The organism is Kitasatospora sp. NPDC032121, assembly GCF_055580145.1.
Genome location: NZ_JBVILX010000004.1, coordinates 126,742 through 354,704, shown reverse-complemented (window position 1 = coordinate 354,704; position 227,963 = coordinate 126,742). Strand labels below are relative to the sequence as shown.

Below are 227,963 nucleotides of genomic sequence, written 5' to 3'. Positions count from 1 at the left end.
CCGGGGCCTGCGTCGCGGCCGCGGCACCGGCCGGCACGGCGGCCGAGGCGGGCTCCGCGACCGGGGCCTTCTTCTGCCGCGGCCGGAACCAGGCACCGGTGGACTCCGACTCGGAGGTGGCCGGCGGGATCGGCGGGATCTGCCACTCCGGCGGCAGGTTCGGCGGGGAGGCCTGGCGGCCGCCGTCCTCCATCACGCCGAGCACGGGCGAGGCCGGCGCGGAGCGGTGCCGCGGGGCGTCCGGGGCGGCGGCCGGGGCGTCATCGCCCGGGCCATCCTCGTTCTTGACGGTGCTGCGGACGACGACCGGCGGGATCGGGCGCGAGCCGGGGATGTTGATCCGGACCCGGGTGGTCAGGGTGGTCTCGGTCTTCGGACCGTCGTCCTCGCCGCCCGACGCGGCGCCCGGTCCCGCGTCGGCCCGGTCGCCGCCGGGGAGCCCCGCCGGTGTGCCGTAGGGCGGCGTGCCCGACGGGTAGGCGTCCGGACCCGTGCGCCGGGGCGTCGGGTGGGCGTTGTCAGATTCGCGGCTGCTCAATGCTGCTCTGCTCCGGGTTCGCGGGCGGGCCGTGCGGCGCGACCGCGGTCGTGGTCGCCGGGCCTTGACTGGGGCGGGCGGCGGTCGGGTACGGCGTTCTGCGGGACCACCATACTGGGAAGAACAGAGCGGCGAACGGCTTCGGACAGATCCTGATACGTCCGGTTCCTCCGGTATGAGAGTAAGGCCGTTCGCTCCTGACTGCGCGTCGTACGCGGTACGGTACGCCGTGCACGACCGGCGTCAGCGCGGGGGTCCGGGCACTCCGGGGAACCAGCTGGTGCGGGTGGGCAGGGTGGCGCAGATCACGCCCAGCACCGAGCCGGCGAACAGCCAGGCCAGCGAGGTGGCGTTGGACCACAGCACGTTGTCGCCCTCGGGCCGGGGCACGATCAGCAGCAGCATCGCCAGGAACCAGCCGGCCGCGGGCGCGCCCGCGCCGAGCCGGGTGCCGGTGACCCGCAGGCCGGCGTAGAAGGTCGCGGCGGTCGCGGCGAGCGCCAGCAGGACCCCCACCGGCGGCCACAGGGCCTGCACAAAGGATCCGCAGACCGACACCGCGATGCCCAGCAGGAAGAACAGGACATAAGCCGCGATCCGGGCGATGCGCGGGGGCTGGGGCTCGGCCAGCCGCTCCTCGCGGGTGCCGAGGAGGACGGCGGCGAGCGGGCGCCGGGCCGGCCCGGCGGCGGGCTTGTTCATCGGGTGCCCTCCTCGGCGTGCGCGGCGTCCGGCCCGAGGCCGGCGAACAGGTCGTCCTCCGGCTCGCCCGGCCCGGCCTGGCCGTGCACCAACTGGTAGTACTCGGTGGCGAACAGCGGCTGGGCGAGGTCGTTGGAGAGCGCGAAGAACGCGCCGTCCACGGTGATCTGGGTGGCGTGGGCGGCCATCGCGGCGGCCTTGCGCCCCGCGTACGCGGAACCGTCCAGCACGGTGGTGACCAGCTCGTCGTCGACCACGCCGGGGATGTCGGCGGGCTGCGCGACGCCCGGGAAGGACGCCTTGGCGGCGGCCTCGGCGAGCCCGGCCTCGATCACCGAGCGGGGCATCCGGTTCCAGTACACCTTGGCGATCCGCCAGGCCGGGCCGAGCTCCGGCCGGTGCGCCGGGTCGGCGGCCAGCTCGTACGCGCGCGTCGCGACCCGGTGCGCCTGGATGTGGTCCGGGTGCCCGTAGCCGCCGTCCGGGTCGTACGTGACCAGCACCTGCGGGCGCTCCTCGCGGATCACCGCGACCAGGTGGTCGGCCGCCTCCTCGACGTCCGCCCGCCAGAAGCAGCCGGGCGCGTCGTTCTCGGGCACGCCCATCATCCCGGAGTCGCGGTAGCGCCCCGGGCCGCCGAGGAAGCGGAAGTCGGTCACGCCGAGGGCGCGCATCGCCTCGGTCAGCTCGCCGATCCGGTACGCGCCGAGGGTGTCCTCCCGATCGGCCGTCAGGTGGGCCAGCTCCGGGGGGATCACCTCGCCGCCCTCGCCGAGGGTGCAGGTCACCAGCGTGACCCGGGCGCCCTCGGCGGCGTACCGGGCCATGGTGGCGCCGTTGCCGATCGACTCGTCGTCGGGGTGCGCGTGCACCAGGAGGAGGCGGCGGCCGGTAGTCGCGGTCATGGGAGGAAGCCTACGACCGCCGCGACGGGGTCAGAGCTTCAGGCCGTTGATCATCCCGGCGAGGTTGCTGGTGACCTGGCTGATCGACGGGGCGATCGAGCTGGAGGCCAGGTAGAAGCCGAGCAGCGCGCAGACGATCGCGTGCGCCAGCTTCAGGCCGGACCGGCGGATCAGGATCACCACGATGACCAGCATCAGCACGGCGGCGGAGATGTTCATGGCCATGTCGGCTCACACCCCTTCTCGGGCACGCCGCCCCCGGGGAGGGCGGCGAGGGACGGTGCGGGACTGGGGGCTGCGGGCGACCGCGGGCCGGGACGGGCCCGACGATCACTCGCCGGACAAGTCATACCCGATGAGTGAGGGGGACATTACCCTCGGTGAGTCCACGCGCGCCGGGGCATCGTGGCATCCGAGGGGCGCATAGGCCGGTCGGAGGCGGTTTGGACCCCTTTGGGGTGTACTTGGTGACGATGCTCCGAACGAGTGATCAGCACACGTCCGGCCGCGGTGGCTCGGCGTCATAAGGTCTGGTGCCATGACCTCCCACACCTCTGCCGACACCTTCCCCCGGCAGTACGCGCGGACCCTGCGCTACACCGTCGGCGCGCCCCGCTCCTTCTCCGTCGCGCCGGACGGCTCGCGGGTCGTCTTCCTCCGTTCGCCCTCCGGCCGCGACCGGGCCAACCTGCTCTGGACCCTCGACACCGCCACCGGCGAGGAGCGGATCGCCGCCGACCCGGCCGCGCTGCTCGGCGGCGGCGAGGAGGACCTCTCGCCGGCCGAGAAGGCCCGCCGCGAGCGCAGCCGCGAGGGCTCGGCCGGCATCGTCGGCTACGCCCTGGACGCGGCCGGCACCCTGGCCGCCTTCGCCCTCTCCGGCCGCCTGTTCACCGCCGACCTGGCCACCGGCGCCACCACCGAACTGCCCGCGGAGGGGCCGCTGTTGGACCCGCGGCCGTCCCCGGACGGCACCCACGTCGCGTACGCCAACACCGCCGGCGAGCTGCGGCTGACCCGCGCCGACGGCAGCGGCGACCGGGTGCTCGCCGAACCGGACGGCCCGAACGTCACCTGGGGCCAGGCCGAGTTCATCGCGCAGGAGGAGATGGACCGCAACCGCGGCTTCTGGTGGTCCCCGGAGAGCGACCGGCTGCTGGTCGAGCGCGCCGACGACAGCCCGGTGCGCCGCTGGTGGATCGCCGACCCGGCGAACCCGGACCGCGAGCCCGCCGAGGTCGCCTACCCGGCGGCCGGCAGCGCCAACGCCGAGGTCGGACTCTGGCTGCTCGACCTGCACGGCGGGCGCACCGAGGTGGTCTGGGACCGCGCCGCGTTCCCCTACCTGGGCCGGGTGCACTGGTCGAAGGGCGGCGTCCCGCTGCTCCAAGTCCAGTCCCGCGACCAGCGCCACCAGCGGATCCTCGGCCTGGACGTCGCCACCGGCACCACCGAGGTGCTGCACGAGGAGAAGGACGGCGCCTGGCTGGAGCTGTTCGCGGGCGCGCCGGCCTGGACCCCGGACGGCAAGCTGGTCCGGATCTCCGACGAGGGAGGAGTGCGGGCGCTGGTGATCGGCGACCGCACCGTGACCGGCGCCGACCTGCACGTCCGCTCGGTCGTCGCGGTCACCGAGGAGGAGGTGTTCTTCAGCGCCTCCGGCGGCGTCGGCGAGACCGACCCCGAGCCGGGCTGGATCGCCGTCGGCCGGATCAGCCACGACGGCAAGCGGCTGGGCTGGGAGTCCGCCAACGGGCGGCCGTTCACCTCCGTCACCAGCGCGGTGCACGGCGGCGGCATCACCGTCCGGGCCACCGCCGAGCCCGACCTGCCCGGCACGCTCGTCAAGGTCGCCCGGGACCTGCCCGAGGGCGTGGCGGTCGACGACGTCGCCACCATCGCCTCCCACGCCGAGACCCCGGTCATCACCGCCCGTCCGGTCTTCCGCTTCGCCGGCGAGCGCCGCATCCCCGCCGCGGTCTTCCTGCCCACCGGCTACGACCGCGAGCGGGACGGCCTGCTGCCCGTCCTGATGGACCCGTACGGCGGCCCCGGCGGCCAGCGCGTCTACCAGGCGCACAACCCGCACCTCCAGTCGCAGTGGTTCGCCGACCAGGGGTTCGCGGTGGTCGTCGCCGACGGCCGCGGCACCCCCGGGCGCGGGCCGGCCTGGGAGAAGTCGATCGCCTTCGACTTCGCCGGGGCCACCCTGGACGACCAGGCGGACGCGCTGCGGGCGCTCGCCGGGGAGTTCCCGCTGGACCTCGACCGGGTCGCCATCCGCGGCTGGTCGTACGGCGGCTACCTCGCCGCGCTCGCCGTGCTGCGCCGCCCGGACGTCTTCCACGCGGCGGTGGCCGGGGCGCCGGTGACCGACTGGGAGCTGTACGACACCCACTACACCGAGCGCTACCTGGGCGACCCGGCCGAGCGGCCCGAGGTGTACGCCGCCAACTCGCTGAGCGGGTACGCGGCCGGCCTGGAGCGCCCGCTGATGATCATCCACGGGCTGGCCGACGACAACGTGGTGGCCGCGCACACCCTGCGGCTGTCCTCGGCGCTGCTCGCCGCCGGGCGCCCGCACACCGTGCTGCCGCTGTCCGGCGTCACCCACATGACCCCGCAGGAGGAGGTCGCGGAGAACCTGCTGCTGCTCCAGGTCGACTTCGTGAAGCGCTCGCTGGGCCTGTGACACCCCGCTGACCAGCGCCTTCCGCGGCCGGTGCCCCTGACGGGGGTACCGGCCGCCGCCATGACATCCGTCATGCCGAAGGCACGACGGCGGACACTGCCGCCGCCACCCGCCCGCGCGGGACTCTGAGGTGGTGCGAACAGCATCGGACGCGAAAACCACCAGGGGAGAGGAGCGGGGCGATGGGTACCGAGGTGGCCGCCTTCCGCGGCGTCGGCAAGAGCTACGGGCGGGTGCGCGCCGTGGACGGACTGGACCTCGTGCTGAGGCCGGGCGAGACCGTCGCCCTGCTCGGGCCGAACGGCGCAGGGAAGTCCACCAGTCTGGACCTGCTGCTCGGCCTGCGCGAGCCCGACCGGGGCAGCGTGACCCTGTTCGGCGGCACCCCGAGAGCGGCGATCGAGGCCGGCCGGGTCGGCGCGATGCTGCAGAGCGGTGGGCTGATGTCCGACGTCAAGGTGCGTGAGCTGGTCCGGCTCGCCTGCGACGTGCACCCGCGCGGTCGGTCGGTCACGGGGGTGCTGACCGACGCCGGGATCACGGAGCTGGCGGAACGGCGGGTCGACAAGCTGTCCGGCGGCCAGGAGCAGCGGGTCCGCTTCGCCCTGGCCATCGCCGGCGACAGCGACCTGATCGTGCTGGACGAGCCCACCACCGGCATGGACGTCAGCGTGCGGCAGTCGTTCTGGGCGAGCATGCGCACCCAGGCCGACGCCGGGCGCACGGTGCTGTTCGCCACCCACTACCTGGAGGAGGCCGACTCGATCGCCGACCGCGTCCTGGTGCTCCACCGGGGCCGGCTGATCGCCGACGGCAGCTCGGCGGAGATCAAGGCCAGGGCCGGAGCCCGCCGGATCGCCTTCGAACTCCACGACACGGACGGCGGGTTCGAGGAGTCCGTGCTGCGCACCCTGCCGGGCGTGCAGTCGCTGGACGTCACCGCGAGGGTCCCCGGGGTGCGGACGGTGCGGATCCGCACCGCGGACGCCGACGCCACCGTGGCCGGGGCCTACCGGGCGGGCCTGTACCCGCGCGGGCTGGAGGTCACCGGCGTGGGCCTGGAACAGGCCTTCCTGACCATCACCGGGGAACTGGACCGCGAGGACGGCGCCCGGGGCGCCGACACCGGGAGCACCGAGAAGGAGAGCGTGCGATGACCACCCTGATCAGGCTGGAGATCCTGCGGACCCTCCGCAACCGGCGCTACCTGCTCTTCACCATCGCCTACCCGGCGCTGATGTACTTCTTCTTCATCAACGCCTACGGCTCCACCCGGCTGGCCGGCGGCCTGCCGGTGAAGACGTACTTCATGGTCTCGATGGCCACCTTCGGCGCGGTCGGCGCGGTGCTGAGCGGCAACGCGCAGCGGATCTCGCTGGAGCGCAAGAGCGGCTGGGTGCGCCAGCTGCGGCTGACCGCGCTGCCCGGCCGGGCGTACACCGTCGGCAAGATCGCGGCGACCGCGGTCACCACGCTGCCGGCGATCCTGGTGGTCTTCGCGGTCGGCGCGAGCCAGGGCGTCTCGCTTGGCGCGGCGCAGTGGATCGCGCTGGCGGCCGCGCTCTGGCTGGGCAGCTTCGTCTTCGCCGCGCTCGGGGTGGCACTCGGGTACGCGGCGGCGCCGGACGCGGTGCAGCCGATCGTGATGATCACCTACATGGCGATGGCGCTGCTCGGCGGCACCTGGTTCCCGGTGAGCGGCTCGCTGGAGAAGTTCGCCCGGTTCAACCCGGTGTTCCTGTACAACAAGCTGGCCGCCTTCATCCAGCCCGGGCACTCCCTGGACACCGTCGCCGTCGCGGGGCTGGCCGGCTTCCTCGTGGTGTTCACGGCCGCCGCCGCAGCGCTGTACCGCCGCGACACCCGCCAGGCATGATGATCGACATGAGTGACGCGCGCCAGGCCCACCGCCCCGACGAACCGCCGGAGGTGGGCGTGGCGCGCGCGTCCTTCATGAACGTCCCCGGCTCCCCGGTGGAGACCAGGAGGCAGCTGCTGGTCAAGGTCGCCTGGATGATGCTGTGGATGCTCTACCTGGCCTACCCGGCCGGGGACCTGCTGAGCGGCGGCCACAGCACGATCGGGACGGTGCTCGGCTGGTGCTGCCTGGCCGTGTTCATGGTCGCGTACGTGCTGCTGGTGGTCTTCCGCTCGCAGGCCGGGATGCGGCCGCGGGCCTGCCTGGCGATCGTCACGACGATGGTCGGGCTCGCGGTCGCCGCCTCCGTCGTGCTCGGCGACGCGTTCCTGACGCTGTTCATCTACGCCTCGGTGTGCGTCGCGATCATCACCCCGGCCCGCTACGGGCTGCGCGCGCTGGTCGCCATGGCCGCGCTCACCGCCGTCGTCGGCGTGGGCATCGGCGCCGATGTCGACAACGTCTCCACCTTCGCGCTCAGCGCCTTCCTCTCCGGCGTCGCGATGACCGGCCTGCAGCGGCTGGTCGCCACCATGAAGGAGCTGCGCGAGGCCCGGGCCGCGGTCGCGCACCTGGCCGCCTCCGAGGAGCGGCTGCGGCTGGCCCGCGACCTGCACGACCTGCTCGGGCACTCGCTGTCGCTGATCACGCTGAAGAGCGAGCTGGCCGGACGGTTCATGGACGCCGGCAAGGACGAGGCCGCCCGGGCGCAGGTCGCCGACATCGAACAGGTCGCCCGGCAGTCGCTGATCGACGTCCGGGAGGCGGTCACCGGCTTCCGCCGCCCGACCCTGCCGGTCGAACTGGCCGCCGCCCGGACCGCGCTGGCCGCCGCCCAGGTCCGGCTGGAGGCCGCGCCGGAGCTGGTGGACGCCTGGCCGGCGCTGCCCGACGAGGAGCGGGGCGCGCTGGCCTGGGCGCTGCGCGAGGCCGTGACCAACGTCGTCCGGCACGGCGAGGACGCCACCGTCTGCACGGTCGCGGCGGACGAGAGCTGGGAGGCGGGCGGCGAGCACTACGCCGTCCTGGAGGTCACCGACAACGGGCGCGGGCCGGGCAAGTCCCAGCCGGGCAACGGCCTGTCCGGTCTGGAGGAGCGGCTGGCGCTGGTCGGCGGGCGGCTGGAGACCGGGCCGGGGGAGCGCGGGCGGGGCTTCCGGCTGCGCGCCTCGGTGCCGCTGCGCACGGTGTCGGCCCCGGCCTCCGGACCCTCGCCCGCGACGAAGCCGCGCTAGCGCGCCGCGCGGGCCCGCGCGGGGAACCCGGACGGCCGGTACGGACGTCGTACCGGACATGCCCACCGTTCTCATCATCGGCTTCGACCCGCACGCCGTCCCCGGTATGGACGGCGACGCCGTGCAGGCCGTCCTCGACGCCGAACTCCTCCGCTTCGCCGAGCACGGCATCGACGCCGCGACCGCGCTGGTCGCCCCCGACGACACCGCCGAGCCCGCCGTCGTGGCGGCCCTGGCCGCCCGGGCCTGGGACGTCGTCGTCATCGGCGGTGGCATCCGCAAGCCCGAGGCCGCGCTCCTGTTCTTCGAACTCGTCGTCAATCTGGTGCGTCGTCACGCTCCCGGGGCCGCCCTCGCCTTCAACACCGGCATCGCCGACAGCCTCGAATCCTCCCGCCGCTGGCTTCCGGAGTAGGCCGTCGGCCCGGCCGGCCTCAGCCGAGGTCGGCGAGGGAGCGGTGGTGGGCGAGGGCGGGGCGGCCGTCGAGGAGGAACTCGTACCGGGGCTTGAAGCCGTTGTGGGCGAGGACGGCCTGCGAGGCGAGGTTGTCGAGGGTGGTGACGGCGGTGAGGGAGCGCAGGCCGTAGGCGGTGGCGGCGAGGCGGCAGGCCTCGGCCACGGCGGCGGTGGCGATGCCTCGGCCGGCGGCGGATTCGGCGGCGCGGTAGCCGAGTTCGGCGCTGCCGTCGACGAGGTCGAGGAGGTTGACGCGGCCGACCAGGTCGCCGGCCGCGTCGCGGACGACGTGGAACCTGCAGACGCCCTCGGCCTGTTCGGCGAGGAGGGCGGCGTGGCGGTCCGCGAACCGGGCGAAGTACGCGTCGCCGCGGTCCGGGACGGTGCGGGCGAAGTACGCGCGGTTGGCGCGCTCGAAGGCCAGTACGGCGTCGGCGTGGTCGGGGCGCAGGAGTTCCAGGGTCAGCACCGGGACAGTCTCGTCCGCGGGGCCCCGGTGAACCACTGGAATACGTCGGCCGGGTCCTCGGAGGCAGGCCCTAAGGTCGTGGCCATGAACGACACTGACAACGGGGCCTCGATCCGCGTGCTGCTCGCCGAGGATCAGGGGATGGTCCGGGAGGCGCTGGCCGCGCTGCTCGGGCTGGAGGGGGACATCGACGTCGTCGCGCAGGTCGGCCGCGGGGACGAGGTGGTGGCGGCGGTGCTCGCGAACGACGTGCAGGTCGCGGTGCTGGACATCGAGATGCCGGGGATGACGGGCATCGAGGCGGCCGCCGAGCTGCACCGCCGGGCACCGCGGACGAAGGTGGTCATCGCGACGACCTTCGGCCGGCCCGGCTACCTGCGCCGGGCGATGGAGTCGGGTGCGGACGCCTTCCTGGTGAAGGACGCGCCGGCCGCCGAGCTGGCGGAGGCGATCCGCCGGGTGCTGCGCGGCGAGCGGGTGATCGACCCGACGCTGGCCGCCGCCGCGCTGGCCGAGGGCGCCAACCCGTTGACCGCGCGCGAGCGGGACGTGCTGGACGCGGCGGCCGACGGCGCGGTGAACGCGGACATCGCCAGGCGGCTGCACCTGTCCGAGGGGACGGTGCGCAACTACCTGTCGATGGCGATCCAGAAGACCGAGTCCCGCAACCGCACCGAGGCGGTCCGGATCGCCCGTGAGAAGGGCTGGCTCTGACGGAGGTCAGTTGAGCCGGTGCCGGGCCGCCCTGGCCTCCTGCCGGACCTTGGCGGCGGTGTCCGGGTCGAAGGCGTCCAGGATCTGCGCGTAGGCGTCCATCTCCGCCGAGCCGCCGAGGAAGTCCCCGGTGCGGACGAGGAGTTCGGCCCGTTCCAGGCGCAGCTGGGCCGGGTGCCGGGGCAGCAGCAGGGCGAGTTCGGTGGCCCAGAGCTGGGTGCGGGCGTGCTCGGGGCGGTCGGCGGCCCAGAGCCGGATGTTGCCGAGCACCCGCAGCACGATCTCCAGCGGCTGGGCCGGGGTGAGCAGGGCGGGGGTGAACTCCTGCCCGGCGGCGGCGACCAGCTGCTCGACGTCCTCCGGGTCGAGCAGCCGCCCGCCGTGGAACGGGTCGGCCAGGACGTAGTCCTCGCCGCCCGCCGGGCCGCCGACCGCGACGATGAAGTGGCCGGGCAGCGCGATGCCGTGGACGGTCAGCCCGGCCCGCCGTCCGACCGCCATCCACACCAGGGAGAGCATGATCGGCAGCCCGCGCCGCCGCCGCAGCACCTCGGGCAGCAGCGAGGACTCCAGCCGCCGGTAGTCCGACTGCCGCCCGTGGAAGCGCTCCCGCCCGCCGAGCACCGCGGCGAGCAGGGCGGCGGTCTCCTCCGGTCCGGTGGGCGCCCGCTCGGCGACCGCCGTCCGGACCTCCGCCGCGTGCCGCTCCAGCGCGGCCTCGCAGGCGGCGAGCAGCGCGTCCACGCCGGGCGGCTCGCCGGGGTCGCCGGGGTCGGGCACCATGCCGTGCTCGGCGGCGGCGAGCACGCACAGCAGCACCGGGTCGGGCTGCTCGGCGCGGGCGGCGGTCCGGAAGCGGTCTCTGCTCTGCTCGGTCACGGTGACGGCGACGGCTTTCGTACGGCGGACGGACAAGGCGGCGGTCGGACAAGCGGGTGATCGGACGGACGGTACGGCCTGGCGGCTACCCCTGGGGGAGGAGCGCGTAGTGGTAAGTGTGACTGGTCGTGAAGCCGAGTCCGTCATAGAGCGCGATCGCCCCCGCGTTCTCCGCCTCGACCTGGAGGTAGGCGCCGCTCGCCCCCTCCTCGGCCGCGCGCGAGGCGAGCACCGCCATGACCGCCGTCGCCAGCCCGGCCCGCCGGGCGTACGGCTGGACCTCGATCGCGCCGAAGCAGGCCCAGGCCCCGTCGATGACGCAGCGCCCGATCGCCAGCGGCGGCTGCCCGGGGGCGCCCGGCACGGTCGCGAACCAGACCGACGGCCCACCGTTCAGCACCTGTCGGGCCGCCTCCTCCACCGCCGGGTCGTCGCCGACCCGCCGGTACACCGACAGCCACCCGTCGTCCGCCGTGCGCGCCAGCCGCACCCTCTCGTGCCCGGCGCCGCCCCGGGCCAGCCCGGCCAGCGGCGCGGTGCGGACCAGGGTGGGCGCGTACCCGGCCCCGAGCCGGTCGAGCTCGGCGACCAGCGTCGGAGGCGAGCCGGGGGAGAGCACCTCGACGTACGGTGGCAGCCCGCGCGCCGCGTACCAGTCGCGGACGGCCGCCAGCGCCTGAGGCAGCGGCAGACCCGGCTCCCCGAGGGCCTGGACGGAGTTGGCCCGCCGGGTGAACCCGGCCGAGGCGCGCAGCGTCCACTCGCCGAGCGACTCCTGTTCGACGGCCGGCCAGCCGCGCCCCGCGATCCGCTGCAGTTCGACCGGCCCGGTGACCGGCAAGGGGGCGCGCCGGGCCGGAAACGGCGGCACGACCTTGCCTGCGACCAGCAGCTTCTCCGGCAAGAACACCGGATCGCCGGTGCGCGGGACGACCGTCAGCCCATGATCGTCCCACGATGTGAGCACGCCGATCGAATCCCGAAACACCGGACGGTCGTCCACGAACTCCGCAAGCCGGCGGACGGACACGCGTCGTCCCACGTCAGAGCGGTCTATCCGGACCTCCGGACGGTCGCCGACCGGGTTGACCGTCGCCATCTGGCCACCTCCTGTGCATTTGCGGTCTCCGACCCGCGATACTAGGGGCGGGCATCGACGACGCCGCGCTCACCGCGCACGGCAGCAGAACAGAACGGGCCACCAGGCCCTTCCGAGGAGGAACGACAGCGTGACCTACGTCATCGCGCAGCCTTGTGTCGACGTGAAGGACAAGGCGTGCATCGAAGAATGCCCGGTTGACTGCATCTACGAGGGCGAGCGATCGCTCTACATCCACCCGGATGAGTGTGTCGACTGTGGCGCTTGCGAGCCGGTCTGCCCGGTCGAGGCGATCTTCTACGAGGACGACACCCCGGAGGAGTGGAAGGACTACTACAAGGCGAACGTCGAGTTCTTCGACGACCTGGGCTCGCCCGGCGGCGCCTCCAAGCTCGGCCTGATCGAGCGTGACCACCCGTTCATCGCCGCTCTGCCGCCGCAGAACGCCGACCACTGACGATCGGTGGCACAACAGCTGTGAGCACCAACAGCACGCACGCGCCGTTCCCGGGCCACCCGGGGGCGGCGCGCCGCGTTTCGGACAAGCTGCCGGTCTTCCCCTGGGACAAGCTGGAGCCGTACAAGGCGACCGCGCTGGCCCACCCCGGCGGCCTCTGCGACTTCTCCGTCGGCACCCCGGTGGACCCGGTCCCCGAGGTGATCCAGAAGGCGCTGGCCGCGCACACCGACACCCCCGGCTACCCGACCGTCTGGGGCCCGCTGGAGCTGCGCGAGGCGATCGCCGGCTGGCTGCATCGCCGCGTGGGCGCGCGGATCGGCCCGCAGGCCGTGCTGCCGACCGTCGGCTCCAAGGAGCTGGTGGCCTGGCTGCCGACCCAGCTCGGCCTCGGCCCCGGCGACCAGGTCGCCTACCCGCGCCTGGCCTACCCGACCTACGAGGTGGGCGCCCGGCTGTGCGGCGCCGAGCCGGTCGAGTACGACTCGGTGGACGAGCTGGACGGTTCCCGGGTGCGCCTGCTCTGGGTGAACTCGCCGTCCAACCCGACCGGCCGGGTGCTGGGCGCGGACGAGCTGCGCCGCGCCGTCGAGTGGGCCCGGGAGCACCGGGCGCTGCTGGTCAGCGACGAGTGCTACCTGGAGCTGGGCTGGGAGGCCGACCCGGTGTCGGTCCTGCACCCGGACGTCTGCGGCGACGACCACGAGGGCCTGCTGGCCGTCCACTCGCTCTCCAAGCGCTCCAACCTGGCCGGCTACCGCGCCTCCTTCGTGGCGGGTGACCCGGTGGTGGTCAGGGAGCTGCTGGAGGTGCGCAAGCACGGCGGCATGATCGTGCCGGCGCCCGTCCAGGCGGCGACCGTCGCCGCGCTCGCGGACGACGCGCACGTGGCCGAGCAGCGCGAGCGGTACGCGGCCCGGCGCTCGGCGCTGCGGGCTGCGCTGGAGGCGTACGGCTTCCGGATCGAGCACTCCGAGGCCAGCCTCTACCTGTGGGCGACCCAGGACCGCCCGTGCTGGGAGACGGTGGCCGAACTGGCCGGGCTGGGCATCCTGGTGGCGCCCGGCGACTTCTACGGGCCGGCCGGCGACCGCTTCGTGCGGGTCGCGTTCACGGCGACCGACGAGCGGGTCGCGGCGGCCGTGGAGCGGCTGGGCGCGGCGCGCTGACCGCACCCGGGGAGCGCACCCCGGGACCGTACGGCGAAGGGGGCCGGTGTCACGGACACCGGCCCCCTTCGGGGTCCTCCCCGGAGGAACGGGGTGCGGACCGACTACAGCGGCAGGCCGCCGAGGCCGCCGCCGTTGAGGCTGTTCAGCAGGCCGCCGAGCGGGCCGAGCGCGCCGGTCAGGCCGGACAGCGGGCTGTTCTTGCCGAGGTCGGCACCGCCGAGGCGGTTGGCCGAGCCGTGCTCGGCCAGGCCCAGCACGTCGGTGGCGGGCAGCTCGGCCGGCAGGGCCCGCTCGACCGAACCGAGCGGCAGCGCGCGCTGCACCGCGCCCACCGGCAGCGCGTCGGCGACGGCGGTGCCGCCGGGGACGGCGCCGGTGAGCGTCTCGGCGCCGGGCACGGCCTGGGTGACCGAGCCGGCCTGGGTCAGGCCGCCGAGCGGGCCGGTGCCGGCGGTGGCGCCGCGGGTCTCCGCGCTCTTGCCGGTGACGGCCTCGCCGAGCTTGCCGGCCAGGGCCGAGGCGACCTTCGGGGTGACGGTGGAGAGCTGGCCGGCGGTCGCGGCGGTCTGGTCGACCGGCGCGGTCAGCGAGCCGGCCTTCTCGTTGGCCTCGGGAAGCTGCTGGGCCACGATGTTGCCGGCAGCGTCGGCGGAGGCCGGTACGCCCGCGGCGACGGTGGCCGCCCCGGTGGTGCCGGCGGCCTGGCCGAGCTGGTGGGTGGTGTGCTGGAGCGTCGAGCCGGCGTCGGAATTGGTCAGCTGGCCCAGCGGTGCCGCGAGGTCGCTCTTGGGCAGCAGGGCGTCCCCGCCCAGAGCGGACGCGGAGCCGGCCGCGAGCAGCGGGGTCGCTCCGGCGGCCACGACGAGCGCGGCCTGGGCGATCCGGCGCGTGAGGGGGTGAGACATGGGGCTCCTCGAAGGGGTCTGGGTCCGTCCCGTCCGCCCTGGGAGCCGGGCGTTGCCGACCGGGCGGACGACGTTGTTACCGCTTGAGAAGCCAGAAGGTTTCGGCCGGTGCAAGGAAGGACCCTGGCCGACCATCGGATCGTACGACTGAAGCAGGGCCGCTTGCCGGGCCGGTCGGACGCCGCCGAACCGGTCCTGGACAAGGGGAGTGACGGTTCTTCACCCCGGTTCGCCGGAACGGGCGGTCTGTCCACCGGGGTTGACCGGAATCACTCGTCCGGCGGCAACCCGAACACCAGTGCGTCAGCTCTTCGTGGGCGGGGCCAGGGTGACCTGGACGAGCTTGGTCGAGGTGCCCGAGGTCTGGGTCTGCCAGCCGTCCTCGGACTTGGACTTGCGCCAGATCTTCCCGTCGTAGGCGACCGTCGCGATGCCCAGCTGCTGGGCCTGGGCGACCGCCCAGTGGGCGACCTCCCAGCCGCTCGCCCGCTCGGCGCTCACCCCGCCGTCCGCCCCCGCGTCCGGTCCCGAGGTCAGCGCGGTGGTGGCCGGGTCCGGGGTCAGCGCGAGGGCGTTCTCGGCGCCCTTGATGGTCGAGGTGTAGCCGGTCGCCGGGGTCACCGTGCGGCCGAACTCCCGGCGCACCCGGTCGGACAGCACCTGGGCCCGGTCCGGCGCCGCGGCCGGGGTCGCGGTGGCGCCCGGGGTGGTCCCCGCGGTGGGGGAGTCGGAGTCCGCCGGATCCGGCTTGGCGTAGTCGTGCACCACGCAGGAGAACGAGGCGGGCTCGCGGCCGGCCAGCGCCGAGGTGAGCAGGGTCGCCTTCGTCTCGTGCTTGGCGTAGGCCTGCGGGTAGCCGCTCTTCTGCACCGTCTGGGCGGCGTCGGTCAGCGGCATCCGGGTGTAGCCGGGGACCTTGACCAGGCCGTCCAGGAACTTGTTGGTCGCGTACACCGGGTCGCCGATCTGCGCCGGGGTGCCCCAGCCCATCGACGGCCGCTGCTGGAAGAGGCCGATCGAGTCCCGGTCGCCGCCCGCGAGGTTGCGCAGCTTGGACTCCTGCATCGCCGTCGCCAGCGAGATCGTGGTGGCCCGGTCCGGCAGCCCGCGCGAGCGCGCCACCGCGGCGATCGTCGCGGCGTTGGCGGCCTGCGGCAGCTCCAGCGTGCCGTTGCCGGCCGCGGTCTTCACCGTGCACTCCTCCGACACACCCGGCTTGAAGCCGAACCACCAGATCCCGACCACGGCCAGTCCGGCGACCAGGGCCAGGCCGAGCAGCCCGACGATCACCATCAGCAGGGCGCGCAGCGGCCCGCGGCGGCGAGTGGGCTCCTCTTCGTCGCCCAGCTGCTCGCTGCTCCTTCTCCTGGCCACCGTCGCCCCTCTCGCGCCTGCTCCTTGATCCGACACCGTACCCACTCGGACGGATGTACGGCGCCCCCCGGTTGCCGTCACCCGCCCACTCGCCACCGAGTCCGAACCGCGTCACGCGGCGGCCGCGCCGGGCGGACCGGGCCGGGCGAACCGGGCCGCGGACTAGGCTGACGCCCATGAGCAGCCCGAATCCGACGCCCCTGGACCTCACTCTCGACGGCGGGACGCTGACCGCCCGGCTCGTCGACTTCCCCTCGGTGAGCGGCGACGAGCAGGCGCTCGCCGACGCCGTGGAGGCCGCGCTGCGCGGCTACCCGCACCTCACCGTGGACCGCCACGGCAACAACGTGGTCGCCCGCACCGACCTGGGCCGCGCCGAGCGCGTCGTCCTGGCCGGCCACCTGGACACCGTGCCGATCGCCGACAACCTCCCCTCGTACGTCGAGGGCGACCTGCTCTACGGCTGCGGCACCTCGGACATGAAGTCCGGCGTGGCCGTCCAGCTGCGCCTCGCCGCCACGCTGCCCGAGCCCAACCGGGACCTCACCTTCGTCTTCTACGACTGCGAGGAGGTGGAGGCCCACCGCAACGGCCTGGGCCACCTCGCCAAGGACCACCCGGAGTGGCTGGCGGGCGACTTCGCGGTGCTGATGGAGCCCAGCGGCGCCATGGTCGAGGGCGGCTGCCAGGGCACCCTGCGGGCGCAGGTGCGGCTCACCGGCGTGCGCGCCCACGCGGCCCGCAGCTGGCTCGGCGACAACGCCGTCCACCACGCCGCCGAGGTGCTCACCCGGCTCGAGCGGTACCAGCCGCGCCGGGTGGAGATCGACGGCCTGGAGTACCGCGAGGGCCTGAACGCGGTCCGGATCGACGGCGGCGTGGCCGGCAACGTGATCCCGGACGAGTGCGTCGTGACCGTCAACTTCCGCTACGCGCCGGACCGCAGCGAGGCCGACGCGGAGAAGCACGTGCGCGAGGTCTTCGACGGCTTCGAGCTGACCGTCACCGACTTCGCCCCGGGTGCCCTGCCGGGACTCTCCCAGCCGGCCGCCCAGGCCTTCCTGGCGGCCACCGGCGGCCAGGCCCGGGCCAAGTTCGGCTGGACCGACGTCGCCCGGTTCAGCGCGCTCGGCGTCCCCGCGGTCAACTACGGCCCCGGCGACCCGAACCTGGCGCACAAGCGCGAGGAGCACTGCTCGCTGAGCGCCATCGCCGAGGTCGAGGAGCGGCTGCGCGCCTGGCTGACCAGCTGAGCCGCGCACCGCGCCGACCGTCGGGACGGCGGCCGAACGCCACCTTCCGGATGCTCAACCGACCTTCCCCCGTTGCCTGAAAACGGGGGAAGGCGGGCGTAGGGTTCCGTCATGACAGGCACAGGAGACGAGAAGCACTACGGTCACGGCCCCGAGCAGGTCGGGGTGCCGCGGAAGAAGAAGGCCTGGCCCGAGAAGCAGAAGGGCCCGGTGCTGGTGCGCCGGGACCAGGTCGGAACGAGCACCACGGACCAGCGCCTGCTGGACACCACCGGTCCCACCGACTGGCTGCACACCGACCCGTGGCGGGTGCTGCGGATCACCTCCGAGTTCGTCGAGGGCTTCGGCGCCCTCGCCGAACTCCCGCCCGCGATCAGCGTCTTCGGCTCCGCCCGGACCCAGGCCGACTCGCCCGAGTACCAGGCGGGCGTGGCCATCGGCCGGGCCCTCGCCGAGGCCGGCTACGCGGTGATCACCGGCGGCGGCCCGGGCGCGATGGAGGCCGCCAACCGCGGCGCCTCCGAGGCCGGCGGCCTCAGCGTCGGGCTCGGCATCGAGCTGCCCTTCGAGCAGGGCCTCAACGAGTTCGTCGACCTCGGACTGAACTTCCGCTACTTCTTCGTCCGCAAGACGATGTTCGTGAAGTACGCCCAGGGGTTCGTGGTCCTGCCCGGCGGCCTCGGCACGCTGGACGAGCTGTTCGAGGCGCTCACCCTGGTGCAGACGAAGAAGGTCACCCGCTTCCCGGTGATCCTCTACGGCAGCGCCTACTGGGGCGGCCTCTACGAGTGGCTGAAGAACACCCTGGTCGAGCAGGGCAAGGCGGCCCCGCACGACCTGGAGCTGTTCCACATCACCGACGAGATCGACGAGGTCATGAAGATCCTCGCCGACGCCCGCCGGCCCGCCGGCGAGATCTAGGAGCCCCGGACGGGTCCTCGGCGGGCCCGGCCCGAGGCGCTCACGCCAGCCCCCGGCGGGCGACCGCCGGGGGGCGGGTGCCCCGGATCGAGGCGACCATGTCCAGCACCTGGCGGGTCTCCGCGACCTGGTGCGCCCGGTAGACCCGCGCGCCCAGCCAGGCCGAGACCGCGGTGGTGGCCAGGGTGCCGAGCAGCCGCTCGTTCACCGGCCGGTCCAGGGTCTCGCCGACGAAGTCCTTGTTGGAGAGCGAGACCAGCACCGGGAAGCCGGTCGCGGTCATCTCCGGCAGCCGCCGGGTGGCCTCCAGCGAGTGCCGGGTGTTCTTGCCGAAGTCGTGCCCCGGGTCGATGATCAGCGCGTCCCGCCGCACGCCCAGTTCCACCGCGCGTTCGGCCAGTCCCACCGTCACCCGCAGGATGTCCGCCATCACGTCCTCGTACCCGATCCGGTGCGGACGGGTGCGGGGCTCGGCGCCGCCCGCGTGGGTGCAGACCAGCCCGACGTCGTACCGGGCGGCCACCTCGGCGAGCTCCGGGTCCACCCCGCCCCAGGCGTCGTTCAGCAGGTCCGCGCCCACCTCGCAGACCGCCTCGCCGACCTCGTGCCGCCAGGTGTCCACGCTGATCACCGCCTCGGGGTGGCGCTTGCGCAGCTCGGCCACGAAGGGCACGGTGCGCCGCAGCTCCTCCTCGACCGTGACCTCGTCGCCCGGCCCGGCCTTCACCCCGCCGATGTCCAGGATCGCCGCGCCCTCGGCCATCGCCCGGTCCGCGGCGGCGAAGGCGGCCTCGTCGGCGAAGGTCGCACCCTTGTCGAAGAACGAGTCCGGCGTCCGGTTGACGATCGCCATGATCACCAGCTCGTCGTCACCGAATTCCCGCGGTCCCAGGCGCAGTGCCACCGATGTCTCCTCCACAGCTCCTGCGGGTGCGATGATGGCCCCCGGCCTCACTAAGGGACCATGCTGTCATGATCAGTGTGGTTACCTGCGCCACATAGCGGACCGGCCGGGAGTTCGGGAGGACAGCTCGTGTTCTGGGTGATCGTGGTCGCCATGGCCGTGGTGGTCGGCGGTGCCGCCCTGGTGGCGCTCGGCGGGGGAGGCTCGATGCCGGAGGCGGCACCGGACCGCATCTCCGCGCGGCTGCCGCAGGACCGCCCGCTGGGCAAGGCGGACGTGGACGAGCTGCGCCTGCCGATGGCCCTGCGCGGCTACCGGATGGACGAGGTGGACGACGTCCTGGACCGCCTCGGCGCCGAACTCGCCTACCGCGACGCGCGGATCGCCGAGCTGGAGGCCGCCGCCCACCTGCGCGGCGCGGTCGAGGCGGGCGGCGCCCCCGACCCGGCGGCCGAACCGCTGCCCGGCCTGGAGGAGTTCGCCAAGGTGGTCGAGCCGGTCGTGGCGCTCGCCAAGCGGCCGGCCGGGGAGCGGACCCCCGAGGACGCCGAGCCCGGGGCGGACAAGTGACGGCCGACGGAGCGGTGCTCGGCGCGGACGGCCTGCGCCGCTGCGGCTGGGGCGACTCCACCGACGACTACCGGGTCTACCACGACACCGAGTGGGGCCGGCCGGTGCGCGGCGACGACGCGCTGTTCGAGCGGGTCTGCCTGGAGGCCTTCCAGTCCGGGCTGTCCTGGCTGACCATCCTGCGCCGCCGCGAGGGCTTCCGGGCCGCGTTCGCGGGTTTCGAGATCGCCAAGGTCGCCGAGTTCGGCGAGGAGGACAAGGAGCGCCTGCTCGCCGACACCGGCATCATCCGCAACCGGGCCAAGATCGAGGCGGCGGTCGCCAACGCGCGGGTCGCCCGTGACCTGGAGGACGGACTGGACGCGCTGATCTGGCAGTTCGCCGGGGACCCGGACCGGCCGGCCCCCCGCACGATGGGCGAGGTGCCGGCCGTCACGCCGGAGTCGACGGCGCTGGCGAAGGCGCTGAAGAAGGCGGGCTTCCGCTTCGTCGGCCCGACCACCGCCTACGCCCTGATGCAGGCCTGCGGCCTGGTCGACGACCACCTGGCGGACTGCCACGTCCGCACCGCCGCCGTCCGCTGACGGGCCCGAGGGCCGGCCCCTCCGATCGGACGGCCGGCCCGTAGTGGCCGATGTCCCTAGCGGCCCAGGTACTTCGGCTTCTCCTTGGCGATGAAGGCGCGCACCGCGATCCGGTGGTCCTCGCTCTCGCCCGCCATCGTCTGCAACTCGTCCTCCTTGTCGAGGAGTTCGTCCAGCGAGTGGGAGGCGCCGTACGCCAGCGACTCCTTGATGGCGCCGTAGGCGACGGTCGGCCCCTCGGCCAGCTCGTGGGCGAAGGCCCGTGCGGTGGCGGCGAGTTCGTCGGCCGGCACCACCCTGGTGGCCAGGCCCAGCTCCATCGCCTCGGCGGCCTTGACCGTCCGGGGGAGCATCAGCAGCTCGGTGGCCTTGGCGTGCCCGACCAGTCGCGGCAGCGTCCAGGAAGCGCCCGAGTCGGCGGTCAGCGCGATCCCGGCGAAGGCGGTGTTGAAGCCGGCCCGGTCGGACAGGACGCGGAAGTCGCAGGCGAAGGCGAGCGAGGCGCCGGCCCCCGCCGCCACCCCGCCGACCGCGGCGACGGTCGGCTTGCGCATCCCGGCCAGCGCCCGCACCAGCGGGTTGTAGTGCTCGGCGACGGTCCGCAGCGCGCCCTCGCCGGTCTCCTCGGCCCGCTTCAGCAGCGTCAGGTGCTCGTTGAGGTCCTGCCCGACGCAGAACGCCCGCTCGCCCGCCCCGGTCAGCAGCACGGCCCGCACCGCCGGGTCGGCGGCCGCGGCGGCCACGGCGTCGCGCAGCGCGATCTTGGTGGCGACGTCGAGCGCGTTCATCGCCTCCGGGCGGTTGATGGTGATGACGGCCAGGCCGCCGTCCAGCTCGTACAGCACGGAATCGGACATGGGTGAGGGCTCCCGGGGTCGTGGCGGTGTCAGTCGTGTGTGTCAGGATGCCGGAGCACGCGGGGGGCTGGGGAGTGTGAGGTATCGCACCTTCCCGCGGTGTCCGCACCGCCGCCACGCCGGGGCTTATGACGTGAATTGCGGTGGTTGGGGGCGGTCCGGCCGTGGTTGCACCGAGAGTGATGTTGGTCATCAGCCCGTGGCATGCGGGATAATGGCTTCCGATCAATGCGTTCGATACCGGCGGTGGACGGACTGCCGGTGCGTAGCTGAGCGGTTGCAGGAAGGGGAACGAGCATGGCGGCCATGAAGCCGCGGACGGGTGACGGCCCGCTCGAAGTCACCAAAGAGGGGCGGGGCATCATCATGCGCGTTCCGCTCGAAGGCGGCGGACGCCTTGTGGTGGAGCTCACGCCTGACGAGGCCGAGGCCCTCGGCGAGGCCCTGAAGAAGGCCTGCGGCTGACCGCAGCAGGTGCTCGCCATCTCCTGGAGATGTGCTGCCGGGCCCGGGTACGACGTCATGTCGGCCCGGGTCCGCGCGTTTTCCGGGCCCGGGCCGCGAGGCCTGCGGGCCCGCGGCGCCCCGAGGGGCGCCGGGCTCAGCGCTTGATCGCGCAGAGCAGCCCGTCCGACACCGGCAGCAGCGCCGGAAGCAGGTCCTCGCTCTCCCGCACGTCCCGGACCAGGTCCCGGACGGCGCCGGTCTGCGGGTCCTGGAGCTCCGGCTCGGCCAGCCGGCCCTCCTGGAAGACCCCCTCGAAGCAGACCATCCCGCCCGGCCGCAGCAGCCGCAGCGCCTCGCGCAGGTACTCGCAGGACTCCGCCGGGTCGCCGTCGCAGAACACCAGGTCGTACTGCCCGTCGGCGAGCCGGGGCAGCACCTCCAGCGCCCGGCCCGGTATGAACCGGGAGCGGTTGGCCGCGAACCCGGCCGCCTGGTACGCCTCACGGGCCAGCTGCTGGCGCACCGGCTCCGAGTCGACCGTGGTGAGCACGCCGTCCGGCCGCATCCCGCGCAGCAGGTAGACCCCGGACACCCCGGTGCCGGTGCCGATCTCGGCCACCGCCTTGGCGTCCAGCGCGGCCGCCAGCAGCCGCAGGCAGGCCCCGCCGCTCGGTCCGATCGCCCGTATCCCGGTCCGCGCGGACTGCGCCCGGGCGTAGGTCAGCACGGCGTCCTCGCCCACGTAGGTGTCGGCGAGGGCCGCGCGCGCGGGCCCGAACTCGCTGATGGCTGCCTCTTTCGGAGCCCCGGGCGGCGGCCCGGTGCCGAGGGATGTCGATATTTCCTGGCACAGATTACTGGCCGACCGGGAACCGCGTACGGCGGCGGGCCGTTGTCATGTCGGACCGGGTGCGCAAGACCTCCCGGGCACTTTTATCCGGGCTTGACGGGTGAGGTGGATATGGTGGTGGCCCTGCTGGGCAGAAGAGCCGACCGAGGAGGTGTGGCCGAGGGCGACGTCCCTGTGCGGCGGCACTTCCGCGGCACCGCGTCGGCCCGTACGCCGAAGCCCGTGATGAACCAGCCTGCGCACTCCGACCTGGACCAGCCCGTGGCCGCGACGCCGGCCGCCGGTGCCACCGAGGCCCCCGCTCTCGCGACCTTCTCCGAGGGTCCCGACGCGCAGACCTGGACTCCGCCCACGTGGGAGGAGATCGTCGAGGCGCACAGCGCCCGGGTCTACCGGCTGGCCTACCGTCTGACGGGCAACCAGCACGACGCCGAGGACCTCACCCAGGAGGTCTTCGTCCGGGTGTTCCGTTCGCTGTCCACCTACACCCCCGGCACGTTCGAGGGCTGGCTGCACCGGATCACCACCAACCTCTTCCTGGACATGGTCCGCCGCCGCCAGCGCATCCGCTTCGACGCGCTCGGCGAGGACGCGGCCGAGCGGCTCGCCTCCCGCGAGCCCAGCCCGGCCCAGCACTTCAGCGACACCCACTTCGACGCCGACGTGCAGCACGCCCTGGACACCCTCGCGCCGGAGTTCCGCGCCGCCGTGGTGCTCTGCGACATCGAGGGCCTGTCCTACGAGGAGATCGCCGCCACGCTGGGCGTCAAGCTCGGCACCGTCCGCAGCCGCATCCACCGCGGCCGCTCGCACCTGCGCGCCGCGCTCAAGCACCGCGCCCCCGGCTCGGCCCCCGGCCGTGAGCGCCGCGGCGGCTCGGAGGAGCCGGTGCCGGTGGCCGTCGGCGTGGGGGCGGTCGAGGCCGCGGTCGCGCCCGGTGGGCGCGGACGGAGGCGATCGTGAGCGGAACCAGCCGGTCCGGTTCGGACCGGTCGGACGCATCCGACCGGCCTCCGAGCCGACGGGGCTGGGCGCTGCCGGGCCGTCGCGGAGGCGACGAACCCGGTGAGCCCGTGCTGCCCGGGGTGGCACTGCCCGCGGACACGGCGCTGCACGCGCTCCCCGTCCGTCCCGCCGCACCCGCCGCCGAGGAGCACCACCTCGGCGAGCGCCTCTCCGCCTTCCTGGACGGCGAACTCGGCCACGACTCGCGCGACCGCGTCCAGGCCCACCTGGCGACCTGCCCCCAGTGCCTCGCGGAGGCCGACGAGGGCCGCGCCGTCAAGCACATGCTGGCCCGCTCCGGCCCGCCCGGCCCGTCCTCCGCGCTGATGGCCCGCCTGATGGCCGTCGGCAACCTCCCCGAGGACGCCCCGGCGGACGGCGACTGGCGCTCCGGCCGGCGCGGGCGCCGCGAGGACGACGACGACCTGCCCGGTGGCGGGGTCGCGGCCACCGGCACGCTCGGCGGCAGCCGGCTCGACGGCGGCTCCTTCGGCCGCGGCGCCGGGGCCTCCTTCGGCGCGGGCGCGCTCGGCGCCGACTCCCCGCTGCCCGGGGTCGACCCGCGGGCCTTCGGCCGCGGCACGGTGCTGCGGCCGCTGATGGGCCGGCGCTCCGCCCGCCCCGAGACCGCCGCCGCCCCGGCCCGTCCGCAGCCCGCCGCGCCCGCCGCCGTCCGGTCCCCCGCGCGGGGCCGACGGCTGGTGTTCGCCGCCGCGGGAGCCTTCTCCGTCGCCGCGGTGACGCTCGGCGGCGTCGGAGGGCTCAGCACGCAGGGCGAGGAGCGCCACGGAACCACCGTCAGCCCGCCCGGCAGCGGCCGCGGCGGCCTCGTCCCGACGACCGCGCAGGTCCCGGTGGACTTCGCCGGCCGCCCGGTCGCCGCGACCCGCGACGCGACCCCGCCGGGCTCCCCGGAGCGCTACCCCGGGGGCTTCGCCGCACTGCGCCAGCAGATCCGCTAGAACGGCCCCCGAAGGACACCGGCGCTCCGGCCCGGACGCCTCGGCCACCGGCAGGTCTTTACCACGGCTTCATCACAGCGTGGGCCAAGGACCCGCCGGTGGCCATTACCCTGTAGGAACCGTCGTCCGACGAGTTAGGGAGCAAAGGTGTTCAGCGACGTCAGTGGGCTGGAGGTCCTGACCCTGGTCGTGATGGCGATCATCATCTTCGGCCCGGACAAGCTCCCCAAGCTGATCCAGGACACCATGGGCTTCATCCGGAAGATCCGATCCTTCGCCGACAACGCGAAGGAGGACATCCGCAGCGAGCTTGGCCCCGAGTTCAAGGACTTCGAGTTCGAGGACCTGAACCCCAAGACCTTCGTGCGCAAGCAGCTCATGGGCGACCAGGACGATCCGCTGGGCCTGAAGGACATGAAGGACACCCTGGACATCCGGTCCGTCCTGGACGACAAGCCCGCGGCGCCGGTCAACGGCCGCAGCGGCAGCGTCAGCTTCGAGAAGTCCGCCCCGGCGCCCGCCTCCACCGGAGCCCCGCTGGCGCCCGGCGAGCGGCCCCCGTTCGACCCCGACGCCACCTGACCGGTACGCGTCCGGCGCCCCGGCGCCGCGCCACCGCCCCGCCCGGCCACCCGGCTGAGCGGGGCGGTGGCGTGTGCGCCGCTATTGTGCTGATTGTTCCGCTGAGCCGTCCGTCACACCGCGCCCCGTCGCGGTCCGGGAACGGCCCCGCGGAACGCCGCGGTACGCCACCATGGGAGCGCGCCACGGCAGGCAAACGTGTGTTTGAGGAGGCCCGGGGATGGACGCGACGAGTCAGGCGGGAGGGGCGACGGCCACGGCCGGCGGCCCGGTGGTCGGCGGACAGGCCGGCCCGGCGGACCCGCTGGTGCCCTACCTGTCCGCCGACTTCCCCTGGTACGGGCTGGACGAGGGCTGGACCGGCCGCCGTTTCCTGGTGCAGGCCGGCGCCGGCCCCCGCGCCGCGGGCAGCGTCGACTACGGCTCGCTCGGCCACGGCGAGGAGCCGGCCAGGCAGTACGAGCCGCGCGACGTACGGAAGTTCGCCGTCGTGGTCACGGTGGCCCGCCGGGACAGCCGCCGCAGCGCCGACAACACGGGCACCCTGGAGGCGACCTCCGCCGCCTCCGCCGCCTGGCTGGCCGGCTCCGGCCTGCTCGCCGCGACCTGGCCAGGGCAGCTGGACCGGGCGCTGCGCCAGGACTGGCTGGACCAGCAGAGCAGCCTCGCCTGGGACCTCGCCGACGACCTGGCCGGCCCCGGCTGGTCCACCCTCAGCCTGCCGGTCAACGGCCTGCCGCAGCCCTTCCGCTACCGCGAGTCCGAGTACGGCTGGGTGCTGGCCGGCGAGGCGCCCGGCGTCATGCTGGGCGCCTACGGCCGGGGCGTCAGCGCCTACGGCATCGGCTTCTCCACCGTCCCGGACCTGACGGCCTACACCCGCCCGTAGGGCCCTCGGCAGTACAACGGCCGTACGACGGAGGGCCGGGTGGTGCGCCCACCCGGCCCTCCGTCAGTCACGGCCTCAGAACTTGTTCTTGGGCGTCAGGCCCAGCGACATCCCGGACAGCCCGCGCTGGCGGCCGCCGAGCTTGCCGGCCACCGCGCGCAGGGCGGCGCCGGCCGGGGAGTCGGGCGCGGCGAGCACGACCGGGCGGCCGTCGTCGCCGCCCTCGCGCAGCCGCACGTCGATCGGGATCGAGCCGAGCACCGGGACGGTCGCGCCGACGGTGCGGGTGAGCGCGTCCGCGACGGTCTGGCCGCCGCCGGTGCCGAAGACGTCGATCATCTCGTCGCAGTGCGGGCACGGCATGCCGGACATGTTCTCGATCACGCCGACGATCTTCTGGTGGGTCTGCACCGCGATGGTGCCGGCCCGCTCGGCCACCTCGGCGGCGGCCATCTGCGGGGTGGTGACGATCAGGATCTCCGCGTTGGGGACCAGCTGGGCCACCGAGATCGCGATGTCGCCGGTGCCGGGCGGCAGGTCCAGCAGCAGCACGTCCAGGTCGCCCCAGTACACGTCGGCGAGGAACTGCTGGAGCGCGCGGTGCAGCATCGGGCCGCGCCAGACCACCGGGGCGTTGCCCGGGGTGAACATGCCGATCGAGATGACCTTCACGCCGTTCGCCTGCGGCGGCATGATCATGTCCTGGACCTGGGTCGGCCGGCCGTCGACGCCCAGCATGCGCGGCACGCTGTGGCCGTAGATGTCGGCGTCCACCACGGCGACCTTCAGGCCGTCGGCGGCCATCGCGGCCGCCAGGTTGACGGTCACCGAGGACTTGCCGACGCCGCCCTTGCCGGAGGCGACGGCGTAGACCCGGGTCAGGGTGCCCGGCTTGGCGAACGGGATCTCCCGCTCGGGGGCGCCGCCGCGCAGCAGCTGGGACAGCTCCTTGCGCTGCTCGTCGCTCATCACGTCGAGCTCGACCTCGACGCCGGTCACGCCGGGGACCTTCCCGACCGCCTCGCGCACCCGGGTGACGATGGTGTCGCGCATCGGGCAGCCGGAGACCGTCAGGTAGACCGCGACGCGCACCGCGCCGTCCTCGGCGATCCCGACCGATTTCACCATGCCGATCTCGGTGATCGGGCGGTTGATCTCCGGGTCGTTGACGGTCGCCAGCGCCTGGCGTACGGACTCCTCCGTGACGCCGGCCGCGACCTCTGTCTCGTTGGCCATGCCTTGATGGTACGGCGCCCGGCGAAGTCGTTGACCCGTCGGTAGCGTGCCGAGGGTCACAGCGGTTCGGGGGCCTCCCGGCGCTCGTCGATCTCCTTGAGCAGGGACTGGAGTTCGGACCGGATGAAGTCCCGGGTGGCGACCTCGCCGAGCCCGTGCCGCAGGGCCGCGACCTCGCGGGTCAGGTACTCGGTGTCGGCGATGTTGCGGTCGCTGCGGGCCCGGTCCTGCTCCATGTTGACCCGGTCCCGGTTGTCCTGGCGGTTCTGCGCCAGCAGGATCAGCGGGGCCGCGTACGAGGCCTGCAGGGACAGCGCCAGGGTCAGGAAGATGAACGGGTACTCGTCGAAGCGCACGCTCGTCGGCAGGAGGGTGTTCCACGCTATCCAGACGACGACCACCACCGTCATCCAGACGATGAACCGCCCGGTGCCGAGGAAGCGGGCGATCCGCTCGGACAGGACGCCGAACGCCTCCGGATCGTAGGAGGGCAGCGTGATCAGGCCGGGGCGCGCGGTGCGCGGCTGGTCGAGCCGGGCGCGGCCGGTGCCGGTGATCGGCGCGGTGTCGGCGCGCCGGTCCCGGCCGCCCTCGCGGGTGCGCAGCTCGCGCAGCTGCCGCAGCCGGCGCAGTTCGCCCTGGAGGCGCCGGCGCGCGGAGTCGTCCGTCCGGCCGTTGCGGTCACCGTCCACCGGTCACCCCTTCCCTGTCGTCCTGGTGGGTGTCGTCGCCGGGGTGCGTCGCGGCGTCGCGCCAGTCCTCCGGCAGCAGGTGGTCGAGCACGTCGTCGACGGTCACCGCCCCGAGCAGGTGGTCGGCCTCGTCCACGACCGGCGCGGCGACCAGGTTGTAGGTCGCCAGGTAGCTGGTGATCAGCGACAGCGGGGTGTCCGGCGGCAGCGGGTCCAGGTCGTCGTCCAGCAGCGAGCCGACCAGGACGTACGGGGGCTCGCGCAGCAGCCGCTGGAAGTGCACGGTGCCCAGGTAGCGGCCGGTCGGGGTCTCGTTCGGCGGACGGCAGACGAAGACCTGCGCGGCCAGGGCGGGCTTGTGGTCGCTGACCCGGACCCTCGCCAGCGCCTCGGCGACCGTGTCGTCCGGCTCCAGCACGATCGGCTCGGTGGTCATCAGACCACCGGCGGTGTCCTCCTCGTACGTCAGCAGGCGGCGCACCGGCGCGGCCTCGTCCGGCTCCATCAGCTGGAGCAGCCGCTCGGCCTCCTCACCGGGCAGCTCGGAGAGCAGGTCGGCGGCGTCGTCCGGGTCCATCGCCTCCAGGACGTCGGCGGCGCGCTCCTCCTGGAGCTTGCCGATGATCTCGACCTGGTCGTCCTCGGGCAGCTCCTCAAGGACGTCGGCCAGCCGCTCGTCGTCGAGGGCGGCGGCCACCTCGGCGCGGCGCTTGGCGGACAGGTGGTGCAGCACGCTGGCGAGGTCGGCGGGGCGCAGCTGCTCGAAGGTGGCGAGCAGGTTGGCCGCGCCCTGGTCCTGCTCGGGCAGCGAGAAGCCGGTGACGTCCTGCCAGTCCAGGGTGAGCCGCTCGCCCTTGCCCTTGCGCAGCCGGCCGGCCCGGCCGACCTGCACGAAGACCTTGCTGATCTCCCACTCGCGCAGCCGGGTCTGCACCATGCCGACGTCCAGCACGGTGACGTCCTCGCCGGTCTTGGACCAGGTGACGGTGCGGTCCAGCAGCTCGGCGAGCACCAGGGTCTCGGACGGGCGCTGCTCGAAGCGGCGCAGGTTGATCACGCCGGTGGTGAGCACCTGGCCGGACTCCAGGCTGGTCACCCGGGTCATCGGCAGGAAGATCCGGCGCCGGCCGACCACCTCGACCACCAGGCCGAGCACGCGCGGCGGGCGGCCGCCGAGCCGCAGCGACACGACCACGTCCCGGACCCGGCCGACCTGGTCGCCGTTCGGGTCGAAGACCGCGATGGCGGACAGATGGGAGATGAAGACCCGGGTGCCTGGCCCTGCCATGGACTCCCTCGACTCGCTCGACGCCGTACCGGGGGCGCCGGGGGCGCACCCGCGGCCAAGGCTACCCGCGTGTTCCGGGCCCGGCCGGGAGGCACGGTAGCCGTCGGACGAGTCCTGGGCGTGAAGCTTTAACGGCGCTTGAACAGCAGTTTGGGCAGGCCGGCCGGGATCGGGCGGCGGGTGGTGGCCGGGGTGGGCAGCGGCTGCGCGACGTGCGAGCCGTCCGGCATCGCCCCGGGGCGCTCGGTGAGCGGGCCGACCGGCTCCAGCCGCAGCACCCGGCACTCGCGGGCCCAGCGGGCGGCGATGGCGTCGGTGTCGGGCGCGTTCAGCCGCTTGCCCTTGAGCTCCTCGACGGCGCCCAGCCAGGCCTCGCTGTCCGGGGCCGGCTCGACGACCCGGGCGCTCCAGCCGGTCAGCCGGCCGCCCTTGTCCTTGCTGCGGACGGTCACCACGGCACCGGCGCCGGGCTCCAGGCCGTGCAGCGGCTGCTCGCCGCCCCCGCCGACCACGACGACCGCGCCGTCGTGCCAGGCGTGCCACAGCGGCCGGGCGTGCTCCTGCCCCTCCGCGCGCACCCAGAGCAGGCCCGACTTCTTCGCGGCCTCCTCCAGCAGGGCCTGGTCGAGGAAGTCGTCGGCGGTCGCGGCGGCGGGCGTACGGTCCATGGCGGACAGCGTACGGCCAGTGGGCCCGTCCCGTGGCGCGGCCGGGAGGCCCCGGACGTCTCAGCCCCCGGGCGACAGTTCCATTGCGCCGCCACGGGCCTTACCGTATGACGGCCCCACCCCCGCGACCAGCAAGGAGCGCCGTGCCCGCCGCCCGGCCCGCGACCGCCGCCGCCACCACCCCGACCGCCGCCCCCGCGACCGCCGACCCGGGCCCGGCACACCCGCTCCCCACCCTCGACCTGCTGCTGCTCGCCGTCTCGATCGGCGGCATCTCGCTGTCCGGCCCGCTGATCAGCGCCACCGCCGCGCCCGCGCTGGCGATCGCCCTGTGGCGCAACGTCATGTCGGTCGGCGTCCTCGGCCCGTACGCGCTGCTGCGCCACCGCGCCGAGCTGCGCGGGATCGGCCGGCGGGCGCTGCTGCTCGCGGTGGCCGCCGGGGCGCTGCTCGCCGTGCACTTCGCGCTCTGGATGCCCAGCCTGCGGATGACCTCGGTGGCCTCGGCCACCGCCCTGGTCACCACCACCCCGCTGTGGACCATCCTGCTGATGCGGCTGATGGGCGTCCGGGCGCCGCGGCTGGTCTGGCTCGGCACCGTCGTCGCCTTCGCCGGGGTGCTGGTGCTGACCGGCGTGGACCTCTCGCTCTCCCCGCGCGCGCTGCTCGGCGACGCGCTCGCGCTCGCCGCCGGCCTGGCCTCGGCCGGGTACATGCTGCTGGGCGCCGAGGTCCGCAGGACCGTCAGCACCACCGCGTACACCCTGGTCTGCTACGCCACCACGGCGGCGGTGCTGCTGGGGATCTGCCTGGTCGCCGGGACGCCGCTGGCCGGGTGGCCGGCCGGGGCCTGGTGGCAGATCGTGCTGCTGATGGTCACCGCCCAGCTGCTCGGCCACTCGCTGAGCAACCGCGTGGTGCGCAACCTCGGGCCGTCGATCACCTCCACCGCGATCCTGCTGGAGACCCCGGGCGCGGCGCTGATCGCCGCCCTCTGGCTGGGCCAGTGGCCCCCGGCGGCCGCCTACCCGGCGGTGGTGCTGATCCTGCTCGGCCTCGTCCTGGTCGCCCGCGGCGGGCGCAGGTAGCCGTCAGAGCCAGCCGTTGCGGCGGAAGCCCCGGTACATCCCGAAGCAGATCAGCACGATCGCGCCGAGCACCGTCGGATAGCCGTACTTGTGGTGCAGCTCGGGCATGTACTCGAAGTTCATGCCGTAGACGCCGGTGATCATGGTGGGCACCGCGAAGATCGCCGCCCAGGCGGTGATCTTGCGCATGTCCTCGTTCTGCGCCACCGAGACCTGCGCCAGGTTCGCCTGCAGCAGCGAGTTCAGCAGCTCGTCGAAGCCGTGCACCTGCTCGGCGACCCGCGCCAGGTGGTCGGCGACGTCCCGGAAGTACTTCTGGATGTCCGGGTCCACCAGCCGCTGGAGCGGCTCCGACAACTGCTGCATCGGGCGCAGCAGCGGCACCACCGCACGCTTGAACTCCAGTACCTCGCGCTTGAGTTGGTAGACCCGGCCGACGTCGGCGCTGCGCCCGCCCTTGGCCGAGAAGACGCCGTACTCGATCTCGTCCACGTCGTTCTGGAGCCGCTCGGCGACCAGCAGGTAGTTGTCCACGACGTGGTCGGCGATCGCGTGCAGCACCGCCGACGGGCCCTTGGCGAGCAGCCCCGCCTCGTCCGCGTCCGCCTCCAGCCGGTGGCGCAGCTCCTGCAGCGAGCCGTGGCCGCCGTGCCGGACGGTGATCACGAAGTCCCGGCCGGCGAAGACCATCAGCTCGCCCGTCTCCACCACCTCGCTGGTGGGCGTGAGCTGGTCGTGCTCCACGTAGCGGATGGTCTTGAAGACGGCGAACAACACGTCGTCGTAGCGCTCGACCTTCGGCCGCTGGTGCGCGTGCACCGCGTCCTCGACCGCGAGCGGGTGCAGGCCGAAGCGCTGGGCGATCCCCGCGAACTCGGCCTCGGTCGGCTCGTGCAGGCCGATCCAGCTGAACGAGCCCTCGCCCTCGGGGAGCAGGTGGGCGGCCCTGACCCGGTGGGCGGCCTCGCGCGGGCTGCACGTCTCGCCCCTGCGCTTGCCGTGCTGGTAGACCGCGCAGTCCACGACCGCCGAGGCGGCGTCCTCGGGCAGGACGCCGTAGACGCCGGCCGCGCCGCGGCGGCGGTTGGTGCGGACGGCGGCGCGCAGGCTGTTGATCATCGACATGACAGGCTCCCAGAGGCAGGAACCGTCGCGCGGCGGCACGGAAGGAGAAACGTTCGGCCGCGGTACGACGGCGGAGAACACCGGTGAAACGGGGGATGAGAGTGCTCTCCCGGCCGGTCCGTCCGTCGTGGGGCCCGCGCCCGGGGCTACCGCGGCTGATTCAGCCGGTTGGGCCTGCGGGGCGAGGGGTACGGGGAAGTCGGGGCCGGGCAGAGCTGCCGGTACTGCATGGTCGGCCGGTATCCACCGCAACCACCTCCTTCGCGCCGCCGCCCCGGGACGAAACGATCCCGGTGGCCAGTCGCTCACCCTAACATCTGACCGGGCGTCGCAGCCGAGGGGTTCCCGGAGGTTTCCCAAGGCTTTACGGGACCCTGGCGCGGCCCCGACCGGGCGGGCCTCCATGCCGCCCACGGGCCCCTGCGGCCCGCCCCCGCGCGACCCGTGAACCCCCGGGGGTTACGCTCACCGGCATGGCGCACGACTTCCCGCTCTTCGGCGACCCCCACGGCGGCAACTCCCCGGAGCTCTCCCGGGAGGCGGTGCTGGCCGCCGTCGAGGCCCGGCTGATCTCCACCTTCGGCGAGCCGGGCGGCCGCGCCGCCGTCACCTTCCTCGGCGCCGACCGGATCGAGGTGCTGCGCTTCGGGCCGGACGCCGCGGGCCTGGTGCGGTACGCGACGCTCGGCATGTCCGCCGCGCCGATGGCCGACCCGACCGCGCCGGTCGCCGACCAACTGCGCGGCCCGCGCGCCGAACTGGTGCTGACCGTCCGCGGCGGGCAGGACAGCGTGCTGCGCACCCTGGCCACCTTCGCCGCCACCCCGCAGGTCGAGGGCCTGGTGGTGGCCCCGGGCGGCTCGCTGGACCTCGGCTCCCCGCTCTGGGACGGCGCGCCCTTCACCTCGGTGCTCGCGGCCGAACCGGGCGGCCTGGTCGAGGACCTGGAACTGGCCGACCCGGCCGACCCGGTGCGCTTCCTGCCGCTGCTGCCGATGACGCCCAACGAGGCGGGCTGGAAGCGGGTGCACGGCGCGGCCGCGCTCCAGGAGCGCTGGCTCGACCAGGGCACCGACCTGCGCGACCCGCAGCGGCGCGGCGTCCGGCTGGACTGACCGGCCGGCTGACGCCCGGTCAGGCGGGGCGTGCGGGCCGGTCCGTGCGCCCGCTACGCGCTTCGAAACGCCGGAACGCGGGACCAGGGGACTCATGGTCCCCTGGTCCCGCGCTCGTCGCGCGAGGCCCGCGTCGGCTCAGCGCCCGATCGGCTTCGCGCCGGTGGCCTGCGCCAGCAGCGCCTCGTACACCTGCGGGTCGGTGGTGTGCTCGCCGAGCCGGACGGTCTTGCGGGAGCCGTGGTAGTCGCTGGAGCCGGTGACCAGCAGGCCCAGCTCGCCGGCCAGGCCGCGCAGCCGCACCCTGGTCTCCTCGTCGTGGTCGGTGTGGTCGACCTCCAGCCCGGCCAGCCCGGCCGCCGCGAGGTCGGCGATCACCTGGTCGGAGACCGTCCGGCCGCGCTTGACCGCGCCCGGGTGGGCGAACACCGGCACCCCGCCGGCGCCCCGGACCAGCCGGACCGCCGCGACCGGGTCGGTCTCGTGCTTGCGGACGTCCGCCCGCCCGCCGTTGGCCAGCCAGTCGGCGGTGAAGGCGTCCGAGACGGTTGCCACCACGCCCGCCTCGACCAGCGCGCTGGCGATGTGCGGCCGTCCGACCGAGCCGGACCCGGCGATCCGCTCCACCTGCTCCCAGCTGATGTCCGCGCCGAGTTCCCGGCAGCGCTCCACGATCGCCCGCCCGCGCCGGAACCGGTCGGTGCGCACCAGGTCCCGCTCGCGCGCGAACTCCGGCTCCGCGGGGTCGAACAGGTACGCCAGCAGGTGCATGCTGATGCCGTCCACGACGCAGGACAGCTCGGCGCCCGGGACGACGGTCAGCCGGGTGCCCTCGGGCAGCGCGCGCACCGCCCCGGCGGCCTCGGCGTGGCCGGCCACGGTGTCGTGGTCGGTCAGCGCCACCACGTCGAGGTCCGCGGCGACGGCCGCCGCGACCAGCTCGGCCGGGCTGTCGGTGCCGTCGGAGGCGTTGCTGTGGGCGTGCAGGTCGATGCGCACGGATCGGACTCCCGGGGGCTCGTGGGTGCCGCCCAGGATAGGCCAGCGGACGGCGCCGTCCCACGGGTCCGGACGGACCCGGCCCGCGGGACGGCCGTCAGCCGAGCAGCCGGGGCGTGAGCGCCCCGCAGGGCAGCAGGTCCAGTTCGGCGCCGGCATCGCGCAGGTCGGTGAGCACCAGTTCGTCGTACATGACCAGCGCGGACTGCTCGGGCCAGGCGACCGCCCACAGCCAGAGCCCGCGGGCCTCGCCGACGAACACCGCGCGGTCGGCCGGGGCGTCCGGGACGTGGAACATCGGGGTGGGCCGCCCGGCGGCCATCAGCTTGGCGTCGGCGGGCTTGTAGAGGCCGACGGAGTCGCCCGGGTCAGGCCCCGGCAGGCCCGCGTAGCGGGCGCCGAGGCCGACCCCCAACTCCTCGGCGACCAGCACCAGCTCGCCGAAGCCGCCGAGCGGGGCCGGCCCGGAGCAGGCGACGGCGGTGGCCCGGGCGCCCGAGACGTCGTCGCCGACGTGGGCGATGCCGGTGTAGAGCCAGCCGACCGGGAGCGGCCAGGGCAGCCAGACCGGGACCTGGGAGCGGGCGACGGCGACGCCGAGGGCCTCCACACTCGGGGGCAGCACCGGCTGCATCGGGTGCACCGCTCCGTGCCGGTCGCACTGCCAGGTGTCTGAGAACAGACCGGGGGCGCGGACCCGACCGGCGCACCTCGGGCAGCTTGGCTCGCCCCTCATAGCCGTCAACGCTCCTCCCTCCGGACCGCCGCGTCAAGGACGATCACCCGTACGGAGGGCTCGGCGGCACCTGTCGGTGGCGGACGCCCGGACCGGCACCGGGTGGGCGGTCGCGGGCGGTTCCCGTTGGGGGATGTCCCGTACCGGGCGGCGGCAAACGTCCGGGGTTCCGGCCCCGGACACACTGACGCCCCGTCATCGGCCAATGCGGTGACGGGGCGTCAGTCGGGTATCGGGACGTCCGGATCGGACGCTCCCGGCTCGTCGGCGGCGGCTGGGGGCTCCGCGGAGCGGGCGCCGCGCTCGGTCAGACGGTCGGGCACGGGCGGATGAGCAGGCGCTCGCCGGTGCGGGCGGCGGCGTCGACGACCTCGCGCACGGTGGCGGCGTCGGCGATCAGGCGGTCGGCGGCGGAACCGTTGACGTCGTCGAGTCGGACGATCTCGAAGCGCATGGTCTTCGTCATGGGCGTCTCCATTCCTGGCCCCGCGGGGCGGGGCGGTCGCGGCTGAGTGGGTATCAGCTCTTTCGGGGTCGTTCGGGTCCGGCGGTGCGGCCGGACCGGGCGGTTCGTCGTCGCGCGTGCGGCGGTCTGCTGCGGCAAGGGCCCCCCTTGCTTGCCTGGTGCGTCCAGTGCCTCGTGAACCACGGTGAGGTGGCGGTGCTACCGGGGCGTTGCCCGCCCGTGAAGTCCGGGTTTCGGGTGCTCCGCGCCGAAGTGGAGGCCGGCGATGATTCCCGGACAGAATCAAAGATTACCGTAACTAACGAATTTTGTCCTCCGTTGAAGCCGATCGAAGTTGCGGAAGTGGTACAGACCACTATTGGCGGGGCGGCGGAACCGGCCCCGGCCGGCACGCGTCCGCGCGGGCGGCGTCGGGCCCGGAAACGTCAGGTCCGGAACCGTCAGGCCCAGAACGCGGCCAGCGCCTCGGCCGTGGCGGCCGGCTGCTCGGCGTTGGGGGAGTGGCCGGCGTCCGCGACCACCACCCGGCGGGCGCCCAGGCGCTCGGCCATCGCGGTCTGCTCCGGCACCGGCCAGGCGTAGTCCCGCACCCCGGACAGCACCAGCACCGGCAGCCCGGCGGTGGCGGCGGCCAGCTCCGCCACCCGGTCCGGCGCGGACACCAGGTGGCCGCCGGTGACGGACAGCGCCCGCGGCACGTTGGCCAGCCAACGCCGGTGCAGGAACTCCGCGACGGCCGGCTCCAGGCTCGGCCGCGGCTGCCCGCTCTCCGCCTCCAGCTGCCGCATCACCTGCCAGATCTGCTCCAGGTCCATCACCCGCAGGGCGTCCAGCAGCAGCTCGGTGCGGGCCGCCTCGGCCGGGTCGATCGCGCCCGGGCCGGTGGACACCAGCGTCAGCGACCGCCAGGGCAGCGGGCCCTCGGCCGCCGCGGCGAGCACCGCCTCGCGCACCACCTGGCCGCCGAAGGAGTGCCCCAGCAGGTGCGGCGGGGTGCCGTCGGCCGCCAGCGCCTCGGTGAGCGCCCGCACGTCCGCCCCGAGCGCCCCGACACCGTACGCCGCCGGGTCGTCCGGGCCGCCGGTCTGGTACTGCCCGCGCTGGTCCACGGCCGTCACCCGGTACCCGGCGGCCGCCAGCGGCTCCAGCAGCGCGATGAAGTCCTCCTTGCTGCCGGTGAACCCCGGCACCAGCAGCGCCGAGCCGCGCACCGGCCCGGCCGGCTCCGCCCGCAGCGCCGCGAACTCCCCGCGCCCGGTCGCCACCCGCTCGGCCCGCGCGCAGCCGGGCAGCGTCAGAAACGGCGGCGTGCTCATGGGCTGTACTCCCTGCTGTCCTGCCGGTGACCTGCGGTCCTTCGGGCGACTCCCCGACGCCCCGAGCTTAGGGCGTGGAACGCCCGAGGGGGCGCGCCGGCCGGGTGGCCTGGCGCGCCCCCTCGGGGGAGGCGCGGAGGTGTCAGCTCTCCGGGGTGGCCTCCACGGGCGCGGCGGCCTTGCGGGTCCGGGTGCGCTTGCGCGGGGCCGGGGCCTCGGCGGCGGCCTCGGCGGCCGGGGCCTCCGGGGCGGTCTCGGCGACGGCCTTCGGCTTGCGGGCCCGGGTGGCCTTCTTCGCCGGGGCCGGAGCCTCGGCGGCCGGAGCCGCCTCGACGGCCTCCGCCGCGGCCTCGGCCTTCGGCTTGCGGGTGCGGGTGGCCTTCTTCACCGGGGCCGGAGCCTCGGCGGCGGCCTCGACGACCGCCTCGGCCTCGGCCGCGACGGCCTCCGCCTTCGGCTTGCGGGTCCGGGTGCGGGTCGCCTTCTTGGCGGGGGCCGGAGCCTCGGTGGCCTCGGCGGTGGCCTCGGTGGCCTCGGTGGCCTCGGTGGCCTCGACGACCGCGACGGCCTCGACGACCGCCTCGGCCTCGGCCACGACGGCCTCCGCCTTCGGCTTGCGGGTCCGGGTGCGGGTCGCCTTCTTCGCCGGGGCCGGAGCCTCGGCGACCGCCTCGGCGGCGGCCTCGACGACCGCCACGGCCTCGGCCACGACGGCCTCGGCGACCGGAGTCGCCTCGACCGCCACCGCGGCCTCGACCACGGCCGAGGAGGCACCACCGCGCGAGCGGCGGCGACGACGACGCGGCGCGGCCTCGCCCTCGGCGCCCTCGACGGCCGGAGCCGCCCCGGGGGCCTCGGTCACGGCGGCAGCGGCCTCGCCCTCGGCGCCGACCACCGAGCCGCGACGGGTGCGACGGCGCTCACGGGTGCGGCGCGGCTTCTGCTCCTCGGCCTCGGCCGGAGCGGCACCGGCGCCCGGACGGCCGGAGCCGCCCTGGCCGCCGCGCCCACCGCGACCGTTGCCGCGGCCCGAGCGGCCGCCGCGTCCACCGGTCTCGCCGAGGTCCTCGACCTCCTCCGCGCCCAGTCCGGCGCGGGTCCGCTCCGAGCGCGGCAGGATGCCCTTGGTGCCCGGCGCGATCTTCAGCAGCTCGTACAGGTGCGGCGAGGTGGAGTAGGTCTCCTCCGGGTCGTTGAACGACAGGTCCAGCGCCTTGTTGATCAGCTGCCAGCGCGGGATGTCGTCCCAGTCGACCAGGGTGACGGCGGTGCCGGAGGCGCCGGCCCGGCCGGTGCGGCCGATCCGGTGCAGGTAGGTCTTCTCGTCCTCGGGGCACTGGTAGTTGATGACGTGCGTGACGCCCTCGACGTCGATGCCGCGGGCCGCGACGTCGGTGCAGACCAGCACGTCGACCTTGCCGTTGCGGAAGGCCCGCAGGGCCTGCTCGCGGGCGCCCTGGCCGAGGTCGCCGTGGACCGCGCCGGCCGCGAAACCGCGCTGGGTCAGCTGGTCGGAGACGTCGGCGGCGGTGCGCTTGGTGCGGCAGAAGATCATCGCCAGCCCGCGGCCCTCGGCCTGCAGGATGCGCGAGACCATCTCGACCTTGTCGAGCGAGTGCGCGCGGAAGATGTGCTGCTCGATGTTGGCGACGGTGGTGCCGGTGTCGTCCGGGGCGGTGGCCCGGATGTGGGTCGGCTGGCTCATGTACCGGCGGGCGAGGCTGATGACCTGGCCCGGCATGGTGGCCGAGAACAGCAGGGTCTGCCGCTTGGCCGGCAGCATGGTGATGATCTTCTCGACGTCGGGCAGGAAGCCCAGGTCGAGCATCTCGTCGGCCTCGTCCAGGACCAGCGCGCGGACCTTGGACAGGTTCAGCTTCTTCTGCCCGGCGAGGTCCAGCAGCCGGCCCGGGGTGCCGACCACGATGTCGACGCCCTTGGTGAGCGCCTCGACCTGCGGCTCGTACGCCCGGCCGCCGTAGACGGCCAGGACCCGCACGTTGCGGACCTTGCCGGCGGTCTGCAGGTCGTTGGTGACCTGGGTGCACAGCTCGCGGGTCGGGACGACGATCAGCGCCTGCGGGAAGTCGGTGAGCTGCTCCTCGGCGGCCCGGCCGGCGTCCACGTCGGCGCGCACGACGACCCGCTCGATCAGCGGGAGGCCGAAGCCGAGGGTCTTGCCGGTGCCGGTCTTGGCCTGGCCGATGACGTCGTGGCCGGTCAGCGCGACCGGGAGGGTCATCTCCTGGATGGGGAAGGGGTGGACGATGCCGACGGCCTCCAGGGCCTCGGCGGTCTCCGGGAGGATCCCCAGTTCCCGGAAGGTCGTCTTGATGGGTTCAGCGGTGGTGGACAGGGTGCTGCCTCTTCCGTGTGGAGGGGCCGAGAGCGAGCGGCGGGCGGGCAGCCGCGCGGCTGCCTACGGGCCTGGGCGGCCCTGGTACAGCTGCGCGGACGCACAACCGCGCCGGTCCCTGCGGCCGGCCGGTGCGCGCTGCCCTGGTGCGGGGCGCGTCGCCGGCGGCGTCGGGGAGGATTCCCGTGAGGGACCTGCGCGGGACCTCCGCCTCGGGGCGTGGTCTCGGCGGCCCTCGCTCGGCCACTGATGCGGTGCCAAGGCTTGAAGTCCAAGCCATGGTCGGAGCCGATCGGCTCTCCGACCGGGCATCCGCGTACGTGAGTACCCGTGCCACCGGTGCGGACACGTCCGGCTGGACGGTGCCGCTACGGAGGGTTCGCGCGGGGTACCGAGACGGCGGTGACACCATGCGAACACGACGGGCTCCGTACCACCATACAGTCAGGCGACGAGTCGAACACGTGACGCGTCTGACATTGCCCCCGGCAACTGCCACCGGAGCGGCCGGTACGACCGGTCACCAGGCGTGCCCGGGCACGGGGCGGCGGGGCGGGACTAAAGTTGCGGGTCATGGACACCAGTGGTGAGACGCAGGACGCGGCGGCCGGCTCGATCGGGGACTGGGCCGCGTGCTCGGCCGACCCCGGCTACCGGGCGGCCGTACTGGACCTGCTCGGCGCGCTCGCGTACGGCGAGCTGAGCGCCTTCGAGCGGCTCGCCGAGGACGCCAAGCTGGCGCCCGACCTCGCCGACAAGGCGGCGCTGGCCAGGATGGCCTCCGCCGAGTTCCAGCACTACCAGCGGCTGCACGACCGGCTCGCCGAGATCGGCGCCGACCCGCAGGAGGCGATGCGGCCCTTCGTCGAGCCGCTGGAGCTGTTCCACCGGATGACGGCGCCCTCGGACTGGCTGGAGGGCCTGGTCAAGGCCTACGTCGGTGACGCCATCGCGACCGACTTCTACCGCGAGGTGGCCGTCCGGCTGGACGACGACACCCGCGACCTGGTGCTGAGCGTCATGTCCGACACCGGCCACGCGCAGTTCGCGGTCGACAAGGTCCGCCAGGCGATCGAGGCCGACCCGCGGTCCGGCGGCCGGCTCGCCCTGTGGGGCCGGCGGCTGATGGGCGAGGCGCTCAGCCAGGCCCAGCGGGTGGTCGCCGAGCGCGACGCGCTGTCCAACCTGCTGGTCGGCGGTGTCCAGGTGCAGGGCTTCGACCTGGTCGAGGTCGGCAAGATGTTCAACCGGATCACCGAGGCGCACACCCGGCGGATGGCCGCCCTCGGCCTGGCGTCCTAGCCGCTCCGGGCCCGCCCGCCCGCTCAGGCCGCCCGGTGCCGCCGCGACGTGCGGTGGGCGCCGGAGTGGTGCGGGTGGTGCCGGTGCGCCGGGGCGCGCCCGGCGGCGAGGTCCGGCCGGGCCAGCAGCGAGGTGAGCACGACCGCGGCCACCGCCGCGGCCACGACGGACACCGCGGGCTGGCGCCCGTCCACGCCGAAGTGCGCGACGACCCCGCCGACCAGCGCCGCCGCCAGCGCGGTGCCCAGCGTCAGGGCGCGGGAGGCCCGGAAGTACGCCGGCAGGGCCAGCAGGGCGGCGCCGCCCGTGACCAGGCCGACGAGGGCGAAGGCGATCGACTCGACCAGCAAGGCTGCCTCCCGGGGGGAACGGGCGCGGTACGGCGAGGGTGCCGCTCCCTCCGCCGTACCCCGCCCGACCTGCCCGTACACGCGATGGTGCCCCGCTCCCTGGTGGGAACGGGGCACCGGACGATCCTGTGCGGCGGCGTCTCAGACGGTGCCGAAGCCGACCTTGCGGGCGGCCTGCTCGCCGATCTCCACGTACGCCAGGCGCTCGGCCGGAACGATGATGCGACGGCCGTGCTCGTCGGACAGCGCGAAGATCTTCTCCGAGCCCTCCAGCGCCTTCGCGACCGCGCTCTGGACCTCATCGGCAGTCTGCGAGCTCTCGATCACGATCTCGCGCGGCGCGTTCTGCACGCCGATCTTGACCTCCACGGCTTCCGTCCCTCCGGGGTTGCAGCCTCCACGCACGGGCACCGGACCGCCTGGGACAAGCGTTCGCGGCGACCGTGCCGTACGGCTTCACCATAGAGCACCGGATCCCCGGCCCGACGAAGGTCGGCGGATCAGCCCTGGTGGGCGGTGCCCTCGCCGGGCTGCTCGCCCGCGTGCATCGGGAAGCCCTTCAGGCCGCGCCAGGACAGGCTGGCGACCAGCCGGACCGCCTCGTCGCGCGGGATCTCCAGGCCCTGCGAGAGCCAGTACCGGGCGGTGATCTGGGCCAGGCCGCAGACGCCGGCGGCGAGCAGCTTGGACTCCGCCTCGGGCAGGTCGGTGTCCTCCTGGATCACCTTGCTGACCAGCGTCGCGCTCGCCTCGGAGGCCCTCTCGACCCGCTCGCGCACGGCCGGCTCGTTGGTCAGGTCCGACTCGAAGACCAGCCGGAAGGCACCGGACTCGCTGGAGACGTAGTTGAAGTACGCCTCCATGGTGTTGGCCACCCGCTGCTTGTTGTCGTTGGTCGTCGACAGCGCCTCGCGGGTCGACTCGACCAGGGCGTCGCAGTGCTTGTCCAGCAGCGCCAGGTACAGCTCCAGCTTCCCGGGGAAGTGCTGGTAGAGCACCGGCTTGCTCACCCCGGCGCGGTCGGCGATGTCGTCCATGGCGGCCGCGTGGTAGCCCTGCGCGACGAACACCTCCTGGGCGGCACCGAGCAGTTGTTCACGGCGGGCGCTTCGCGGCAGGCGGGCACCGCGCGGGCGCTCCTGCGCCTCCTGGATGGCCGTCACGGCGCTCCTCACTTCGGGGTCTGTTCGCGGCTGGCAAGATGGCCGATTCTACTTTTCGGTAACCGCGCCGGCGTTCGGCGAGGGCGTGAAAAGACGGTCGGCCTTGTTGTCAGGAGCCCACAATACGGCGCTGACCTCGGCCTCGGCAGTGGTGGGACGCGGGCGTCCGGCGGCCGGACCGCCCCGGTGCCTGCGGGGCGAGGCTCACTACCATCGTCCACCATGAGCAGCGCTGAGCAGCAGGTACGTACGGTCGAGGTCCCCGGCGCGGTGCTCGCGGTGCACCGCCCCGCCGCCGACGGCGCCGCCGACGGCCGCGAGCCCGGGCTCTTCGTGCACGGCCTCGGCGGCTCCGCCGCCAACTGGGGGGCCCTGATGGACCGGCTCTCCGGGCACGTCGACGGCGAGGCCGTGGACCTGCCCGGCTTCGGCCGCTCCCACCCGCCCACCGACGGCAACCTCACCGTCTCCGGCCACGTCCGCGCGGTGATCGGCTACCTGGAGGCCTCCGGCCGCGGCCCGGTCCACCTGTTCGGCAACTCGCTGGGCGGGGCGGTCGCCGTCCGGCTCGCGGCCCTGCGACCGGACCTGGTGCGCAGGCTCACCCTGGTCTCCCCGGCGCTGCCCGAGCTGCCCCCGCAGCGCTCCGCCTGGCCGACCGGCCTGCTCGCGGTGCCCGGGGTGCCGGCTCTGCTGCGCCGGCTGTCCGCGGGCGGGCGCGACGCCGAGGCCGCCACCGAGGACCTGCTGCGGCTGGTCTACGGCGACCCGGACGGTCTGAGCCCGGCGACCCGCGCCGAGGCGGTGGCCGAGTACCGGCGCCGGCTGGAGGTGCCGCACGCGATGCAGGCGCTCGTCGGCTCGGCCCGCGGCATCGTCTCGGCGTACACCGAGCGCGGCGACCAGGCGCTGTGGCGGCAGGCCGAGCAGGTCGCGGCGCCGGTGCTGCTGGTGTACGGGCTGCGCGACAAGCTGGTCTCCTACCGCTCGGCCCGCCGCGCCTGCGCGGCGTTCGCGGACGCCCGGCTGCTGGTGCTGCCCGAGTCCGGGCACGTGGCGATGATGGAGCACCCCGAGGAGGTCGCCCGGGCCGTGCGGGAGCTGATCGCCCACGCCGAGGGCTGAGCCCGGGGCCCGCCCGCGGGGCCGGGCACCCGCCCGGGGTCGGGCGCGCGCCGCGGCGGTCCGACCGCGCGCCCGGGCGGGCGCCACGCGGGCGGCCGCGCATACCGCCCGGTAACGCCCCGGCTCCGGTCGAGGTCACGTCAGTTCACTCGATCAGGTGGCAGGCAGGCAGGTGACCGATGGATCGGCCTGGGCCGGTCCTACCTTTCTGCTGTCGGACCGAACAGGTGTGGGGGCCCGCGGCCGCCGGAGGAACCGGAGGGCGGCCGCGGCCGAGGGGTCCCGGCGGGTCGGGCCCGACCCGCCGGAGCGAGCGGGCACCCGGGGGAACGGAACGCGGCGCGTCCGCGACCGGACCGCCGGCGGGCCGCACGGAGGCACCGCGGCGCCGGCCGGGGCCGACCGGACTCCCCGGCCCGACCCGTCCCCGCCACCCTGCGGGGGCCCCGGGCCCACTGCCCGGGCCACCCGGAAATCCGTCGATCCGTCCGTGATCCCGCCCAGCGAATCCGCTCTGCCCCGGAGGTCTCCCGTGCGCGTTGCCCTGCTCACCGAGGGTGCCCGTCCGCATTCCCGGCGTGGTACCGGGGACTGGTGCGACCGGCTCGCCGAGGGCCTGCCGGAGCACGGGTTCGAGCGCTACCTGCTCGCCGGTCCGCAGGCCCAGGACGCCGCTGAGCGGCCGTCGCCCGTGTGGCGCGGCACGTACGAGCTGTCGCCGTGGGGGAGCCGGCCGGGCGGACGGGCGGCGGGGCGCCCGCGCCGCCCGTCCGCGCCGCGCAGACGCCGGTACGCCGGGGCGTACGAACAACTGGTGCGGGCCCTGGTGCTGCCCGCCGAGCGGGCCGGCTTCGGGCCCGGGCTGTACCGGCTGGCGGCGCTCGCCCGGGAGGACGGCGCGCTGCCCGCCTTCCTGGCCTCCGCGCACGCCCGCCGGCTGCTGGAACGGACCTGGCGGCTGCCCGGCGCGGACACCTCGGCCGGGCGGCCGCCGGTGTGCGACGTGCTGGTCGCCGCGGACCTGCTGGAGCAGTGCCTGCGCCCGCTGTCCGCGCCCTGGTACGGCACCGGCCCCGGCGGCCTCGGCGCGGCCGACCTGTGCCACGTGGTCGGCGGCGGTCCGGCCGCGCTGCCCGCCCTGGTGGCCCGGCACCTGCACGGGGTGCCGTTCGTGCTCACCGAGCACGGCTCGCACCTGCGCGAGCAGTACCTCCGCCACCGCGAGGCGCCGTACCGGTGGCCGGTGCGCGCGCTGCTGCTGTCCTTCTTCCGGGCGCTCACCGAGGAGACGTACCGGCAGGCCGCGATACTCACCCCCGGCAGTGCCCACGACCAGCAGTGGCAGCGCCGCTGCGGCGCCGACCCGGCCCGTACCCGGGTGGTGTACGAGGGCACGCCGGCGGTGGACCGCCCGGCCGCCGGGCCCGAGCCCGCGGCGCCGACCCTGGTGTGGGCCGGCGCGCTGGAGCCGGGCCGGGACCCGGAGCTCGCGCTGCACGCCTTCGCCCGGGTCCGCGCCGAGCTGCCCGGCGCCCGGCTGGTGGTGTACGGCGAGGAGACGGCGCCCGGCCGCCGGGCGCACTGCGCGACGCTGGCCGAGCGGCTGGGGGCGGCCCCGGCGGTGGACTTCGCCGGCCGGCCCGGCTCGCTCGCCGAGGCCTGGGAGTCGGGCACGGTGGCGGTCTTCTCGGGACGGTCCCAGCGCAGCCCCCGGCTGCTGGCGGACGCGATGCTCAGCGGCCGGGCGGTGGTCTCCACGGACGTCGGGGTGGCCCGTGAGGTGGTCGGGCCGACCGGGCTGCTGGTGCCCGCCCGCGATCCGCGCGCCCTGGCCGGTGCCTGTCTGGCGCTGCTGCGCGACGAGGAGCGGCGCGGCCGGCTCGGGCTGGCCGGGCGGCTGCGGGCGCAGGAACGCTTCGCCGTGGAGCCGGTGATCGGCGCCTTCCGGGAGATCTACCTGGAGCTGGTCTCGCAGTACCCGGCCTTCCCCGACGGCGGGGGCGGCGGCGAGGACGGGCCGGTGCCGCGCCCCTTCGCCCGCCCCGCCGAGTACTGGCTGGCCGACGGCCCGCGCGGCGCCGGGCGGGCCCCCGCGCCGGGCGGGAGCGCGGACCCCGGCGGCCCGGGGGAGCCGGCCGGGCGGCGGTCGGCCGAACTCGCCGAGGCCGTCTGATGTCCGGCGCCACCCTGCTCGGCGGCAGCGCGGACCCGGTGCGCGAGGTGATGGCGGAGCACCGCGAGCTGTGCGAGCGCGCCGTCGACCCGCTGGAGATCGCCGCCGGGCTGGAGGAGGCCGGGCTCGGCCGGGACGCCGCCGCCCGCTGCCGGCACGCCGACCTGTTCTCGCTGGCCGAGGAGCTGTACGCCCGGGTGCCCCGCCGCCCGCCGGTGCCCGGGCCGGTGGAGCCGCCGCGGACGGGCGGGGCCGCCGCCAGGGCCGCGCTGACCGCGGCCGCGCTGGCCGCGCCGTCCTGCGCGGGGGCGGCCGCGCTCGGCCCGCGCTGGCCGGTGCTGCTGTGCGCCGCCGTCCCGCTGGTGCTGCTGCCCGCGCTGACCGCGCCGCCCCCGGCCGAGCCGGCCCCGCCGGGCGCCGGGCCCGGTCGCCCCGGAGCCCGGCTCCGTCCGGCGGCGCTGGGCCACGGGCTGGGCCTGGCCGCGCTGCTGCTGCTGCTCCCGCCGGCCGCGCCGGGCGGGGACCGCCCGTCGGCCGTCGCGCTGGCGGTGGCGGCGGCGGTGTCGGTGGGGGCGGCCGAGCGGACGGCCCGCTGGTACCGGCAGGTCGGCCGCGGCCACCTGGGCGCGGCGGGCACCCTGGCCGGGTTCCGGGCCCGGATGCGGCCGGTGCTCCCGGTCGCGCTGGCCCTGCACCTGGCGGTGCTCGGGCTGCTGAGCTTCGCCGCGCTGGCCGTGCTGGCCGTCGTCGCGCCGCGCCCCGGACCGGGCCACGGCGGCGGGCTGCTGCACCTGGCGGTCGAGCGGGCCGGCTCCGCCCAGTGGGCGGCGCAGGGCGTGCTGGGCCTGCTGCTGGTGCTGCCGGTGCTGCTGGCGCGGTGCGGCCGGGCGACGGCCGCCGCGGCGGGGGCGTCGGCCGGGGCCGCCGCGGTGCTCGGGCCGCTCGCCCTGGGGCGCTCGGCCCCGGAGGCGTGGCTGCTCGGCGGCGGCACCGTCGCGGTGGCGCTGCTGGCGTACGCCGGGGCGGTGCTCGGCCGGGCCGGCTCGCACCGCTGAGCGCCGTCCGCTGAGCGCCGTCCGCGAGCGTCTCCGCCGGGCACGGCCGCCGAGGGCCGTCCGCCCGTTCCTTCGATCCACTCCGGGATCCACCGCGTGATCCCCGGTTTCGTCCCGTTCGTTGAACTCAGTCCGCCAGGTCGTCCCGAGCTGGCTTCGTGGAAGGACACCCCCGATGAGGGTGCTGCTGCTGGGCGCCGACGGCTTCATCGGCCGCCGGGTCACCGATCGTCTGCTGATGGACCAGGAGTTGCAGGTGACGGTGCTCGGCCGGCGCGACTCGGCCGACATCCGCTTCGACCTGACCACCGGGAGCCCGGGCGCGCTGGCCCGGTTCCTGGACGCGGTCGCGCCGCAGGTGGTGATCAACTGCGCGGGCGCCACCTACGGCAGCTCGCGCACCCTGATCCGGTCGAACACGCTGGCCGTCGCGACCGTCTGCGAGGCCATCCGGCGCAGCCGGGAGCCGGCCCGGCTGGTGCACGTCGGCTCGGCCGCCGAGTACGGGCCGGTGCCCGGCGGGGTGCCGGTGTCCGAGCAGGCCGAGCCGCGGCCGGTCGGCCCGTACGGGGTGTCCAAGCTGGCCGGGACGGAGCTGGTGCTGGCGTCCGGGCTGGACGCGGCGGTGCTGCGGGTGTTCGACGTGGTGGGCCCGGGGGCGCCGACCGCCTCGCTGTTCGGGCGGCTGGCCGAGGGCCTGCGGCGGGCGCTGGAGCGGGACGAGCACCAGGTGCGGATGCCGGACCTGTCCGGATACCGGGATTTCGTGGACGTGCGGGACGTCGCGCGGGCCATCCAGGCGGCCGCGGTGTCGGCCGCCACGGGGGTGGTCAACATCGGCAGCGGGCACGCCGTCCGGGCCAGGGACGCGGCCCAGCTGCTGGTGCGGGCCTCGGGCTTCGAGGGGCAGATCGTCGAGGAGAACCGGCAGGTCCTGCTGCCGGCGCAGGCCGTCGGGGCGGGCGGCGACCACCTGCCGGGCCACCACCTGCCCGGGCACCGGCCGGAGGGGCACCGGCCGGAGGGGCGGCCGGTGCCGGGCGAGCCGGTGCCGTGGCGGCAGGCGGACGTGCGCACCGCCAGGGACCGTCTCGGATGGCGGACGCAGGTGCCGCTGGAGGAGTCGCTGGGCGACGTCTGGCTGGAGACGGCCTGTCGGGTGTGAGCGCGCCGGGCAGTGCTCCGAGCCCGTCAACCACGGGCTCGGGGCGCCTTCCGGGGCCCCGCCGCGGGTTCCACGATCCGACGTGGCCCGTCTCGCCCATCGGACGGGCTGTCTCGGAATAGTGTCGGGGCGTGACACTGTTGGCCTAGACAGCCACCCGCGTGGCGGAGCGACAACCCCGCACCGAGGTTGGCCCTGGCCACCCGAACACGACCCATCGGAGTCCCCGTGTCGTTGCCACCCCTGGTCGAGCCGGCCGACGAGCTCACCGTCGACGAGGTCCGCCGGTACTCCCGCCACCTGATCATCCCGGACGTGGGCATGGCGGGGCAGAAGCGGCTGAAGAACGCCAAGGTGCTGTGCGTCGGCGCCGGCGGTCTCGGCTCGCCGGCCCTGCTGTACCTGGCCGCCGCCGGTGTCGGCACGCTGGGCATCGTCGAGTTCGACGTGGTCGACGAGTCGAACCTGCAGCGCCAGGTGATCCACGGCCAGTCGGACGTCGGCCGTTCCAAGGCGGAGTCGGCCCGCGACTCGGTCAAGGAGATCAACCCGTACGTGAACGTGGTGCTCCACGAGGAGCGCCTCGACAACTCCAACGTCATGGAGATCTTCTCCGGCTACGACCTGATCGTGGACGGCACCGACAACTTCGCCACCCGCTACCTGGTGAACGACGCCGCGGTGCTGCTCGGCAAGCCGTACGTGTGGGGTTCGATCTACCGCTTCGACGGCCAGGCCAGCGTGTTCTGGGCCGAGCACGGCCCGTGCTACCGCTGCCTCTACCCGGAGGCCCCGCCGCCGGGCATGGTCCCCTCCTGCGCCGAGGGCGGCGTGCTGGGCGTGCTGTGCGCGTCCATCGGCTCGATCCAGGTCAACGAGGCGATCAAGCTGTTGGCCGGCATCGGTGAGCCGCTGGTCGGCCGGCTGATGATCTACGACGCCCTGGAGATGAACTACCGCCAGGTGAAGGTCCGCAAGGACCCGAACTGCGCCGTCTGCGGTGAGAACCCGACGGTCACCGAGCTGATCGACTACGAGGCCTTCTGCGGCGTCGTGTCGGAGGAGGCGCAGGCCGCCGCCGCCGGTTCGACCATCACCTCGCAGCAGCTCAAGCAGTGGCAGGACGACAAGGAGGACATCTTCCTCATCGACGTCCGCGAGCCCGGCGAGTACGAGATCGTCAACATCCCCGGCGCGGTGCTGATCCCGAAGAACGAGTTCCTGATGGGCGACGCGCTGGAGAAGCTGCCGCAGGACAGGAAGATCGTGCTGCACTGCAAGTCGGGCGTGCGCTCGGCCGAGGTGCTGGCCGTGGTGAAGGCCGCCGGCTTCGGCAACGCCGTGCACCTGGGCGGCGGCGTGCTCGGCTGGGTGAACCAGATCGAGCCGCACAAGCCGGTCTACTAGGAGCGGAACGGAGAAGGGCCCGCCGGACGGCGGGCCCTTTCCCGTGTTCCGGGGCGGCTCAGAGCGCGTTCTTGCGCTGGAGCACGTTGTAGGCGATCCAGCCGGGGATCACCGGCAGCCAGAAGGTGAGCGCCCGGTAGAGGAAGACCGCCGGGGTGGCGACCGCGGGGGAGACGTCGGCGACGGTCAGGGCGCCGATCAGGGCGACCTCGACCGGGCCGATGCCGCCGGGGGTGGGGATCGCCGAGCCGGCCGCGTTGGCGGTCAGGAAGACCACCGCGACGGCCGAGAAGCTGACGTCCCCGCCGAAGGCCTGCACCGAGAAGTCCAGGCAGGCGGTGAAGGAGAGGGTCAGCAGCAGGATGCCGCCGAAGCCGGTGACCAGCTTGCTGGGCGTCTGCATCAGGTCGAGCATCCGCGGCACCACGCCGAAGAACAGCGAGCGCAGCCGGCCCAGCACGAACCGGCGCAGCGGCGCGACGGCGGCCACCACCAGGGCGAGCACGGCGGCGGACAACACGCCGATGATCACCGCGCGGGAGGCGGAGAGGTCCCCGTTGGTCTGGCTGCCGGTGATCAGGCCGAAGCTGAACAGCAGCAGCAGGTGCCCGGCCAGACCCGCCAGCTGGGAGGCGCCGACCGAGGCGACCGCCTGGCCGGAGCGGATGCCGGCCTTCTGCAGGTAGCGGGTGTTGAGCGCGATGCCGCCGATCGCGGCGGGGGCGACCAGCTTGACGAAGGAGCCGGCCAGCTGGGCGGCGACGGTGCGCCGGAACGGCAGCCGCTCGGGGACGAAGCCGGTCAGGCTCATCGAGGCGGCCACGTAGCTGAAGGCGGCGGCGAGCAGCGCGGCCGCGGCCCAGGCCCAGTTCATCTGGGAGAGCTTCAGCTGGGCCGGCTTGATGGTGGTCAGCGCCAGGTAGGCGGCGAAGGTGAGCGCGATGACCATGATCAGGGTCTTCGGCTTCAGCCGTTCCAGCTTGGCCGGGGCCATCGGGGCCTCGGGGGCGATCTGGAGGATCTGGCCGCGGATGCGGCTCAGCAGGTCCTCGCCAGCCGCCGCGATGTCCTCCTCCGCCTGCTGCTGGGTGCGCTCGCCGGCCGCGACCTGCTCCAGCGCCCTGGCCCGGGCGGCGGTCTTGCGCTCCTTGGTGAGCTTGGCGAGGTCGACCCGGGTGGAGCGGCTCATCCCGACCGGCTGGAGCAGCGGCAGCGCCTGCGCCACCCGGTCGGCGCCGAGCACCGCGTTGGCGGTGGCGACGGCCCGCTCCGGGCCGATCCGCAGCGCGAAGGTGGTGAGCAGCTGGGCGACGTCGATCCGCAGCGTCAGGTCGGTGGCGGCGATGTCGCCGCCGGAGAGGTTGACCAGGCAGCCGGACCGCTCGTCCACCACCAGCAGCGACTCGCCGGTGAGCCGGCGGTGGGCGATCCGGCGCTCGTGCAGGGCGGCCACCGACTGCCAGATCGAGGCCATCACCCGGTCGGTGACCTCCTCGTCGGCCAGCTCGTCCAGGGTGCGGCCCTCGACGTTCTCGTACACCAGGATCGCGGCGTCCGGGCCGAGCTCGGAGGTGGCGACCAGCTGCGGCGCGCGGGCGCCCGAGGCGGCCGCCGCGTACGCGATCAGGGCCTCCTGCTCCAGCGCCTGGCGCAGCGACTGGGGGCTGCGGCGCACCGCGACCGAGCGCAGCCGCAGCCGCCGCCAGGCCCGGTAGAAGAAGCCGGAGGCCTGCTGCTCGCGGTCGATGATGTGGACGTCCAGCTGGGGCCCGGCCTGCTGGGTGACGTGGTAGCGGCGGGTGCCGCCGGGGGCGTCGGGGGCGCGCACGGCGCCGGCCGGGGTGAAGCCGACCTTGCGCAGGCCGATCATCAGGTGCTGGCCGGTGGGCCGGATGTTGGGGGAGCCGATCGCGTACAGCGTGCCGTAGGCGACGGACCAGCCGATCAGCACGGTGAGCAGCAGCGACATCGGGGTGGTGTAGCCGCCGAGCAGCTCGGTGACGCCGCTGAAGACGACCACCACCCACAGGGCGACCCGCCAGCGCGGTCTGCTCGACATGCCGACGGCGGTCATGTAGGCGATCACCGGGGCGAGGTAGCCGTGCACCGGGTCGGTGAGGGTGCCGTTGCTGTCCATCGGCAGCCGGGTCAGCGCGTCCCTGATGTGCTCGGAGGCGCCCTCGGCCACCCACCAGTCGATGCCGAGCGAGACGCCGTACGCCAGCACCGAGGCGAGCACGCCGTCGGCGACCCGCAGGCCGTCGCGTTTGATCAGCCGCTCGACGGCGAAGGCCAGTGGCACGGCGAGCACCGCGACGCTGGAGAGCAGGCCGGTGATGGTGGAGAACACCGCGGAGAAGTGCGGCGCGTTGGAGGCGATGTCCTGCTCGATGCCGGTGGTGGTCGAGGTGGCGATGCCGGCCAGCACGAAGACGGCGACGATCCCGAGGACGCCGGCCAGGAAGCGGATCAGGTCGGACGGGCGGTGCGCGCGGGCGGCGAGCAGCGGCTCGTCGACGTCCAGGTGCGGGGCGTCGTCCAGGGCCTCGTGGTCCTCGGGCGGGGCGGCGGGGGCCTGCGGGCCCCGCGCGGCCGCCGGCTCCGGGGCCGCGGTGGTCTCGACCGGGGGCGGGCCGGGCTGTTCGGGGGCCTTCGCTGGTGCGGGGGTCTTGATCGTCCGGTCCTTGATCAGGGAGACTTCCGGCGTCGGCCCCGGTTCGGGCCGGCCCTCGTCCCCGCTCCCGGGCGGCGACGGCACGGCGGCGGTGGACTCGTCGGAGTCCTTGTCCACGCCCACGTCAGCCGTCCCGGTCATCTGGTCTTGTCCTCGTATCACCACTCACCGCCCCGGAAGATGGTGGCATGCCCCGGCGTCCCGTGCGGGACAGGGGGCGGATCGGGCGCGGCGCATGTTTCCTTGCGGGGCCGCGGGTGCGCCCCCGTAAGGAAGGATGCCGCAGGTGACGGACGCAACACACGAAGGCCTTCCGGATGCCCTGCCGCCCTTCGTCGAACTGGTGCTCGATCTGACCGAGCGGATTCCACCCGGCAGGGTGATGACCTACGGCGACGTCGCCGAATACCTCGGCCAGGGCGGCCCCCGACAGGTCGGCCGGGTGATGGCCCTGTACGGCGGCTCGGTGCCCTGGTGGCGGGTCATCCGCGCGGACGGCCGCCTGCTGCCCGGCCACGAGCAACGCGCCCTCGCCCACTACGGCGACGAGGGCACCCCACTGCGCGAACTCGCCGACCCGCCCCGGGTCGACCTCGCACGGGCCCGCTGGGACGGCCGGGAAAGTCGCTGAAACCGCCGCACGGATCGGATTGACGGGGCAGGATCGTAGGCTCGATGCGGGCGGACCCACCGCGGGCCCGCCCCCGCCGTGCCCCACCGCCCGACCCCAGGACCAAGTACGTGAGCTCCCCCTACCGGCTCGTGCGCAGCCCCCTCGTCCAGCCCGACCCACCCGTGCTGGACGCCTACCAGCGCGCCGTGGTCGAGCACGCCGGCGGGCCGCTGCTCGTCCTGGCCGGGCCGGGCACCGGCAAGACCACCACACTCGTCGAAGCCGTCGCCCGGCGGATCGAGAACGGCACCGACCCCGAGCGGATCCTCGTCCTCACCTTCAGCCGCAAGGCCGCCACGGAACTGCGCGACCGGATGACCGGCCGCCTCGGCGGCTCGGCCGCCGCCCCGCAGGCCACCACCTTCCACTCCTTCTGCTACGCCCTGCTGCGCGCCCACCAGGACCCGCAGGACTACGCCGAGCCGCTGCGGCTGCTCTCCGGCCCCGAGCAGGACGTCATGGTCCGCGAACTGCTGGCCGGCGGCGCCGAGGACGCCAGGCTCGGCAACTCCCGCATCCGGTGGCCGCTGGACCTGCGGGCCTGCCTCACCACCCGCGGCTTCGCCGACGAGGTCCGCGCCGTCCTCGCCCGCAGCCGCGAACTCGGCCTCGGCGAAGCCGAACTGGAACGCTTCGCCCAGGGCGTCCAGCGCCCCGACTGGGCCGCCGCCGCGCACTTCCTGGCCGACTACCTCGACGTCCTCGACCTGCGCGGCGTCCTCGACTACGCCGAACTCGTCCACCGCGCCGTCCTCCTCGCCGAACGCCCCGACGTCGGCGAGGAACTGCGGCGGCGCTACGACGTCGTCTTCGTCGACGAGTACCAGGACACCGACCCCTCCCAGGTCCGGCTGCTGCGCCGGCTGGCCGGCGGCGGACGCGACCTCGTCGCCGTCGGCGACCCGGACCAGTCGATCTACGCCTTCCGCGGCGCCGACATCAACGGCATCCTCGACTTCCCGCAGACCTTCCGGCAGGCCGACGGCAGCCCCGCCGAGGTCAAGGTGCTCAGGGTCTCCCGCCGCTCCGGCGCCGTCCTGCTCGCCGCCTCCCGGGAAGTCGCCCGCCGGATGCCGATGGGCCGGCTGCCCGCCGACAAACTCGCCCAGCACCGCGCCCTGCTGCCCTCCCGCGAGGGCGGCCGGGTCGAGGTCTACACCTACCCGACCCCCGGCGCCGAACTCGACTCGATCGCCGACCTGCTGCGCCGCGCCCACCTGGAGGACGGCGTCCCCTGGGGCGAGATGGCCGTGCTCGTCCGGGCCGGCGCCCGCTCCATCCCCGGCGTACGGCGGGCACTCGGCGCGGCCGGCGTCCCGCTGGAGATCGACGGCGACGACCTGCCGCTGCGCGAGGAACCCGCCGTCGCCCAGCTGCTGCTCGCCCTGCGGGTCTGCGCCGAGCAGGCCGCCCGGGACAAGCAGGGCGACCCCGACGCCCCCGACCCGCTCACCACCGAACTGGCACACGCCCTGCTCACCGGCCCGCTCGGCGGCCTCGACGGCTCCGACCTGCGCCGCCTCGGCCGCGCCCTGCGCGAGGAGGAACGCGCCGCGCTGCGCGCCGACGCCAAGGCCCGCCCCGGCCCCGCCGCCGCCCCGCGCCCGGCCGCCGAGCTGATCCGCGAGGCCCTCGCCGAACCCGAGCGCCTCGTCGCCCTCGACCCCGCGCACGCCCGCCGCGCCCGCGACCTCGGCACCCTGCTGCGCAAGGTCCGCGAACAGCTGGCCGGCGGCTGCACCGCCGAGGAGGCCCTGTGGGAACTGTGGGACGGCAGCCGCCGCTGGCGCGAGCGCCTGGAACGCGCCGCCCTGCGCGGCGGCGCGGCCGGCCGCAACGCCGACCGCGACCTGGACGCGCTGTGCGCCCTGTTCGAGACCGCCGCCCGCGCCGAGGAACAGGTCACCGGCCACCGCAGCGCCCTGGACCTGCTCGCCGAACTCGAAGCCCAGGACATCGCCGCCGACACCCTCACCGTCCGGGCCGTGCGCCCCGAGGCCGTACGGCTGATGACCGCCCACCGCTCCAAGGGCCTGGAGTGGCGCCTGGTCGTCGTCGCCGGCGTCCAGGACGGCCTCTGGCCCGACCTGCGCCGCCGCGGCTCCCTGCTGGAGGCCGACCGGATCGGCCGCGACGGCCTCGCCGAACCGCTCTCCCCGGGCGCCCTGCTCGGCGAGGAGCGCCGCCTCTTCTACGTCGCCGCGACCCGCGCCAGGGAACGGCTGATCGTCACCGCTGTCAAGGCCCCCGCCGACGACGGCGACGAGCCCTCCCGCTTCCTGCGCGAGCTCTACCGCGAGGACATCGACCCCAGGACCGGCAGGGTGGTGCGCCGCACCCCGCCGGTCACCGTCGAGGACGTCACCCACCGCCCCCGCCGCCCGCTGTCCGTCGCCGCCCTCGTCGCCGAACTGCGCGCCGTCACCGTCGACCCCGCCCGCTCGCCCGAACTGCGCCGCGCCGCCGCCGAACGGCTCGCCACCCTCGCCGCCGCCACCGACGAGGAAGGGCTGCCGCTGGTGCCCGCCGCCCACCCCGAACGCTGGTGGGGCCTGGACGACCCGACCTCCGCGCCCGAACCGCTGCGCAGCGCCGACGCGCCCGTCCGGCTGTCCGGCAGCGGACTGGAACAGCTGGAGAGCTGCTCCCTGCAGTGGTTCCTGGACAAGGAGGTCAAGGCACGCGGCGCGGGCTCGGCCGCCCAGGGCTTCGGCAACGTGGTGCACGCCCTCGCCGACGAGGTCGGCTCCGGCCGCACCCCCGCCGACCTCGCCGTGCTCATGGAACGGCTGGACACCGTCTGGGACGCCCTGGCCTTCGACGCGCCCTGGAAGTCCCAGCAGGAGAAGACCGAGGCCCGCGCCGCCCTGGAGCGCTTCCTCAACTGGCACGTCCTGGAACGCGGCCGCGACCTCGTCGCCACCGAGCACGGCTTCGACGTCACCCTCGACGTCGGCGGCGTCGCGGTGCGCATCCGCGGCTCGATGGACCGGGTCGAGAAGGACGCGGCCGGACGCGCCTACGTCGTCGACTTCAAGACCGGCAAGCAGATACCCACCGACAAGTCGCTGCCCGAGCACAAGCAGCTCGCCGTCTACCAGCTCGCCGTCCGGGCCGGCGCCCTGAACGAGCTGCCCGGCTTCACCGCGCACCCGCCCGACACCGGCGGCGCCGAACTCGTCCACCTGCGCGAGCCCGCCGCCAAGGCCGCCCGGGACACCCCCAAGGTGCAGCGCCAGGAGCCGCCCCAGGGCGAGCCCTGGATCGAGAACCTGCTTGCCGAGGCCGCCGGGAAGGTCCTCGCCGAGCGCTTCGTCCCGCAGACCGGCGGCGGCTGCGACCGCTGCGCCTTCCGCCGCAGCTGCTCCGCCCAGCGCGACGGCACCCAGCTGGTCGAGTAGCCGGTCGGGGACCGTCGACACCGCCGGTCGGGCAGCGGCGACACCGCCGGTCGGACAGCGCACCCGGGCACCGGCGAGGCGAAGCTTGTCCGTCGCTCCGGTTACGGTTGCGGGGTGACCGCCGTGCTCAGCCATCCCGACCAGCTCAAGGAGCTGCTGGGGATCCCGTTCAACCGGGAGCAGATGGCGGCCATCGCGGCCCCCCTCGAACCGGCCGTGATCGTGGCCGGCGCCGGCTCCGGCAAGACCACGGTGATGGCCGCCCGGGTGGTCTGGCTGGTCGGCTCCGGCGCCGTACGGCCCGAGGAGGTGCTCGGCCTCACCTTCACCAACAAGGCCGCCGCCGAACTCTCCGAACGGGTCCGCGCCTCGCTGCTGCGCGCAGGCGTCGCCGACCGGGACGCCGCCGAGCCGCTCGGGGACCCGGAGATCTCCACCTACCACGCCTTCGCCGGCCGCCTGCTCAAGGAGCACGGCCTGCGGATCGGCGTCGAACCGGACGTCCGGCTGCTCGCCGACGCCACCCGCTTCCAGCTCGCCGCCAAGGTGCTGCGCACCGCCCGCGGCCCCTTCCCCGCGCTCACCGGCACCTTCGCCAACCTGGTCGCCGACCTCACCGCACTGGACGGCGAACTCGCCGAGCACCTGGTCGAACCGCAGACCCTGCGCGAGTACGACGAGGGTCTGCTGGACACCCTCGCCACCGTCAAACTGACCAACGACGACCTGCGGGCCGTCCCGGCCACCGCCCGGGCCCGGCTGGAGCTGCTGCGCCTGGTCGAGGACTACCGGCGCCGCAAGCGCTCCGCCGGGCTGATGGACTTCGGCGACCAGATCGCCGCCGCCGCCCGCCTCGCCCAGCAGCGCCCCGAGGTCGGCGAGCTGCTGCGCGGCCAGTTCAAGGTGGTGCTGCTGGACGAGTACCAGGACACCTCCGTCGCCCAGCGGCTGATGCTCGCCGGCCTGTTCGGCGCCGGCCCCGCCACCTCCCCCACGGGCGGCGGCAGCGGCCACCCGGTGACCGCCGTCGGCGACCCCTGCCAGGCGATCTACGGCTGGCGCGGCGCCTCGGTGGCCAACCTCGACGAGTTCCCCCGGCACTTCCCGAAGGCCGACGGCCGCCCCGCCGACCGCTACGCGCTCAGCGAGAACCGCCGCAGCGGCGGCCGGCTGCTCGCCTTCGCCAACGAACTCGCCGCCCCGCTGCGGGAGATGCACGAGGGCGTCGAGGCGCTGCGCCCCGCCCCCGGCGCCGAGCAGGACGGCTTCGTGCGCGCGGCGCTGCTGCCCACCCACGCCGAGGAGATCGACTGGCTGGCCGACTCGGTCGCCCACCTGGTGCGCACCGGCACCGCGCCCGGCCGGATCGCCGTGCTGTGCCGCGGCGGCGCGGCCTTCCCGGACATCCACGCCGCGCTGGTCGCCCGGGAGGTGCCGGTCGAGGTGGTCGGCCTCGGCGGGCTGCTGCAGCTGCCCGAGGTGGCCGACCTGGTCGCGGTCTGCGAGGTGCTGCAGGACCCGACCGCCAACGCCGCGCTGGTGCGCCTGCTGATCGGCCCGCGCTGGCGGATCGGCCCGCGCGACCTCGCGCTGCTCGGCCGCCGGGCCGCCGACCTGGTGCGCACCGACCGGCCCGAGGGCGTCGAGGCGCTGGCCGCCGCCGTCGCCGAGGCCGACCCGACCGAGGTGGTCTCGCTGGCCGACGCGGTGGAGACCTTCCTCGAAGCCCCGTCCGGTGAGCAGGGGAAGACCGACGAGCTGCCGTTCTCCGCCGAGGCACGGGTGCGCTTCGCCCGGCTCGCCGCCGAGCTGCGCGACCTGCGCCGCTCGCTCGCCGACCCGCTGATGGACGTGCTGCACCGGGTGCTGTCCGTCACCGGACTGGAGGTCGAACTCGCCGCCTCCCCGCAGGCCCTGGCCGCCCGGCGGCGGGAGACCCTGCACGCCTTCCTGGACGTCGCCGCCTCCTTCGCCGACCTCGACGGCGACCCGGGCCTCGCCGCCTTCCTCGGTTTCCTGCGCGCCGCCCAGGAGTACGAGCGCGGCCTGGACAGCAGCCTGCCCGGCGGCGAGGACACCGTGAAGGTGCTCACCGCCCACAAGTCCAAGGGCCTGGAGTGGGACGTGGTCGCCGTCCCCGGCCTGGTACGGGGCGCATTCCCGTCATCGAGCCCGCGCGAACGCTGGACGAGCACCAAGCGGGTGCTCCCGCACGCCCTGCGCGGCGACGCCGAAACCCTGCCCGACGTGCGCGGCGGCTGGAACGGGAAGTCGATGACGGCGTTCCGCAAGGAGCTCGCCGAGCACTCCGCCGTCGAGGAACTGCGCCTGGGCTACGTGGCGTTCACCCGGCCCAGGTCGCTGCTGCTGGCCTCCGGGCACTGGTGGGGGCCGAGCCAGAAGACCGTCCGCGGCCCGTCCGCCTTCCTGGAGCAGCTGCGCGAGCACTGCGAGCGGCCCGGCGCCGGCGAGGTCGAGCACTGGGCCGAGCAGCCGGAGAAGGGCGCCGAGAACCCGGCACTCGCCGCCCCCGTCGAACACCCCTGGCCGCTGCCGCTGGACCCGGCCGCCCAGCACGCCCGCCGCCGCGTCGCCGAGGTGGTGCGCTCGCGCGTGGCCGGGGCGGTGACTCGCCCGTCCGCCTCCGGGCCCTCGGGCCGGGCGCAGGGCGGGCCGGAGGAGATGGCCCCCGAGGACCAGCGCCAGGTCGCCTCCTGGGACCGCGATCTGACCGCGCTGCTGGGCGAGTTGGAGCGCTCCCGGCGCACCGCCCGGGACGTGCCGCTGCCCGCCGCGCTGTCCGCCACCCAGCTGCTGCGCCTGGCCGCCGACCCGGACGGTTTCGCCCGCGAGCTGGCCCGCCCGATGCCGCGCCCGCCGCAGCCGGCGGCCCGGCGCGGCACCCGCTTCCACGCCTGGGTGCAGTCCCGGATCGAGCCGCTGCTGCTGGTCGAGCCAGGCGCGCTGCCCGGAGCCGACGACGACGGCATCGAGGACGAGCAGGACCTGGAGCGGCTCAAGGAGGCGTTCCTGCGCACCCCGTACGCGCAGCGCAAGCCCCACCGGGTGGAGGCGCCGTTCCAGCTGGTGCTGGCGGGCCGGGTGGTGCGGGGCCGGATCGACGCTGTCTACCGGGAAGATGACGGGTTGTCGGAATCCGGTGGTGCGTCACGCTACGAAGTGGTGGACTGGAAGACCCACCGGGAGGAGACCGCCGACCCGTTGCAGCTCGCGGTCTACCGGCTGGCCTGGGCCGAGCACGCGGGCGTCGATCCCGAGCAGGTCACGGCTTCGTTCCTGTACGTCCGCAGCGGCCGGATCGTCCGTCCGACAGGACTTCCCGGCCGAAAAGAGTTGGAACGGCTCCTGATCGGGAACAGTGACTATTGAGTCACGCAGAGCATCCAAGTCATCACGCCAGTGCCCGAAACCTGTGCGTCGTGCACGTTTCGCGCCTATTGTGGGGTCGGTAACCGGTCAACCCCCGTGCTCCGGCCGCCAGCGAGGCCCGCATTCCCTGACCCTCAGTCATCACCGCAGGTGCCCCCGGGCATCGGCGTCTTCTGCTGGAGAGACCGAAGTTGAGCGCGACCGGATGGATCAGAGAGCGGTTCACCGGGCCGACACCGGGGCCCGCTCCGGGCGCGACCGGCACCTGGCCGAGGACGGCGCTGTCGCTGCCGTTCATCGGCATGGTGCTGATCGTCGCCCTCGACTACCTCAGCGGCACCGAGGTGACGGTCGAACCGGCCCTCACCGCCGTGCCCGCGCTGGCCGCCGTGGTCAGCCGCCGAACCTGGTACCCGCTCGCCATCGGTCTGGGCACCGAGGCGGCGGCCTTCCTGATGGCCTTCCGCAGCGACACGCTCGGCGAGTCCGTGCACGCCGCCAGCGTCTTCGCGATCCTGCTCGTCGCCGCGATCGGCTGGGTCAGCGCCACCCTGAGGCTGCGCCAGGAGCAGGCGCTCGCCGACGCCCAGCTGGTCGCCTCGATCGCCCGCCGGGTGCTGCTGCGGCCCGTCCCCGAGCGGGTCGGCACCGTCCGGGCCGCCGTCCACTACGAGGCCGCCGCCGCGCACGCCCGGATCGGCGGCGACCTCTATGAGGTGGTCAACACCCGGCACGGGGTGCGAGCCGTGGTCGGTGACGTCCGCGGCAAGGGCCTCGGCGCGGTGGAGACGGCCGCCGCCGTGCTCGGCGCCTTCCGCGAGGCCGCCCACCAGGAGGCCGCCCTGGACCGGGTGGCCGGCTGGCTGGCCGTCAGCCTCGACCGCGCCCTGCACGAGAACGACCACCCGGGCGTGGAGGAGGAGTTCGTCACCCTGGTGCTGATCGGCGTCGGGCCCGACGGCGCCGCGGAGATCGTCAACTGCGGCCACCCCGCCCCGCTGCTGCTGCGCGGCGGCGAGGTCAGCGCGCTCGAACTCGCCGAGACCGTACCGCCCCTGGGCGTCCTCGACCCGGCCGACGTCCGCCCACCGGTGCACCGGCTGCCGCTCCAGGGCGACGACCGGGTGCTGCTGTTCACCGACGGGGTGATCGAGGCCCGCGACCGCGCGGGCGTCTTCTACCCGCTCGCCGAACGCTTCCCGCGCTGCGCCGACGGCCGCCCGGCCGACGTCCTGCGGCGCCTGCACGAGGACGTGGTGCGCCACGTCGGGCGCCAGCTCGGCGACGACGCGGCCATGCTGCTGCTCCAGTTCGACCCCCCGCCCGCGCTCGGGCCGGCGGTGCCCAGGGCCGCCGCCACCGCCGTCCAACTCCCCCAGCAGAGCGGAATCCTGACGCCCCAGTAGGGCGCCGGCCCCGTCCTACAGCGACACCTCGACCAGCAGCGGGCGGTGGTCCGACACCGCCGCCCGCGGCGCCGCCACCGGGCCGACCGCCGCGCGCGGCACCCCGATCGCCAGCACGTGGTCGAACTGCACCGCCGGCCGGTGCGAGGGGTAGGTCGGCGTACGCGCCAGGTCGTACCAGCCCTGCAGGCGCGGCCGCGGCTCACGCACCCGGCGCCGGCGCGGCTCGGCCAGCGAGGGCCGGGCCCGCCGGGCCGCCCGCAGCTCCCGCACCCGGGCCCGCGGCGCGGTGCGCTCCAGCGCCGTCGCCCCGCCGAGCACCGTGCGCGGCACCGCGCCGACCAGGTTGAAGTCGCCCAGCACCAGGTACGGCCGGGGCAGGTCGGCGATCCAGCGCCGGATGCCGGCCAGTTGTGCCATGTTCCAGCCGGGGACGAACGACAGGTGCGCCGCCACCACGGTGAACGGCCCGCGCTCGCCCTCCAGGACGGCCGCCAGCGCCGCCCGGGGCTCGTCCGGCACCGGGGTCAGGCCGCGCCGCCCGGCCACCCGCAGCGGCAGCCCGAACGGCGCCGGGGCGAACCGCCGGGCCCGCCAGTGCCGCACCGGAAGCCTCGTCAGCAGCGCCGTCCCGTAGGAGGGCGGGGCGCCGTCGCCCGTCTCGTCCGGCCCGTACACCCGCAGGGCGCCCGGCTCGGACGGCTCCCTGACCCAGCCCGCCACCGGCGCCGGGCGGCCGTGCAGCGCGGCGGCGAAGCGCCAGTCCTTGGCGCCCATCGCCGCGGCCGCCACCGCCGCCTGGTCGGTGCCGCCGGAGCGCGCCTGGTGCCGGTCCACCTCCTGGAGGGCCAGCACGTCGGCGTCCAGCGCGGCCACCGCCTCGGCCAACGGCCCGCCGGCGTCGGACGGGTAGGGCCGCGGGCCGCCGTCCGGGGCGAGCGGCTGGCCGTGCAGGAGATTGAAGGTGGCGATGCGCAACTGGCTCACACCGCACGACGGTACCCGCTCCCCGGGGCGGTCGGGCCCGGCTTGAGGCGTCGGGGCATACCGGGTATACATACTCGGTATGTCCATTCGTCACGGTCTGCTCGCCCTGCTCGACCAGGGCCCGCGCTACGGCTACCAGCTGCGCACCGAGTTCGAGGCGCGCACCGGCGCCACCTGGCCGCTCAACGTCGGACAGGTCTACACCACGCTGTCGCGGCTGGAACGCGACGGACTGGTCGAGCCCGCGGGGGAGGACGACGAGGGCCACCAGTTCTACGCCGCCACCGACGCCGGCCGGGAGGAACTGCGCACCTGGTTCGACACCCCGGTGCCCAGGACCAACCCGCCGCGCGACGAACTGGCGATCAAGCTCGCCATGGCGGTGACCGTCCCCGGGGTGGACGTCTCCGCCGTCGTCCAGGGCCAGCGCCGACACAGCATCAAGGCGCTCCAGGACTACACCCGGCTCAAGGGCCGCGCCCTCGCGGGCGAGACGCGCCCCGGCGCGGTGCCCTCCGCCAGCAACGACCTGGCCTGGCTGCTCGTCCTCGACCAGCTCATCTTCCAGACCGAAGCGGAGATCCGCTGGCTCGACCACTGCGAGACCCGGCTCGCCCAGCAGGCCGAACTCCTGCAGACCCGCACCGCCGAGGCGGCCGCCGACGGTGCCGCGCCCGCCAGGCGCGGCCGCCGCCTGCGCACCTGATCCCCGCGGTACCCGAACCACCAGGCTCGGACCCGACTCCGAGCGCACACCCAGCACAAGGGGGGAATTCATGTCCCACACCGAAGAGGCCCGGCAGACGCCGGTGCTCCACCTGGAGAACGTCACCCGCGTCCACGGCCAGGGCGCCGCCGAGGTCCAGGCCCTGCGCGGCGTCGACCTCAAGGTCCACCCCGGCGAGTTCGTCGCCGTCATGGGCCCCTCCGGCTCCGGCAAGTCGACCCTGCTCACCCTGGCCGGCGGCCTGGACACCCCCAGCAACGGCCGGGTCCTCGTCGAGGGCGTCGTTCTGGGCGAACTCAACCGCAAGAAGCTCGCCCAGGTCCGCCGCCGCTCCGTCGGCTACGTCTTCCAGGACTACAACCTGATCCCGGCGCTCACCGCCGCCGAGAACATCTCGCTGCCGCGCGAACTCGACGGGCTGTCCGCCCGCGCCGCCCGCCGCGAGGCCATCGCCGCCCTGGAGGAACTCGGCATCCCCGAACTCGCCGACCGCTTCCCCGACGACATGTCCGGCGGCCAGCAGCAGCGCGTCGCCATCGCCCGCGCCCTGATCGGCGACCGCCGCCTCGTCCTCGCCGACGAACCCACCGGCGCCCTCGACTCCACCACCGGCGAAGCCGTCCTCGCCGTCCTGCGCGCCCGCTGCGACGCCGGCGCCGCCGCGATGATGGTCACCCACGAGGCCCGGCACGCCGCCTGGGCCGACCGCGTCGTCTTCCTGCGCGACGGCCGGATGGTCGACGAGTCCACCAGCCAGGACGCCGCCAGCCTGCTCGTCAGCGCCGCCGGCAACAGCCTGAAGGTGGACGAGTGAAGCTCAGCGCCTGGCGGGTGGCCCTGCGCATAGCCCGCCGCGACGCCCTGCGCGCCAAGGGCCGCAGCGCCCTCGTCATCGCCATGGTCGCCCTGCCCGTCCTCGGCGTCACCGGCGCCGACGTGGTCTTCCGCAGCGCCGAACCCACACCCGTCGAACACGCCGTGCGGGTCATGGGCCAGGCTGCCGCCGAAGTGCACATGGTCGAACGAGGCTCCTCCATCCAGCAGGCCCCCGACCCCGAGCAGGGCTTCACGATCAAGGACCCCAAGGACGACGCCAAGGGCGGCGCGGCCCCCACGTACACCCCCGCGCAGCGGCGCGCCCTCGACACCGCTCCCGCCGAACTGGCCCGCCAGTTGATCCCGGGCGCCACCCTGGTGCCCGAGCTCAGCGGCCCGTACACCGCGGCGAGCAGCCGCGAGGGCCTGCTCAGCACCCGGGTCAGCGAGGCCGACCTCGCCGACCCGGTCTGGCGGGGCCGGATCGACCTGCTCGACGGCCGCGCCCCCACCGCCGACACCGAGGTCGCCGTCACCCAGGACTTCCTCAAGCGCTCCGGACTCAAGATCGGGGACAGGACCGCCGTCCGCGGCCTGGAGTCCAGCCCCTTCACCATCACCGGCGTCTACGAGTACCCCGGCGAACTGCGGGCCACCGAAGTCACCGCCCGCCCCGGCACCGTGCTCCACAAGCTCCCCGAGGACCCCGACGACCCCGGCAAGGGAGACCCCACCCGCTGGCTGGTCAAACTCCCGGCCGGCGCCACCGTCGACTGGCAGAAGGTCAAGGAGCTCAACGAGTACGGCTTCCAGGTCACCTCGCGCGCCGTCCTGATCGACCCGCCGGCCCGCGGCGACGTCCCGTACTTCGTCCAGCAGAAGCAGTACGGCGGCGGCACCAGCTACTTCAACCGGACCGACGTCGTCATCCTCGCCACCGTCGCCGGCATGGCCCTGCTGGAGATCGTCCTCCTCGCGGGCCCCGCCTTCGCCGTCGGCGCCCGGCGCTCCCGGCGCCAGCTCGGACTGCTCGCCGCCGCCGGCGGTGAACGCGCCAACGTCCGCGCGGTCGTGCTCGGCGGCGGCATCGTCCTCGGCATCACCGGCGCCGTGATCGGCCTCGGCCTCGGCATCGGCCTGGTCGCCCTGCTGCAGACCACCGCCGAGGAGCGCTCCGGCCGGCGCTTCGCCCACTTCGCCCTGCCGCCGCTCGACCTGCTCGGCATCCTCCTCGTCGGACTCGTCACCGGCCTGCTGGCCGCCGTCGTGCCCGCCGTCCAGGCCTCCCGGCAGGACGTCGTCGCCGCGCTCACCGGCCGCGACACCCTCAAGCCGCCGAGCCCCAAGCTCGCCGTCTTCGGCCTGCTGATGCTCGCCGGCGGCTCGGCCCTCGCCCTGTTCGGCGCCACCGGCGGCATCGGCAACCGCAGCTTCGCCGTCCTCGGCGGCTCGGCCATCGCCGAACTCGGCATGGTCGCCCTCGTGCCCTACCTCGTCGGCCTGTTCGGCCGGCTCGGCCGCTGGCTCACGCTCGGCCCCCGGCTCGCCCTGCGCGACTCCGTGCGCCACCGCGGCCGCACCGCGCCCGCCGTCGCCGCCGTGATGGCCGCCGTCGCCGGCTCCGTCGCCGTCAGCGTCTACATGGCCAGCTTCGAGGAGCAGTACCGGCGCGAGTACGTCGCCTCCGGCCCGTCCGGAGCGGTCATCCTCGGCAGCGGCTGGCTGTCCGACGAAAAGCTGCTGCCGCAGATGCGCGAGGCCGTCGAACGCAGCATCCCCGACCTCGGCCCGCGCGCCGACGTCCAGCGCGTCGAAGCCAAGGCCGACTGCGGCTCCGGCAGCTACTGCGGCTACGTCAGCGTCGAGCTGCCCAAGGAGGACCGCTGCCCGCTCATGGACTCGGAGGAGACCCTCGCCGACGCCGAGCGCGAGCGGATCCTCCGCGACGACAAGCGCTGCCGGTCCGACCAGCACGGGAGCACCCCGTACGGCCCGGTCACGGTCGGTGACGCCACCCTGCTGCGCAACCTCTACGGGATCACCGACCCGGCCGCCGGCAAGGCCCTCGCGGGCGGCAAGGCCGTCGTCTTCGACGCCCGCTTCGTCAAGGACGGCAAGACGATCGTCCGGATCACCGGTCCGAACCCCACCACGAACGACGGGAGCCGCGCGAGCAGGCCCACCCACACCGAGGTCGCCCTGGACGCCGTCCTCGCCCCCTCCTCGCCGGCCGCCCCGGCCCAGGTCGTGGTCGGTCAGGACGTCGTCACCCGACTCGGCCTCAGCACCCGACCGGGCGGCTCGGTCTGGCTGCCCGCCGCCATGCCCACGGACGGCGCCCAGCAGAAGGCCGAAGGCGCGCTGGCCAAGTTCAACGACCACAACGTGCTCAAGATCGAACGCGGCTACGAGTCCCCGGCCGGACTGATCCAGTTCGGGCTGAACATCTTCGCGGCCGTCGTCGCCCTCGGCGCGGCCGGCATCGCCACCGGACTGGCCGCCGCCGACTCCCAGCGCGACCTGACCACCCTCGCCGCCGTCGGCGCCGAGCCCCGCATCCGGCGCTCGCTCTCCGGCTTCCAGTGCGGGGTGATCGCCGCCATGGGCACCCTGCTCGGCGTGGTCTGCGGCGTGGTGCCCGGCGTGGCGCTGCGCAAGGTCGAGGCCGCGGCGAGCAACTACCCGGGGATGAGCCCCGAGGAGCTCGCCAACAAGGCGGCCCTGGTCTTCCCGTGGCCCACCATCGCCGCCACCGTGCTGCTGCTGCCGGTGATCGCCGCCGCGCTCGCGGCCCTGATGACCCGCTCGCGGATCACCCTGCTGCGCCGCTCCGGCTGAGCCCCCGGGGCGCGAGCCCGCGCCCGCTCCCTTCACCCCCGTCCACGGCACCGCCGCGGCGGGGGTGACGGCGGTTCGGGGGTGGCGGAGGTTCGAGGGCGACGGTCGGGGGTGACGGAGGACGGAGGCGACGGAGGTCGGGGGTGACGGAGGTTACAGCCCCGACGGCGCCCGGCAGCCGGACGGCCGGGGCGGGCACCCGCACGGGCGAACTACAGTCGTCGGTATGACGAGAACCCCGGACAGCGTCGTCCGCTCCTACATCGATCAGCACCAGGCCGCCTTCCTCGCCGACCTCGCCGAGTGGCTGGCCATCCCCTCGGTCTCCGCCGACCCGGGGCGGGCCGGCGACGTGCGGCGCTCGGCCGAGTGGCTGGCCGCCAAGCTGGGCGAGACCGGCTTCCCGGTGACCGAGGTGTGGGAGACCGACGGACTGCCGGCGGTGTTCGCCGAGTGGCCCTCCGGGGACCCGTCCGCGCCGACCGTTCTGGTCTACGGGCACCACGACGTCCAGCCCGCGGCCAAGGAGGACGGCTGGGAGACCGAGCCGTTCACCCCGACCGTGGTCGACGGCCGGCTGTACGCGCGCGGCGCCGCCGACGACAAGGGCCAGGTGTTCTTCCACACCCTGGGTGTGCGCGCCCACCTTGCCGCCACCGGCCGCACCGCGCCGGCCGTCAACCTCAAGCTGCTGATCGAGGGCGAGGAGGAGTCCGGCTCGCCGAACTTCGCCGACCTGGTCCGGCGCGAGGCCGCGCGGCTGGCCGCCGACGTGGTCGTCATCTCGGACACCGGCATGTGGTCCGCGACCACGCCGACCGTCTGCACCGGCATGCGCGGCCTGGCCGACGCCCAGATCGACCTGTACGGGCCGGACACCGACATCCACTCCGGCTCCTTCGGCGGCGCCGTCCCCAACCCGGCCCAGGTCGCCGCGGAGCTGGCCGCCGCCCTGCACGACACCGACCGCAAGGTCGCGATCCCGGGCTTCTACGACGGCGTCGTCGAGCTGACCGAGACCGAGCGCGAGCTGTTCGCCGAGCTGCCCTTCGACGAGGAGCAGTGGCTGAAGGTCGCCAAGTCGTACGGCACCCGCGGCGAGGCCGGCTACTCCACCCTGGAGCGGATCTGGGCCCGCCCGACCGCCGAGGTCAACGGCATCTGGGGCGGCTACACCGGCCCCGGTGGCAAGACCATCGTCCCCGCCTCGGCGCACCTCAAGCTGTCCTTCCGGCTGGTCGCCGGACAGGAGGTGGAGAAGGTCCGCGAGGCGGTGCGGGCCTGGGTGGCAGGGCAGGTGCCCGAGGGCATCCGCCACGAGCTGGTCTTCCCCGGCGCGACCCGGCCCTGCCTGACCCCGCTGGACCACCCGGCGCTGCAGTCCACCGTCCGCGCGATGGGACGGGCCTTCGGGCAGAAGATCCTCTTCACCCGCGAGGGCGGCTCCGGCCCCGCCGCCGACCTCCAGGACGTGCTGGGCGCGCCGGTGCTGTTCCTCGGCATCTCGGTGCCCTCGGACGGCTGGCACTCGGTCAACGAGAAGGTCGAGCTGGACCTGCTGGCCAAGGGCGTGGAGACCGCCGCGTACCTCTGGGGCGACCTGGCCGAGAACTTCCGGCCGGGGGCGTGACCCCCGCAGCGCGCACCGGGGGCGTGCCCCCCGCAGCGCGCGCCGAGGGCGTGAGCACCACCGCGCGCACCGGGGGGACGGCCCCTGGTGCGCGCACCGAGGCAGCCAGATCACTCATCCGGATGATTCACCACGTGGGGATGGAACAGACGTGAGCACCGTGCCTGAGACCGAGCGCCCGCTGTACCTGGCACTGGCCCGGTCCGGGGTGGACCGGGCGGCCGAGCACCGTTTCGACGAGCCCTGGCTGGCGGCCGCCTGGAGCCACCCGAGCACCCGCGTCCTGCCGATCGCCGGCGGCGAGGCGTTCGTGGTCGACACCGCGCAGGGCACCGAACTCGTGCTGATGCCCTCCTTCGAGGCGCCGCAGACCGGCGACCGGTACTTCCTCGGCACCGACGAGGACGGCGTCTCGTACTTCGCGCTGGCCGGCGAGAGCCTGCCCGGGCGCCTGGACGGCGACGCCCGCCCGGCCGGGCTGCGCGAGGTCGGCGGGCTGCTGTCCGACCGGGACGCCGGGCTGCTGGTGCACGCCGTGGCGCTGGAGCACTGGCACCGGTTGCACAGCTTCTGCTCGCGCTGCGGGCACCCGACCGAGAAGGCCGGCGCCGGGCACGTGCGGCGCTGCACCTCCTGCGCGGCCGAGCACTACCCGCGCACCGACCCGGCGGTGATCATGGTGATCACCGACGAGCAGGACCGCTGCCTGCTCGGCCGCCAGGCGCTGTGGCCGGAGGGCCGCTGGTCGACGCTGGCCGGCTTCGTCGAGCCGGGGGAGTCGATCGAGCAGGCGGTGGCCCGCGAGGTGCGCGAGGAGGCGGGCGTACGGGTCGGCGAGGTGCGCTACGTCGCCAGCCAGCCCTGGCCGTTCCCGTCCAGCCTGATGCTCGGCTTCCAGGGCAAGGCGCTGCCCGGCGGCACCGAGATCACCGTGGACGGCGAGGAACTGGCCGAGGCGCGCTGGTTCTCCCGCGAGGAGCTGCGGGCCGGGATGGAGGCGGGGGAGATCCTGCCGCCGTCGGGCATCTCGATCGCCCGGCACCTGGTCGAGCTCTGGTACGGGGAGCCGCTGCCGTCGGCGGCGCGCTGGTAGCCCCGTGGGGTCCGTAGGACGCGTCGGCGGTCCCGCCGGTTCCACGGAAAGGGCGCCGGCGCGAAAGGGCCGCACGAAAGGGGGGCGCGTGGGCAATTCCATGCGCCCCCGTTTTTCTCTCCAATCCCGCCCCGCATTCACCACGACCAGCTGTTCGTGTTCGGACGGGCCAGTTCTGCTACCGGGAGGGGGTGGCGCGGTCCCGTTGTCAACCCGCTCGGACGATATTGCCGGAAACCGCTGAAACCGGCTCGCCCCGCTCGCTACATTCACGAGGGTGACAATCCCCCGGGGCACCGCCCAATCCCCCAAATACCAGCGCCTCGCCGCCGACCTGCGCCGCCGGATCGCCGAAGGCGAGTTCACCGCTGACGCCGCCCTGCCGGTCGAGAGCGAACTGGAGCGCCAGTACGGCGTCGCCCGCAACACCGTCCGGCTCGCCGTCGACGTCCTGGTCAACGAGGGCCGCCTGGTCCGCCTCCAGGGCAAGGGCACCTACCTGCGCGAACACCCCGTCCTGGACCACCGCGCCTACGGGCCCAGCCCGACCCCCGCACCGCGCGACTGCCTCGCCGCGCCCTCCGCCGTCTACCTCGGCGAAGCCGCCGAAGCCGGACGGGAACTCGGCACCGACTTCGAGATGATGATCGTCCGGGCCCGGGTGGACATCGCCGAACGCCTCGGACTGCGCCCCGGCGAGGCCATCGTGGTCCGCCGCCAGCTGCGGCTGCTCGACCGCGAGCCGTACTCCATCGAGGAGAGCCACTACCGGGCCGGCCTCGCCGCCGGCACCCCGCTGATGGAACCCGACCCCGTCGAGGGCGGCGACGAAGCGGTGCTCGCCGTCCTCGGGCGCACCGAGATCGGCGCCGTGGACCACCTGGTCGCGCGGATGCCGGGCCCCGAGGAGGCCCAGTGGTTCCAGGGCGGCCCCGGCGTGCCGCTGCTGGTGCAGACCCGCGTCACCTACGACCGGCGCGGGCCCGTACGAGTCATCGAGACCCGCTACTCGGCCGACCGCAGCCGGCTCGTCTACGGCGTCGGCGACCTCGGCGCCCGCACCACCCTGCCCGCCCCCGCCACGCCCGTCGACCCGGCCAGGGCCGACGCGCAGTGACGCGCGCCGACCCCGCCGACCCGCCGGTGCCGTCGACCCCGCCGGCCCCGGCGGTCCCGTCCCCGGCACGGCGGGGTCGGGGGCCGGGGACGGCCGGGCCGACCGGTCCGGGGCCGCGGGGCTCAGGCCGCCAGGGCCTTCTTGACCTGCAGCAGGCTCGGGTTCGTCATCACGACCCGCTCGCCGCCGCCGGCCGGCGTCACCAGCACCGTCGGAACGGTCTGGTTGCCGTTGTTCACCGACTCGACGAAGGACGCCGACGCCGGGTCCTCCTCGATGTTGATCTCGGTGTAGCCGATGCCTTCACGGTCCAGCTGGCTCTTGAGTCGGTTGCAGTACCCACACCAGGTCGTGCTGTACATCGTCACGGTGCCGGACATCGAGGGGGCTCCTTCGAAAGAGAGGTGCGAACGGTCTCCGGAGAAAACGTCCACCGGACGGCGGGCATTCCGGCACGCCGTCGACCGCCGCGCGGAGCGATCATCCTGCGATCACACCGGCCCTGTGGACAACTCCGTCCGCAATGTCCCCCCGGGCTGAGAGGATGGAACGCATGCAGGAAGACCTCTTGAGCGGCAGCCCCTACGACGGCCCCCACGGCTCCCCCTGGGCCGACCCCGGCGCCGCCACGGGCCCGGACGCCGTGCTCGCCGGGCTCGACCCCGAGCAGCGCGCCGTCGCCACCGCCCTGCACGGCCCCGTCTGCGTCCTGGCCGGCGCCGGCACCGGCAAGACCCGCGCCATCACCCACCGGATCGCCTACGGCGTGCGCAGCGGCGTCTACCACCCCCAGCAGGTCCTCGCCGTCACCTTCACCGCCCGCGCCGCCGGCGAGATGCGCGGCCGCCTGCGCCAGCTCGGCGCCGACGGCGTCCAGGCCCGCACCTTCCACGCCGCCGCCCTGCGCCAGCTCCAGTACTTCTGGCCGCGCGCCGTCGGCGGCCCCGTCCCCCAACTCCTGGAACGCAAGGTCCAACTCGTCGCCGAAGCCGCCGGCCGCTGCGGCCTGCGCGTCCAGCGCACCGAACTGCGCGACCTCACCGCCGAGATCGAATGGGCCAAGGTCACCCAGATCGCCCCCGAGGACTACCCCTCCGCCGTCGCCAAGTCCGGCCGCGACGCCCCCCGCGACCCGGCCGAGACCGCCCAGGTCTACCGCGTCTACGAGGAGACCAAGAGCCGCCGCGGCAACATCGACTTCGAGGACGTCCTGCTGCTCACCGCCGCCATCCTGGAGGACCGCCCGGACATCGCCGACCAGGTCCGCTCCCAGTACCGGCACTTCACCGTCGACGAGTACCAGGACGTCTCCCCGCTCCAGCAGCGCCTGCTCGACCAGTGGACCGGCCCCGACGGCGGCGCCAGCCTCTGCGTCGTCGGCGACGCCAGCCAGACCATCTACTCCTTCACCGGCGCCACCCCCGACTACCTCCTCAACTTCCGCAGCCGCCACCCCGGGGCGACGGTGGTCAAGCTCGTCCGCGACTACCGCTCCACCCCCCAGGTCGTCCACCTCGCCAACGGACTGCTCGCCCAGGCCCGCGGCGAGGCCGCCCGGCACCGCCTGGAACTCGTCTCCCAGCGCGAGGCCGGCCCCGACCCCGTCTACACCGAGTACGAGGACGAACCCACCGAGGCCGAGACCACCGCCCGCCGGATCAAGGACCTGCTCGCCACCGGGGTGCGCGCCAGCGAGATCGCCGTGCTGTTCCGCACCAACGGCCAGTCCGAGGTCTACGAACAGGCCCTCGCCGACCTCGGCGTCCCCTACCAGCTCAAGGGCGCGGAACGCTTCTTCGAACGCCCCGAGGTCCGGGACGCCGGCGTCCTGCTGCGCGGCGCCGCCCGCGCCGCCTCCGACCCGCTCACCGACGGCGCCCCCGACCTGGCCGGCCAGGTCCGCGCGGTCCTCGCCACCCGGGGCTTCACCGCCGAGCCGCCGGCCGGCTCCGGCGCCGTCCGGGACCGCTGGGAGTCGCTGGCCGCCCTCGTCCGACTGGCCGAGGAGTTCGAACGCACCCGCACCGCGGCCGGCCAGGACACCGACCTCGCCGCCTACGTCGCCGAACTGGACGCCCGCGCTGCCGCCCAGCACGCTCCCGCCGTCGAGGGCGTCACGCTCGCCTCGCTGCACGCCGCCAAGGGCCTCGAATGGGACGCCGTCTTCCTGGTCGGCCTCACCGAGGGCACCCTGCCGATCATCTACGCCAAGACCGACGAACAGGTCGAGGAGGAACGCCGCCTCCTCTACGTCGGCGTCACCCGCGCCCGCAAGCACCTCACCCTCTCCTGGGCGCTCTCGCGCTCCCCGGGCGGGCGGGCCGGCCGCAAGCCCAGCCGCTTCCTGGACGGGCTGCGCCCCGGCTCCGCCGCCCCCGGCGCGCGCACCGGCGCACGCGGCGGGCGAGGGGGCGTCGAGCCCGGCGAGCGCTCCGCCGCTCGGCGGGTCCGCGGACCGGTCAAGTGCCGGGTCTGCGACAAGGTGCTCACCGACGCCGTCGAGCGCAAGCTGCGCCGCTGCGAGAGCTGCCCGTCCACGATGGACGAGGGGCTCTACGAACGGCTGCGCGAGTGGCGGGCCCGGCAGGCGAAGAAGCAGGGCGCGCCGGCCTACGTGGTGTTCACCGACGCCACGCTGATGGCGATCGCCGAGGACGTGCCCGCCGGCCGCGGGGAACTGGCCGCCATCTCCGGGGTCGGCGCCATGAAGCTGGACAAGTACGGGGCGGCCGTGCTCTCGTTGTGTGCGGGGGAGGAGCCCGAGGAGGATCCGGACGACGTCGAGGACGGCGGTCCGGCCGATCCGGCCTGAGCCGGTGCGGGCGCGGTCCACGGGGCCGCTTCGAGGGCTTCGCAACCCGTCGTGTGTCGTGCCGAAGAACTCGCGTGAAAAATAGTTTGCGCCGCGTACCGGGAGCGCAATAGCCTGCCGGAGCGGTCAAGGGGACGCGGTCGCACGGGGTGAAACCTGTGCCGGTGCCCCTCGCCCGAGAGCTTCACAACGCTTTACCGAGCTTCACCGAGACAGACATCCGAACATTCGGAGCCAGGGAGACCAGGCTCCGCGAGACGCCGAGAGGAGGCGAAGACAGTGGGAAACATCATGATCACCAAAATGACTGGCCAGACCGTTGTCGCTGCCTCCCTGCGTGCCGCCCGCCTGCGGGCGTTCGCCGAGCTCGGTGGAACCGGTCTGGGTCTCGACACCACCGGTGTCATCGCCGTCTCCGCTGTCAGTGGTCCCGGACACACTGATCTGTGCCTCACGGGCAGCAGGAGCGTCGACGGGACCTTTGTCGAGACCGGTCTGTCCCGTGACTGGGCGTCGTTCGGCACGTCGTGCTCCCTGCGCGACGAGCGACCGACCCAGGCACCGAAGGCGGCAGTAGCCGCCGCCATGCATGGCGGCTATGCGCAGGTCATCGGTGCCGGAAACACCCAGAAGCAGAACGAGCAGCAGATTAACCAGGCCACGGTCGCCCCCATGGGCGCCAAGGCCGTCCGGATGTGGGCCTTCCGCGGCCCTGAACCCTGGAGAGAACGAACCTGAGCCAGCCTCAGGTCGGCACCTCCAGGGCCGCGGAACCCGTCACCACCGGGATCCGCGGCCCTTCTGTTTTGTCCGGTACGCAAGACCACCCAGGCCCTCCGGGGCCTCCGGCCCAGCACCACCAGTCCCCTGGGTCGGAACCACTGAGAAAAGACGAGGAAGACGCCAACAGTGTCCACGGTCATCACGCCGCCCACCCCGTCCGTACCGCAGACAAGCCAGATCACCAAGGCCGACCAGGCCGACCCCCCGGAGGTTCCTTCCATGCAGCTCAGCTCGATCGAGCAGGCCGAGTCCCTCGGTCTCCCCATCCCCTGCCGCGCCTTCGACCCCGAGGTCTTCTTCGCCGAGACGCCGGCCGACGTCGAGTACGCGAAGTCCCTCTGCGGCACCTGCCCGGTGAAGGACGCCTGCCTGGCCGGCGCCCTGGAGCGGCGTGAGCCGTGGGGCGTCTGGGGTGGCGAGCTGTTCGTCCAGGGCGTCGTGGTGGCGCGCAAGCGTCCCCGTGGCCGTCCGCGCAAGACCGAGGTCATGGCGTGAACCCCGCCCACGAGGCCAGGGTCGTCCGCCGGGGAGAGCAGCCCCTGCTGGACAGCGCCCTCCGCCGATCCGTGCGGATCGCCGCCGCCAAGGCCGACGCCGCAGCCCGCATCCCGTTCCCGAGCAAGCACCACGAGCAGGACCACGACATGAACCCCGCCGCCGTCGATCCCACCGCCCGCGCCGAGCAGGCCACCGAACGTCAGACCCAGAACAGGATCCTCGAGATGCAACTCCTCCACGAATCCCTGGCCCGTGCCCATATGCAAGACAGGCGGCACGAGGCCGAGAACCAACGGCTCGTCAGCCGGGTCGTCCGGGCCCACAGGCTCAAGCAGCGGGCCGAGCGCGCTTCGATGCGCGCCCGCAAGGCGCTCGCCGTCGCGCTGATGTAGGGCCCCGGTCCGAGGGCCCGTCCGCCGCAGGCCCTCCCGGACTCCGGTCCACCCCCGTCGTGCCGCAGGCCGCTCCCCGTCGTAGGGGAGCGGCCTGCGGCCGTTGTCGCGGTGCCGGGTCAGTCCTTGCGGACCCGGGCCCGCTCGGCGTCCTCGCGGGCCGGACGGGCCTGCCGCGCGGGGCCGGTGAGCTTGCCGGGCTTGGCGTGGCTCCCGGGTTTGGCGTAGCCCTCGGGCTTTTCGTGGCTCCCGGGCGTCGCGGAGTTCCCGGCCCCCGCGGGGCCCGCCGACCGCTGGTGGGCGAACTCGGGCAGCCACTCCAGCATCTCCGCGCGGAACGGAGCCTTGGCGCCCAGCTGGCAGAGCACCCCGATGGTGCTCAGCGTCACCCGGTGGATCAGCAGGTACGCCGGGGGCAGGTTCAGCTGCTTGCCCAGGTTGTAGGCGGGCGAGCGCGGGTCGGCGATCCGGGCCGCCTGGGCGCGCATCCAGGTCCGGGTGAAGTGGAAGTTCTCCACCGCGGCCGGCTCGATGATCGGCAGCAGGTAGTCGAGCACCGCGTCCGGGTCCAGCCGGATCGAGGGCTTCACGAAGCCCTCCTCGCGCAGCATCCGGAGCACGCCCGCCGCGTCCCCGGCCAGCGCCATCCGCAGCGAGGCCCCGATCGGCGCGGGCAGCCCGCCGGGCAGCCGGTCCACGGTGCCGAAGTCCAGCACGCCCAGCCGCCAGCCCGACACCGGGCCGTCGTCCTTCAGCAGCCGGAAGTTGCCCGGGTGCGGGTCCGCGTGCAGCAGCCCGGTCCGGGACGGGCCCGCGAACAGGAACCGCGCCAGTAGCTGCCCGGCGCGGTCGCGCTCCTCCTGGGTGCCGCCTGCGATCACCTCGGCCAGCGGGGTGCCGCCCATCCACTCGGTGACCAGCACCTGGTCGGCCTGGGCCACCACGCCCGGCACCACGATGTCCGGGTCGTCCGCGAACTCCTCGGCGTGCCGGTGCTGGGCCTGCGCCTCCAGCTCGTAGTCGAGCTCCTCCGAGACGCGCTCGCGCAGCTCGGTGATCAGCGGCTTGACGTCCAGCCCGGGGATCAGCGGGCCCAGCAGCCAGGCCACCCGGCTCAGCTGCGAGAGGTCCGCGAGCAGCGCGTCGCCCGCGCCCGGGTACTGCACCTTGACGGCGACCGTACGGCCGTCGTGCCAGACCGCCTTGTGCACCTGGCCGATAGAGGCGGCTGCCGCGGGGCGGTCGTCGAACTCCCGGAACAGCTCGCGCCAGTCCTCGCCGAGCCGCTGGGCGAGCGCGGTGTGCACCTTGGCGGCGGGCATCGGGGGAGCGGCGTCCTGGAGCTTGGTGAGCGCCGCCCGGTACGGCCCGGCGACCTCCTCGGGCAGCGCGGCCTCGAAGACGGACAGCACCTGCCCGAACTTCATCGCCCCGCCCTTGAGTTCGCCGAGGACCTTGAACAGCTGGTCGGCGGTGGCCTGTTGGAGCTCGGCGGTGACCACCTCGGCGGAGCGGCCGCCGATCCGCTTGCCCAGGCCGAGCGTGGCGCGACCGGCTATCCCCAGCGGCAGGGCGGCGAGCCGTGCCGTGCGGGTCACTGCCTTGCGCGGAAGATCGCTCACCCCGGGCCTCCAATCCCTGGCCGCCCGGTTCCGGGCGGCCGACCATCTCTACGCCATTGTGCCCGCTCCCTGTCGCCCGCCCCGCGGAATTCCGCGGGGCGGGCGGGGAGTGGCTTCCCTTTGTGGGGAGTTGGACGGCTTGGGGTGGTGGGGTGGGGGAGAGGGTGGTGGTTCTGCGCAGGAAGTCGGCTCGGCCGACTTCCTGCGCAGGGGTGTGATGTCGCCTTTCCCCGGGGCCCCCTCCCCCCTCCCCCCTCCCCCCACCCCACCCACCCTCGCCACCCACCCACCACCCACTGCCCTGCGCCCACCACCCGCCCGCCTTGTGCCCCGTGCGGTGGCTCCCCGCCCGCTGCCTGCCCGCGCCCTGCCCCGGGCAGGGCGCGGGCCATGGGAGGCCTCGTGCCCGCCCCTGGGGGCGTCGACCCCGGCGAGGGGGTTCGTCGGTACCGCGGGCTCACCTGGCCGTCGGCTCGTACGGCGGGTGGGTGCCCGTGGTGCCGTGGGGAGGCCAGGGGCTGCCGAGCCGTGCAGCCGCCGGGCCTGCTCCCGTCAGACTCGACTTCCTTCTTCTTCTCCTCCGTTCCTCACCCCGGCGGCAGCGGCTGCCACAGGCAACCGCAGTCCGGGTGCCCGCGCAGCCGCAGGCGCCGTGGCATGCCGTCCCGGGCCGACACCTCGCACCAGCCGTCCACGCTCGGCGGTCGGCCGCCGTCCAGGAACACCTGGATGTGCAGTGCCGCCAGTCCGGCGACCGCCGTCGCCAGTGCCGTGTCGCAGGCCGGTGTCCGGGCCCGGCCGGGGCCTTCGTCGGCCAGCTGGGCCAGCACCCGCGGCCAGGCCGCGTCCTCGTCCTCCCGCCGCAGCACCAGGCAGTGCCCGCAGGCCGACATCCCGGGGATCACCAGCGGCCCGATGACGCCGAACTCCTCGACCACGCCCACGTAGAGGTGCGGCACCCCGGCCCGCAGCAGCAGCCGGGCCTCGTACGTCCCGCCCGCGAAGGCGGCGCTGCCGTCCCGGGGCGCGAGGACCACGAAGTCCGGTGGCGGGTCCCCGGGCCGCCGCCGGGGCACCGGCACCGGGGCCCGGCCCGCGGCGCGCTGCACCGCCTCCCGGGCCGCCGTCGTGCGCAGCCGTCCGACGTCCCCGGGCGGCAGCCCGGCGGGGGAGCAGTCGCCGGGCTTGACCCGGCCGCCGTCCGCGACGGTGACCGTGCCGGTGCCGCCCGCGGCGAGCACCGCCGCCACAGCGGCGCCGACCCGGCCCGCGCCGCGCACCTCGATCCGTGCGTCGGCCCGGCGGCCCAGGACCGCCGGTGCGGCGCCCGGGCCGGAGTGGACCAGGGAGAGCGAGGCGAGGTCAGGCCCGAGCAGGTCCCGTTGCTGCTGGGGGAAACGGGCCAGTGCGCGGTCGCCCGCCTCCGCGTCGTCGAGCAGGCCGGTCTCCTCCAGGTCGGCGAGCAGGGCGTCGGCCGGTTCGCGGCCGAGCCCGATGCGTTCGCCCTCGTTCAGGAGCTCCGGTCGGTCGCGCGTCCCGTCGAGCAGCGCGAGGAAGTCGCAGAGGGTCTTGTCGGCGTTGCCGAGCACCCCGGCGAACCGGGTGACGGTGCCGAACTGCAGGGTCTCCGAGTCCCGCCAGCTGCGGGACAGCGCGGGTTTGAGGGCGAGGCGCACGACGGTCTCCCTTTCGATCGTTTCCGGACGGCTGACCGCAGCTTGCCCCATCGCGTGGATGTCGTGCGGAAGGTTATCCACAGGTCCGCGCGTATGATCGGGCCATCCGTTCGCACGCCCTGTGGATAACGTGGCATCCGCCCCGGCGTCGGTTTCCGGACACCCGCCGTCGACTTTTCGTTCGCGATCGCTCCATGAAAGATTCCGGCCAGGGCAGCGGACTTCTGTCAGGGGTACCGGGTAACGTCGTGTGCCATGGCAGCCGAGCGGGACTCCCATCCACCGGCGTCGCGTCGGCGTGCCCGTGCAGCGTCCGGGTCGCAGGTCGCGGGGCCGAACACGCGTGGACGCCCGGACCAGCGGCAGCAGCCGAGGCCGGGCCCGTCGCAGCCGCCGCCCGCCGGCGCCGCGGCCCCCGAGGCGCAGGACCGGAGCCGGGTCGAGGTGCGCCGCAGCGCCCGCCGCAGCCGTACCGTCTCCGCCTACCGCGAGGGCGACCGCACCGTCGTGCTGATCCCGGCCCGGATGTCGCACGCCGAGGAGCAGCGCTGGGTCGCGCAGATGCTGGAGAAGCTCGCCGCCCAGGAGTCCCGGCGGATTCCCGGGGACGAGGGCCTGATGGCCAGGGCCCGCGAGCTGTCGGCCTCCTACCTGGGCGATCGGGCCCGGCCCAGCCAGGTCCGCTGGGTCACCAACCAGAATTCCCGCTGGGGTTCCTGCACCCCGAGTGAGGGGACGATCCGCCTCTCGCACCGTCTCCAGGGCATGCCGGAGTACGTGCTGGACTACGTGCTGCTGCACGAGCTGGCGCACTTGCTGGTGCCGGACCACGGTCCGGCGTTCTGGGCCCTGTTGGAGTCCTATCCGCGGACCGAGCGGGCCCGCGGCTATCTGGAGGGTGTGGTCTCCGCCGCCCGGCTGCCGCACATCCCGGGTGCTCGGCACGCGGCCCCGAACCCGACCGGGCCGGATCCGGCGGCGTCCTCCTGCGGCTGAGGGCGAGCGGGGGCGGCGCGGGCCAGACCGGGGCGAGCCAGGCGCGGGCCAGGCCAGACCAGCGCGGGCCAGGCCGGGGCGGCGCGGGCCAGGCGGGGGCGGCGCGGGCCAGGCCGGGACGGGGTGGGGCGGCAGGAGCCGTGAGCCCGGTCGGGTCCGACCGGAGGAGCGACGGAAGGGGGCGCGGGCCAATAGGCTCCGCGCCCCCTTCGGGTGTCACGCCTCAGCCGGTCAGCTGGCGCGCCCGGGCGACCAGGTCGCGCACCGAGTGGTCGGTGAGCTCCGGCAGCCGGTCGTAGTCGAACCAGCGCAGGTCCAGCGATTCCTCGCTGATCAGCGCCTGAGCGCCGGCCGGGGCCAGCGCGATGTACTGGACGTCCAGGTGGGTGTTCTCCGGCCGGTCCTTGCCGGTGCAGCGCACCAGGTGCCGGTCCAGCTTCGCCGGTACCGGGGCGCCGTCGCTCTCCAGCAGCACCAGGTCGGGGATGCCGGACTCCTCGACGGCCTCGCGCAGCGCGGCCGAGGCGAGGTCGCGGTCGCCGGGCTCGCAGTGCCCGCCCATCTGGAGCCACATGCCCACCTTGGGGTGCAGCGTGAGCAGCACCCGCCCGGCGGCCGGGTCGACGACGGCCGCGCTCGCGGTGATGTGCGCGGGCAGGCAGGAGCGGTACAGGCCGTCGGGCCGCGCCGCGAGGTGCTCCAGGTAGTCGAGCCGCAGCCGCTCCTGGTCCTGGTCGGCGGGCCGCCACCCGGTCAGCGTGCGGACGGCGTCCGCGTGCAGGGTGGCGGCGGGCGTCTCGGTGTCCGTCATGCGGTGGGCTCGCCCTTTCCGTCGGTGCCGTCCTCGTCGGTCTTCGGCTGCTCGTCCTTCTTGGTGAGGTCGGGCTTGCCGGCCGCGGCCTCGCCGAGCAGCCTGTGGAGCGCGTCGAAGTCGATGCCGCCCTCCAGGTCGTCGGCGGAGTCCCGGTGCACGAAGGCGTCCGGGTCGTCCAGGTCGGCGGCGGTGGGCAGCATGTCCGGGTGCTCCCAGAGCGCGTCGCGGCCCTCGACGCCGCGGGCGTCGGCGAGCAGCGCCCAGAGCCGGGAGGCGTCGCGCAGCCGACGCGGGCGCAGCTCCAGGCCGACCAGGGTGGCGAAGGTCTGCTCGGCGGGCCCGCCGGCGGCGCGGCGGCGGCGGACGGTCTCGCGCAGCGCGCCGGACTGCGGCAGGTGCGGTTCGGCGGCGGCGTGCACGACGGCGTCGACCCAGCCCTCGACGAGCGCGAGCGCGGTCTCCAGGCGGGCGAGCGCGGCCTTCTGCTCGGGGGTGTCCTCGGGCTGGAGCAGGCCGCCGGCCAGGGCCTCCTGGAGCGCTTCCGGGTTGCTCGGGTCGAGCTGGCCGACCAGTTCCTCCATCCGGGAGGTGTCCACCTTGATGCCGCGGGCGTAGGCCTCGACGGCGCCCAGCAGGTGGGCGCGCAGCCACGGCACGTGGGCGAAGAGCCGCTGGTGGGCGGCCTCGCGCAGGGCGAGGTAGAGCCGGACCTCGTCGGCGGGCACGTTCAGGCCCTCGCCGAACTCGGCGACGTTCTGGGGCAGCAGCGCGGCCTTGCCGGCCGGGGCGAGCGGCAGGCCGACGTCGGCGGAGCCGACCACCTCGCCGGCGAGCGCGCCGAGCGCCTGGCCGATCTGGGTGCCGAACATGGCGCCGCCCATCGAGCGCATCACGCCCATCAAGGGGCCGGCCATGGCCTGCATCTCCTCGGGCAGGACGCCGCCCATGGCGTTGCCGACGCGCTCGGCGACCGGGTCCACCAGGTCCTTCCAGACCGGGAGGGTGGCCTCGATCCACTCGGCGCGGCTCCAGGCGACGGCGGTGCCGGCGCCGGAGGGGAACTCGGTGGAGCCGTCGAGCCACAGGTCGGCCAGGCGGATGGCCTCGGCGACGGCGGAGCGTTCGGCGTCGCTGACCGAGCGGTCCTTGCTCTTGCCCTCGGCGGGCTCGGCGACCACGGTCTGGCGGGCGATGTTCTTGGCGAGGTCCCAGTTCACCGGGCCGCCCTCGAACGAGAGCATCTGGCCGAGCTGCTGGAAGGCGGCGCCGAGGTCGCCCGGGTTCATGCCGCCGAACATCGCGGCGAAGGGGTTGTCGGCTCCGGCGCCGCCGGGGCCGCCCGGGGTGCCGGGCAGGCCGAACATCGCGCCGAAGGGGTTGCCGCCACCGAAGCCGAACGGCTGCGGGCCGCTGCCGGACTGCTCCTGGTCCTTCTTCTTCTGCGCGTCGTCGGGCTTGGCCTTGCCGTCCTCGGGCTCCTCGGGCGGAACGCCGAATCCGAAGGGAAGGTCGCTCACGGGGTCCTCGATCCGGTCGGCCGTCATGCGGGTGTGGCGGAAAAGTCTGCGCCCGGGGCGGCGGCGGAGTGGGGGACTCGGGGGCGGCTCCCGCGCGGCAGGCCCGCGCCGGGTGCACCGCCGGGCCTTCGCCTCGGGCAGGATGGACGTACGTGACACACGTCCGTACGCACATAAAGCTAACCGTGGAGGATGGCCGGTGAGTTCCCCGCCCTCGGACGTTCGCTCTGGGCTGACCGGAGGAGAGGACGTGTCGGACACCACGGCGTCGCCGCCTCCAGCCTACGGCGGTCGGCTGTTGACCGTGGCGGTCACGGGTGCCGCGGGGGTGCTGGGCGAGCGGGTCGCCGCCCGGCTGGTGGCCTCTCCGCACGTGCGGAAGGTCCTCGCGGTGGACGACCGGCGGGGCGACGTGCCGGGCGTGCAGTGGCGGGTGCTCGACGTGCGGGACCCGGCGGTGGCCGAGCGGCTGGCCGGGGTCGACGTGGTGGTGCACCTGGCGATGGACTTCGGCATGGAGTCCGACGCCCGGGCCCGCAGCGCCTACAACGTGCGCGGCGCGCAGACGGTGCTGACCGCGGCCGCGGCCGCCGGCGTGCACCGGGTGGTGCTGTGCACCTCGGCGATGGTCTACGGTGCGCTGGCCGACAACGAGGTGCCGCTGGCGGAGGATTCCGAGCTGCGGGCGACCGAGGAGGCCTCGCTGGTCGGGGACCTGCTGGAGATCGAGCGGCTGGCCCGCCGGGCGCCGCGCGCCCACCCGGGCCTCCAGGTGACGGTGCTGCGCCCGGCCGTGGTGGTGGGCCCCGGCGTGGACACCGTGCTGACCCGGCACTTCGAGGCGCCCCGGCTGCTGGTGGTGGCCGGGTCCCGGCCGTGCTGGCAGTTCTGCCACGTGGACGACCTGGCGGCGGCGCTGGAGTACGCGGTGCTGGGCCTGGTCGAGGGCGAGGTGACGGTCGGCTGTGACGGCTGGCTGGAGCAGGAGGACGTGGAGCGGCTGTCCGGGATCCGGCGGATGGAGCTGCCGGCCTCGCTGGCGCTCGGTACGGCGGCGCGGCTGCACCGGCTGGGCCTGACCCCGGCCCCGGCCGGGGACCTGGCGTACACGATGTACCCGTGGGTGGTGTCCGGCAGTCGGCTGCACGAGGCGGGCTGGCGCCCGGCGCACACCAACGAGCAGGTGCTGGCCGAACTGCTGGAGCAGGTGTCCGGCAAGCACGCGGTGGCGGGGCGCCGACTGGGCGGCAAGGAGGCGGCGACCAGCCTGGGGGCGGCCGGGGCGACGGTGGCGCTGGTCGGTACGGCGGCGCTGGTGCGCCGGGCCCGCAGGCGGCGGCGGTTCTGACCGGCCGGTGACGGGTCCGCGGGCGGCGGTTCCGACCGGTCGGCGCCGACGGGGCGGGTCGGGTCGGGTCGGCCGGGCGGTGCCCGACGGGGCGGGTCGGGTCTGCGGGCGGCGCCCGGCGGGGGCTTCTCGCGATGCGAAATCCCCGCCTCGTGATGCGGAAGGGTGGCTTGCCCCGTGCCGTGCCGGATGGGGAATCATGGGGCCATGTCCGAGAACCACGACCCCATCCGCCTGCTCGCCATCCGCGACACCCCGCTCTCGCTGGACGAGGTGTACGAGGCGGTCGGTGACGACGCGGCGGGCGGCACCACCGTCTTCGTCGGGACGGTCCGGGACCACGACGGCGGCAAGTCGGTCTCCGCACTGGAGTACAGCTGCCACCCCACCGCCGAGCGGGAGATGCGCCGGATCGCCGAGAAGGTGGCCGCGGACTTCCCGGTCCGGGCGCTCGCCGCGGTCCACCGGGTGGGCCGGCTGGAGATCACCGACAAGGCCGTGATCGTCGCCGTCTCCTGCGCCCACCGCGGCGAGGCCTTCGCCGCAGCCCGCCGACTGATCGACGACCTCAAGCACGAGGTGCCGATCTGGAAGCACCAGGTCTTCTCCGACGGCGAGGAGGAGTGGGTCGGCGCGGGCGGCTGCTGAGGACCGCTCCCGGGCCGACGGAACCGACCGGCATACCTCGCGGAACCGGCCTGCGCACCCCGCGGAACCGGCCTGCACACCTCGCGGAACCGACCGGCACACCTCGCGCGTCCGACGGGTGAGGCGCGCCGGGATGTCACTCCAACGGGCTCGTGACGGCGCTCCGAATACTCCCCGGAAGTGAGCCGATCGGCCGTCCCGTAACCCGGACGGCGCCGGCCGCGTTGTCCGCCGGAGTGGTTAATCTGCTCATAGACACGACGAGCTGGGAGTACTGGTATGGGTGCGCTCGCCTGGCTGATCATTCCGGGTGTCGCCGGCGTCGCCGCCGGCCTCTGGGCACTGTGGGCCCAGCGGGAACCGCGGGCCGCCGGGGACCCGGCCTCACTCGCCGAACACCAGCGCTTCATGGCCGCCATGGAGCGCACCACCGCGGGCACCGCGGCCCCGCGGGAGGGCTCCGGCAGGTAGCCCGGCGGGCGCCTGTTCACGCCCGTCCCGTACTGTCGAGGCATGCCACGCCGCTCCGCGACGATGCTCGCTGCCACCCTGCTGCTCATAGCGCTGCTCTGCGTCTCGGTGCTGATGAAGGTTCCGTACACGGAGATGAGCCCGGGGCCGACGTACAACACGCTCGGCAACCAGGGCGGCAAGCCGGTGATCAGCATCAGCGGGCACGACTCGTACCCGGCGACGGGCAACCTCAACATGACCACGGTGCAGGTCACCGGGGCCAAGTACGAGCCCAGCCTGGTCAACGCGGTGGTCGGCTGGCTGCGGGACGACGTGCTGGTGGTGCCGCACGACAACGTCTACCCCAAGGGGCAGTCGGACGCGGAGGCCAAGAAGCAGAACGCCGAGGAGTTCGCCTCCTCCGAGGACAGCGCCCGGACCGCGGCGCTCAAGCAGCTGGGCATCCCGGTCGGCAGCGAGCTGATCGTGAAGTCGGTCACCGCGGGCGCCCCGGCCGAGGGGCGGCTGCACGCGGGCGACCAGATCGTGGCCGTGGACGGCACCCCGGTCGGCTCGGTCGAGCAGGTGGTCGCGGCCGTCACCAAGCACAAGCCGGGCGAGTCGGCGGTCTTCACCGTCGTGCCGCGGGTCAAGGACGGCAACGGCGCCGCCGCCGCGGGCGGGAAGACCGACGTCACGGTGCCGACCGCACGGGCCAAGGACCTCGACCCGCAGGCCCCGGCCGAGCGGGCGGAGCTCGCGGTGGTGGGTATCGGCACCGGGATCCGGCACACCTACCCGTTCCAGATCGACATCGGCCTGCAGGACGTCGGCGGCCCGAGCGCGGGCCTGATGTTCTCGCTCGGCATCATCGACAAGCTCACCCCGGGCGGCGACCTCACCGGCGGCAAGTTCGTGGCCGGCACCGGCACCATCGACGACGACGGCAAGGTCGGCCCGATCGGCGGCATCTCGATGAAGTTGATCGCCGCCCGGGACGCCGGGGCCCAGTACTTCTTCACCCCGTCCTCGAACTGCGCCGAGGCGAGCAAGAACGTCCCGTCCGGGCTGACCCTGATCAAGGCGGACACGCTGGACGGCGCGCTGAAGTCGCTGGAGCAGGTCCGCTCCGGACAGACCTCCGCGCTGCCGTCCTGCACCGCCAAGTAGCCCCCGCCGGGCGAAGTAGCCGCCGGCGGCCCCGGGAGGCCGCCGCCGGGAAGGCGTCAGGCGAAGGTCGCCAGCAGCGCGTCGGTCAGGCCGGGCACCAGGTCGGGGCCGGTCAGCACCTCGCGGGCGACGTCCTTGGAGCGCAGCCGCAGGGCGATCTCCTTCTTGCCGTCGCGGAGCACCGCGGCGGTGATCCGCACCTCCTCGCGGTTGGGGTGGTTGGCCACCCACTCGGCGAGCTGGGCGTCGCTGGCGCCCCGCGGGCGGGACTGCTCGGCGCCCGGGGGCAGCATCAGGCGCTCGACGACCAGGGCGCAGCCGGCCACGGAGTCGGGCCAGGCGATGGTGCCGAGGAACTTGTCGAGTTCCATGCCGGCGGGCAGCTCGTCCTGCTCGATGGGGGTGAGGCCGGCCTCGTCGCCCTCGGCGAGGCCGAGCTGCTTGGCGATCTTCGGGTTGGCCTTGCGCAGGGCGGCGCTGTCCACCAGGGCGAAGAGTCGGGCCGGGAGGTCCCAGCCGAGGGTGGCGGCGTACTCGTCGATCTCCAGCGCGGCCCGGGTCAGCGGGGTGGCGGCCGGGAGCTTGGAGACGTCGTCGGGGGAGTTGTTCAGATCAGACGCGTCGGACATGCCTCAATCCTCACACGCCGGGCGGGGCGCGCCCGCCGGGCGGGTGGCTGTCGTAACCGTCTGCTAACGGTGGGAACTCGGCCAAAGCCTGGTTAAGTTTCTCTGACGACCGACCCCATTCAGACGACACAGCCGAGGTGCCACCGTGGTCTTCCAGATGCCCGAACGCTCAGGGCCGGGTTTCCGGCGAAGGGTAGGCCCGCCCTCCCGGCGGGCGCGGGTGGCCCTGCTGACCCTGGGCGTGCTCGCGGTGCTCTTCCTGTTGTTCGTCATGTTCGCGGGCTTCTGGACGGACTGGCTGTGGTTCAGGTCGGTCCGCTTCTCCTCGGTGTTCACCACCCAGCTGTGGACGAAGGTCGGGCTGTTCGGGGTCTTCGGCCTGTTGATGGCGGTGATCGTCGGCTTCAACATCTGGCTGGCGCACCGGTTGCGGCCGCCGCTGTCGGCGATGTCGGTGGAGCAGCAGAGCCTGGACCGCTACCGGTCCGGCCTGGCGCCGTTCAAGCGCTGGGCGCTGATCGGCGTCTCGCTGGTGATCGGCCTGGTGGCCGGTGCCGCGGCCTCCGGGCAGTGGCGGACCTGGCTGATGTGGACGAACGCGACCTCCTTCGGTGAGAAGGACGCCCAGTTCGGCATGGACGTCTCGTTCTACGCGTTCGACCTGCCGTTCTACGAGTTCGTGCTGGGCTTCGCGTTCAGTGCGGTGATCGTCTCGCTGCTGACGTCGGCGATGGTGCACTACCTGTACGGCGGGCTGCGGCTGCAGGGTCCGGGCCGCCGGGCGAGTGTGGGGGCGCAGGGGCACCTGGCGGTGCTGCTGGGCGTGTTCGTGCTGCTGAAGGCGGTCGCGTACTGGCTGGACCGGTACGCGCTGGCGGTGAAGACCGGCTCGTACAAGGGCGTCTCGGGGTGGACCGGCCTGCGGTACGTCGACGCCAACGCGTTCCTGCCGGCCAAGACCATCCTGTTCTTCGTCGCGATCATCTGCGCGGTGCTGTTCTTCCTGACGCCGATCCGCCGCACCTGGGCCCCGGCCCTGATCGGCCTGGGGCTGATGGTGCTGTCGGCGGTGCTGATCGGCGGGCTGTACCCGGCGATCGTGCAGCAGTTCCAGGTCAAGCCGAACGAGCAGGCCAAGGAGACGCCGTACATCCAGAAGAACATCGACGCGACGCGTCAGGCGTACGGGATCGCGGACGCGCAGACCATTCCGTACTCGCCGCAGGGCACGACCACCGCGGACGCGCTCAAGCCGGACGCCCGGACCATCTCGGACATCCGGCTGCTGGACCCGAACGTCGTCTCGCCGGCGTTCCAGTCGCTGGAGCAGCAGCGCAACTACTACGCCTTCCCGAACACGCTGGACGTGGACCGGTACGGCAGCGGGCAGGACAAGCAGGACAGTGTGATCGGCCTGCGTGAGCTGGACCTCAACGGCGTGCAGCGCAACTGGATCAACGACCACTTCAAGTACACCCACGGCTACGGTGCGGTGGTGGCCAAGGGCAACCAGGTCGACGACAAGGGCCAGCCGGTGTTCACCGAGTCGGGTCTGCCGGCCACCGGCACGCTGGGCGACTACCAGCAGCGGATCTACTACGGCGAGAAGACCACCACGTACTCGATCGTCGGCGGCTCCAACAAGGAGATCGACTACACCGACACCAAGACGGGCCAGAACGCGGAGACCACGTACCAGGGCGACAGCGGGGTCTCGCTGGACAACCCGCTGACCCGTGCCGCCTACGCGGTGCGCTTCGCGGAGCCGCAGATCCTCTACGCGGGGGCGATCACCGACGGCGCCAAGGTGATCTACAACCGGACGCCGAAGGAGCGGGTGGAGAAGGTCGCGCCGTGGCTGTCGATCGACGCCGACCCGTACCCGGTGGTGCAGGACGGCCGGATCCTGTGGGTGCTGGACGGCTACACCACCTCGGACGGCTTCCCGTTCTCCTCGAAGACGACGCTGGGCACCGCCACCAAGGACTCGCTGACCAACCAGCGCGGTGAGCTGCTGACCGCCGCCAACCAGGTCAACTACATCCGCAACTCGGTCAAGGCCACGGTGGACGCCTACACCGGCGAGGTGAAGCTCTACCAGTGGGACGACAAGGACCCGGTGCTGAAGACCTGGATGAAGGCCTTCCCCGGCACCGTCGAGCCGAAGGCGGACATCCCGCAGACGCTGGTGCCGCACCTGCGCTACCCGCAGGACATGTTCAAGGTGCAGCGCGACCTGCTCGGCCAGTACCACGTCACCGACGCCAACTCGTTCTTCAACGGCAGTGACATCTGGCAGACCCCGGTGGACCCGACCAGCGACACCAAGCAGGTCCAGCCGCCGTACTACGTGACGGTGCGGATGCCGGACACCAACACCGCGAGCTTCTCGCTGACCAGTACCTTCGTGCCCAACCAGCGGCCCAACCTGGCGGCGTTCATGGCCGTCAACGCGGACCCGGGGGACGACTACGGGAAGATCCGCATCCTGAAGATGACGGGCGAGAGCGGCGCCCCCGGTCCCGGCCTGGTGCAGTCGAAGTTCAACTCCCGCCAGGAGGTGGCCTCGCAGATCACGCTGCTGAAGAGCGGCGGTGACTCCGAGCTGGAGTACGGCAACCTGCTGACCCTGCCGGTCGGCGGCGGGCTGCTCAACATCGAGCCGGTGTACGTGCGCGGACGCGGTGCCAAGTACCCGACGATGCAGAAGGTCCTGGCGGTGTACGGGGACGACAACGTGGCGTTCGAGGACACCCTGGAGGCCGCGCTGAAGAAGGTGTTCGGCGGGGCGCCCCCGGCGACCACCCCGCCCGTGCCGTCCACGCCCGGTACCGGGACCACGCCGACCCCGCCGACCACGCCGGCGCCGGGTGGCGCTCCCACCCCCGGTGCCACCGGCGTCGGATCGCCCGCTCCGCAGCCGTAGGCCGCTGAGCTGCGGCAACCGTTTTCCGTTCCACCCCGCGTCCGTGCTAGAGTTCAATCACCGACGCGGGGTGGAGCAGCTCGGTAGCTCGCTGGGCTCATAACCCAGAGGTCGCAGGTTCAAATCCTGTCCCCGCTACAAAGGCCAGAGGCCCGGAGGATCCTTCCTCCGGGCCTCTGGTGTTTTCCGTGCCGTTCTCGCCCCGGAAGCGGCAGGAACCGCTCCGGTACTATCGACCGTCGCCAAGGACGACGGCAGCGGGGTTTGTGGGGTTGAAGTGTCGGGAAATCGACAAAGCGCCGAAGCAATTCCGTCGGCTTCGGGTCGGCCCCGCCGGAATTCGGCCGGGGCAGGTGTACGCGGGTACTGGGTGATGCGACGATGGGACACATGGGGGACGGTGCACGGCCGCTGACCGGCCGTCGGGTCCGGCGCCTCTCCTGGGAGTCCCCCCGGCCGCGCGCCGGGGCACGATGCCGCGACACTCTGGGGGAGCGGGAGTCGGCATGAGGCTGATCGGCAAGTCAGGCGCCAGGTCCTCGGCGGCCGCCGAGGCGGACACCGACGCCTGGGCGGAGAGCGCCGAGGCCACCGCCAACCACCCCGGAGCCCTGCCCGCCCAGCGCACCAGCGGACTGTCCGAACGCCCCCCGGCCCCGGGCTACGGGCCGGACAGCCTGGTCCACGTGTCGACCCGTCAGTTCGCCGCCGCCGTCGGCGCGTACGGGGAGGACTCCGGCGGGGAGTCGGCCACCGGCGCCGCGCTCGACCCGGCGGGCCTCGACTCGACCAGCTTCGAGACCGCCCTGGCCGCCCGCGAGTCCGCCGCCCTGGAGGCCCGCCACCGGCAGGCCGCCGACAGCGGCGACCCGGACGCCGCCTGCCGGCTCGGCACCCTGCTGCTGCGCCGCGGGGAGCTGGAGGACGCCGAGCCGTACCTGCGCGCCGCCGCGGCCGCCGGGGTGCGCGCCGCCGCCAACAACCTCGGCGTGCTGCTGCACCAGCAGGGCCACCGGGCCGAGGCCGGCCAGTGGTGGCGCCACGCCGCCGTGGCCGGCAGCGCGCCGGCCGCGCACGCGCTCGGGCTGCAACTGCGCGACCAGGGCGAGGAGGAGGCCGCCGAGTACTGGCTGCACTTCGCCGCCGACCACGGCCACCCGCTGGGCGCGTACGCGCTGGGCGACCTGATGGAGCACCGGCGGGACGTGCGCGCCGAGCGCTGGTTCAAGGTCTCCGCCGACGCCGGGCACCGGGAGGCCTCCTACCGGCTGGCCCGGATGCGCGAGGCCGCCGGGGACAAGGAGACCGCCGAGACCTGGTACCGCACCGCCGCCGCCCGCAGCCACGCCCGCGCCGCGCTGCGCCTGGGCGTGCTGCTGGAGGAACGCGCCCGCACCGACCGGTCGCTGCTGGACGAGGCGGCCCGCTGGTACCGGCAGGCCGCGCAGAACGGGGAGTCGCGCGCGGCGTGCGCGCTGGGCTTCCTGCTGCGCGACTCCGGGGACCTGGCGGCCGCCGCCGAGTGGTGGCAGGAGGCCGCCGAGGCCGGGGACGGCAACGCCGCCAACGCGCTGGGCGCGCTGCACGCGAGCCGCGGCGAGGCCGCTGAGGCCGAGCGCTGGTACCGCGTCGCGCTGGACGCCGGCGACCAGAACGGCGCCTTCAACCTCGGCCTGCTCTGCGCCGGCACCGGCCGCGAGCAGCAGGCCGAGCAGTGGTACCGCCGGGCCGCGTACGCCGGGCACCGGGAGGCCTGCAACGCGCTGGCCGTGGTGCTGCTGCAGCGCGGCGACGAGTCCGGCGCCCAGCCCTGGTTCTCCAAGGCGGCTGAGGCCGGCAGCGTGGACGGCGCGTTCAACCTCGGGGTGCTGCACGCCGGGCGCGGCGAGCAGCAGCAGGCCCACGAGTGGTACGCGCGGGCCGCGGCCGAGGGGCACGGCGAGGCGGCGTTGCAGCTCGCGGTCGTCCAGGAGCAGCGCGGCAACCTGGCCGGGGCGCTGGAGCGCTACCGGCAGGCGGCGGCGGGCGGTTCGGCCGAGGGCGCGTTCCGGCTGGCCTCGCTGCTGGACCGGCGCGGGGACGCGGACGCCGAGGCCGAGCACTGGTACGCGCTGGCGGCCGACGCCGGGCACCGCCGGTCGCAGGTGCGGATGGGCGTGCGGGCGGCGGAGCGCGGGGCGCTGGAGATCGCCGAGAGCTGGTACCGGCGGGCCGCCGAGGCGGGCAGCCGCAGTGCCGCGTTCAACCTGGGGCTGCTGCTGGCCCGGCAGGACAGCGAGGCCGAGGCGATGCTCTGGTACACCCGGGCCGCGGACGCCGGGCACGGTCGGGCGGCGCTGCGTCTGGCGCTGCTGGCGCTGCGGCGCGGGGAGCCGGTGCAGGCGGAGAACTGGTGCCGGCGGGCGATCGACTCCGGGCCGGCCGAGGTGGCCGAGCGGGCCGGGCGGCTGCTGGGCGCGCTCGACGCGGAGTTGAGCGCGTAGCGGCCGGCCCTGCCAAGTCCCGGTCCGGTGGCGGGAGTTCGGCCGGAACCGGCGGTTCGCTCAGGGTCGGGAGTCCGGTCAGGGCCGCCGGCAGTTCGCTCAGGGGTGGGAGTCCGGTCAGGGCCGGCAGTCGGGGCACAGGCCGCGGTAGGTGACCTCGGCGGCGGTGACGGCGAAGCCGAAGCGCTCGGTGGTGGGGAGGGCGGCGAGCGGGTCGCCCTGGGGGTGGACGTCGCGGATCGCGCCGCAGCCCGAGCAGACCAGGTGCTGGTGGGCGCGGTGCGCGTTGGGGTCGTAGCGCTTGGCGCGGCCGTCGGTGGCGACCTCCATGACCTCGCCGAGGGCGACGAGTTCGCCGAGCGTGTTGTAGACGGTGGCGCGGCTGATCTCCGGCAGCCGGGCCGTCGCGCGGGCGTGTACCTCGTCCGCGGTGAGGTGGACGTGCTCGCCGTCCAGGACCTCGGCCACGACCCGGCGTTGCGAGGTCAGTCGCCAGCCTCTTCCGCGCAGTCTCTCCAGCAGGTCGTTCATGTCATCCAGAGTAGGTCAAGCTCTGAGATTGGTTCCAGTGTTGACTTGGACAAAGTCCAAGTTAGGATCGTGTCATCACGACCGGACATTGCGGAGGCACACCCATGACGACCCAGGACGAGCTGCGCCCGACCCTGACCACGGAGGCGGGTGCCCCCGTCGCCGACAACCAGAACACCGAGACGGCCGGCGTCGGCGGCCCGGCGCTCATCCAGGACCAGCAGCTGTTCGAGAAGCTCGCGCACTTCAACCGCGAGCGGATCCCGGAGCGCGTCGTGCACGCCCGCGGCGCCGGCGCGTACGGCACCTTCACCGTGACCGCCGACGTGACGCCCTGGACCCGGGCGGCCTTCCTGTCCGAGGTCGGCAAGCAGACCGAGGTCTTCCTGCGCTTCTCCACCGTGGCCGGCAACCTCGGCGCGGCCGACGCGGTGCGCGACCCGCGCGGCTTCGCGGTGAAGTTCTACACCGAGGACGGCAACTACGACCTCGTCGGCAACAACACCCCGGTCTTCTTCATCAAGGACGCCCTGAAGTTCCCCGACTTCATCCACACACAGAAGCGGGACCCGTACACCGGCTCCCAGGAGGCGGACAACGTCTGGGACTTCTGGGGCCTGTCGCCCGAGGCCACCCACCAGGTGACCTGGCTCTTCGGTGACCGCGGCATCCCCGCCTCGTACCGGCACATGAACGGCTACGGCTCGCACACCTACCAGTGGCAGAACGAGGCCGGCGAGCACTTCTGGGTCAAGTACCACTTCAAGACCGACCAGGGCATCCGCAGCCTCACCCAGGACGAGGCCAACACCCTCGCCGGCCAGGACCCGGACAGCCACCAGCGCGACCTGCGCGAGTCGATCGAGCGCGGCGAGTTCCCCAGCTGGACGGTGCAGGTCCAGATCATGCCGGCGGCCGACGCGGCGACCTACCGCTTCAACCCCTTCGACCTCACCAAGGTCTGGCCGCACGCCGACTACCCGCCGATCGAGATCGGCAAGCTGGAGCTCAACCGCAACCCCGACAACATCTTCGCCGAGGTCGAGCAGTCGATCTTCTCCCCGGCGCACTTCGTGCCCGGCATCGGCCCGTCCCCGGACAAGATGCTCCAGGGCCGCCTGTTCGCGTACGCCGACGCCCACCGCTACCGGGTCGGCATCAACGCCGACCACCTGCCGGTGAACCGCCCGCACGCCACCGAGGCCCGCACCAACAGCCGGGACGGCTACCTGTACGACGGCCGCCACGGCCGGCAGAAGAACTACGAGCCGAACAGCTTCGGCGGCCCGGTGGAGACCGGCCGCCCGCTGTGGGCCGCGACCGCCGTCGACGGCTCCACCGGCACCCACGCCGCGCCCTCGCACGCCGAGGACAACGACTTCGTGCAGGCCGGCGACCTGTACCGGCTGCTCTCCGAGGAGGAGAAGCAGCGCCTGATCGGCAACCTGTCGGGCTTCATCGCCAAGGTCTCCGCCGACCGCGAGGACATCGTGGAGCGCGCGGTCGACAACTTCCGCAAGGCCGACGCCGACTTCGGGCAGCGGCTGGACGCGGCGGTCCGGGAGCTGCGCAAGCAGTAGGCGCCGGGCCTGGCACGACGGCGGCCCCCTGACCGGCTCCCACCGGTCAGGGGGCCGCGACCGTCCCTCGGACGCTCGGGCGCTCGGGCACTCGGACGCCCGGGCCTCCGAAGCCCCGGCCGCTCAGACGCTCAGCCGGCGCAGGGCCTCCTCGTGCAGCAGCCCGTTGGAGGCGACGGCGTCGGCGCCGCCGGGGCCGGGGACGCCGTCCAGGCCGGTGAAACGGCCGCCGGCCTCCTCGACGATGATGCAGTTGGCCGCCATGTCCCACAGCGACAGCTCGGGCTCGGCGGCGATGTCCACGGCGCCCTCGGCGACCATCATGTACGACCAGAAGTCGCCGTACGCGCGGGTGCGCCAGCAGGCACGGGTGAGGTCCAGGAACGGGTCCAGGCGGCCGCGCTCCTCCCAGCCGGTGAGCGAGGAGTACGAGAAGGACGCGTCCTCGATCCGGGAGACGCCGGAGACGTGCAGCCGGGAGGCCTTGGCCAGGCCACGGCCGCCGAACGCGCCCAGGCCCTTGGCCGCCCACCAGCGGCGCTGCAGCGCCGGGGCCGAGACGATGCCGACCACCGGGCGCTCGACGCCGTCCGGGCCGTCCTCCAGCAGGGCGATCAGGGTCGCCCAGACCGGGACGCCGCGGATGTAGTTCTTGGTGCCGTCGATCGGGTCGATCACCCAGCGGCGCGGGCCCGAGCCCTGCAGGCCGAACTCCTCGCCGAGGACGGCGTCGCGCGGCCGGGCGCGCTGGAGCACGCTGCGCACCAGCTCCTCGGCGGCCTTGTCGGCGTCGCTCACCGGGGTGAGGTCGGGCTTGGTCTCGATCTTCAGATCGAGGGCGCGGAAGCGCTCCAGGGTGACCGAGTCGGCCGAGTCGGCGAGGACATGGGCGAGTCGGAGATCGTCGTGGTAGTCGGCCATGCCGGAAACCCTAGCCGGTCGGTGCGCCGCGGTGCCCGTGCCCGGTCTCAGTGTGCCGTGCCGCTGAGCTGGAGGCCGATGACGCCGGCGATCACCAGCGAGATCGAGACCAGCTTGAGCACCGAGCTGCTCTCGCCGAGGAAGAGCATGCCGTAGATCGCGGTGCCGGCCGCGCCGATGCCCGTCCACACCGCGTAGGCGGGGCCCACCGGCAGGGTCTTCAGCGAGAGGGTGAGCAGACCGAAGCTGCCGAGGGCGAACACGCAGAAGCTGATGGTGGGCCAGAGCTTGGTGAAACCCTCGCTGAGCTTGAGGTTGACCGCGAAGCCGGTCTCCAGCAGGCCGGCCAGGACCACCAGGGCCCATGCCATCGGGTGCCCTCCCTGTCGATCGACGGTCGGACCGCGGATGGCCCGACTTTCCTATGATCGCCAGGAGGGGCCGCTCCGACACCTCGAACGGGCCACCAACCCCGGGGAAGAGCGGAGCAGGGCCCGACTCAGTCGGCCTCGCCCTCCTTGCTGGCCAGCAGCCGGCGCAGCGAGTAGAGCCGGGCGGCCTCCGCGTGGCCGTCCGCGACCCAGGCGTCCAGCGCGCAGTCCGGCTCGTCGTGGCTGCACGCGCGCGGGCAGTCGACGGTGCCGGGCTCCAGGTCGGGGAAGGCGTGGATGACCCGGGACGGGTCGATGTGCGAGAGGCCGAAGGAGCGGAAGCCGGGGGTGTCGATCACCCAGCCGGGGTTCAGGGCCTTCTTCGAACCCGGCTTGGCGCCGGCCGGCGGGGGCAGCCGCAGCGCCAGGGCGGAGACGGTGGTGTGCCGGCCGCGGCCGGTGACCGCGTTGACGTGCCCGGTCTGCCGCTGGCGGTCCGGGACGAGCGCGTTGACCAGGGTGGTCTTGCCGACGCCGGAGTGGCCGATGAACACCGTGGACAGCCCGCGCAGGTGCTCGCGGACGGCCTCGGCGCCGGTGGTCTCCAGCTCGTCGCGGCGGGTGACCACGTACTTGATGCCGAGCGGGGCGTAGGAGTCCAACAGCGTCGCGGCCGGGGCGAGGTCGGACTTGGTGAGCACCAGCAGCGGCTCCATGCCCGCGTCGTAGGCCGCCACCAGGCAGCGGTCGATCAGTCGCGGGCGCGGCTCCGGGTCGGCCAGCGCGGTGACGATGGCCAGCTGCTCGGCGTTGGCGACCACGATCCGCTCGTACGGGTCGTCATCGTCCGCGGTGCGGCGCAGCACCGAGCTGCGCTCCTCGACCCGGACGATCCGGGCGAGGGTGTCGGCGTCCCCGGAGAGGTCGCCGACCAGGTTGACCACGTCGCCGACGACGACGCCCTTGCGGCCCAGCTCGCGGGCCTTCATGGCGACGACCTGGCGCTCCTGCTTCGTGCCCGGGTCGACCAGGCAGGTGATCCGACCGCGGTCGACGGTCAGCACCATCGCCCCGGCGGCGTCCTCGTGTTTGGGCCGGATCCTGGTCCGCGGCCGGGATCCCCGGCGGGCGGGGCGGTTGCGGATGTCGTCCTCGTCGGCGTCCTTGCCGTAGCGGCGCATGTGCTCAGTCTCCGCTCAGGCGCCCGCCGCCGCTTCGCCGAGCAGCTCGGCCCACATCGCCGGGAAGTCGGGGAGGGTCTTGGCGGTGGTGGCGACGTTCTCGACCTCCACGCCGGGCACGGCGAGGCCGAGCACGGCGGCGGCGGTGGCGAGGCGGTGGTCCTCGTAGGTGTGGAAGATGCCGCCCCGCAGCGGGCGGGGGCGGATCCGCAGGCCGTCCTCGGTCTCGGTGACGTCGCCGCCCAGGTCGTTGATCTCCTTGGCGAGCGCGGCGAGCCGGTCGGTCTCGTGCAGGCGCAGGTGGGCGATGCCGTACAGGTGCGACTCGGAGTCGGCGAGCGCGGCGACGGCGGCGATCACCGGGGTGAGTTCGCCGACGTCGTGCAGGTCGGCCTCGATGCCGTGGATCCGGCCGGTGCCGGTGAACTGGAGGCCCTCGTCGGTGAACTCGCAGGCGCCGCCCATCCGGGTGTAGATCTCGCGCAGCTGGTCGCCGGGCTGGGTGGTGTGCCCGGGCCAGTCCCGCACGGTGACCCGGCCGCCGGTGACCAGGGCGGCGGCGAAGAACGGCGCGGCGTTGGAGAGGTCCGGCTCGACCACCAGGTCGCGGCCGATCAGGGCGCCGGGGGTGACCCGCCAGACGTCCTTCTCGCCGCCGTCCTCGGGGGCGTCGACCTGGGCGCCGGCCAGCCGCAGCATCTCCACGGTCATCCGGATGTGCGGCAGCGACGGGACCGGGCCGCCGACGTGGCGGACCTCGATGCCGTGGTTGTAGCGGGCGCCGGAGAGCAGCAGGGCGGAGACGAACTGGGACGAGGAGGAGGCGTCCAGTTCGACCGGGCCGCCGTCCAGCGAGCCGGTGCCGTGCACGGTGAGCGGGAAGGCGCCGCGGCCGCCGTCGTCGATCCGGGCGCCGAGCGCGCGCAGGGCGTCGATCACGCCGTGCTGGGGGCGCTCGTAGCAGCGCGGGTCGCCGTCGAAGTGCACCGGGCCGTCGGCGAGGACGGCGAGCGGGGGCAGGAAGCGCATGACGGTGCCGGCGTTGCCGACGTCGACCGAGGCGGGGCCGAGCAGGGCGGGGGCGGGGATGACCCGCCAGGCCTCGCCGCCGCCGGTGCCGCCGGAGTCGTTGTTGACCTTCTCCTCGATGGTGACCCCGAGGGCGCGCAGGCCGTCGGCCATCAGCTGGGAGTCGCGGCTGCGCAGCGGGCGGCGCACCCAGCCCGGTCCGTCGGCGAGTGCCGCCAGCACCAGGGCCCGGTTGGTGACCGACTTGGAGCCGGGGATGGTGACGGTGGCGTCGACGGGGCTGGTCGCGACGGGGGCGGGCCACAGGGTCTCGGTCATGGGGCAAGTCTAGGGCTCGTCTTGTGGACCCTTGCCGGAACAGTCCTGGCGGCGGTCGGACGGCGGGGCGCCTGCCGGAGACGGCGGGGCGCCTGCCGGAGACGGCGGGGCGCCTACTGGAGGGGCTGGAGCAGCCAGGCGGTGCCGAGGGCGAGGCAGGCGAGGGCGACGAGCAGGAAGACGGTGACCCAGGCGAGGGCGGGGACGTGGGTGAGCCGGGCGAGCTGGTCGGCGTCGGAGTCGCGGGCCCAGCCGATCCGGCGCTGGTGCTGGAGTTCCAGCACGGGGCGGACGGCGCCGAACAGCAGGAACCAGCAGCCGAGGTAGGCGAAGCCGGCCTGGACCTCGGCGCTGCCGAACCAGGAGACCAGGAAGAAGGCGCCGCCGGCGACGAGCACGCTGAGGAAGCCGAAGGCGTTGCGGATGCGCAGGAGCAGGGCGAGCAGCAGCAGGATCGCCAGCCAGAGCAGCAGGGTGATCCGGTCGGCGGCGAGCAGGGCGGCGCAGCCGAGGCCGAGCAGGGCGGGGGCGGTGTAGCCGGCGGCGGCGGTGAGGACCATGCCGGGGCCGGTGGGGCGGCCGTAGGAGAGGGTGAGTCCGGAGGTGTCCGAGTGCAGTCGGATGCCGGCCAGTTTGCGGCGGGTGGCGACGGCGGCCAGGCCGTGGCCGCCCTCGTGGGCGATGGTCACGGCGTTGCGGGCGACGTGCCACAGCGGGCGGGCCAGGACGGTGAGCAGGGCGGCCGCGCCGGTGGCCAGGACGAGCCAGCCGGGCGGGGCGGTCTGGGTGCCGGTCACCTGGGTCCACAGGTCGCCGAGGGTCCGGTCGTTCGCGTTCATCGGTGTCTCTCCGCCTCCGTCCGCCGCACTGGGCCTTCGCGTTGGGCCGTTCGGGGCAGCCTCCCATGCGGGGACGGTTGGGAGGGAGCGGGTGGTTCTGGCCGGGGGATGAGGAAGTCCTGAGGACGGGCGGCATGGCAAGCTGGCCCGCATGTGCGGTCGGTTCGCAGCGAGCGGCAAGCCCGAGGACATCGTCGAGCTGTTCGGCGTCGAGCAGTGGGACCCCGAGGAGACCCTGGACCCGAACTGGAACGTCGCGCCGACGAACAGCGCCTTCGTGGTGTTGGAGCGGCTGGGCCGGGAGCAGCCGCGGCCGGTGCGGCAGTTGCGGGTGCTGCGTTGGGGGCTGGTGCCGCAGTGGTCGAACTCCGCCGAGACGGCGGTGAAGATGATCAACGCGCGGTCGGACACGGTGCACGAGAAGCCCTCGTACCGGCAGGCCTTCGCCGCGCGCCGGTGCGTCCTGCCGGTGGACGGCTACTACGAGTGGCAGACGGTGCCGGGGGAGCGGGGGAAGGCCCGCAAGAAGCCGTACTTCGTCTCCCGCGTGGACGGGAGCCCGCTGGCGCTGGCCGGGCTGTACGAGTTCTGGCGCAACCGGGCGGTGCCGCCGGGGCATCCGGAGGCGTGGCTGGTGACGTTCACGATCGTCACCACGGACGCCGAGGAGGCGCTGGCGCCGATCCACGAGCGGATGCCGCTGTTCCTGGACCGGGCGGACTGGGACGAGTGGCTGGACCCGCGGCTGACGGACCCGGACGGGGTGCGCCGGCTGCTGACGCCCCCGCCGCCGGGGGCGCTGCTGGCCACCCCGGTGTCGCCGGCGGTCGGCAGCATCCGCAACAACGGTCCCGGGCTCAAGGAGCCGTGGGCCGAGGCCGAGTACGAGACCACGTTGTTCTGACCACTTCTGGAGTCGCCGAGATGAGCACCACCGAACCGGTCCCCACCGACGCCGGGGAGGCCCGGATCACCTGGCACCGGGCCGCGGAGCCCGTGGCGGTGCTGGCGCTCGGCCACGGCGCGGGCGGCGGGATCGAGGCCGGGGACCTGGTGGCGCTGGCCGGGGCGCTGCCGGCCCGGGGGGTCACCGTGGCGCTGGTCGAGCAGCCCTGGCGGGTGGCGGGCAAGCGGCTCGCCCCGGCGCCGAGGACGCTGGACCTGGGCTGGCGGCCGGTGGCCGAGCGGCTGGCGGGGGCGGGGCTGCCGCTGGTGGTGGGCGGGCGCAGCGCCGGGGCGAGGGTGGCCTGCCGGACGGGGGCGGCGAGCGGGGCGGTGGGGGTGGTGGCGCTGGCGTTCCCGCTGCACCCGCCGGGCAGGCCGGAGAGGAGCCGGGCCGAGGAGTTGCTGGGGTCCGGGCTGCCGACGCTGGTGGTGCAGGGTGAGGCGGATCCGTTCGGCGGGCCGGGGGAGTTCCCGGAGCTGCCGGCGGGGCACGAGCTGGTGGCGGTGCCGTACGGCAGCCACGGGTTCGAGGTGCCCAAGCGGGCGCCGGTGGGGCGGGACGAGGTGCTGGACCTGATCTGCTCGTCGGTGGGGGACTGGGTGCTGCGGCTGGTGTGAGGCGGGGCGGTGGCGAGGCCGCGGGCCGTGCGCGGACCGGTTCCGTTCGATCACTCGTGCGAGTGAATGGTGCCGGGGGGCGGGAATGCGGGCGGGGCCGGGGTGGTTGTCGTGTCCGTCAGCATGAGTCACCGGTGAGAGAGGCAGGGCAGATGGGTTCGATCGCGTGCCCGGAACGGCCTGAGGAGCGCGAGGCCACCGCGGCGTTCGCCCCCTCCTGGTCGGAGTGGCTCGACGCGGGCGAGAAGCCCGTCAGCCCTATATCCTCCATTTCTGGGCGGCCCGCCGTGGGCCGTTCCCGTCATGCCGAGGAGGTGGGTCCGGTCGTCGGGACCGAGCACGAGGCCGATCCGGGCCGTGGCCCGGGCGACGCCATGCCCGCGGGCGAGGCGCTCACCGGTGAGGAGCTGGCCGAGGCGATCGGTGAGGACACCTACCGGGTGTCGGCGCAGGAGAGCGAGGAGGCCCGGCGGGGGCGCTTCGAGCGCGACGCCCTGGGCTACCTGGACCCGATGTACTCGGCGGCGCTGCGCATGACGCGCAACCCGGCCGACGCGGAGGACCTGCTCCAGGAGGCGTTCGCCAAGGCGTACGCGTCGTTCCACCAGTTCCGTGAGGGCACGAACCTCAAGGCCTGGCTGTACCGCATCCTCACCAACACGTTCATCAACTCGTACCGCAAGAAGCAGCGGGAGCCCCAGCGCACCGCGGCGGAGGAGATCGAGGACTGGCAGCTGGCCCGGGCCGAGTCGCACATGTCGACCGGTCTGCGTTCGGCCGAGACCCAGGCGCTCGACCACCTCCCCGACAGCGATGTGAAGGACGCGCTCCAGGCCATCCCGGAGGAATTCCGGATCGCCGTCTATCTCGCGGACGTAGAAGGCTTTGCGTACAAGGAGATCGCCGACATCATGGGTACTCCCATCGGTACGGTGATGTCCCGGCTGCACCGCGGCCGTCGTCAGCTGCGCGGCATGCTGGAGGATTACGCCCGTGAGCGCGGGCTCGTCCCGGCCGGCAGCGGGGCAGGGCAGGAAGCGAAGGGCTCGGGCTCATGAGCTGCGGCGATCCGCACGAAACCGAGTGTGGCGAGGTCCTCGACCACCTCTATGAATTCCTCGACAACGAGATGCCCGAGGGCGACTGCGTAAAGTTGCGGGTGCACTTCGAGGAGTGCTCACCCTGCTTGAAGCAGTACGGGCTGGAGCAGGCGATCAAGGCGCTGATCAAGCGTTCCTGCGGGTGCGACGACACGCCGACGGACCTGCGCAGCAAGGTGCTGGCCAGGATCGACTCGATCCGGGCCGGGCAGCGCTCGGGTGAGCAGGTGGTCGCGGTGGAGACCCCCGTCGAGGTGCACGCCGAGTCGGCGCGGCCGGCGCCCAGGCCGGGCGGAGCGGCCGGACAGGAGCCGGCGCACCCCGGTGCGCCGGTCGAGGCCGGCGCCCAGGCGGAGTGACGGCCCGTCGGCCGAACGTCCGTGCGGTGGTCGACCGGTCGGTCGACGACCGGGTGCGGTAGTCACCGGCCCGCCGCCGAGGGCGGGGGTCGGTGGTTCGGGCAAGGAGTACAGCGGCCCCGGGAGCGTGAGCTCCCGGGCCGCTTCCGTTTCCGCCCGCGAGCCGCCCTCACTCGTTCGGGTGAGTCGGCGGTGCGCCGCCTGTGCCGTTGCGGCATCATGCGTCCCCATGCCCGGGTGGCCGCCTATTCTCCTGACGGTCACTCACCGTCGGTCCGTCCGGCGGGTCGAGGCAGCACGGGGTCCGTACGGCGGGGAGGTCGAGATCGCTACCGACTGTGGAGGATCGGCCCTGCCGCGGGGGGCGGCGCGCTACCTGGCGGCCGTCCCGGCGGCGGCGCTGTGCTGCCTGGTGCCGCTGCTGCCCGCCGCGGCCGCCCCCGGGGTGCCGCACTGGCTCGGCGCGCCGGTGGACTGGCCCAAGGTCGCGCTGCTGGCCTTCCTGCACGGCTGCTGGGAGTCCCTGGCCCAGGGCCTGCCCACGCCCTGCCTGGTGCTGGTGCGCCGGCTGCTGCGCCGGCCGGCGCTGCCCGAGCGGGTGCCCGCCCGGCCCGGGGTGAACGCCTTCTTCCCGGTGCTGTTCGCCGGGGTGCTGATGCTCCCGCCGGCCGCCGCCGCCCTGGTCGCCGCCCCGGCCGCGGTGCTCGGCGGGCCGAACGGGCGCGGCTGCCGCCCGCGCCAGCTGTTCAATGGCTCCCAGCTCGCGCTGTGCGCCTTCGCCTCCTCGGCCGCCTTCCACCTGCTGCGCGGCCCGCAGCTGCTGCTCGGCTCCCGCTTCCCGGCCGCGCTGCTGCCCGGATTCGCCGCCGTCGCGGTGTTCTGCCTGGTCAACGGGGTGGTGGTGGGTGTCATGCTGATGCTCAGCGAGGGCCGCGGGCCGTGGGTGCTGCTGCGCGGGGCGCACTCGGTGTGCGGGCTGCCGGTGCTGGTGCACGCGGCCGGGGGGCTGATGGTCGCGGTGCTCTGGCAGGGCCCGTACGGCGCGTTCGCGGCGCTGCTCGCCCTGCTGCCGCTGTCCATCTCGGCCTGGGTGTTCGCCCAGGGGCAGCGCGAGCGCGACGCCCACCAGGCGACCGTGCAGTCGCTGGTGCAGGCCGTGGAGATCAAGGACTCCTACACCCGCGGCCACAGCGAACGGGTCGGCCTGGCCTCGGTGCTGATCGCCACTCAGCTCGGCATGGAGGCCGAGCGGCTGCGCACCCTGCGCTTCGCTGGCATCCTGCACGACGTCGGCAAGCTCGGGGTGGCCACCGAGCTGCTGCGCAGAAACGGTCCCCTCACCGAGGCGGAGCGCCGGGCGGTGGAGATCCACCCGGTGTACGGGTACGAGCTGGTGCGCGGGATCGACTTCCTCGGCGAGGCGCACGCCGGGATCCTGCACCACCACGAGCGGATGGACGGCCGGGGCTACCCGAGCGGGCTGGCCGGCGACCAGATCCCCGAGTTCGCCCGGATCATCTCCGTCGCCGACGCCTTCGACTCGATGACCTCCACCCGCTCTTACCGGCGCGGACGCCCGGTCCGCGAGGCGGTCGCGGAGCTGGAGCGCTGCTCGGGCAGCCAGTTCGACCCGGTGATGGTGCGGGCGCTGATCGACGCGCTGGCCGGCCACGACTGGCAGCCGGTGGTGCACTCCGAGGACTCCATCCAGGCGGTGCCGGACATCCCGCTCGGGGTGCCCGAGCCGGTCCGGGCGGCGCCGGGCCGGGTACCGCCGGGCCGGGTACCGCCCCAGGGCGGGAGCTTCCCCCCGGTGGGGCAGCCGTGAGGGCCGCCGGGCGCGGCGACGTGGGCCGTACCGCGGCCGGGCGGACGGCCGCCGTCCGGGCGGCGCCGGGGGCCGGGGCGTTCGGGCTCCGGAGGCTGGGGCGCGTGCTCCTGGGGTGCACGCCCCGAGGGCGCACCACGCGCGGGGTGCATGCCGCGGCCGCCGCGCTGCTGACGCTCGCGCTGGGCGCGGTCGCGGTGCGCGGGGTCGCCGAGCCGGGGGTCGCGCTGGCGTTCACCGCGCTGATCACGCTCGGCGAGTGCGTCCGCATCACCCTTCCGGGCGATCGGGAGCAGGCGCCGATCGGCGCGGCCGCCGCGCTGGCGTACGCCGTGCTCGGGCCGCTGCGCGGAGTGCCGACCGCGCCCGGGACGCTCCAGGTGGTCGCGGTGACCGGGGCCGGCCTGCTGCTGGGCTGGCTGGTCGGCGGCGCCGGTCACCCGCACCGCCGCCCGCCCTGGGCCGACCCGGCCCGCCGCGACGGCGCCGCCCGCAGGCTGCTCGCCGTCGGCTTCGCGGCCGCCCTCTTCCAGCCGCTCTACAACAGCGGCATGGTCGACCGCTTCTCGCCCGAGGGCCCGGCGTACGGGGTGTTCCTGACCGCCGTGGCCGGGCTGGCCGCGCTCTGCGACGCCACCCTGGCGGCGCTGCTGCGCCGCTCCGGCGGCGGACCGCGGTTCCCGGCCGCGCTGGAGGACGAGCTGCGCTCGCTCTTCGGCATCGGCTCGGCGATCGTCGCGACCGGGATGCTGGTCAGCCTGGCGGCCGGTGAGGTCGGGCTGTGGGCGCTGCCGCTGTTCTGCACCCCGCTGCTGCTCGCCCAGGTGTCCTTCCGGCGCGCCGCCGCCGTACGGGCCACCACCGGGCAGACCATCGCCAGCCTCGCCCGGGCCACCGAAGTGGCCGGCTACACCCCGCACGGGCACGCGCGCAGGGTCGCGGACACGGCGTGCGCGCTCGGCCGCGAGCTGGGCATGAGCACCCACGAGCTCGCTCTACTGGAGTACGCCGCGCTGATGCACGACGTCGGCCAGCTGTCCCTGGTCGAGCCGGTGCCGGACGGCGCCACTGCGCTGCTGCCCGGCGCCGAGCAGCAGCGGATCGCGCGCCTCGGCAGCGAGGTGATCAGCCGCACCAGGGTGCCCCGGCAGGTCGCCGAGCAGGTCGCCCGGCTGGCCGACCCCTGGACCGGACCCGCCTCCGGCGAGGGCCAGGTGCCGCTCGCATCCCGGATCATCCGGGTCGCCAACGCCTACGACGACCTGCTCACGGCGGCCCGCGGCCGGGGCATCGGCGAGGCGGTCGGGCGGCTGGAGGTGCTGGAGGTGCTGCGACTGGGCCGCGGCCGGGTCTACGACGCCCGCGTGGTGGACGCCCTGGCCAGGCTGAACGGCCGGGGCCGCCGCTGAACGACCGGGGGCCGGCCGGGCCCGCCCGGCCGAGGCGTCCAGGGGGCGTCGGGGGCTGCCGAGGGGCGCGCCGGGCCCGTGCCGCGCGGGCCCGGCCACCGCCGTCGCGGCCCCCGGGACCCGGGCCGCGGCCGTCAGGGGTTGAGCGGTCGGGATCGGACAGGCAGGCTGGGGAGGGGCGGGCCCCAACCTCGGCGGTGGGGAGCGCGGGCGGGGGCGGGCGTGGTTGGATGCGGTCGTAGCGTGGAACACCGACCCGGGGCACCGGGCCCCGCACACGTCGGAGGCGGTACGGGCACGGTGGCACGGGACTTGAGCGGACGACGACGGCAGGGACGAACGTGAGGATCTTCCACCGGGCACGGCACCGGCCGTCCGCCACCTGGCGGCAGACGACCGACCGGGCCTTCACGCTGATCGGCGACGGCCGCTACGAGGACGCCGGCGCGCTGCTGGTGATGGCCGCCGACCTGGAGCCGTGGCTCTCCGACTCCTGGTTCAACCTCGCCCTGCTGCACAAGTTCCGCCGGGACTGGGAACAGGCCCGCTCGGCCGGCCTGCGCGCCGTCGCCCTGCTGGACCGCGAACACGGCGCCCCGGACTGGTGGAACCTCGGCATCACCGCCACCGCCCTCCAGGACTGGCCGCTGGCCCGCCGCGCCTGGCAGGCGTACGGCCTGAAGCTGCCCGGAGGCCCCGGCGCCCAGCAGGACGGCCCGGTCAGTCTGGACCTCGGCACCACCCCGGTGCGGCTCTCCCCGGACGGCGAGTCCGAGGTGGTCTGGGGCCGCCGACTGGACCCGGCCCGGATCGAGGTGCTGTCCATCCCGCTGCCCTCCTCCGGCCGCCGCTGGGGCGAGGTGGTGCTGCACGACGGCGCCCCGCACGGCGAGCGGGTCACCGACGGCGTCGCCTACCCGGTGTTCGACGAGATCGAGCTGTGGGCGCCCTCCCCGGTGCCGACGTACGTGGTGCTGCTCCAGGCCGCCACCGCCGGTGACCGGGACGCGCTGGAGCGGCTGGTCGCCGACGCCGGCTACGCGGCCGAGGACTGGACGTCCTCGGTGCGGCTGCTGTGCCGGGCCTGCTCGGAGAGCCGGATGGCCTCCGACGACGGCGTCGCCGCCCACCACGACCCCCACGACGACGGCGACGCCGCCCACCCCGGCCACCTCAGCCACCTCAGCCAGGGCGGCGCGGCCGGGATGTCCTGGCTGGTCGAGCGCGAGTGCGGGATCGCCGCCCCGGCGCACCTGGTGCGCACCCTGCTGGACCGCTGGGTCGCGGCGGCCCCGGGAAGCCGGGCTTACCGGGACCTCGAAGAGGTGTGCTGAGTACCCTGGTGAGGTAACGCGTACACCTACGGAAGACGGAAGACATGGCGGAGCAGGCCGAGCAGCACGAGCACGAGCACGACGTGGAGGGGACGGCGCCCGAGACGCCCGTGAAGGTGATCGGTGAGGAGCCCGACCTCAGCAAGGGCACCGCGCGTCCGATCACCGTCGTCGGCAACCCGGTCCTGCACCGCGAGGTCAAGGACGTCACCGTCTTCGACGGCGAACTGTCCGCGCTGATCGACGACATGTTCCAGTCGATGTACGCCGCCGAGGGCGTCGGCCTCGCCGCCAACCAGATCGGCGTCGACCTCAAGGTCTTCGTCTACGACTGCCCGGACGACGACGGCGTGCGCCACATCGGCCACGTGATCAACCCGGTGCTGGAGGAGTACCCGGCCGACCGCCGCCGCGTCCTGGACGACGGCAACGAGGGCTGCCTCTCCGTCCCCACCGCCTACGCCGAGCTGGCCCGCCCGGACTACGCCGCCGTCACCGGCGTCGACAAGAACGGCAAGGAGATCCGCGTCGAGGGCACCGGCTTCTTCTCCCGCTGCCTGCAGCACGAGACCGACCACCTCTACGGCACCCTCTACATCGACAAGCTGTCGAAGCGGGACCGCAAGGACGCCCTGCGGCAGATGGCCGAGGGCACCCCGAAGTACGCGACGGTGCCGAACGCGTAACGCCCGGAGGCGAGTCGGGGGCCGGCACGGGGGAATCCCGGGCCGGCCCCCGCGTTTCGTATCGGCCGGGTGTCAGGGGGCGCTCGGCCCGTGCAGCGGACCGTTCCGCCCCCCGTGAACGGGAGCCCTCCGCCCGTGTCCCGGTCAGCCGGTGACGAAGAGCCACTCCGGGCCGTAGGTGAAACGGGGGTCCGCGGGGAGCTTGATGGCGTTGATCCGCTGGGCGGTGTCGGCCAGGTCGCTCATGTTCCCGATCGCGGTGAAGAGCTCGTTCGGGGTGCCGCCCCAGGCGTGTTCGAGGGAGGTCAGCATGGCGCTGTACGTCGAGTTGAAGTCGTGCAGCAGGGCGGCGGTGGACTGGTCGGGCGCGTTGCCGGGGTCGTCGGCCCAGCCGCCGGCGGGGACCCGGGCGACCGGCGAGGTGTCCGGGAGCGGCACGTCGGGGCCGGTGAACTCGAACTTCCCCGTCGCCGGGTTCTGCACGAGCTTCTTGCCGACGGCGATCTCCTTGAACGCGTAGTAGTGGGCGAGTTCGCCCGGGGCGCCGGGGAAGGGGTTGTCCGGGGAGGCCGTGGTGCCCTCGCCCTGGGTCTGGATGATGTCGATCGCCTTCAGGACGTCGTCGATGGTGTTCATCGCGACGATGTCGTTGCCGGCGCCGTGGCCCGACCCGAGCGGGAAGGTCACCTGGTTCCGCCCGGTCAGCAGGTGGGCGAAGTTCGGGAAGACATTGGCGATCCGCTGGTAGAACGCGCCGATCGTGTTCCCGTCGGCGGCGAAGGCGAGCGGGTTCTCGGGCTTCTCGATGTCGGAGAAGAGGCCCGCCGACTCCCGGGTCAGCCCGCCGAGGGAGACGATCAGCCCCGGGTTGACCCCGCCGGGCAGCTCGCCCGGGTACTTGGGGACGGTGGCCGGGTCGGTGAGGACGACGGTGCCGCCGATGCTGGTGAGCATGTTGCAGACCAGGCCGAAGTGCGACATCTCGTCGAAGACGATCTCGCGGATCGTGTGGCGGACGGGCTGGGAGTCGTCCTGGCTGGTGATCGACCAGAGCGCGGTGGCGTAGGGCGGGATGGTGGAGAGCTCCAGCATGATCGCCCGCTGCAGCGCGTCCTTGAGCTCCTGCTCGCTCCAGTCCTCCTCGGCCATGCTCATGAGCTGGACGATCGCGTCGCTCTCGTAGTCCAGGATTCCGGTCGTCGCCATGGTGTTCCCCTTTCGCTCGACTGTGCGCCGGACCGTAGCCGGAGGCGGGCCGTGCCCGGACGCATGCCGCCGGTGCGGCCGAGGAGTTCATCCGGATGATGGCGCGCGGTGCCGTGCCGGGCGGCACCGTCTCACCCGGGGTGGCCCCTGCCACTTGTAATGACGATCAGAAGAGTTGTGAGCGCGTGACTGTGCCGGACAGTGCCACTCAGGGGTGGCGCAAGAGCAGCTATAGCGCCCAGGCGAACGAGTGCGTGGAGATCCGGCCGTTGAGGGTGGGCGGGATGGCTGTCCGGGACTCGAAGGACTCGAGTGGGCCAGCTCTGGCGTTCGCTGCCGATGCCTGGTCGTCCTTCCTCGCCGGGGTCAAGTCCGGGGAGTTTTCGACCGACTGATGTCACAGGGGTGCCCCGCACGGGCTGTGGCCGTGCGGGGCACCCCTGTCGTGTTGTGCGCTTCTTAGAAGTCGTCGTCGAAGGACACCGAGCCCTCGACGGCCACCTGGTACGCCGAGACCCGGCGCTCGAAGAAGTTGGTCAGCTCCTGGACGTTCTGGAGTTCCATGAAGCCGAACGGGTTCGTCGAGCCGTAGCGGATCGGCAGGCCCAGACGGGCCAGGCGCTGGTCGGCGACGGCCTCCAGGTACTGGCGCATCGAGGCGGTGTTCATGCCGGGCAGGCCGTCACCGCACAGGTCCTGGGCGAACTGGAGCTCGGCCTCGACGGCCTCCTCCAGCATCTCCGTGACCTGCTTGGCCATCTCGTCGTCGAAGAGGTCGGGCTCCTCCTCGCGGACGGTGTCGACCACGGAGAACGCGAAGTCCATGTGCATGGACTCGTCGCGGAACACCCAGTTGGTGCCGGTGGCCAGGCCGTGCAGCAGGCCGCGGCTGCGGAACCAGTACACGTAGGCGAACGCGCCGTAGAAGAACAGGCCCTCGACGCACGCCGCGAAGCAGATCAGGTTCAGGAGGAACGCGCGGCGGTCCTCCTTGGTCTGCAGCGAGTCGATGTGGTCGACCGCGTTCATGTACTTGAAGCAGAACTTGGCCTTCTGCGCGATGGAGGGGATGTTCTCCACGGCGGCGAACGCGGCCGCGCGGTCCTCCGGGTCGGGCAGGTAGGTGTCCAGCAGCGTCAGGTAGAACTGCACATGGACGGCCTCTTCGAACAGCTGCCGCGAGAGGTACAGCCGCGCCTCGGGCGAGTTGATGTGCTTGTAGAGGCTCAGCACCACGTTGTTCGCGACGATCGAGTCACCGGTCGCGAAGAAGGCGACCAGGCGGCCGATCATGTGCCGCTCGCCCTCGCTGAGCTTGGCGAGGTCGGCGACGTCGGAGTGCAGGTCCACCTCCTCCACCGTCCAGGTGTTCTTGATGGCGTCCCGGTACCGGTCGTAGAACGACGGGTAGCGCATCGGGCGCAGGGTCAGCTCGAAGCCGGGGTCGAGCAGCATCTTGCGGTCTTCGGGGGTGCTCACTGGCAGGCCTCGCAGGACTCGGGGTTCTCCAGGGAGCAGGCGATGGCGGCTTCCTGCTCCGGGGTGAGGGAGGGGGTGTTCACGGGCACCGGCGCGGCGGCCCGGGCGGTGCCGGACGCGGCCTGGGCGATACGGGTGGCCGGGCGCGAACGCAGGTAGTAGGTGGTCTTCAGACCGACCTTCCACGCGTAGGCGTACATCGAGCTGAGCTTGCCGATGGTCGGCGCCGCCATGAACAGGTTCAGGGACTGGCTCTGGTCCAGGTACGGCATGCGGGCCGCGGCCAGGTCGATCAGGGCGCGCTGCGGCAGCTCCCAGGCCGTGCGGTACAGCGACCGCACCTCGGCCGGCAGCCAGTTCAGCTCCTGGACGGACCCGTTGGCGTCGCGCAGGGCGTCGCGGGTCTGCTGGTCCCAGACACCGAGCTCCTTGAGCTCGCGCACCAGGTACGGGTTGACCTGGAGGAACTCGCCGGACAGCGTCTCGCGCTTGAACAGGTTGGACACCTGCGGCTCGATGCACTCGTACACGCCGGCGATGGAGGCGATGGTCGCGGTCGGCGCGATGGCCAGCAGCAGCGAGTTGCGCAGGCCGGTCTCGGCGATCCGGGCGCGCAGCGCCGTCCAGCGGTCGGCCCACTGCGGGGCGGCCGTCGGGAAGTGGTCGATGTGCAGCTCGCCGCGGGCGGCGCGGGTCTCGCCGTACGCCTCGTGGCGGCCGAGCTGCTCGGCCAGGTCGGCGGAGCGCTCGTAGGCGGTGAGCATGATGCGCTCGGCGATGAGGGTGGAGAGGGCCTTGGCCTCGGCCGAGTCGAAGTCGATCCGCAGCTTGAAGAAGACGTCCTGGAGGCCCATCACGCCGAGGCCGACCGGGCGCCAGCGGGAGTTGGACGTCCCGGCCTCGGTGGTCGGGTAGAAGTTGATGTCCACCACGCGGTCGAGGAAGGTGACGGCGGTGCGCACGGTGGCGTCCAGCCGCTCCCAGTCCATCGCGCCGATCAGGTCGTCGGCCGAGGCGCCGGCGGCGACGTGGGCGCCCAGGTTGACCGAGCCCAGGTTGCAGACGGCGGTCTCGGAGTCGTCCGTGACCTCCAGGATCTCGGTGCACAGGTTGGAGGAGTGCACCGTGCGGCCCGGCAGGGCGGTCTGGTTGGCGGCGCGGTTGGAGGCGTCCTTGAAGGTCATCCAGCCGTTGCCGGTCTGCGCCAGGGTGCGCATCATGCGGGCGTACAGGGTCTGCGCCGGGATGGTGCGGACGGCCTTGCCGGCCTGCTCGGCCTTGCGGTAGGCCTCGTCGAAGTCGGCGCCCCACAGGTCGACCAGCTCCGGCACGTCGGCCGGGGAGAACAGCGACCAGTCCTCGTTGGCGTTGACCCGGCGCATGAACTCGTCCGGGATCCAGTGCGCCAGGTTGAGGTTGTGGGTGCGGCGGGCCTCTTCGCCGGTGTTGTCGCGGAGCTCCAGGAACTCCTCGATGTCGGCGTGCCAGGTCTCCAGGTAGACGCAGGCCGCGCCCTTGCGGCGGCCGCCCTGGTTGACGGCGGCGACGGAGGAGTCGAGGGTGCGCAGGAACGGCACGATGCCGTTGGACTTGCCGTTGGTGCCGCGGATCAGGCTGCCGCGCGAGCGGATGCGCGAGTAGGACAGGCCGATGCCGCCGGCGTGCTTGGAGAGGCGGGCGATCTGCGCGTAGCGGTTGTAGATCGAGTCCAGGTTGTCCAGCGGCGAGTCGAGCAGGTAGCAGCTCGACATCTGCGGGTGCCGGGTGCCGGAGTTGAAGAGCGTCGGCGAGGAGGTCAGGTACTCCAGGCGGCTCATCAGGCCGTACAGCTCGGCCACCTCGCGGACCGACTGCTCGCTGTCGCCGACCGCCAGGCCACAGGCGACGCGGAGCAGGAAGTGCTGCGGGGTCTCGATCACCTTGCGGGTGATCGGGTGGCGCAGCAGGTAGCGGGACTGCACGGTGCGCAGGCCGAAGTACTCGAAGCGGTCGTCGCCGGTGGTGTCGATCAGCGCGTCCAGGGCGGCGGCGTGCTTGGCGACGAAGTCCGCGGTGGTGTCGCCGATCAGGCCCTCGGTGTGGCCGACGGCGATCGAGGCGGAGAAGGACACCGAGCCCTGGCTATTCGCCTCGTCGACGATCTCCAGGGCGAGCAGGCGGGCGGCCAGCTTCGAGTACTGGGGGTCCTCGGCGATCATCGATGCGGCGGCGTCCACGGCCAGCCCGCGCAGCTCGGCGAAGTCCGAGCCGGCGTGGCGGCCGCGCAGCGCGGCGGCGGCGACGTGGCCGGGGTCGACCTCGGTGAGGTCGGTGCTGCGGTCGGTGAGCAGCCGCAGCAGGGCGCCGCCGGGGTCGGAGACCGTCGGGTCGGTGAAGGCGGTACCGGTGCCCTGGGCGGGCAGGGTGGCTGAGGCGGCGGTGGTCAAGGCGCTCTCTCCTGGCGGCGATCGGCGGCGGTGATCGGGGGCCACCGGGCCGATCGGGGCAGGGGAGCACGGCACGAACGCAGACGGCGTCGCGCGACGGTGACTCCCCGGCCCGCCCGCGAGGCCCGGAGGGGTACTGCTCGTGTCGGCGCGGCCTCTGCGGGAGGGCCGTGGCGCACGCTGTCGGCAGGTCATCGGACTCGCGGGTACGGCTGCTGGAGCCGCCCGCACACCGCTGCGGGGCAGTCCCGGATTCGCACCGGGTTCCCCTGCATCGACAGCAGAAGCGAGCATACATGTAGTGGTGTCTCCCTGAAGCGACCCCAGATGTAGTGCGGCGCCGCGTGTCGGGGCGATGACCGGTGGTACCGGAAACGTGGCCCAGGATGGCCCTGCGAGGCCCCGGAACCGGGCCGGGGGCGTCCTGGTTTCGATACGGAATGGTCACCGGGAGGATCGGCCGACACGAGGATGCCCTACGATCTGGGCGCATGAGCGACGGAACTGGCGTACCTGGGCAGGGGCCGCAGGGAACGCCTCCCGCCGGGCCGGGGGGCGCACAGAGTCAGCAGCCGGTGGTACCTGGTCCGGTACCGCCGCCGAGCGGGGGTTTCGGGCCGCCGCCGGCCTCGTACGGGCCGGTCGTGCCGGCGGCGCAGCCGGTCGCGCAGCCCATCCCGCCGGTGCCGCAGCCGGTCGCGCCCGCGCCGCAGCCGGCTCCGCCGGTCGGGCAGCCGCCGCACGCCCAGCCGCAGCCCGTCGCGCCGCCGCCCTTCGCGCAGCAGCAGCCGCAGCCCCAGCCCCAGCCGGCCCCCCAGCCGCAGCCCCAGTGGCACCTCCAGCAGCAGCCCCAGCAGCCGGTCCCGCCGCAGCGGGCCGAGCCGGACTGGGACGCGCTGGCGGACCGCAACGAGGCCGAGGGCAAGCGCCGTCGCCGGATGAGGGTCATCGGCGTGGTGGCCGCGGTCGCCGTGGTGGGCGGCCTGGTCGCCGGCGGTGTGGTGCTGTTCAAGGGCAAGAAGGACGACGGCTCCCCGACGGCCGTCAAGAGCACCCAGCCGGTCGCGCCTCCGAGTACGTCCGGCACGCCGGGCGGCCAGCCGGACGACCCGTCCAAGCCGATCTGGGAGGCCGCCACCGACCCGGCGCCGCAGGACGCGGGAGCGCTGTTCTCCGCGCTCCAGGTGACGATCAACGGCGCCACCTGGAACCGGACCGTCGTGGCGCTGGACTCGCCCTGCTGGGACGGGAACTCCACGACCGGCGGGCTGGGCAAGGTGCTCGGCGACCAGGGGTGCCAGCAGGTGCTCCGGGCGACGTACGTCTCCGGTGAGAGCGCGGTCACCGTCGGGGTGGCGGTCTTCGACCACAAGCTCCAGGCCGAGACCGCGCTGAAGAACTTCACCGGGCAGCTCAAGGGCGCGCCGGCGGCCGGGGCGCCGGCCTTCTGCGCCGGCGCCGGCTGCACCGGCACCCACAACAGCCTGGGCCGGTACGGCTACTTCACGGTCGAGGGCTCGGCGAAGGGCGGCAACGCCCCGGACGCCACGGCGACCGCGGCGGCCTCCGGGTTCGCGGAGCACGTGAAGGGGCAGTTGCTCAAGCGCGCCAAGGCCGCGTCCTCGGCCGCGCCCGGAGTCCAGGGCACCGCTCCGGCCTCGGCGGGCTGATCCGCCGGGGCGTCCCGCGGGCGGGCACGGCGGGCTGATCCGCCGTGACACCCCGGCCCCCGGCCGACCGTTCGCGCAGGCCGGGGGAGTGTGGCAGGCTCTCGGGACAGTCATGTCGTACGCGTTTCCGGTTGCGTCCGTGGGGGGCGGCGCCGGCGAGCAACCGGAGGAGCGGTCAGTGGCCCTGCCCAGAGCCCTGCGCGGCAAGCCCGCCGTCCTGGCCGCGGCCGGGATCGTCGCCGCCGCGGGAGCGGTCTTCCTGCTGGACCACGACGGCCGGGCCGACGGCGAACAGCTCCCGCGCGTCCCGGTGTCGGTCGGCCTGCCCGGGCGCACCCTGCCGCCGGAGGTGGGCCGGGACCTGCTCGCCCGGGACCCGCAGGCCTCGCCGAACGCCCGCGCCGTCCAGCAGTTCCTCGCCGACCTGGAGTCCCAGGCCCGCACCGGGCAGAGCGGCGGCACGGTGATCGGCCAGCACGTCGAGGCGCACAACGAGCGCAACAACCCCGAGTACGGGGACTACCGGGGCACCAAGCAGGTCGGCTACTACTACAAGAAGGCCGCCGACATCACCGGCAAGCTGCCCGGTTTCGTGGAGACCGACCTCGGCCCGGGCTACGGCCAGAACGGCTGGGGCGTCGGCAATCCCCGGTCCTACTCGGCCGGCCGCTGGCCCACCTGCCGGGCCGGCTGGCAGTACACCGATGACGCCGTCGACCTGCTCTCCGCCGTGTGGAGCGGCCACCCGCGCGCCGAGGACGGCGGCTACGGCGCGGCGGGCGTGCAGCAGAACTGCGACGGCAGCAGCACCGAACTGCCCGACAACGGCGGCGGCCCGGCCGGGATCGTCGGCATGTCCTTCCACCAGCCCTACCCCGGTTCGGACGTCAAGTCCTTCGACCGGGTGCTCTGTTCGAACTCGCCGGTGGCGAAGGACCCCGACTGGTTCGGCCGGGTCGTGGACGGTGCCCACGACACCCCCGAGTACCGGGCACTGATCACCGACCTGTCCTACCTGGCCGACCACCTGGAGTACCTGGCCGCCCACGACGTGCCGGTGCTGCTGCGCCCGTACCACGAGATGAACGTGCTGGACTGCTCCCGCCGGTTCTGGTGGGCGGGCCAGAAGCCGGCCGACTACCAGGCGCTGTGGAAGATCACCTACCGGTACCTGGTGGAGACCCGGGGGCTGCACAACCTGCTGTTCGTCTGGACGCCGGTGTCCTGGGACGGTGCCCCGGGCGTGGACCCCTGGGACTACTACCCGGGGGCCCAGTACGTCGACGTGGTCGGCGTGGACGACTACAGCGGCAGCCCGGCGCACCCGATCGGCACCGGTGAGGTGTGGACCAAGCGGTACTACGACGGGCTGTCCGCCTACGGCAAGCCGCGGATGCTGGCCGAGTCCTTCGCCGTCCCGGTCAACTCCCGCCAGCCGGAGACCCTGCGGCGCACGCCCTGGACGATCTGGACGGTCTGGGGGCAGTCCCTCACCGCGAACAACCTGACCCCGGACCAGCCGCGCAACTCGGTCGCGGACGTCACCGCCACGTACCGCAGCCCGCTGGCGCTCACCGGCGGCTCCGGTCCGTTCGGGGCGAACGTCGACTGGGGCGGCCTGCACGTGCGCTGAGTCGGCGCCACCTCCGGTGTGGCCGCCGGCGCTGTGCGGCGGATGGTGCCGCGGGGCTCGGCCGTACGGGTGGAATTCCGGCGCGGTTGTGCCGTGTGGCATCCTGTGGCGGCGAAGCCGAGGGTGGGCCGACGGCCGGGACGGGTCCGGAGGGGGCGGGGGATACGGGATGACACGGACGGGTCCGATGCGCGCGGCCGGCGGCGTGGCCGTCAGCTGGGGCGTGCTGCTGCTCTGCTGGGCCGGGTACAACTGCTTCGGCCAGGTCGGCGTCGCCACCTACCTCAAGGGCATCTTCTACTACGGCGGCTCCTCGGTGTTCGCCGAGACCGGAAGCCTCAACTACGGCCTGCTGTACCTGGTTTCGGGCATCCTCCTGCTGCGCGGGCGCAACTGGGCGCTCGGCGTGGCGGCCGGTGTCGCGCTGGTCGAGGGGTACAACCGGGTGCGCAGCCTGGTGGGCGCGCTGCTGGACAAGCCGCAGCGGGAGTGGTTCACGGGCACCACCGAGGGCTGGCTCAAGCTCGCGACCTTCGGGCTCGGGGTGGCCGTCACCGCGGCGCTGATCGTGCTGCTGGCCCGGTCGGTCTGGCGGGAGCAGCCGGCGCCGGCGCCGCTGCCGGCCGCGCAGCCGCAGCCCGCGTGGTCCCAGCCCGCCGCCTGGCCGCAGCCCCAGCCGCAGCCCCAGCTCCAGCCGCAGCCGCTGTCCCAGCCCCAGCCCGCGTGGCCCCAGCCACTGCCCGGACAGCCCCAGCACCAGCTCCAGCCCGGACAGCCCCAGCCCCAGCCCGGTTGGGGGCAGCCCGTGCCCGGCCGGCCGGCGCCGTACCCGCCGCAGCAGCCCGCCCAGCCGGGCGCGTACCCGCCGGCCGTCGCCCAGCCGTGGCCCGCCGCCCCGCCGCAGCCCGGCGCGCCGGCCCCCGGCCCGGTCGCTCCCGGCCCGGTGCCGCCCGGCCCGGTGCCGCCCGGCCCGGCCGTGCCGCCGCCGGCGGACCGGCCACCCCAGGGCTGACCGCCTGGGGTCGACCGCCGCGGGGCCGACCGCCCCGCGGCCGAACGCTCACGAACGACCCGCGCCCCGCCCGGGGCCGGGACGACACCAGACGAGGAAGCGCTACCGCCATGTCATCGACCACCGCCGAGCGGACGGTGCTGACCACGTCCCGCGAGGCCGCCCGGCTCGCCGAGCGACAGATGTCGTGGAAGCCCCGGGTGACGCCGTTCTACGTCTCCTTCGCGATCATCTTCACGTTCTCGCTGTGGGCGTACGTGCCCAACCCCACCGCGCTGGGCTGGGCGATCACCATCCTGTGGGGCATGCCGGTCTTCGGTGTGCTGATCGGCTTCCAGGGCGTGCTGATGGTCCGCCGCCGGCTGCGCCAGGTCAGTCGGATGACCCCGGCCGCGCCCGTCGAGGACGACTTCCTGATCGTGCTGGTGCCGACCATCGGCCGCCACGACACCTACCCCGCGCTGGAGCGCTCGGTGCTCTCGTACGTGGAGCACCTGCCGCCGTACTTCCCGTGGATGCGGGTGGACATCCTCACCGAGGAGGGCTGCGCCGCCGCGGAGAAGATCGACGAGCTGGCCGAGCGCCACCCGCTGATCCGCGTGGTGACCGTGCCGAAGGCGTACGAGACGCCCAACGGCACCAAGTTCAAGGCCCGCGCCAACCACTACTCGCACGAGCTGCGGATCGAGGAGGGCGAGGCCGAGGACGACGTCTGGGTGCTGCACATGGACGACGACACCGGCGTCGGCCCGGACACCGCCGCCGCCGTCGCGCAGTTCGTCAACCGGCAGCGCAGGGCCGGGGACGACGCCAAGCACATGGCGCAGGGCATCCTGACGTACCCGCGCGAGAACGCCGTCTCCACCTTCACCTGGCTCGCCGACGCGATCCGCCCCGCCGACGACATCGCCCGCTTCCGCGCGATGACCGGCACCGGCACCCCGATCGCGGGCGTGCACGGCGAACTGCTGATCGTGCGCTCCTCGGTGGAGGCCACCATCGGCTGGGACTTCGGCCCGAAGACCATCGTCGAGGACGCCCAGATGGCGCTCAACTTCTGCCAGCGCTACCCCGGCCGCAGTGACTGGTTCAACGGCCGCTGCTACGGCGCCTCGCCGGCCGGCGTCAAGGACTTCCTCAAGCAGCGCGAGCGCTGGGCCTGGGGCCTGGTCGCGCTCTGCTTCAACAAGACCATCCCGCTGCGGTACCGGCTGTTCATCGGGATGGGCATGGTCAGCTGGGTGCTCGGCCCGCTGCAGCACGTCGGCCTGGTGCTGCTGGTGGCGTGGTTCACCGGCACCTGGAACACCTCGCCGGTCACCCAGTCCGTGGTGCTGGTCTGGTCGATCAACTTCGCGTACGTCATCTGGACGTACTGGGAGGGCCTGCGGCTCAACGTGGTGGCCTCGGCCAACCACCGGCGCAAGTGGTGGGAGCCGATCGTGGTGGTGGCGGCCATTCCGCTGTTCTCCTTCCTGGAGGGCTGGGGCGGGCTGCGGGGACTGATCAAGTTCCTGAAGCGCGAGGAGAACAAGTTCGTCGTCATCGCCAAGCCGGCCTGATCGGAGAGCACGACCGTGAAGCGCCCCGTCATCTTCATCCTCCCGACCGTGGTGGTCGCCCTCACCGTGGGCATCCCGGTGGTCTGGGGGGACCATCCGATCAAGTTCGACCACCGCCGCCCCACCACGGTGCACTGGGCCGGCGCCCCGACCGAGCAGGGCCGGGTCTGGGGCTTCGGCAAGGACACGCCGCAGGTGGAGGACGACGGCCCCAAGGTGGCCCGTCCGTGGACCAAGGGCAGCCCCGAGTGGGGCGTGCAGGTGTACTGGCTGGACGACCCGGCGGACCCGGAGAGCTTCGTCCAGGGCAAGGTCGACCGCATCGTCAAGTACGTGGTCGGGCTGAACGCCAACTCCCTGTCGGTGACCTTCCCGTACTACACGACGGGCCCCAAGTCGAACGCCGTCGCCGCCCGGGCGACCACCCCGAGCCCGGAGCGACTGGCCCTGCTGCTGGACTCCGCCCACCGGGCCGGCCTGCGCACCACGGTGCGGCCGATCATGGACGAGGAGGTGTTCGACTACTCCGCCACCGGCGTGTGGCGCGGCAACATCGCGCCCGCCGACAAGGACGCCTGGTTCGCCAGCTACGCCGCCTTCCTGACGCCGTACCTGAAGACCGCCCAGGAGCACTCCGCGACCGAGTTCACCGTCGGCACCGAGTTCAACTCGCTGGAGAACGACCCGCACTGGGCCGGCCTGATCGAGCAGGCCAGGAAGACCTTCCGCGGCCAGATCGTCTACGACGCCAACTGGGACAACTGGTCCAAGGGGCCGCTCACGCTGCCGGCCGACGGGACCGGCGTGGACGCCTACTTCCCCGCCAAGTCGGCGGGCGACGACGCCCCGGTGGCCGACCTGGTGGCCAGCTGGAACGGCTGGCTCGACAAGCGGGGCGCGGGGCCGCAGCCCGCCACCAAGCTCACCGAGGTGGGCATCCCGGCGCAGAAGGGCGCCTACAAGACGCCCGGGGACTTCTACACCAAGCGGGAGCTGAACGAGCCCGTCCAGGCCGCCTGGTTCACCGCGGTCTGCCAGGTGGCGCAGGAGCGCAAGCTGGGCGGGGTGTACTTCTGGTCGCTCTACTTCGGCATCGACCCGACCCTGCCGACCAACCAGGACACCCCGCGGATGGACTTCGCCGGGCGCCCCGCGTCCGAGCAGGCGATCCGCACCTGCTTCGCGCAGACCTACGAACTGCCGCCCTCCTGAGGCGCGTTGCCCGCCGGGGCCCCGGCGGGCAACGCCCTAGCCCTGGGGCGCGGTCGTCTTGGTGCTCGGGGCCCGGGTGGGCTTCGCCGAGGTGTGGCCGGCCGTCGGCTTGGTGGACGAGGTCGGGGTCGGGGTGGGGGTTGGGGTGGTCGAGGCCGTCGGCGTCGGGGTGGGGGTCGGGGTCGGGGTCGGCGCCGCGGCGGGCTGACCCGGTGCCGCGCCGGCCAGCGCGCCCGCGATCTCCTTCTCCAGCCACGGGGTGACGAACCGCATGCCGGCCCGGGTGAGGTGCACCCCGTCGTTGGCCGGGGAGACCAGGTGGCCCTCCTTGTCCTTCCAGGCGCAGGTCTCGTACGGGCAGTAGAAGGCGTTGAGGTCGAGCAGCCGGACGGCGCCGCCGGAGGCCTTCACGAAGTCGCCGACCTGCTGGTTGTAGCAGGTGCCCCAGGTCTTGTTGATGGCGCCGTTCTCGACCCGCTCGTTCATCAGCAGCACCTGGGCGCCCTGGGCGCGGCGGCGGATCTGGTCCACGGCCTGGGAGAGCCGGACGCCGTAGCGGGTCCGGTAGTCCTCGTCGCACGGGTTGAGCCAGCTGCCGTCGAGGTACTGCTCGGCGGCGTCCCAGCCGAGGTGGACCACCACGGCCTGCGGCCCGGTGCCGAGCTGCCGGTCCCAGGCGGCGTTCCGGTCGCGGCACTCCTGGCTGGTCTCGAACTCCTCCCGGGAGGTGGTGCGCACCTTCTCCGGGCCGAACACCCCGCACCCGCTGATCCCGCCGTCGACGACGCGGTAGCGGTCCCCCTGCCGGTACAGGCCGGTGGAGAGGTCCTGGGAGAAGGAGTCGCCGAGCAGCAGGACCATCGGCTTGCCGTCCGGCCCGGACTTCATGTCGTGCGTGACCCAGGCGGGCAGGTACCAGGCGCCGGTGGTGGCCACCGCGGCGGTGACGGCCACCAGCGGGACGGCCGGGAAGGCCCGCCAGCGCAGCACCCGCAGCTTCTCGGTGCCGGTGTGCAGCAGCCAGGCCAGGACCCAGGAGACGGGTGCGCCGATGGCCAGCAGCTTCTTCGGCGAGATGTCGTCGACGTAGTGCTGGAGCAGCCAGTACACCGGCAGGTGGAGCAGGTAGAGGCTGTAGGAGATGGTGCCGGTGAGCCGCAGCGGGGGCAGCGACATCAGCCACACCAGCGGTCCCCGCTCCTGGCACAGCGAGACGGTGAGGACGGCGGCGAGGGCCGCGACCACGGCCAGCCCGCCCTGGTAGAGCCACGGTTCGTGGTAGGTGCCGACGGCGAGGCTGGCCCACACCAGGCCGCCGAGCGCCGCGGTGCCGACCAGGGTGGGCAGCACGGGGCCGGCCGGCAGGCGCAGGCGGGGGCGCGGCCCGCCGGTGCCGCCGGGGGCCCCGGCGCGCACCTTGCGGCGCAGCCACAGGTAGACCCCGAAGGCGGCGGTGGCGCCGGCCGCGAAGCCGACCGCGCGGGTCTCGGTGCCGAGGTAGAGGCGGTCGCTGTTGTGGCCGTTCCACAGCAGCGGGGCGACCAGCGCGGCGGCGACGAACAGTCCGGCGGTGGCGAAGCCGGCCGCGCGCACGGAGCGGCGGCAGATCCCGTAGACGGCGAGCAGCAGCAGCGGCCAGAGGGCGTAGAACTGCTCGGTGATGCTGAGCGACCACATGGCCGCGAGCGGGTCGATCGACTCGAAGTGCTGCCAGTAGGCGTCACCGCGCGACAGCTGGGCCCAGTTGGCGATCTGGGCGAGCGCGGCCAGGGCCTGCGGGCGGAGGTCCCTGACGTCCCGTAGCGGACTGACCAGGGCGGACAGCCCCACCACCAGGATGATGGTGGCGAACAGGCCGGGCAGCAGCCGCTTGGCCCGGCGGCGGTAGAAGACGCCGAGCCGGATGCCGTCGGTGCGGTCCAGCTCGCGGACCAGCACCAGGGTGACCAGGAAGCCGGAGAGGACGAAGAAGACGTCCACGCCGAACAGGCCGTTCTGGAACCAGTTGGTGTGGTACAGCAGCACCGAGGCGATGGCCAGGCCGCGCAGGCCGTCCACCGCCTTGAAGCGGACGGACGGCGGCAGCGGTCCGCGGGGCTCCGGGACCGGTGCGGGGATCGCGTAGCGGCTGGTGGCGGGGGCTTCGACGCCCCTGCTCCTGCGCATGTCCTGGAGCGTGGGCCCGCTCGCGGGCGCGCCGATGCCGGGCCCGTCGTCCATGTGGTCTGTTCCCCCGGGGTCGATCGACTGTCGCGACGTGTCCATGGGCACGTCTTGATCTGTGGTTTATATCAAAAGACGTCTGCTGATCGTCCGTCGGTCACCGGCCGGGAACACGGCCGGTGATCCCGGAGGGCGCCCCGGGGCCGGGTCAGAACGCCATGGTGTAGACCATCAGGTCCATTCCCGGGTACGGGGCCCAGTCCCGCTCGGGCGTGCGGCGGAAGCCCGTTCGCTCGTAGACGCGGTGGGCGGTGGTCATCTCCGGGCGGGTGGAGAAGGCCATGCCGGCCAGGCCGAGTTCGTGGCTGCGGGCGACGGCGGCGCGGACCAGGGCCTCGCCGACGCCGCGGCCGCGGGCGGCGGGGGCGGTGGCGAGCATCCGGATCTCGCCCTCCCGCGGGGTGGCGATGTCCGCCCACTCGGTGCCGCCGACGGCGAAGGTCACGCAGCCGAGGACCCCGGCTCCCGCCGCGTCGACGGCGACCAGCAGCTCGGCCTCCCGGGCCCGGCGCTCCGAGTCGCGCAGCAGCTCGACGTAGCTGCCCGTGGGGTTGGTGAAACCGTCGCCGACGAAGGCCTCGACGGTGATCCGGCCGGCGTCGGCGAGGTCCTCGGGGAGGGCCTGGCGGATGAGGAAGTCCATCGGGCCAGTGTGCCGGAGCCCGGTGCGGGGCGGTTCTGCGGGGTCGAACGGGCCCGGCGGGCGGCAGGGCGGCAGGGCGGACGGGCCGACGGCCCGCTGGACGGCCGGCCGGGAGGCCCGCCGGGGAGGCGGCCGGGGAGGGCGGCCGTCAGTCCTCCCCGAACGCCAGGTGCCCGACCCCGTTCCAGCCGTCCGGCCGCAGCCGCCCGTCCTGGGCCCGCCAGAGGCTGGTGGAGCAGTTGTGCACCGGCCCGAGCGCGGTGAGCTGGTCCTCGGTGAGCCGGTCCAGCGCGTAGCGGAGCATCAGCACCGTGCAGTCGTGGGCGACCAGCAGGACGGGCCGTCCGGCCTCCTCCTCGCAGAGGTCCCGCAGCAGGCTGCGCACCCGCAGCGCGACGTCGGCCCAGGACTCGCCGCCCGGCGGGCGGTAGTACAGCTCGCCCATCTTGCGCCGCCGGGCCGCCTCCTCCGGGTGCTTGGCCTCGATCGCGGCCTTGGGCAGCATCTCCAGGACGCCGAGTTCGCGGTCGCGCAGCCGCTCGTCGTAGCGGACGGCCAGGGTGACCGGGACGGCGCCGAGCCCGGCGGCCTGGGCGAGCGCGATCCGGGCGGTCTCGGCGGTGCGCACGTACGGCGAGCACCAGACGCTGCGCGGGCGGTCGGCGCTGGGCAGAGCGGCCCACCAGTGGCCGAGCGCCTGGGCCTGCCGCCGGCCGTTCAGCGACAGCGGGATGTCGGCGTCGCGGCAGCTGATCGGGACGCTGAGGGCGCCGACGGCCTCGGCGAGCTGGAACTCGACGTTGGCGGTGGACTCCCCGTGCCGGGTGGCGATCAGCACGGACGGCAGCCGGCCGGCCGTCGGCGGGCGGTGGGCGGCGGCGTGCTGCCCGTGACCGCCGGTGTGCTGACCGTGGCCGGTGCCGTGCTGGCCCGGGGCGGTGCCGTGCTGGCCCTGCGTGGTGGCGTGGTGGTGCTGGCTCTGGGCGGACTGGTGCTGGCCGTTGAGGGTGGTGCCGAGTTCTGCCATGGCCGCGAGCTCCCCGTGGTCGATCAGGTCCCGGCCGGATGCCGGTCCGGTCTGGTGGTGCCCGGCGTGCACGCCTGTTCATACATATGATCGCGCCGCCTTCTCCAGTGTTCACGGAGAAGGCGGCGCGATCACAGGGCGCGTACCGCGCGAATCAGTGCGCCGCTACGGGCTCCGGCGCGTTCTTCAGCTCGTCGTCGCCGGCTTCGGCGCTGTAGTCGGACGGCTTGGTCTCGTCCGGGAGCTCCGGCGCCTTGGCCGCCCGCAGCACCAGGGTGAGCACCACCGAGACGATCAGGTTGAGCGCGAAGGCGGTCAGGCCGATGTAGCCGATCTCGCCGATGCCGGGGATCTCGGCCGAGTTGCCGCCGAAGTGCTTGGTGGCGGGGCTGGCGATCCCGTACGCCTTCCAGGTGCCGTACACCATGCCGGCCGCCCAGCCGGCGAACAGCGCCCAGTGGTGGAACCAGCGGGTGAACAGGCCGCCGACGATCGACACGAAGGTCTGCAGGATCCACAGGCCGCCCAGCAGCTGGAGGTTGATCGCGGCCTGCTTGTCCATGCCGAGCACGAAGACCAGCGCGCCGACCTTCACCAGCAGCGAGACCAGCTTGGCGACCCGGGTCTCGTCGGCGGGGGTGGCGGCGGGCTTGAGCCACTCCTTGTAGACGTTGCGGGTGAACAGGTTGGCCGCCGCGATGGACATGATGGCGGCCGGCACCAGCGCGCCGATGCCGATCGCGGCGAAGGCCACGCCGGTGAACCAGTCCGGGAACATGTTCGCGAACAGCTGGGGCACCGACAGCTGGGAGTTGTAGCCCTTGACGCCCTTGCCGACGCCCGCCGCGACCGCCATGAAGCCGAGCAGCGCCAGCAGGCCCAGCATCAGCGAGTAGGCGGGCATGATCGCCATGTTGCGGCGCACGGTGTTGCGGGACTTGGAGGCCAGCACGCCGGTCACCGAGTGCGGGTACATGAACAGCGCCATCGCCGAGCCGAGGGCGAGCGTGGCGTACGTCCACTGCTTGTTCTCGGGGATGGTCAGCGAGCCGGCCTTGGCCTCCTTGAAGTGCTGGGCGGTGGCTTCGAAGATGTGCCCGTAGCCGCCGAGCCTGATCGGGATGTAGATCACCGCGACGATGATCACGATGTAGACCAGGGCGTCCTTGACGAAGGCGATCAGCGCCGGGGCGCGCAGCCCGGAGGAGTAGGTGTAGGCGGCCAGCACGCCGAAGGCGATGAACAGCGGCAGGTCCTTGACGAACCAGTTGGCGTTCTCCCCGCCGCCGACCCCCAGCACGTCCAACACGGCCTGGATGCCCACGAGTTGCAGGGCGATGTACGGCATGGTGGCCAAGATGCCGGTGAGCGCGACCACCAGCGACAGCGGCCGCGAGCCGTACCGGCCGCGCACGAAGTCGGCCGGGGTCACGTAGCCGTGCACCCGGGAGACCGACCAGAGCCGGGGCAGGAAGAGGAAGACCAGCGGGTAGGCGATGATCGTGTACGGCACCGCGAAGAAGCCGGCCGCGCCGGTCGCGTACACCGCCGCCGGGACGGCGACGAAGGTGTACGCGGTGTAGAGGTCGCCGCCGAGCAGGAACCAGGTCACCCAGGTGCCGAAGCTGCGCCCGCCCAGGCCCCACTCGTCCAGGTGCGCCGCGTTGTCCGCGCGGCGCCAGCGCGAGGCGAGGAAGCCCATCACCGTGACCAGGGCGAAGAACAGCACGAAGACCACGAGGGCCGGCACGTTGACGTCCTTCATCGCGCACCGCCCTTCCGGGCCGCCTTGCGGGCCTTCTCGTCCCGGTTGATCAGCAGGTAGGCGGCCACGGTGAACACGGCCGACACCGGCACCCAGAGCAGCTGGTACCAGTAGAAGAACGGCATGCCGGCCGCCGCCGGGTCGCTCTTGTCGTACGAGGACACCCAGAGCATCGCGACGATCGGCACGAGCAGGGCCAGGCCGGCCAGCACCCGTTCGGGCGTCACCGCCGGGACGGGCCTCCCGGCTGGCTCGGGCATGACATCTTCGACGGTGGGGGGATCAGACGGCATCTTCGGCTCCGCTCCGGAGGGTTCCCCGTCGGCGCCGCAGCCCGGTCGGCGCCGAGCGCCGTACGGGCCCGCCGAGCAGCACCATCGGTGATCGGCAGTCAGGTCTGTACGGCTGCGCAATCTAGAGCATGGGGTGATCCATGTCACCGGAATTGACGCAACTTCCCACCAGTCGGACGCGAGCGGCCGATGTCCGCCGTCGGGGCGGCGGAAATGCGGCGGAGGCGCGGCGGGAGCGCGGCGGAGGTACGGCGGAGAGGCGCAGCCGGCGCGGGACCCCGAGAGGCCGTCACGGAACGCAAAGGGCACCGGCGCGCGGGTCGCGCGCGCCGGTGCCCGAAGTGCGGTGGGGGAGTGCGGCTACTCCGGACGCTTCAGCCGGGTGATGAACTTGTAGCGGTCGCCGCGGTAGATCGAGCGGACCCACTCGACCGGCTCGCCCCCGGCGTCGAAGGAGTGCCGGGAGAGCTGGAGCATCGGCAGGCCGAGGTCGGAGCCGAGCAGGCCGGCCTCGCGCGGGTTGGCCAGGGTGGTCTCGATGGTCTCCTCGGCCTCGGCCACGGTGACCCCGTACACCTCGCGCAGCGCCGCGTAGAGCGAGTTGTGCTTGGCCAGGTTGCGGCGCAGGGCCGGGAAGCGCTTGGCGGACAGGTGGGCGACCTCGATGGCCATCGGGTCGCCGTTGGCCAGCCGCAGGCGCTCGATCCGCAGCACCCGGCCGCCCGGCTTGATGTCGAGCAGCGGGGCGAGCCGGTCGTCGGCGGTGATGTAGCCGATCTCGATCAGCCGGGAGGCGGGCTCCAGGCCCTGGGCGCGCATGTCCTCGGTGTAGGAGGTCAGCTGGAGGGCCTGGGCGACCTTGGGCTTGGCGACGAAGGTGCCCTTGCCCTGGATGCGCTCCAGGCGGCCCTCGACGACCAGCTCCTGGAGGGCCTGGCGCACGGTGGTGCGCGAGGTGTCGAACTGGGCGGCCAGCGCCCGCTCGGGCGGCACCGGGGTGCCGGCGGGCTGGGTCTCGGTGAGCTGCAGCAGGTGCCGCTTCAGCCCGTAGTACTTGGGGACGCGCGCGGTCGGATCGGTTCCGGCCTGCGTCGGGAGGTTGTTCACCTCGGGGTCGTTGACCTGGGCGGTGGATCCCCCGTCGCTGCTCATCGGACCTGTTCTCCCGCTTCTCGCGAGGTCCTCGCTGACCCCGCCTCATCGTTAACGGCTCACATCGTTGCATGTATGGCTACGGAACGAATACCTCATCACGCGATGAACGATGTGCGGTGTCGGCTTGATAACGGGTGGTCGAGAACGGTCGAACAGCCGTTGACAGGCCCATTGGTCTAGGCCAAGCTCCAGGCAGCTGGTCTACACCACTAGGCCGGTAACTATGAATCCCCCCACCCGTTCGAAGGGGTCCGCGGCACCATTCCCCCCGCTTTGTGTGGGTCTGCCGCTGCCGCCCGACGGGGCAACCCAGGCATCCCTCAGGAGGATGGCGTGAAGCGTCAGCTCATCGCGGCGGTCGGCGTCGCAGCAATGGTCGTCGGTGTGGCGGCTTGCGGCTCGGACGACAAGAAGGAGGGCGGTTCCTCCTCGGCGGCCAAGAACTACGACGGCAAGACCCTCACCGTGTGGCTGATGGACGGCTCGGCCCCCAAGGGCTGGGAGGACAGCGTCAAGGCGGACTTCGCCGCCGCCTACCCGGGTGCCAAGCTGGAGATCCAGACCCAGAAGTGGAACGGCATCGGCCAGAAGGTCACCGCCGCCCTCTCCGAGGGTTCGGTGGACGTCCTGGAGATCGGCAACACCCAGACCGCGGGTTACGCGGCCACCGGTGGTCTGCTCGACATCACCAAGGACAAGGCCGACCTGGGCGGCGCCGACTGGGCCGCCAACCTGAGCGAGTCCTCGATCATCGAGGGCAAGCAGTACGCCGCCCCGTGGTACTTCACCAACCGCGTGGTGACCTACAACAAGGACATCTGGACCAAGGCCGGCATCGCCGCCCCGCCGAAGACCCTGGACGAGCTGTACCAGGACCTGGACAAGGTCAAGGCCGTCCCCGGCGTCAACGACGCCCTCTACATGCCGGGCCAGGAGTGGTACGTCTACTTCGGCCTGCTGCAGAGCGAGGGCGGCAAGCTCGCCAAGAAGGACGGCGACAAGTGGGTCGGCGGCCTGTCGAGCCCCGAGGGCCAGAAGGCGTTCGAGACCTACAAGAAGCTGCAGAGCTACTCGGCCACCGCCCCGAAGGACAAGGACGAGGCCACCCCGCAGCAGAAGGACGTCTTCGCCAAGGGTGACATCGGCACCATCATCGGCCTCGGCTGGGAGGTCCCGAAGCCCGAGGAGCTGGCGGCCGACAAGATCGGTTACTTCGCCCTCCCCGGCAAGACCGCGGACAAGCCGTCCAGCGTCTTCCTCGGCGGCTCGAACCTGGCGATCGCTCAGCAGAGCAAGAACCCCGAGCTCGCCAAGGGCTTCCTGAAGATCGCCATGAGCGACAAGAACGAGGGCATGATCGCCTCGTCCGGCCTCATCCCGAACAAGGTCGCGCTCAACGACAAGGTCACCGGCGACTTCGCCAAGGCCGCCCTGCCGGCGTCCGCCAACGGTGCGACCACCCCGAACGTCCCGACCTGGACCAACGTCGAGAACGAGCCGAACCCGATCAAGGACTTCCTGACCTCGGCGCTGACCGGCGACTACGCCGCCGCGGCCAAGAAGGCCGACGACGAGATCGCGAAGCGTCTCAACCAGAAGCAGTAAGGCAGTCGAGCGGCGTCGCTCACCGGCTCCCGGCGGGGGGCCGGTGGGCGGCGCCTTCCGTCGTGGTCGGGTTTGCAAGGAAGAGAGAGCGATGGCTGCGCAGTCGGAACGGGTGCAGACACAGTCCCCGGAGCCAACGAAGTCCGTGGTGGCGTCCACGCCCACCACCCCCGGTGCCGAGCGCACCCCGAGCAGGGGCGGCAGACCGTCGGACGGGCCCGGCGTGGCGTCCAGGTTCGCCCCGTACCTGCTGCTGCTGCCGGCCATCGCGGTGACCCTCGTCCTGCTGCTCTGGCCGTTGGTCGAGACGGCCGTGGTGTCGTTCCAGAACCTCAACAAGCGGCAGTTCATCCAGCACCTGACCGAGTGGAACGGCTTCGGCAACTACACGGACCAGCTCTCCGGCTCGGAGTTCTGGACGATCACCCTGCGCACGGTGGTCTTCACGGCGGTCAACGTCGTGCTGATCATGGTGTTCGGCACGCTGATCGGCCTGCTGCTCAACACCCTCGGCAAGTGGATGCGGCTGGCGCTCTCGGTCGCCCTGCTGCTGGCCTGGGCGATGCCGGTGGTCGCCGCGACCACCGTCTACACCTGGCTCTTCGACCAGAACTTCGGCGTCGTCAACTGGTTCCTGGACAAGCTGGGCTGGCACTCCATGGCCCACTTCAACTGGACCGGCGGCCAGTACTCCACCTTCTTCGTGATCATCCTGCTGATCGTGTGGCAGTCGGTCCCGTTCGTGGCGTTCAACATGTACGCGGGCCTGACCACGATCCCCAAGGAGCTCTACGAGGCCGCCCGGATGGACGGCGCCGGCTCGGGCAAGATCTGGAGCGCGGTGATCTTCCCGATCATGAAGCCCTTCCTCCTGGCCACGACCTTCCTGGAGGTCATCTGGGTGTTCAAGGCCTTCACCCAGGTCTACCTGATCAACAAGGGCGGACCGGACGGCCTGACCCGCACCCTGCCGGTGCACGCCTTCCTCGAGGGCATCGGCTCCCAGCGCTTCGGCGTCGGCTCCGCGATCGCGGTGCTCACCATCCTGATGCTGGCCGCGCTGATGGCCTACTACTTCCGCATCATTCTCAAGCAGGAGGACGAGCTGTGAGGCGCTCGCTCATCGGACGCACCTGGCCGAACCTGATCGCGGTCGTCCTCTTCGTCTTCTTCCTGTTCCCCGTCTACTGGATGTTCACGACGGCGTTCAAGCAGAACAAGGACATCGTCAGCCGGGACCCCGTCTTCCTGCCGCTGAACGGCACGTTCGAGCACTTCGACCGCGCCGTGCACGTCCCGCACTTCTGGACGTACGTCACCAACAGCCTGATCGTCACCGTCGGCGCGGTGCTCGGCTCGCTGGTGATCGCCACCCTGGCCGCCTTCGCGATCGCCCGGATGCGCTTCCGCGGCCGCAAGGGCTTCGTCCTGGTCGTGATGGCCGCCCAGATGGCGCCCTGGGAGGTCATGGTCATCGCGGCGTACCTGATCGTCCGCGACAACGACATGCTCAACAGCCTGGTGCCGCTGACCGCCTTCTACCTGATGATGGTGCTGCCCTTCACGATCTGGACGCTGCGCGGCTTCATCGCCGCCGTGCCGAAGGAGCTGGAGGAGTCGGCCATGGTGGACGGCTGCACCCGCACCCAGGCCTTCGTGAAGGTGATCTTCCCGCTGCTCGCCCCCGGCCTGATGTCGACCTCGTTGTTCGGCTTCATCACCGCGTGGAACGAGTTCCCGCTGGTCAACATGCTGAACAAGAAGGAGGCGGCGCAGACCCTCCCGCTCTGGCTGTCCTCGTTCCAGACCGCGTTCGGCACCGACTGGGGCGCGACCATGGCCGCGTCGACCCTGTTCGCCGTACCGATCCTGATCCTGTTCATCTTCCTGCAGCGCAAGGCGGTCAACGGACTGACCGACGGCGCCGTGAAGGGCTGAGTCCACGTGAGCATCCTCGTTCCCACCGTGCCGGACAGCGACCAGCTGCACCGCGACGCCCTGACCGTCCTCCAGCCCGGCTTCGTCGGCACCGAGCCGCCGGAGTGGCTGCGCCGCCACCTCGCCGCGGGCCTCGGCTCGGTCGCGCTGTTCGACCGCAACGTGGTCGACCTCGGCCAGCTGTCCGCGCTCACCGGGGCGCTGCGGGCCGAGAACCCCGACCTGCTGATCGCCATCGACGAGGAGAGCGGTGACGTCACCCGGCTGGAGGCGGGCTCCGGCTCGTCCTGGCCCGGCAACCTCGCGCTCGGCGCGATCGACGACCCGGTGCTGACCCGGGACGTCGCCCGCGAGCTGGGCCGGGCGCTGGCCGCGGCCGGCGTCAACTACAACTGGGCGCCCACCGCGGACGTCAACTCCAACCCGCGCAACCCGGTCATCGGGGTCCGCTCCTTCGGCGCCGACCCCGAGCTGTGCGCCCGGCACACCGCCGCCTGGGTCGAGGGCCTGCAGTCGGCCGGCGTGGCCGCCTGCTCCAAGCACTTCCCGGGCCACGGCGACACCGCGGTGGACTCGCACCACGGCCTGCCGGTCATCGACGTCGACCTGGACGTGCTGCGGGCCCGCGACCTGATCCCCTTCCAGGCGGCGATCGCGGCCGGCACCAAGGCCGTGATGACCGCCCACATCATGATCCCGGCGCTGGACCCGAAGCTGCCCGCCACCCTGAGCCCGGCCGTGCTGCGCGACCTGCTGCGCGCGGCCCCGGCCGACGGCGGCCTGGGCTACCAGGGCCTGATCGTCAGTGACGCCATCGAGATGGGCGCCATCGCCGACACCTTCGGGATGGGCGAGGGCACCGTGCTGGCCCTGGCGGCCGGCGCGGACGCGATCTGCGTCGGCGGCGGGCTCGCCGACGAGGAGACCGTGCTGATGCTGCGCGACGCCATCGTGGCGGGCGTGCGCTCCGGCCGGCTGGCCGAGGAGCGACTGGCGGACGCCGCCGAGCGGGTCCGGGCGCTGGGCAGCTGGGGCCGGATCGCGGCCCAGGGCGAGCGGATCGAGCCGGACCTGGCGGTCGGCCTGCGGGCCGCGCGCCGGGCGCTCCGGGTGGTCCGGGCGCCGGGCCTGGCGGTGCCCCCGGTGAGCGAGCGCCCGTACGTGGCCTCGTTCTCGGACGAGCCGAACATCGCGGTCGGCGACGTCACCCCGTGGGGCGTGGCCGGCATGCTGGCCGACCGCTTCCCCGGCACCCGCACCCGCGAGGTGTCAGCGGCGGAGGCCGCGCCGGAGCTGCTGGACGCCCTGGTCGGCGAGCTGGTGGCCGGCGCCGAGGGCCGCCGCCTGGTGCTGGTGGTCCGGGACGCGCACCGGCACGCGTGGATGTCCGCCGCGCTGGGCCGCCTGGTGGCGGCCAGGCCGGACGCCGCCGTGGTCGAGATGGGCCTGCCCCAGTCCGAGCCGGTCGGCGCCCTCCACATCGCCACCCACGGCGCCGCCCGGGTCTGCGGACTGGCGGCCGTGGAGGTCCTCACCGGACAGCCGGGAGCGGTCGGCTGAACCGACCGACGAGGCGTCACCGGCCGTGTCCGGTGGGCGTCGGCCCACGGGCCCGTCATGCGCATGTCGCATGGCGGGCCCCTTCCGTTTCCCCGGCGTCGACCTGCGGATCCTCCGGGTGACCGTGTTCCCTCAAGCAGGCCTTAAATCCACCTTAAGTTTCACTTGGGGTGACGGAACGGCAACTGGCCGCCACGCGGTACAACAGCTCTGCAACGGCCGCCCCGAGTAGGGCTTTTGGTCGTTGACACCACCTATGGTCTAGGCCAGAGTCCAGTCATCCGGTTCGAGATTCAACCTCGCCGGACGTGGTATCGGCCCTCCCCGAAGCTCTTCGCCGCCCTCTGTCCGGACCCTCCGCCACGGGCGACGCCAATCACGCTGCCGGCGGGCAACACGGCTCTACAACCCTCGGAGGATGGCGTGAAGAAGCGTCAGCTCATCTCGACGCTCGGGACCATGGCACTGGCGGTCGGTCTGACGGCCTGTTCCTCGACCGCGAAGCCCGCGGGCGGCGGCGCTCCCGCCGGCTCCGCGGACGCGAAGGGCGCCGCCGGCACCGTCACCGTCTGGCTGATGGACGACGCCCAGAAGAACTGGCCGGACCTGGTCCAGCGGGTCAACGACGAGTTCGCCGCGAAGTACCCGAACATCAGCCTCAAGCTCGTCTACCAGGGTTGGGCCGACAAGGTCGGCAAGCTCGACAAGGCCATCGCCGACGGCAGCGCCCCCGACGTGGTCGAGCTGGGCAACACCGAGACCATGAAGTACGTGCTCTCCGGAGCGCTGGCCCCGGTGGACCGCGGCACCTTCGACAACTCCGACAGCTGGATCAAGGCGCTCGCCAACACCTGCACGTACCAGGACAAGCTCTGGTGCGTGCCCTACTACGCCGGCTCCCGGGTCGCCATCTACAACTCCACCGCCTTCCAGCAGGCCACCGGCAGCGCCGACTTCCCGAAGACGGAGACGGAGCTGCTGACCGCGCTGGACAAGATCGCGGACCGGAACAAGGCCGACAAGACCTTCTCCCCGCTGTACCTGCCCGGCCCGTACTGGTACGCCGCGATGAGCTACGTGGCCGCGTACGGCGGCGCCATCGCCAAGTTCGACGGCTCCGGCAACTGGCACGGCACCCTGCACGACCCCAAGTCCCAGCAGGGCATAACCCACTTCGTCGACCTGGTGCGCAAGTACAACAAGGGCGACCTGACGGTCAACGAGCAGAACCAGTTCGAGTCGATGGCCCGCGGGCACGCCGCGTCCTTCTACGGCAACGGCTACGAGGCGGCCAGCGTCACCGCGCCGGTCACCGGCGACCCGAGCCTCAAGGACGCCGTCAAGGTGGCCACCATGCCCGGCCCGGACGGCAAGCCGCTGCCGACCTTCATCGGCGGCTCCGACCTCGCCCTCACCGCCAAGTCCCAGCAGGCGGCGGCGGCCACCGATTGGATCCGGATGTTCACCGGCACCAAGTCCCAGCAGGCGCTGGCCGACAAGGACATCCTGCCGAACAACCTGACCCAGCTGAACCCGCTGAAGAACAAGCCGACCACCGCCGCCGCGGCCAACGCCGTCCCGGACGCCTGGTTCACCCCGCTGGCACCCGGCTGGGGCGCGATCGAGAAGCAGAAGATCATCCCGGACATGCTGGCCTCGATCCTCAAGGGCAAGTCGGTGGACCAGGCCACCAAGGAGGCCGACGCCGCGATCGACCAGCTGATCAACAAGGCGTCCTGACCTTCCGTCGCGGCCCGTCGCGGTGCGTCCCTCCGGCCTCCGGAGGGGCGCGTCCGTCCGGCCTCCGGAGGGGCGCGTCCGTCCGCGCGGGGTGTGCGGACGCAGTGCCCGGCGGCAGGTGCGACCGTAGGATTGCCGCACGAAGTACCGCAGCGAGTGTGCGGACTCGCCGCCGTGGAGGTCCCCGCCGGGCAGCCGCCCGGGCGGGGTCGAACCGTCTCATCGGAGGCAGACCCAGATGTCCGACCCGCAGACTGTTCCCGTCCCCGGCCGGATCATGGCGGCGGAGATGGCCGAGCAGCCGGCCGTCCTCCAGCGCATCCTCGACGAGGGTGCCCCGAAGATCCGCGAGGTCGCCGCGCAGATCGCCGCCCGCAAGCCGCGGTTCGTCCTGCTCACCGCGCGCGGCACGTCCGACAACGCCGCGCTGTACGCCAAGTACCTGATCGAGATCCTGCTGGGCAAGCCGGCCGGACTGACCTCGATGTCCACCACCACCGCGTACGGGGCCAAGCCTGACCTCACCGACGTCCTGGTCGTCACCGTCAGCCAGTCCGGCGGATCGCCCGACCTGGTGGCCTCCGCCAAGGCCGCCCGCGAGGCCGGCGCCATCACCCTCGCGGTGACCAACAACGCCGCCTCGCCGCTGGCCGAGGTCTCCGAGTTCCACATCGACGTGCTGGCCGGCCCGGAGAAGGCGCTGCCGGCCACCAAGACCTACACCGCCGAGCTGCTGGCGCTCTACCTGCTGGTCGAGGGACTGCGTGGCGGTGACGGCTCGGCCGCAGAGGGGCTGCCGGGGCTGGCCGCCGGGGTGCTGGCGCGCGGGGCCGAGGTGAAGGCACTGGCGGAGCGCTACCGCTTCGCCCAGCGCCTGGTGATCACCTCGCGCGGCTACGGCTACCCGACCGCCCGCGAGGCGGCGCTCAAGCTGATGGAGACCACCTACATCCCGGCCACCCCGTTCTCCGGCGCGGACCTGCTGCACGGTCCGCTGGCCATGGTGGACAACGTCTCGCCGGTCATCGCGATCGTCCCGGACGGCAAGGGCGGCGAGGCCCTCCAGCCGGTGCTGGACCGCCTGCGCGGGCGCGGCGCGGACCTGGTGGTGGTCGGCCGGCAGGCGCAGGTGGACGCGGCCTCGGCGGGCTTCGCGCTGCCGGCCGGCGTGCCGGAGGAGGTGCAGCCGATCCTGGAGATCCTGCCGCTGCAGCTGCTGGCCTACGAGGTCACCATCGCCCGCGGCCAGGACCCGGACGCCCCGCGCGCCCTGGCCAAGGTCACCGAGACGCGGTAGGGCCCGTCTCTCGGATTGCGTCGGACCCGGCAAGGACCCGGGAGACGGGCCCTGACCCACCCCGGGCGAGGAGTCGGCCCCCGGTCCACAGGCCTGTGGACCGGGGGCCGACTTCCTGAGCGGCGGACAGGCGGTTCCGGGGGTGGAAAGCACTACGGGCCACGGCGCCGACACGGGACCCTCAACCCGTGCGGCACCGCAGCCCGGAGCTGTCGTCGGGCGCCGGAGTCGATCGAGAACTGTGCGGGGTCCTCGATCTGCGGCGTCCGACCGAGGAGGGGTCGCGCGCGGTCAGGGCAGTTGCGCGGGGGCCTCTCCTTGGTGCTCTTTCATTGTGGACTAGACCAATCTCGATTGTCCAGGCCTCTCGGAAAATTGGTCTAAACAACTCCGGGGTGGCAGGACCCGGCGCCGGGCCTGCCGCCGGACCCGCCCTGGCCCTTCCGCAGGCGTGCCCGCAGGCCCGCTCACAGGTCCGCCGCGCCCCGCCGGGACCGGCGGCGATACGCTCGCCATGTGCCCTCGCTGAACGAACTCGTCCGCCGCCACACCACCCTCACCGGGGCCGACGTGGAATGGCTCCACCACCTGGTCTCGGAGTGGCAGCTGCTCTCCGACCTCTCCTTCGCCGACCTGGTGCTGTGGATCCCCACCTGGGACGGCATCCGCTACGTCTCGGTGGCGCAGATGCGGCCCAACACCGGGCCCACCTCCTACCAGGACGACATGGTCGGCCACCTCGTCCCGCGCGGCCGCCGCCCGCTGCTGGACGCCGCGTTCGACGAGGGCCGGATCGTGCGCGAGGGCGACCCCGAGTGGCGCGAGGAGGTCCCGGTCCGGGTCGAGTCGATCCCGGTCCGGCGCGAGGGCAAGGTGCTGGGCGTGATCGCCCGCAACACCAACCTGCTGACCGTCCGCACCCCGAGCCGGCTGGAGCTCACCTACCTCCAGAGCGCCTCCGACCTGGCCCAGATGATCGCGGCCGGCTCCTTCCCGTTCCCCGACGTCGAGCAGGCCGACATGGACGCCGCGCCCCGGGTCGGCGACGGCCTGATCCGGCTGGACGCGGACGGCATCGTCACCTACGCCAGCCCCAACGCCCTCTCCGCCTACCACCGGCTCGGCCTCACCACCGACCTGGTCGGCAGCCACCTCGGCCGGGCCACCGCCGACCTCGCTCCGCCGTCCCGCTCGGCCGTCCACGAGGCGCTGGTGAAGCTGGCGAGCGGCTGGGCGCCCCGGCAGACCGAGGTCGAGGCGCAGGGGGGAGTGGTGACCCTGCGGGCGATCCCGCTCAAGCCCAAGGGCACCCTGACGGGTTCGCTGGTGCTGTGCCGGGACGTCACCGAGCTGCGCCGCCGGGACCGCGAGCTGATGACCAAGGACGCCACCATCCGGGAGATCCACCACCGGGTGAAGAACAACCTCCAGACCGTCGCGGCCCTGCTGCGGCTGCAGTCCCGCCGGATGGACTCGGAGTCCGGCCGGGCCGCGCTGGACGAGGCGGTGCGCCGGGTCGGCTCGATCGCGATCGTGCACGAGACGCTCTCCCAGGCGCTGGACGAGCAGGTGGCCTTCGACGAGATCGCCGACCGGGTGCTGGCGATGGTGATGGAGCTGTCCCAGGACGGCCGGGTGGCGACCCGCCGCACCGGCAGCTTCGGCATCCTGTCCGCCGAGGTGGCGACTCCGCTGTCGATGGTGCTGACCGAACTGCTCCAGAACGCCCTGGAGCACGCGTTCGGCCCGACCGCCTCCGGGAACCTGGAGGTCAGCGCGCTGCGCGGCCGGGCCCCGGCGACCGGGAAGGGCTGGTCGGACAGCTGGAACGGCGGCGCCCGGCCGGAGGAGTACCTGCTAATCACGGTGCAGGACGACGGCCGCGGCATGCCGGAGGGGTTCGACCCGAAGACGGCGGGCAACCTCGGGCTGCAGATCGTCCGGACGCTGGCCACCGGTGAGCTCGGCGGCACCTTCGACATGGTGGCCGGCCCGAACGGCGGGACCAAGGTGGTCCTGGAGATCCCGGTCCGCTGAGGCCGCGCGAAGGTGCGCGAAGGTGTGCGACTTGCACGAAAGTGTGCGACGTGCGTGAAGGTGTGCGACGTGCGCGAAGGTGCGTGGCGGGGGCGTATACGTGGCGGAAGCGCCGGGTGCACGCTCCACGCACCGGCGTGCGGAGCGCGGGGCCGGAGCACGGGACCGGAGTGCGGAACCAGGCGCGCAACCGGGTGTGCAACCGGGGGCGGAAACAGAAACGAGGCCCTGTCGACCGGGGGGGGTGGGTCGACAGGGCCTCTCAACCCGTTCCGGCCGTCGGGGGGAGTCGGCCGGAGCGGGGGCTCTGGGTGGTGCGACACCTCGCCGGTGCGTTGCACACGGTGAGCGCCACGGCTCCACAATATTGCTCTAAGTGAACAGTATCAAGTGCCTGGGCGGGTCCGGTGTCGCGGGACCTGGCTGGGCAAGGTCCTTTGTGCGGAAGGCTTCACCAGGAGGTGCAGGGAAGCCTTTGATCATGTGTCGATCGGTACTGCGATGCTGCTGGTGCTACGGCGTGTGATCGCGGGCGATCAGGCGGTGCGGGCGCGGTTGCGGGCGGCGCGGCGCTTCATCGCGCGACGCTCGTCCTCGCTCATGCCGCCCCAGACGCCGGCGTCCTGGCCGGTCTCGAGCGCCCACTGGAGGCACTGCTCCATCACCGGACAGCGGCGGCACACGGCCTTGGCTTCCTCGATCTGCAGCAGAGCAGGACCGGTGTTCCCGATCGGGAAGAACAGCTCCGGGTCCTCTTCGCGGCAGACAGCGCGGTGGCGCCAGTCCATGGTCGTCCAACTCCTCCTGCCGCGGGGGGTGGCCCGATCGGCATAATCGAATGGCTTGTGAATGTGAACGCTTTCACGAATCCCGCAACAGCAAAAGAGACCAAAGGCCCGCCGGGCCCGGGTGGTCTGTGCTGAGGGGATTCGGCGATTCGAGGGACGAACCGCGGTCGGCGCTCCTGTGGTTCCGGAGTTGCCGTCGCTGCGATGTGTCCCGATCGCCATGTAGAGGTTCGCAAACCTCGGGCTCGGATACAACCCCCTTCGGGGAGGAATTTTGGATTCTTCGGTGTCGCCTAGCTCACAGCCAGTACTTCTATGGAGTGAAGGGGACTTGTGCGTTCGAGAAGAAGGAGGAATCCCCCTTCCAGTCACACAATCACACGCAGTGCCCGCCGTACGCCTGTGAAACTGACGCGACTCCTGTCTCCAAGATGGTCCCCGTCGACCTGGAACGGGGCCGCTTCCTCCGAAACCAAGGTGAAGTGTCTGACGTCGTGATAGGAGACGACGTGCTTCCCGGAGGGGCCGGCCGGAGGGGCGCCGTCGCTCGAAGGCGCGTACGACCGCAGGATCTGACGGACCGTTCGAGCCGTGCCGAACGCCGTCATCCGGGTGATGCCGAAGACGTCCAGATCCGTGTCGAAGGAGGCGAGTGGTGAGGGGTAGACCGGACGGTTGCCGAGGAAGGTCCACGGCGAGGTGTTGCTGACTATCGACAGGACCAGGCCCGAAACCCGCTCGCGGCCAGGCAGCTCAAGGGAGACCGGGCCGGAACGGCGCTGCTCACGCTGGGTGAAGTAGTGCCGCAGGGCCTGGCCGACGTAGAGGGCGTGGGTGGACTTGCGCCCGGCCCGTCGCTGCGCCTCGACCCGGCCGACCACCCCGGCGTCGAAGCCGAGGCCGGCGGTGAACGTGAACCAGCGGTCCGGCAGCCCCTCCGTCATCGCCTTGCCCAGCCCGATCGGCCGCTCCCGGCCGTGCTCCAGCGCGTCGAGCAGGACACCGGTGGCCTCCACCGGGTCGTTGGGCAGGCCCAGCGCGCGGGCGAACACATTGGTCGAACCGCCCGGCACCACGGCCAGTCGCGGGACCTTCTCGCCCGGGCCGTGCGCCAGCAGCCCGTTCACCACCTCGTTGACGGTGCCGTCCCCGCCCAGCGCCACCACCAGGTCGACCGTGCCGTCCTCCGCCGCCTCGCGGGCCAGGTCGCGCGCGTGGCCCCGGTACTGGGTCTCGGCGACCTCCAGCTTGAGATCGCTGCGCAGGGCGTGGATCAGGACGTCCCTGGTCCGGCCACTGGTGGTGGTGGCCTTGTGGTTCACGACCAGGAGAGCGCGCATGGGGAAAGCCTACGGGTCGGTACGGACCAACCGGCGGCTACCCTGCTGGAGTGACCGCAGAAACCTCCGCCCCCGCACCCTCGGCCGGCTCCGGGCGCCCGGCCTCCCTGACGCTGGGCGCCGCCATCACCGCCCTGGAGGGCGTCGCGCTGGCCCTCGTCGGCGTCTCGGACATGGTGTCCGCGCTGTCCGGCCAGGCCAAGCAGCTCGCCCTGAACGAGTTCGGCGGAGCGGTCATCGTGCTGCTCGGCGTGCTGCCGGTGCTGGCCGCCCGCGCGCTGCTCAGGGAGCGCCGCTGGGGCCGCAGCCCGGCCGTGCTGACCAACTCGATCTGCCTGCCGGTCGCCTACTACATGTTCGAGAGCGGCGGCGCGATGATCGCGGTCGGCGCGCTGGTCGGCGTGCTCGGCCTGGTGGGCATCGGCTGCCTGCTGAACCCGAAGTCGACGGCGGCCCTGTACGCCCCGTCCGAGGACTAGGGCGCACAGGGCCGGGGGCACGCGGGGCCGGGAGTCGTACGCGCGGCCGCCCGAGCTGAGCGGCCGTCAGTCCTACTCCTCCACCAGGAGCTTCTCCCGCAGCTGTGCCAAGGTCCGGGCGAGCAGCCGGGACACGTGCATCTGGGAGATCCCCACCTCGGCGGCGATCTGCGACTGGGTCATGTTCCGGAAGAACCGCAGTACCAGGATCTTCTGTTCCCGGGGCGGCAGTTGGGCCAGCAGCGGCTTGAGTGACTCGCGGTACTCGACGCCCTCCAGCGCCTCGTCGGTGGCGCCCAGGGTGTCCGCGACGGCCGGCGACTCGTCGTCGCTGTCCGGCACGTCCAGGGACAGCGTGGAGTACGCGTTGGCGGACTCCAGGCCCTCCAGGACGTCCTCCTCGGAGATCCCCAGGTGCTCGGCCAGCTCGTGCACCGTGGGGGAGCGGCCGTGCCGCTGGGAGAGCTCGCTGGTCGCCGTGGTGAGCGACAGCCGCAGCTCCTGGAGCCTGCGCGGGACGCGCACCGCCCAGCCCTTGTCGCGGAAGTGCCGCTTGATCTCCCCGACGATGGTCGGCGTCGCGTAGGTGGAGAACTCGACCCCGCGCTCGTGGTCGAAGCGGTCCACCGACTTGATCAGGCCGATGGTGGCGACCTGGGTCAGGTCGTCCAGCGGCTCGCCCCGGTTGCGGAAGCGCCGGGCCAGGTGCTCGACCAGCGGGATGTGCATCCGCACCAGCTGGTTGCGCAGCTCGACCCGCTCCGGGGAGCCCTCGGGCAGCGCGGACAGCCGGACGAACAGCGCGCGGGCGGCCTCCCGGTCCGGGGCGCCGGTGCGGTGCGAGCCCTGGGTGGGGACGGTGCCGTGCAGCTCGGCCTCGTCAGCCGGGTCCGTCCCGTCCACCGGGTCCGGCGGGGGCACGGCGGCAGGCGTCGGCTCGGACGTCGGCTCGGTGGGGTGGCTCATCCGCTGGGCGTCCTTCGGGTGCGCTTCGTCGTTGGCGGCGAGGCCGGGAACGCTCGCCTGGGTCGGTACGGCAGGTCCCGCCGTCGCGAGGCCGGTACGGTCCAGATCACTCACGGCCATTCCCCCGTTCCGTTCCGGGAGCACCGGGGCCGGCGGCCCCGGAATCGTCTCGTTGGTCGTACCGCGTGGGCGGCGGTACCGGGAGCCGTCCGTCGGGCCCCGGGGCGGGGATCGGCGGACGGCCCTTGCGCGGGTGCTGCTCGGTGCTGCTCGGTCGTGCGGTTCGGCGCCCGGCTAGTGGGCGGCGGAGCCGCCGCGCTTCTTGTGCAGGCTGATCGACACGGTGTTGTCCTCGCCGACCGAGGAGTCGACCTCGCCGGCCAGGGCGGAGAGCACCGTCCAGGCGAAGGTGTCCCGCTCGGGGGCCTTGCCGTCGGTGGTCGGGGCGGAGACGGTGACCTTCAGCGAGTCGCCGACCAGCCGGAACTCGCAGGACAGGACGGAGCCGGGCACCGCCTGCTGGAGCAGGATGGCGCAGGCCTCGTCGACCGCGATCCGCAGGTCCTCGATCTCGTCGAGCGTGAAGTCCAGCCGGGCCGCCAACCCGGCCGTCGCTGTTCGCAGGACGGAGAGGTAGGCCCCCGCTGCGGGCAGCCGGACCTCCACGAAGTCCTGAACACCGAGATCGCCGTCGATCTGGGACACCCTTGCCTCCTGGGCGACGCGCCGTGCCTTCTTTGGTACCCCGCTTGTTACCGCTTGCTACCCCCGAAGGGGGGCCGGCGCGGCGGATCCGCCATCGCTCTGCCTTCCGCAACCCCGGTTCGGGAGTTACTCATGGTAAGGCATTGCGACGCAGGGTGGCAGACCCTTTCCCCGGACTCCGGAGGGCCGTTCAGCGCCGTCCGGCGTCGGCCAGCGCCTCGTCGGTGAGCCGGTACACCGTCCACTCGTCCATCGGCACCGCGCCGATGGACTTGTAGAAGTCGATCGAGGGCTGGTTCCAGTCCAGGACCGACCACTCGACCCGGGAGTAGCCGCGCTCGACGGCGATCCGGGCCAGTTCCAGCAGCAGCGCCTTGCCGTGGCCGCCGCCGCGGGACTGCGGGCGGACGTACAGGTCCTCCAGGTAGATCCCGTGGGTGCCGCGCCAGGTCGAGAAGTTGCGGAACCAGACCGCGAAGCCGACCGGCTCGCCGGTGGTGTCGTCCTCGGCGATCAGCCCGAACAGGGCCGGGTTCTCGCCGAACAGGGCCTGGTGCAGCTGCTCCTCGGTGGCCTTCGCCTCGTGCAGTGCCTGCTCGTAGTCCGCGAGTTCGCGGATCATGGCGTGGATGACGGGGACGTCGGTGGCGACGGCGGTGCGGATCATGCCAGTGAGCCTACTGCTCGGGACCGGTCTCGTCCCAGGCCTGGACGGAGGTCTGGTCGACGATCCGCCCGTCCCGCAGCCCGGCCATCGAGGACATCAGCACTCGGACGCCGTCCGGGTACCGGCAGGACTCCAGGAAGGCGACGTGGTCGCCCTGGACCACCACCTGTTCCAGCTTGTGGGTCATCTCGCGGCTGTAGATGTCGTCCAGCATGGCGCCGATCTCCTCCCGCCCGTGCATCACCAGGGGGTGGCTGGGCTGGGTCTTGCGATCGACCATGCGCAGTTCGGCGTCCTCCGCGTAGAGCGCGAGGAGGGTCTCGGCGTCGCGGCGCTCGATGCCCTGGCGCAGTGCGCGGGTGTCGAAGGCGGCGGGGGTCGCCGTGGTGGTCATGATCTCGCTCCTCCGGTCGGGTTCCGTCGGCTCGTACCTTGAGCGTACGCCCGGCCGCCCGGGGCCGGAGGAGCGGGACCGGGACCGGTCAGCGGGCCGGCACGGTGCGCAGGTACCCGGCCAGCGCGCCGATCGCCGCCGGGTTGCGCGGGCTCTCCACCAGGTCGACGTAGTCCATGACGAAGATCCGGTCGTTGCGGATCGCGGCGACGTCGGCCAGCGGCGGGAAGGACTTGAGGAACTGCCGCTTCTCCTCGGCCCCGGGCGTCGCGTAGTCGTTGATCACGATCACTTCGGGGTCGCGCTCCACCACGCTCTCCCAGCCGGCCGTGACCCAGGTGTCGGCGAGGTCGCCCATGATGTTGGTCCCGCCGGCCTTGGCGATGATCTCGTTGGCGGCGGCGAACTTCCCGGCGGTGTACGGCTTGTCCTGCCCGCTGTCGTACAGGAAGACGGACGGGTGGCGCTCGGGCTGCGGGACGGCGGCGATCTGCGCCTTGAAGTCGGCGATCAGCTTGTCGGAGCGGTCCTTGACGTCGAAGATCTCGCCGAGGTTGGCCAGGTCGGTGTAGAGCGCCTCCAGCGGGTCCATCACGCCGCGCACGGTGCCCCTGCCGGTGCGGCAGGACTCGCTGAGCACGTACGAGTCGACGCCGAGCGCCTTGAAGGCCTGCGGGGTGACGCCGCCGCCCTCGTCGAAGCCGTAGTGCCAGCCGGCGAAGACCAGGTCGGCCTTGGCGTCCAGGGCGATCTCCTTGGTGAGCACCTTCTTGGAGAGCCAGGTGGTCTGCTGGTAGCCGTCCTTCCAGGCGACCTTGTCGATCTGCCCCTTGTCGTCGGGCATCACGTAGCCGGCCATCCGGTCGGCGAGGCCCAGGGAGAGCATCAGCTCGGTGATGTTGACGTCGTTGGTCACCACCCGGGCGGGCTTCCGGTCGAAGGTGAGCTTCTCGCCGCAGTTGTCCACCGTCACCGGGTAGTGGGCGGAGGCGGTGGCGGTCTCCTTGGGGGCGATCTCGGCGCCGCAGGCGGTGAGTCCGAGGGTGAGCAGGGCGGTGGCGGCAACGGCCTTGGTGCGCACGGTGGTTCCTCTGGGCAGGGGGGGCGGATCAGGCGGGGTGGTCGAGACGGTCGAACAGCAGCTGGAGGGCACCGCTCTCCGGGTGCCGCACCGGGGTGGCCCGGACGCCGAACACCTCGGCCAGCAGGGCGGGTCGGAGCACCTCCTCGGGCGTGCCGGAGGCGACGATCCGGCCGGCCCGCAGCACGTACAGCAGGTCGCAGTGACCCGCCGCCAGGTTGAGGTCGTGCAGCGCGGTGAGCACCGTCGGGCCGGCCTCGCGGGCGAGCGCCAGCACCTCCAACTGGTGGGCGATGTCGAGGTGGTTGGTGGGTTCGTCCAGCACCAGCAGGCGCGGCTCCTGGACCAGGGCGCGGGCGAACAGCACCCGCTGCTTCTCGCCCCCGGACAGGCTCAGGAAGCCGCGCTCGGCCAGGTGCCCGGCCCGGACCTTGCGCAGCGCCTCGGCGCAGCGCTCCGCGTCCCCGTCGGTGGGGGCGCCGAAGCCGCGGCGGTGCGGCAGCCGGCCCATCGCGACCACCTCGGCGACGGTGAAGTCGAACTCGGCGGAGTGCTCCTGGGTCAGCGCGGCCACCCGGCGGGCCGTCTCGCGGGCGGTGAGGGCGTGCAGGTCGTCGCCGGCCAGCCGGACCGCGCCGCCGGCCGGCCTCAGCACCCGGTAGACGCAGCGCAGCAGCGTCGACTTGCCGCTGCCGTTCGGGCCGATGAGCCCGACCACCTGTCCGGCAGTGGCCGCCAGGCTCACCTCGTGGACCAGCCGGGTGCCGGCCAGCTCCACCGAGACGGCGTCGACGGCGAGGTCCTGGGCGTGCGCGGCCACGGCGGCCGCCTCGGTCACGTCGGTCACCGGGTGCCTCCGAAGGACTGGCCGCGGCGGCGCATCATCAGCAGGAAGGCGGGCACGCCGAGCACCGCGGTGAACACCCCGACGGGCAGTTCGGCGGGCGCCAGCAGGGTGCGCGAGGCGATGTCCACCCAGACCAGCAGCAGGGCCCCGGCGAGCGGGGCGATCACCAGCACCCGGCGGTGTCCGGCGCCGACCAGCATCCGGGCCAGGTGCGGCATCAGCAGCCCGACGAAGCCGATCGCCCCGCTGACCGCGACCACGGTGCCGGTGACGGCGGCGGTCACCACGAACAGCTCGCGGCGCAGCCGGTCCGGGTCCACGCCGAGCGAGGCGGAGGTCTCGTCGCCCATCGCGAGCGCGTCCAGCCGTCCGGCGGCGCAGGCCAGGTAGGCGAGGCCGGCCAGGACGGTGACGGCGGCGATCGGCACCGAGCCCCAGGTGGCACCGCCGAGGCTGCCGAGCAGCCACATCATGGCGTCCCGGGCGGCCTCGCCGCGGTCGGCGGCGAAGACCATCAGGGTGGTGGCGGCGGAGAATCCGTAGGACAGGGCGGTGCCGGTGAGCACCAGGCGCAGCGGGGTGAGCCCGAACGCGGTGCGGGCGGCGAGGTAGACCAGCGTCATGGCGGCCAGGGCGGAGCCGAAGGCGGAGGCGGAGATCGCCCACACGCCGAGCGAGGCGAAGGCGCCGAACAGCAGGACGGCGTTGGCGCCGACCGCCGCGCCGGAGGAGATGCCGAGGACGAAGGGGTCGGCCAGCGCGTTGCGCACCAGGGCCTGGACGGCGACGCCGCAGGCGGCCAGTCCGGCGCCGACCACGGCGGCCAGTACGGTGCGCGGCAGCCGGATCTCCCAGACGATCGCGTACGCCGCCGCCTCGTCCGCCTCCAGTCGACCGCCCGTCAGCCCGGCGCCCAGCAGCCGCAGCACCCGGGGCAGGCCGAGCCCGGAGGAGCCGAGGGCGACCCCGCAGACCAGCGAGAGCAGGAGGGCGGCGCCGAGGCCGGCGGCGAGCGGGACGACGGGTGTGCGACGAGTGGGCGGGCCGACTGCACGGTCTGCGGGTGCGCGGTTCACGGGTGCGCCTTGCCTCGGGCCGGGGGTGCGCCGGGGCGGGCGCGGGCCGGGGCGTGCCGGGGCGCCGTTCCCCTCGCAGTCCACGGCGAGTTGTCGGGAGTTCGGCGGCCGAGGGTGATCGGGCTGGCGCGGCCGTACGGGCTGGTACGGGCCGTGCTCACCGTTGCGGGTCAGCGCCGGATTCACACCGGACTTCCCCTCGGACGCCCTGGCAGCATAACAGCCACTCAGGGCAGGCAACCCTTACCGTTCGAGGATCGGGCGTGAACGCACGACCGCCCCCGTCCGGTGGTCCGGACGGGGGCGGTCGGGTGGCGACGCGTCAGGCTCAGGCCTGCTTGGTCTCCCAGAAGATCTTGTCGACCTCGGCGATCAGGTCCAGCAGGGCCTGGCCGGTGGCCGGGTCGGTGGACGCCTTGGCGGCCGAGGCGGCCTTCAGGGTGTCGTTGATCAGCTGGTGCAGCTGCGGGTACTTCTCGAAGTGCGGGGCCTTGAAGTAGTCGCTCCACAGCACCGAGATGTGGTGCTTGACGGCCTCGGCGCGCTGCTCCTTGATGATGATGGCGCGGGCGCGGAAGTGCGGGTCCTCGTTGGCCTGGTACTTCTCCTGGGTGGCCTTGACGGACTCGGCCTCGAGCTTGGCCTGCGCGGGGTCGTACACGCCGCAGGGCAGGTCGCAGTGGGCGTGGGCGGTGGCGCGCGGTGCAAACAGACGAGAGAACATGGGAGTCCTTCCTTAGATCGTCTTCCCGCGCCCGAGATTACCCTTCCGCCCGCCCGGTTTCGCGATCGGGCGGCGGGCCTAGGGCGAAAGACGGACCCGCAACCGGGGTATTCCGGACATCGGGGCGCTGACGGCCCGTACGGCAGACTGGGGGACGGGCGGAGCGGGAGGAGGAGTCGTGGCGCGGAGCACGCGACCGGAGGACGTCGGAGCCGGGGACCGGGGCGGTGTGCTGCCGTTCGGGCTGGTCGACGTGGCGGGGCCGTCGATGGTCCCGACCCTGCGCGAGGGCGACCGGCTGCTGGTCCGGTACGGCGCGCCGATCCGGCCGGGCGCGGTGGTGGTCTTCCGGCACCCGTTCCAGCAGGACCTGCTGGTGGTGAAGCGGGCCGTCGAGCGCCGGCCCAAGGGCTGGTGGCTGCTGTCGGACAACCGCCCGGTGGACAGCGACAGCCGCAGTTACGGCGCCGTCCCGGACGAGCTGGTGCTCGGCCGGGCGCTGCTGCGGCTGAACCCGAGCCCGGCCTGGCTGGCGCCGGGGCGCCGGCTGGAGCGGCTGCTGCTCACCCCGCGGCTGGCCCGGGTGCCGGGCCTGGCCCGCCGGCTCGGCGCCTGGGTGGAGGAGGTCTGAGGCCCTGGGGCCCGGACTCCCGGGGCTCCGAGCTCCCGGGGGCCTGGGTTCGCGAGGGCCTAGGCCCGGGCCGCGGCCTCCGCCTCCTGGCGCTTGCGGGCCCGGTAGGCGGCCACGTTGGCGCGGGTCGCGCAGCGGTCCGAGCAGTAGCGGCGGGAGCGGTTGGTCGAGGTGTCCAGGTAGGCGTTGCGGCAGGGCACGGCCTGGCAGATGCCGAGCCGGTCGGCGCCCAGCTCGGTCAGGTGGACGGCCAGGCCCATGCAGGCGACCGCGGTGTAGTGCGCGGTGGCGGTGGGGGAGTTGTCGGCCAGGTGCAGGTGCCAGCGCGGCCGCCCGGCGTCGTCCAGGTAGTCGTGTCCGGAGACCAGCGGGCTGACGGGGTACTCCATCAGCAGGCTGTTCAGCAGGTCGACGCCGCGGACCTCGTCGCCCTCGGCGGCGGCCTCGAAGACGCCGCGCAGCCTGGTCCGCACCGCCCGCAGCCGGGGCAGGTCGGACTCGTCGGCGAGGGCGGCGGCCCGCGAGGAGTCGGAGAACAGGCCGCGCACCGCCTCCACGGAGGTCAGCGCGTCGGTGCCGCGCTCGGGCTCCTCGGTGTTCACCAGCCGAACGGCGAGATCGGCGTAGGCGGCGAGCTCCACAGGGGTCCTTCCAGATTCGGTAACGGGCTGACTGCTTCCAGCCTATTACTCGTACGGCGTTCCGGCCTCCTCTCCCCGGCGGGAAAGGGGGCGGCGCCCGGCAGGACGGGTCTGCCGGGCGCCGACGGTACCGCCTAGAGCACCTTGGACAGGAAGGCCCTGGTGCGCTCGTGCTGCGGGTTGGTGAGCACCTCGCGGGGGTTGCCGGACTCGACCACCACGCCGCCGTCCATGAACACCAGGGCGTCGCCGACCTCGCGGGCGAAGCCCATCTCGTGGGTGACGACCACCATGGTCATGCCCTCCTCGGCGAGGCCGCGCATGACGTCGAGGACGTCGCCGACCAGCTCCGGGTCGAGTGCGGAGGTGGGCTCGTCGAAGAGCATCAGCTTGGGCTTCATGGCCAGCGCGCGGGCGATCGCCACGCGCTGCTGCTGGCCGCCGGAGAGCTGCGAGGGGTAGTTCCCGGCCTTGTCGGCCAGGCCGACCCGCTCCAGCAGGGCCATGCCGCGCTCGCGGGCGTCGGCCCTGCTCTCGCCCTTGACCTGGACCGGCGCCTCCATGACGTTCTCGACGGCGGTCATGTGCGGGAACAGGTTGAAGCGCTGGAAGACCATGCCGATGTCGCGCCGCTTGAGGGCGACCTCGCGGTCCTTGAGCTCGTGCAGCCGGTCGCCCTTCTGCCGGTAGCCGACCAGCTCGCCGTCCACCCAGAGGCGGCCGCCGTTGATCTTCTCCAGGTGGTTGATGCACCGCAGGAAGGTCGACTTGCCGGAACCGGAGGGGCCGATCAGGCAGAACACCTCGCCCTGCTTGACCTCCAGGTCGATGCCCTTGAGCACCTCGACCGGGCCGTAGGACTTGTGCACGTTCTCGGCGCGGACCATGGGCTCGGTGGACGCCGCGGCGTCGGCGGGGGTCTTGCTCAGGTCGGTCATACGTGACCACCTCCCTCGAGCCCCGGGACGACGTCGGTGGTCGTCCTGGGGGCGGGCTTCCCGGCGAACAGGCCCCGCAGCCGCTGCAGCGGGGTGGGCGGCAGGGTGCGGTTGGAGCCCCGGGCGTAGTGGCGCTCGATGTAGTACTGGCCGATGGTCAGCACCGAGGTGAAGAACAGGTACCAGAGGCTGACCACGATCAGCAGCGGGATGTTCTGGTAGTTGCGGGAGTAGATGACCTGGCCGGCCCGGAAGATCTCCTCGAGGGAGATCACGGAGACCAGCGAGGTGGTCTTGAGCATCGAGATGGTCTCGTTGCCGGTCGGCGGGATGATCACCCGCATGGCCTGCGGCAGGACGATCCGGCGCATGGTCTGGAACCGGCTCATGCCGAGCGCGTGCGCGGCCTCGGTCTGGCCCTCGTCGACCGACTGGATGCCGCCGCGGACGATCTCCGCCATGTAGGCGGCCTCGTTGAGGCCGAGGCCCAGCAGGGCGGCGACGAAGGTCGGGATCAGCACGTTGGTCTGCTCGGACCAGAACTCCGGCCCCCACGGCACGCCGATCGACAGCTTGGCCCAGATCAGGCCGAGGAAGTTCCAGAACACCAGCTGCACCAGGACCGGGGTGCCGCGGAAGATCCAGATGTAGACCCAGGCGACGCCGGCCAGCAGCGGGTTCGGGGAAAGGCGCATCACCGCGAGGACGATGCCGCCGACCACGCCCATGAGCATGGCGAGAACGGTCAGTTCCAGCGTCACCAGCAGGCCGTGCATGATGCTGTCGTGGAACAGGTACTGACCGACGATGTCCCACTTGAAAGCGGGGTTGGTGAAGAGGGCGCTCACGAGCATCGCCGCGAGTACGGCGATGACGACGGCGCCGGCCCAGCGTCCGGGGTGACGGACGGGGACGGCCCTGATGGTCTCGGGCCGCCCCTTCTCCGCCGTCCCCTTGTCCAAAGAGTTCACGGTGTGGCCTCGGGGGAGAAGTGAAGCGTACGAGGGTCAGGAGGCGCTGTTGACGACCGACTTTTCGATGGCGCCGGCCTCGACACCCCACTTGCTGAGGATCTGCTTGTAGGTGCCGTCGTCGATCAGCGACTGGACGGCGCCCTGGATGGCCGGGGTGAGCTTGGAGCCCTTGGCCAGGGCCACGCCGTAGGGGGCCACGCCGTAGGTCTCGCCGACCTTCTCCAGCTGGCCGCCGGACTGCTTGACCGCGTAGTCGACGACCTGGGAGTCGGCCATCAGCGCCTGGTCGCGGCCGGAGACCACGGCGTTGGTGACGTCCGTCTGGAGGTCGAACTTGTCGCCCCCGTTCTGGATGCCCGGCTTGCCGGCCTTGGCGCAGTCGGGGTCGCGGGTGTCCTTGATCTCGTCGGCCTGGGTGGTGCCGGTCTGGACGGCGACCTTCTTGCCGCAGAGGTCCTTCGGGTCGATCTTCTCCGGGTTGCCCTTCTTCACCGCGACGGCGCTGCCGGAGTTGAAGTAGGTGACCATGTCGACGATCTGCTCGCGCTCCTTGTTGTCCGTGAAGGACGACATGCCGAGCTGGAACTTGTTCGACTGGATGCCGGGGATGATCGCGGTGAAGCCGGAGTCCTGGACCTCGGCCTTCAGGCCGAGCTTGGCGGCGATGGCGTTGGCCAGGTCGACGTCCATGCCGATGACCTTGCCGCTGTCGTCCTTGAACTCGTCCGGCGCGTAGGAGGCGTCCGCGCCCACCACGAGCTTGCCGGCCGCCTTGACGTCATCCGGGACGAGCGAGGCCAGCTTGGGATCGGCCTTGACCTCGTTGACGGTCGCGGAGGCGTTGGGGGCGCCGCTGCCGTCGCTCTTGCTGCTGCTGCAGCCGGTCAGCACGAGGGAGACCGACGCGGCGACCACACCGGCTGCGAGGAGCCGGCTGCGCTGGGTACGGGTGGTCATGAGGGGGATCTCCATCCTGGGGGAGAGAGGTCGGGCGGAGCGCGCCGCGGGAGCGGCGCACCGGAACGGCGAGCCGCGCGGCTCGGTACGGGTGCGTGTCGCCGTACGTCGTCGTACGTGCAGGCCGGGTCGTGCAGTTGCCCGGGCGCGGGGGTGCCGCCCGGGGGTGTACGAGGTACTGCTTCCGCCACCCTCCGCCGAGGTGGACGTTGACCGGTCGGCCTCGACCAGTGGCCGGCTCGATCCGAGATGGGGGGAATCCTGCCATCTGATGACAGTCAGGTGGCCCTCATCCAGATCAAAATCGGATAACGAGGGGTCGCACTGTCCGCTATTCGGACTTATCCCGTGCCCCTGTCACTCTGCGCATAAGTATGCAGACCCGTCCGTGCCGTACCCGGGGGCCCGCCGCCCGCCGGTCAGATGCCCCCGTTGACCACCGCGTTCTGCGCCGCGCCGGCGCTCACGTTCCACTTGGCCAGGATCTTGTCGTACTCACCGCTGCGGATCAGCTGGTCGATCGCCTTGGCCAGCACGTCGCGCAACTGCCCGTCGTCCTTGCGCAGCGCGATCCCGTACGGGTTGGAGGTGGACTGCCCGCCGGTCAGCTCGAAGCGGGCGCCGCCGTCGGTGGTCTTCGCCGCGTAGGCGGCCACCGGGAAGTCGTTCACGCCCGCCGCGGCCGCGCCGGAGGCGACCTCGGCCAGCGCCTTGGTGTCGGTGTCCAGCTTGTGGGGGACCAGCGCGGGACGGCCGGCCCGGGCGCAGACGGACACCTGGCGGGTGACGATCTCGTCCTGGGTGGTGCCCTGCTGGAACGCCACGGCCTTGCCGCACAGGTCGTCCAGGCTCTTGACCGCCTTGGGGTTGCCCTTCGGGACGACGATCGAGCTGCCGGCGATGAAGTAGTCCACGAAGTCCACGCCGGGGCCGGCCTGCTTGCCGTTCTCGTCCAGGGCGTCACGGCGCTTGCGGGTGTCGCTGAGCGCCGACATCACCACGTCGTACTGCTTGGCCTGGAGGTTCGGCACCAGCTTGTCGAAGGGGGTGTCGACGAACTCGACCCGCACGTCGAGGATCCGGCCCAGGGCGGCGGCGAGCTCCGGGTCGAGGCCGGTCGGGGTGCCGTCCGGGCCGCGGAACTCCACCGGGGGGTAGTTGACGTCCATTCCGACCCGCAGCACCCCGGCCGACTGCAGGGCCTTCGGCAGCTTGCCGCGCAGGTCCTTGACCGGATCCTTCGCGGCGGCCTGCCCGCCGCCGCCGCAGCCGGTCAGCAGCAGGGCTCCGGCGGTCGCCAGGGCGGTGGCGGCCGGGATCGGACGGCGGGCGAGGCGGGCGTGACGCATGAGGGCGGCTCCTGTGGGAGGGACGGGCGCCGCCACGGTGTCGCGCGGGTGTACGCGAAATGGCGGACAAGCGATCCTGCCATCCCGGCCTGCCGGGCCCGGCAGCGGGTGTGTCAGAATTCGGTACCGGGTGACCCCCGAACGCTCGAACCAGACCGACGAGCCCCGACAGGCTCGCGGTGCTCGGGAACGGAAGTCCTCACGTGGCTCCGTATCCGGGGCGCCGACTCCCTTCGGACCTGCGTTCACTCCTGCGGGTGCGCGTGCGCTCATGCCGCTGCCGCCGTCGGTGCCTGCGCTGAGACGCCGGGCTCCCGTGACGACAGCTCGGCGATGAACCGTACGTGACGAGGACGAAAAGGCATAGGTGCGATGCCGTCGTCCGACCTACGCTCGGCCCGTAAGCACAACGCGGACAACAGAAGACCCAACAAAACCCTCATCCGAGGGCGCCGCCCGACGGCAGCGCCCCGACCCTGACCCCGGGTCCGCTTCGGCGTACCCGGTTTCCGGTTTCCGGCCGGGTCGTCCTCCCGTCGGCCGCGTCCTCGCCAGATCAATGACGAAGAGGTCATCGTGGCAGCGGAGATCATCAGCAGCACCCAGGACACCGACGATCCGGTCGACGCGGTTTTCGCGCTCCACCGCGGCGGCAAGATGGAGATCCGGGCGACCGTCCCGGTGCGCGACGCGGACGACCTGTCCCTCGCCTACACCCCCGGTGTCGCCCGGGTCTGCACGGCCATCGCCGAGCAGCCGGAACTGGTCAACGACTACACCTGGAAGTCCAACACCGTCGCGGTGGTCACCGACGGCACCGCGGTGCTGGGCCTCGGCGACATCGGCCCGCAGGCCTCGCTGCCCGTGATGGAGGGCAAGGCCATCCTGTTCAAGCAGTTCGGCGGCGTGGACGCGGTGCCGATCGCGCTCGCCTGCACCGCGGTCGACGAGATCGTCGAGACCGTGGTCCGGCTGGCGCCCTCCTTCGGCGGCGTCAACCTGGAGGACATCTCCGCGCCCCGCTGCTTCGAGATCGAGCGCCGGCTCCAGGAGGCCCTGGACATCCCGGTCTTCCACGACGACCAGCACGGCACCGCGATCGTCACCACCGCCGCCCTGTGGAACGCCGCCAAGGTGACCGGCCGTGAGATCGGCTCGCTGCGGGCCGTCATCTCCGGCGCCGGCGCGGCCGGCATCGCCATCGCCAAGATGCTGGTCGCGGCCGGCATCGGCGACGTGGCCGTCTGCGACCGCAAGGGCGTGGTGTACGAGGGCCGCGGCGACCTCACCGACGTCAAGGCCGAGATCGCCGCGCAGACCAACCGCACCGGCCTCAAGGGCTCGCTGGCCGACGCGATGGCCGGCGCCGACGTGTTCATCGGCGTCTCCGGCGGCACCGTGCCGGAGGAGGTCGTCGCGACCATGGCCGAGGGCGCGTTCGTCTTCGCGATGGCCAACCCCACTCCGGAGATCCACCCCGAGGTCGCGCACAAGTACGCCGCGGTGGTCGCCACCGGCCGCAGCGACTTCCCGAACCAGATCAACAACGTGCTGGCCTTCCCTGGCATCTTCGCGGGCGCCCTGCAGGTCCGCGCCTCCCGGATCACCGAGGGCATGAAGCTGGCCGCCGCCAAGGCGCTGGCCGGCGTCGTGGCCGACGAGCTGACGCCGCAGAAGGTCATCCCCTCCCCGTTCGACGAGCGGGTCGCGCCGGCGGTCACCAAGGCCGTCGCCGAGGCCGCCCGGGCGGAGGGCGTGGCGCGGATCTGACGACGCGCCGGGGGAGCGCGCCGACCGCGGCGGCCGCTCCCCCGCACCCCCGCCGAGCCGAAGGGCGCGCCGCTGCCGGAAGCGAGCGGCGACAGGCGGGGTACGAGCGCCGGAGCGCCGGGCGCCGGCAGTGGGTCAGAGCGCCCGGAGGCGAGCGGGGGAGTCGGAGCCGGGACAGCCGGGACACGCGTCACACGTTCGCGTGGTTCCCGGCCCCGGCCGTCGGGGCTATCGTCCGGGGCATGTTCGCTGCCTACGCCGCACGTATCGACGCCGCCGACCCGCTGAGCGGGCTGGAGCTGGGTGACCTCCCCGAGCCGCAGGCCCGTCCCGGGTGGAGCGTGGTCACGGTCCGGGCCGCCAGCCTCAACCACCACGACCTCTGGTCGCTGCGCGGGGTCGGCCTGCCCGCCGAGAAGCTGCCGATGATCCTCGGCTGCGACGCCGCCGGCGTCGACGAGCACGGCAACGAGGTGGTCGTGCACTCGGTGATCGGCCAGAGCGGCCACGGGGTCGGCCCGGACGAGCCGCGGTCCATCCTGACGGAGCGCTACCAGGGCACCTTCGCCCAGCGGGTGGCCGTCCCCACCTGGAACCTGCTGCCTAAGCCCGCCGAGCTGAGCTTCGAGCAGGCCGCCTGCCTGCCCACCGCCTGGCTGACGGCGTACCGGATGCTGTTCACCAACGCCGGGGTCAAGCCCGGGGACACCGTCCTGGTGCAGGGCGCGGGCGGCGGTGTGGCGACCGCGCTGGTCGTCCTCGGCAAGGCGGCCGGCCTGCGGGTCTGGGTCACCGGACGGGACGAGGCCAAGCGCGCCCGGGCGGTGGAGCTCGGCGCCGACGCGGCCTTCGAGAGCGGCGCCCGGCTGCCCGAGCGGGTGGACGCGGTCATGGAGACGGTCGGCGCCGCGACCTGGTCGCACTCGGTGAAGTCGCTGCGCCCGGGCGGCACCATCGTCATCTCCGGGGCCACCTCCGGCCCCAGCCCGAGCTCCGCCGAGCTGAACCGGATCTTCTTCCTGGAGCTCAAGGTGGTCGGCTCGACCATGGGCACCAAGGAGGAGCTGGCCGGGCTGCTCTCCTTCTGCGCCAACACCGGCGTCCGGCCGGTGATCGACTCGGTGCTGCCGCTGACCGAGGCCAGGGACGGCTTCGCCCGGCTCGCCAAGGGCGACGTCTTCGGGAAGGTCGTCCTCAACCCCTGACCCGGGGCCGTCCGGGGCTCCGCACATGTGGCGGCCCGGCGCCTCCCGAAGGGGGCACCGGGCCGCCGTTCCGGACCGTCGGCGTCAGCCGAGCAGTCGCTTCAGCCGCTCGCCCGCGGTGCCCAGCACCGTACGGGCCTCGGCAAGCTCGTCCGCGCCCACCCCGCCGTCCCTGGCCGCGTCCCGCACCTGGTCGCGGAAGCGGTCGAGCAGCCGCTCCAGCTCACGGGCCGGATCCCCGGCCGGGTCGGTGCGGGCCCACGACGGCAGGTCGGCCGGGGTTCCGGGCTCGTTCCCGTCCTTGTCCAGGTCGATCCTGGTCACGGTGACCTTCTCGGTGGGCTCCGCGGCCGGCTCCTCCGGGCCGTGGCCCCAGCGGGCCGCGTCGGCCAGCCCGGCCAGGCCCTTGGTCAGCTCGGACAGGCCCTCGGCCAACCCGGTCGGCCAGTCGCCCTTCGCGGCGTGCTCGCGCACCTGCTGCTCGACCCGGCGCTTGATCCGCAGCGCCTCCTGCTGCGCGGCGGTGCGCGAGGCCTTGGCCTGCTCGCGCAGCCGGCGGGCCTCCGCCTCGGCGGCCTTCGCCTTGGCCTTGGCGGCCTGCTCCTGCTCCCGGGCGCGCTTGGCCTGCTCCTTCGCCTGCTGCTTGAACTGGGCGAACTCCTCCTTGGCGCGCTGCCAGGACTCGTTGTCGCCCCAGGGCCCGGCCCACGGGTCGCCGCTCTCGGCGCGCTCCGGCCGGGGCGCCTGCTTGGCGGCGTTCCACAGCTCCTCGCGCAGGTCCTTGGCGCTGTCCCGGACGTCCTCGCGGATCGCCCCGGCGAGCTGCGCCACGGAGTCGTGGATCTCTAGCTCCAGCTCGTCCAACTCGCCCTGCCGGGCTTCGAGTTCGACGCGTCCGGCGTCGGTCAGCCGGTACACCTTGCGGCCGCCCTCGGTGCTGTGGGTGACCAGGCCCTCCTGCTCCAGCTTGGCCAGCCGCGGGTAGACCGTCCCGGCCGAGGGGGCGTACAGGCCCTGGAAGCGCTCCCCCAGCAGCCGGATCACCTCGTAGCCGTGCCGCGGGGCCTCGTCCAGCAGCTTCAGCAGGTACAGGCGGAGCCGACCGTGGCCGAACACAGGGGTCATCTCAGGCCTCCTTGGTGAGGTTCGGCGTACCGGGGCCGGCCGGGAGTTCCTTGACGACCACCGGGCCCTCCTCCTCCGAGTCGGGGCGGCGCAGCACGGTGACCGCGCCGGAGACGGTGGTGACGTGGAGGTTGCCGCGGCCCTCGCCGAGTCGGCCGGAGATCTTCTTGGCGCCCCAGGTGCTGCTCATCTGGAGCTCCTCGAAGGTGCTGGAGACGTCGCCGCTGGTGGAGCCGGCCTCGACGGTGGCGTCGGCCGCGGAGGGGATCCTGACCACGACCGCGCCGCTGACGGTGTTGACCTTGACGTCGGTCTCGCCGGCCACGTCGAGGTCCAGGGTGACGGCGCCGGTGACGGTGTTGGCCTGGATCCGGTCGGCGGTGCCGGCGATCACGGTGAGCTGCCCGGAGACGGTGTTGACCTTGAGCCGGCCGCCGACCGCCTGGGCGTCGACGTCGCCGGTGACGGTGCTCGCGTCGATCCGGCCGGTCACCCCGGCGAGGGTGGTGTCGCCGTTGGCGCTCTGCACCGAGACGCGCCCGTCGATGCCGCTGACGGTGGCGTGGGCGGACACGGTGCCGACCTTGACCTCGACGTCGGCGGGGACGGTCACGGTGACGCCCGCGATCCGCTTGCGCTTGAAGGAGCCGAAGAAGTTCCGCACCGAACCGACGGACTTGACCCAGTCGCCGAACTCGCCCCAGCTGTTGATGTCCTTGTAGGTCACGGTCAGGACGCCGTCCACCAGGGTCACGTGCAGCGGGTCGCCGACCAGCTCGGTGACCTCAAGACGGGCCGGGCCGTCGGCCGCCACCACGTTCACCGTGCCCTCGATGGTCCGCACGTGCAGCGCGCGCACCGACTCGTCGAAGGTGATCCTCTCGGTGCCCTCGACCGTCCACTGGCTCATCTCTGCCGCCTCCCGTTGGCGATCGCGATGTATCGCGTTCTCTTCTAAAGACGATATATCGCGTGCTGGCAGAGTCAAGCGCTCCGGCCCCCGTCCCGACCCCGATCCGTCCCCGACTCGTCCCCGAGGCCTCCCCTACGGGGCCGGCGGAGCTCCGTGCCCGAACACGCGTGAGGCCCGGGAGGCGGTTGCCTCCCGGGCCTCACGACGGCCGTCACCGGGTCACTCGTCGTCCTCGTCGTCGAGCCGCGCCAGCCAGGTGGCCAGCCGCTCGACCGGGACCTCGAAGTCCGGGTTGAGGTCGACGAACGTGCGCAGCTGCTCGGCCAGCCACCCGAGGGTGACCTCCTCCTCGCCGCGCCGGTTCTCCAGCTCCTCGATGCCTCGGTCGGTGAAGTACACGGTTCGCTCCGGTCCGGTGGGGATTGACCTGGTCAGGATAGTGCTCAGCCGGCGCGCCAGGTGCTGACGGTGACCTTGGCGGCCCCGGAGGTCGGGTCGGCCTGCTCGATCGCCACGATGGCGATGTTGCGGGTGACCCGGTCCCGGACGCAGAGCAGCCGGCCGGGCGCGACCCGGTTGTACGAGAGGTCGGTGTCCGGCCGGGAGTCGATCGCGGCGGCGCACTGCTCGGCGGTGACGGACGGCTCGGTGATCACCGCGAAGTCCGACTTGTTGTCGCCGTAGCTGGCGAAGGCGTTGGCCTTGCTGCCACTGCTGTTGTTGGTGACCCCGAAGCCCCACTTGAGGTCGGTGGAGCGGGGCACCACGGTGCCCGAGTCCAGGTCGATCCGGTAGGCGTCGGAGGAGTAGTCGGCGCTGGGGATCGCCAGCGACTTCTTGTCCAGCATCGGGGAGTAGCCGGTGGGCCGGGCCGGGGCCGAGACGGTGCTCTGGCCGGGCTTGGGGGAAGAGGCCGTCACCGGGTCGGTGGAGGCGGAGGCGCTGGGGGAGGAGGCCGGCTTGGTCGGATCAGGGCCCTGGGTGACGGTGACCGCCGGGGCCGGCTTGGCGTCCGACGCCTTGCCGTCGTCCAGCTTCTTCATCAGCACCACGCCGCCCGCGGTGCCGCCGACCGCCATCACCAGGGCGACGGTGAGCAGCACCTTCCAGGACACCCCGCCCTTGCGCCCCGGCCCGGGCTCCGGGGCCGCGGCGGGCGCCGGGTCGGCGGTCAGTGCCGGGCCGGGCGGCGGGGTGTCGTAGGACGGCGGCTCCGGCTGGAGCCGGACGGTCGGCGGGGTGGACAGCACCGGCGCGGTCGGCGACTCGGTGGGCGGCTGCGGGGCGCCGTACGAGCCGACCGGCGGCGGCGTGAAGCCGTGCGGGGGCGTCGGCGGCTGCTGCGGCGGGTGCACCGCGGTGGCCGGGTGGGTCGGCGCGCCGGGCGGCGGGGGAGTGGCCGGCATCGCGGGCGGCGGGGTCGGCGGGGTGGCGGGCGCGGCCGGCAGCGGGGTGGGCGGAGTCTTGGGCAGGTCCGAGCGGCGGGTGATCTCGGTGTTGACCTCGCGCGGCAGCCAGTCGTCGCCGAACCGCAGCTGGCCGCCGACCTCCGGGTGGTTGCGGGCGACCCGGATGATCTCGGCGGGCGTGGGGCGGTCCTCCGGGGACTTCGCCAGGCAGCGCTGGATCAGCTCGCGCAGGTCCGCCGGGACGGCGGTGAGGTCCGCGTCCTCGTGCACCACCCGGTAGAGCACCGCGGTGTCCGGGCCGTCGCCGAACGGCGCGGTGCCGCCGGCCACGTACGCGGCCAGGGCGCCGAGCGCGAAGACGTCGGTGGCCGGAGTGACCGGGCGGCCCTGGGCCTGCTCGGGGGACATGAAGGCGGGGGAGCCGATCCGGTAGCCGGTGCCGGTCAGCGCGGTGGCGTCGGCGGCGCGGGCGATGCCGAAGTCGATCACCCGCGGGCCGTCCCCGGCGACCAGCACGTTGGCGGGCTTGAGGTCGCGGTGGACCACCTCGACGCTGTGGATCGCCTGGAGGGCCTCGGCGATGCCGCCCATCAGCAGCAGCACGGTGCGCACCGGGAGCGCGCCGTTCTCGCGCACCACCTGCTGGAGGGACGGGCCGGGGACGTACGCGGTGACCAGCCAGGGGGCGTCGCCGTCCAGGCCGCCGGAGTCGATCACCTGCGCGGTGTAGAGCCCGTGGATGCGCTGGGCGTTGCTGACCTCCTGGGCGAAGCGGCGGCGGAACTCGCCGTCCTCGGCGAACTCCGGGCGCACCACCTTGAGCGCGACCGGGCGCCCGCCCGGGGTGTACGACAGGTAGACCCGGCCCATGCCGCCGGCGCCCAGCCGGGCGAACAGCCGGTAGCCGCCGACCTCCCGCGGGTCGTCCGGGAGGAGCGGCTGGAAGACCGGTGGGAGCTTTCCGGCGTCCCGAGGCGTGTCGGCGGTCATGTGGTGGTCCCCCTGGGAGAGCGGTGAGGCGGTACGGCCGTGGCGGTCGGGCGCGCGGACGGGCACCGGGGCCGCCGGACGGCGAGGCATAACCTACCGACCCGTCAGGAGCTCGCGCACCGCGGTTCCGCTTTGGTTGCAGAGCTGGGACCAAAAGGTCAGCGCGCAAGGACTCCTGACGGGCGGGCGGGAACGCCCGGCCGGCGCGCGGGAACGCCCGCGGCCCCGCCCTCCGGTGGGAGGACGGGGCCGCGGGCGTGGAGAGTGCGGGCTTCAGCGCGTCAGAGCGCGAAGACCTCCTCGACCAGGGCCTGCTGCTCGGCGGCGTGCCGCTTGGCCGAGCCGACCGCCGGGGACGAGGCCGCGGTGCGGGCGACGCGGCGCAGACGGGCGTCGCCGCCGCTGCGGCCGATGACGACCTGCAGGTGGTCGACCAGGTTCATCGCGATGAACGGCCAGGCACCCTGGTTGGCCGGCTCCTCCTGCGCCCAGACGAACTGGACGTCGTCGCCGTAGCGGGCCAGCTCCTCCTGGAGCTCGGCCACCGGCAGCGGGTAGAGCCGCTCGACCCGGACGATCGCGGTGTCGGTGACGCCGCGCTCGGTGCGGGCCGCCTCCAGGTCGTAGTAGAACTTGCCGGCGGTGATGACCACCTTGCGGACCTGCGCCGGGTCGACGGTGTTGTCGCCGATGACCGGGCGGAACGAGCCGGACAGGAACTCCTCGGTCGCACTCGCCGCGGCCTTCAGACGCAGCATCGACTTCGGGGTGAAGACGACCAGCGGCTTGTGGTGCGGGTTGTGCGCCTGCCAGCGCAGCAGGTGGAAGTAGTTCGACGGCAGGGTCGGCATGGCGACCGTCATGTTGTTCTGCGCGCACAGCTGGAGGAAGCGCTCCGGGCGGGCGGACGAGTGGTCCGGGCCCTGGCCCTCGTAGCCGTGCGGCAGCAGCAGGGTGACGCCGGAGTGCTGGCCCCACTTCTGCTCGGCGGAGGCGATGTACTCGTCCACCACGGTCTGCGCGCCGTTGACGAAGTCGCCGAACTGCGCCTCCCACATGACCAGCGCGTTCGGGCGGGTCAGCGAGTAGCCGTACTCGAAGCCCATGGCCGCGTACTCCGACAGCAGGCTGTCGTAGACGGTGTAGCGGGCCTGGTCCTCGGTGAGGTACTGCAGCGGGGTGTAGTCCTCGCCGGTCTTGCGGTCGATCAGGACGGCGTGCCGCTGGCCGAAGGTGCCGCGGCGGCTGTCCTGGCCGGCCAGGCGGACCGGGTGGCCCTCCATCAGCAGCGAGCCGATGGCGAGGGTCTCGCCCATCGCCCAGTCGATGGTGTTGTCCTCGACCGAGGCGGCGCGGCGCTGCAGCTGCGGCATCAGGCGCGGGTGGACGGTCAGCCAGTCCGGCAGGTTGACCTGCGAGGCGGCGATCCGCTTGACCATCTCCTGGGAGATGCCGGTCTGGATGGAGACCGGGAAGTCGGCGACCGGCTTGCCGGCGGTGGCGGCGGCCGGTGCCTGGGCCGCGTCGCGGACCTCGGCGAAGACCTTCTCCAGCTGGCCCTGGAAGTCCTGGAGCGCCTGCTCCGCCTCTTCCATGGTGATGTCGCCGCGACCGATCAGGCCCTCGGTGTACAGCTTGCGCACCGAGCGCTTCTTGTCGATCAGGTCGTACATCAGCGGCTGGGTGAACGACGGGTTGTCGGCCTCGTTGTGACCGCGGCGGCGGTAGCAGATGAGGTCGATCACGACGTCCTTGTGGAACGCCTGGCGGAACTCGAAGGCGAGCCGCGCGACGCGGACCACGGCCTCCGGGTCGTCGCCGTTCACGTGGAAGATCGGGGCCTCGATCATGCGCGCCACGTCGGTGGAGTACATCGAGGAGCGGCTGCTGGCCGGGGCGGCGGTGAAGCCGACCTGGTTGTTGACCACCATGTGCACGGTGCCGCCGGTGCGGTAGCCGCGCAGCTGCGACATGTTCAGGGTCTCCGCGACGACGCCCTGGCCGGCGAAGGCCGCGTCACCGTGGATCTGGATCGGCAGCACCGGGAAGGTGGTGCCGCCCTGGTCCAGGATGTCCTGCTTGGCGCGGGCGATGCCCTCGAGGACCGGGTCCACGGCCTCCAGGTGGGAGGGGTTCGCGGCGAGCGAGACCTTGATGGTCTCGCCGTCCAGGCCGGTGAAGGTGCCCTCGGAGCCGAGGTGGTACTTGACGTCGCCGGAGCCGTGCATCGACTTCGGGTCGAGGTTGCCCTCGAACTCGCCGAAGATCTTGCCGTACGGCTTGCCGACGATGTTGGCCAGCACGTTCAGGCGGCCGCGGTGGGCCATGCCGATGACGACCTCGTCGAGGCGGTGCTCGGCGGCGGCGTCGATCGTGGCGTCCAGCAGCGGGATGAGCGACTCGCCGCCCTCCAGCGAGAAGCGCTTCTGCCCGACGTACTTGGTCTGCAGGAAGGTCTCGAAGGCCTCGGCCGAGTTCAGGCGGCGGAGGATCCGCAGCTGCTCCTCGCGCTCCGGCTTGGTGTACGGCTTCTCCAGGCGCTCCTGCAGCCACTGGCGCTGCTTCGGGTCCTGGATGTGCATGTACTCGACGCCGACGGTGCGGCAGTACGTGTTGCGCAGCAGGCCGAGGATGTCGCGGAGCTTCATCATCTTCTGGCCGCCGAAGCCGCCGACCGCGAACTCGCGCTCCAGGTCCCACAGGGTGAGGCCGTGGGTGGTGACGTCCAGGTCGGGGTGCTTGCGCTGCTTGTACTCCAGCGGGTCGGTGTCGGCCATCAGGTGGCCGCGGACCCGGTAGGAGTGGATCAGCTCCATGACGCGGGCGGTCTTGTTGACCTCGTCGTCGTGGGTGGTGGCGACGTCGGTGGCCCAGCGGACCGGCTCGTACGGGATCCGCAGCGACTCGAAGATCTCGTCGTAGAAGCCGTTCTCGCCGAGCAGCAGGCGGTGGATCTCGCGCAGGAACTCGCCGGACGCCGCGCCCTGGATGACGCGGTGGTCGTAGGTCGAGGTCAGCGTCATGATCTTGGAGACGCCCAGGCGGGCCAGGGTCTCCGGGGCGGAGCCCTGGAACTCGGCCGGGTACTCCATGGCGCCGACGCCGACGATGGTGCCCTGGTTCTGCATCAGGCGCGGCACGGAGTGCACGGTGCCGATGCCGCCGGGGTTGGTCAGCGAGACCGTGACGCCGGTGAAGTCGTCCATGGTCAGCTTGTTGGCGCGGGCCCGGCGGACGATGTCCTCGTAGGCCTGCCAGAAGCCGAAGAAGTCGAGCGTCTCGGCCTTCTTGATGGCCGCGACGACCAGCTGGCGGTCGCCGTTCGGCTTGACCAGGTCGATGGCCAGGCCGAGGTTGACGTGCTCCGGCTTGACCAGGAAGGCCTTGCCGTCCTCCACCTTGTAGCTGTGGTTCATGCCCGGGGCGGCCTTGATGGCCTGGACCAGGGCGTAACCGATCAGGTGGGTGAAGGAGACCTTGCCGCCGCGGGCGCGCTGCAGGTGGTTGTTGATGACGATGCGGTTGTCGATCAACAGCTTCGCCGGGACGGCGCGGACCGAGGTCGCGGTCGGCACCTCCAGCGAGGCGTCCATGTTGGTGGCGACGGCCTTCGCCGGGCCGCGCAGCTGGATCAGCTCGGGGCCGGTGGCGGCGGCGGGCGCGGCCGGCGCCGGGGCGGCGGCCTTGGGGGCCGGGGGCGCGGCGGGCGCGGCGGCGAGCGGAGCCGGGGCGGCGGCCGGGGCCGGGGCGGCCGGAGCAGCCGGGGCGGCGGGCGCGGCCGGAGCAGCAGCAGCGGCGGGCGCGGGGGCAGCGGCAGGGGTCGGCGCGGAGCCGGCCTGGGTCGCGGCCTGGGTCACTGGGGTCACCTCGGTACCGGGCTTGTAGTCGGCGAAAAAGTCCCACCAGGCTCGGTCGACCGAGTTCGGGTCCTGGAGGTACTGCTGGTAGATCTCGTCGACGAGCCACTCATTGGGGCCGAAGCCAGTGGAACTTGCCGAGCTGTTGGGGGTTTCAGGGGACTGTGGCGACACGGCGGCAACCGCCCTCTTCCGCTTCCTTTTGGGATGTTTGGACAGCGGGGATTAAGGCTACGCCCCTGACCAGTGATCGCGCAGTCCCCGGGGCCCAGGCGTCGCCCAGATCACAGTGTTGACCTGCACTTTGGCTGAAAAAGTGCGTTAGGAAGCCGCATCTGAGGGGAAGCGATCGGCGCTGAACAGGGCCCATACTCGGACCAAACCGGACAAAAACTCGGTCGAATCCTTTAACGATCTTCGCATGCGTCTGTGTCGGATCTGTGACAAATGTCCCGACCGTCACCCTGGCGCTGCCCGGGCAGCCGGACCTCGATCCGGCAGCCGCGCGGGGACTCGGCCACCGCGATCCGCCCGCCGTGCAGGTCCACCGCCCAGCGGGCGATCGCCAGGCCCAGCCCGGTGCCGCCGTCCGCGCCCGGCCCGGCGGCGGTGGCGGTGCCGCTGCGGCCGAACCGCTCGAAGACCCGGGTGCGGTCGGCCGGCGGGATGCCGGGGCCCTCGTCCTCGACCTCCAGCAGCAGGCCGCCAGGCTCGCCCTCCGGTCTCGCCCGCACCGTCACGGTGCCGCCGGGCGGGGAGTGCTTGCAGGCGTTGTCGACCAGGTTGGCGACCACCTGGTGCAGCCGTTCGGGGTCCGCCACGCCGGTCAGGCCGGTCGGGCTGACCTCCAGGGCCAGCCGGACGTCCCCGCGCCGGGAGAAGGCGCCGCCGGCCGTCGCGCCGTCCACGGTGACCCCGCGCAGCACGCCGTCCAGGAACTCGCGCACCTCGAAGGGGCGGGCGTCCAGGTCGACCACGCCGTCGTCGATCTTGGAGAGGTCGAGCAGGTGGGTGACCAGCCGGCCGAGCCGCTCGGTCTGCTCCAGCGCCGCCTCCAGGGTGGCCGGATTGGGCTGGACGACGCCGTCCACCACGTTCTCCAGGACGGCGCGCAGCGCGGCGATCGGCGTGCGCAGCTCGTGCGAGACGTTGGCGACCAGTTCGCGGCGGTGCCGGTCGGCGGCCTGGAGGTCGGCGGCCATGGCGTTGAAGGCGGCCGCCAGCTCGCCGATCTCGTCGCGTGAGCTCGCCTCGACCCGGCGGCTGTAGTCGCCGGAGGCCATCGCGCGGGCGGCGGCCGTCATCTCGCGCAGGGGGGCGGTCAGCCCGTGCGCGAGGAACTGCATGAAGAGCAGTGAGGCGATCATGGAGAAGACCACGATGATCCGGATCTGGGTCTCGGACCGGATCGCCACGACCACCATCCCGGTGGCCAGGAACACGGAGACGATCACGAGCAGGGCGAGTTTGCCCTTGATCGATCGGACCGGGTCGAGCGGCCGGATGTCGGCCCAGACCCGGCGGGCGGCGCGGGCGGCCAGGTTCTGCTGCCGCGTGCCGTCGGATTCCCCGTTGCGTTGCTGTGGAAAGGTCATTGTCCCCTGTGGTCCCGCGTTGTCCCCCGCGTGGTGGCACGGCGTCGTCCGGACACGGGCCCCCCGGTGGCCCGTCGCCCGTGAGGCGAACGCTAGGAGAGCGGGGCCTCCAGCGCGTAGCCGACGCCGTGGACGGTGCGGATCCAGCTGGCGCCGATCTTCCGGCGCAGCGCCTTGACGTGGCTGTCGACGGTGCGGGTGCCGGAGGCGTCGGTCCAGTCCCACACCTCGGCCAGCAGCTGCTCGCGGGTGAGCACGGCGCGCGGCTGGGCGGCCAGGCAGGCGAGCAGGTCGAACTCGGTCGGCGTCAGGTGGACGTCGCCCGAGGCCAGCCGGACCCGGCGCTGCACGTGGTCGATCTCCAGCTCGCCGAACCGCAGGCTGCCCAGGGCGGGCGTGCGGGCGGCCTGCTGGGCGCGCTCCACGCGGCGCAGCAGGACGTTGACGCGGGCGGCCAGTTCGCGCATCGAGAACGGCTTGGTCATGTAGTCGTCCGCGCCCACGCCGAGGCCGACCAGCAGGTCCGTCTCGTCGTCGCGGGCGGTCAGCATCAGTACCGGCACCGGGCGCTGGGCCTGGATCCGGCGGCACACCTCCAGCCCGTCGAAGCCGGGCAGCATGATGTCGAGGACGACCAGGTCCGGCTGCCAGGTGTGGAAGCCGTCGACCGCGCCGGGGCCGTCGTGGGCCACGGCGACCTTGAAGCCCTCGGCGCCCAGCCGGGCGGCGATCGACTCGGCGATCGTGGGCTCGTCCTCCACCACCAGTACTCTGCGCTGGCTGCTCACAGTGCCACCGGTGTGCTGGTTGTCCTGCTGGATTTCTGTCACGGTCACGCCACCGCCCCCAGGGCTGCGGGCCGGCCACCTGTGGGGATGGCGGGGCTCCGCTCGTAGTCTTGTTCCGTCGTGGACTGTGCCGGGTCCGCCGTCCCGCCGCGCGATCGGGAGACGGGGACGGATGGTCGGCCGCCCACTTCTCCCGCGCACTTCGCAGCGTACGGACAGCGGATGCTTCCCGGCAGGTGGACCGGACGTTTCCGGCCCGTGGGCCGGCTCTCGGGCCGCCCTCGGACCCACTGCACGAGTGGGCACGGGCCGATACCTTACCCGGCGAATTTTCTCTGCGTAACGGTACGTATGCAGTCCAGTTGACGTCGAGGCGCCGGTCAGAGGCCTTGTTGCCGCATTGAGGGGGAGAAGGTCTGGACCAATATCGGGAATCCGGCGGTCCGCCGCGGCGACGGTCTTCACGGGCTTTTCCCAGGTGTCTCCCAGAACCTCGACGTACCGTGGCCACGACAAGACCCGACCGGGCGGAATCCGCGGCGCGCGCCGGTACGTTGGGCACCTGACGAGGAGTCGGTGGCTGCGGCGTGGAGCGGAGGCGGCATGGCGGGACTCGGGCGGGGCGCCGAGGGGTTCGGGGCCGCGGGGGCGCCGTACGCAATGCTCCGCCTGGGGCTGCGCGCCGGCGTCGTGGAATGGCTGATGGAACGGGTGCCGACACCCCGGAGAACGCCCTTCACCATCGGATACCTCGCCGTCGTGGGAGCCACCACGACCTTCGCCGGGCTCGCCGATCCTGAACTCGTCCAGCGTCTGCAGGAAGCCTCCAGTTCGGACGGGCACAACCTGCTCCAGCACCCTTTGCGCGCTCTTGTGCTGAGCGGGTTCTGGGTGGCCGGCGGGGTGTGGATGCCGTATCTATGGGGATTCGCCCTCACCCTCGCGCCGCTGGAGCGCAGGGTCGGTCCGGCACGGGCGGCGGCGGTGTTCGCGGCCGGGCATGTCGCCGCGACGCTGCTCTCCCAGGGCGTGGTGATCGCCGCGGTGGAGACCGGGCGGATGGCGCCCGAGGCGATGGACCACCTGGACATCGGGGTCAGCTACGGTGTGCTCGCCTGCCTGGGTGCGGTGGCAGGGCTGCTCTCCTGGCGCGGGCGGCTGCTGGCGCTGGGCGGTGCCGGGCTGATGATCGCCGAGCAGATCGCCTCCGACCGGGACGTGGTCACCGGGGTGGGGCACCCGGCCGCGGTGCTGACCGGGGTCGCGCTGTGGCGCTGGCTGCGCCGGGTCGAGCGGCGCCCGTCCAGGTCGCGTCCGGTCGCCGCGACGGCCTCCGGCGGTGCGCCGGCGCGGGTGCGGGCGGTGCGTTGACGCCGTCGCCCGGTCGGGGTTCACCGGGCTCGGGCGCTCGGCTGTCAGGACTTCCCCAGGAGTCCTCGGCCTCCTTTTGACACGGTCGCGGGAAGGGCCTTCCGCACCGAATCCCGTTCGCTCACGGCGAACAGGGCGTCGGGAACATCCGGCGACCGCCAGGCCTTAGTCAGGTCGACTCAAGTTCGCTGACTGGGGAGAGATCATGGCATCGACGTCCACACCGCTCACCCTGCCCGTGCTGCCGCTCGACGACGAGGTCGTCCTGCCGGGCATGGTGGTCCCGCTGGACCTGAAGGACACCGAGGTGCGCGCCGCGGTCGAGGCCGCCCGGGCCGCCGCCACCGGCAAGCCGCAGGTCCTGCTGGTCCCGCGGGTGGACGGCTCGTACGCGGCGGTCGGCACGCTGGCCACCGTGGAGCAGGTCGGCCGGCTGGCCGACGGCCCCAACACGTTGTTGCAGTCGGCCGCGCTGGTGCGTGCCGTGCGCCGGCTCCGGATCGGGGTCGGCACTACCGGCCCCGGCGCCGCCCTCTGGGTGGAGACCACGCCGTTCCGGGAGTCCTCGGTGGGCACCCCGGTGGCCGGCCGGACCGCCGAGCTGGTCAGGGAGTACAAGGCGCTGTCCACCCAGTGGCTGCGCAAGCGCGGCGCCTGGCAGATCGTCGACCGGGTCGACCGGATCGAGGGCGTCGGCGAGCTCGCCGACAACATCGGCTACGCGCCCTTCGCCACCGCCGAGCAGAAGCTCAAGGTGCTGCTGGAGGCCGACCAGGTCGCCCGTCTGGAGTACGCGCTCACCCTGCTGCGCGACCACCTCGCCGAGGAGGAGGTCAACGACACCATCCGCAAGGACGTCGAGGAGGGCGTGGCCAAGCAGCAGAAGGAGTTCCTGCTCCGCCGCCAGCTGGAGGCCGTCCGCAAGGAACTGGCCGAGCTGAACGGCGAGGCCGCCGACGAGGAGGGCGACTACCGCGCCCGGGTCGAGGCCGCCGACCTCCCCGAGAAGGTCCGCGAGGCCGCGCTCAAGGAGGTCGACAAACTGGAGCGCGCCTCCGACCAGTCACCCGAGGGCTCCTGGATCCGCACCTGGCTGGACACCGTCCTGGAGCTGCCCTGGAACGAGCGCACCGAGGACGCGTACGACATCGCCGGCGCCCGCGCGGTGCTGGACGCCGACCACGCCGGCCTGGCCGACGTGAAGGACCGGATCGTCGAGTACCTGGCCGTCCGCAAGCGCCGGGCCGACCAGGGGCTCGGGCCGGTCGGCGGCATCAAGGACGTGCAGGGCGAAGCCCTTCCCAAGAAGGTCGGCGGTGGGCGGCGGGCGGGAGGAGGCGCGGTGCTGGCCCTGGTCGGCCCGCCCGGCGTCGGCAAGACCTCGCTCGGCGAGTCGGTGGCCCGTGCCATGGGCCGCTCCTTCGTCCGGGTCGCGCTCGGCGGCGTCCGGGACGAGGCGGAGATCCGCGGCCACCGGCGCACCTACGTCGGCGCGCAGGCCGGCCGGCTGGTGCGGGCGATCAAGGAGGCCGGCTCGATGAACCCGGTCGTCCTGCTGGACGAGATCGACAAGGTCGGCTCCGACCACCGGGGAGACCCGGCGGCCGCCCTGCTGGAGGTGCTGGACCCGGCACAGAACCACACCTTCAGGGACCACTACCTGGAGGTCGAGCTCGACCTCTCCGACGTCGTCTTCCTCGCCACCGCCAACGTGCTGGAGGCCATCCCCGAGCCGCTGCTCGACCGGATGGAGCTGGTCCGGCTGGACGGCTACACCGAGGACGAGAAGATCGTCATCGCCCGGGACCACCTGCTCCCGCGCCAGCTGGAGCGGGCCGGTCTGAACGGCGAGCAGGTCACCGTCGACGAGTCGGCGCTGCGCGGGCTCGCCGGGGAGTACACCAGGGAGGCGGGCGTCCGGAACCTGGAGCGCTCGATCGCCCGGGTGCTGCGCAAGATCGCCGCGCAGGCCGAACTGGGCGAGCGCGAGCTGCCCGCCTCCGTCGGCGCGCAGGACCTGCGCGCACTGATCGGCCGTCCGCACCACGTGCCGGAGTCCGCCCAGGAGCCGGCCGAGCGCCGCACCGCCGTCCCCGGCGTGGCCACCGGCCTCGCGGTGACGGGCGCCGGCGGCGACGTCCTCTACATCGAGGCCTCGCTGGCCGACGCCGAGACCGGCGGCACCGGGCTGACCCTCACCGGGCAGCTGGGCGACGTGATGAAGGAGTCCGCGCACATCGCGCTCTCCTACCTGCGCTCGCGCGGCGCCGAGCTGGAGCTGCCGGTCACCTCGCTGCGCGACCGCGGCGTGCACCTGCACATCCCGGCCGGGGCCGTCCCCAAGGACGGGCCGAGCGCCGGCATCACCATGACCACGGCGCTGGCCTCGCTGCTCTCCGGCCGCAAGGTGCGCACCGACGTGGCGATGACCGGCGAGGTGTCGCTGACCGGGCGGGTGCTGCCGATCGGCGGGCTGAAGCAGAAGCTGCTGGCCGCCGACCGGGCCGGGATCACCACGGTGATCATCCCCAGGCGCAACGAGGCCGACCTGGACGACGTCCCGGCCGAGGTGCTGGAGCGGCTCGCCGTCCACCCGGTGGCGGACGTGCGGGAGGTGCTGGAGCTGGCGCTGGAGCCGGCCGGGGCCGCGGTGCTGGTGGCCGCCTGACCGGGAGCCCGGGCCGCCGCGGTGGCGGCCCGGGCACCCGGCGCAGGCCCGGGCGGACGGCGGCGATCTGACGGGCCGACGGCATCCCCGCGTGCGAGACTGCGGAGATGCCGTCACCCACGCAGCGCGCCCTGGCCCGGGTGCCCGACCGGCTGCGCCCCTTCGTGGTGCGCCACCGCCGGCTGGTGAAGTTCCTGCTGGTCGGGAGCGGCTGCTTCCTGCTCACCACGGTGGTCAACCTGGAGCTCAAGCTCACCGTGCTGCAGCACAAGCCGGTGGTCGCGCTGACCGTCGCGACCGTGATCGGCACCGCCGTCTCGTACGTGCTGAACCGCCGCTGGGCCTTCCGGGCCGCCGGCAGCCGGCGCGAGGCGCTGATGTTCGTCCTGGTCAGCGCGGTGGCGATCGTCGTCAACGACGTACCGCTGGCGGTCTCCCGGTACCTCCTGGACCTGCGCGAGCCGTACGTCGACCCGGTCGGGCAGGAGGTCGCGGACTTCCTCAGCGGCATCGTCGTCGGCACCTTCGTGGCGATGGTGTTCCGCTACTGGGCGATGCGGCGGTGGGTCTTCGCCCCGTCCGCCCGGACGACCCCCGGCCGAACCGTCCCGGCACCGACGACGGCGCCCCCGGAACCCGGTTACGCTGCACCCGAGATGCCACGGGACGTGCCGTAGAGGGGCGAGGTGAGCCTTGTGCAGGAGCCGGACCCCGTTCGGACCGGGCCCGCCAGCCAGCAGGGGATGCGCCGGGCCAACCTGGCCCTGGTGCTCGGCACGATCGCGAGCGGACCGCGCTCGCGCGCCGAGGTGGCCGCCGGGACGGGGCTGACCCGGGCCGCCGTCTCCTCCCTCGCCGAACAGCTGATCGCCGCCGGCCTGGTGGTCGAGGAGGGCCCCGCCGCGCCCAGCGGCAAGGTCGGCCGCCCCGGCACCGCGCTCGGCCTCAACCCGGCCGGGCCCGGCGGCCTCGGGGCCGAGATCGGGGTGCGGCACCTGGGCGCCTGCGTGGTCGACCTGCGCGGGGAGGTCCGCGCCTGGCGGCGCCGGGAGGTCTCCAACCACGGCCGCGAGCCCGCCGCCGTGATGGCCGAGCTCGCCCACCTGCTGCACGAGGCCGTCGCCGCGTCGGGGCTGCGCCCGGCCGGACTCACCCTGGCCGTGCCCGGGCTGGTCGGCGGCTCCGGCGGGGTGCTCCGGCGGGCCGCCAACCTCGGCTGGCGGGACGTCCCGCTGGCCGCCGCGCTGCGCCCGGCGCTGCGGGGGGCCGGGCCGGGCCCGGTCGGCGACGGCCTGGCCGAGCTGCCGATCGAGGCGGACAACGAGGCCAACCTCGGCGGACTGGCCGAGCGCTGGCTGGGCGAGGGCCCGGAGGACTTCCTGTACGTCTCCGCCGAGGCCGGGGTCGGTGCGGCGATCGTGGTCGGCGGCCGGCTGCTGCGCGGGGCCGGCGGCTACGCCGGCGAGTTCGGCCACGTGCCGGTCCACCCGGAGGGACCCGCCTGTGCCTGCGGGGCGCGCGGCTGCCTGGAGCAGTACGCGGGCGAGGCGGCGGTGCTGCGGGCGGCCGGCCTGACCGGAGCCCGGGGCGACTGGGTGACGCTGCTCGCCGACCGCGCCGGGGCCGGGGACACGGCCGCCCTCGCGGCGCTGGCCGGAGCCGGTGCGGCGCTCGGCACCGCGGCCGCCGGCGCGGTCAACCTGCTGGACCCGGCCGAGGTGGTGCTGGGCGGCGGCTACGCCCGGCTGGCGCCCTGGCTGCTGCCGGCGATGCGGACCGAACTGGCCGCCCGGGTGGCGGTGCGGCCCTGGTCCGGGGACCGGCTGACGGTCTCCCGGCTGGGCCGACGGGGCCCGCTGCTGGGCGCGGCGGCGCGGGTCGTCCGGGCCGTCCTGGCAGACCCGGGAACGCTCGGGGCGGGCACGGGGGTCTGAACCGCAAGGGCCGGGACCGCGGGGCCTCGGTAGACGGGGGCCGGAACGCGCGCGAGCCCCCGGCCGTGGCGGCCGGGGGCTCGGTGACGATCAGTGGCGGGCGGCTCAGGCCTTGGCCGCGGCCTCGGTCCCGCTCTCGGTCCCGGTCTCCTCGGAGACCAGCTCGCGGCCGCCGGAGCGCGGGCCGCGCAGCACGGCCAGCAGGGCGACGCCGATGCCGATCAGCGCCCAGACCACCATGACCAGGATCGGCATCCCCAGGTTGGTGGAGTCGAAGTAGGCGATCGACTTGGTGGCGGTGGTGCCGGCGCCGTTCGGGAGCCAGGAGCCGATCGCCCGCCAGAACGGCGGCGTCATCGGAGCCGGGTAGACCCCGCCCGCGCTGGGGTTGCCGAGCACCACGAAGATCAGCACCGCGACGCCGATGCCGAGGATGTCGAACAGGCACTGCAGGGCCATGGTGAACGCGCCGACCGTGAACACCACCAGGGCGCCGATGGCGCTGAGGGCGAGCACCGAGCCCGGCAGGGCGTCCAGCACCGGCCCGGCGATCATCGTGCCGAGGGCGCCGGCCCCGATCGAGTACACCGCGAGGACGCCGAGGCGGATCAGCAGGCGGTGGACGTTGGCCGGCTTGGAGCCCGCGCTGATGCCGAGGATCGAGGCGACCAGGTAGCCGCCGACGCACCAGCCGATCACCAGGTAGAAGGAGGAGAGGCCGTTGTTGTCGCCCTTGGCGAGCGGCACCACGTCCTGGACCTTGACCGTACGGCCCTGGCTCTGGTCGATCGCGGTGGTGATGGTCTCGGCGGCCTTGGCGGCGGCGGTGCCGCGGGCGTTGGCCACCAGCAGGGTGTCCTGGGTGGAGGTCGGGTCCACGACCAGCGCGGCGTAGAGCTTCTGGTCCTTGATCTGCTGGATCGCCGTCTCGGCGTCCGGCGCGGTGACGGCCCGGACGGCGTCGTTCGGCACCGACTCCAGGGCGCCGACCAGCTTCGGGGTGACCTGCGGCGGGGCGACCACCGCGATGGAGAGGTTCTGCGGGGTCGGCTTGTGCAGCGCCCCGATGTAGGAGGTGATGAAGCCGAGCTGGAGCAGCAGCACGCCGATCACGAGCAGTGCCGCGCGCGGGGTGACCGCACTCTTCAGTTCGGCGACGAAACCCTGCCCCGGGGCTGCCATCCACATCTCCTTGCGTAACGGGGAAAAACGGTCCTTCCAGAACCGATACTTCATACCATGAAGTAGTTGGCTTGTCGCACCGGCCGCGCCGGACCGTGGCCGGTGCCACTGCGCGATACTGGCGCGGTGAGCGACGAGGAAGCCCTGGTGGCGGTGGAGCGCGAGGTCGCGCTGATGTTCCGGCGGGGCCGGGCCAGAGTGGCGGAACTCTCACGGCGGGTGCACCCCGGACTGGAGGGGATGGCGTACAGCCTGCTCGGCTACATCGAGCAGGCCGGGCCGGTGCGGGTGACCGACGTCGGCGTGCACTTCTCGATCGGCAAGGCGACGGTGAGCCGGCAGATCCGGACGCTGGAGGAGCTGGGCCTGGTGGCCCGGGAGACGGACCCGCTGGACCGCCGGTCCGCGCTGGTCTCGCTCACCGGGGACGGGCGGCGACGCTACCTGGCCGCGCACGACGCCCGGATGCGGCGGGTGCGCGAGGTGATGGGCGGCTGGTCGCCGGAGGACGTGAGCCGCTTCGCGGGGCTGCTGCACCGCTTCAACGACGTGCTGGAGGAGCCGACGGCCGAGTGACCGGGCGGTCGTCGGCGGCGTGAGCGGGGCCCGCACCCGCGGGCTTTACTTCCCCTTGAAGAAAGTTGCCTAACTCAACCATCTCGCCTTATGGTTGCTTACGGCAACGAAATTTCATGATCCGCGTATCCCGCGCGCCTCGCCGAAGGACCCAGATGACCGTGACCACCGAGGCCGCGAGCGGAACCGCCGCCGCGGCCGACAGTCAACAGATGACGCACCGGCAGGTGATGGAGGCCCTCTCCGGCCTGCTGCTCGGCCTCTTCGTGGCCGTGCTCTCCTCGACCGTCGTCTCCAACGCCCTGCCGCACATCCTGGCCGACCTGCACGGCGGCCAGTCCGCCTACACCTGGGTGATCACCGCGGCCCTGCTCACCCTCACCGCCTCCACCCCGATCTGGGGCAAGCTCTCCGACCTCGTCAGCAAGAAGCTGCTGCTGCAGATCGCGCTGCTGATCTACATCGGCACCTCGGCGCTGGCCGGCCTCTCGCAGAACACCGGTGAACTGATCGCCTGCCGCGCGCTCCAGGGCATCGGCGCCGGCGGTGTCGTGGCGCTCGGCCAGATCTGCCTGGCCGCGATGGTCCCGGCGCGCGAGCGCGGCCGCTACAGCGGCTACTTCGGCGCGGTCTTCGCGCTCGCCACCATCGGCGGGCCGCTGATCGGCGGCGTCATCGTGGACACCTCCTGGCTGGGCTGGCGCTGGTGCTTCTACGTCGGCATCCCGTTCGCGCTGGTCGCGATCCTGGTGGTGCAGCGCACCCTCAAGCTGCCGGTGGTCAAGCGCCAGGCGAAGATCGACTACCTGGGCGCGCTGGTCATCACCGCCTCGGTCAGCCTGCTGATGATCTGGATCACCCTGGCCGGCAAGAACTACGCCTGGCTGTCCTGGCAGACCGCGGCCATGGTCGGCGGCGGCGTCCTGCTGGGCGCCCTGGCCATCGTGATCGAGCGCCGCGCCGCCGAGCCGATCATCCCGCCGAGCCTCTTCAGGTACCGGACCGTCACCCTGGCCGCGGTCGCCAGCGTGCTGGTCGGCGTCGGGATGTACGGCGCGACCACCTTCCTCAGCCAGTACTTCCAGCTGGCCCGCGCCAAGTCCCCGACCATGGCCGGCCTGATGACCCTGCCGATGATCCTCGGCCTGGCGGTCTCCTCGGCGGTGGCCGGCCGACTGATCACCAAGTACGGCAAGTGGAAGGCCTACCTGGTCTCCGGCACCGCGCTGCTCGCCCTCGGCTTCGGCCTGCTCGGCACCGCCCGGGCCGACACCGACTACGTGCTGCTCTCCGTCTACATGGCGATCACCGGCGTCGGCCTCGGCCTGACCAGCCAGAACCTGGTGCTCGCGGTGCAGAACACGGTGCCCCGGCACGAGCTCGGCGCGGCCAGCTCCGTGGTCACCTTCTTCCGCACCATGGGCGGCGCGATGGGCGTCTCCGCGCTCGGCGCGCTGATGTCCGACAAGGTCGGCCACTACCTGGCCGAGAACCTGGCCGCGGCGCACGTCCCGGTGTCGCCCGCGGCCTCCGGCGGCGGCATCCCGGACCTGGCCAAGCTGCCGGCCCCGATCGTGCCGCTGGTGACGGACGCGTTCGGCCACGGCGTCGGCACCGTCTTCCTGTGGGCCGCCCCGTTCGCGGCGCTGGCCTTCGTCACCGTGCTGTTCATCCGGGAGACCGCGCTGAAGACCACCACCCAGGAGGGCTGAGCGGCCGGCGGGACCGACCGGCCGTCGGGATACGCGAACGGGCCGGGGAGTGTGGAGACACTCCCCGGCCCGTTCTGCCGCGTCCGGCGCTGCGGTCAGTGGCCGGCGATCAGCGACAGCCCGTAGAGGACGGCCCCGCCGCAGAGCGCGAAGCAGACGTACGCGCCGGTCAGGGCGAGCTTGCCGCCGCCCGCGGCCCCCGCGGCGCCCCCGCTCTCACGGGCGGCGCTCACCGCGGCCTCGCGGCGGGACAGCGCCAGGATGCCGAGCGCGAAGACGGTGACCACGGCGACGGTGATGCCGAAGCTGAACCCGGCGGTCTGGGCCAGGGCGTTCCACTTGATGTGCATGTGAGTGCTCCCTGCGCTCAGGCCGCGACGGTGGTCGAGGCGGGGGTGGGGACGTTCGCGGTACCGGCCGGTGCGACCTCGACCGGGGTGACGTCGACGTCGTTGACGTTGTCCGCGCCGACCGGCTGGCGGCGGGAGATCAGCCACATCGCGCCGGCGCCGGCCACCAGCACGGCACCGACCAGGGCGACGCCCCAGCTGCCCTGCTCGGCCAGCAGGGCCGCGCCACCGGAGACCAGGGCGGCGGCCGGCAGGGTCAGGCCCCAGGTGTAGACCATGCGGCGGACCAGGCTCCAGCGCAGCTCGCCCTTCGGGCCGCCGAGGCCGGCGCCCATGATGCCGCCGGAGCAGACCTGGGTGGTGGAGAGGCCGAAGCCCATGTGCGAGGAGGTCAGGATGACGGTCGCGGCGGCCGACTCGGAGGCGAAGCCCTGCGGCGGGCGGATGTCCGCCAGGCCCTTGCCCATCGAGCGGATGATGCGCCAGCCGCCCATGTAGGTGCCGAGCGCGATCGCGGCGCCCGCGGAGACGATCACCCAGGTGGGGGGCAGCGCGCCGTGCGGCAGAGCGCCGACCGAGACCAGGGTCAGGGTGATGATGCCCATCGTCTTCTGGGCGTCGTTGGTGCCGTGCGCGAGCGAGATCAGCGAGGAGGAGAAGACCTGGCCGGTCTTGAAGCCCTTCTCGGTGGCCGCGGTGTTGCCCTTGCGGGTGATCAGGTACGCCATCTTCGTGGCGCCCCAGGAGGCCAGGCCGGCGACGAACGGCGAGGCGACGGCCGGGATGAGGATCTTGGTGATCACGGTGTCGAAGTTGACGCCGTTCATGCCGACCCCGACGATCGTGGCGCCGATCAGGCCGCCGTACAGGGCGTGCGAGGAGCTGGACGGCAGGCCGCGCAGCCAGGTCAGCAGGTTCCAGAGGATCGCGCCGGCCAGTGCGGCGAAGATGATCTCGGGGTGGACTCCGGCCTTCTCGTTGACGATGCCGCCGGAGATGGTGGTGGCGACCTTCACGGACAGGAACGCGCCCGCGAAGTTGAGCAGGGCCGCGATGGTGACCGCGACCTTCGGACGAAGGGCCCCGGTCGCGATCGCGGTGGCGGCCGCGTTGGCGGTGTCGTGGAACCCGTTGGTGAAGTCGAAGGCGAGCGCCGTGATGATCACAACGGCCACCAGGAACGAGATGTGTTCCATACCCAAACAATCGTCTTAGTTGTCGCACGGACGTTGATGACCTCGCGACCGTAGGTCTGCTTGGTAAACGGAAGGTGAACTGGACCGGGAATCAGGGTTCCGATGGTTGACTCGCAGTGACCATTGGCTTTCTTCGAGGTGACCAAGGTCGCGCTGAGCTGGACTTTAGCGAAGAAAGCACCGGTTCGACCCGGTTTGCTGAGAGCTGTCTCACAGATCAATCGAGAATTAACCTCCCAGTCCGCCCGCGCCCTGTTTCCGACGAGTAACCCGTGGGAGGATCTGCGGGATCCGGATACCCGGGACAGGGGCAGTGCGCGGCGGGGAGGGCCAGGCCATGGGCGGGGCGGGACAGAGAGCGGAGACGGCAGGCGTACGGCCCTGGGTACGGGCGGCGCTGCGCTGCGGAGCCGTCCTCGCGGCCGCGGCGCTCGCACTGCCGGTGGGCGCCCAGGCCGCCTGGGCCGCACCCGACCCGGGCACCGGCCAGGTCGCCGCCGACGCGGACCCGCTCGCCGCCGCCAAGGCCACCCTCGGCCCGCTGCTCGACCAGCTGCACGCGCTCTACCAGGGCGCCGAGGCCGCCACCGAGCAGTACAACGGCGCCGTCGCCAAGGTGGCGGAGCAGCAGACCTCGCTCACCGACCTCCAGGGCCGGCTGGAGCGCCAGCAGAAGCAGGTCGACGCCGGCACCGACATCGCCTCCCAGCTCGCCGCCGCGCAGTACCGCAACGGGGCCGCCTCGGCCTACGCCGAGCTGCTGCTCTCCAAGGACCCGTACGAGGCGGTCGTCATCGCCGAGCTGCTGGCCTCGGCCAGCCGCTCCCAGTCGGAGTTCCTGGACAAGCTGAAGAGCGACCGGGACGAGCTGGACGGGCTGAAGAAGCAGAACGAGGAGGCGCTGAAGACCTCCCAGGCGCTGGTCGCCCAGCAGGACGCGGCCAAGGCCAAGGCGGCCGCCGACCTCGCCTCGGTCGAGCAGCTGGTCTCCTCGCTGACCGGCGCCCAGCGGGCCGAGCTGGAGCAGCTGGAGAAGGCCAAGGCGGACGAGGCGCAGCTCGCGTTCCTCGCCTCCGGGGCGCTCGGCAAGGGGGAGCGCACGCCCTCGCTGCAGGGGCGCGGGGCCGTGGCCTTCGCGCTGGCGCAGCTGGGCAAGCCGTACCTGTGGGGCGGCACCGGCCCGGGCGCCTACGACTGCTCCGGCCTCACCTCGCAGGCCTGGCTGCACGCCGGCAAGCCGATCCCGCGCACCAGCCAGGAGCAGTGGGCGCAGCTGCCGCACGTGGCGCTCAACCAGCTGCGGCCCGGCGACCTGGTGATCTACTTCCAGGACGCCTCGCACGTCGGGATGTACATCGGCGGCGGGCTGATCGTGCAGGCGCCGCGGCCCGGGGCGTTCATCAAGATCTCGCCGATCGGCTCGATGCCGATCCTCGGGGCCGTCCGGCCCGACCCGTCCGGCACGGCGGACGACGCCGGCGGCACGTGGAAGGTGCCGGACCTCCCGGCGGGCTGGGACTCCGTCACGCCGATCGCGCCGAGCCCGGCCAACCAGGTGCCGGCCCCGCCGGCCCCGGGCGGAGCGGTGACGCCGCCGGTCGTGCCGGGCACGCCGACCGGCCCGGCCACTCCGGGCGGGGCGGTTACGCCGACCGGCCCGGCCACGCCGACCGCGCCCTCGACCGGCACGTCGACCGAGCCGGGCACCCCGACGCCGACCCCGACCGGGACGCCGGGCGCCCCGAGCGGGACCGGCACGCCCACCCCGACCGGGACGGGCACCCCGACGGAGGGCCCGAGCGGCACCGGCTCGGCGACCGCCTCGGCCCCGGGCAGCGCGACCGCCACGCTGCCGCTGGGCACCCCGACGCACTGACGGCCGCCAGGCCGGTACGAAGGCCGCCCCGCGTCATCGGACGCGGGGCGGCCTTCGCGTTCGTCCGCAGCCGGCGGACGCCTCAGGCGCCGCTGTCGGGGGCGAAGCGGATCACGACGGCCTTGGAGGTGGGGGTGTTGCTGACGTCGGCGGTGGAGTCGAGCGGCACCAGGACGTTGGTCTCGGGGTAGTAGGCCGCCGCGCCGCCGCGGGCGACGGGGTAGTGGACGACCCGGAAGTGCGGGGCGCGGCGCTCCACGCCGTCGCTCCACTCGCCGACCAGGTCGACGTACAGGCCGTCGGCGAGCCCGAGTTCGGCGGCGTCCGCGGGGTTGACCAGGACCACCCGGCGGCCGCCCTTGATGCCGCGGTAGCGGTCGTCGAGGCCGTAGATCGTGGTGTTGTACTGGTCGTGCGAGCGCAGGGTCTGGAGCAGCAGCCGGCCCGGCGGGACCTCGGGGGCGGTCAGCGGGTTGACGGAGAAGTTGGCCTTCCCGGTCGCGGTCGGGAAGGTGCGGGAGTCGCGGGGGCCGTGCGGCAGGGTGAAGCCGCCGGGGCGGCGGACCTTCTCGTTGTAGTCCTCGAAGCCGGGGACGACGCGGGCGATCCGCTCCCGCAGGGTGTCGTAGTCCTCGGCGAAGTCCTCCCACGGCACGGTGTCCTGCGGCCCGAGCACGCCGCGGGCGAGCCGGCAGACGATCGCGGTCTCGGAGAGCAGGCCGGGTGCGGGCGGGCGCAGGCCGCCGCGCGACGCGTGCACCTGGCCCATCGAGTCCTCGACGCTGACGAACTGGGCGCCGCGCGAGGTGACGTCCTTGTCGGTGCGGCCCAGGGTGGGCAGGATCAGCGCGCGGGCGCCGGTGACCACGTGCGAGCGGTTGAGCTTGGTGGAGACGTGGACGGTCAGCCGGCAACGGCGCATCGCGGCCTCGGTGACCTCGGTGTCCGGGGTGGCCGCGACGAAGTTGCCGCCCATCGCGAAGAAGACCTTGACCTTGCCGTCGCGCATCGCGCGGATGGTGTCCACCGAGTCGAGGCCGTGCTCGCGCGGCGGCTCGAAGCCGAACTCCCCGCCCAGCGCGTCCAGGAAGGCGGTGGTGGGGCGCTCGAAGATGCCCATCGTCCGGTCGCCCTGGACGTTGCTGTGCCCGCGCACCGGGCAGACCCCGGCGCCGGGGCGGCCGACGTTGCCGCGCAGCAGCAGGAAGTTGACCACCTCGCGGATGGTCGGCACGGCGTGCTTGTGCTGGGTGAGGCCCATCGCCCAGCAGACGATGATCTTCTCGGACTTCAGGACCAGCCGGCCGAGCTCCTCGACCTGCTCCCAGGGCAGGCCGGTCGCGGCGAGCACCTCGGCGCGGTCGGTCGTCCGGGCCTGGGCCTCGAACTCCTCGAAGCCGTGGCAGTGTTCGGCGACGAACCCGTGGTCGACGCCGTCCTGTTCCAGGACGATCCGGTTCAGCGCGCGGAACAGCGCGAGGTCGCCGCCGAGGCGGATCTGCAGGAAGAGGTCGGTCAGTTTGGTGCCGTGGCCGACCAGGCCGCGCGCCTGCTGCGGGTTCTTGAACCGCTCCAGGCCCGCCTCCGGCAGCGGGTTGACGCTGACGATGGTGGCGCCGGCCCGCTTGGCGCGCTCCAGCGCGGAGAGCATCCGGGGGTGGTTGGTGCCCGGGTTCTGGCCCGCCACGATGATCAGGTCGGCCTGGTAGAGGTCCTTCAGGCTGACGCTGCCCTTGCCGACGCCGAGCGTCTCGGTGAGCGCCGAGCCGGAGGACTCGTGGCACATGTTGGAGCAGTCCGGCAGGTTGTTGGTGCCGAGCCGGCGGGCGAACAGCTGGTACGCGAACGCGGCCTCGTTGCTGGTCCGGCCGGAGGTGTAGAAGGCGGCGCCGTCCGGGGTGTCCAGGGCCTTCAGTTCCTCGGCCACCAGCGCGAAGGCCTCGTCCCAGGAGACCGGCCGGTAGTGGGTGGCGCCCTCGTCCAGCAGCATCGGCTGGGTGAGCCGGCCCTGCTGGCCGAGCCAGTAGCCGGAGCGCTCGGCCAGGTCGGCGACCGGGTGGGCGGCGAAGAACTCGGCGCGGACGCGGCGCTCGGTGGCCTCCTCGGCGACGGCCTTGGCGCCGTTCTCGCAGAACTCGGCGGTGTGGGTCTTGTCGGGCTCCGGCCAGGCGCAGCCGGGGCAGTCGAAGCCGTTCGGCTGGTTGACCTTGAGCAGGGTGGCCAGGGTGCGGCGGGCGCCCATCTGCTCGGTGGCCATCCGCAGGCTGTGGCCGACGGCGGGCAGCCCGGCGGCCGCGTGCTGGGGCGCGGACACCTCGGGGGCGTCCTGGGCCGGGTCGCTCTGCGGGGCCTGCTTGGCCATGGCCGCTCTCCTCGGGCTGCTGGTCCGGGCCGCCGCACCGTCGCGGGGCTCACCCGCCCATCCTTCCACCTGCTGCTTGAGAGGGGGAGGGCCGTCTGCACGGCGGGGGAGGGCCGTCCCCGTCGCGGGGGGCGCGCCGTCGGTAGAGTCTGGGCGTCATGGCGGGAGGGGAGAGGGCGCGTGCGAGTCGGGGACGTCCTGGACGGCCGGTACGAGCTGGTGGAGAAGCTCGGGCAGGGCGGGTTCGGGGTGGTGTGGCGGGCCCGGGACACCCGGATGGGGCGGCCGGTGGCGGTCAAGGTCATCGGGCACCACGGCGGTGACCGGGCGAAGGCCGCGCTGCGGTTCGTCCGGGAGGCCGGCGCGGCCGGCAACCTCTCGCATCCGCACATCGTCACGGTGCACGACCTCGGGCAGTGCGAGCTCGGCGGCGAGGAGGTCACCTACCTGGTGATGGAGCTGCTCACCGGCCGCACCCTCACCGAGGTGCTGCGGGAGGGGGTGCCCGGGCCGGCGCTCAGCCTGCGCTGGGGGCGGCAGATCAGCGGCGCGCTGGCGGCGGCGCACGACGCGGGCATGGTGCACCGGGACATCAAGCCCGACAACGTGATGATCACCGACGCCGGGCACCTGAAGGTGCTGGACTTCGGCATCGCCCAGCTGGACACCGGCGCGGGCGGGCTGACCACCACCGGGACGATCGTCGGCAGCCCGGCGTACATGGCACCCGAGCGCTGGACCGGCGGCCGGGTGGACGGGCGGGCCGACCTCTACGCGCTGGGCTGCGTCCTGGTCGAACTCTTCACCGGGGCGCGGCCGTTCGGCGGGGACTCGACGCCGGTGCTGATGTACCAGCACCTCAACGAGGTGCCGCCGCCGCTGGACCCGGCGCAGTTCGGGCTGCCGCCGCAGGTGGCCGGGCTGGTCGCGGAGCTGCTGGCGAAGGACCCGGCGGCCCGGCCGGCCGACGCCCGTACGGTCGAGCGGCGGCTCGCCGAGCTGGCCGGGTGGCAGGGCGGCCACGCGGCGGCGCCGGCGCCACCGCCCGTGCCGACGGTGGTGGAGCGCCCGGCGCCGCCCGTGCCGCCACCGCCGAGCGTCCCGCCGGTCGTGCCCGTGCCCGCGGTGCCGCCCGCCGTGCCCGCGCCGGTCGTGCCGCCGGTCGTCCCGTCGGTGCCGCCCCCGGTCTCCTCGGTGCTGCCGCCGCTGACCACGCCGCCGGTGACGGCCGCGCCGGCGGCCGAGTCGGTACGGGCCGCGCTGAGCGAGCGCCGCTCGGCCGCGTACCGGGCGGCGACCGCCGGCGAGTCGGCGATGCTGCTGCAGGCCGTCGCCCAGGACTGCGTGACCGCGCTCGGCCCGAGCGACCGGGACACCCTGTGCACCTGGCGGGACTTCGCCTGGTACCTCAGCCGCACGGGTGACCTGGACGGCGCGATCCGGCTGCTGACCGCTCTCGTGGCCGACATGCGCGCGGCCCTCGGCCCGATCGACCCGGACACCCTCGGCGCCCGCTACCACCTGGTCTGGTGCGTCGGCGAGAGCGGTGCGCCCGTCACCACGGTCCGGCTGATGAACGAGCTGCTGCCCGACCTGCACGCCGCCTGGGGCCCGTACGACTCGCGGGTCCTGAAGGCCCGGCACGACCTCGCGCTGCACCACGCCAACCGAGGCGACCTCCAGGGCGCGGTGATCCAGCTGCACGGGCTGCTGCCGGACCTCGCCCGGGTGCTGGGCGAGCACCACCCGAGCACCGTGCAGGCCTGGCAGGACCTGGCCGGCTACCAGCAGCAGCTGGCCCAGGCCGGCCGCAAGGGACCGGGGCCGCGCCGCCGGACCCCGCGGATGAGCCCGATGGAGGCGCTGGTGCTGGTGCGGCGGCTGCGGGTGTGGGACTTCGCCACCGATGCGGAGGCCCGGGCCTGCATGGACGCCCTGGACCGGGGGATCGGCCTGAAGGGCGTCGCGGACGTGGTGTTCGAGGCCCCGGACCACGTCTCGGACGAGGACCTGGTGGAGGAGATCTTCGGCGCCTGAGTGCTCCTCGACGCCGGGGTGCCGACGCCGCAGCTCTCACGGCTCTCACGCCGCCAGGGCCCGGGCCGTCGGCAGGGCGGCCAGGGCGCGGAGCAGGGCGCGGGCGGCGGCGTCGTTCTGGCGGAAGGCCGGGGCGTCGGTGCGGGGGCGGGCGAAGGCGGCGGCCGCGCGCAGGCTGGTGTGCGGGCCGAGGGCGGTGCGGCGCGGGTGCGGGGCGCCGCCGAGGGCCGGGTCGAGCAGCCGGCTGTCGGCGGGGGCGATGGTGACCAGGCCCGAGCGGTGGGTGTGGTCCGGGTCGGTGACCACCTCCTCGACGACGCGTCCGGTGCGGTGCAGCTCGCCCAGCAGCGGGTCCAGGGTGCGGGCCAGCGCGTGCTTGGGCAGGTACGCCTCGACCAGCGCCGTCGCGGTGACGTGGTGGCCGGGCACGGTGGCGCCGGAGGCCCGCCAGGTGCCGCTCTCCTCGTCCCGCTCGATCCGGACGTCCGCGCCGAGGAAGCGCACCACCCCGGCCTCGGAGAGGGCGAGCAGCTGGCGCAGCCGGAAGCCGGGCGGGCCGGAGGCGAGGAAGCCGAAGTAGCCGAAGAACCACTCGTCCACCTCCTCGGCGATCGAGCGGGCGGTGAGCCGGCCGCTCGCCGTCACCCGGGGGAGCTGGCCGAACAGCGACAGCAGGGCGAGGAAGGCGCCGAGGTCGGCGCTGTGGGCGGGGTCGGCGCGGCGGTCGGCGTCCGCGCCGATGTACCCGCGCAGGTACTCCTGGAGTTCCTCGTCGCTGCCGAGTTCGAGCCCGGCCAGCGGGTGGTCGAGCCGCTCGAAGTCGATCCGGTCGGCGGGGTCGGGGACGGCCTCGGCGACCAGGGCGGCGCGTTCGGGGGTGTACCAGCCGTGCCGGTCGTAGCGGGCGAGGAACTCCGGCCAGGGCAGGGTGGTGCGCTCGGGGTGGGCGTGGAACAGCTCGTGGTAGTGCCCGAAGGCGATCTCCTTGGCCATCAACGGCCAGAAGTCGCGCCGCAGTTCGAGCTGTCCGCCGGTGGCGAGCACGGTGTCCACGGCGGCCGCGTCGAAGTACCGGGGGAGCGGGGCGGGCGGCCCCTGGAGGCGGTAGCCGGTCTTGGAGTGGTACGGGACGCCGCGCCGGGAGCCGAGGTGCAGCACCGGCTCCCGGCCGGACGGCAGGTAGCGCAGCGCGGGCCCGTCCCCGGTGGGTTCGAAGCGGCCGCCGCGGCCCTCGGTGAGCAGGGCGACCAGGTCCACCGAGGCGAGGCCGAGACCGCGCAGCACCACCTGCTCGCCGGGGGCGAGGGCGGCCAACTCGGCGGTCACGTCGGCGGAGTAGGCGGGCGGGAGGTGGAAGCGACCGTGCCGGGCGGCGAACTCGGCGTCGGCCGCGTAGCGCGGGTGGGGGGCGGAGTCGAGGTGGCCGAGGGTGAGCACCACGTGGTCGGCGGTGAGGGTCCGGTCGCCGAGGTGGACGGTCTGCGGGCCGTCGGTCGGGCCCTCGATCCGCCGGACGGTGTCGCGGTGGACGGTGACCGTGATGTGCGCCGGCAGGTCGGCGACGGCGCGGCGGAACACCCAGTCCAGGTAGGCGCTCTGGGCCCGCCGGGTGGGGAAGTCGGTGGGCGCGAGGGTGCGCAGCTCGGCCCGGACGGCCGGGTCGGCGACCTCCCGGTAGGGCGTGAACTCCCGCTGCCTGCGGGCCCATTCGGCGAGTGAGGGGCCGGGGCGGACCGGTCCTTCGAGGGTGGAGCGCTCGTCGGTGAACATGGTGACGTCCTCGGCCATCGAGTTCATCCGCAGCAGCGGGGACTGGTCGTGGCGCCAGATCCGGCCCGCACCGGGCGGGTACGGGTCGACCAGGTGGATCGCCAACGGCCGGTCGGCGGGCAGCAGTTCGGCGGCGTTGGCGGCGATCCGCTCCAGCAGTCCGGTGCCGCGCGGGCCGGCGCCGACGATGACGAGCGACGACGTCATGCCCGCACCGCCCTGGCGAGGGCCGCGCGGGCCCGTTGCAGCGGGGTGGGTGGCAGGCCGTCGCGGGTCGCGCCCCGGGCGAAGCGCCGCTCCACGTAGTACTGGCCGACGGACAGCAGGGTGGTGACCACCAGGTACCAGAGGGTGGCGACCATCAGCATCGGGATGACCTGGTACGACTGGAGGTAGACCAGCTGCACCGAGTAGAGCAGGTCGGAGACGGCCAGCACGCTGACGATGCTGGTGCCCTTGAGCGCGCCGATCAGCATGTTCCCGGCGCTCGGCACGATCGCCCGCATCGCCTGCGGCACCACGATCCGGCGCAGCACCCGCCACCGGCCGAGTCCGAGCGCGGCCGCCGCCTCCAGCTGGCCGCGGTCCACGGAGAGGATGCCGCCGCGGATCACCTCGGCGGCGTACGCGGTCTCCAGCAGGGTGAGGCCGATGACGGCGGTCAGGGTGGGGCCCATCAGGTTGACGGTCCTGACCGTGACGAACTCGGGGCCGAACGGGAGGCCCAGGCCGAGGGCCGGGTAGAGCGCGCCGATGTTGAAGAAGAACAGCAGCTGCACCAGCGGCGGGGTGGAGCGGAACACCCAGACGTAGCCCCAGCTCAGCGTGCGCAGCACCGGGTTGGCGGACAGCCGCATGGTGGCGAGGAGGGTGCCGAGCACGAAGCCGAGGGCGAGGGTGGCGGCGGTCAGCCAGAGGGTGAGGGCGAGCCCGTTGAGCACGGACCGGGCGGTGAACCAGTCGGCGACCACGCCCCACTGGAAGGCCTCGTTGCGGATCACCGAGTTGACCGCCATCGCGGCCAGCAGCAGGGCGACGCCGGCGGCGGCCCACTGGCCGGGCCTGCGGCGGGCGACGATCCGGGCCTCGGGGGCGGGCGGTGCGGCGGGGCGGTCGAGCGGGGAGGGGGCGGGCAGGACGTCCTGCGGGGTGGCCATGGCGGCGGCTCCTGGGCGGAGTGCGGGCGGGAGAGGTACGGCGGTGGTCACGTACGCGGGCGCAGCCCGTGTCCCTCAACACGGCCGGCGCGTGGCACTGCACTCCGCGCCGATCGTACGCATGCGCGATCGACGGCTGTCAAGGGTGATCGGGGCGCGGGAGGGCCGGTCCTGGGCGTGTCGGAGAAGTGACAGGAGATCGCAACAGTGCGGCAATGATGGACGGTTGACGGACCGATCGGCCGACTGCTCAACTTGAGGCCATGTACGTCGAGCAGCCCCTGGTCAGCCGCGACCACATCGACTTCGGTCGGGTGTGGTCCGCGGCGTGTCGCGGCTGACCTGGCAGCGGGCCGTCCGTCCGGCCTGAACTCCCGGTGGGGTGCCCTCCCTCGGCTCGCCCCGTCGTGGCCCGGATCCGTCGTCGGTGGCCGACGACCCGTCACATCCTCGCTGTCGCCGACGACTTCGCACTGCGCTCCGGCTCTCCCGCACTCCGGCAGTCCCTCCCGTACGCCCTCGCGTCACCCGTCACCCGTCCGACGGCCGCCCCGCCGCGGCCGCCTCCGGTCAGTCCACCCGCAGCCCGCTTGCGGCCCGCCCGCAACCCGCCCGCGGCCCGACGGGCTTCCACCCACCCGAAAGGTTCCGCCATGCCCGTCGAATTCCTCGGCATCGCCGCCACCGGCGACGGTTCGGAGACCACCGCCCGCACCACCGCCGCCTTCGACCGCGACTACACCCTGCGGCTGGCCCGGGCGCACGAGGACCACGGCTGGGACCGGGTGCTCTTCGCGTACGGGGCCGGCACCCCGGAGCCGGCGGCCGCGGCGGCCTACCTCGCCTCGCACCTGGAGCGCCTGCAGATCCTGCTGGCGCACCGGCCGAACGTCTCCTACCCGACCTTCGCGGCCAAGACCTTCGCGACCCTCGACCGGATCAGCGACGGCCGGCTGACCGTGCACTTCATCACCGGCGGCAACGACCACGAGCAGCAGCGCGAGGGCGACTTCCTGACCAAGGACCAGCGCTACGAGCGCACCCGCGAGTACATCGGCATCGTCAAGAAGGCCTGGACCAGCCGGGAGCCCTTCGACCACGAGGGCCCGCACTACCGCTTCAACGACTTCGTCTCGGACGTCTTCCCCGTCCAGCAGCCGCGCCCGGCCGTCTCCTTCGGCGGCTCCTCGGACGCGGCCTACGCGGCCGGCGGAGCCGAGGCGGACATCTACTGCCTCTGGGGCGAGCCGCTGGCCCGCACCGCCGAGCAGATCGAGCGGGTGAAGGAGGCGGCGCGGGCCGCCGGGCGCACCGACGTGCCGCGGATCCAGGTGGCGTTCCGGCCGATCATCGCGCCGACCGAGGAGCTGGCCTGGGAGAAGGCGCACCGGACGGTGGCCGCGATCAGGGCCCGCCGGGGCTCCGGCCGGCCGGGGGCTCCGGGCACCGCGGCGCCCGACGCCGGGACGCCCGGGGCCGCGGCACCCGAGAACGCCGGCTCCCGGCGGCTGCTGGAGATCGCCGAGGCCGGCGAGCGCTACGACCGCGCGCTGTGGACCCCGACGGCCGCCGCCACCGGCGGGGCGGGCAACTCCAACGCCCTGGTCGGCACCCCGGAGACGGTCGCCCAGGCACTGCTCGACTACTACGACCTCGGCGTGGACATCCTCTCCGCGCGCGGCTACGACCTGCTGGACGACGCGATCGACTTCGGCCGGTACGTCATCCCGATCGTCCGCGAGGAGGTCGCCAAGCGGGACGCCGCCGCGGCCGAGCGCGCCGAGCGCGACCGCCACCAGCTGATCGCGGCGCAGGCGTGAGCGCGGCCGCCCGGTCCGGGTTCCGCCGGGTCGCGATCGACGACCCGCTGGTCGAGCCGCTGCTGCGCGAGCTCACCCACGAGTACGTCACCCGGTACGGCCCCGAGGGCCGCGAGGAGATGACCCGCTACCCGGCCGAGGCCTTCGCCGAGCCGCACGGTGTGCTGCTGCTCCTGCTGGAGGACGGCGAGCCGGTGGCCGGCGGCGCGTACAAGCGCTACGACGAGCACACCGCCGAGGTGAAGCGGATGTGGACGCACTCCGCGCACCGCCGCCGGGGCCTGGCCCGCCGGGTGCTGGCCGAGCTGGAGCGGACGGCCGCCGCGGCCGGCTACACCCGGATCCACCTGACCACCGGGCCGCGCCAGCCCGAGGCCGTGAACCTCTACCTGGCGGCCGGCTACGCCCCGCTGTTCGACGTCTCGGCCGACCCCCTGACCATCGGCCCGCTCCCCTTCGAGAAGCGGCTGCCCGCCGGCGCGGCGCAGCCGCCCGTCCTGGCCCCGACCCCCTGAAAGGCCCCCCGTGAGAACCAGCACCGCCCGCCGCCGCCTGCTCGCGACCACCGCCCTGCTGCCGGTCCTGGCCCTGACCCTGGCCGCCTGCGGCTCGGACCCGAAGATCGCGGGCGCGGCGGTGGCGGGCGGCCCGTCCGCCGCCACCGAGGACCTCGTCTCCGGCCTCACCAGGTCGGACGCCGCCGCCGCGCTGCTGCCCGAGGAGGTCCGCAGGGCCGGCACGCTGAAGTTCGGCTCGTCCTTCGGCACGCCGCCCAGCGCCTTCTACCTCGACCAGGTCACCAAGAAGCCCGCCGGGATCGACGTGGACCTCACCGACGCCGTCGCCCGGCTGCTCGGCCTGACCGTGCAGCGCGAGGAGGCCGCCTTCGAGACCATCCTGCCCGCCCTGGACAGCGGGAAGTACGACGTCGGCACCGGCAACTTCGGGGTCACCACGGCCCGGCTGAAGACCATCGACTTCGTCACCTACATCGACGACGGCCAGGGCTTCGCGGTGCGCAAGGACAACACCGCGATCCAGCCGGTCACCGACCTGGTCCAGCTGTGCGGACTGACCGTCGGCACCGGCGCCGGCACCACCTTCGAGACCACCCTCAACAGCCGGCGCGGCGTCTGCGTCGACGCCGGGAGGAAGCCGTACGAGGTCAAGGCGTTCAGCGAGAGCGGCGCCCTGCTGACCAGCCTCCAGCAGGGCCGGGTGGACGTCGAGATGTCCACCATCAACGGCCTGCGCCACCAGGCCGCCCAGGAGGCCTCCGGCACCCGCTTCCTCGGCGAGTTCCACCGCCTCGACGTCGGCTTCGCCCTGAAGAAGGGCTCGAAGCTCGCCCCGGCGCTGCAGGCGGCGGTCAACCAGCTGATCAAGGACGGGACGTACGAGCGGATCCTGCGCAAGTGGGGGGTCACCGAGTCGGCGATCACGGAATCGCGGATCAGCCCGCCCGAGCACGCCTGAGCGCCGCCCCCGTCCCAGGAGATCTCTGATGACCGTCAGCACCGAAGCACCGCCCGCCCCGTCGAGGCCGGCGGCCGCCCCCGACCTCGACCTCGACGAACTGGCCGGCCTGCGGACCGTCCCGGCCCGGCACCCCTGGCGCTGGGCCCTCGGGATCGCCGCTCTGGTCGTGCTCGCCCAGTTCGCCCACGGCCTGGCCACCAACCCCGGCTGGGACTGGGCCACCTTCCGGCTCTACTTCACCGCCGACACCATCCTCCGGGCGATCGGGCGGACCCTCGAACTCACCGCCTACGGCACGGTGCTGGGCTTCCTGCTGGGCACCGTGGTGGCCGCGATGCGGCTGTCCCGCAGCGCGATCCTGCGGTCCGTCGCCTGGGCCTACGTGTGGGTGTTCCGCTCGATCCCGCTGATCGTCCAGCTGGTGTTCTGGTTCAACCTCTCCTACCTGTACAAGCGGTTCGGGATCGGCATCCCGTTCGGCCCGACCTTCGGCGACGTGGAGACGGTCGGGGTGCTCGGCGCGCTCGGCGCGGCGGTGCTCGGCCTCGGGCTGCACCAGGCCGCGTTCGCCGCCGAGATCATCCGCGGCGGCGTCATCGCGGTGGACGCCGGCCAGCGGGAGGCCGCCGCCGCGCTCGGCATCCCGCGCTGGCGCCAGGGGTGGCGGATCGTGCTGCCGCAGGCCATGCGGGGCATCCTGCCGGCCGCCGCCAACGAGGTGATCTCCCTGCTCAAGGGCACCTCGGTGGTCTACGTGATGGCCATCGGCGAGCTCTTCTACCAGGCGCAGGTCATCTACGGCCGCACCGGCCGGGTGGTGCCGCTGCTGATGGTCGCCACCGTCTGGTACGTGCTGCTGACCACCGTGCTCTCGATCGGCCAGTACTACGTCGAGCGCCACTTCGCCCGCGGCGCCGAACGCACCCCGCCGCCCACCCCGTGGCAGCGCGTCCGGGCCTTCGCCCGGAGCCTGCCCGACCGCACCCGGCCCGCCGCCGCCCGTACCTCCGGAGGACAGTCGTGACCGCCCTGACGAAGCCCGCCCCGGCCCCGGCCGCCCCGATGGTGCAGGTCCGCGGCCTGCACAAGAGCTTCGGCCGGCTGGAGGTGCTGCGCGGGGTCGACCTGGACGTCCCGGCCGGCTCGGTGACCGTGGTGCTCGGCCCGTCCGGCTCCGGCAAGTCCACCCTGCTGCGCGCGATCAACCACCTGGAGAAGCTCGACCGCGGCCACGTCGCCATCGACGGCGAGCTGATCGGCTACCGGCGCTCCGGCGACCGGCTGTACGAGCTCAGGGAGCGCGAGGTGCTGCGCCAGCGCACCGGCATCGGCTTCGTGTTCCAGAACTTCAACCTGTTCCCGCACCTCACCGTGCTGGAGAACCTGGTCGAGGCGCCGGTCGCCGCGCTGCGCCGCCCCAGGGCCGAGGCCAGGGCGACGGCGCTGGCGCTGCTGGAGCGGGTCGGGCTGGCCGACAAGGCCGCCGCCTACCCCCGGCAGCTGTCCGGCGGGCAGCAGCAGCGGGTGGCGATCGCCCGGGCGCTGGCGCTGGAGCCGAAGGTGCTGCTGTTCGACGAGCCGACCTCGGCGCTCGACCCGGAGCTGGTCGGCGAGGTGCTGGACGTCATCAAGGACCTGGCCCGCAGCGGCACCACGATGATCGTGGTCACCCACGAGATCGGCTTCGCCCGCGAGGTCGCCGACACCGTGGTCTTCATGGACGGCGGCGTGGTGGTCGAGCAGGGCCCGCCCGCCGAGGTCCTGGACCGGCCGCGGCACGAGCGCACCCGGGCCTTCCTGGCCAAGGTCCTCTGACCCTTCCGCTTTCTCTCAATCCCCTTTCACCGAACAGGAGTTCCGCCATGTCCCTACCCCGTCGTGCCCTGGTGGCCGCCGCCGGCACGCTCGCCGCCGCCCTCGTCCTGGCCGGCTGCGGCGGCAGTGCCACCGGTGCGGCGGGCCCCGCCCCGGCCAAGGGCAGCACCGCGCCGAACGGCACGGTGGTGAACCTGTCGCCGAACCAGAACCGGGTCACCACCCCCAAGGTCGACGCGATCGCCGCGCTCGTCCCGGAGGAGATCAGAAAGAAGGGGACGCTGGCCGTCGTCGGCTCGGTCGGCAGCATCCCGCCGCTGGGCTTCTACGCCGACGACGACAAGACGATCATCGGCGTCGAGCCGGACCTCGCCTCGCTGATCGGCGACGTCCTGGGCCTCAAGGTCGCGTACGACACGGTCTCCTGGGAGAACATCTTCGTCGGCCTGGACAGCGGCAAGTACGACGTGGGCGTCTCCAACATCACCGTCACCGAGGAGCGCAAGGAGAAGTACGACTTCGCCACCTACCGGCTGGACGTCCTGGGCTTCGAGGCGAAGAAGGGCAGCGGCCTCAAGGTCACCGGCGCCAAGGACCTCGCCGGCAGGTCGGTGGGCGTCGCCACCGGCACCAACCAGGAGAAGCTGCTGGTCTCCTGGAGCGAGGAGAACGTCAGGAACGGCCTCAAGCCGATCGACATCAAGTACTTCCAGGGCACCGAGTACTACCTGGCGCTCGCCTCCGGCCGGATCGAGGCCTACAGCGGCCCCAACCCCAGCCTGGCCTTCCACGCCGTGCAGACCGGCGAGACCGAGGTCGTCGGCACCTACTCGGGCGGCGGCGCGGACGTCCTCGGCAAGATCGCGGCGACCACCCGGAAGGACAACGGGCTGGTCAGGGCGCTGAACGGGGCGATCGACGAGGTGATCGCGAACGGCACGTACGGGCAGGTGCTCAAGCGCTGGGGCCTGGACGGCGAGGCGGTGCGGAAGTCCGAGATCAACCCGCCCGGCCTGCCCAAGGCCAAGCCGTAGCGGGATCCGGGCACACCGGCCCGCGGTCGTTCACCCGTTCGTCCCCACCCGCCGCTATGGTGACCCCTCCGACGGCGAACGCCGGGCGGGCGCGGTCGAGTTGGGGGAGGGCATGGAGAAGGGCGAGGTGCTCGGCGGTCGCTTCCGGCTGGAGCAGCAGCTGGGAAGGGGCGGTTTCGGCGTGGTCTGGCGGGCGACCGACACCACCATCGACCGGGAGGTCGCGGTCAAGGTGCTGCTCGCCGAGCACGCCACCGACCGGGAGGCGGTCAGCCGCTTCGTCCGCGAGGCCCGGACGGCCGGCGGCCTCAACAATCCGCACATCGTGACGGTGTACGACTACGGGTGGACCGAGGCCGGCTCGGGGAAGATCCCGTACCTGGTCATGGAGCTGGTCCGCGGCCGGGCGCTGTCCGAGGTGCTCAAGGCCGGCCGGCCGGACCACAAGCAGGCGCTGCGCTGGATGCGGCACGTGTGCAAGGCGCTGGACGCCGCGCACCGCTCGGGGATCGTCCACCGGGACATCAAGCCCGAGAACGTCATGATCGCGCAGGAGGGGGAGCGGGCCAAGGTCCTGGACTTCGGCATCGCCCGACTGGTCACCCAGACCGTCCGGCTCACCTCCACCGGCAACGTGGTCGGCACCGTCCCGTACCTGGCCCCCGAGTGCTGGTCCGGTGGCACGGTGGACGGCCGGGCCGACCTCTACGCCCTCGGCATCATGCTGTACGAGGCCTGCACCGGCGCGCGCCCGTTCCGCGCCGCCTCGGCCGCCGAGTACATGTACAAGCACCTGGAGGAGGTCCCGCCCCCGGTGCGCGGCAAGGACCCGGCACTGGCCGGGCTGATCGCCGAGCTGCTCGCCAAGCGGCCCGAACAGCGGCCGTCCGGCGCCGCCGAGGTGCTGGAACGGCTGCGTGGCATCCGGCCCGGGATGCTTCGCCCGGAGGATCCCAGCCCGGAGCAGCTGCGCCGGCGGGCCGACCGGGCCTGGCGGCACGGCGAGGCGGGCGAGACGGCGGAGGCGGTGGAGATCCTCACCGCGCTCGTCCCCGCCTTCGCCCGGATCTGCGGCCCGCAGGACCCGCGTACCCTGCGCACCTGCCACGACCTGGCCCTCTGGCTGGCCGCGGACGGCAGCCCCGGCGCCGCCGTCGACCTGCTGGACGAGCTGACCCGGGCGCCCGGCGCCACCCCGGAGGCCAGGGCGGACGCTCGGCGCGACCTCGCGCACTGGCAGCGGGAGGTCGCGAGGTCGGGACCGGGCCGGCCGCGGGCCGGCGAGGCGGCGAGCCTGGGGGCGCTGCTCGGCGGGTGACCGGGGTCGGCGGCCCGCCGGGCGGAATCCGCCTGGCGGAACGGCGCGGGCCGCCCCGACCCCCGGGCACGGGGTCGGGGGCCTCACTCAGCCGCCGAGCACCGCACGCAGCCGCTCCGCCCGCTCCGGCCGCGGCCCCTCCAGCGCCAGCACCCCCGCCAGCACCTCGGCCGTCTGCGGGTCGTGCAGTGCCGTCGCCGCCGCCATCGCGGTGAACTGGTCCACCAGCCAGTCGCGCAGCTCCGCCACCGGCAGTGCGCGCCCCTCGTCCAGCCAGCTCAGCGACGCCCCCTCGACCACCGCGATCCAGGAGCGCACCAGCAGCGTCAGCCGCGGACCGGCCTCCCGCACGCCCAGGTGACGCAGCGTCCGGCGCAGCGCCGCCCGCCGGACGTCGTCCACGATCGCCGAGGTGCGGGCCGTCTCCACCACCGAACCGCCGCGCAGCAGCGCCGAGTAGCCCGCGTCGTGCTCGGCGACGAAGGCGAAGTAGCCGTCCAGCACCGTCGACAGCTGTTCGGACGGCGTCCCGCTCACCCGTACCGCGAAGCGGCTGGTCAGCTCGTCCGCCGCGGTGCGCAGCGCGGCCTCGTACAACTGCTGCTTGCCGCCCGCGAAGTAGCGGTACACCAGGGGGCGGGAGGCCCCGGCGGCCTCGGCGACGTCGTCCAGGCCGACCTCCTCGGGCGGCCGGGAGGCGAACAGCTCCAGGGCGACCGCGATCAGCTGCTCGCGCCGCTGCTGGACCGGCAACCGCCGGTAGCCGGTGCGGCGCGGACGCGGCTCGGACGCGGCCGGAACGGGTGCCTGACCTGCCGAAGTGGGGCTGGCTTCCATGGCGGCCAAGCGTAATCGGCGTCGGGCCGATCCGGTCCTGTCGGGCCGAACGGATTTTCGCAGACGAACCCCGCTCGCAAAGGGGTTGCAATGCGGCGGTGCCACGCAATGATGGCGGAATGTCTGTAGAACTGATCACCGCCGACGGCGCCACCCCCCGCCGCATCGCCGACGACCACGTCCGCGAACTGGCCGACCTCGACCCGCTGACCGCGGTCTACCTCGGCCTCAACCTCGACGACGACCGGCTGCCCGACCTCTCCCCGGCCGGCCCCGAGGCCGTGGCCGACCTCGCCCGCCGCACCCTGGCGAAGCTCGACGAGGCCGAGCGGGCCGGTGCCGCCGAGGACGAGGCGGAGCGCCGCTGCGCCCGGTTGCTGCGCGAGCGGCTGTCCGCCGAACTCGCCGTCCACGAGGCGGGGGAGAGCTTCCGCTCGCTGCGCAACCTCGGGTCCCCGGTGCACGACCTGCGGGAGTCCTTCACGCTGATGGGCACCGACACCGAGGCCGAGTGGCAGGTGATCGGCCGCCGCATGGCGAGGATCCCGGTGGCGTTCGAGCAGTACCGGCAGACGCTGGCCGAGGGCGTCGAGCGCGGGCTGCTGTCCGGCCCGCGCCAGGTGGCCACGGTGCTCGGGCAGTTCGCCGAGTGGCTGGGGGAGGACGCGCCCGCGCAGGAGCGGATTCCCGGTGCGTGGTTCGGTCAGTTCGTCCAGGGCGCGCCGGAGTCGCTGCGGCCCGAGCTGTCGAAGCACGCGGTGGCCGCCGCCGACGCGCTGGCCGAGCTGCGCGACTGGCTGCGCGACGTGTACGGCCCGGCCGTGGCCGGCGCCCCGGACACCGCGGGCCGGGAGCGCTACGCCCGCTGGGTGCGCTACTGGACCGGTGCCGACCTGGACCTGGACGAGGCCTACGCCTGGGCGTGGAGCGAGTTCCACGACCTGCTGGCGCAGATGGAGGTCGAGGCCGAGAAGGTCCTGCCGGGCGCGGGCCCGCTGGCGGCGATGCAGTGGCTGGAGTCCGACGGCCCGGCCATCGAGGGCGCCGAGGCCGCCCGGGAGTACCTCCAGGGCCTGATGGACCAGGCCATCGGGGACCTCCAGGGCACCCACTTCGACCTGGCCGAGCCGGTCACCAGGGTCGAGTCGAGGATCGCGCCGGCCGGCAGCGCCGCCGCGCCGTACTACACCGCGCCCTCGCTGGACTTCAGCCGCCCGGGGCGGACCTGGCTGCCGCTGGTCGGCCGGGACCGCTTCCCGGTCTGGGACCTGGTCTCCACCTGGTACCACGAGGGCGTGCCGGGCCACCACCTCCAGCTCGCGCAGTGGAACTACGTCGCCGACCGGCTCTCCACCTACCAGGTGAGCCTCGGCGGGGTCAGCGCCAACCTGGAGGGCTGGGCGCTGTACGCCGAGCGCCTGATGGACGAGCTCGGCTACCTCACCGACCCGGGCCACCGCCTGGGCTACCTCAACGCGCAGATGATGCGCGCGCTGCGGGTCATCGTCGACATCGGCATGCACGTGGGCATGGACTTCCCGGCGGACTCCCCGTACCGGCCGGGCGAGCCGGTCGGCCCCGAGCACGCCCGGGAGTTCTTCGGCCTGTACTGCGGCCTGTCCGCCGAGTTCCTGGACAGCGAGCTGGTCCGCTACCTGGGCCTGCCCGGCCAGGCGATCGGCTACAAGCTCGGCGAGCGCGCCTGGCTGCGGGGGCGGGCGGCGGCGAAGGCGGCGCACGAGGCGCGCGGCGAGGAGTTCGACCTCAAGGCCTGGCACATGGCGGCGCTCTCGCAGGGTTCGCTGGGGCTGGACGACCTGGTCGAGGAGCTGTCGGCGCTGTGACGGGTGCGCCCCGGTGACGGTGCGCTGAGCGGGCCGGGGCACACACGGTAGCCGCGATCGGGGGAACCAGGCCCCCGGGACTCGGTCCGGAGTCCCGGGGGCCTGGTTCTTTTGTCCCAAAGGTCCGGTTCGGCGAGGTTTTGCCTTGCGGTCCGTCCCGGCCGGAGTTTGGCTGGAAGGCGAATGCGTGACCTCTCCGCCCCCACACCGGAAGGCCCGGCCTGTGACTGCGCAAACCGTCACCGGTCATGAGGACGCGGACCGTCGCCGCTGGTGGGCGCTGGCCGTCATCGCCACCGCCCAGCTCATGATCGTCCTCGACGTCACCATCGTGAACATCGCACTGCCGTCCGCCCAGCGGGAGCTGGGCATCTCGGACGCCGACCGGCAGTGGGTGATCACCGCCTACACGCTCGCCTTCGGCGGTCTGCTGCTGCTCGGTGGCCGGCTGGGCGACCTCTTCGGCCGCAAGCGCGTCTTCACCGTCGGCCTGCTGGGCTTCGCCCTCGCCTCCGCCCTCGGCGGCGCGGCGGTCGGCCCCGCCATGCTCTTCGGTGCCCGTGCCCTCCAGGGAGCGTTCGCCGCCCTGCTCGCGCCCTCCGCGCTGGGGCTGCTCTCCACCGCCTTCTCCGATCCGCGCGAACGCGGTACGGCCTTCGGCGTCTTCGGCGCGATCGCCGGCGGCGGCTCCGCGATCGGCCTCATCGCCGGCGGTCTGCTGACCGAGTACCTGGACTGGCGCTGGTGCCTGTTCGTCAACGTGCCGATCGCCGTCGTCGCCGCCTTCGCGGCGTTCCACCTGCTGAAGCGCGACCACGTGGAGAAGGGCCGCCGGATGCCGCTGGACCTGCCCGGGGCGCTGCTCGGCTGCGGCGGCCTGCTGGCGATCGTCCACGGCACCTCCGAGGCCGTGACCAGGGGCTGGAGCGACGCTCTGGTGATCGGCTCGCTGGCCCTGGGCGTGCTGCTGCTCGCGGCGTTCGTCCTGGTCGAGCGGCGCACCGCGCACCCGCTGCTGCCGGTGCACATCGTCGCCGACCGCAACCGCGGCGGCGGCGCGCTCTCGGTGGGCCTGGCGATGGTCGGCATGTTCGGCACGTTCCTGTTCCTGACGTACTACCTCCAGGTCATCAAGCACTTCTCGCCGATCGTGTCCGGGCTGTCCTTCCTGCCCATGACGGTCTCCGTCGTGCTGACTTCGACGGGCTTCGCGGCCCGGATGATGACCAGGGTGCCGACCCGGGTCCTGGTCGGCCCCGGGCTGCTGCTGGCCGCGAGTGGCATGGCCTGGCTGACCCGGATGCGGGTGGACAGCCCGTGGGCCGCCCTGGTGCTGCCGGCCGAGTTGCTGATCGGCGTCGGCATGGGCCTGGTGTTCACACCGGCGATGAGCCTGGCCACCCTCGGAGTCGCCCCGAACGAGGCCGGCGCGGCCGCGGCCACCCTCAACTCGGCTCAGCAGGTGGGTGGTTCGGTCGGCACCGCGCTGCTGAACACGGTCGCCGCGAGCGCCACCGCGAGCTTCCTGGCCGCCCGGATCGCCTCCGACCCGGCGGTGCGGGCCCAGGGCGCCGTGCACGGCTACGTGGTCGCGACCTGGGTGGCGATGGGCGTCCTGCTGGCGGCCGCGCTGGTCGCGGTGCTGGTGATCGACCACCGGCCGACGCCCGGCGAGGCCACCGTCGTCCCGGTCGGTGCGCAGGCGGAGGCAGCGGAGGCGGCGTCCACGGCGCACGTGGTGGACGGACCACCGGTCGACTGAAATTTGCAGCAAGTCTTGCAGTCAACCTCCGGCGCCTGCTTGACTCCCGGCACCGTTCAAGGATCAAGGAGGCGCCATGCTGCCCGAGTTCGACCTGCTCGTCGTCGGCGGCGCCGGGGTGGACACCATCGTCCGGGTCGAGCGGCTGGAGATCCCGCCCGGGGACTCGCAACTCGTCGAACCGGTGCGGGACTACGTCGGCCACACCGGCAACGGGGTCGCCCTCGGCGCCCACCACCTCGGACTGCGCACCGCGTTCGTCGACTTCCTCGGCGACGACGCCCAGGGCGACCTGATCCGCGCCCACTACGCGCGCCACGGCCTGCACTTCGCCCACCTGGTGAGCCCGCACGGCACCCCGCGCGGGGTCAACCTGGTGGACGCGGACGGCCGCCGGTTCTCCTTCTTCGACGGCCGCCACCCCGCCGACCTGCGGCTGCCGCGCGACCTCTACCTGCCGTACGCCGAGCGCAGCCGGCACGTCCACCTGTCCATCACCGGCGTCAACCGGGACATGTACGGCGACCTGCGCCGCCTCGGCCGCACCACCTCCACCGACCTGCACGACTGGGACGGCGTCGACCCGTACCACCGCGACTACGCGTTCGGCTCCGACCTGGTCTTCCTCTCGGTGGCCGGCTGCCGCGGCCGGCACGAGGAGGTGATGCGGGCGATCCTCGCCGAAGGGCGCGCACAGGTGGTCGTCGCCACCGCCGGCGCCGAGGGCTGCCACCTGCTCACCCGGGACGACCCCGCGCCGCGCCGCCTGCCCGCCGTCGACCCGGGCCGCCCGGTGGTGGACAGCAACGGCGCCGGCGACGCCTTCGTGTCGGGATTCCTGTACGCGTGGTTCCGGAGTCGCTCGCCGCTGGACTGCGCCCGGGCCGGTACGGTGGCCGGGGCCTTCGCCTGCACCGCCGCCGGGACGCACACCGCCTTCGTCGGAGCCGACGAACTGGACGCGGTGCTCGCCGGATCCTGACACCGGGGGGCGCGGGCGGTCGACGGGTTTCTCATCGAGCTCCCAGGAGCCCGTCACATCGCTACCAGGCTGAGGCGCCATAGTCGTTGGTCGAAGGCCGCCCCCCGATCGCCCCGGCAGGAGAAACAGGCATGGGCAAGCACCGCCGCCAGACGTCGCGCCGCCGCCGCGGACTGCTGGTCCCGTCCCTGTTCACCGCGCTGTCCGCGGTGGTGATCGCCGTCGCGCTGACCGGGACGCACGGGCTGGACCTGTCCGACACGACGGCCGCCGGGAAGGCGGCCCGCAGCACCCGGGCCGCCGCCGCGCCGCCCCCGGCCACCGACCCGGCGTCCGCCCCGCCCGCCCCGGTCGCGGCCCCGGCGCCCTCCTCGGACGCCGCCCCGGCGGCCGCCCCCGCGACGGCCACCCCCACCCCGGACGTCGCCCTCGGCACCACCCGCTCGGCCCCGACCGGCGACCGCGAGTCCCAGACCGTCGGCGCGCTGTTCAGCGGCGCCCCGGAGGCCGGCGACCACTTCTGCACCGCCAGCGTGCTGCACAGCCCCACCGGCAACCTGCTGCTGACCGCGGCGCACTGCCTCAGCAGCACCGACGGCGTCACCTTCGCCCCCGGCTACCGCGACGGCTCCGCCCCGTACGGCACCTGGCGGGTGACGGCGATCCACACCACCGCCGACTGGTCCCGGAAGGGCGACGTGGCCGAGGACTTCGCGATCCTGGAGACCGCCCCCAACAACGGCCGCAACGTCGAGGACGTGGTCGGCGGCAACCGGCTGGGCGCCGACGAGCCCTTCGACGCGACCGTCCGCCTCTACGGCTACCCCGCCGACTCCGAGGAGCCGGTCCTGTGCACCAACGCCACCGCGCAGCAGAGCGCCTCCCAGCGGGTCGTGCACTGCCCGGCCTACCCGTCCGGCACCAGCGGCGGCCCCTGGATCGACACCGCCACCGGCGACGTGGTCGGCGCGATCGGCGGCTACCAGCAGGGCGGTGACACCGACGACATCTCGTACAGCGCCTACTTCGACCACACCATCGCCGAGCTGTACGCCCAGGCCGAGGCGGCCGCCTCCTGAGCCCACGGGCCCGTCCCGGACGGGCCGGACGGGCCGGACGGGCCCGGAAACACGACGAAGGCCCAGGTCGGTGGATCAACTCCACTGAACTGGGCCTTGGTTACACTCTCGCAATCGCTGCGTGAGTGCCCCCGGTAGGATTCGAACCTACGCACCCGCCTCCGGAGGGCGGTGCTCTATCCCCTGAGCTACGGGGGCCTGTTGGCCTGTCGGTCGCTCGCGCTTCCGACGTGGAGAACACTACCAGGCTTCGGACGTGGTCCGTGCACGGGTTTCCGGAAGATCGTCCGGGCGTCGCCGGCGGCGTCGCGGGGCGGGGGAGCGGAAGTGCCCAAAGGCCGGACGGGGCGGCGGGGCCGCCGATACCCTCGGTGAGGTGTCGGGAGTGTCCGGGCGGGTCCTCGTGGTGGACGACAGCGAGGTGATCCGCCAGCTGATCAGGGTCAACCTGGAGCTCGAGGGCTTCGAGGTGGTGACCGCCGCCGACGGCGCCGAGTGCCTGGAGGTCATCCGCCGGGTGCAGCCCGACGTGGTCACGCTGGACGTGGTGATGCCGCGACTGGACGGCCTGCGGACGGCGGCCCGGCTGCGCGCCACCCCGGACACCTGCCGGCTCCCGATCGCGATCGTGAGCGCCTGCACCCCGGCGGACCTCGACCTGGGGGAGACGGTCGGGGTGGACGGCTATCTCGGCAAGCCCTTCGACCCGGCCGACCTGGTGGCCCTGGTCCGGCGGCTGATGCGGCTCGCGGGGCAGCCGGGCGGACCGCCCGACGCAGTTCGCCCTGAGCGAACAGAACGCACCGATCACGGCTGAGACCCCGTAACGACGGCGCGGCGGCGTCCCAACAGGTAAACCGAGTGGCGGGCGGGCACCCCGTCTCGCCTACGCTTGGCGTCGTGACCCCCGCAGACCTTTCCCAGGCAATCCAGGCCGCCGTGAGCTCCGCCGTCGAGGCGGGCGAGCTGGCCGTCGCCGTGCCCGAGCACGTGACGGTCGACCGGCCCAAGAACAGGGACCACGGCGACTACGCGACCAACGTGGCCCTCCAGCTCGCCAAGGCGGCCGGCAAGCCGCCGCGAGCCGTTGCCGAACTGCTGGTCGAGCGCCTGCGAGGGATCACCGGCGTCGCCAAGGTCGACATCGCCGGTCCGGGCTTCCTGAACATCACCCTGGACACCGCCACCGCCGGTGCGCTGGCGCGCACCATCGTCGAGGCGGGCGAGGCCTACGGCCGCAACGACGCCCTCGAGGGCCTGAAGATCAACCTGGAGTTCGTCTCCGCCAACCCGACCGGCCCGATCCACATCGGCGGCGTCCGCTGGGCCGCCGTCGGCGACTCGCTGGCGCGCGTGCTGCGGGCCTCCGGCGCCGACGTCACCACCGAGTACTACCTCAACGACGCCGGTGTGCAGATCACCAAGTTCGCCGCCTCGCTGCAGGCCGCCGCGAACGGCCGCGAGGTGCCCGAGGGCGGGTACGTCGGCGAGTACATCGTCGACATCGCCAAGGCGCTCACCGAGGCGGTCCCCGGCGTGCTCGACCTGCCCGAGGCCGAGCAGCTGCAGGTCTTCCGCACCGAGGGCCTCAAGCTCATGATCGCCGAGATCAAGCGCTCGATGGACGAGTTCGGCACCCACTTCGACGTGTGGTTCTCGGAGAAGACGCTGCACGACTCCGGCGCCGTCGAGAAGGCCATCGACCGGCTGCGCGACCAGGGCCACGTCTTCGAGCAGGAGGGCGCGGTCTTCCTGCGCACCACCGACTTCGGCGACGACAAGGACCGCGTCCTGATCAAGGCCGACGGCGACAAGACCTACTTCGCCGCCGACGCCGCGTACTACCTGTCCAAGCGGGACCGCGGCGCCGAGGTCGCGCTCTACATGCTGGGCGCCGACCACCACGGCTACGTCAACCGCCTCAAGGCCATCTCGGCCTGCGCGGGCGACGACATGAACCGCAACATCGAGGTGAAGATCGGCCAGTTCGTGAAGATGCTTCGCGACGGCGAAGAGGTCCGCATGTCCAAGCGGGCCGGCAACATCATCACGATCGACGACGTGGTCGAGTGGATCGGCGTGGACGCCGCCCGCTACACCCTGGCGCGCTCCTCCACGGACTCGACGATCACGCTGGACATCAACCTGCTGACCAGCCAGACCACCGAGAACCCGGTCTTCTACGTCCAGTACGCCCACACCCGGATGTGCGGCGTGGCGCGCAAGGCCGCCGAGCTGGGCGTGGACAAGGGCACGGCCGAGCAGTTCAAGCCCGAGCTGCTGGCCACCGAGTGGGAGTCCGACGTGCTCGGCCACCTCGCGGAGTTCCCGCGGGTGCTGGCCACGGCCGGCGAGCTGCGCGAGCCGCACCGGGTCGCGCGCTACCTGGAGGAGCTCGCGGGCAAGTACCACCGCCTGTACGAGAACTGCATGTTCCTGCCCAAGGGCGACGAGGAGCTCACCGACACGCACCGCGCCCGCCTCTGGCTGGTCGAGGCGACGCGCACCGTGCTCGCCAACGGCCTCACGCTCCTGGGCGTGACGGCGCCCGAGCGGATGTAGGCACCACCCCCAAGCGCACAGCGGGGGCGGCTGACGGTCAACGGGGACCGTCGCCGCCCCTCGCCATAGGTCTCGAAGGAACCCAGCACATGAGTGAGCTCAGCGAGCGAATCATCAGGGCGGTGCCCGGCGAAGGCCCCGTCGAGCGAAGCGAGGCGGGAGCATGAGCCGTTCCGCACACCCCGCAGGCCCCCGCCACGGCGACGTCCTGCCCGAGGGCCACTACCAGGCCCCGCCCGCCGACCTGAACGCGCTCGACCCCAAGGTCTGGTCGCGCACCGTCGCCCGCGACGCCGAGGGTGTGGCCACCGTCGGCGGCATCGACGTCAAGCGGCTGGCCGCCGAGTTCGGCACCCCCGCCTACGTGCTGGACGAGGAGGACTTCCGCTCCCGGGCGCGCGCCTGGCGGGACGCCTTCGGCGCCGACGCGGACGTCTACTACGCCGGCAAGGCGTTCCTCTCCAAGGCCGTCGTGCGCTGGCTGCACGAGGAGGGCCTCAACCTCGACGTGTGCAGCGCGGGCGAGCTGGCGGTCGCGCTGGCCGCCGGGATGCCGCCGCAGCGGATCGCGCTTCACGGCAACAACAAGTCGGCGGACGAGCTGGAGAACGCCGTGAAGACCGGCGTCGGGCACATCGTGCTCGACTCCTACGAGGAGATCGAGCGCCTGGCCGCGATCGCCGCCCGCCAGGGCGTGCGCCAGCCGGTGCTGATCCGGATCACCGTCGGCGTCGAGGCGCACACCCACGAGTTCATCGCCACCGCGCACGAGGACCAGAAGTTCGGGCTCTCCCTCAACGGAGGGGCGGCCGCCGAGGCGGTGCGCCGGGTGCTCGGCCACGACAGCCTGGAGCTGCGCGGCATCCACTCGCACATCGGCTCGCAGATCTTCGACATGGCCGGCTTCGAGGTGGCCGCCCGCCGGGTGGTCGGCCTGCTGGCCGGGATCCGCGACGAGCACGGCGTCGAGCTGCCCGAGATCGACCTCGGCGGCGGCCTCGGCATCGCCTACACCAGCGAGGACGACCCGCGCGAGCCGGCCGAGATCGCGGCCGCGCTGGCCGAGATCGTCCGCCGCGAGTGCGCGGCCGCGAACCTGAACGCCCCCCGGCTGAGCGTGGAGCCGGGCCGGGCCATCGTCGGCCCGACGGCGTTCACGCTGTACGAGGTCGGCACCGTCAAGCCGCTGGAGGGCCTGCGCACCTACGTCAGCGTGGACGGCGGGATGTCCGACAACATCCGCACCGCGCTGTACGACGCCGAGTACTCGGTGGCCCTGGTGTCGCGCACCAGTGACGCGGAGCCGATGCTGGTGCGGGTGGTCGGAAAGCACTGCGAGTCCGGCGACATCGTCGTCCGGGACGCCTTCCTGCCGGCCGACCTGGCCCCGGGCGACCTGATCGCGGTTCCCGCCACCGGTGCCTACTGCCGGTCGATGGCGAGCAATTACAACCACGCCCTGAAGCCCCCCGTGCTCGCCGTCAAGGACGGTGCGGCGCGGGTGATCGTCCGGCGCGAGACGGAGGAGGATCTCCTGCGTCTGGATATCGGATGACGAAATCCTCGTCTCAGATCATGGAACGACCGTAGATCCGTACGGAAAGTCCCGGAGACTGGTACGGACCGAAGTTTCCGGCGGTCCAGGAAAACCCGCCGGAAATACCGAAGCACGAATGAATGCAGAGCGGAGTCGGATGATGCGTACGCGCCCGCTGAAGGTGGCGTTGCTGGGTTGTGGTGTGGTGGGCTCCGAGGTGGCGCGCATCATGACGACGACGGCCGACGACCTCGCCGCTCGCATCGGTGCTCCGGTCGAGCTGGCCGGGATCGCGGTCCGCCGCGCCGGGCGGACCCGTCCGGGCGTCCCCGAGCACCTGGTCACCACCGACGCCGAGGCCCTGGTCAACCGGGGCGACATCGACGTGGTGGTCGAGGTGGTGGGCGGCATCGAGCCGTCCAAATCGCTGATCCTGTCGGCCTTCCGGCAGGGCGCCTCGGTGGTCAGCGCCAACAAGGCGCTGCTCGCCAAGGACGGCACCGAGCTGCACGCCGCGGCCGCCGAGGCCGGGGTGGACCTGTACTACGAGGCCGCGGTGGCGGGCGCGATCCCGCTGCTGCGCCCGCTGCGCGAGTCCCTCGCGGGCGACAAGGTCAACCGGGTGCTGGGCATCGTCAACGGCACCACCAACTTCATCCTCGACAAGATGGACACCACCGGCGCCGGCTACTCGGAGGCGCTGGAGGAGGCCACCGCGCTGGGCTACGCCGAGGCCGACCCGACGGCCGACGTCGAGGGCTTCGACGCCGCCGCCAAGGCCGCGATCCTGGCCGGCATCGCCTTCCACACCAAGGTCACCGCGGCGGACGTCTACCGCGAGGGCATCACCGAGGTGACCGCCGCCGACATCGCCTCCGCCAAGGAGATGGGCTGCGTGGTCAAGCTGCTCGCGATCTGCGAGCGGGCCGCGGACGGCGAGTCCGTCACCGCGCGCGTCCACCCGGCGATGATCCCGCTGTCGCACCCGCTGGCCTCCGTCCGCGAGGCGTACAACGCGGTGTTCGTCGAGGCCGAGGCGGCCGGCCGGCTGATGTTCTACGGCCCCGGCGCGGGCGGCTCGCCGACCGCCTCCGCGGTGCTCGGCGACCTGGTCGCGGTCTGCCGCAACAAGCTGGCCGGCGCCACCGGTCCCGGCGACTCGGTGTACACCCGGCTGCCGGCCAAGCCCATGGACGAGGTGGTCACCCGCTACCACGTCAGCCTGGACGTGGACGACCGCGCGGGCGTGCTCGCCCAGGTGGCGTCCGTCTTCGCCGAGCACGGCGTGTCCATCGACACCGTGCGCCAGCAGGGCCGCGACGGCGACGCCTCGCTCGTCGTGGTCACCCACCGTGCCACCGACGCCGCGCTGTCGGCGACGGTCGACAAGCTCCGCGCGCTGGACAGCGTGCGGGACGTGGCCAGCATCATGCGGGTCGAAGGGGAATAAGGAACAGCCATGAACGCCGTTGCCGAGAACGTCGTCCGAGGCGCGCACACCCACCAGTGGCGCGGCCTGATCGAGGAGTACCGGGACCGCCTGCCGGTCACCGCGGCCACCCCGGTGGTCACCCTGTTGGAGGGCGGCACGCCCCTGGTCCCCGCCCAGGTGCTGTCCGAGCGCACGGGCTGCGAGGTCTACCTCAAGGTCGAGGGCGCCAACCCGACCGGCTCCTTCAAGGACCGCGGGATGACGATGGCCATCTCCAAGGCCAAGGAGGAGGGCGCGCAGGCGGTCATCTGCGCGTCCACCGGCAACACCTCGGCCTCCGCCGCCGCCTACGCGGTGCGGGCCGGGATGGTCTGCGCGGTGCTCGTCCCGCAGGGCAAGATCGCCCTGGGCAAGATGGGCCAGGCGCTGGTGCACGGCGCCCGGATCCTCCAGGTCGACGGGAACTTCGACGACTGCCTCACCCTTGCGCGTGAACTGTCCGAGAAGTACCCGGTGGCGCTGGTCAACTCGGTCAACCCGGTGCGGATCGAGGGCCAGAAGACCGCGGCCTTCGAGATCGTCGACATGCTCGGCGACGCCCCGGACATCCACGTCCTGCCGGTCGGCAACGCGGGCAACATCACCGCGTACTGGAGGGGGTACCGCGAGTACTCCCGCCCGTCTCCCGCCGCCACCCTCGATGAAGGCGCCACGCGCCGCACCCTGCCTGCCCTCGCCACCCGCACCCCGCGGATGTGGGGCTTCCAGGCCTCCGGCTCCGCCCCGATCGTGGACGGCGCGCCGGTGCTCAAGCCGCAGACCATCGCCACCGCGATCCGGATCGGCAACCCGGCCTCCTGGGACTTCGCGCTCGCCGCGCGGGACGAGTCCGGCGGCCTCATCGACAAGGTGACGGACCGTCAGATCCTGTCCGCCTACCGGCTGTTGGCCTCGCAGGAGGGCGTCTTCGTGGAGCCCGCCTCGGCCGCCTCGGTGGCCGGTCTGCTGGCCAAGGCGGAGGCCGGGCTCGTCGACCCGGGCCAGCGGATCGTCTGCACCGTGACCGGCAACGGCCTGAAGGACCCGGACTGGGCGGTGGCCGGCGCGCCGCAGCCGCAGGTCGTCCCGGTCGACCCGGAGGCGGCCGCCCGCAGCCTCGGACTGCTCGACCGGTAACGGGGCCTGACACACCGACGGGCCGCCCCTTTCGGGGGTCGGCCCGTCGGAGTTCCCCGTTGACACTTTTGAGTCGACCGGGCTTCACGCCGCGATCCCTTTCCGCCCCTCCCCCCGGCGGGGAGGGGTGCGCATTCCGGCCAGAACCGGCAACACACCAGATCGAAGGCCCACGGGGTGTACCGCTGGGGAACCTCTCTTCGATACTCTGGCCTCGGCCGTGTGGCACATGCCCCGGGCCCGGGCGGATCCGGGCCGCGCCGACCGCCGTGACCGCCCGCCCCCGAGGGGCCTCGGTCCGTTCCCCACCCTCGCACCGACGACGCGCTCCGCGCCGCCCGATTTCCCCAGGAGAGTCCACCGCATGGCCGGTCCCGCGTTCCGTGCCGCCGCCGTCCGGGTCAGGGTTCCCGCGACCAGCGCCAACCTCGGCCCGGGCTTCGACGCCTTCGGGCTCGCGCTGGGTCTGTACGACGACGTGGTCGTCCGGGTCGCCGACTCCGGCCTCTCCGTCGACATCGCCGGTGAGGGCGCCGACACGCTGCCACGCGACGAGCGCCACCTGCTGGTCCGCTCGATGCGCGCCGCCTTCGACCGGCTCGGCGGCCAGCCACGGGGCCTCGAAGTGGTCTGCGCCAACCGGATACCGCACGGCCGCGGCCTCGGCTCCTCCTCGGCCGCCATCTGCGCCGGCATCGTGGCCGCCCGCGCCGTCACCATCGGCGGCCCGTCCGCGCTGGACGACGACGCGCTGCTGGCCCTCGCCTCCGAGCTGGAGGGCCATCCCGACAACGTCGCGGCCTGCCTGCGCGGCAACTTCACCATCGCCTGGACCGACGAGGAGTCGGCCAAGGCGATCGCGCTGGAGCCGTCCGAGCGGGTCGTCCCGGTGGTGTTCGTGCCGGCCGGCGAGGTGCTCACCGAGACCGCGCGCGGGCTGCTGCCGAAGACCGTCCCGCTCGCCGACGCGGCCGTCAACGCCGGCCGCTCCGCACTGCTGGTGGAGGCGCTGACCCGGCGCCCCGAACTGCTCCTCGCCGCCACCGAGGACCGGCTGCACCAGGACTACCGCGCCTCCGCCATGCCGGACAGCGCCGCCCTGGTCGGCGCGCTGCGAGCCGAGGGCGTCCCCGCGGTCATCTCCGGGGCCGGCCCGACCGTCCTGGCGCTCACCGACGAGGCGGGCGCCGACAAGGTGCTCGCCTTCGCCGGGCACCACGGCCACGGCGGGGACCCGGCGTTCGCCGCGCACCGCCTGGACGTCGACCGCACCGGGGCCGCCGTGCTCCCGCTGGACGTCTGAGCAGCACGAACGGGCCGCTCGGGGCCCGGCACCGGCGTCCTGCCGAGCCGGGTCCGGCGGACACGATTGGCAACCGCAAGGCTGGGGAATGTCTGAGGGGGTCGGTAGTGTTAACCTCATTGCTGCACCAGGTGCCCTCCGGGGCTAGGTGCGCCGCGTCCCGATCCCAGCGCTCCACGGCAGTGGAGTCCCGGCGATGCACGGGGCGACGATTCTCCGGGAGCCCACCGCAGCGCGTACGCAGCCTGCCTGCGCGACATGCGGCCGCATCCCGAAGCCGTGACGGCACCTGACTCCCACCCGCGGCCTCCCACCTAGAGGCCAGGACGGGCGGAGCGCGGGCCACCGTCACGCGACGGGGGCCCGGGATTCGCAGGGAGCGTGGGGGTTACGCCCTCAGGGGAGGTCGACACACGACCGGCCCACGCGCCACTCAGCACCACCGTGCTTCATGCACCGCACCTCGTACGTAGCTCTCCCTCGACGGGCTCCCGCCATTCGAGGGACCACCGCCTCGGACCGACGCAGTCGAGCGTTGGTCAGGACAGCACAACCGGTCGCCGAGCCAGACAGGCCGACGTCCGCTCCAGGGAAGGACCCTTAGTGAGCGACTCCACCGATCTGATGGGCGCGCGCCCGGACGCCGACGCGTCGGACGCAGCCGCCGCCCCCGCTGCCCCGGCGCGGCGCCGCCGCAGTGCCGCCGCGGGCCTGGACGGCATGGTCCTGGCCGAGCTCCAGAAGCTCGCCGCGGACCTTGGCATCACCGGTACCGGACGCATGCGCAAGAGCCAGCTGATCGAGACCATCAAGGAGAAGAGCGGCGGGGACCCGCTGCTCGCCGCCGGTGGCACCGCCCCGGCCGCCAAGCGCACCGCCGCCAAGGCGGACGCCGAGGCCCCGGCCGAGAAGCCGGCCCGCCGCGCCAAGGCCGCCGCCAAGGCCGAGGCCCCGGCCGCCGCCGAGCCGCAGGCCCAGATCGAGATCCCGGTCCAGGCCGCCGCCGAGACCGCCGCGCCGGCCCGTACCGAGCGCACCCGCCGCCGCGCCACCTCGGCCGCCGGCGCGCCCGGCGCCCCGGCCGCGGAGACCGCCGCCGAGGCCACCGTCGCCGTCGCCGAGTCGAAGCAGGCCGAGGCCCGCCCGGCCGAGACCCGCGGCTTCGAGGGTCGCGAGGACGGCCGCGAGAGCCGTCGCGACCGCCGTGAGCGCCGTGAGCGCCGCGAGGGCGGCGAGCGCACGGAGCGCACCGAGCGCACCGACCGCCAGGAGGGCGGCGAGGCCCAGGACGGCGAGGGCCGCGAGTCCCGCCGCGACCGCCGCAGCCGCCGCGAGCGCGCCGACCGCCAGTCCCAGCAGGGCGGCGGCCAGCAGCAGGCCGGCCAGGGCGAGCAGCAGGGCCGCCAGGCCCCGCAGGCCCAGCAGCCGCAGGCCCAGCAGGGCGGCTACGAGGACGACGAGTTCGGCGAGGGCCGCCGTGGCCGCCGCGGGCGCTACCGCGACCGCCGTGGCCGCCGCGGCCGCGAGGGCTTCGAGGCCGGCACCGTCGAGCCGCAGATCGGCGAGGACGACGTCCTGATCCCGGTCGCGGGCATCCTCGACATCCTCGACAACTACGCGTTCGTGCGCACCTCCGGCTACCTCCCGGGCCAGAACGACGTCTACGTCTCGCTCGCCCAGGTCCGCAAGAACGGCCTGCGCAAGGGTGACGCCATCACCGGTGCGGTGCGCCAGCCGCGCGAGGGCGAGCGCCGCGAGAAGTTCAACGCCATGGTGCGGCTGGACTCCGTCAACGGCATGGACCCGGAGAGCGGCCGCGGCCGCCCCGAGTTCAACAAGCTCACCCCGCTGTACCCGCAGGAGCGGCTGCGCCTGGAGACCGACCCGGGCGTGCTGACCACCCGGATCATCGACCTGGTGTCGCCGATCGGCAAGGGCCAGCGCGGTCTGATCGTCGCGCCGCCGAAGACCGGCAAGACCATGGTGCTCCAGGCGGTCGCCAACGCGATCACCCACAACAACCCCGAGTGCCACCTGATGGTCGTCCTGGTCGACGAGCGTCCGGAAGAGGTCACCGACATGCAGCGGTCGGTGAAGGGCGAGGTCATCTCCTCGACCTTCGACCGCCCGGCCGAGGACCACACCACCGTCGCCGAGCTGGCCATCGAGCGCGCCAAGCGCCTGGTCGAGCTGGGCCACGACGTGGTCATCCTGCTGGACTCGATCACCCGCCTCGGCCGCGCCTACAACCTGGCGGCGCCGGCCTCCGGCCGCATCCTGTCCGGTGGTGTCGACTCGACCGCGCTGTACCCGCCGAAGAAGTTCTTCGGTGCCGCGCGCAACATCGAGAACGGCGGCTCGCTGACCATCCTGGCCACCGCGCTGGTCGAGACCGGCTCGCGCATGGACGAGGTGATCTTCGAGGAGTTCAAGGGCACCGGCAACATGGAGCTCAAGCTCGACCGGAAGCTCTCGGACAAGCGCATCTTCCCGGCCGTCGACGTGGACGCCTCCAGCACCCGCAAGGAGGAGATCCTGCTCGGCAGCGAGGAGTTGGCCATCGTCTGGAAGCTGCGCCGGGTGCTGCACGCGCTCGACTCGCAGCAGGCGATCGAGCTGCTCCTGGACAAGATGAAGCAGACCAAGAGCAACGCCGAGTTCCTGATGCAGATCGCCAAGACCACCCCCGGCTCCGGCGACTGACCGTAGCCGGACGGCTGTCGAAGCACGGAACCCCGGATCGCGCGAGCGGTCCGGGGTTCCGCGCGTCCGGGCCGCTTTGTTCCAGACTCGGGACAACTTGAGACCGTTTGGATCATGTTGTCCGATTTACTCTGGGCCGTATGGCCGAACACAAGAGGGTTACGAGTCGCCGCCGCAGGCTCCTGCGGACGGCCGCCTGCGCGTTCGCCGCGTTCGTCGTCGGCGGCGCCCTCCTCGGCTACTTCAGACTCGACGGCAACATCAAGAGCGTCGACATCGACGGCGGGCTCGGCGGCGCCCGGCCGCCGGCCGCCACCGACGGCTCCTTCAACATCCTGGTGCTCGGCTCCGATTCGCGCGGCGGCGACAACGGCTCGATGGCCGGCGGCGACACCGGCGCCACCGCCCGCTCGGACACCGCCATGGTGGTGCACATCAACCAGGACCACTCCCGCGCCCAGATCGTCTCGATCCCGCGCGACACCCTGGTCACCCGCCCCGACTGCACCGACCCGAGCGGCCGGACGGCGCCCGGCGCCAAGCGCGCGATGTACAACAGCGCCTTCGAGACCGGCGGCGCGGTCTGCGCGGTCAAGACCACCGAGCAGCTCACCGGGCTGCGGATGGACCACTACCTGCAGGTCGACTTCGTCGGCTTCGCCCGGGTCGTGGACGCGATAGGCGGGGCCACCGTGACCACCACGGTGGCCATCCACGACAAGGACAGCGGGCTCGACCTGCCGCCCGGCGAGCACCGCCTGAACGGACAGCAGGCGCTGGCCTTCGTGCGCACCCGGCACGGCGTCGGCGACGGCAGCGACCTCGGCCGGATCGAGCTCCAGAAGCAGATGGTGAAGTCGCTGCTGCAGCAGATCGGGGGGAGCGGGATGCTCACAAACCCGGTCAAGCTGTGGTCCGTCGGCGACACCGTGACCAAGAGCATCACCACCGACTCCGCGCTCGGCTCGGTGAACTCGCTGGTGGGGCTCGCCCAGGAGCTCAAGGGGATAGGCCCGGACCAGCTGAGCATGGTCACCCTGCCGGTGGAGAGCGCCCCCGGCGACCAGAACCGGGTGGTCCCGCAGCAGCCGGCGGCCGGGCAGGTCTGGACGGCGCTCAGGGCCGACCAGCCGTTCCCGCCGGCGGTCGTCGCCGCGCAGCCGGAGAACCCCGCCCAGGCGGCCCCCACGGCCACGCCGTCGGCCCCGGCGCGGACCACGGGGAAGCCGGGCGCGAAGGCCACCACCACGCCCTGACGGGCACCGCCGCCGGGCGCGCGGGGGGCCCGGAATATCCCGGAACGCGACCCGGTTTGGGAAGATGCGGCCGGTCCTGGCAGACTGGTCCGTCGGTCCCGGTTCACGTGCGGCGCTCCAGCCGCCGACCCGGTGCCCTCCCGAAACCTAGGAGAACCCCTTGAAGCCCAACGTTCACCCCGAGTACGTGGTCACGCGCGTGACCTGCACCTGTGGCGCCGAGTTCACCACCCGCTCGACCGAGACCAGTGGCGAGATCCGCGCCGAGGTCTGCTCGCAGTGCCACCCGTTCTACACCGGCAAGCAGAAGATCCTCGACACCGGTGGCCGCGTGGCCCGCTTCGAGGCCCGCTTCGGCAAGCAGCACAGCGCGAAGGCCTAGCGCTCCCTCGGCGCCGGTTCCCGGCGTCCCCGTACTCGTTGTCGGGGGCGCTTGGGGGCCGGCGCCGTTCGCGTCCCCCGCGAGTGCGCGCCCCCGCAAGTCCCCACCCCCCACACGTTTCCGAGTCCCCGGGAAGAAGGCCACCCCATGTTCGAGGCAGTCGAAGAGCTCCTCGTCGAGCACGCCGACCTCGAGACGAGGCTGGCCGACCCGTCCGTCCACGCGGACCAGAACAACGCCCGCAAGCTGGCCAAGCGCTATGCCGAGCTGACCCCGATCACCCGGGTCTACCGGCAGTGGCGGCAGGCCGGCGAGGACATCGAGGCCGCGCGCGAACTCGCGGCCGAGGACCCGGAGTTCCTCTCCGAGGTGAAGGACTCCGAGGCGCGCCGCGACGAGCTGACCGAGGAACTGCGGCTGCTGCTCGTCCCGCGCGACCCGAGCGACGACAAGGACGTCATCCTGGAGATCAAGGCGGGCGAGGGCGGCGAGGAGTCCGCGCTGTTCGCCGGAGACCTGCTCCGGATGTACCTGCGCTACGCCGAGCGGATCGGCTGGAAGACCGAGATCATCGACTCCAACGAGTCCGACCTCGGCGGCTACAAGGACGTCTCGGTGGCCGTGAAGACCAAGGGCAACACCGAGCCCGGCCAGGGCGTCTGGGCCCGGCTGAAGTACGAGGGCGGCGTGCACCGCGTGCAGCGTGTCCCCGCCACCGAGTCGCAGGGCCGCATCCACACCTCCGCGGCGGGCGTGCTGGTCACCCCCGAGGCGGAGGAGGTCGAGGTCGAGATCCTCGCCAACGACCTGCGGATCGACGTCTACCGGTCCTCCGGCCCCGGCGGCCAGTCGGTCAACACCACCGACTCCGCGGTCCGGATCACCCACCTGCCGACCGGTATCGTGGCGTCCTGCCAGAACGAGAAGAGCCAGCTCCAGAACAAGGAGCAGGCGATGCGCATCCTGCGTTCGCGGCTGCTGGCCGCCGCGCAGGAGGAGGCCGAGCGGGAGGCCTCGGACGCGCGCCGCAGCCAGGTCCGCACGGTGGACCGCTCCGAGCGGATCCGCACGTACAACTACCCCGAGAACCGCATCTCGGACCACCGCACCGGATTCAAGGCGTACAACCTGGACCAGGTCCTGGACGGCGACCTGAACGCGGTGATCCAGTCCTGCGTCGACAAGGACGCGGCGGCCAAGCTCGCCGCGGCCCAAGAGAACTGAGACCGGCGCGCCCCAGCCCGCGTTTCGCCCGGAGCCGGAGAGACAAGAGGTCGTACGGATGAACCTGCTGCTCGCCGAGGTGGCCCAGGCCACCCAGCGGTTGGCCGCGGCCGGCGTGCCGTCGCCGCGCTTCGACGCGGAGGAGCTCGCCGCCTACGTCCACAACGTCAAGCGCAGCCAGCTGCACACGGTGAAGGACGCCGACTTCGACGCCCGCTACTGGGAGGCGGTCTCCCGCCGCGAGGCGCGCGAACCGCTCCAGCACATCACCGGGCGGGCGTTCTTCCGCTACCTCGAACTGGAGGTCGGCCCCGGGGTGTTCGTGCCCCGGCCGGAGACCGAGACGGTCGTCGAGTGGGCGATAGACGCGGTGCGCGACATGGACGTGGCCGAGCCGCTGGTGGTGGACCTGTGCTCCGGCTCCGGCGCGATCGCGCTCGCCCTGGCCCAGGAACTCCCGCGCTCGACCGTGCACGCCTTCGAACTGGACGAGGGCGCGCTGGAGTACACCCGGCGCAACATCGAGGCCAGCCCCGACCGCGCCCGGGTCACCCTGCACGCCGGTGACGCCACCAAGGCCTTCGAGGACGACCGCTCCTGGGACGGCCGCTTCGACCTGGTCATCTCCAACCCGCCGTACATCCCGCTCACCGAGTGGGAGTACGTCGCGCCGGAGGCCCGCGACCACGACCCGCAGATGTCGCTGTTCTCCGGCGAGGACGGCCTGGACACCATCCGCGGCATCGAGCGCGTCGCGGCCCGCCTGCTGCGCCCGGGCGGCGCGGTGGTGATCGAGCACGCCGACCAGCAGGGCGGCCAGGTGCCGTGGATCTTCAACGAGGAACACGGCTGGACGGACACCGCCGACCACCGGGACCTGAACAACCGGCCGCGCTTCACGACCGCCCGAAGGGTCGGGTCGTGAACAGTCGAGCACCGTACGACCGCCCGAAGGGTCGGGTCGTGAACGCCAAGCACCGTACGACTGCTCGTAAGGCCGTGCTGTAACGCCATGAGCCACTCCGGAAGGGGACCGCACCGATGAGCCGCCGTTACGACTGTGCCGACGCCGGGGACCGCGCCACCGGTCTGCGCGAGGCCGCCTCGGCCATCCGCCGCGGCGAACTCGTCGTGCTGCCCACCGACACCCTGTACGGGGTCGGTGCGGACGCCTTCTCCCCGGAGGCCGTCGGCGAGCTGATGGCCACCCGCGGTCGCGGCCGCAACACGCCCTCCCCGGTGCTGGTCGGCTCGCCGACCACCCTGCACGGCCTGGTCACCGACTTCTCCGAGCAGGCCTGGGAGCTGGTCGACGCCTTCTGGCCCGGCGGGCTCACCCTGGTCGCCCGGCACCAGCCCTCGCTGCGCTGGGACCTCGGCGACACCCGCGGCACCGTCGCGGTCCGGATGCCGCTGCACCCGGTCGCCATCGAGCTGCTGAACGCCACCGGCCCGATGGCCGTCTCCAGCGCCAACCGGATCGGCGGGGCCTCCCCGCTGACCTGCGACGAGGCGCAGGCCCAGCTCGGCGACGCGATCTCGGTCTACCTGGACGGCGGGCCGGCCGTGGACTCCGCCACCTCGTCGATCGTCGACGTCACCGGCAAGGTCCCGGTCCTGCTGCGGGCCGGTGCGATCAGCGTCGAGCAGCTGAGGGAGGTCGTCCCCGACCTGGAGGCCGGCAGTTGACGCCCACCGCCTCGCTCCACTCCGGGCCGGGCATGGCGCCGTACCTGAGTGTGGGCCCCAGGCCGCTGGACCACTTCCGGATCCTGTTCGTCTGCACCGGGAACATCTGCCGCTCGCCGATCGCCGAGCGGCTGACCCGGCGTGAGCTGGACACCCGGCTGAGCCCCCGGGTGGCCGGGCGGATCCTGGTCGAGAGCGCCGGCACCTGGGGCCACGTGGGCGCGCCGATGGAGGACCACGCCGCGACCGTGCTGGACGAGTACGGCGCCGACAGCGGTGGCTTCACCGGCCGCGAGCTGCTGGACGAGCACGTGGTCGAGGCCGACCTGGTGCTCACCGCGACGCTGGACCACCGGGCCCAGGTGATCTCGATGGGCCACGAGGCGGGCCTGCGCACCTTCACGCTGAAGGAGTTCACCCGCCTGGTGCGGACGATAGACCCGGGCACCCTGCCGGACCCCCGGCGCGGCGCCGACGTGACCGAGCGGGCCCGCGCGCTGGTCCGGGCGGCCGCCGCGCTGCGCGGCTGGCTGCTGGCCGCCACCCCGGAGTCGGACGAGCTGGACGACCCGTACGGGGCGCCGATCGGCATGTTCCGCAACTGCGGCGAGGAGATATTCCACGCGGTCGACCCGGTGGTCACCGCGCTCACCGGCGTCCCCGCGCCGCGCTGACGCCCCCGGGCCCCGTCGTCGACGGGCCCCGGACGCGGGCGCAGGACGCGGGCCCCGGACGCGGGCCCCGGCGCCGAATGGGTCGTCCGGCCGCGGCTCGGCGGGCCGGGCGGCGACGACGGTCCTACGCTGGGTGACACAGTCCCCGCAGCGCCCGGGAGCCCCGCCATGACCGTCACTGATGCCGCGACCGGCCCGACCTCGACGACCGGGCGCCCCCGGGTGTCCGAGGCGCTGCACCGCGCCGATCCGCAGCTGGCCGACCTGCTGGCCGCGGAGGCCGAGCGGCGCGCCGAAACGATCCAGCTGCTGGCGGGGGAGAACCTGACCAGCCCGGCCGTCCTGGCGGCGCTCACCGGCCCGCTGATCGACAAGTACGCCGAGGGCTACCCGGGCCGCCGGCACCACACCGGCTGCGCGCTGGCGGACGCCGCCGAGCTGCTGGCGATCGACCGGGCCCGCGAGCTGTTCGCCGCCCCGCACGCCAACGTCCAGCCCCGGTCGGCGACTTCGGCGATGCTGGCGGCGTACGCGGCGCTGCTGCGGCCCGGTGACGGGGTGCTGGCGATGTCGCTGGAACACGGTGGCCACCTCAGCTGCGGCTCGCGCGCCAACTTCTCCGGCCGCTGGTTCGACTTCACCGGCTACGGCGTGCGCGAGGACGACGGGCTGATCGACCTGGACCAGGTCCGCGACCTGGCCCGGCAGCACCGCCCCAAGGCCGTCGTGGCGGGCTCGATCTCCCACCCCCGGCACCCGGACTGGGCGGCGTTCCGGGAGATCGCCGACGAGGTGGACGCCTACCTGGTCGCCACCGTCGCCCAGACCACCGGGCTGATCGCGGCCGGGGTGGCGCCCTCCCCGGTGCCGTACGCGGACGTCACCGTCGCGGCCACCCACAAGCTGCTGCGCGGTCCGCGCGGCGGGCTGCTGCTGTGCACCGCGGAGCTGGCCGAGCGGATCGACCGGGCGGTGTTCCCGTTCAGCCAGGGCGGCGCGGCGATGAACGAGGTGGCCGGCAAGGCGGTGGCCCTGGCGGAGGCCTCCCGGCCCGAATACCGGGCGTACGCGCAGCGGGCGGTGTCCGGGGCGCGGGTGCTCGCCGCGGGGCTCGCAGAGGCCGGTATGCGCCCTCTGACGGGCGGGACCGACACCCACCTGGTGACCGCCGACGTCAGCCCGCTCGGCATCAGCGGCGCGGAGGCCGAGCGCCGCTGCGCGGCGGCCGGGCTGCTGCTGGGCAAGTGCGCGCTGCCGTACGACCCGGCGCCGCCCGCCGAGACCTCCGGCATCCGGCTGGGCACGGGCACGGTGACCAGCCAGGGGATGGGGGAGCCGGAACTGGCCGAGATCGCCGGGCTGATCGCGCGGGTGCTCGCCGGCGGCGCCGTCGCCCCGGTCGCGGCGCGGGTGCGGGAGCTGGCGCCGGCCTTCGCCGGCCGGGCCTGACGGAGCGCTCGCGCGGGCATTCGAAACTCCTACCCGGGAGGGCGAACCGCGATGCGTGGTCCCGGCGTCCGACTCAATAAGGTGTGTGCCGTGGCGACGCACCTCGAACCCCGGGAAGGCAGGGGAGTACCTTCGGTACTTCCCCGTTCGACAGTGATGCAGGAGGCCAGTGGTGCGTGAGTATCTGCTGGTGCTGTTCTGCACCGCCGCCGTCACCTACCTGCTGACCGGCCCGGTCCGGAAGTTCGCCATCGCCGCCGGTGCCATGCCCCCGGTGCGCGCCCGCGACGTGCACCGCGAGCCCACGCCGCGGCTCGGCGGCATCGCGATGTTCGGCGGACTCTGCGCGGGCATCCTGGTCGCCTCCCAGCTCGACAACCTGAGCAAGGTGTTCTCGCAGGGCACCGACATCCGCGCGCTGCTGTCCGGCGCCGGGATCATGTTCCTGCTCGGGGTGCTCGACGACAAGTGGGGCGTGGACGCGCTGGTGAAGCTCGGCGGCCAGATGATCGCCGCCGGTGTGATGGTCTGGCAGGGCGTCACGGTGATCACCCTCCCGGTGCCCGGTTCCGGCCCGGTCTCGGTGACCCCGACCCAGGGCATGATCATCTCGGTCACCCTGGTCGTCGTCATGGTCAACGCGGTGAACTTCATCGACGGCCTGGACGGCCTGGCCGGCGGCATGGTCTGCATCGCCGCGATGGCGTTCTTCCTGTACAGCTATCGCCTCTGGTACGGCTACACGATCTCCGACGCGGCCCCCGCCGTGCTGTTCAGCGTGCTGCTGATCGGCATGTGCCTGGGCTTCCTGGCGCACAACATGCACCCCGCGCGGATCTTCATGGGCGACTCCGGCTCGATGATGCTGGGCCTGATGCTGGCCGTCGCCGCGATCTCCATCACCGGCCGGGTCGACCCGGACCTGATCAGCAACGAGGCCGGTTCGCAGACCGCCGCCGTGCACGCCCTGGTGCCGATCTACATCCCGCTGCTGCTGCCGCTGACGGTCATCGCGCTGCCGCTGGCCGACCTGCTGCTCGCGGTGGTGCGCCGCACCTGGGCCGGCCAGTCCCCGTTCGCCGCGGACAAGCGCCACCTGCACCACCGGCTGCTCCAGGTCGGCCACTCGCACAGCCGCGCCGTACTGATCATGTACTTCTGGGCCGCGCTGATCGCCTTCGGCTCGGTGGCCTTCTCGGTGACCAACACCGGCCGCACCGTCGTCCTGACGCTCGCCGGCCTCTGCCTGGTCGGCCTGGTCGTGCTGCTCACCCCGTGGTTCCGGCCGCGCGCCCCGCGGGCGGTGCAGTCCTTCCTCCCCCCGCGCTACCGCCGGCACCAGAGCGGTCCGATGGCCGAACTGTCGGCGAAGGACAAGCAACTCCTCGGTGAAGCCGGGAGGGACCCGGCCGTGGGCTCCACCGCGGTCGGCCACCAGGGCGAGGCCAGCGGCCGCCGCTGACAAGGGAGTTGATGTGCGGTCAGCTGCCGTTCACCCGAATGGCGGAGCCGTTGCGCCGTTGGTGTGACAGGTGCCACACATTCATGGTAAAGCTCTCATCAAATAGTTTGTGATACCGTTCACGAGTACCGAGAACACGCCGAAAGACCTCACAGGTGGATGACTTCCGTCCCTGTCGGTCTCCCTCACCGGGCCCGCTTCTCCCTGGCGGCCCGCGGCGATGGCTCGGTCCGGTGTCACCCGCCACCGCTGTGCCCGTCCCCCCGCCACATCGACATGCCGCCGGAGCTGCCGACATGCCGTCCACCGACGCCCGGATCCTCCGAGGCGCCGCGATTCCCACTGCGGTCGCCGGGATCATCGCCATGGCGATCTCCTTCGCAGTCGCCGGTGGGAAGGGGCTGCTCGGCGCCCTGTTCGGCGCGCTCCTCGTGATGGCCTTCTTCACCTTCGGTCAGATCGCGCTCGACCGGCTGACCAGGTCGAACCCGCAGATCATGATGGCCGCGGCGCTGCTGGTGTACACCACGCAGATCCTGCTGGTCGGCATCGTGCTCGCGGTCTTCAAGGACACCGAACTCTTCAACCGGCAGGCGTTCGCCTTCACCCTGCTCGGCTGCGCCCTGATCTGGACGGGCTTCCAGGTGCGCGGCGCGCTCAAGGCCAAGACCTTCTACGTCGACCCCGACGCCTCCGAAAAGAAGGGCGACAAGCCCTCCGACAAGGGGCGTCAACAGTGACGAGGCCCAACTGTCCCCCCAATGAGGGGGGCGGTGTTTATGCCGCGCTGACGGGCTGCTATCGTCCGTCGCAACAACGGAGTACGGGAAGAGGCCTGGTCTGTCCGGAGAGCGGACGGATCGCCCCCCTGATCCGCGCAGTCTTCGATGATCCCGCTGTGGTGCAGTGCACCGGCGCGCGGGGTCGGCGAGAAACCCATCAAGTTCCAGTGCCGCTCCGTGGCCGCAGGCCACGCCGACACACCGAGGTTGCCGTATCCATGCGTCATGACGAAGGAGTCCGTGGTGAGTGCTGAACTCACGCCCCTCGCCTCAGGCAGTTGCCACTTCGGGGACGCTGGCTGCGGCTTCCCGGCCCCGGGTCTGAACGAGTTCCAGTTCAAGCCGATCTTCACGATCGGCAGCATCGAGTTCAACAAGCCGATGCTGCTGTCGATCATCGTCGCGCTCCTGGTCGTGGTGTTCTTCTGGGCGGCGTTCGCCAAGCCGCGCCTGGTTCCCGGCAAGCTGCAGCTGGTAGGCGAGATCGGGTACGACTTCGTCAAGCGCTCCATCGTGCTGGAGACGATCGGCAAGAAGGGCGAGAAGTACGTCCCGATGCTCGTCTCGATGTTCTTCTTCATCTGGTTGATGAACATCATGTCGATCATCCCGTTCGCGCAGTTCCCGGTGACGGCGGCGATCGCGTTCCCGGCCGGCCTCGCGGCGGTCGTGTGGATCACCTACATGACGCTGACCTTCAAGAAGCACGGCTTCGTCGGCGGTCTGAAGAACCTCTGCTGGCCGTCGGGCATCCCCGGCTGGGTCATGTTCATCCTGGTGCCGATCGAGTTCTTCTCGAACATCTTCGTGCGCCCCTTCACGCTCGCGGTCCGAGCCTTCGCGAACATGTTCGCCGGCCACCTGCTGATCGTGATGTTCTCCATCGCCTCCTGGTACCTGCTCAGCCCGTCCCTGGGCGCGCTGTACGGCTCGGCCTCGTTCATCGTCGCCGTCGGCCTGACCGCCTTCGAGCTGCTGGTCCAGTTCCTGCAGGCCTACATCTTCGTGATGCTGGCCAGCAGCTACATCGCCGGTGCCCTGGAAGAGGCGCACTGAGCCCCGGGGCCACCGCCCCGCCGAGAACCACCTTCCGATCGCCCGGTGGCCAATCACCACCGGTTCACCACCCTGCAAAGGACAACGTCAATGAGCATCCTCGCTGAGGGCACTGTCTACGGTTCCGTCGCCTCCCTGGGCTACGGCCTCGCCGCCATCGGCCCCGGCATCGGCGTCGGTCTGATCTTCGGTAACGGTGTCCAGGCCATGGCCCGCCAGCCCGAGGCTGCCGGTCTCATCCGTTCCAACATGTTCATCGGCTTCGCGCTGACCGAGGCGCTCGCCCTCATCGGCATCGTCATGCCGTTCGTCTTCGGCAACAAGTAATCCCGCCGTAGACCCTTTCTGAGGAAGGTCCAGATATGAGCATGGCGATCGTCCAGCTCGCGTCCGAGGAGAAGATGAACCCTCTCCTCCCCGCGTGGCCCGAGATCATCATCGGCCTGCTCTGCTTCTTCATCGTCTTCGGTCTGCTCGGCAAGAAGCTCCTCCCCAGCATCGAGAAGGTGCTGTCGGAGCGCCGGGACGCGATCGAGGGCGGGATGGAGCGCGCCGAGGCCGCCCAGGCAGAGGCCCAGGCCCTGCTTGAGCAGTACCGCGCCGAGCTCGCCGAGGCGCGCCACGAGGCTGCCCGCATCGTCGAGCAGGCTCGCGAGCAGGGTGCCGCCCAGCTCGCCGAGATGCGCGAGGAGGGCCAGCGCCAGCGCGAGGCCATCGTCGCCGCCGGTCACGCCCAGATCGAGGCGGACAAGAAGCAGGCCACTGCCGCCCTGCGTCAGGACGTGGGCTCGCTGGCCACCCAGCTGGCGTCCCGCATCGTGGGTGAGTCCCTCGAGGACCACACCCGGCAGAGCGGCGTCATCGACCGCTTCCTGGACGAGCTGGAGGCCAAGGCCGCCGTTGCTCAGGGTGCGGCCAAGTGATCGGCGCCAGCCGCGAGGCCCTCGCCGCCGGCCGGCAGAACCTCGAGAGCCTGACCGACTCCACCTCGGTGGACGCGGCCAAGCTCGCCGAGGAGCTCACCGCCGTCACGGCCGTGCTGGACCGTGAGGTGTCGCTGCGCCGCGTCCTGACCGACCCGTCCCGGTCGGGCCAGGACAAGGCCCAGCTGGTCACCTCGCTGCTGACGGGTCAGGTCTCCGGCGAGGCCGTCGACCTGGTCTCCGGTCTGGTCCGCTCCCGCTGGTCGGGCTCGCGCGACCTGGTGGACGCGACCGAGGAGCTCGCCGCCTACGCGGAGATCATCGCCGCGGACAAGGCCGGCGCCCTGGACGACGTCGAGGACGAGCTCTTCCGCTTCGGTCGGGTGGTGAGCGGCTCGCACGAGCTGCGTGCCGCGCTGACCGAGCCGAAGGCCGGTGCCGTCGCGAAGGCCGAGCTGATCAAGAAGCTGCTCGGCGGCCGCGCCAACGCCGGCACCGTCCGGCTGGTCACCGCCCTCGTCAACGTGCCGCGTGGCCGTAGCCTGGAGCAGGGCCTCGAGTCCTACTCGAAGCTCGCCGCCGCGCGTCGCGGCCGCGTGGTGGCCCTGGTCACCACCGCGGTGCCGCTGTCGGACACCCAGAAGGAGCGCCTGTCCGGTGCTCTGGCCCGGATGTACGGCCGCCAGGTCCACCTGAACATCGACGTCGACCCCGAGGTCGTCGGCGGCGTCCGGGTGCAGATCGGCGACGAGATCATCAACGGCACCGTGTCGAGCCGCCTCGAGGGCGCTCGCCAGTCGCTCGAAGGCTGAGCACCGAAGCAGCACATCCGACCCTCGGTCGGGAAACCGGCTCCCCAAGGAGCCGGCAAATCGTACGGCCGGTTCGCAAGACCCGGCCGAGAGTCGAATACTTGCGGCCCTCAATGGCGGGCCGAGGATCGCAAACTAGGAGAGCAGGGAAGCCTGATGGCGGAGCTTACGATCCGTCCGGAGGAGATCCGGGACGCGCTGGCCGACTTTGTCCAGTCGTACCAGCCGGACGCCGCTTCTGTGGAAGAGGTCGGCACGGTCACTGACGCGGCGGACGGCATCGCGCATGTCGAGGGCCTGCCCTCGGTCATGGCGAACGAGCTGCTGAAGTTCGAGGACGGCACGCTCGGCCTCGCGCTGAACCTCGACACCCGCGAGATCGGTGTCGTCGTCCTCGGTGAGTTCGGCGGCATCGAAGAGGGCCAGACCGTGCGCCGCACCGGCGAGGTCCTCTCGGTTCCGGTCGGCGACGGCTACCTCGGCCGCGTCGTGGACCCGCTGGGCAACCCGATCGACGGCCTCGGCGACATCGCCGCCACCGGTCGCCGCGCCCTGGAGCTGCAGGCCCCCGGCGTCATGGCCCGCAAGTCGGTCAAGCAGCCGCTGCAGACCGGCATCAAGGCCATCGACGCGATGACCCCGATCGGCCGCGGCCAGCGCCAGCTGATCATCGGTGACCGCCAGACCGGCAAGACCGCGGTGGCCGTCGACACGATCATCAACCAGCGCGACAACTGGCGCTCGGGCGACCCGGAGAAGCAGGTCCGCTGCATCTACGTCGCCGTGGGCCAGAAGGGCTCCACCATCGCGTCCGTCCGCGGCGCCCTGGAGGAGGCCGGCGCGCTGGAGTACACCACCATCGTGGCCGCTCCCGCCTCCGACCCGGCCGGCTTCAAGTACCTCGCCCCGTACACCGGTTCGGCCATCGGCCAGGAGTGGATGTACGACGGCAAGCACGTCCTGATCATCTTCGACGACCTGTCGAAGCAGGCCGAGGCCTACCGTTCCGTCTCCCTGCTGCTGCGCCGCCCGCCGGGCCGCGAGGCCTACCCGGGTGACGTCTTCTACCTGCACTCCCGTCTGCTGGAGCGCTGCGCCAAGCTGAACGACGCCCTGGGCGGCGGCTCGATGACCGGTCTGCCGATCATCGAGACCAAGGCCAACGACGTCTCGGCGTACATCCCGACCAACGTCATCTCCATCACCGACGGCCAGTGCTTCCTGGAGTCCGACCTGTTCAACGCCGGCATCCGCCCGGCCGTGAACGTCGGCATCTCGGTCTCCCGCGTCGGTGGCTCCGCCCAGATCAAGGCCATGCGCTCGGTCGCCGGCCGCCTGCGTCTGGACCTCGCCCAGTACCGCGAGCTGGAGGCCTTCGCCGCCTTCGGTTCCGACCTGGACGCGGCCTCCAAGGCCCAGCTGGAGCGCGGTGCGCGCATGGTCGAGCTGCTGAAGCAGGGCCAGTACCAGCCGTTCCCGGTCGAGGAGCAGGTCGTCTCCATCTGGGCCGGCACCAACGGCAAGCTGGACGACGTCCCGGTCGCCGAGATCCGCCGCTTCGAGCGCGAGTTCCTGGACCACGTCCGCCTGCAGCACAAGGACCTGCTCGCCGGCATCGTCGAGACCGGTCTGCTGGCCGACGGCACCGTCGACGCGCTGACCAGCGCGATCGATGCCTTCAAGCAGGGTTACCAGACGGCTGACGGCAAGCTGCTCTCCGAGCAGGCCTGAGTCCGGTAGCGAGGGAAAGGACGTAACGACCCATGGGAGCACAGCTTCGGGTCTACAAGCGCCGGATCCGCTCTGTCACCGCGACGAAGAAGATCACCAAGGCGATGGAGATGATCTCCGCGTCGCGCATCGTCAAGGCGCAGCGCGCGGTGGCCGCCTCCACTCCGTACGCCGACGAGCTCACCCGGGCGGTGACGGCGGTGGCCACCCGGTCCAACGCCAAGCACCCGCTCACCACCGAGAACCCGAACGCCAAGCGCGCGGCGGTCCTGCTGATCACGGCGGACCGCGGCCTGGCCGGCGGCTACTCGACCAACGCCATCAAGGCCTCGCAGGTGCTCGCCGAGCGCCTGAAGGCCGAGGGCAAGGACGTGGTGACGTACATCATCGGCCGCAAGGGCGTCTCGTACTACACGTTCCGCGGTCTGGCGATCGCGGGCTCGTGGACGGGATTCTCGGACAAGCCGACGTACGGTGACGCGAAGACGGTGGCGGCCGACCTGATCGAGGCCTTCACGGCCGAGACGGGCGGCGTGGACGAGCTCCACCTGGTTTCCACCGAGTTCGTGTCGATGCTGACGCAGAACGCGGTCGAGGCGCGGCTGCTGCCGCTGAAGCTGGACGAGGTCCAGCTCAGCGACCAGAAGCCGGCCAAGGCGGAGATCTTCCCGCTGTACGACTTCGAGCCGTCGGCGGAGGGCGTCCTGGACGCGCTGCTGCCGCGGTACGTCGAGAGCCGGATCTACAACGCGCTGCTGCAGTCGGCCGCTTCCGAGCACGCCGCCCGCCGCCGTGCGATGAAGAGCGCGACGGACAACGCCGGCGAGCTCATCAAGTCGCTCACGCGGCTTGCCAACTCGGCCCGTCAGGCCGAGATCACCCAGGAAATCAGCGAGATCGTCGGTGGCGCCAACGCGCTCGCTGACGCGAGCCGCGGGAGCGAATGAGTATGACCACCACTGTTGAGCCGACCACGGCGACGGGCCGCGTCGCGCGGGTCATCGGCCCGGTCGTCGACGTGGAGTTCCCCGTCGACGCGATTCCGGACATGTACAACGCCCTGCACGTCGAGGTGGACAACCCCGACGGCACGGGCAAGAAGACCCTGACCCTCGAGGTCGCCCAGCACCTCGGCGACGGCATGGTCCGCGGCATCTCGATGCAGCCGACCGACGGCCTGGTCCGTGGTTCGCAGGTCACCGACACCGGTGCCGCGATCTCCGTCCCGGTCGGCCAGATCACCAAGGGCAAGGTCTTCAACGCCCTCGGCGACGTGCTGAACGTCGACAAGGACGAGTTCGAGTCGCAGGTCCAGGTCCGCTGGCCGATCCACCGCAAGGCCCCGGAGTTCAAGGACCTCGAGTCCAAGACCGAGATGTTCGAGACGGGCATCAAGGTCATCGACCTGCTCACCCCGTACGTCACCGGTGGCAAGATCGGTCTGTTCGGTGGTGCCGGTGTCGGCAAGACCGTTCTGATCCAGGAGATGATCTACCGCGTCGCCGAGAACTTCGGTGGTGTGTCGGTGTTCGCCGGTGTCGGCGAGCGCACCCGTGAGGGCAACGACCTCATCGACGAGATGGTCGACTCGGGCGTTCTGGACAAGACCGCGCTGGTCTTCGGCCAGATGGACGAGCCGCCGGGCACCCGTCTGCGCGTCGCGCTGTCCGCGCTGACCATGGCGGAGTACTTCCGTGACGTCGAGAAGCAGGACGTGCTCCTCTTCATCGACAACATCTTCCGGTTCACCCAGGCCGGTTCCGAGGTGTCGACCCTGCTCGGCCGCATGCCCTCCGCGGTGGGCTACCAGCCGAACCTGGCCGACGAGATGGGCCTCCTGCAGGAGCGCATCACCTCGACCCGCGGTCACTCGATCACCTCGATGCAGGCGATCTACGTCCCCGCGGACGACCTGACCGACCCGGCGCCGGCCACCACCTTCGCCCACCTGGACGCGACCACCGTTCTGTCGCGCCCGATCTCGGAGAAGGGCATCTACCCGGCCGTCGACCCGCTGGACTCCACGTCCCGCATCCTCGACCCGCGGTACATCGCGCAGAACCACTACGACACGGCCATCCGTATCAAGGGGATCCTGCAGAAGTACAAGGACCTCCAGGACATCATCGCGATCCTCGGCATCGACGAGCTGTCCGAAGAGGACAAGATCACGGTGCACCGTGCCCGTCGCATCGAGCGCTTCCTCTCGCAGAACACCTACGTGGCGAAGCAGTTCACCGGCGTCGAGGGTTCGACCGTGCCGCTGTCGGAGACCATCGAGGCCTTCAACGCGATCGCGGACGGCAAGTACGACTCCGTTCCGGAGCAGGCCTTCTTCATGTGCGGTGGCATCGAGGACCTCGAGAAGAACGCCGCCGAGCTGGCGAAGAAGTAATCGCGGCCGGTAGCAGCTGTGCGTGACCGTGAGGGGTGGCCCCCGAGCCTGGGGACCACCCCTCACGTCGCATCGGCTGTGATTCCGGTCAAATCCGTGCCGCCGGTTTCATGCCGGAGGCGCGGGGCCGTTATTCTTACCGAAACTCCCGAGTAATCGGGCGTTGCATGAGCCTAGGAGCCCACGTTGGCTGAGCTGCACGTCGAGCTGGTCGCAGCCGACCGCAAGGTGTGGTCCGGTGCGGCCACCATCGTCGTCGCCCGTACGGCCTCCGGTGACACCGGCATCATGCCGGGCCACACCCCGGTGCTGAGCGTGCTGGAGACCGGTCCCGTCACCATCCGCACGGTGGACGGCGGCACCGTGATCGCCGCGGTGCACGGCGGCTTCATCTCCTTCGCCGACAACAAGCTGTCTCTGCTCGCGGAGATCGCCGAACTGGCGGACGAGATCGATGTCGCGCGTGCCGAGCGCGCACTGGAGAAGGCCAAGTCGGACCTGGACGAGCACGCCGAGCGGCGCGCCGAGGTCCGTCTGTTCGCGGCGCGCGGCCTCAAGGCCCACGCCTGAGTGCGCCGGACCCCGGCTTAGCGGGGTCGACCGACGGTCCCGGGGACGCGTGAGCGTGACCCCGGGACTGTCGTCGTAGTTGGTAGGTCAGCGCGGTCGCTTGATACGACCGCTACGGGGAACGCGGGTAGCGAGGAGGTAGGTGAGCATGGTCCTCGCGCTTGTGGTGTGTGCGGCGGTCGTGGCCCTGGGAGTGATCGGGCTGATGGCCTTCGCCGTCCGGCGCCGCCTGATCCAGCGGGTCGGCGGCACCTTCGACTGCAGCTACCGACTCAAAATGCCTGCCGACGCCTCGACGCAGCCCGACCTCGACGAGAACGGCAAACCCACCTCGGCCCCGGTCCCCCCGACCGACGGCAAGGGGTGGGTTTTTGGTATCGGCCGCTACAGCGGTGACTCGATCGAGTGGTTCCGGGTCTTCTCGTACGCCCCGCGCCCGCGCAAGGTGCTTCCGCGCCGGGAGATCGAGGTGCTCGGCCGGCGCTACCCGGAGGGCCAGGAGGAGCTGGCCCTGCTCTCCGGATCGGTGGTGCTGCGCTGCCTGCACAACGGGGCGCCGCTGGAGCTGGCGATGAGCGAGGACGCGCTGACCGGCTTCCTGGCCTGGCTGGAGGCGGCCCCGCCGGGGCAGAGAGTCAATGTCGCGTAGTGCGGGTTAACGCCGCCTAACCCGGCCGCTACCCTGGCCGCATGGTCAATCTGACGCGCATCTACACCCGTACCGGCGACGACGGCACCACGGCGCTCGGCGACATGAGCCGGACCACCAAGACCGACCCGAGGCTGATCGCGTACGCGGACGCCAACGAGGCCAACGCCGCCATCGGGGTGGCGCTGGCCGTCGGCGAGCTGCCGGAGGACATCACGGCGGTGCTCGTCCGGGTCCAGAACGACCTGTTCGACGTCGGCGCCGACCTGTCCACCCCGGTGGTGGAGGACCCGAAGTACCCGCCGCTGCGGGTGCTGCAGTCCTACGTCGACCGGCTGGAGGCGGACTGCGACGAGTACCTGGCGCGGGTGGAGAAGCTGCGCAGCTTCATCCTGCCCGGCGGCACGCCCGGGGCGGCCCACCTCCACCTGGCCTGCACGGTGGTGCGGCGGGCCGAGCGCTCGACCTGGGCGGCGATCGCGGAGCACGGCGACAGCGTCAACCCGCTGACCGCGAAGTACCTCAACCGGCTGTCCGACCTGCTGTTCATCCTGGCCCGGGTGGCCAACAAGGAGCGCGGCGACGTGCTCTGGGTGCCGGGCGAGAACCGCTAGGAGCCGGCCGCCTCAGAGCCGGTCGGCCGGGGTCTTCTCCTTGACCACCCGGCCGTTCTCGACCAGGACGCCGGCCGGCGGCTCCTTGGGCCAGAGCGAGTAGCAGCCGGCCACGACCACGTTGACGACGGCCGCGATGCCCAGCTTGAGGTACCACTGGAGGAAGGTGCCGAAGTGGGCGGCGCCCGCGGAGAGCGGGACGAGCAGGGTGATCAGGCCGAGCGTGATCGCGGCCGACACGACGGTCCGGCCGGCGATCTGCCACTCGTACCTGGTCCGCTCCGGCCCGTACTTCGGTGAGGGCAGCGGCTTGGGGCCACCGGCGAAGCGGTGCTGGAAGTGCCGGTCGGCCCAGCGCACCAGCGAGGGGCCGTAGCCGATCGAGAAGCCCGCGTAGCTCGCGGCCAGGGCGTGCGTCCAGCTCGCGGTGGCGCCGCCGCGCAGGTCGAGGACGGTGAGGGCGTACAGGGTGAGGTCCACCACCGGCAGGCCGACCAGCAGCGCGGTGCTGGTGCGGCGCCACCGGAGCAGGTAGCGGGTGGCGAGGCCGAGGCCGAGCAGGATCCAGAAGGAGATCTCGGCCGCGACGATGAGGGTGACGATCACGTTCTGCTCCCGGACGTTGCGTGGTGCTCCCAGCCTCGTGCGCGGGCGCGCCGGTGTCGTCGTCGCGTGGTGCCGTCCGGGCCTGCATCCTTCGATGTAGCGGGCTCCTCCGTGGACCGGAGCCGGGTGGGGCGCGGGAGTGGTGAGATGGGAACGTGCCGCTCCCCTTCCCCGCCCTGTCCCCGCGCCGGCAGGACCAGCTGATCGCCCTGTTCGGGCTGCTCGGCGGCTCGGTGCTGATCGTCTTCAAGGCGTACGACCAGGCCGACCGGGTGCCGCCCTGGGTGGTGCTGCCGCCGCTGCTGGTGATGGCGGGGCTGGAGCTGGTCCGGCGGACCAGGCCGGTGCTGGCGGTGTCGCTCGGCGGGTTGGTCTTCGCGGGGAGCGTGTTCGCCGGCAACCTGGTGGCCACGCTGATCATGTACACCGATCTGCTGTACGCGGCGGTGATCTACGGCAGCCCGCGGATGTCCCGGATACTGCACCTGACCGGCGGGGCCACCGTGCTGGCGCTCTCCACGCTGGCGGCGATCTACGGCGGCACCTCCCTCGCGCTGCTGGTGGTGGTGGTCAGCTCGCTGGTCTTCCTGGGGCCGGTGTGGACCGGCGACGTGGTGCGCAAGCACCGGCAGGAGGCGGAGGCCGAGCGGCTGCGGGCGGAACAGACCGCGCTGCTCTCGGAGATGGACCGGCGCGAGGCGATCGGCGCCGAACGGGCGCGGATGGCACGGGAGTTGCACGACGTGGTGGCCAACCACCTGTCGGCGATCGCGATCCACGCCACCGGCGCGCAGTCGGTGGCCAGGCGGCGCCGGCTGGCCGAGGACGACCCACTGGTGGAGGTGCTGGCGGTGATCCGGGAGAACAGCGTCCAGGGATTGGCCGAAATGCGTCGCATGATCGGACTGCTCCGGGACAGCGGTGGGGGAGAGGTGGACGAGTCGTACGCGGCGCCCGACCTGGCCGCGGTGGACGCCCTGGTGGCCAAGGCCCGGGCGGCGGGCCACGACGTCGGGCTGGACTTCGAGCTGGACGAGCGCGGCGAGCGCGGCGAACTCCCGGTGCCGGTCGGGCTGGCCGCGTACCGGATCGTCCAGGAGTCGCTGACCAACGCGCTCAAGCACGCCGGGCCCGGACTGGTCAGTCTGCGGCTGGAGTTCGCGTCCGAGGAACTCCGGATCGCCGTCGACAGTCCCTACCGGGCCGGGCCGGGCCGCGAACTGCCCGGCGCCCGGGCCGGGCTGGTGGGCATGGCGGAGCGGACCGGGCTGCTCGGCGGCAGCTTCGAGGCCGGGCCGAAGGACGGGTACTGGAGCGTGCGCGCGGTGCTGCCGCGCGCCCACGGGAACGAGGGGCGGGCATGACGATCCGGGTGCTGGTGGCCGAGGACCAGGCGGCGGTACGGGCGGCGCTGGTGATGATCCTGCGCGCCGAGCCGGAGTTCGAGGTGGTCGGGCAGGCCGCCGACGGCGAGGAGGCCGTCCGGCTGGCGCTGGAGCTACGGCCCGACGTGGTGCTGATGGACGTGCAGATGCCCCGGCTGGACGGCGTCTCGGCGACCCGGGAGGTGGTCGCCGCCGGGGCCGGCCAGGTGCTCGTGCTGACCACCTTCGACCTGGACGAGTACGTCTACGGCGCGCTGCGGGCCGGCGCGTCCGGGTTCCTGCTCAAGGACCTGGAGGCGGACACCCTGATCGAGGGCATCCGCACGGTGGCGCGCGGGGACGGGATGCTGGCGCCCTCGGTGACCAGGCGGCTGATCGGGGCCTTCGCCCGCCCGGAGCGGCCGGTCGGGCCGGAGGCCAGGGCCGCGGTGGGGGCGCTGACCGGCCGTGAGCGGGAGGTGCTGGCCTGCATCGGGGCCGGGATGTCCAACGGGGAGATCGCGGCCCGGCTGGTGATGGCGGAGGCGACCACCAAGACGCACGTCAGCCGCATCCTGGCGAAGCTGCGGCTGCGCAGCCGGGTGCAGGCAGCGATCCTGGCCCAGGACCTCGGGATGACCGTCTGACGGTCTGACCGTACGGCCGTCCGTCCGCCCGGCCGTCCGAGCGCCTGACCAGGTCGGTTGCAGATCACACTCTCGATTGCTACTGCACCGGGGATTTGGGCATTAGAGTCCCGGAAACGAGCGACGCGGCTCGCCGGCGGTGACCCCTGCCCTGAGCCGCCTTCAGGGCCCGCCCGCGGGGCGGCGACGGCATCGGGAGACCCAGCCATGAGCAATGCGTCCAGCAAGCAGATCGCCGTGATCGGTGCCGGCCTGATGGGCGCCGGCATCGCCCAGGTGTCGGCGCAGGCCGGCCACCCGGTGGTGCTGCGGGACGTCACCGAGGAGGCGCTCCAGCGGGGCCTGGCGGGCATCCGCGCCTCCTACGAGAAGTTCGTCG

197 protein-coding genes, 2 tRNA genes, 1 pseudogene and 2 riboswitches (2 of these 202 only partly in view) are annotated in these 227,963 nt (G+C 73.2%); of the genes and pseudogenes, 121 read left to right on the top strand and 79 right to left on the bottom strand.

Annotated elements, in window-relative coordinates; translation table 11 throughout:
- From ACZ5OX_RS15550 to ACZ5OX_RS15535, 4 genes are all read right to left on the bottom strand, one after another.
- On the bottom strand, window positions 1-538 hold the beginning of the coding sequence (locus ACZ5OX_RS15550) for a peptidoglycan binding domain-containing protein (protein ID WP_465630308.1). 1,850 nt of this gene lie to the left of the window's left edge; only the first 538 of its 2,388 coding nucleotides appear in the window; it begins with the start codon at window positions 536-538; its stop codon lies off the left edge, out of view.
- Window positions 539-781: 243 nt separating this feature from the next.
- Window positions 782-1,240: a DUF6113 family protein gene (locus ACZ5OX_RS15545; RefSeq protein WP_465630307.1), complete on the bottom strand. Its 459-nt coding sequence runs from the start codon at window positions 1,238-1,240 to the stop codon at window positions 782-784.
- The gene (mshB, locus tag ACZ5OX_RS15540) at window positions 1,237-2,145 is read right to left on the bottom strand and encodes an N-acetyl-1-D-myo-inositol-2-amino-2-deoxy-alpha-D-glucopyranoside deacetylase (protein ID WP_465630306.1); all 909 of its coding nucleotides are present in this window, start codon (window positions 2,143-2,145) and stop codon (window positions 1,237-1,239) included. The genes ACZ5OX_RS15545 and mshB overlap by 4 nt, the downstream gene beginning before the upstream one ends.
- 30 nt (window positions 2,146-2,175) lie before the next feature.
- Window positions 2,176-2,370, bottom strand: a complete 195-nt coding sequence (locus ACZ5OX_RS15535) for a DUF2304 domain-containing protein (protein WP_392873618.1) — start codon at window positions 2,368-2,370, stop codon at window positions 2,176-2,178.
- A gap of 313 nt (window positions 2,371-2,683) precedes the next feature.
- Between ACZ5OX_RS15535 and ACZ5OX_RS15530 the strand changes: the two genes are divergently transcribed.
- From ACZ5OX_RS15530 to ACZ5OX_RS15510, 5 genes are all read left to right on the top strand, one after another.
- The gene (locus ACZ5OX_RS15530) at window positions 2,684-4,837 is read left to right on the top strand and encodes a S9 family peptidase (protein WP_465630305.1); all 2,154 of its coding nucleotides are present in this window, start codon (window positions 2,684-2,686) and stop codon (window positions 4,835-4,837) included.
- A 182-nt stretch (window positions 4,838-5,019) separates the two neighbouring features.
- Window positions 5,020-5,994: an ABC transporter ATP-binding protein gene (locus ACZ5OX_RS15525; RefSeq protein ID WP_465630304.1), complete on the top strand. Its 975-nt coding sequence runs from the start codon at window positions 5,020-5,022 to the stop codon at window positions 5,992-5,994.
- Window positions 5,991-6,713 (top strand): ABC transporter permease, encoded by a 723-nt coding sequence (locus ACZ5OX_RS15520; RefSeq protein ID WP_449790081.1) that lies wholly within the window; start codon window positions 5,991-5,993, stop codon window positions 6,711-6,713. Before ACZ5OX_RS15525 ends, ACZ5OX_RS15520 begins: the two co-directional genes overlap by 4 nt.
- Window positions 6,714-6,721: 8 nt before the next feature.
- Entirely contained in the window at window positions 6,722-7,990 is a 1,269-nt protein-coding gene (locus ACZ5OX_RS15515) for a sensor histidine kinase (RefSeq protein ID WP_465630303.1), read from the top strand.
- Window positions 7,991-8,048: 58 nt separating this feature from the next.
- Entirely contained in the window at window positions 8,049-8,405 is a 357-nt protein-coding gene (locus ACZ5OX_RS15510) for a hypothetical protein (RefSeq protein WP_465630302.1), read from the top strand.
- 19 nt (window positions 8,406-8,424) lie between these two features.
- On the opposite strand, the gene ACZ5OX_RS15505 is transcribed toward ACZ5OX_RS15510, so the two are convergent.
- Window positions 8,425-8,916, bottom strand: a complete 492-nt coding sequence (locus ACZ5OX_RS15505; protein ID WP_465630301.1) for a GNAT family N-acetyltransferase — start codon at window positions 8,914-8,916, stop codon at window positions 8,425-8,427.
- A gap of 84 nt (window positions 8,917-9,000) precedes the next feature.
- Here ACZ5OX_RS15505 and ACZ5OX_RS15500 point away from each other — a divergent pair, with 84 nt between their 5' ends.
- The gene (locus ACZ5OX_RS15500; RefSeq protein WP_449790077.1) at window positions 9,001-9,630 is read left to right on the top strand and encodes a response regulator; all 630 of its coding nucleotides are present in this window, start codon (window positions 9,001-9,003) and stop codon (window positions 9,628-9,630) included.
- A 6-nt stretch (window positions 9,631-9,636) separates the two neighbouring features.
- On the opposite strand, the gene ACZ5OX_RS15495 is transcribed toward ACZ5OX_RS15500, so the two are convergent.
- Entirely contained in the window at window positions 9,637-10,509 is an 873-nt protein-coding gene (locus ACZ5OX_RS15495) for a transglutaminase family protein (RefSeq protein WP_449790101.1), read from the bottom strand.
- A gap of 85 nt (window positions 10,510-10,594) precedes the next feature.
- Window positions 10,595-11,608, bottom strand: coding sequence for a GNAT family N-acetyltransferase (locus ACZ5OX_RS15490; RefSeq protein WP_465630300.1), 1,014 nt, complete (start codon window positions 11,606-11,608; stop codon window positions 10,595-10,597).
- 130 nt (window positions 11,609-11,738) lie between these two features.
- On the opposite strand from ACZ5OX_RS15490, the gene fdxA reads away from it, so the two are divergent.
- Window positions 11,739-12,065, top strand: a complete 327-nt coding sequence (gene fdxA, locus ACZ5OX_RS15485) for a ferredoxin (RefSeq protein WP_030061559.1) — start codon at window positions 11,739-11,741, stop codon at window positions 12,063-12,065.
- Window positions 12,066-12,085: 20 nt separating this feature from the next.
- Complete coding sequence (dapC, locus tag ACZ5OX_RS15480) at window positions 12,086-13,234, top strand: succinyldiaminopimelate transaminase (RefSeq protein ID WP_392873552.1); 1,149 nt, start codon at window positions 12,086-12,088, stop codon at window positions 13,232-13,234.
- A gap of 104 nt (window positions 13,235-13,338) precedes the next feature.
- Here dapC and ACZ5OX_RS15475 read toward each other — a convergent pair whose 3' ends face one another.
- Both ACZ5OX_RS15475 and ACZ5OX_RS15470 read right to left on the bottom strand, forming a co-directional pair.
- Window positions 13,339-14,142, bottom strand: a complete 804-nt coding sequence (locus ACZ5OX_RS15475) for a hypothetical protein (protein WP_465630299.1) — start codon at window positions 14,140-14,142, stop codon at window positions 13,339-13,341.
- Between the two features lie 303 nt (window positions 14,143-14,445).
- The gene (locus tag ACZ5OX_RS15470; RefSeq protein WP_465630396.1) at window positions 14,446-15,435 is read right to left on the bottom strand and encodes a VldE C-terminal domain-containing protein; all 990 of its coding nucleotides are present in this window, start codon (window positions 15,433-15,435) and stop codon (window positions 14,446-14,448) included.
- 257 nt (window positions 15,436-15,692) lie between these two features.
- Here ACZ5OX_RS15470 and dapE point away from each other — a divergent pair, with 257 nt between their 5' ends.
- Together dapE and ACZ5OX_RS15460 are read left to right on the top strand one after the other, a co-directional pair.
- Window positions 15,693-16,769 (top strand): succinyl-diaminopimelate desuccinylase, encoded by a 1,077-nt coding sequence (dapE, locus tag ACZ5OX_RS15465; RefSeq protein WP_449790073.1) that lies wholly within the window; start codon window positions 15,693-15,695, stop codon window positions 16,767-16,769.
- A 111-nt stretch (window positions 16,770-16,880) separates the two neighbouring features.
- Complete coding sequence (locus ACZ5OX_RS15460; RefSeq protein ID WP_465630298.1) at window positions 16,881-17,690, top strand: LOG family protein; 810 nt, start codon at window positions 16,881-16,883, stop codon at window positions 17,688-17,690.
- A 40-nt stretch (window positions 17,691-17,730) separates the two neighbouring features.
- On the opposite strand, the gene folP is transcribed toward ACZ5OX_RS15460, so the two are convergent.
- Entirely contained in the window at window positions 17,731-18,543 is an 813-nt protein-coding gene (gene folP, locus ACZ5OX_RS15455; RefSeq protein ID WP_449790099.1) for a dihydropteroate synthase, read from the bottom strand.
- Window positions 18,544-18,723: 180 nt separating this feature from the next.
- Here folP and ACZ5OX_RS15450 point away from each other — a divergent pair, with 180 nt between their 5' ends.
- The gene (locus ACZ5OX_RS15450; protein WP_465630297.1) at window positions 18,724-19,164 is read left to right on the top strand and encodes a DivIVA domain-containing protein; all 441 of its coding nucleotides are present in this window, start codon (window positions 18,724-18,726) and stop codon (window positions 19,162-19,164) included.
- Window positions 19,161-19,748, top strand: coding sequence for a DNA-3-methyladenine glycosylase I (locus ACZ5OX_RS15445; protein ID WP_465630296.1), 588 nt, complete (start codon window positions 19,161-19,163; stop codon window positions 19,746-19,748). The genes ACZ5OX_RS15450 and ACZ5OX_RS15445 overlap by 4 nt, the downstream gene beginning before the upstream one ends.
- A 56-nt stretch (window positions 19,749-19,804) precedes the next feature.
- Here ACZ5OX_RS15445 and ACZ5OX_RS15440 read toward each other — a convergent pair whose 3' ends face one another.
- Entirely contained in the window at window positions 19,805-20,605 is an 801-nt protein-coding gene (locus ACZ5OX_RS15440; protein ID WP_465630295.1) for an enoyl-CoA hydratase-related protein, read from the bottom strand.
- Window positions 20,606-20,902: 297 nt separating this feature from the next.
- Here ACZ5OX_RS15440 and ACZ5OX_RS15435 point away from each other — a divergent pair, with 297 nt between their 5' ends.
- Complete coding sequence (locus tag ACZ5OX_RS15435) at window positions 20,903-21,070, top strand: DUF3117 domain-containing protein (protein ID WP_380552276.1); 168 nt, start codon at window positions 20,903-20,905, stop codon at window positions 21,068-21,070.
- 136 nt (window positions 21,071-21,206) lie between these two features.
- On the opposite strand, the gene ACZ5OX_RS15430 is transcribed toward ACZ5OX_RS15435, so the two are convergent.
- Window positions 21,207-21,839, bottom strand: coding sequence for an O-methyltransferase (locus ACZ5OX_RS15430; protein ID WP_449790098.1), 633 nt, complete (start codon window positions 21,837-21,839; stop codon window positions 21,207-21,209).
- 288 nt (window positions 21,840-22,127) lie between these two features.
- Here ACZ5OX_RS15430 and sigE point away from each other — a divergent pair, with 288 nt between their 5' ends.
- The 4 genes from sigE (at window position 22,128) to ACZ5OX_RS15410 (ending at window position 25,340) form a co-directional block, all read left to right on the top strand.
- Window positions 22,128-22,865 carry an RNA polymerase sigma factor SigE gene (gene sigE, locus ACZ5OX_RS15425; protein WP_449790097.1) on the top strand — a complete coding sequence of 246 codons (738 nt, stop codon included), beginning with the start codon at window positions 22,128-22,130 and terminating at the stop codon, window positions 22,863-22,865.
- A 122-nt stretch (window positions 22,866-22,987) separates the two neighbouring features.
- Window positions 22,988-23,869 (top strand): zf-HC2 domain-containing protein, encoded by an 882-nt coding sequence (locus ACZ5OX_RS15420; RefSeq protein ID WP_465630294.1) that lies wholly within the window; start codon window positions 22,988-22,990, stop codon window positions 23,867-23,869.
- 147 nt (window positions 23,870-24,016) lie between these two features.
- Window positions 24,017-24,451 (top strand): sec-independent translocase, encoded by a 435-nt coding sequence (locus tag ACZ5OX_RS15415; protein WP_392873525.1) that lies wholly within the window; start codon window positions 24,017-24,019, stop codon window positions 24,449-24,451.
- A 220-nt stretch (window positions 24,452-24,671) separates the two neighbouring features.
- Window positions 24,672-25,340 carry a hypothetical protein gene (locus ACZ5OX_RS15410; protein ID WP_449790067.1) on the top strand — a complete coding sequence of 223 codons (669 nt, stop codon included), beginning with the start codon at window positions 24,672-24,674 and terminating at the stop codon, window positions 25,338-25,340.
- A 75-nt stretch (window positions 25,341-25,415) separates the two neighbouring features.
- Here the strand turns inward: ACZ5OX_RS15410 and ACZ5OX_RS15405 are convergent, their stop codons facing one another.
- The 4 genes from ACZ5OX_RS15405 to ACZ5OX_RS15390 form a co-directional block, all read right to left on the bottom strand.
- Window positions 25,416-26,576 carry an Mrp/NBP35 family ATP-binding protein gene (locus ACZ5OX_RS15405; RefSeq protein ID WP_449790066.1) on the bottom strand — a complete coding sequence of 387 codons (1,161 nt, stop codon included), beginning with the start codon at window positions 26,574-26,576 and terminating at the stop codon, window positions 25,416-25,418.
- A gap of 56 nt (window positions 26,577-26,632) precedes the next feature.
- Window positions 26,633-27,181 (bottom strand): DUF1003 domain-containing protein, encoded by a 549-nt coding sequence (locus ACZ5OX_RS15400; protein ID WP_449790096.1) that lies wholly within the window; start codon window positions 27,179-27,181, stop codon window positions 26,633-26,635.
- A 76-nt stretch (window positions 27,182-27,257) separates the two neighbouring features.
- Window positions 27,258-28,556: a magnesium transporter MgtE N-terminal domain-containing protein gene (locus ACZ5OX_RS15395; protein WP_465630293.1), complete on the bottom strand. Its 1,299-nt coding sequence runs from the start codon at window positions 28,554-28,556 to the stop codon at window positions 27,258-27,260.
- Between the two features lie 128 nt (window positions 28,557-28,684).
- Entirely contained in the window at window positions 28,685-29,224 is a 540-nt protein-coding gene (locus ACZ5OX_RS15390; RefSeq protein ID WP_449790064.1) for a hypothetical protein, read from the bottom strand.
- 107 nt (window positions 29,225-29,331) lie between these two features.
- Between ACZ5OX_RS15390 and ACZ5OX_RS15385 the strand changes: the two genes are divergently transcribed.
- Window positions 29,332-30,312, top strand: a complete 981-nt coding sequence (locus ACZ5OX_RS15385) for a DMT family transporter (protein ID WP_449807538.1) — start codon at window positions 29,332-29,334, stop codon at window positions 30,310-30,312.
- Window positions 30,313-30,315: 3 nt separating this feature from the next.
- Here the strand turns inward: ACZ5OX_RS15385 and corA are convergent, their stop codons facing one another.
- Window positions 30,316-31,437, bottom strand: a complete 1,122-nt coding sequence (gene corA, locus ACZ5OX_RS15380) for a magnesium/cobalt transporter CorA (RefSeq protein WP_392873509.1) — start codon at window positions 31,435-31,437, stop codon at window positions 30,316-30,318.
- Window positions 31,438-31,910: 473 nt separating this feature from the next.
- Here corA and ACZ5OX_RS15375 point away from each other — a divergent pair, with 473 nt between their 5' ends.
- Window positions 31,911-32,552, top strand: coding sequence for a suppressor of fused domain protein (locus ACZ5OX_RS15375; protein ID WP_392873506.1), 642 nt, complete (start codon window positions 31,911-31,913; stop codon window positions 32,550-32,552).
- Window positions 32,553-32,690: 138 nt separating this feature from the next.
- Here ACZ5OX_RS15375 and ACZ5OX_RS15370 read toward each other — a convergent pair whose 3' ends face one another.
- The 5 genes from ACZ5OX_RS15370 to ACZ5OX_RS15350 all read right to left on the bottom strand — a co-directional run bounded on the left by ACZ5OX_RS15370 (window position 32,691) and on the right by ACZ5OX_RS15350 (window position 38,311).
- Complete coding sequence (locus ACZ5OX_RS15370; protein WP_392873503.1) at window positions 32,691-33,551, bottom strand: PHP domain-containing protein; 861 nt, start codon at window positions 33,549-33,551, stop codon at window positions 32,691-32,693.
- A 97-nt stretch (window positions 33,552-33,648) separates the two neighbouring features.
- Window positions 33,649-34,287 (bottom strand): DUF6758 family protein, encoded by a 639-nt coding sequence (locus ACZ5OX_RS15365; RefSeq protein ID WP_465630292.1) that lies wholly within the window; start codon window positions 34,285-34,287, stop codon window positions 33,649-33,651.
- Window positions 34,288-34,594: 307 nt separating this feature from the next.
- Window positions 34,595-34,753, bottom strand: a complete 159-nt coding sequence (locus ACZ5OX_RS15360; RefSeq protein WP_402401893.1) for a hypothetical protein — start codon at window positions 34,751-34,753, stop codon at window positions 34,595-34,597.
- 440 nt (window positions 34,754-35,193) lie between these two features.
- Window positions 35,194-36,069, bottom strand: coding sequence for an alpha/beta fold hydrolase (locus ACZ5OX_RS15355; RefSeq protein WP_465630291.1), 876 nt, complete (start codon window positions 36,067-36,069; stop codon window positions 35,194-35,196).
- 142 nt (window positions 36,070-36,211) lie between these two features.
- Window positions 36,212-38,311 (bottom strand): DEAD/DEAH box helicase, encoded by a 2,100-nt coding sequence (locus ACZ5OX_RS15350; RefSeq protein ID WP_465630290.1) that lies wholly within the window; start codon window positions 38,309-38,311, stop codon window positions 36,212-36,214.
- 687 nt (window positions 38,312-38,998) lie between these two features.
- Here ACZ5OX_RS15350 and ACZ5OX_RS15345 point away from each other — a divergent pair.
- Window positions 38,999-39,727, top strand: a complete 729-nt coding sequence (locus ACZ5OX_RS15345) for a ferritin-like fold-containing protein (RefSeq protein WP_392873491.1) — start codon at window positions 38,999-39,001, stop codon at window positions 39,725-39,727.
- A 23-nt stretch (window positions 39,728-39,750) separates the two neighbouring features.
- On the opposite strand, the gene ACZ5OX_RS15340 is transcribed toward ACZ5OX_RS15345, so the two are convergent.
- The 3 genes from ACZ5OX_RS15340 to ACZ5OX_RS15330 all read right to left on the bottom strand — a co-directional run bounded on the left by ACZ5OX_RS15340 (window position 39,751) and on the right by ACZ5OX_RS15330 (window position 41,240).
- Complete coding sequence (locus ACZ5OX_RS15340) at window positions 39,751-40,077, bottom strand: hypothetical protein (RefSeq protein ID WP_465630289.1); 327 nt, start codon at window positions 40,075-40,077, stop codon at window positions 39,751-39,753.
- A 141-nt stretch (window positions 40,078-40,218) separates the two neighbouring features.
- On the bottom strand, window positions 40,219-40,446 hold the full coding sequence (locus ACZ5OX_RS15335) for a DUF3107 domain-containing protein (protein ID WP_465630288.1): 228 nt from the start codon (window positions 40,444-40,446) through the stop codon (window positions 40,219-40,221).
- A 131-nt stretch (window positions 40,447-40,577) separates the two neighbouring features.
- Window positions 40,578-41,240, bottom strand: coding sequence for a TetR/AcrR family transcriptional regulator (locus ACZ5OX_RS15330; RefSeq protein WP_392873485.1), 663 nt, complete (start codon window positions 41,238-41,240; stop codon window positions 40,578-40,580).
- A 222-nt stretch (window positions 41,241-41,462) separates the two neighbouring features.
- Between ACZ5OX_RS15330 and ACZ5OX_RS15325 the strand changes: the two genes are divergently transcribed.
- From ACZ5OX_RS15325 to moeZ, 5 genes are all read left to right on the top strand, one after another.
- Window positions 41,463-42,365: an alpha/beta fold hydrolase gene (locus ACZ5OX_RS15325; RefSeq protein ID WP_465630287.1), complete on the top strand. Its 903-nt coding sequence runs from the start codon at window positions 41,463-41,465 to the stop codon at window positions 42,363-42,365.
- A gap of 532 nt (window positions 42,366-42,897) precedes the next feature.
- Complete coding sequence (locus ACZ5OX_RS15320; protein ID WP_465630286.1) at window positions 42,898-44,538, top strand: DUF3492 domain-containing protein; 1,641 nt, start codon at window positions 42,898-42,900, stop codon at window positions 44,536-44,538.
- Window positions 44,538-45,593: a hypothetical protein gene (locus ACZ5OX_RS15315; RefSeq protein ID WP_465630285.1), complete on the top strand. Its 1,056-nt coding sequence runs from the start codon at window positions 44,538-44,540 to the stop codon at window positions 45,591-45,593. Before ACZ5OX_RS15320 ends, ACZ5OX_RS15315 begins: the two co-directional genes overlap by 1 nt.
- Before the next feature lie 175 nt (window positions 45,594-45,768).
- Window positions 45,769-46,758 (top strand): NAD-dependent epimerase/dehydratase family protein, encoded by a 990-nt coding sequence (locus ACZ5OX_RS15310; RefSeq protein WP_392873474.1) that lies wholly within the window; start codon window positions 45,769-45,771, stop codon window positions 46,756-46,758.
- A 228-nt stretch (window positions 46,759-46,986) separates the two neighbouring features.
- On the top strand, window positions 46,987-48,165 hold the full coding sequence (gene moeZ / locus ACZ5OX_RS15305) for an adenylyltransferase/sulfurtransferase MoeZ (protein WP_449790052.1): 1,179 nt from the start codon (window positions 46,987-46,989) through the stop codon (window positions 48,163-48,165).
- A gap of 58 nt (window positions 48,166-48,223) precedes the next feature.
- Here moeZ and ACZ5OX_RS15300 read toward each other — a convergent pair whose 3' ends face one another.
- A complete protein-coding gene (locus ACZ5OX_RS15300) occupies window positions 48,224-50,980 on the bottom strand; it encodes a flippase-like domain-containing protein (RefSeq protein WP_465630284.1) in 2,757 nt (918 codons plus the stop codon).
- 136 nt (window positions 50,981-51,116) lie between these two features.
- Here ACZ5OX_RS15300 and ACZ5OX_RS15295 point away from each other — a divergent pair, with 136 nt between their 5' ends.
- The 4 genes from ACZ5OX_RS15295 (at window position 51,117) to ACZ5OX_RS15280 (ending at window position 59,709) form a co-directional block, all read left to right on the top strand.
- Entirely contained in the window at window positions 51,117-51,470 is a 354-nt protein-coding gene (locus tag ACZ5OX_RS15295; RefSeq protein ID WP_465630283.1) for an MGMT family protein, read from the top strand.
- Window positions 51,471-51,514: 44 nt separating this feature from the next.
- Complete coding sequence (locus ACZ5OX_RS15290; protein WP_465630282.1) at window positions 51,515-54,913, top strand: ATP-dependent helicase; 3,399 nt, start codon at window positions 51,515-51,517, stop codon at window positions 54,911-54,913.
- Between the two features lie 114 nt (window positions 54,914-55,027).
- On the top strand, window positions 55,028-58,303 hold the full coding sequence (locus tag ACZ5OX_RS15285; protein WP_465630281.1) for a UvrD-helicase domain-containing protein: 3,276 nt from the start codon (window positions 55,028-55,030) through the stop codon (window positions 58,301-58,303).
- Between the two features lie 191 nt (window positions 58,304-58,494).
- Window positions 58,495-59,709 carry a PP2C family protein-serine/threonine phosphatase gene (locus ACZ5OX_RS15280; protein ID WP_465630280.1) on the top strand — a complete coding sequence of 405 codons (1,215 nt, stop codon included), beginning with the start codon at window positions 58,495-58,497 and terminating at the stop codon, window positions 59,707-59,709.
- A gap of 15 nt (window positions 59,710-59,724) precedes the next feature.
- On the opposite strand, the gene ACZ5OX_RS15275 is transcribed toward ACZ5OX_RS15280, so the two are convergent.
- A complete protein-coding gene (locus ACZ5OX_RS15275; RefSeq protein ID WP_465630279.1) occupies window positions 59,725-60,696 on the bottom strand; it encodes an endonuclease/exonuclease/phosphatase family protein in 972 nt (323 codons plus the stop codon).
- A gap of 79 nt (window positions 60,697-60,775) precedes the next feature.
- On the opposite strand from ACZ5OX_RS15275, the gene ACZ5OX_RS15270 reads away from it, so the two are divergent.
- The 6 genes from ACZ5OX_RS15270 (at window position 60,776) to ACZ5OX_RS15245 (ending at window position 68,917) form a co-directional block, all read left to right on the top strand.
- Window positions 60,776-61,402 carry a PadR family transcriptional regulator gene (locus ACZ5OX_RS15270; protein ID WP_449790045.1) on the top strand — a complete coding sequence of 209 codons (627 nt, stop codon included), beginning with the start codon at window positions 60,776-60,778 and terminating at the stop codon, window positions 61,400-61,402.
- A gap of 70 nt (window positions 61,403-61,472) precedes the next feature.
- The gene (locus tag ACZ5OX_RS15265; protein WP_465630278.1) at window positions 61,473-62,237 is read left to right on the top strand and encodes an ABC transporter ATP-binding protein; all 765 of its coding nucleotides are present in this window, start codon (window positions 61,473-61,475) and stop codon (window positions 62,235-62,237) included.
- Complete coding sequence (locus ACZ5OX_RS15260; RefSeq protein WP_465630277.1) at window positions 62,234-65,077, top strand: FtsX-like permease family protein; 2,844 nt, start codon at window positions 62,234-62,236, stop codon at window positions 65,075-65,077. The genes ACZ5OX_RS15265 and ACZ5OX_RS15260 overlap by 4 nt, the downstream gene beginning before the upstream one ends.
- 226 nt (window positions 65,078-65,303) lie before the next feature.
- Entirely contained in the window at window positions 65,304-66,707 is a 1,404-nt protein-coding gene (locus tag ACZ5OX_RS15255) for a dipeptidase (RefSeq protein WP_465630276.1), read from the top strand.
- A 151-nt stretch (window positions 66,708-66,858) separates the two neighbouring features.
- Window positions 66,859-67,800, top strand: coding sequence for an NAD(+) diphosphatase (nudC, locus tag ACZ5OX_RS15250; RefSeq protein WP_465630275.1), 942 nt, complete (start codon window positions 66,859-66,861; stop codon window positions 67,798-67,800).
- 277 nt (window positions 67,801-68,077) lie between these two features.
- Window positions 68,078-68,917: a GntR family transcriptional regulator gene (locus ACZ5OX_RS15245; protein ID WP_392913666.1), complete on the top strand. Its 840-nt coding sequence runs from the start codon at window positions 68,078-68,080 to the stop codon at window positions 68,915-68,917.
- Window positions 68,918-69,039: 122 nt separating this feature from the next.
- Here the strand turns inward: ACZ5OX_RS15245 and ACZ5OX_RS15240 are convergent, their stop codons facing one another.
- Window positions 69,040-69,297: a mycoredoxin gene (locus ACZ5OX_RS15240; protein WP_329928084.1), complete on the bottom strand. Its 258-nt coding sequence runs from the start codon at window positions 69,295-69,297 to the stop codon at window positions 69,040-69,042.
- Between the two features lie 263 nt (window positions 69,298-69,560).
- Here ACZ5OX_RS15240 and ACZ5OX_RS15235 point away from each other — a divergent pair, with 263 nt between their 5' ends.
- The 4 genes from ACZ5OX_RS15235 (at window position 69,561) to ACZ5OX_RS15220 (ending at window position 73,402) form a co-directional block, all read left to right on the top strand.
- A complete protein-coding gene (locus tag ACZ5OX_RS15235) occupies window positions 69,561-71,729 on the top strand; it encodes an ATP-dependent DNA helicase UvrD2 (RefSeq protein ID WP_465630395.1) in 2,169 nt (722 codons plus the stop codon).
- A gap of 279 nt (window positions 71,730-72,008) precedes the next feature.
- Complete coding sequence (locus ACZ5OX_RS15230) at window positions 72,009-72,467, top strand: hypothetical protein (RefSeq protein WP_465630274.1); 459 nt, start codon at window positions 72,009-72,011, stop codon at window positions 72,465-72,467.
- Between the two features lie 171 nt (window positions 72,468-72,638).
- On the top strand, window positions 72,639-73,007 hold the full coding sequence (locus ACZ5OX_RS15225; protein WP_402401468.1) for a WhiB family transcriptional regulator: 369 nt from the start codon (window positions 72,639-72,641) through the stop codon (window positions 73,005-73,007).
- On the top strand, window positions 73,004-73,402 hold the full coding sequence (locus tag ACZ5OX_RS15220) for a hypothetical protein (protein ID WP_465630273.1): 399 nt from the start codon (window positions 73,004-73,006) through the stop codon (window positions 73,400-73,402). The genes ACZ5OX_RS15225 and ACZ5OX_RS15220 overlap by 4 nt, the downstream gene beginning before the upstream one ends.
- Window positions 73,403-73,521: 119 nt before the next feature.
- Here ACZ5OX_RS15220 and ACZ5OX_RS15215 read toward each other — a convergent pair whose 3' ends face one another.
- A complete protein-coding gene (locus ACZ5OX_RS15215; protein ID WP_465630272.1) occupies window positions 73,522-75,024 on the bottom strand; it encodes an ABC1 kinase family protein in 1,503 nt (500 codons plus the stop codon).
- Between the two features lie 587 nt (window positions 75,025-75,611).
- Window positions 75,612-76,700 (bottom strand): TOMM precursor leader peptide-binding protein, encoded by a 1,089-nt coding sequence (locus ACZ5OX_RS15210; RefSeq protein WP_465630271.1) that lies wholly within the window; start codon window positions 76,698-76,700, stop codon window positions 75,612-75,614.
- Window positions 76,701-77,144: 444 nt separating this feature from the next.
- Here ACZ5OX_RS15210 and ACZ5OX_RS15205 point away from each other — a divergent pair, with 444 nt between their 5' ends.
- On the top strand, window positions 77,145-77,696 hold the full coding sequence (locus tag ACZ5OX_RS15205; protein WP_392873388.1) for a M48 metallopeptidase family protein: 552 nt from the start codon (window positions 77,145-77,147) through the stop codon (window positions 77,694-77,696).
- Window positions 77,697-77,919: 223 nt separating this feature from the next.
- Here ACZ5OX_RS15205 and ACZ5OX_RS15200 read toward each other — a convergent pair whose 3' ends face one another.
- Complete coding sequence (locus ACZ5OX_RS15200) at window positions 77,920-78,507, bottom strand: NUDIX hydrolase (protein ID WP_392873385.1); 588 nt, start codon at window positions 78,505-78,507, stop codon at window positions 77,920-77,922.
- Window positions 78,504-80,027: a zinc-dependent metalloprotease gene (locus ACZ5OX_RS15195; protein ID WP_449790034.1), complete on the bottom strand. Its 1,524-nt coding sequence runs from the start codon at window positions 80,025-80,027 to the stop codon at window positions 78,504-78,506. The genes ACZ5OX_RS15200 and ACZ5OX_RS15195 overlap by 4 nt, the downstream gene beginning before the upstream one ends.
- Window positions 80,028-80,226: 199 nt before the next feature.
- On the opposite strand from ACZ5OX_RS15195, the gene ACZ5OX_RS15190 reads away from it, so the two are divergent.
- From ACZ5OX_RS15190 to ACZ5OX_RS15175, 4 genes are all read left to right on the top strand, one after another.
- Entirely contained in the window at window positions 80,227-81,375 is a 1,149-nt protein-coding gene (locus ACZ5OX_RS15190; protein WP_465630270.1) for an NAD-dependent epimerase/dehydratase family protein, read from the top strand.
- Window positions 81,376-81,582: 207 nt separating this feature from the next.
- A complete protein-coding gene (locus ACZ5OX_RS15185) occupies window positions 81,583-82,023 on the top strand; it encodes a molybdenum cofactor biosynthesis protein MoaE (protein ID WP_392873376.1) in 441 nt (146 codons plus the stop codon).
- Between the two features lie 279 nt (window positions 82,024-82,302).
- Window positions 82,303-82,494: a hypothetical protein gene (locus tag ACZ5OX_RS15180; RefSeq protein WP_465630269.1), complete on the top strand. Its 192-nt coding sequence runs from the start codon at window positions 82,303-82,305 to the stop codon at window positions 82,492-82,494.
- 42 nt (window positions 82,495-82,536) lie between these two features.
- On the top strand, window positions 82,537-83,646 hold the full coding sequence (locus ACZ5OX_RS15175) for a YlbL family protein (protein ID WP_465630268.1): 1,110 nt from the start codon (window positions 82,537-82,539) through the stop codon (window positions 83,644-83,646).
- Between the two features lie 56 nt (window positions 83,647-83,702).
- Here ACZ5OX_RS15175 and ACZ5OX_RS15170 read toward each other — a convergent pair whose 3' ends face one another.
- Window positions 83,703-84,275, bottom strand: a complete 573-nt coding sequence (locus ACZ5OX_RS15170; protein ID WP_449790031.1) for a PPA1309 family protein — start codon at window positions 84,273-84,275, stop codon at window positions 83,703-83,705.
- Window positions 84,276-84,432: 157 nt separating this feature from the next.
- Between ACZ5OX_RS15170 and ACZ5OX_RS15165 the strand changes: the two are divergent.
- The 3 genes and pseudogenes from ACZ5OX_RS15165 to ACZ5OX_RS15155 form a co-directional block, all read left to right on the top strand.
- Window positions 84,433-87,144, top strand: a pseudogene (locus ACZ5OX_RS15165) (UPF0182 family membrane protein); the annotation flags it as partial.
- Window positions 87,145-87,265: 121 nt separating this feature from the next.
- A tRNA-Met gene (locus ACZ5OX_RS15160) sits at window positions 87,266-87,339 on the top strand.
- A 368-nt stretch (window positions 87,340-87,707) separates the two neighbouring features.
- Window positions 87,708-89,684, top strand: a complete 1,977-nt coding sequence (locus ACZ5OX_RS15155) for a tetratricopeptide repeat protein (protein ID WP_465630267.1) — start codon at window positions 87,708-87,710, stop codon at window positions 89,682-89,684.
- A 117-nt stretch (window positions 89,685-89,801) separates the two neighbouring features.
- Here ACZ5OX_RS15155 and ACZ5OX_RS15150 read toward each other — a convergent pair whose 3' ends face one another.
- Window positions 89,802-90,215 (bottom strand): Fur family transcriptional regulator, encoded by a 414-nt coding sequence (locus ACZ5OX_RS15150; protein ID WP_465630266.1) that lies wholly within the window; start codon window positions 90,213-90,215, stop codon window positions 89,802-89,804.
- Window positions 90,216-90,319: 104 nt separating this feature from the next.
- Between ACZ5OX_RS15150 and ACZ5OX_RS15145 the strand changes: the two genes are divergently transcribed.
- A complete protein-coding gene (locus ACZ5OX_RS15145; protein ID WP_465630265.1) occupies window positions 90,320-91,795 on the top strand; it encodes a catalase in 1,476 nt (491 codons plus the stop codon).
- A gap of 123 nt (window positions 91,796-91,918) precedes the next feature.
- On the opposite strand, the gene hisN is transcribed toward ACZ5OX_RS15145, so the two are convergent.
- The 5 genes from hisN to ACZ5OX_RS15120 all read right to left on the bottom strand — a co-directional run bounded on the left by hisN (window position 91,919) and on the right by ACZ5OX_RS15120 (window position 96,454).
- On the bottom strand, window positions 91,919-92,716 hold the full coding sequence (hisN, locus tag ACZ5OX_RS15140) for a histidinol-phosphatase (protein ID WP_449790027.1): 798 nt from the start codon (window positions 92,714-92,716) through the stop codon (window positions 91,919-91,921).
- A gap of 47 nt (window positions 92,717-92,763) precedes the next feature.
- Complete coding sequence (locus ACZ5OX_RS15135; protein ID WP_465630264.1) at window positions 92,764-93,087, bottom strand: DMT family transporter; 324 nt, start codon at window positions 93,085-93,087, stop codon at window positions 92,764-92,766.
- Window positions 93,088-93,215: 128 nt separating this feature from the next.
- The gene (rsgA, locus tag ACZ5OX_RS15130; protein ID WP_465630263.1) at window positions 93,216-94,268 is read right to left on the bottom strand and encodes a ribosome small subunit-dependent GTPase A; all 1,053 of its coding nucleotides are present in this window, start codon (window positions 94,266-94,268) and stop codon (window positions 93,216-93,218) included.
- A gap of 15 nt (window positions 94,269-94,283) precedes the next feature.
- Window positions 94,284-95,615, bottom strand: a complete 1,332-nt coding sequence (gene aroA / locus ACZ5OX_RS15125; protein WP_465630262.1) for a 3-phosphoshikimate 1-carboxyvinyltransferase — start codon at window positions 95,613-95,615, stop codon at window positions 94,284-94,286.
- Between the two features lie 113 nt (window positions 95,616-95,728).
- Entirely contained in the window at window positions 95,729-96,454 is a 726-nt protein-coding gene (locus ACZ5OX_RS15120) for a M50 family metallopeptidase (RefSeq protein ID WP_449790024.1), read from the bottom strand.
- A gap of 151 nt (window positions 96,455-96,605) precedes the next feature.
- Here ACZ5OX_RS15120 and ACZ5OX_RS15115 point away from each other — a divergent pair, with 151 nt between their 5' ends.
- The 8 genes from ACZ5OX_RS15115 (at window position 96,606) to def (ending at window position 104,733) form a co-directional block, all read left to right on the top strand.
- The gene (locus tag ACZ5OX_RS15115; RefSeq protein WP_465630261.1) at window positions 96,606-97,358 is read left to right on the top strand and encodes an SOS response-associated peptidase; all 753 of its coding nucleotides are present in this window, start codon (window positions 96,606-96,608) and stop codon (window positions 97,356-97,358) included.
- Window positions 97,359-97,378: 20 nt separating this feature from the next.
- Window positions 97,379-98,017 carry an alpha/beta hydrolase family protein gene (locus ACZ5OX_RS15110; RefSeq protein WP_465630260.1) on the top strand — a complete coding sequence of 213 codons (639 nt, stop codon included), beginning with the start codon at window positions 97,379-97,381 and terminating at the stop codon, window positions 98,015-98,017.
- A gap of 152 nt (window positions 98,018-98,169) precedes the next feature.
- Window positions 98,170-99,075, top strand: coding sequence for a sigma-70 family RNA polymerase sigma factor (locus ACZ5OX_RS15105; protein ID WP_449790021.1), 906 nt, complete (start codon window positions 98,170-98,172; stop codon window positions 99,073-99,075).
- On the top strand, window positions 99,072-99,476 hold the full coding sequence (gene rsrA, locus ACZ5OX_RS15100) for a mycothiol system anti-sigma-R factor (protein ID WP_449790020.1): 405 nt from the start codon (window positions 99,072-99,074) through the stop codon (window positions 99,474-99,476). The genes ACZ5OX_RS15105 and rsrA overlap by 4 nt, the downstream gene beginning before the upstream one ends.
- Window positions 99,477-99,888: 412 nt before the next feature.
- Window positions 99,889-101,304: an HD-GYP domain-containing protein gene (locus ACZ5OX_RS15095; RefSeq protein WP_465630259.1), complete on the top strand. Its 1,416-nt coding sequence runs from the start codon at window positions 99,889-99,891 to the stop codon at window positions 101,302-101,304.
- 146 nt (window positions 101,305-101,450) lie between these two features.
- Window positions 101,451-102,713: an HD-GYP domain-containing protein gene (locus tag ACZ5OX_RS15090; RefSeq protein ID WP_465630258.1), complete on the top strand. Its 1,263-nt coding sequence runs from the start codon at window positions 101,451-101,453 to the stop codon at window positions 102,711-102,713.
- A 341-nt stretch (window positions 102,714-103,054) separates the two neighbouring features.
- Complete coding sequence (locus ACZ5OX_RS15085; RefSeq protein WP_392873328.1) at window positions 103,055-104,047, top strand: tetratricopeptide repeat protein; 993 nt, start codon at window positions 103,055-103,057, stop codon at window positions 104,045-104,047.
- 44 nt (window positions 104,048-104,091) lie between these two features.
- Entirely contained in the window at window positions 104,092-104,733 is a 642-nt protein-coding gene (gene def / locus ACZ5OX_RS15080; protein ID WP_449790017.1) for a peptide deformylase, read from the top strand.
- A 144-nt stretch (window positions 104,734-104,877) separates the two neighbouring features.
- On the opposite strand, the gene ACZ5OX_RS15075 is transcribed toward def, so the two are convergent.
- Entirely contained in the window at window positions 104,878-105,939 is a 1,062-nt protein-coding gene (locus ACZ5OX_RS15075) for a ferritin-like domain-containing protein (protein WP_465630257.1), read from the bottom strand.
- Window positions 105,940-106,034: 95 nt separating this feature from the next.
- On the opposite strand from ACZ5OX_RS15075, the gene ACZ5OX_RS15070 reads away from it, so the two are divergent.
- Complete coding sequence (locus ACZ5OX_RS15070; protein WP_465630256.1) at window positions 106,035-106,334, top strand: DUF397 domain-containing protein; 300 nt, start codon at window positions 106,035-106,037, stop codon at window positions 106,332-106,334.
- 64 nt (window positions 106,335-106,398) lie between these two features.
- Here the strand turns inward: ACZ5OX_RS15070 and ACZ5OX_RS15065 are convergent, their stop codons facing one another.
- Both ACZ5OX_RS15065 and ACZ5OX_RS15060 read right to left on the bottom strand, forming a co-directional pair.
- Window positions 106,399-107,394 carry a ribonucleotide-diphosphate reductase subunit beta gene (locus tag ACZ5OX_RS15065; RefSeq protein WP_392874237.1) on the bottom strand — a complete coding sequence of 332 codons (996 nt, stop codon included), beginning with the start codon at window positions 107,392-107,394 and terminating at the stop codon, window positions 106,399-106,401.
- Window positions 107,395-107,414: 20 nt separating this feature from the next.
- Window positions 107,415-109,820, bottom strand: coding sequence for a ribonucleoside-diphosphate reductase subunit alpha (locus ACZ5OX_RS15060; protein WP_465630394.1), 2,406 nt, complete (start codon window positions 109,818-109,820; stop codon window positions 107,415-107,417).
- A gap of 192 nt (window positions 109,821-110,012) precedes the next feature.
- Window positions 110,013-110,138: riboswitch (cobalamin riboswitch) on the bottom strand.
- Between the two features lie 350 nt (window positions 110,139-110,488).
- Here ACZ5OX_RS15060 and ACZ5OX_RS15055 point away from each other — a divergent pair.
- From ACZ5OX_RS15055 to ACZ5OX_RS15035, 5 genes are all read left to right on the top strand, one after another.
- Window positions 110,489-111,514: a hypothetical protein gene (locus ACZ5OX_RS15055; protein ID WP_465630255.1), complete on the top strand. Its 1,026-nt coding sequence runs from the start codon at window positions 110,489-110,491 to the stop codon at window positions 111,512-111,514.
- Between the two features lie 178 nt (window positions 111,515-111,692).
- On the top strand, window positions 111,693-113,147 hold the full coding sequence (locus tag ACZ5OX_RS15050) for a glycoside hydrolase family 26 protein (protein WP_465630254.1): 1,455 nt from the start codon (window positions 111,693-111,695) through the stop codon (window positions 113,145-113,147).
- 169 nt (window positions 113,148-113,316) lie between these two features.
- Window positions 113,317-114,159 carry a hypothetical protein gene (locus ACZ5OX_RS15045; protein ID WP_465630253.1) on the top strand — a complete coding sequence of 281 codons (843 nt, stop codon included), beginning with the start codon at window positions 113,317-113,319 and terminating at the stop codon, window positions 114,157-114,159.
- Between the two features lie 110 nt (window positions 114,160-114,269).
- Window positions 114,270-115,721, top strand: a complete 1,452-nt coding sequence (locus ACZ5OX_RS15040; protein ID WP_465630252.1) for a glycosyltransferase family 2 protein — start codon at window positions 114,270-114,272, stop codon at window positions 115,719-115,721.
- 15 nt (window positions 115,722-115,736) lie between these two features.
- Window positions 115,737-116,933 (top strand): glycoside hydrolase family 113, encoded by a 1,197-nt coding sequence (locus ACZ5OX_RS15035; RefSeq protein ID WP_465630251.1) that lies wholly within the window; start codon window positions 115,737-115,739, stop codon window positions 116,931-116,933.
- A 36-nt stretch (window positions 116,934-116,969) separates the two neighbouring features.
- On the opposite strand, the gene ACZ5OX_RS15030 is transcribed toward ACZ5OX_RS15035, so the two are convergent.
- From ACZ5OX_RS15030 to ACZ5OX_RS15005, 6 genes are all read right to left on the bottom strand, one after another.
- Window positions 116,970-119,198, bottom strand: a complete 2,229-nt coding sequence (locus ACZ5OX_RS15030) for an acyltransferase family protein (RefSeq protein WP_465630250.1) — start codon at window positions 119,196-119,198, stop codon at window positions 116,970-116,972.
- A 106-nt stretch (window positions 119,199-119,304) separates the two neighbouring features.
- Window positions 119,305-119,799: a GNAT family N-acetyltransferase gene (locus tag ACZ5OX_RS15025; RefSeq protein WP_449790009.1), complete on the bottom strand. Its 495-nt coding sequence runs from the start codon at window positions 119,797-119,799 to the stop codon at window positions 119,305-119,307.
- A 148-nt stretch (window positions 119,800-119,947) separates the two neighbouring features.
- Complete coding sequence (locus tag ACZ5OX_RS15020) at window positions 119,948-120,826, bottom strand: histidine phosphatase family protein (RefSeq protein ID WP_465630249.1); 879 nt, start codon at window positions 120,824-120,826, stop codon at window positions 119,948-119,950.
- 154 nt (window positions 120,827-120,980) lie between these two features.
- Window positions 120,981-122,591 (bottom strand): monocarboxylate uptake permease MctP, encoded by a 1,611-nt coding sequence (gene mctP, locus ACZ5OX_RS15015; protein WP_449790007.1) that lies wholly within the window; start codon window positions 122,589-122,591, stop codon window positions 120,981-120,983.
- The gene (locus ACZ5OX_RS15010) at window positions 122,588-122,851 is read right to left on the bottom strand and encodes a DUF3311 domain-containing protein (RefSeq protein ID WP_392873290.1); all 264 of its coding nucleotides are present in this window, start codon (window positions 122,849-122,851) and stop codon (window positions 122,588-122,590) included. The genes mctP and ACZ5OX_RS15010 overlap by 4 nt, the downstream gene beginning before the upstream one ends.
- A gap of 393 nt (window positions 122,852-123,244) precedes the next feature.
- Entirely contained in the window at window positions 123,245-124,036 is a 792-nt protein-coding gene (locus tag ACZ5OX_RS15005) for a GntR family transcriptional regulator (protein WP_465630248.1), read from the bottom strand.
- 336 nt (window positions 124,037-124,372) lie between these two features.
- On the opposite strand from ACZ5OX_RS15005, the gene ACZ5OX_RS15000 reads away from it, so the two are divergent.
- The 7 genes from ACZ5OX_RS15000 to ACZ5OX_RS14970 all read left to right on the top strand — a co-directional run bounded on the left by ACZ5OX_RS15000 (window position 124,373) and on the right by ACZ5OX_RS14970 (window position 134,216).
- The gene (locus ACZ5OX_RS15000; RefSeq protein WP_449790005.1) at window positions 124,373-125,644 is read left to right on the top strand and encodes an extracellular solute-binding protein; all 1,272 of its coding nucleotides are present in this window, start codon (window positions 124,373-124,375) and stop codon (window positions 125,642-125,644) included.
- Between the two features lie 91 nt (window positions 125,645-125,735).
- Window positions 125,736-126,755, top strand: coding sequence for a carbohydrate ABC transporter permease (locus tag ACZ5OX_RS14995; protein ID WP_449790004.1), 1,020 nt, complete (start codon window positions 125,736-125,738; stop codon window positions 126,753-126,755).
- Entirely contained in the window at window positions 126,752-127,582 is an 831-nt protein-coding gene (locus tag ACZ5OX_RS14990) for a carbohydrate ABC transporter permease (RefSeq protein ID WP_392873278.1), read from the top strand. The genes ACZ5OX_RS14995 and ACZ5OX_RS14990 overlap by 4 nt, the downstream gene beginning before the upstream one ends.
- Window positions 127,583-127,588: 6 nt before the next feature.
- Window positions 127,589-129,142 carry a glycoside hydrolase family 3 protein gene (locus ACZ5OX_RS14985; protein ID WP_449790003.1) on the top strand — a complete coding sequence of 518 codons (1,554 nt, stop codon included), beginning with the start codon at window positions 127,589-127,591 and terminating at the stop codon, window positions 129,140-129,142.
- A 459-nt stretch (window positions 129,143-129,601) separates the two neighbouring features.
- Window positions 129,602-130,882, top strand: coding sequence for an extracellular solute-binding protein (locus tag ACZ5OX_RS14980; RefSeq protein WP_465630393.1), 1,281 nt, complete (start codon window positions 129,602-129,604; stop codon window positions 130,880-130,882).
- 238 nt (window positions 130,883-131,120) lie between these two features.
- Window positions 131,121-132,179, top strand: coding sequence for an SIS domain-containing protein (locus ACZ5OX_RS14975; protein WP_465630247.1), 1,059 nt, complete (start codon window positions 131,121-131,123; stop codon window positions 132,177-132,179).
- A gap of 516 nt (window positions 132,180-132,695) precedes the next feature.
- Window positions 132,696-134,216 carry a sensor histidine kinase gene (locus ACZ5OX_RS14970; RefSeq protein WP_449790001.1) on the top strand — a complete coding sequence of 507 codons (1,521 nt, stop codon included), beginning with the start codon at window positions 132,696-132,698 and terminating at the stop codon, window positions 134,214-134,216.
- Between the two features lie 536 nt (window positions 134,217-134,752).
- Here ACZ5OX_RS14970 and ACZ5OX_RS14965 read toward each other — a convergent pair.
- The gene (locus ACZ5OX_RS14965) at window positions 134,753-135,004 is read right to left on the bottom strand and encodes a WhiB family transcriptional regulator (protein ID WP_014138019.1); all 252 of its coding nucleotides are present in this window, start codon (window positions 135,002-135,004) and stop codon (window positions 134,753-134,755) included.
- Between the two features lie 368 nt (window positions 135,005-135,372).
- Window positions 135,373-136,344, bottom strand: a complete 972-nt coding sequence (locus tag ACZ5OX_RS14960) for a diacylglycerol/lipid kinase family protein (RefSeq protein ID WP_449790000.1) — start codon at window positions 136,342-136,344, stop codon at window positions 135,373-135,375.
- A 50-nt stretch (window positions 136,345-136,394) separates the two neighbouring features.
- On the opposite strand from ACZ5OX_RS14960, the gene ACZ5OX_RS14955 reads away from it, so the two are divergent.
- Window positions 136,395-136,823, top strand: a complete 429-nt coding sequence (locus ACZ5OX_RS14955) for a hypothetical protein (RefSeq protein WP_392913638.1) — start codon at window positions 136,395-136,397, stop codon at window positions 136,821-136,823.
- A gap of 72 nt (window positions 136,824-136,895) precedes the next feature.
- On the opposite strand, the gene ACZ5OX_RS14950 is transcribed toward ACZ5OX_RS14955, so the two are convergent.
- The 8 genes from ACZ5OX_RS14950 to sodN form a co-directional block, all read right to left on the bottom strand.
- Window positions 136,896-137,909, bottom strand: a complete 1,014-nt coding sequence (locus ACZ5OX_RS14950) for an RNA polymerase sigma factor SigF (RefSeq protein WP_465630246.1) — start codon at window positions 137,907-137,909, stop codon at window positions 136,896-136,898.
- Between the two features lie 174 nt (window positions 137,910-138,083).
- Window positions 138,084-138,494: an ATP-binding protein gene (locus tag ACZ5OX_RS14945; protein ID WP_449789997.1), complete on the bottom strand. Its 411-nt coding sequence runs from the start codon at window positions 138,492-138,494 to the stop codon at window positions 138,084-138,086.
- A 190-nt stretch (window positions 138,495-138,684) separates the two neighbouring features.
- The gene (locus ACZ5OX_RS14940) at window positions 138,685-139,161 is read right to left on the bottom strand and encodes a GNAT family N-acetyltransferase (protein ID WP_392873255.1); all 477 of its coding nucleotides are present in this window, start codon (window positions 139,159-139,161) and stop codon (window positions 138,685-138,687) included.
- 10 nt (window positions 139,162-139,171) lie between these two features.
- Complete coding sequence (locus tag ACZ5OX_RS14935) at window positions 139,172-139,555, bottom strand: nuclear transport factor 2 family protein (RefSeq protein ID WP_449789996.1); 384 nt, start codon at window positions 139,553-139,555, stop codon at window positions 139,172-139,174.
- A gap of 88 nt (window positions 139,556-139,643) precedes the next feature.
- The gene (locus ACZ5OX_RS14930) at window positions 139,644-140,636 is read right to left on the bottom strand and encodes an ABC transporter substrate-binding protein (RefSeq protein ID WP_465630245.1); all 993 of its coding nucleotides are present in this window, start codon (window positions 140,634-140,636) and stop codon (window positions 139,644-139,646) included.
- A 28-nt stretch (window positions 140,637-140,664) separates the two neighbouring features.
- Window positions 140,665-141,474 (bottom strand): ABC transporter ATP-binding protein, encoded by an 810-nt coding sequence (locus ACZ5OX_RS14925; protein WP_465630392.1) that lies wholly within the window; start codon window positions 141,472-141,474, stop codon window positions 140,665-140,667.
- A 5-nt stretch (window positions 141,475-141,479) separates the two neighbouring features.
- Window positions 141,480-142,559, bottom strand: a complete 1,080-nt coding sequence (locus tag ACZ5OX_RS14920; protein WP_465630244.1) for a FecCD family ABC transporter permease — start codon at window positions 142,557-142,559, stop codon at window positions 141,480-141,482.
- Between the two features lie 122 nt (window positions 142,560-142,681).
- Window positions 142,682-142,819, bottom strand: a riboswitch (cobalamin riboswitch).
- 68 nt (window positions 142,820-142,887) lie between these two features.
- On the bottom strand, window positions 142,888-143,283 hold the full coding sequence (sodN, locus tag ACZ5OX_RS14915) for a superoxide dismutase, Ni (protein ID WP_045699892.1): 396 nt from the start codon (window positions 143,281-143,283) through the stop codon (window positions 142,888-142,890).
- Window positions 143,284-143,551: 268 nt separating this feature from the next.
- On the opposite strand from sodN, the gene sodX reads away from it, so the two are divergent.
- Window positions 143,552-143,914 (top strand): nickel-type superoxide dismutase maturation protease, encoded by a 363-nt coding sequence (sodX, locus tag ACZ5OX_RS14910; protein ID WP_465630391.1) that lies wholly within the window; start codon window positions 143,552-143,554, stop codon window positions 143,912-143,914.
- A gap of 59 nt (window positions 143,915-143,973) precedes the next feature.
- Here sodX and ACZ5OX_RS14905 read toward each other — a convergent pair whose 3' ends face one another.
- The 5 genes from ACZ5OX_RS14905 to ACZ5OX_RS14885 form a co-directional block, all read right to left on the bottom strand.
- On the bottom strand, window positions 143,974-144,555 hold the full coding sequence (locus tag ACZ5OX_RS14905) for a CGNR zinc finger domain-containing protein (protein WP_465630243.1): 582 nt from the start codon (window positions 144,553-144,555) through the stop codon (window positions 143,974-143,976).
- A gap of 134 nt (window positions 144,556-144,689) precedes the next feature.
- A complete protein-coding gene (locus ACZ5OX_RS14900) occupies window positions 144,690-145,442 on the bottom strand; it encodes an amino acid ABC transporter ATP-binding protein (protein ID WP_449793571.1) in 753 nt (250 codons plus the stop codon).
- A gap of 47 nt (window positions 145,443-145,489) precedes the next feature.
- Complete coding sequence (locus ACZ5OX_RS14895; protein ID WP_465630242.1) at window positions 145,490-146,464, bottom strand: amino acid ABC transporter permease; 975 nt, start codon at window positions 146,462-146,464, stop codon at window positions 145,490-145,492.
- A 36-nt stretch (window positions 146,465-146,500) separates the two neighbouring features.
- Complete coding sequence (locus tag ACZ5OX_RS14890; RefSeq protein ID WP_465630241.1) at window positions 146,501-147,424, bottom strand: ABC transporter substrate-binding protein; 924 nt, start codon at window positions 147,422-147,424, stop codon at window positions 146,501-146,503.
- Between the two features lie 419 nt (window positions 147,425-147,843).
- Window positions 147,844-148,773, bottom strand: coding sequence for an ABC transporter substrate-binding protein (locus tag ACZ5OX_RS14885; protein ID WP_465630240.1), 930 nt, complete (start codon window positions 148,771-148,773; stop codon window positions 147,844-147,846).
- A gap of 576 nt (window positions 148,774-149,349) precedes the next feature.
- Between ACZ5OX_RS14885 and ACZ5OX_RS14880 the strand changes: the two genes are divergently transcribed.
- Complete coding sequence (locus ACZ5OX_RS14880; protein ID WP_465630239.1) at window positions 149,350-150,543, top strand: NAD(P)-dependent malic enzyme; 1,194 nt, start codon at window positions 149,350-149,352, stop codon at window positions 150,541-150,543.
- Between the two features lie 242 nt (window positions 150,544-150,785).
- The gene (locus ACZ5OX_RS14875) at window positions 150,786-151,748 is read left to right on the top strand and encodes a zinc-binding dehydrogenase (protein WP_465630238.1); all 963 of its coding nucleotides are present in this window, start codon (window positions 150,786-150,788) and stop codon (window positions 151,746-151,748) included.
- 84 nt (window positions 151,749-151,832) lie between these two features.
- Here the strand turns inward: ACZ5OX_RS14875 and ACZ5OX_RS14870 are convergent, their stop codons facing one another.
- The 7 genes from ACZ5OX_RS14870 to ACZ5OX_RS14840 all read right to left on the bottom strand — a co-directional run bounded on the left by ACZ5OX_RS14870 (window position 151,833) and on the right by ACZ5OX_RS14840 (window position 162,467).
- A complete protein-coding gene (locus ACZ5OX_RS14870) occupies window positions 151,833-152,873 on the bottom strand; it encodes a PadR family transcriptional regulator (RefSeq protein WP_465630237.1) in 1,041 nt (346 codons plus the stop codon).
- A 1-nt stretch (window position 152,874) separates the two neighbouring features.
- On the bottom strand, window positions 152,875-153,783 hold the full coding sequence (locus ACZ5OX_RS14865) for a DUF4097 family beta strand repeat-containing protein (protein WP_465630236.1): 909 nt from the start codon (window positions 153,781-153,783) through the stop codon (window positions 152,875-152,877).
- Between the two features lie 222 nt (window positions 153,784-154,005).
- A complete protein-coding gene (locus tag ACZ5OX_RS14860) occupies window positions 154,006-154,185 on the bottom strand; it encodes a DUF6104 family protein (RefSeq protein WP_049649445.1) in 180 nt (59 codons plus the stop codon).
- A 44-nt stretch (window positions 154,186-154,229) separates the two neighbouring features.
- Window positions 154,230-156,185: a protein kinase domain-containing protein gene (locus ACZ5OX_RS14855; protein ID WP_465630235.1), complete on the bottom strand. Its 1,956-nt coding sequence runs from the start codon at window positions 156,183-156,185 to the stop codon at window positions 154,230-154,232.
- A 281-nt stretch (window positions 156,186-156,466) separates the two neighbouring features.
- Entirely contained in the window at window positions 156,467-160,216 is a 3,750-nt protein-coding gene (locus ACZ5OX_RS14850; protein ID WP_465630234.1) for a multifunctional oxoglutarate decarboxylase/oxoglutarate dehydrogenase thiamine pyrophosphate-binding subunit/dihydrolipoyllysine-residue succinyltransferase subunit, read from the bottom strand.
- A 233-nt stretch (window positions 160,217-160,449) separates the two neighbouring features.
- On the bottom strand, window positions 160,450-161,637 hold the full coding sequence (locus tag ACZ5OX_RS14845) for a sensor histidine kinase (RefSeq protein ID WP_465630233.1): 1,188 nt from the start codon (window positions 161,635-161,637) through the stop codon (window positions 160,450-160,452).
- A 92-nt stretch (window positions 161,638-161,729) separates the two neighbouring features.
- Window positions 161,730-162,467, bottom strand: a complete 738-nt coding sequence (locus ACZ5OX_RS14840; RefSeq protein WP_392874216.1) for a response regulator transcription factor — start codon at window positions 162,465-162,467, stop codon at window positions 161,730-161,732.
- Window positions 162,468-163,028: 561 nt separating this feature from the next.
- Here ACZ5OX_RS14840 and ACZ5OX_RS14835 point away from each other — a divergent pair.
- The 4 genes from ACZ5OX_RS14835 (at window position 163,029) to ACZ5OX_RS14820 (ending at window position 168,398) form a co-directional block, all read left to right on the top strand.
- Window positions 163,029-163,796, top strand: a complete 768-nt coding sequence (locus tag ACZ5OX_RS14835) for a rhomboid-like protein (RefSeq protein WP_465630232.1) — start codon at window positions 163,029-163,031, stop codon at window positions 163,794-163,796.
- A 205-nt stretch (window positions 163,797-164,001) separates the two neighbouring features.
- The gene (gene lon, locus ACZ5OX_RS14830; RefSeq protein WP_465630231.1) at window positions 164,002-166,464 is read left to right on the top strand and encodes an endopeptidase La; all 2,463 of its coding nucleotides are present in this window, start codon (window positions 164,002-164,004) and stop codon (window positions 166,462-166,464) included.
- A gap of 107 nt (window positions 166,465-166,571) precedes the next feature.
- Window positions 166,572-167,141 carry a GtrA family protein gene (locus tag ACZ5OX_RS14825; protein WP_465630230.1) on the top strand — a complete coding sequence of 190 codons (570 nt, stop codon included), beginning with the start codon at window positions 166,572-166,574 and terminating at the stop codon, window positions 167,139-167,141.
- A 66-nt stretch (window positions 167,142-167,207) separates the two neighbouring features.
- Window positions 167,208-168,398: an ROK family transcriptional regulator gene (locus tag ACZ5OX_RS14820; protein WP_465630390.1), complete on the top strand. Its 1,191-nt coding sequence runs from the start codon at window positions 167,208-167,210 to the stop codon at window positions 168,396-168,398.
- Between the two features lie 105 nt (window positions 168,399-168,503).
- Here the strand turns inward: ACZ5OX_RS14820 and ACZ5OX_RS14815 are convergent, their stop codons facing one another.
- Window positions 168,504-169,580, bottom strand: a complete 1,077-nt coding sequence (locus ACZ5OX_RS14815) for an ABC transporter permease (protein ID WP_465630229.1) — start codon at window positions 169,578-169,580, stop codon at window positions 168,504-168,506.
- 126 nt (window positions 169,581-169,706) lie between these two features.
- On the opposite strand from ACZ5OX_RS14815, the gene ACZ5OX_RS14810 reads away from it, so the two are divergent.
- Window positions 169,707-170,156, top strand: coding sequence for a MarR family winged helix-turn-helix transcriptional regulator (locus ACZ5OX_RS14810; protein ID WP_449791556.1), 450 nt, complete (start codon window positions 169,707-169,709; stop codon window positions 170,154-170,156).
- Window positions 170,157-170,368: 212 nt separating this feature from the next.
- Window positions 170,369-171,868 (top strand): MDR family MFS transporter, encoded by a 1,500-nt coding sequence (locus ACZ5OX_RS14805; protein ID WP_465630389.1) that lies wholly within the window; start codon window positions 170,369-170,371, stop codon window positions 171,866-171,868.
- Window positions 171,869-171,963: 95 nt separating this feature from the next.
- Here ACZ5OX_RS14805 and ACZ5OX_RS14800 read toward each other — a convergent pair whose 3' ends face one another.
- Both ACZ5OX_RS14800 and ACZ5OX_RS14795 read right to left on the bottom strand, forming a co-directional pair.
- Window positions 171,964-172,218 carry a hypothetical protein gene (locus tag ACZ5OX_RS14800; RefSeq protein ID WP_465630228.1) on the bottom strand — a complete coding sequence of 85 codons (255 nt, stop codon included), beginning with the start codon at window positions 172,216-172,218 and terminating at the stop codon, window positions 171,964-171,966.
- Window positions 172,219-172,235: 17 nt separating this feature from the next.
- Window positions 172,236-173,414, bottom strand: a complete 1,179-nt coding sequence (locus ACZ5OX_RS14795) for an inorganic phosphate transporter (RefSeq protein ID WP_449791559.1) — start codon at window positions 173,412-173,414, stop codon at window positions 172,236-172,238.
- A 337-nt stretch (window positions 173,415-173,751) separates the two neighbouring features.
- Between ACZ5OX_RS14795 and ACZ5OX_RS14790 the strand changes: the two genes are divergently transcribed.
- Window positions 173,752-175,290 carry a C40 family peptidase gene (locus ACZ5OX_RS14790; protein WP_465630227.1) on the top strand — a complete coding sequence of 513 codons (1,539 nt, stop codon included), beginning with the start codon at window positions 173,752-173,754 and terminating at the stop codon, window positions 175,288-175,290.
- 82 nt (window positions 175,291-175,372) lie between these two features.
- Here ACZ5OX_RS14790 and ACZ5OX_RS14785 read toward each other — a convergent pair whose 3' ends face one another.
- The gene (locus ACZ5OX_RS14785) at window positions 175,373-177,652 is read right to left on the bottom strand and encodes an FdhF/YdeP family oxidoreductase (protein WP_465630226.1); all 2,280 of its coding nucleotides are present in this window, start codon (window positions 177,650-177,652) and stop codon (window positions 175,373-175,375) included.
- Between the two features lie 180 nt (window positions 177,653-177,832).
- On the opposite strand from ACZ5OX_RS14785, the gene ACZ5OX_RS14780 reads away from it, so the two are divergent.
- A complete protein-coding gene (locus tag ACZ5OX_RS14780; protein ID WP_465630225.1) occupies window positions 177,833-179,689 on the top strand; it encodes a serine/threonine-protein kinase in 1,857 nt (618 codons plus the stop codon).
- Between the two features lie 45 nt (window positions 179,690-179,734).
- Here ACZ5OX_RS14780 and ACZ5OX_RS14775 read toward each other — a convergent pair whose 3' ends face one another.
- The gene (locus tag ACZ5OX_RS14775; RefSeq protein ID WP_465630224.1) at window positions 179,735-181,666 is read right to left on the bottom strand and encodes an FAD/NAD(P)-binding protein; all 1,932 of its coding nucleotides are present in this window, start codon (window positions 181,664-181,666) and stop codon (window positions 179,735-179,737) included.
- Window positions 181,663-182,616 (bottom strand): amino acid ABC transporter permease, encoded by a 954-nt coding sequence (locus ACZ5OX_RS14770; protein WP_465630223.1) that lies wholly within the window; start codon window positions 182,614-182,616, stop codon window positions 181,663-181,665. Before ACZ5OX_RS14770 ends, ACZ5OX_RS14775 begins: the two co-directional genes overlap by 4 nt.
- A gap of 653 nt (window positions 182,617-183,269) precedes the next feature.
- Between ACZ5OX_RS14770 and ACZ5OX_RS14765 the strand changes: the two genes are divergently transcribed.
- From ACZ5OX_RS14765 to ACZ5OX_RS14735, 7 genes are all read left to right on the top strand, one after another.
- On the top strand, window positions 183,270-184,436 hold the full coding sequence (locus tag ACZ5OX_RS14765) for an LLM class flavin-dependent oxidoreductase (protein WP_465630222.1): 1,167 nt from the start codon (window positions 183,270-183,272) through the stop codon (window positions 184,434-184,436).
- Entirely contained in the window at window positions 184,433-184,951 is a 519-nt protein-coding gene (locus tag ACZ5OX_RS14760; RefSeq protein WP_465630221.1) for a GNAT family N-acetyltransferase, read from the top strand. Before ACZ5OX_RS14765 ends, ACZ5OX_RS14760 begins: the two co-directional genes overlap by 4 nt.
- 10 nt (window positions 184,952-184,961) lie before the next feature.
- The gene (locus ACZ5OX_RS14755) at window positions 184,962-185,912 is read left to right on the top strand and encodes an ABC transporter substrate-binding protein (protein WP_465630220.1); all 951 of its coding nucleotides are present in this window, start codon (window positions 184,962-184,964) and stop codon (window positions 185,910-185,912) included.
- Between the two features lie 28 nt (window positions 185,913-185,940).
- Entirely contained in the window at window positions 185,941-186,939 is a 999-nt protein-coding gene (locus tag ACZ5OX_RS14750) for an amino acid ABC transporter permease (RefSeq protein WP_465630219.1), read from the top strand.
- A gap of 38 nt (window positions 186,940-186,977) precedes the next feature.
- On the top strand, window positions 186,978-187,730 hold the full coding sequence (locus ACZ5OX_RS14745; RefSeq protein ID WP_402401846.1) for an amino acid ABC transporter ATP-binding protein: 753 nt from the start codon (window positions 186,978-186,980) through the stop codon (window positions 187,728-187,730).
- 47 nt (window positions 187,731-187,777) lie between these two features.
- Window positions 187,778-188,764, top strand: coding sequence for an ABC transporter substrate-binding protein (locus ACZ5OX_RS14740; protein WP_465630218.1), 987 nt, complete (start codon window positions 187,778-187,780; stop codon window positions 188,762-188,764).
- Window positions 188,765-188,876: 112 nt separating this feature from the next.
- Window positions 188,877-190,082 carry a serine/threonine-protein kinase gene (locus tag ACZ5OX_RS14735; protein ID WP_465630217.1) on the top strand — a complete coding sequence of 402 codons (1,206 nt, stop codon included), beginning with the start codon at window positions 188,877-188,879 and terminating at the stop codon, window positions 190,080-190,082.
- Window positions 190,083-190,169: 87 nt separating this feature from the next.
- On the opposite strand, the gene ACZ5OX_RS14730 is transcribed toward ACZ5OX_RS14735, so the two are convergent.
- Window positions 190,170-190,919 carry a TetR/AcrR family transcriptional regulator gene (locus ACZ5OX_RS14730; RefSeq protein ID WP_392873157.1) on the bottom strand — a complete coding sequence of 250 codons (750 nt, stop codon included), beginning with the start codon at window positions 190,917-190,919 and terminating at the stop codon, window positions 190,170-190,172.
- A 119-nt stretch (window positions 190,920-191,038) separates the two neighbouring features.
- Here ACZ5OX_RS14730 and ACZ5OX_RS14725 point away from each other — a divergent pair, with 119 nt between their 5' ends.
- From ACZ5OX_RS14725 to ACZ5OX_RS14710, 4 genes are all read left to right on the top strand, one after another.
- Complete coding sequence (locus ACZ5OX_RS14725; protein ID WP_465630216.1) at window positions 191,039-192,763, top strand: DUF885 domain-containing protein; 1,725 nt, start codon at window positions 191,039-191,041, stop codon at window positions 192,761-192,763.
- Window positions 192,764-192,986: 223 nt separating this feature from the next.
- The gene (locus ACZ5OX_RS14720) at window positions 192,987-194,525 is read left to right on the top strand and encodes an MFS transporter (RefSeq protein ID WP_465630215.1); all 1,539 of its coding nucleotides are present in this window, start codon (window positions 192,987-192,989) and stop codon (window positions 194,523-194,525) included.
- A 76-nt stretch (window positions 194,526-194,601) separates the two neighbouring features.
- Window positions 194,602-195,507, top strand: a complete 906-nt coding sequence (locus ACZ5OX_RS14715) for a carbohydrate kinase family protein (RefSeq protein WP_465630214.1) — start codon at window positions 194,602-194,604, stop codon at window positions 195,505-195,507.
- 131 nt (window positions 195,508-195,638) lie between these two features.
- Complete coding sequence (locus tag ACZ5OX_RS14710; RefSeq protein ID WP_465630213.1) at window positions 195,639-196,586, top strand: trypsin-like serine peptidase; 948 nt, start codon at window positions 195,639-195,641, stop codon at window positions 196,584-196,586.
- 126 nt (window positions 196,587-196,712) lie between these two features.
- On the opposite strand, the gene ACZ5OX_RS14705 is transcribed toward ACZ5OX_RS14710, so the two are convergent.
- A tRNA-Arg gene (locus ACZ5OX_RS14705) sits at window positions 196,713-196,784 on the bottom strand.
- 187 nt (window positions 196,785-196,971) lie between these two features.
- On the opposite strand from ACZ5OX_RS14705, the gene ACZ5OX_RS14700 reads away from it, so the two are divergent.
- From ACZ5OX_RS14700 to ACZ5OX_RS14575, 26 genes are all read left to right on the top strand, one after another.
- The gene (locus tag ACZ5OX_RS14700) at window positions 196,972-197,403 is read left to right on the top strand and encodes a response regulator (protein WP_392874207.1); all 432 of its coding nucleotides are present in this window, start codon (window positions 196,972-196,974) and stop codon (window positions 197,401-197,403) included.
- 83 nt (window positions 197,404-197,486) lie between these two features.
- Window positions 197,487-199,148, top strand: a complete 1,662-nt coding sequence (gene argS / locus ACZ5OX_RS14695; RefSeq protein WP_465630212.1) for an arginine--tRNA ligase — start codon at window positions 197,487-197,489, stop codon at window positions 199,146-199,148.
- 163 nt (window positions 199,149-199,311) lie between these two features.
- On the top strand, window positions 199,312-200,703 hold the full coding sequence (lysA, locus tag ACZ5OX_RS14690; RefSeq protein WP_449791577.1) for a diaminopimelate decarboxylase: 1,392 nt from the start codon (window positions 199,312-199,314) through the stop codon (window positions 200,701-200,703).
- Window positions 200,704-200,842: 139 nt separating this feature from the next.
- A complete protein-coding gene (locus ACZ5OX_RS14685; RefSeq protein WP_380667946.1) occupies window positions 200,843-202,135 on the top strand; it encodes a homoserine dehydrogenase in 1,293 nt (430 codons plus the stop codon).
- 9 nt (window positions 202,136-202,144) lie between these two features.
- Window positions 202,145-203,293, top strand: a complete 1,149-nt coding sequence (gene thrC / locus ACZ5OX_RS14680) for a threonine synthase (RefSeq protein WP_465630211.1) — start codon at window positions 202,145-202,147, stop codon at window positions 203,291-203,293.
- Window positions 203,294-203,657: 364 nt separating this feature from the next.
- Window positions 203,658-204,596, top strand: coding sequence for a homoserine kinase (thrB, locus tag ACZ5OX_RS14675; protein WP_465630210.1), 939 nt, complete (start codon window positions 203,658-203,660; stop codon window positions 204,594-204,596).
- Window positions 204,597-205,199: 603 nt separating this feature from the next.
- Window positions 205,200-207,299, top strand: coding sequence for a transcription termination factor Rho (gene rho / locus ACZ5OX_RS14670; RefSeq protein WP_465630209.1), 2,100 nt, complete (start codon window positions 205,200-205,202; stop codon window positions 207,297-207,299).
- 140 nt (window positions 207,300-207,439) lie between these two features.
- Window positions 207,440-208,555: an LCP family protein gene (locus ACZ5OX_RS14665; protein WP_465630208.1), complete on the top strand. Its 1,116-nt coding sequence runs from the start codon at window positions 207,440-207,442 to the stop codon at window positions 208,553-208,555.
- A 160-nt stretch (window positions 208,556-208,715) separates the two neighbouring features.
- On the top strand, window positions 208,716-208,937 hold the full coding sequence (rpmE, locus tag ACZ5OX_RS14660; RefSeq protein WP_030057539.1) for a 50S ribosomal protein L31: 222 nt from the start codon (window positions 208,716-208,718) through the stop codon (window positions 208,935-208,937).
- 147 nt (window positions 208,938-209,084) lie between these two features.
- Window positions 209,085-210,161, top strand: coding sequence for a peptide chain release factor 1 (gene prfA / locus ACZ5OX_RS14655; RefSeq protein WP_465630207.1), 1,077 nt, complete (start codon window positions 209,085-209,087; stop codon window positions 210,159-210,161).
- Window positions 210,162-210,219: 58 nt separating this feature from the next.
- Window positions 210,220-211,086, top strand: a complete 867-nt coding sequence (gene prmC, locus ACZ5OX_RS14650) for a peptide chain release factor N(5)-glutamine methyltransferase (protein WP_360346986.1) — start codon at window positions 210,220-210,222, stop codon at window positions 211,084-211,086.
- A 116-nt stretch (window positions 211,087-211,202) separates the two neighbouring features.
- The gene (locus ACZ5OX_RS14645; protein WP_392873119.1) at window positions 211,203-211,850 is read left to right on the top strand and encodes an L-threonylcarbamoyladenylate synthase; all 648 of its coding nucleotides are present in this window, start codon (window positions 211,203-211,205) and stop codon (window positions 211,848-211,850) included.
- A gap of 32 nt (window positions 211,851-211,882) precedes the next feature.
- Complete coding sequence (locus ACZ5OX_RS14640; RefSeq protein WP_392874204.1) at window positions 211,883-212,524, top strand: arsenate reductase/protein-tyrosine-phosphatase family protein; 642 nt, start codon at window positions 211,883-211,885, stop codon at window positions 212,522-212,524.
- A gap of 168 nt (window positions 212,525-212,692) precedes the next feature.
- The gene (locus ACZ5OX_RS14635) at window positions 212,693-213,973 is read left to right on the top strand and encodes a serine hydroxymethyltransferase (RefSeq protein WP_465630206.1); all 1,281 of its coding nucleotides are present in this window, start codon (window positions 212,693-212,695) and stop codon (window positions 213,971-213,973) included.
- A gap of 172 nt (window positions 213,974-214,145) precedes the next feature.
- Entirely contained in the window at window positions 214,146-215,435 is a 1,290-nt protein-coding gene (locus tag ACZ5OX_RS14630; RefSeq protein ID WP_465630205.1) for an MraY family glycosyltransferase, read from the top strand.
- 296 nt (window positions 215,436-215,731) lie between these two features.
- Complete coding sequence (locus ACZ5OX_RS14625; RefSeq protein ID WP_392913608.1) at window positions 215,732-216,175, top strand: hypothetical protein; 444 nt, start codon at window positions 215,732-215,734, stop codon at window positions 216,173-216,175.
- A gap of 267 nt (window positions 216,176-216,442) precedes the next feature.
- Complete coding sequence (gene atpB / locus ACZ5OX_RS14620; protein ID WP_449791587.1) at window positions 216,443-217,273, top strand: F0F1 ATP synthase subunit A; 831 nt, start codon at window positions 216,443-216,445, stop codon at window positions 217,271-217,273.
- A 90-nt stretch (window positions 217,274-217,363) separates the two neighbouring features.
- A complete protein-coding gene (atpE, locus tag ACZ5OX_RS14615; protein WP_031074289.1) occupies window positions 217,364-217,600 on the top strand; it encodes an ATP synthase F0 subunit C in 237 nt (78 codons plus the stop codon).
- A gap of 41 nt (window positions 217,601-217,641) precedes the next feature.
- Window positions 217,642-218,196 carry a F0F1 ATP synthase subunit B gene (locus tag ACZ5OX_RS14610; protein ID WP_359830931.1) on the top strand — a complete coding sequence of 185 codons (555 nt, stop codon included), beginning with the start codon at window positions 217,642-217,644 and terminating at the stop codon, window positions 218,194-218,196.
- On the top strand, window positions 218,193-219,008 hold the full coding sequence (locus ACZ5OX_RS14605) for a F0F1 ATP synthase subunit delta (protein WP_359830929.1): 816 nt from the start codon (window positions 218,193-218,195) through the stop codon (window positions 219,006-219,008). Before ACZ5OX_RS14610 ends, ACZ5OX_RS14605 begins: the two co-directional genes overlap by 4 nt.
- A gap of 156 nt (window positions 219,009-219,164) precedes the next feature.
- On the top strand, window positions 219,165-220,739 hold the full coding sequence (gene atpA, locus ACZ5OX_RS14600) for a F0F1 ATP synthase subunit alpha (RefSeq protein WP_359830927.1): 1,575 nt from the start codon (window positions 219,165-219,167) through the stop codon (window positions 220,737-220,739).
- Between the two features lie 32 nt (window positions 220,740-220,771).
- Window positions 220,772-221,686: a F0F1 ATP synthase subunit gamma gene (locus ACZ5OX_RS14595; protein WP_465630204.1), complete on the top strand. Its 915-nt coding sequence runs from the start codon at window positions 220,772-220,774 to the stop codon at window positions 221,684-221,686.
- Window positions 221,687-221,688: 2 nt separating this feature from the next.
- Window positions 221,689-223,134, top strand: a complete 1,446-nt coding sequence (atpD, locus tag ACZ5OX_RS14590; protein WP_465630203.1) for a F0F1 ATP synthase subunit beta — start codon at window positions 221,689-221,691, stop codon at window positions 223,132-223,134.
- 186 nt (window positions 223,135-223,320) lie between these two features.
- Window positions 223,321-223,704, top strand: a complete 384-nt coding sequence (locus tag ACZ5OX_RS14585; protein WP_030057524.1) for a F0F1 ATP synthase subunit epsilon — start codon at window positions 223,321-223,323, stop codon at window positions 223,702-223,704.
- 148 nt (window positions 223,705-223,852) lie between these two features.
- The gene (locus ACZ5OX_RS14580; protein WP_030057523.1) at window positions 223,853-224,353 is read left to right on the top strand and encodes a DUF2550 domain-containing protein; all 501 of its coding nucleotides are present in this window, start codon (window positions 223,853-223,855) and stop codon (window positions 224,351-224,353) included.
- Window positions 224,354-224,394: 41 nt separating this feature from the next.
- Entirely contained in the window at window positions 224,395-224,967 is a 573-nt protein-coding gene (locus ACZ5OX_RS14575; RefSeq protein WP_392873091.1) for a cob(I)yrinic acid a,c-diamide adenosyltransferase, read from the top strand.
- A gap of 12 nt (window positions 224,968-224,979) precedes the next feature.
- Here ACZ5OX_RS14575 and ACZ5OX_RS14570 read toward each other — a convergent pair whose 3' ends face one another.
- A complete protein-coding gene (locus ACZ5OX_RS14570; RefSeq protein WP_465630202.1) occupies window positions 224,980-225,573 on the bottom strand; it encodes a hypothetical protein in 594 nt (197 codons plus the stop codon).
- Window positions 225,574-225,728: 155 nt separating this feature from the next.
- Here ACZ5OX_RS14570 and ACZ5OX_RS14565 point away from each other — a divergent pair, with 155 nt between their 5' ends.
- The 3 genes from ACZ5OX_RS14565 to ACZ5OX_RS14555 all read left to right on the top strand — a co-directional run.
- Window positions 225,729-226,937, top strand: coding sequence for a sensor histidine kinase (locus tag ACZ5OX_RS14565; protein ID WP_465630201.1), 1,209 nt, complete (start codon window positions 225,729-225,731; stop codon window positions 226,935-226,937).
- Window positions 226,934-227,584, top strand: a complete 651-nt coding sequence (locus ACZ5OX_RS14560) for a response regulator (RefSeq protein WP_392873082.1) — start codon at window positions 226,934-226,936, stop codon at window positions 227,582-227,584. Before ACZ5OX_RS14565 ends, ACZ5OX_RS14560 begins: the two co-directional genes overlap by 4 nt.
- Before the next feature lie 207 nt (window positions 227,585-227,791).
- Window positions 227,792-227,963 carry the 5' end (the start) of a 3-hydroxyacyl-CoA dehydrogenase family protein gene (locus ACZ5OX_RS14555; RefSeq protein WP_465630200.1) on the top strand. 698 nt of this gene lie beyond the right edge of the window, so only the first 172 of its 870 coding nucleotides appear in the window; its start codon is at window positions 227,792-227,794; the stop codon falls past the right edge of the window.

What these genes read in the sequence shown, in the direction of transcription:
- ACZ5OX_RS15545 (WP_465630307.1), bottom strand. Translation starts at nt 1,240, where the DNA reads ATGAACAAGCCCGCCGCCGGGCCGGCCCGGCGCCCGCTCGCCGCCGTC.
- mshB (WP_465630306.1), bottom strand. Translation starts at nt 2,145, where the DNA reads ATGACCGCGACTACCGGCCGCCGCCTCCTCCTGGTGCACGCGCACCCC.
- ACZ5OX_RS15535 (WP_392873618.1), bottom strand. Translation starts at nt 2,370, where the DNA reads ATGGCCATGAACATCTCCGCCGCCGTGCTGATGCTGGTCATCGTGGTG.
- ACZ5OX_RS15530 (WP_465630305.1), top strand. Translation starts at nt 2,684, where the DNA reads ATGACCTCCCACACCTCTGCCGACACCTTCCCCCGGCAGTACGCGCGG.
- ACZ5OX_RS15525 (WP_465630304.1), top strand. Translation starts at nt 5,020, where the DNA reads ATGGGTACCGAGGTGGCCGCCTTCCGCGGCGTCGGCAAGAGCTACGGG.
- ACZ5OX_RS15520 (WP_449790081.1), top strand. Translation starts at nt 5,991, where the DNA reads ATGACCACCCTGATCAGGCTGGAGATCCTGCGGACCCTCCGCAACCGG.
- ACZ5OX_RS15515 (WP_465630303.1), top strand. Translation starts at nt 6,722, where the DNA reads ATGAGTGACGCGCGCCAGGCCCACCGCCCCGACGAACCGCCGGAGGTG.
- ACZ5OX_RS15510 (WP_465630302.1), top strand. Translation starts at nt 8,049, where the DNA reads ATGCCCACCGTTCTCATCATCGGCTTCGACCCGCACGCCGTCCCCGGT.
- ACZ5OX_RS15500 (WP_449790077.1), top strand. Translation starts at nt 9,001, where the DNA reads ATGAACGACACTGACAACGGGGCCTCGATCCGCGTGCTGCTCGCCGAG.
- ACZ5OX_RS15490 (WP_465630300.1), bottom strand. Translation starts at nt 11,608, where the DNA reads ATGGCGACGGTCAACCCGGTCGGCGACCGTCCGGAGGTCCGGATAGAC.
- ACZ5OX_RS15475 (WP_465630299.1), bottom strand. Translation starts at nt 14,142, where the DNA reads ATGTCTCACCCCCTCACGCGCCGGATCGCCCAGGCCGCGCTCGTCGTG.
- ACZ5OX_RS15470 (WP_465630396.1), bottom strand. Translation starts at nt 15,435, where the DNA reads ATGGTGATCGTCGGGCTGCTCGGCCTGGCCCTGGTCGCCGGACTGGCC.
- dapE (WP_449790073.1), top strand. Translation starts at nt 15,693, where the DNA reads ATGAGCAGCCCGAATCCGACGCCCCTGGACCTCACTCTCGACGGCGGG.
- ACZ5OX_RS15460 (WP_465630298.1), top strand. Translation starts at nt 16,881, where the DNA reads ATGACAGGCACAGGAGACGAGAAGCACTACGGTCACGGCCCCGAGCAG.
- folP (WP_449790099.1), bottom strand. Translation starts at nt 18,543, where the DNA reads ATGGCGATCGTCAACCGGACGCCGGACTCGTTCTTCGACAAGGGTGCG.
- ACZ5OX_RS15440 (WP_465630295.1), bottom strand. Translation starts at nt 20,605, where the DNA reads ATGTCCGATTCCGTGCTGTACGAGCTGGACGGCGGCCTGGCCGTCATC.
- ACZ5OX_RS15435 (WP_380552276.1), top strand. Translation starts at nt 20,903, where the DNA reads ATGGCGGCCATGAAGCCGCGGACGGGTGACGGCCCGCTCGAAGTCACC.
- sigE (WP_449790097.1), top strand. Translation starts at nt 22,128, where the DNA reads ATGAACCAGCCTGCGCACTCCGACCTGGACCAGCCCGTGGCCGCGACG.
- ACZ5OX_RS15410 (WP_449790067.1), top strand. Translation starts at nt 24,672, where the DNA reads ATGGACGCGACGAGTCAGGCGGGAGGGGCGACGGCCACGGCCGGCGGC.
- ACZ5OX_RS15405 (WP_449790066.1), bottom strand. Translation starts at nt 26,576, where the DNA reads ATGGCCAACGAGACAGAGGTCGCGGCCGGCGTCACGGAGGAGTCCGTA.
- ACZ5OX_RS15395 (WP_465630293.1), bottom strand. Translation starts at nt 28,556, where the DNA reads ATGGCAGGGCCAGGCACCCGGGTCTTCATCTCCCATCTGTCCGCCATC.
- ACZ5OX_RS15390 (WP_449790064.1), bottom strand. Translation starts at nt 29,224, where the DNA reads ATGGACCGTACGCCCGCCGCCGCGACCGCCGACGACTTCCTCGACCAG.
- ACZ5OX_RS15385 (WP_449807538.1), top strand. Translation starts at nt 29,332, where the DNA reads ATGACGGCCCCACCCCCGCGACCAGCAAGGAGCGCCGTGCCCGCCGCC.
- corA (WP_392873509.1), bottom strand. Translation starts at nt 31,437, where the DNA reads ATGTCGATGATCAACAGCCTGCGCGCCGCCGTCCGCACCAACCGCCGC.
- ACZ5OX_RS15375 (WP_392873506.1), top strand. Translation starts at nt 31,911, where the DNA reads ATGGCGCACGACTTCCCGCTCTTCGGCGACCCCCACGGCGGCAACTCC.
- ACZ5OX_RS15365 (WP_465630292.1), bottom strand. Translation starts at nt 34,287, where the DNA reads ATGAGGGGCGAGCCAAGCTGCCCGAGGTGCGCCGGTCGGGTCCGCGCC.
- ACZ5OX_RS15360 (WP_402401893.1), bottom strand. Translation starts at nt 34,753, where the DNA reads ATGACGAAGACCATGCGCTTCGAGATCGTCCGACTCGACGACGTCAAC.
- ACZ5OX_RS15355 (WP_465630291.1), bottom strand. Translation starts at nt 36,069, where the DNA reads ATGAGCACGCCGCCGTTTCTGACGCTGCCCGGCTGCGCGCGGGCCGAG.
- ACZ5OX_RS15350 (WP_465630290.1), bottom strand. Translation starts at nt 38,311, where the DNA reads ATGACCCTCCCGGTCGCGCTGACCGGCCACGACGTCATCGGCCAGGCC.
- ACZ5OX_RS15345 (WP_392873491.1), top strand. Translation starts at nt 38,999, where the DNA reads ATGGACACCAGTGGTGAGACGCAGGACGCGGCGGCCGGCTCGATCGGG.
- ACZ5OX_RS15325 (WP_465630287.1), top strand. Translation starts at nt 41,463, where the DNA reads ATGAGCAGCGCTGAGCAGCAGGTACGTACGGTCGAGGTCCCCGGCGCG.
- ACZ5OX_RS15315 (WP_465630285.1), top strand. Translation starts at nt 44,538, where the DNA reads ATGTCCGGCGCCACCCTGCTCGGCGGCAGCGCGGACCCGGTGCGCGAG.
- ACZ5OX_RS15310 (WP_392873474.1), top strand. Translation starts at nt 45,769, where the DNA reads ATGAGGGTGCTGCTGCTGGGCGCCGACGGCTTCATCGGCCGCCGGGTC.
- ACZ5OX_RS15300 (WP_465630284.1), bottom strand. Translation starts at nt 50,980, where the DNA reads ATGACCGGGACGGCTGACGTGGGCGTGGACAAGGACTCCGACGAGTCC.
- ACZ5OX_RS15295 (WP_465630283.1), top strand. Translation starts at nt 51,117, where the DNA reads ATGCCGCAGGTGACGGACGCAACACACGAAGGCCTTCCGGATGCCCTG.
- ACZ5OX_RS15290 (WP_465630282.1), top strand. Translation starts at nt 51,515, where the DNA reads ATGCGGGCGGACCCACCGCGGGCCCGCCCCCGCCGTGCCCCACCGCCC.
- ACZ5OX_RS15270 (WP_449790045.1), top strand. Translation starts at nt 60,776, where the DNA reads ATGTCCATTCGTCACGGTCTGCTCGCCCTGCTCGACCAGGGCCCGCGC.
- ACZ5OX_RS15265 (WP_465630278.1), top strand. Translation starts at nt 61,473, where the DNA reads ATGTCCCACACCGAAGAGGCCCGGCAGACGCCGGTGCTCCACCTGGAG.
- ACZ5OX_RS15255 (WP_465630276.1), top strand. Translation starts at nt 65,304, where the DNA reads ATGACGAGAACCCCGGACAGCGTCGTCCGCTCCTACATCGATCAGCAC.
- ACZ5OX_RS15240 (WP_329928084.1), bottom strand. Translation starts at nt 69,297, where the DNA reads ATGTCCGGCACCGTGACGATGTACAGCACGACCTGGTGTGGGTACTGC.
- ACZ5OX_RS15200 (WP_392873385.1), bottom strand. Translation starts at nt 78,507, where the DNA reads ATGACGGACACCGAGACGCCCGCCGCCACCCTGCACGCGGACGCCGTC.
- ACZ5OX_RS15185 (WP_392873376.1), top strand. Translation starts at nt 81,583, where the DNA reads ATGTCCGAGAACCACGACCCCATCCGCCTGCTCGCCATCCGCGACACC.
- ACZ5OX_RS15180 (WP_465630269.1), top strand. Translation starts at nt 82,303, where the DNA reads ATGGGTGCGCTCGCCTGGCTGATCATTCCGGGTGTCGCCGGCGTCGCC.
- ACZ5OX_RS15175 (WP_465630268.1), top strand. Translation starts at nt 82,537, where the DNA reads ATGCCACGCCGCTCCGCGACGATGCTCGCTGCCACCCTGCTGCTCATA.
- ACZ5OX_RS15170 (WP_449790031.1), bottom strand. Translation starts at nt 84,275, where the DNA reads ATGTCCGACGCGTCTGATCTGAACAACTCCCCCGACGACGTCTCCAAG.
- ACZ5OX_RS15155 (WP_465630267.1), top strand. Translation starts at nt 87,708, where the DNA reads ATGAGGCTGATCGGCAAGTCAGGCGCCAGGTCCTCGGCGGCCGCCGAG.
- ACZ5OX_RS15150 (WP_465630266.1), bottom strand. Translation starts at nt 90,215, where the DNA reads ATGAACGACCTGCTGGAGAGACTGCGCGGAAGAGGCTGGCGACTGACC.
- ACZ5OX_RS15145 (WP_465630265.1), top strand. Translation starts at nt 90,320, where the DNA reads ATGACGACCCAGGACGAGCTGCGCCCGACCCTGACCACGGAGGCGGGT.
- hisN (WP_449790027.1), bottom strand. Translation starts at nt 92,716, where the DNA reads ATGGCCGACTACCACGACGATCTCCGACTCGCCCATGTCCTCGCCGAC.
- ACZ5OX_RS15135 (WP_465630264.1), bottom strand. Translation starts at nt 93,087, where the DNA reads ATGGCATGGGCCCTGGTGGTCCTGGCCGGCCTGCTGGAGACCGGCTTC.
- rsgA (WP_465630263.1), bottom strand. Translation starts at nt 94,268, where the DNA reads ATGCGCCGCTACGGCAAGGACGCCGACGAGGACGACATCCGCAACCGC.
- aroA (WP_465630262.1), bottom strand. Translation starts at nt 95,615, where the DNA reads ATGACCGAGACCCTGTGGCCCGCCCCCGTCGCGACCAGCCCCGTCGAC.
- ACZ5OX_RS15120 (WP_449790024.1), bottom strand. Translation starts at nt 96,454, where the DNA reads ATGAACGCGAACGACCGGACCCTCGGCGACCTGTGGACCCAGGTGACC.
- ACZ5OX_RS15115 (WP_465630261.1), top strand. Translation starts at nt 96,606, where the DNA reads ATGTGCGGTCGGTTCGCAGCGAGCGGCAAGCCCGAGGACATCGTCGAG.
- ACZ5OX_RS15110 (WP_465630260.1), top strand. Translation starts at nt 97,379, where the DNA reads ATGAGCACCACCGAACCGGTCCCCACCGACGCCGGGGAGGCCCGGATC.
- ACZ5OX_RS15105 (WP_449790021.1), top strand. Translation starts at nt 98,170, where the DNA reads ATGGGTTCGATCGCGTGCCCGGAACGGCCTGAGGAGCGCGAGGCCACC.
- rsrA (WP_449790020.1), top strand. Translation starts at nt 99,072, where the DNA reads ATGAGCTGCGGCGATCCGCACGAAACCGAGTGTGGCGAGGTCCTCGAC.
- def (WP_449790017.1), top strand. Translation starts at nt 104,092, where the DNA reads ATGGCGGAGCAGGCCGAGCAGCACGAGCACGAGCACGACGTGGAGGGG.
- ACZ5OX_RS15075 (WP_465630257.1), bottom strand. Translation starts at nt 105,939, where the DNA reads ATGGCGACGACCGGAATCCTGGACTACGAGAGCGACGCGATCGTCCAG.
- ACZ5OX_RS15070 (WP_465630256.1), top strand. Translation starts at nt 106,035, where the DNA reads ATGATGGCGCGCGGTGCCGTGCCGGGCGGCACCGTCTCACCCGGGGTG.
- ACZ5OX_RS15065 (WP_392874237.1), bottom strand. Translation starts at nt 107,394, where the DNA reads ATGCTGCTCGACCCCGGCTTCGAGCTGACCCTGCGCCCGATGCGCTAC.
- ACZ5OX_RS15045 (WP_465630253.1), top strand. Translation starts at nt 113,317, where the DNA reads ATGACACGGACGGGTCCGATGCGCGCGGCCGGCGGCGTGGCCGTCAGC.
- ACZ5OX_RS15040 (WP_465630252.1), top strand. Translation starts at nt 114,270, where the DNA reads ATGTCATCGACCACCGCCGAGCGGACGGTGCTGACCACGTCCCGCGAG.
- ACZ5OX_RS15030 (WP_465630250.1), bottom strand. Translation starts at nt 119,198, where the DNA reads ATGGACACGTCGCGACAGTCGATCGACCCCGGGGGAACAGACCACATG.
- ACZ5OX_RS15025 (WP_449790009.1), bottom strand. Translation starts at nt 119,799, where the DNA reads ATGGACTTCCTCATCCGCCAGGCCCTCCCCGAGGACCTCGCCGACGCC.
- ACZ5OX_RS15020 (WP_465630249.1), bottom strand. Translation starts at nt 120,826, where the DNA reads ATGGCAGAACTCGGCACCACCCTCAACGGCCAGCACCAGTCCGCCCAG.
- mctP (WP_449790007.1), bottom strand. Translation starts at nt 122,591, where the DNA reads ATGAAGGACGTCAACGTGCCGGCCCTCGTGGTCTTCGTGCTGTTCTTC.
- ACZ5OX_RS15010 (WP_392873290.1), bottom strand. Translation starts at nt 122,851, where the DNA reads ATGCCCGAGCCAGCCGGGAGGCCCGTCCCGGCGGTGACGCCCGAACGG.
- ACZ5OX_RS15005 (WP_465630248.1), bottom strand. Translation starts at nt 124,036, where the DNA reads ATGAGCAGCGACGGGGGATCCACCGCCCAGGTCAACGACCCCGAGGTG.
- ACZ5OX_RS14995 (WP_449790004.1), top strand. Translation starts at nt 125,736, where the DNA reads ATGGCTGCGCAGTCGGAACGGGTGCAGACACAGTCCCCGGAGCCAACG.
- ACZ5OX_RS14980 (WP_465630393.1), top strand. Translation starts at nt 129,602, where the DNA reads ATGGCACTGGCGGTCGGTCTGACGGCCTGTTCCTCGACCGCGAAGCCC.
- ACZ5OX_RS14975 (WP_465630247.1), top strand. Translation starts at nt 131,121, where the DNA reads ATGTCCGACCCGCAGACTGTTCCCGTCCCCGGCCGGATCATGGCGGCG.
- ACZ5OX_RS14965 (WP_014138019.1), bottom strand. Translation starts at nt 135,004, where the DNA reads ATGGACTGGCGCCACCGCGCTGTCTGCCGCGAAGAGGACCCGGAGCTG.
- ACZ5OX_RS14960 (WP_449790000.1), bottom strand. Translation starts at nt 136,344, where the DNA reads ATGCGCGCTCTCCTGGTCGTGAACCACAAGGCCACCACCACCAGTGGC.
- ACZ5OX_RS14950 (WP_465630246.1), bottom strand. Translation starts at nt 137,909, where the DNA reads ATGGCCGTGAGTGATCTGGACCGTACCGGCCTCGCGACGGCGGGACCT.
- ACZ5OX_RS14940 (WP_392873255.1), bottom strand. Translation starts at nt 139,161, where the DNA reads ATGATCCGCACCGCCGTCGCCACCGACGTCCCCGTCATCCACGCCATG.
- ACZ5OX_RS14935 (WP_449789996.1), bottom strand. Translation starts at nt 139,555, where the DNA reads ATGACCACCACGGCGACCCCCGCCGCCTTCGACACCCGCGCACTGCGC.
- sodN (WP_045699892.1), bottom strand. Translation starts at nt 143,283, where the DNA reads ATGTTCTCTCGTCTGTTTGCACCGCGCGCCACCGCCCACGCCCACTGC.
- sodX (WP_465630391.1), top strand. Translation starts at nt 143,552, where the DNA reads ATGGTCCCGACCCTGCGCGAGGGCGACCGGCTGCTGGTCCGGTACGGC.
- ACZ5OX_RS14900 (WP_449793571.1), bottom strand. Translation starts at nt 145,442, where the DNA reads ATGGTCCGCGCCGAGAACGTGCACAAGTCCTACGGCCCGGTCGAGGTG.
- ACZ5OX_RS14890 (WP_465630241.1), bottom strand. Translation starts at nt 147,424, where the DNA reads ATGACCACCCGTACCCAGCGCAGCCGGCTCCTCGCAGCCGGTGTGGTC.
- ACZ5OX_RS14885 (WP_465630240.1), bottom strand. Translation starts at nt 148,773, where the DNA reads ATGCGTCACGCCCGCCTCGCCCGCCGTCCGATCCCGGCCGCCACCGCC.
- ACZ5OX_RS14875 (WP_465630238.1), top strand. Translation starts at nt 150,786, where the DNA reads ATGTTCGCTGCCTACGCCGCACGTATCGACGCCGCCGACCCGCTGAGC.
- ACZ5OX_RS14870 (WP_465630237.1), bottom strand. Translation starts at nt 152,873, where the DNA reads ATGACCCCTGTGTTCGGCCACGGTCGGCTCCGCCTGTACCTGCTGAAG.
- ACZ5OX_RS14865 (WP_465630236.1), bottom strand. Translation starts at nt 153,783, where the DNA reads ATGAGCCAGTGGACGGTCGAGGGCACCGAGAGGATCACCTTCGACGAG.
- ACZ5OX_RS14855 (WP_465630235.1), bottom strand. Translation starts at nt 156,185, where the DNA reads ATGACCGCCGACACGCCTCGGGACGCCGGAAAGCTCCCACCGGTCTTC.
- ACZ5OX_RS14845 (WP_465630233.1), bottom strand. Translation starts at nt 161,637, where the DNA reads ATGACCTTTCCACAGCAACGCAACGGGGAATCCGACGGCACGCGGCAG.
- ACZ5OX_RS14835 (WP_465630232.1), top strand. Translation starts at nt 163,029, where the DNA reads ATGGCGGGACTCGGGCGGGGCGCCGAGGGGTTCGGGGCCGCGGGGGCG.
- lon (WP_465630231.1), top strand. Translation starts at nt 164,002, where the DNA reads ATGGCATCGACGTCCACACCGCTCACCCTGCCCGTGCTGCCGCTCGAC.
- ACZ5OX_RS14825 (WP_465630230.1), top strand. Translation starts at nt 166,572, where the DNA reads ATGCCGTCACCCACGCAGCGCGCCCTGGCCCGGGTGCCCGACCGGCTG.
- ACZ5OX_RS14820 (WP_465630390.1), top strand. Translation starts at nt 167,208, where the DNA reads ATGCGCCGGGCCAACCTGGCCCTGGTGCTCGGCACGATCGCGAGCGGA.
- ACZ5OX_RS14815 (WP_465630229.1), bottom strand. Translation starts at nt 169,580, where the DNA reads ATGGCAGCCCCGGGGCAGGGTTTCGTCGCCGAACTGAAGAGTGCGGTC.
- ACZ5OX_RS14805 (WP_465630389.1), top strand. Translation starts at nt 170,369, where the DNA reads ATGACGCACCGGCAGGTGATGGAGGCCCTCTCCGGCCTGCTGCTCGGC.
- ACZ5OX_RS14800 (WP_465630228.1), bottom strand. Translation starts at nt 172,218, where the DNA reads ATGCACATCAAGTGGAACGCCCTGGCCCAGACCGCCGGGTTCAGCTTC.
- ACZ5OX_RS14795 (WP_449791559.1), bottom strand. Translation starts at nt 173,414, where the DNA reads ATGGAACACATCTCGTTCCTGGTGGCCGTTGTGATCATCACGGCGCTC.
- ACZ5OX_RS14790 (WP_465630227.1), top strand. Translation starts at nt 173,752, where the DNA reads ATGGGCGGGGCGGGACAGAGAGCGGAGACGGCAGGCGTACGGCCCTGG.
- ACZ5OX_RS14785 (WP_465630226.1), bottom strand. Translation starts at nt 177,652, where the DNA reads ATGGCCAAGCAGGCCCCGCAGAGCGACCCGGCCCAGGACGCCCCCGAG.
- ACZ5OX_RS14775 (WP_465630224.1), bottom strand. Translation starts at nt 181,666, where the DNA reads ATGACGTCGTCGCTCGTCATCGTCGGCGCCGGCCCGCGCGGCACCGGA.
- ACZ5OX_RS14770 (WP_465630223.1), bottom strand. Translation starts at nt 182,616, where the DNA reads ATGGCCACCCCGCAGGACGTCCTGCCCGCCCCCTCCCCGCTCGACCGC.
- ACZ5OX_RS14765 (WP_465630222.1), top strand. Translation starts at nt 183,270, where the DNA reads ATGCCCGTCGAATTCCTCGGCATCGCCGCCACCGGCGACGGTTCGGAG.
- ACZ5OX_RS14750 (WP_465630219.1), top strand. Translation starts at nt 185,941, where the DNA reads ATGACCGTCAGCACCGAAGCACCGCCCGCCCCGTCGAGGCCGGCGGCC.
- ACZ5OX_RS14745 (WP_402401846.1), top strand. Translation starts at nt 186,978, where the DNA reads ATGGTGCAGGTCCGCGGCCTGCACAAGAGCTTCGGCCGGCTGGAGGTG.
- ACZ5OX_RS14740 (WP_465630218.1), top strand. Translation starts at nt 187,778, where the DNA reads ATGTCCCTACCCCGTCGTGCCCTGGTGGCCGCCGCCGGCACGCTCGCC.
- ACZ5OX_RS14735 (WP_465630217.1), top strand. Translation starts at nt 188,877, where the DNA reads ATGGAGAAGGGCGAGGTGCTCGGCGGTCGCTTCCGGCTGGAGCAGCAG.
- ACZ5OX_RS14730 (WP_392873157.1), bottom strand. Translation starts at nt 190,919, where the DNA reads ATGGAAGCCAGCCCCACTTCGGCAGGTCAGGCACCCGTTCCGGCCGCG.
- ACZ5OX_RS14725 (WP_465630216.1), top strand. Translation starts at nt 191,039, where the DNA reads ATGTCTGTAGAACTGATCACCGCCGACGGCGCCACCCCCCGCCGCATC.
- ACZ5OX_RS14715 (WP_465630214.1), top strand. Translation starts at nt 194,602, where the DNA reads ATGCTGCCCGAGTTCGACCTGCTCGTCGTCGGCGGCGCCGGGGTGGAC.
- ACZ5OX_RS14710 (WP_465630213.1), top strand. Translation starts at nt 195,639, where the DNA reads ATGGGCAAGCACCGCCGCCAGACGTCGCGCCGCCGCCGCGGACTGCTG.
- lysA (WP_449791577.1), top strand. Translation starts at nt 199,312, where the DNA reads ATGAGCCGTTCCGCACACCCCGCAGGCCCCCGCCACGGCGACGTCCTG.
- ACZ5OX_RS14685 (WP_380667946.1), top strand. Translation starts at nt 200,843, where the DNA reads ATGATGCGTACGCGCCCGCTGAAGGTGGCGTTGCTGGGTTGTGGTGTG.
- thrC (WP_465630211.1), top strand. Translation starts at nt 202,145, where the DNA reads ATGAACGCCGTTGCCGAGAACGTCGTCCGAGGCGCGCACACCCACCAG.
- thrB (WP_465630210.1), top strand. Translation starts at nt 203,658, where the DNA reads ATGGCCGGTCCCGCGTTCCGTGCCGCCGCCGTCCGGGTCAGGGTTCCC.
- ACZ5OX_RS14665 (WP_465630208.1), top strand. Translation starts at nt 207,440, where the DNA reads ATGGCCGAACACAAGAGGGTTACGAGTCGCCGCCGCAGGCTCCTGCGG.
- prfA (WP_465630207.1), top strand. Translation starts at nt 209,085, where the DNA reads ATGTTCGAGGCAGTCGAAGAGCTCCTCGTCGAGCACGCCGACCTCGAG.
- prmC (WP_360346986.1), top strand. Translation starts at nt 210,220, where the DNA reads ATGAACCTGCTGCTCGCCGAGGTGGCCCAGGCCACCCAGCGGTTGGCC.
- ACZ5OX_RS14645 (WP_392873119.1), top strand. Translation starts at nt 211,203, where the DNA reads ATGAGCCGCCGTTACGACTGTGCCGACGCCGGGGACCGCGCCACCGGT.
- ACZ5OX_RS14640 (WP_392874204.1), top strand. Translation starts at nt 211,883, where the DNA reads ATGGCGCCGTACCTGAGTGTGGGCCCCAGGCCGCTGGACCACTTCCGG.
- ACZ5OX_RS14635 (WP_465630206.1), top strand. Translation starts at nt 212,693, where the DNA reads ATGACCGTCACTGATGCCGCGACCGGCCCGACCTCGACGACCGGGCGC.
- ACZ5OX_RS14625 (WP_392913608.1), top strand. Translation starts at nt 215,732, where the DNA reads ATGCCGTCCACCGACGCCCGGATCCTCCGAGGCGCCGCGATTCCCACT.
- atpB (WP_449791587.1), top strand. Translation starts at nt 216,443, where the DNA reads ATGACGAAGGAGTCCGTGGTGAGTGCTGAACTCACGCCCCTCGCCTCA.
- atpE (WP_031074289.1), top strand. Translation starts at nt 217,364, where the DNA reads ATGAGCATCCTCGCTGAGGGCACTGTCTACGGTTCCGTCGCCTCCCTG.
- ACZ5OX_RS14610 (WP_359830931.1), top strand. Translation starts at nt 217,642, where the DNA reads ATGGCGATCGTCCAGCTCGCGTCCGAGGAGAAGATGAACCCTCTCCTC.
- atpA (WP_359830927.1), top strand. Translation starts at nt 219,165, where the DNA reads ATGGCGGAGCTTACGATCCGTCCGGAGGAGATCCGGGACGCGCTGGCC.
- ACZ5OX_RS14595 (WP_465630204.1), top strand. Translation starts at nt 220,772, where the DNA reads ATGGGAGCACAGCTTCGGGTCTACAAGCGCCGGATCCGCTCTGTCACC.
- atpD (WP_465630203.1), top strand. Translation starts at nt 221,689, where the DNA reads ATGACCACCACTGTTGAGCCGACCACGGCGACGGGCCGCGTCGCGCGG.
- ACZ5OX_RS14580 (WP_030057523.1), top strand. Translation starts at nt 223,853, where the DNA reads ATGGTCCTCGCGCTTGTGGTGTGTGCGGCGGTCGTGGCCCTGGGAGTG.
- ACZ5OX_RS14575 (WP_392873091.1), top strand. Translation starts at nt 224,395, where the DNA reads ATGGTCAATCTGACGCGCATCTACACCCGTACCGGCGACGACGGCACC.
- ACZ5OX_RS14560 (WP_392873082.1), top strand. Translation starts at nt 226,934, where the DNA reads ATGACGATCCGGGTGCTGGTGGCCGAGGACCAGGCGGCGGTACGGGCG.